Raw genomic sequence first — 227216 nt, forward strand, 5'->3', positions numbered from 1 at the left:
GCGCGTCCGATCCGCTCTGGGTCGGCCCGAGCGACGGCGTCGAGGCGCGGGTGGTGGCGGCCGACGGAGCCACCAGTTCCGGGCTGCCCAAGGGACTTGAGCTGAGCCTCGTGGATCCCGGTGTGACCTCCGCCGAGGCGAAGAACGAGGCGCTGGGCACGACCACGGGTCTCTCCCTGGACAGCGCCGCCTTCGCCGCCGAGGATCCGACCGGCTCCCCGGCCCCGGCCGACACCGCCCCGGGCTCCGCGTCCCCGGCGGATCCCACCGGCACGGAACCCACGGGTACGGCCGACACGACGAGCGCTCCGGCGTCACCCGCCGAGAGCGTCACGGAAAGCGCGTCGGAGAGCGCCACGGCCTCCCCGACGCCCGACCCGGTCCCGTCACCGCCGCCGTCCACGGTGACGCAGCCGCACATCGTCCCCCGCGCCCAGTGGGGTGCCGCCGAGTCGACGGTCAAGGACGCGCCGGAGTACATCGACAAGGTCAGCGCGGTCTTCGTCCACCACACGGTCGGTACGAACGACTACAGCTGCGCCGAGTCCCCGGCGCTGGTGCGCGGCATCATGGCGTACCACGTGCAGACCGAGCTGTGGAACGACATCGGCTACAACTTCCTGGTCGACAAGTGCGGCCGGATCTTCGAGGGCCGCGCGGGCGGCATCGACCTGCCGGTGCGCGGCGCCCACACGTACGGCTTCAACGGCGACTCGGCAGGCATCGCCGTCCTCGGTGACTTCGAGGGCGCCGCCGCCACCTCCACCACCGCGGCGAAGGCCGCGGGCAAGCCGACCCGGGCCGCCCTGGAGTCCGTGGCGCGCGTCGCCGCGTGGAAGCTCGGCCAGTACGGCGGCAACCCGAGCGGCCAGGTCACGCTGACCGCCGCCGCCGACACGGAGGTGTGGAAGGCGGGCGAGCAGGCCACGCTGAACACCATCTCCGGCCACCGCGACGGCTTCGCCACCGAGTGCCCCGGCAAGAACCTCTACTCGAAGCTGAGCGAGATCCGCCGGTACGCGTCCAGCCCGGGTAAGAACTCCGCGGTCCCGACGGCCGACTTCAACGGTGACGGCATCAGCGATCTCATCGCCGCCACGCCGAAGCAGGGCAGCGGCTGGCTCACCCTCGTGCCGGGCGGTCTCAACGGCCCCGTGTCGGCCTCGAAGGTGAAGCTCAACCAGGGCACCGCCGAGGTGCCGGGCGCCGCCGAGTCGGGCGACCAGTGGGGCACGGCCACCGCCTGGGGCGACATCAACGCCGACGGCTACGCGGACATCGCGATCGGCGCTCCCGGTGAGGACGACACGACCGGCCACGCGGACCGCGGCGCCGTAACGATCCTGTACGGGCCCAAGTTCGACTCCGGCGCGGACACCATGGCGCTGGGCGACGACTACGAGCCGGTCTCCGCGCGGTTCGGCGCGACCGTCGCGGTCGGCGACTTCAACGCCGACGGCAAGGCGGACGTCTTCACCGCGGCCACCGGTACGGGCGGCAACTGGGCGGCCCGCTTCGACGACGGCCACGAGGTCGCCGGCGACCTCACCACCGCCTCCGGCGCCCTCGGGTACGCGGACGCCGCGACCGGCGACTTCAACCGGGACGGCTACGCGGACGTGGCGCTCAACTACCGCGACGCGTCCGGCGTCGGCAAGGTCACCTGGTTCAAGGGGTCCAAGTCGCTGGGCCTGTCGAAGGTGTCCACGCTCTCCGTCAAGGGCGGGCGCTCGCTCGCCGCGGGCGACGTGAACGGCAACGGCTACGACGACATCGTCATCGGCCAGCCGTACGCCTCCGAGTCCGGCGCGATCTCCGGCGGCCAGGTCACCATGGTCCCGGGCACGTCGACCGGGTTCACCACCACCGGGCTGACGAAGATCACCCAGAGCACGACGGGTGTCGAGGGCGCCAACGAGTCCGGTGACGCGATGGGCACCTCGGTCTCCGTGGGCGACTTCAACGCCGACGGCTTCGCGGACGTCCTCACGGGCGCCCCGAACGAGGACATCACCCGCAGCGGCGCCAACAAGGCCAACGCGGGCGCGGTCTGGCTCCTCAAGGGCGCCTCGACCGGCCTCACCGGCACCGGTTCGCTGTCCTACTCCCAGGACACGACGGGGATCGCCGGGTCCACGGAGAAGGACGACAAGCTGGGTTCGTCCGTCTCGCTGACGGACTTCTCCGGCCAGGGCCGCGCGCACCTGCTCATCGGCGCGGAGGGCGAGGACGCGTACAACGGCACGCTGCTGTACCTGCCGAGCACGGCCTCGGGTGTCTCCGTCGCCAAGTCGGCGTACTACGGCGTCACGCAGCTGGGCACGGCGACGGCCGCGCGACTGGGCCAGGTCCTGACCCCGTAGACACGCGCACCACGCACCACGGACAGCAGGCCGGGACCCTGTACGGAACAGGGTCCCGGCCTGCTGTGTGCACGGGCTCGCATGTACCGGCTCGCACGTACGGACTCTCGCGTACGGGCACGCCTGTACGGGTTCGTGCGGGCGCTCAGGCGCGTCCGCGGGCCCGGCGGGAGACCACGGCGCGCAGGACGCGCCGGCCCTCGGTGGTGAGCTCACGCGCCTGGCGCAGACCCGCGGGGCCGTGCGCCGCGACCAGTTCAAGGACGCTGATCTGGCGGCGCAGTTCGGCGGCGACGAGCGGCGACATGTCCTGCGTACGGCCCTCGCGCCGGTCCGCCACCGAGGACGCGCCGTCGGACTCGGCGCGCGCCGTGGCGTCGAGGAGGCCGTGGATCTGGAGCGCGGCGACCGAGCAGACGTCGGCCCACTTGCGCAGGTTCGCGGCGGTCCGCTCCGCCGGGGCCGCGCCGAGCATGCGGTGCGTCAGCACGACGGCCTCGCCCTCGGCCGACCCGGTACCCGCCGGGCCGTCCACCACGTAGAGCTTGGCGCGTACCTGCTCGACGCACTCGCCCCAGTCCCGGAACCCCTCCTCGGACTCGGCGAGGCTCGCCCACAGAGGGCGCAGGATCTCGTCGTCGCCGCCCAACAGGGGCACGCACCTGTCCAGGCACGCCAGACCGCCGGCCGCGAGACCCAGCTCGTCGGCCTGAGCGATCAGTTCCACCAGGCTCATCACGCCTCCCTCGGGGGGGGCCGCCGCCGGTCGCGGAGCCCGCACTTCCCCTTACTGCGTGCACCGTGGCCGGAACGTCACAGTGCGAAGTGGCCGAAATCTACATGGGGATGACGCCCAGGCGGTCCAGGAACCGGAAGAACAGCATCTCGGCCGAGGGGTTGGCGTCGGAACTGAGCACGTCGAGCAGCCGTTCCTCCGACGCGTCGCGGCCCGATTCGGCGGCCCAGGCGAGCGCCCGCACGACGGCGTCACGCGGTTCGAGGAAGAAGTCGTCGACGGCCAGCCCGTCCTCGTTCCCGCCCAGATATCCGGCCATCGCGTCCCTGGCCAGGCAGGTCGTCCAGGCCCCGCTGTCGGGCGCGGCCGCCTCGACGACCACGCAGTCGCTGTCCATGACGTATCCGAAGAGCGCGGGCGCGCCCGTCTCCTCCGCCAGGGCGTTCATGTTCCCCACGTCCGAGGCGCCGCCGTCGGGAGCGTTCGGGTACTCCCAGACCTGCCAGCCGTCGTCCGCCGTCTCGTGCAGCGTCATGCCCGCCGCACCCGACAACGCGCCCAGCTCCGCGAGCGGGCGCTCGCTTCTGCCGACGACGAAATACCCCCAGTAGCCCATGCCGCTCCCCCCGGTGTGTCGGTCCGGCCAGCGCCGAATACACCACACGGGCACAGTAGTTCGCCACCGGAACACGCAAGGCGCCAGAAACTACACAGCTACGGTCAAGGCGCCGCCACGGGCCTTCTCGTCCTGCATACGCGTGAGGCGCAGGATCACGAGGACGGCGAGCACACCGGCGACCAGATGGGCCACGTCCGAGAGGATCACCGCCCCGAAGGCGTCCCGGACGTCCCCCGGCGTCTCGGCGCGGCGGTACGCGGTGGCCCCGTACCGGTCGGTGAACAACGCGAGCAACCAGAACGCCCACCAGCCGTTCACCAGACCGTGGGACGCCCGCCCCGCCGGGACGCTGGCGTCCCAGACGTCCTCCATGATCCGGCGCGGGAACCACAGGTTGACGATCGGCACGAACCAGCTCCCGCAGGTCCAGCCGCGCTTCATCCGGTGCCCGAACGGGTCGAACACCTCGGCGTTGACGCGTACCCGCTGGAACCAGACCAGGAACAGGACGATGGCCACGACGAACGCGACCGTCTGCACGACCCCGGTCGCGGTGTAGATCGTGTCCGCACGGTCGACCTCCGTCACGGGCACGGCGCCGAACCCGTCGCCCACCAGCCGGTCCGCGACGTCGTAGGACACATAGCCGGACCAGACCGCGAAGAGGTCGGTGGCGGCGGCCACCCCGACCGCCACGGCGGCGGCCTTCCCGAGCCCGACGGGCGAGCGCAGCCAGGCGGGCCCGTGCGGCAGCTGCATGGGCGCCCCGCCGTACTCCCCCGTCTGCACGGGCTGCACGGGCGGAGCGGCCTGTACGGGCGGAGCGGGCTGTACGGGCTGAACGCCTGCGGCGGCGCAGTTCTCACAAAGGGGGCCGCCCGGTCTCGCGGCGTTCTGACGGCAGTGGGCACAGAGCATGGGTGAGCGGTCCCCCGAGGGTGCGTGAACGAGGAGTGCCGGAAGGGCACTCGGACGAAGAGGCCGGGCGCGCCCTCTCCCCAGAGGCCTCGCGCGGCTCCCGGAAGATACGTTTCGCGCGCCCCGCCCGTCCACTCGGATTCGCCGGGGCCATGCCCTCCGACCTGGCCGGGCACGGCACCCGCGGCCCTCAGTCCAGCTTTCCCGCCAGCGCCTTGAAGTCGGCCCACGAGGCAGTGGGGGTCCGCGGGTCCCACAGCTTCTGCGTCAGCGCCCGCAGCGGCATCCGGATCCCCGCCGCCACCTGGGCCTGCGTCTGGGAGCCCGACAGGTCGCACCAGACGGCGAAGGACGCGCCGAGGATCTGGTCGTCGTACTCCTTGGACACCGGCTTCGTCCCGCGTACGACGAGGGGCGTCCACTGCTCGTAGATGCGCTGCCCGGTCGGGTAGACGAAGGTGTTGGGCTGCCCGAGGACGTAGTACAGGTACTCGTCGTTGTAGTTCAGCATCTCGCGCCCGGACCGCAGGTACTCTGTCGGCTGCCGCGCGCCGATCTCCTTGCCGGTCCAGTACGCGACCTGGAGGTCCTCGTCGGCCTGGACGGTGCCCCCGGCGAAGATCCCGTCGTTCCAGGCGCGCATGGTCCGGTCGTGGCCGCGCATGGTGTCGGCCCGGTCGTTGAGCCACCCGGTCGCCAGGTCGGCGATCCCGGCGCCGGATCCGTACGCCTTCGTCGCGGCGGCGGCCAGCTGCGGGTACGAGGCCGCCGGGTCCGACACCGTCAGCGCCTGGTACTCGTCGGCGCCGAGGTGCCAGTACGGGCCGGGGAACAGGTCGGCGTACTCGTTCAGCAGCTCGTCGACGATCTTCCCCGCGGCCGGCTTGGAGATGTCCATCGCCCCCTTCGAGGCGACCCCCGCGGTGTTGCGGAGCTGGAGGTCCGGGTGCGCGGCGATCACCGCGCCGAGGTGTCCGGGCGAGTCGATCTCGGGCACGACGGCGATGTGCCGGCTCTTCGCGAGGGCGAGGATGCGCCGCACCTCGGCCTTGGTCAGATGTTCCTTCGAGACGACCTCGGGATGCGAGTCGGAGGCTATCCGGAAGCCCTGGTCGTCGGAGAAGTGCAGCCCGAGCTGGTTGTACTTCAGGTCGCCCAGCTCACGTATCCGGTCCTCGATCCAGGCCGCGGTGAAATGCTTGCGCGCGATGTCCAGCATGAACCCGCGCTGCGGCTTGGCCGGCGAGTCGCGTACGACGCCCTCGGGCGCCGTGGCGTTCCCCTGGACCTCCTGCTTGAGCGTGCGGGTGCCGTAGAAGACGCCCGCCTCCTCCGTACCGCTGATCCGCACCCGCCCGTCCGCCACCCGCAGCGTGTACGACTCGGCGTTCGCGTCCTCGTCCGTGAGGTTCAGCCCGACGTCCCCGGCACGGGCCTCTTCCTCGCCCGCGTAGGTCAGCCCCAGCTCCTCGGCGAGGAGCCGCCCCTCGTCGGCGAGCGCGGTGTCGCCCACGACCACGCGCCCGCCCTTCGCGGGCCGCCAGCCGGGTCCGCGGGCGGGGGTGTGCTCGCGGACGGCCGGTATCGTCCGGGGCGTCCGCGACATCGGATACGTCCGACTGGGTGACGGGGACGGGGAGGCCGCCGGCGCCAGGGCGCTCCTCTCCCCGGTGGGCCGCCGGGTCGAGGGCGTGCCCGAGTCGCCGCTCGGCCAGAGCCCGACGGTCAGCGCCGCGCCCGCCACGACCGCCACGACGCCCGCGCCGACCAGCAGGGGCTTCCTGTGGACCGATGCCGTCCCTTTGCGCCTACGCCCGTTCGCCACAGACCACTCACTCTCCCGCGCTCTCCCGAAACCGTCCCCGTGCTGTCCCCGTAGGCTGTACCTCCGTTGTGAACCTAAGCCCCGGCGTCCGGTGCCGCTGTCCACCGTCTGTCCTGAAACTCTCCCTTACGGGTGAAGTTCGGGCATCTCTCGGACAGCTACCGCCAAGCCTCGATAGCGTGAAACCACACCTCTCACTTGACCCCCTCGCCTCCCTTGCTCCTCCTGATTCCCTGAGGAACCCACGCTGCCCGCGCACCGTCCTTCCCGTCTCCCCGGCCAGGCCGTCGCCACACCGGAGTCGCCCGGGCACCGCCCCACCGGCCTGGCCCGGTTCAACGCCATGCCCGCGGACGAGGCCGAGCGCACGCTCCTGGCCTGCTGCGGCAGCTCCCACTGGGCCCGCCGTATCGCGGCGCACCGCCCCTATCCCGACCTGGACGCCCTGCTGGCCGCGTCCGACGAGGCGGCGTACGACCTGACGCCGGCCGATGTCACCGAGGCCCTGGCCTGCGAATCCCTCACGCTCCTCCCGGAGGGCGCGTACTCCGCGGCGCACACGGCCCTGAGCGCCGCCCACGCGGCGTACGAGAGCCGTTTCGGCCATGTCTTCGTCATCTGCCTGGACGACACGCCCGCGGAGGAGTCCCCCGACCTGGTCCTGACCGAGATCAGCGCCCGCCTGTCCAACGACCCGGACAAGGAACTGACCCTCGCGGCAGAAGAACTACGCCGCCTGACCAGAGGCCGCCTGACGAGATCGCCCCTTTAGGGGCGCGGGGAACGGCGCAGTCTCTGGCTTTCCGCCTCTAGGGGCGCGGGGAACGGCGCAATCTTTTGCCGTTGAGGGGCGCGGGGAACGGCGCAGTCTTCGGCTTCTGGGGGCGCGGGGAACGGCGCGTACAGACAACGCATCCGGAATAGCCCATACGTACCTCTTTGCCTGCCAGTTCGATCACATCGGTAGGCCCGCCGTAAACGTTCCGACAACACGTCGCTACGATGGCCAGGGCCGGTGGACCGTACCCGGCCGGGCCAGGTCGACATCGAAGCCGGCAGGCCCCAATCCCCGCTCCCGGAGGGTTCTTCCGTGCCGGCTGGAACGCTGTACCGCGGCCGGGAAGGAATGTGGTCCTGGGTGGCTCATCGAGTCACCGGCGTCCTCATCTTCTTCTTCCTGTTCGTACACGTGCTGGACACCGCTCTTGTCCGTGTCTCTCCCCAGGACTACGACAAGGTCGTAGCCACCTACAAGACGCCGATCGTCGCGCTGCTGGAGTACGGCCTCGTCGCCGCAATCCTCTTCCACGCGCTCAACGGCCTGCGGGTGATCGCCGTCGACTTCTGGTCGAAGGGCCCGCGCTACCAGAAGCAGATGCTCTGGACCGTTGTCGGCATCTGGGTCGTGCTGATGATCGGGGCCATGTACCCCGTCCTCGGCCACGCCGCTCGTGAAGTCTTCGGGAGCTGACGCGCAAGATGTCGAACAACACAGGCACCACCGAGAAGACCGCGTCCGGTATCGGCCCCGTCGAGGGCGCGTCCCTCTACGATGTCGACAACCCGGCGCCCCTCATCGAAGCCCCGCGCAAGCGGACCAGGAAGACCCCGAAGTCCACCCGCGGCAACTTCGAGATGTACGGCTGGCTGTTCATGCGGCTGTCCGGCGTCGTCCTCGTCGTCCTGGTCCTCGGCCACCTGCTCATCCAGCTCGTCCTCGACGGCGGCGTCTCCAAGATCGGCTTCGCCTTCGTGGCGGGCCGCTGGGCCTCCCCGTTCTGGCAGGTCTGGGATCTGTTGATGCTCTGGCTGGCGATGCTGCACGGCGCCAACGGCCTGCGTACGGTCATCAACGACTACGCGGAGCGCGCGGACACCCGGCTGTGGCTCAAGGGCCTGCTCTACACCGCCACGGTGTTCACCATCCTGCTGGGCACGCTGGTGATCTTCACCTTCGACCCGAACATCCGCTAGGCACGGGGCTGCGAGAATCATGAAGATCCACAAGTACGACACCGTCATCGTCGGCGCCGGCGGCGCCGGAATGCGCGCGGCCATCGAGTCGACGAAGCGCAGCCGGACCGCCGTGCTGACGAAGCTCTACCCCACCCGCTCCCACACGGGCGCCGCGCAGGGCGGTATGGCCGCCGCGCTGGCGAACGTGGAGGAGGACAACTGGGAGTGGCACACCTTCGACACGATCAAGGGCGGCGACTACCTGGTCGACCAGGACGCCGCCGAGATCCTGGCGAAGGAGGCCATCGACGCGGTCCTCGACCTGGAGAAGATGGGCCTGCCGTTCAACCGGACCCCGGACGGCACCATCGACCAGCGCCGCTTCGGCGGTCACTCCCGCAACCACGGCGAGGCCCCGGTGCGCCGGTCCTGCTACGCGGCGGACCGCACCGGCCACATGATCCTCCAGACGCTCTACCAGAACTGCGTCAAGGAGGGTGTGGAGTTCTTCAACGAGTTCTACGTCCTCGACCAGCTCCTCGTGGAGGTCGACGGCGTCAAGAAGTCGGCCGGCGTCGTCGCCTACGAACTGGCGACCGGTGAGATCCACGTCTTCCAGGCGAAGGCCGTGATCTACGCGTCCGGCGGCACCGGCAAGTTCTTCAAGGTGACGTCCAACGCGCACACCCTGACCGGTGACGGCCAGGCGGCGGTCTACCGTCGCGGGCTTCCGCTGGAGGACATGGAGTTCTTCCAGTTCCACCCGACCGGCATCTGGCGCATGGGCATCCTGCTGACGGAGGGCGCCCGCGGTGAGGGCGGCATCCTCCGCAACAAGGACGGCGAGCGCTTCATGGAGAAGTACGCGCCGGTCATGAAGGACCTCGCGTCCCGTGACGTCGTGTCCCGCTCCATCTACACGGAGATCCGTGAGGGCCGCGGCTGCGGTCCCGAGGGCGACCACGTCTACCTCGACCTCACGCACCTCCCGCCGGAGCAGCTGGACGCCAAGCTGCCCGACATCACGGAGTTCGCGCGTACGTACCTCGGCATCGAGCCGTACACGGACCCGATCCCGATCCAGCCCACCGCGCACTACGCCATGGGCGGCATCCCGACGAACGTCGAGGGTGAGGTCCTGGCGGACAACACCACCGTCGTCCCGGGCCTGTACGCGGCCGGCGAGGTCGCGTGCGTCTCCGTGCACGGGGCGAACCGCCTCGGCACGAACTCGCTGCTCGACATCAACGTGTTCGGGCGTCGTGCGGGCATCGCGGCGGCGGAGTACTCGGCCACCGTCGGGCACGTCGAGCTGCCCGAGGACCCGGCCTCGCTGGTCGTCACGCAGATCGAGCGGCTGCGGTCGTCCACGGGCACCGAGCGCGTGGCGGACATCCGCCGCGAGCTGCAGGAGTGCATGGACGCCAACGTCATGGTGTTCCGCACCGAGCAGACGATCAAGACGGCCGTCGAGAAGATCGCCGAGCTGCGCGAGCGCTACCTGAACGTGTCCGTCCAGGACAAGGGCAAGCGGTTCAACACCGACCTCCTGGAGGCCGTCGAGCTGGGCAACCTGCTCGACCTCGCCGAGGTCATGGCCGTGTCCGCGCTCGCCCGCAAGGAGTCCCGCGGCGGTCACTACCGCGAGGACTACCCCAACCGCGACGACGTCAACTTCATGCGCCACACCATGGCGTACCGCGAGGTCGGCGACGACGGCACCGAGTCGATCCGTCTCGACTACAAGCCGGTCGTGCAGACCCGCTACCAGCCGATGGAGCGTAAGTACTGATGGCAACCCCCACCCTGGACAAGGCCGACGCGGCCGGCACGCCCGAGCCCGGCTTCGCCGACTCCCCGTACATCACGGCCACGTTCCGCATCCGCCGCTTCAACCCCGAGAACTCGGCGGAAGCGGTCTGGGAAGACTTCCAGCTGGAGATCGACCCCAAGGAGCGTGTCCTCGACGCGCTGCACAAGATCAAGTGGGACCTGGACGGTTCGCTGACCTTCCGCCGGTCCTGCGCGCACGGCATCTGCGGCTCGGACGCCATGCGGATCAACGGCAAGAACCGTCTCGCCTGCAAGACCCTGATCAAGGACATCAACCCGGCCAAGCCCATCACGGTCGAGCCCATCAAGGGCCTCACCGTGCTGAAGGACCTGGTCGTGGACATGGAGCCCTTCTTCCAGGCGTACCGCGACGTGATGCCGTTCCTCGTCACGAAGGAGACGAACGAGCCGACGCGCGAGCGTCTGCAGACGGCGGAGGACCGGGAGCGCTTCGACGACACGACGAAGTGCATCCTCTGCGCCGCGTGCACGTCCTCGTGCCCGGTGTTCTGGAACGACGGCCAGTACTTCGGCCCGGCCGCCATCGTGAACGCCCACCGCTTCATCTTCGACTCGCGTGACGACGCCGGAGAGCAGCGCCTGGAGATCCTCAACGACAAGGACGGCGTGTGGCGTTGCCGCACGACGTTCAACTGCACGGACGCCTGCCCGCGCGGTATCGAGGTCACCAAGGCGATCCAGGAAGTGAAGAGGGCGCTGATCACGCGCCGCTTCTGAGTCTGCGGTACGCAAGCTGAGAGGGGCCCCACTCCCGCCGGAGTGGGGCCCCTCCTCATGTACGTCCAACAATCACTTGCGGCGGCCGACCTCAGCCACGCAGCACACGACCCTGCTTGTCCGTGCGGTCGTTGCTGGTGAGGAACAGGATGCCGTCGATCAGCGCCCAGAAGCCCAGGCCACCGCAGGTGAGGAGCTGGGCGACACCCACGCCGACGGAACCGACGTAGAAGCGGCCGATGCCGAGCGTGCCGAGGAAGATCTGCAGGATGCCCGCGACGATCTTCGACTTGTCCGAGTAGGGGCGGCCCTGGGGGTCGACGCCGTACGGGGTGGCAGGGGTGGGGACGGTCATGAGACGTGCTCCTGGATCACTGGATGGCTCTGAATGAGACCGGAGCTGAGGCGGGCCCGCTCCGGAGACAACCAGGAGGGACCCCCGACGGAGACCGCCGAAGATCGCATAACGGCATAGCCGCGTACACGTCATCCCCCCTGTGCCGTGTGAGCGTACGGAGAACAGAGGGGCGGTCGGGAGGGTAAACGTTCTATTGTTCCCATCCCGTGATCAAGTTATGCCTAAATCAGTTCACGATATTGCGAACCACGGCCCACACCACGGCGAGCGACAGCACCAACACCTGCGTACGCGCGCTCAGTTCGGGCTGCCATCGGCGCCCGCGCAGCCCTTCGACCAGCCAGCGCCCCAACAGCGCGAGGGCGAACGGCGAGGCGAGGAGCAGCGCCCTGTTGTCGAGCCAGGCGGCGGCGAACTGACCGTGCATCAGGTCGTACGTCATCCGGGTGCCGCCGCAGGCCGGGCAGAGCAGCCCGGTGATGAACCGGAACGGGCAGCCGGGCAGCACATGGCCGGGCTCGTGCGGGTCGGTGCCGTAGAGATAGCCCGCGCCGAGGGCCCCGGCGACGAGCACCGCGAGGGGTGCCGCCGCCGGGTGCCGCAGCAGTTCCGCGCGCACGGGAGCCGGCTCAGCCGCGCAAGGGGCGGCCCTGGGCGTCCGTGGCGTTGTGTCCCGTCAGCAGCATGATCCCGTCGATGAGGGCCCAGATCCCGAGCCCACCGCAGGTGAAGAGCTGGGCGAGGCCGATGCCGACGCTGCCGATGTAGAACCGCCCGACACCGAGGCTGCCCAGGCAGAGCTGGAGGACACCCGCGATGATCTTCGACTTGTCGGAGTACGGGCGCCCGTAAGGGTCGTAGCCGTAGGGGGCGTTGGGGTCGCCGTTGAAGGTACCGGGAGGGTAGGCGCCGGGCGGGGGATATCCACCGGGCGGCGGGTACCCCGGCCCCTGCTGATACCCGGACTGCGGAGCCCCGTACGGCTGCCCGGGCTGCTGGTACTGCCCGGGGCCCGGCTGCCCGGCCGCGTACGGGTTGGCGTCACCGGGCGGAACGGCACCCGGGTTCGGGTACCCGTAACCGGGCGGGGTGTCCCCGGAGTTCGGATAGCCGTAGCCGGGCGGCTGGTTAGGTGGCTGCTGCGGCTGAGACGGCTGCTCGCTCACGGTGACTGCTCCTGAGGAGGGGTGAAGTATGAAAAGAATCAGGTCAGGACATCTTGCCGGAGAGCACGGTGGATAGAGAAGCCGGTTAGGCCGTGGTCTCGCAACGAATGCGGCAAGTGTCGCGCACAAGCCCCACCCATCCCTACGCACCCGGGGTACGCCACTTGAACTGACGGTATGCCAGACACGGACGCGAAAGGACCCGTCATGACCGAACTCCGCTGGCAGAAGTCCTCGTTCAGCAGCGAGGCCAGCAACTGCCTGGAACTCGCCACCGCCCCCGACGGAACCCTCCAGCTCCGCGAATCCGACGACCCGGCAACCACGATCGCCGTCCCCCTCGCGGGCTTCCGCTCTCTGTTGACCGCGGTCCGGCAGGAGATAGCCGGGCGCCGCCCCTGAGCACGCTCAGCCGCTCGGATCGCGTACCCCGGAAGCCGTCGTCAAGGTGCGGAATGATCTGCTGTGGCAGGTCAAGGACGGAGCGGCCTCTGGGGAGGGGCCGGGGAGAGGGAGGCGTCGCGTGAGTACCAGCGTCGGGACCGTGGGAGAGACAACTCAGCCGTGTCCGCAGTGCGGGGCCGAGATCCGGGTGGACGGGCGGTTCACCACCTGGTGTGCCGGGTGTGACTGGAACGTGGATCCGGAGCAGCCCGGTGAGGAACCGGGCCGCCTGGAGAGACGGCGGCGAAGACTCGCCCGCCGTCACGGCGAGCGGCTGGCCGCCGAGGTCGCCGCCGGAGAGACGCTGCGCCCGCGCCGCGACTTCGCGGGCCTCGCGGCCTACCTGATCGCGCTCGCCGTGCACGGAGTCACCGCCGCGCTGGCCGTCGGCGCGGTGTGGTTCCTCGTCACCGGGTGGGGCGGCGCCGGGATGTTCCTCGGCGCGGTCCTCGGCCTGTTGGCCTGGACCCTGCGGCCGCGGTTCTCCGAACTGCCCGACGATCAGCCCCTCCTCACCCGCACCGACGCGCCCGCGCTCTTCGCGCTGATCGACGAGGTCGCCGTCGTCGCGGGTACCCGGGGCGTGGACACGGTCGCCGCCGGCAGCGAGCTGAACGCGAGCGTGACGACGTACGGGATACGCGGTCGCCGGCTGCTGACGATCGGCGTGCCGCTCTGGGAGATCCTCACCCCGCAGGAACGGATCGCCCTGCTCGGCCACGAACTCGGCCACTACAGCAACGGCGACACCCGGCACGGGCTGATCATCGGCAACGCGCTCCGCTCCCTCACCACCTGGCGCTACTACGTCGACCCGACCCCGAACCCGACGCTCGTGGAGGCGTTCGTCAACCTGGTGTTCCTTCTGCCGCGCGCCCTGCTCCAGGGACTGCTGATGCTGCTGGACCGGTTGACCCTGCGGGCCACGCAGCGCGCCGAGTACCTCGCCGACTCGATGGCCGCCCGCGCCGGGTCCACCGACGCGGCGGCGGCGGTCATGAACCGCTTCCTCGTCCTCGACTCGGCCGAGACCATGCTGCGGCGGGAAGCCAACGCCCAGCAGGTCAGCAGGCGTGGCACGGCGGACCGGGAACCCTGGCTGGGGCTGTGGGAACGCCTGAGCGCGCACATGGCCTCCGTCCCGGAGAGCGAGTACGAACGTCAGCGCCGTGCGGCGGCCCTCCGCGGCCACAGCGTCGACACGACCCACCCCCCGACCCACCTGCGCCGCCAGTGCCTGCTCACCGTCCCACCCCTCCCGGCGACCGTGACGACGGACGACGGCACGGAGTCCCGAATCGCCGCCGAACTGGCCGCCCCGGCCAGGACCGTGGCCCAGCGCGTCGTCAAGCACGGGCTCGGCCACTAGCCGGAGACCCGGCCTCCGGCGGTCAGCCGCGTGCCGTGTCCCCGGAAGTGCCCCGGCGTCGGCCTACCGCCGTGAAATCGATCTCGATGTCGAAGGGTGCCGTGGTCTTGAGGCGGTCGTGGAAGATGCCGGTGAGCCCGTAGGACTTCGTGGCGGGGTCGAGTTCGTACACGTAGACGACGGGAAGCCCTTTCTCCTCGTCCTTCTCGACCCGCCAGAAATGCGGCACCCCGGCTTCCGCGTACTTGCGGGGCTTGACCTCGCGGTCCCGCTCACGGGAGTCGGGAGACACGACCTCGACCGCCAGGAGGACATCCTGCGGTCGATACCAGGTCTGGTCCGTCCCGGTCACCTCTGATGCCTCGAAAACCAGGATGCCCGGCTCCGGCCGGTTCTTCGAATCAAGCTTGATCGTCATCTCTCGGTCGACGTCCAAGCGATCCGGCGCCTGATCCAGAAGGGCGTTGTCCAACAGACGCATCGTGCGTGAGTGGAAACGAGTCTGCGGACTCACAAAAACCAGGCTCCCGTCGATCAACTCCGTGTGCGGCGGGAGGCCCGGAATCCGGTCGAGATCGTCCGCGGTCCAACCCTCCGGGGGCGGGATCGGCCAGCGGTACTCAGGCTCGTCGTCGAGCCCGTTCTCGAAGCGGCGCTCATCATTGCTCCCATGGGACGGAGTCTCGCCTGTGGGTTCAACGTACCCAGGGGCAATGACAGCGCGCTCAGCCGAACGAGTGACCGAGGCGCCACACGGGTGACCGTCCCGTCCCCGCCCCGCCGCCTCCCCCGTAGCCCCCACCCCAGCACCTAATCTGACGACATGTCAGACGAAGAGTCGTACGACCTGCTCGGATTCGACAACGTCCTCCTCCCCGTCGGCAATCTCGACGAGGCCGTGGACTTCTACCGGCGGGCCGGGTTCACCGTCGGGTTCCGGCTCGACGAGGCCGGGATCGCCGTGCTGAAGGTCGGCAAGGAGACGCCCGGCGTGCTGCTGCGCCTGGAGCACGAGCTCGGGCACCGGCCGCCCTCCTGGGCGTGCCCCCGGGTGTGGCTGGAGGTGCGGGACGCCAGGCAGACCGCCGACACCCTCGCCGCCGCGGGCGTCCAGCCCCTCGACGCGCCCCTGTCCGTGGCCACCGGCTGGACCGTCGAGGTCGCCGACCCCTGGGGCAACGTCATCGGCTTCACCGACTACACCAAGCGGCCGGAGCTGGCCCGCACCGGCTGAGGCCCGGCCCGCGCCACTCCACCCCACGCGCCACTCCACCACCACCCCTGAGCCGCACGTCACACCCGTCCCCCCGAAGTGCCGCTTGAACGTGTTCAAAAACAGGTCTACATTCTCTCTCGACAGCCTTTTGAACACGTTCAAGAAGGCAAGGAAGCAGTCGAGAAGGGGCGGGGACATGGACCTCACGGTCGTTGCGTATGTCATATATCTGCTGATCAGCGTCGCGCTGACGGTCTGGGTGGCGCGGACGCTCAGCCACAACGGGCGCATCTTCCTGGCCGACGTACTCCAGGGGAACGAAAAACTCGCGGACGCCGTCAACCACCTCCTGGTGGTCGGCTTCTACCTGGTGAACCTCGGCTTCGTAGCGCTCTATCTGAACCAGGACGACGAGATCGCCGACGCCCGCGGGGTCTTCGAGGCCCTGTCGACCAAGCTCGGCGTGGTGCTCCTGGTCCTCGGCGCCATGCACCTGGGGAACGTGTACGTGCTCAACAAGATCCGCCGCCGGGGCGTCATGGAGCGCGAGCAGCAGCCACCCGTGCCGCCGCAGGGCTGGGTCGCGCCGGCGGGCAGGGCGTGACCCCGGTGGCAACCGCCGCCGGCCCGGACCGGGACGCCGCACGCGTCCCGGTCCGCGGGCTCACCGTCCTGTACGACGCCGAGTGCTCGCTCTGCGCCTTCCTGCGCGACTGGCTCGTACGGCAGCGGCAGTTGGTACCCCTGGAGCTGGTGGCCGCCGGCTCGGAGGAGGCCAGGCGCCGCTACCCCGGGCTCGACCACGGCGCGACGCTCGACGAGATCACCGTGATCGGGGACGCGGGCCAGGTCTACCGGGGAACCGCCGCCTGGGTCGTCACCCTGTGGGCGCTCGCCGACCACCGCCCGACGGCCCACCGGCTGAGCACCCCGGCCGGGGCCCGTCTGGCGCGGGGCGTGGTGCTCGCCGCCGCCAAGTGGCGCGAGGGACAACGGGCCCGCCGGGAGGGGTACTGGGGCGGGGGCGCGTACACCGCGGCCGACGGATGGTCGTACGTCCCGGCCCTGGGCTGGACCTGGAACCCGCCCGCCTGCGACGGCGGCACCTGTCCGCCTCGTTAGGCTCTGTCCCGTGCCAGCAGCGAACGACAGTGCCCCCAGCCCGGACGGCCCCGCGGTGCCCGAGGGCGCCGCCGTGCCCGAAGGCCGCGCCGTGCCCGCGGGCGCCGCCGTGCCCGAGGGCCCCGGCGCCCCGCGCACGCCCGCCAAGAGCGAGCAGACCCGGGCCCTGATCCTGGAGACGGCCATGCGCCTGTTCCAGGAACGGGGTTACGAGAAGACGACGATGCGGGCCATCGCCAAGGAGGCCGGGGTCTCCGTAGGCAACGCCTACTACTACTTCGCGGGCAAGGAGCACCTGATCCAGGGCTTCTACGACCGCATGGCCGTGGAGCACCGGGCGGCGGTCCGTGAGGTCCTGGACCACGAGAGGGACCTGGAGAAGCGGATCGCCGGGGTCCTGAAGGCGTGGCTGGACGTGGCGACGCCGTACCACGAGTTCGCGGTGCAGTTCTTCAAGAACGCCGCCGACCCGGACAGCCCGCTCAGCCCGTTCTCCCCCGAGTCGGAGCACGCGCGCGTGGAGGCCATCGGCGTCTGCGGCGAGGTGCTCAGCGGCTCGAAGGCGAAGATCCCGGAGGAGCTGCGGGAGGTCCTTCCCGAGCTGCTGTGGCTCTCCCAGATGGGTCTGGTCCTGTACTGGATCTTCGACCGCACTGAGGGCCGCGAGCGCAGCTACCGCCTCGCCGAACGCGGCGCCCGCCTCACCTCGCTCGGTGTCTCCCTGGCCCGGTTCCGCGTGCTGCGGCCCCTGGTCCGCGAGGTGCACGAACTGTTCACGGACTTCCTGCCGGGGATGACGAACGCTCTGCCCGATCCCGCCAAACCCGCCAGGAAGTCCACGAAGTAGCCGCTGAACAGCGCCTTTTCAGCGCCTCGCGGTCAGTTCACCGCGTCCACCTCGTCCTCCGCCAGCTCCACGTCGTACACCAGCGGTTCCGTGCCGACCACCACATGGCGGGCCTTCGAGGGGTGCTCCTGGGCCGTCACGGCCAGCAGGTACGAGCCCGCGGACGGGACCGAGACGATGTACGAGCCGTCGGCCAGCGAGGTCACCCGGTCGAGCTGACGGCCGCCCTTGGAGAGCAGGGTCAGCGTGGCGCCCTCGACGGGCGCGCCGTCCGGGGTGCGGACGAAGCCGTGGATCACGGTGGAGCCGCCACCCCCGGCCGCCTCGCCGTCGGGCACGCGCGCGTGGGGCTCGGAAACGGTCTCCTCCCGGGGCTCGACCGCCAGGTGCGGCAGCCGCTTCTCCAGGCCCGCGGGCAGCCACCAGTTGGAGTTGCCCAACAGGTGCATCGCGGCCGGCACCAGGGCCGTACGCAGGATGAACGCGTCCAGGGCGACCGCAGCCGCGAGCCCGATGCCCGCCATCGCGCCCTCCATGTCACCGCTGAGCACGAACGCGGAGAACACGCAGATCATGATCAGGGCCGCGCAGTTGATGACCCGGCTGGTCTCGGCGAGGCCGACCCGGACCGCGCGCGCGTTGTCCTTGGTGTGCACCCATTCCTCGTGCATCCGGCTCACCAGGAACACCTGGTAGTCCATCGAGAGCCCGAAGAGCAGCGACAGCATGATGACCGGCAGGAACGCGGTGATCGGCCCCTCCTTGCCGATGCCGAGGAGTTCCGTGCCCCAGCCCCACTGGAAGATCGCGACGAGCACTCCGAAGGAGGCGGCTGCCGCGATGAGGTTCATCAGGGCGGCCGTCAGCGGCACCACCAGGGAGCGGAAGGCCACCATCAGGAGCAGGAAGCCGAGCGTGATGATCGCCGCGACGAAGTAGGGCAGCCGGTCCCCCGTGACGGCCGCGAAGTCCTTGAAGACGGCGGTCACCCCGCCCACATGGGCCTCGGTCCCGGACGCCGGGATCACGTCGTCGCGCAGCCGGTCGATGAGCTGGTCGGTCTTCTCGGACTGCGGTGACGTGGTGGGTACGACCTGGATGACCGTGACGTCCCGGGCGGGCGGCGCGGCGGCGACCCGGGCGACCCCGTCGGTGGAGCGGATGGTCGAGACGAGGGCGGTCGTCTGCGCCTCGTCCCCGCCGTCCACGACGACCTGGAGCGGCCCGTTGAAGCCGGGGCCGAACCCTTCGGCGAGCAGGTCGTACGCCTGCCGGGTGGTCGTGGAGTCCTGGTGGTTGCCCTGGTCGGTGGCGCCGAGCCGGATCGACAGGACCGGCAGCGCGAGGACCAGCATCACGAGCAGCGCCCCGGCGGCGATCGACCGCGGCCGCTTCTGCACGTACGCGGACCAGCGGGCGGCGAGTCCGCTCGCCTCCTCCGACTCCGGTCCCTCGGCGGCGAGCCTGCGGCGCTGCTTGCGGCTGAGTACCCGCATGCCGAGCAGGCCGAGGAGCGCGGGCAGCAGGGTCGTCGCGGCGAGCACGCTCAGCACGACCGTCAGCGAGGTCGCGACGACCACGCCGTCCAGGAAGCGCATGTTCATCACGAGCATCCCGGCGAGCGCGATGCACACGGTCCCGCCGGCGAACAGCACGGCACGGCCGGAGGTGTTGAGGGCCGTGACGGCGGACTCCTCGGGCTCCATCCCGCGCAGGATGCCCCGCCGGTGCCGCGTCACGATGAACAGGGCGTAGTCGATGCCGACGCCCAGGCCGATCAGCGAGCCGAGCAGCGGCGCCACTTCGGGCACGTCGGTGACATGGCTGAGCAGCGAGGTCGCCATCAGGCCGGTGCCGAGGGCCGCGATCGCGACGACGAGGGGCAGCAGCATCGCGAAGAGCGAGCCGAAGGCGAGGAAGAGGACGACCGCCGCGGCCAGGATGCCGACCATCTCGGCGATGCCGGTGGGCGGTTCCTGGGTGCGGGTGATCGCCTGGCCGCCCAGCTCCACCTGGAGCCCGGCGCGTTCGGCGTCCTGTGCCGTCTCGACGACGTCCTCCACGAGGGCCTTCGGCACGCCGTTGGCCTGCTCGGTGAAGGTGATCTGGGCGTACGCGATCCGCCCGTTCCCGCTGATCTGCGCGGCCCCCTCGGCGGCGTACGGGCTGCTGACCTCGCCGACGCCCTTCATGCGCCCGATCTCTTCGAGGGCGGGCTCGATGCGGGAGCGTACGGACGCGTCCTTCGCCGTCCCCTCGTCGACCTTCCACACCACCGTGTCGGTGTCGCCCGACCGCTCCGGGAAGGCCTTCTCCATCAGGTCGTACGCGCGCGTGGAGTCCGTGTTCGGAAGGGTGAAGGTGTCCGCGTAGTTCGTGCCCGCGGCGGAGCCCGCGAAGCCCAGCCCCAACAACGCCCCCACCCACAGAATCAGGACCACCAGCCGGTGCCGATAGCACCACCGTGCCAATGTCGTCACGCCTCAACGCCCCTTAGTCGCTCGGTTGTTCATCCGGTCGATCGGTTGGTCCCCCAGGTCCTGCGGCACAGCATCGGGCGCGGCGCGGGCCGTGGGACATGACCTGGCCATGACTCACAAGGAACTCCAAAGGGAGAGCCGGTCCCGTTGTCGGTGGTCGCGCCGATACTGGGGGCATGACCGCTCACGAGGGGGCGACCGTGCTGGTCGTCGAGGACGAGCCGAGCATCGCGGACGTCCTGACCATCGCCCTGCGCTACCACCGCTTCGAGGTGATGACGGCCGGTACCGTCCGCCAGGCGCTGACCATGGCCGAGCGCACACGCCCGGACGCGGCGCTCCTCGACGTGATGCTCCCGGACGGCGACGGCCGGGCGCTGGGCCGCGAACTGCGGGTCAGACAGCCCGATCTGGCCGTGGTGTTCCTCACCGCGCGCGACGCGCCCACGGAGATCGTCGGCGCGCTCTCCTTCGGCGACGACTACATCACCAAGCCGTTCAACATCGACGAGGTGATCGCCCGTATCACCGCCGTGCTGCGCCGCACCCGCCCCGCCGACGTCCTGCCCGAGCGCCCACCGCTGCGCTACGGCGACCTGGAGCTGGACGAGACGACGTACTCGGTGCACCGCGCGGGCCGCACGGTCGAGCTGACCCCCACCGAGTACGCGCTGCTGCGCTTCCTCGTGCGCAACGGCGGCCGGATCGTGCCCAAGGAGCAGCTGCTGCGGCACGTCTGGCAGTACGAGCACCCGGCCGAGTCGACCGTCGTGGAGACGTACATCAGCTATCTGCGGCGCAAGCTCGACGCCCTGGGCGCCCCGGTGATCACGACCCGGCGCGGCGTCGGATACGGGCTCGCGTGATCCTCCGGCGCTGCCGCGGGCACGGTATCCACTCCCTGCGCGGCAAGCTGACGGTCGCCAATGTGGCGCTGCTGGCGCTCGGCATCGTCGTGGCGACGGCGGTGAGTCTGATGGGCATGCGGTACTACCTGCTGGACCAGGTCGACTCGGGGCTGCTCAGGATGCGGGACTCGCTGGAGAGTACGCAGCTGACCGCGCGGCAGATCGACTCGCTGAGCGCGCTGGCCTTCGTCCGGGAGGGGCGGGCGCCGGAGTCGCAGGGCCCGCCGGACGCGGACTCGCTGTTCGCGGTGGTCGACTCCGAGGGCCGGGCCCTCACCCTCGGCACGTTCGAGCCGACCCCGAACCAGCGCGCGCTCGCCTCGGCGGTGGACGATCCCCGGGCGCTCACCGGTGACGCGGACCCGCGCGACGTGACGGTGGACGGTTCGCCGTTCCGGGTGGTCGGTGCCTCCCTGCCCGACGGGTCGGTGATCCTGGTCGCCGGTTCGACCGACGCGCTGCACAAGGGCATGGCCAAGGCCCTCAAGCTGGATCTGTTCTTCGGGGTGCTGCTGCTGGCGCTGCTCGCCGTCCTGACGATGCTGAGCGTGAGACGGCGGCTGCGGCCGCTGGAGGACATGGTGGAGACGTCGTCGGCGATCGCCGAGGGGGATCTGGCGCGCCGGGTGCCGTCCAGCCACCACCCCACCCAGGAGGTCGAGCAGTTGCGGCTCGCCCTCAACTCGATGCTCCAGCAGGTGGAGGTGGCGTACCGGACGCGTGAGCGCAGCGCGGCCCAGCTGCGGCGGTTCGTCGCGGACGCCTCGCACGAGCTGCGTACACCGCTGTCGGCGATACGCGGCTATCTCCAGCTGTACGACAAGGGCATGCTGCGGGAGCCAGCCGAGCGCAAGCGTGCCTGGGACCGGATGACCGGGGAGGCCGACCGGATGGGCCGCCTGGTCGACGAACTGCTCACCCTGGCCCGCCTCGACCAGCAGCCCGAACTGCGGTTCCGGAACGTCGACCTGAGCCGTCTGGTGCGGGACGCGGCGGAGGATCTGCGGGCCCAGCAGCCCGGCCGCCCGGTGTCGGTGAGCGCCGAGGGGGCCCTCCTCGTACGGGCGGACGAGTCGGGCCTGCGGCAGGTGCTGGGCAATCTCGTGGCGAACGTACGCACGCACACGCCCGCGGATGTCGCCGTCGCCCTCGATCTGGAGCGGGTCGACGGGGTGGTGCGGGTGCGGGTCGCCGACGAGGGGCCGGGCCTCGCGGAGGAGGACGCGGCCCGCATCTTCGACCGGTTCTTCCGGGCGGGCGGGGGTGCGGGCAGTGGCCTGGGCATGGCCATCGTGCAGGGAGTGGCTGCCGCACACGGGGGTGAGGTGACGGTACGCACGTCGCCGGGCGCGGGCCTGGAGGTGACGGTCACGCTGCCCTCCGGGCTGTGCGGGTGAGTCTTTCCGGGGCGGATCCAATAGGTGCGTCACGAGGGCGTGCCCGGTCGGGGTGGGCCGCGCAGTTCCCCGTGCCCCTGAAGGCCGCCTACGGCGCCTCCAGGGGCACGCTTCCAGCCACCCGAGAAACACCACGCCCGACCGCCCCCAAGGGGCACGAGGAACGGCACCGCCCACCCCCACCGCCCCCTAAGGGGCGCGGGGAACTGCGCGGCCAGCCCTCACAGGGCCGCACAATGACAACGGGCCAAGCCCACAAAGGGGCGCGGGGAACTGCGCACGGCCCACCCCCACCGACCCGCACAATCACAACAGGCCCAGAGCCCACAAAGGGGCGCGGGGAACTGCGCGGCCGGCCCTCGCCGGGGTCGCAGGTCAGAGGCGGCGGGACGGCCGCGGCGCTAGCTCGTGGCCGGGGTCGGCGCCGGGACGAGCGCCCAGACCGTCTTGCCGTGGCGGCCCCGACTCCACACCCCCCACGCGGTCGTCAGGCTCTCGACCAACCGCAACCCCCGCCCCGACTCCTCCTCGTACTCCCCGACCGCCCGCAACCGCGGCTGCACAGCACTCTCGTCGGAGACCTCGATGAGACACGACCCGTCCGCGAGCGTCGTCACCGCGACCTCGAACTCCCGCTCGAGCAGCGGCGCGTGCCGCACCGCGTTCGTCGCCAGTTCGGACACGAGCAGCACCACGTCCTCGAACGCCTGCTCCCCCGAACTGTGCCCCCAGTTCGACAGATGGTCACGCACCCGGCGCCGCGCGAGCCCGACGGAAGCCGGGTGCCGGGGCAGCCGGAAGGAGTTGCGTCTCAACACGTTTGCTCCTCACCCCGCGCACGCCTCCGTCACATCATGCTGCGTGACGCAAGCCCGATGCGTCACTCGCGCAATTGCAACCCTGCATGAACGCGACAGGCGGTCGACGGGCCGTTCCCGTCGGGGCTCCACAACCGGAAGGCCCCGTGCCGTCCGACGGGTACCCCGACCACCCGTGTCGGCACTGCTCAGCCGGTGATTCGCACCCCGCCGCGGCCCGCGGAAAGGCACCGCACACATGGCGGTTCACCGGTTCCTGTGAAGGTTCCCGTCCGTACGGCCGCGACCGGCGCCCCGCCGACTGGCCAGAATCGGCTGGTCGACGGCCCCGTCAGGCCTGCCTGGAGGCCAGCTCCACGACCGTGATGTCGGACGGCGCCCCCACCCGGGTCGGCGGCCCCCACGCGCCGGCGCCCCGCGACACGTACAACTGCGTGTCCCCGTAGCGCTCCAGACCGGCGAGGGTCGGATTGGCGAGGTCCGCGATGAAGTTGCCGGGCCACAACTGCCCGCCGTGGGTGTGCCCGGAGAGCTGGAGGTCCACCCCGTGGTCCACGGCGTCATGGATCTGTACGGGCTGGTGGGCGAGCAGGACACACGCCCGGCCCCGGTCCCGGTCCCCGAGGGCCTTGGCGAAGTCTGGGCCCTGCCCCTCGTCCTCCCCGGCGATGTCGTTGACCCCGGCGAGATCGAAGTGGGCCAGCTCGGTGCGCACGTTCTCCAGCGGGTTCAGCCCCAGTTCACGGACGCGCGCGACCCACTCCTCGGCCCCGGAGAAGTACTCGTGGTTCCCGGTGACGAAGAACGCCCCGTGCCGTGCCCTCAGTTGCGCGAGCGGCGCCGCGGCGGGCCCGAGGTCCTTCACGCTGCCGTCGACGAGGTCGCCCACGACCGCGATCAGGTCGGGCTGCGTCGAGTTGATCGTGTCGACGACCTTCTGCGCGAACCCGCGTCCCAGTACGGGCCCGAGGTGGATGTCGCTGACGACGGCGATCCGGTACCCGTGGGCGGCCCTCGGGAGCTTGGCCAGCGGCACGGTGACCCGCTTCACCTTGGGCCCGCTCACGACGCCGTACGTCCCGTACCCCACGGTGCCCACGGCGGCGGCCGCCGCGGCCCCGCCCACGACACGCGAGATGAGGAGCCGGCGCGAGGGACCGGCGGGGGTGGGCGCGGGCGCCTCCGCCGACGCCGGCGCCGACGCCTCGGAGGCCCGCCCGGCCTCCCCGGCCGCGCGCGCTCCCGCCGGGACATGCGCGGCCTCGCGCACGTCCGCCGGTGCGGGCTCAGGCTCGGTCACCGGCTCCGGCTCGGTCGCGGGCGCCGTACGCCGGTCCAGAGCCCTCCGCAGCAGCGGCCGTACGGCCTCGCCGACCAGCAGCGCCAGCAGGAGGTAGATCGACAGCGCCATCCACAGGAAGCCGGGCCAGGCCAGCACCTGCTGCAGCCAGAACGGCGCACCCGTCTGCTCGGACGTGATCGCCGCGAACATGAGCACCGGCCCGCCGACGAGCACGGCCGTGCCCACGCGCCGGGACACCCCGGGCCGCGCTGTCGTGTCACGCACCAGCCGGCGCCACAGGTACCAGTGCAGCCCCCCGAACACGGCCAGGGCCAGAACTACGACCACGACGAACACGATGACCACGCGACGGCTCTCCCGTTATGACGTTGTGCGATACGGCGATACGGCGTTGTGCCGATGCGGCGTTGGCTGTTGTGGCGTTGGGCTCTGTTGTGCCGTGACGCCCGTGCTGCGCTACGACTGTCCGGCGTCACGCCTGTGCGGCGTCACGACGGCGGCGTGCCGCGCAAGGCTCGCACCCCGCGCAACCCGATGCCCCCGACAACCGTCCCCAAGACAAAGGAGACAACGGCGAGCGTCAGGTGCACCCAGAAGTACCCGGTCGGATCGCCCGCGTCGTCGAAGGCGAGCCCGCTGCCGTCCTTCCAGAGATTTTTGATGAAAGTGACCCAGATGACCCAGCTCCACACCCCGAAGGCGAGCAGGAACCAGGAGACGGGACGGCTGAGCTTCATGCGTTCAGTATCGCCGTCCTCGAACGGAACCGGCGCCCGGGGTGGGTCCGGCCACGGCACCCGGCACGGTGGCGGAAAAGCCCCTGCCGGAAAGGGCCCTGGCGAGGAGGCCCCTGCGACTTCCCGCCCTACGCCATGTACGTTCTCGACCGTGCCCGCCATGAGAAAGACCGCCAAGCCGTCCTTGCTGGTCACTTCCGCCACCCTGTTGTCGTTCTCGCTCGCGCTCACGGCGACCGCCAGCGCGCCCGCCACCGCAGCGGCGGCCGCCTTCGCGGCGGACAAGCCGAAGCCGTCCCCGTCGGCCACTCCCTCGGCGACACCGCCGGCGGACATGTCGTCCGTGGGCGGCGCCCTGCTCGCGCAGCCGGGGACCCAGGCGAACCTCGGCACCGGCGCGCCGGTCCTGCCGAAGGATCTGAGCGCCCGCTCCTGGATCGTCGCGGACGCCGAGTCCGGCGATGTCCTGGCCTCCCACAACGCGCACTGGCGGCTGCCCCCGGCGAGCACTCTGAAGATGCTGTTCGCCGACACCCTGCTGCCCAAGTTCCCCAAGAAGCAGAAGCACAAGGTGGCCCCGTCCGACCTCGCGGGCATCGGTTCGGGTTCCAGCATGGTGGGCGTCAAGGAGGACGAGACGTACACGGTCCACGATCTGTGGCTCGGCGTCTTCCTTCGCTCCGGCAACGACGCCGTGCACGTCCTGTCCGCGATGAACGGCGGCGTCGACCAGACCGTCAAGGACATGAACGCGCGCGCCGAGGAGCTCCAGGCGCTCGACACGAACGTGGTCAGCCCGGACGGCTACGACGAGAAGCGCCAGGTGTCGTCGGCGTACGACCTGACCCTGTTCGCCCGCTCCGGCCTGCAGAACGAGGACTTCCGCGAGTACTGCTCGACGGTCCGCGCGAAGTTCCCCGGCGAGACGAAGAAGAACAAGAAGGGCAAGACGACCCGCGGCACCTTCGAGATCCAGAACACCAACCGGCTGCTGACCGGCGACTACGGCCTGGACGCCTATCAGGGCATTGCGGGTGTGAAGAACGGCAACACCACGAACGCGGGCGCGACCTTCACCGGGGTCGCCGAGCGGGACGGCAGGGTCCTGCTCGTCACGGTCATGAACCCGGAGAAGCAGGAGCACGACCAGGTCTACAAGGAGACCGCCGAACTCCTCGACTGGGGTTTCAAGGCTTCCGGCAAGGTCTCCCCGGTGGGCGAGCTGGTGCCGCCGAAGAGCGCGGACACGGGCGCGCAGCCGGGCGCGAACGCCTCCGGTGAGGCGGGCGGTTCGGGTGACGGCGCGGCCTCGTCGAAGCCGGTCGCGGCCTCCTCGGAGCAGGGCGGTTCGGGTGGTGTCGGCATCGCCCTGGCGATCACCGGCGGCGTTCTCGCCCTGCTCGCCGCCGGCGTGTTCCTGATCAACCGCCGCTGGCCGCTGCCGGAGCTGATGCGTCGCCGCCGCTGAGTTCCGCCGAGTCGTCCGTCCCGGCCGGCTCGGGCGTCTCCTTGTGCTCCGTCGCCGTCCAGGCCGCGCAGAAGAGCAGCAGCTTGGACGTGAAGTTGATCCACAGCAGCAGGGCGACGGGCACCCCGAACGCCCCGTACATGCTCTTCGCCGCGACTCCCTGGATATAGCCGCTGAGCAGCAGTTTCAGCAGTTCGAACCCGGCGGCGCCGATCAGCGCGGCGACGACGAGGCGGCGCCGCTCCGGCTGGACACCGGGGAGCAGCGTCAGTAGGTACAGGAGCAGCAGGAAGGCGGCGAGGACGGCCACGGCGAACGCGGCCACCCTCAGCAGCACCCCGCCCCAGCCGCCCTCGTCGATCCCGAGCTGCCGGGTGGTCCAGCCCACGGCGGTCGACGCGAGGGTGGAGGCGGCGATCGTGACGAGTGCGGCGCCGCCGAGGCCGACGAGTACGCCGCCGTCCACGAGCTTGCGCAGGATCGGGTTCTCCTCCTCGTCCGGCAGCTCCCAGACGGCGCGCAGGCACTCGCGCATCGAGCCGACCCAGCCGATGCCGGTGAAGAGCAGCAGGGCGCCCGCGATGAGTCCGACCGTGCCGGCGTTCTCGACGAGAGCGCCGATGTCGAGCTGTTCGGCGATACCGGGGATCTGCTCGGTGATCTTGTCCTCGAGCGTCCGCACCCCCTTCTCGTCGAGGGTCGCGGCGGCGATCGCGGCGGCCACGGTGATCAGCGGGAAGAGCGCGATGAAGCTGATGAAGGTCATCGCCGCGGCGAGCCGCGTCCACTTCACCCGGTCCAGTCGTTCGTACGAGCGCCAGGCGTGCGTGAGCATCAGCCGTGCGACCAACGGGCCCACTACGGGGAGCTTTTTCAGCCAGTCCATGATCCGACTCTGCCCTCGCCTCGGAAAACCAATGTCCTGGTACCCCAAAAGCGCAGGACCGTAGCGAGCGCCATACCGATCCCCGCGCCCGACACGGTGTCCGCGCGCGGGGAGGTGAACCCGAGGCCGTAGTGGCTGACGAGGATGCACAGCAGCTGCACCAGGGCTCCCGCGATGTTCACCCCGAAGAAGATCCCGTACTGGAGCAGGCCCGGGGTCGTGTGCCGGTACGTGCCCAGCGCGTTGCCCGCGTACGCGACCGAGCAGCCCGCCACGAACGACAGGGCCTTGGCGGTCAGCGGATCGAGCCCTGCCGGGCCGCGCAGCCAGAGGAAGAGGGCGAGGTCGGCGGCGTACGCGACCAGTCCCGCGGCGGCGAAGCCGAGCAGTTCCCGGCGTTGCGGCCGACGCGCGCGAGGTGAGGGCGCCCGGTGTACGCCCGCTGTCTCCGCGCTCTGCGCCCCGCTCACCAGTTGGCCACCGCCAGGCCGTACATGGCGAGCCAGGCCACGCCGATGAGGGCGAGCGCCCGGTCGCGCAGGACCACGTCCTCGGGTTCGCCCGCGGTGCCCCGGTCGGCGAAGACCGCGTACCGCAGGACGGCGAGGATGAAGGCGACCATCGACAGCTGGCGCCAGGGCAGCACGCTGGTGTGCGGCAGCCCGCCCTCCTCCAGGGCCCACAGGCAGTAACCGAGGACGGCGACCGAGGCGGCGAGCTGCCAGACGAAGCGCAGATAGCCGACGGTGTACTCGGTGAGCAACGCGCGCGTGGCGCCCGCTTTCCCGGCCATCTGGACGGCCTCGGAGTAGCGCTTGGCGGACACCATGAAGAGCGCGCCGAAGCCGGTGGTGATCAGGAACCAGCGCGACAGCGGGATGCCGAGCGCGAGGCCGCCGATCATGGCCCGCATCAGGAACCCGGTGGTCACGACGGCGAGATCGACGACCAGGACGTGCTTGAGGCTGATGCAGTACGCGAACTGCATCCCCAGGTAGGCGGTCAGCAGCGCCGAGGTGAGCGGTGAGCACACGAAGGCGGCCACGGCCGGGGCGACGACCGCGAGAACGATCCCTACGGAGTAGGCGACCGGGACGGGTACCACGCCCGCGGCGACCGGCCGGTGACGCTTGACCGGGTGGGCGCGGTCGGCGTCGGCGTCCCGTGCGTCGTTGACCAGGTAGACACTCGCCGCGCAGGCCGTGAACAGCACGAAGACGAGGGAGACCTGGACGAGGGCGTGGCGGGAGAAGAGCTCGCCCGCGGCGGCCGGAGCGGCGACGACGAGGACGTTCTTGACCCACTGTTTCGGACGGGCGGTCCTGATGAGCCCCTTCAGGAGGCCACTTCCCGGCGCGGCGGACGACTTCCCCCGCGCCTTCTCCGGACTCCCCTGGTTCTCCGGACTCCCCGGATTCCCCGGACTGCCCGGACTGCCCGGACTGCCCGGACTTCCTGGGCTCTTCGGACCCTTTTCACTGCCCAGAAGGGCCGACTCAGCCATGGTCACGGACTCCTGTCATCCAGCGGGCACCGAGCCGGGCCGTCACCGCGCCGAGGGCGGCGCCCGCGGCGACGTCCGAGGGGTAGTGGACGCCGACGACCACCCGCGACACGCACATCGCGGCGGCCAGCGCGGGCACCACGCGCGCGCCGAGCGCCCCGAAGGCCACGGCGGCGGCCACCGCGGACGTGGCGTGCGAACTGGGGAAGGAGTGCCGGCCCGCCGTGCGGACCAGCGGCTCGACATGGCCGGGACGCGGACGGCGTACGAGCCGTTTCACGCCCATGCTGGCGAGGTGCGCGCCCGCGGTCAGGGCCGTGCCGCGCAGCCAGGCGCCGCGCCGCTCCCGGTCGGTGGCGGCTCCCGCGAGGCCCGCCGCGAGCCACAGCGCGCCGTGTTCGCCGGCCAGGGACAGGGTCCGCGCCGCGGCGGCGACTCGGGGGCCGGTGCCGCGTGCGTGGAGGGCCGTGAGGATCCGGTGGTCCAGGTCAGGGCGCTCGTCGTGGTGGTCCATGGGGACTCACTGTTCACGTCAACACCGCTACATCTCCGGCAATATTGAGCGACATCCCATTAATCACCCATTTCGGGGAGGAAAGGTGTGCAGAGGGATGTTAGGTAACTAAAGACATCTTCCGCTCGATACGGTCACTGGCATGCCTACCGACACGGTTTCCGTCACGGGGTGGGGCCGCACCGCTCCCACCGCAGCCCGCCTGGTGCGCCCCCGTTCGTACGAGGAGGCCGTGGCGGCCGTCCGGGAGTGCGGGGCCCGCGGAGGCATCGCCCGGGGCCTGGGACGGGCGTACGGGGACGCGGCGCAGAACGCGGGCGGGGCCGTGTTCGACATGACGGGGCTCGACCTCGTCCACGCGATCGACGTGGACGGCGGGACCGTGCTGTGCGGCGCCGGCGTCTCCCTGCACCGCCTCATGGAGGTACTGCTGCCGCTGGGCTGGTTCGTGCCGGTGACCCCCGGGACCCGCTATGTGACGGTCGGCGGGGCGATCGGCGCGGACATCCACGGCAAGAACCACCATGTGTCCGGCTCGTTCGCCCGGCACGTCCTGTCCTTCGAACTGCTGACCGCCGACGGGCAGATCCGCATGGTGGACCGGGGCACGCCCCTGTTCGACGCCACGGCGGGCGGGATGGGTCTGACCGGCGTCATCCTGACGGCCACCGTCCGGCTGCAGCCCGTCGAGACGTCGTTGATGTCCGTCGACACCGAACGCGCCACGGACCTGGACGACCTGATGGCCCGCCTCACGGCGACCGACCACCGCTACCGCTACTCGGTCGCCTGGATCGACCTGCTGGCCCGGGGCGCGTCCATGGGCCGCTCGGTGCTGACCCGGGGCGACCACGCTCCCCTGGAGGCGCTGGCCGGCCGCACGCGCGCGCGGAGAGCCCCGTTGGAGTTCCGCCCCGGCCGTCTTCCCGCGGCGCCCTCCTTCGTCCCCGAGGGCCTGCTCGGCCGTACGACGGTTGGCCTCTTCAACGAGCTCTGGTACCGCAAGGCACCTCACGCGCGCGTGGGCGAACTCCAGCGGATGTCCACCTTCTTCCACCCGCTCGACGGCGTGCCGCACTGGAACCGCGTCTACGGACGCGGCGGTTTCGTGCAGTACCAGTTCGCCGTCGGCTACGGGCAGGAGGAGACCCTGCGCCGGATCGTGCACCGCATCTCGCAGCGCCGCTGCCCCTCCTTCCTCGCCGTCCTGAAGCGGTTCGGCGAGGGCGACCCGGGCTGGCTGTCCTTCCCGATGCCCGGCTGGACCCTCGCCCTCGACATCCCCGCGAACCTGCCGGGGCTCGGCGGCTTCCTCGACGAACTGGACGAGGAGGTCGCCGCGGCCGACGGGCGGGTCTACCTGGCCAAGGACTCCCGGCTGCGGCCCGAACTGCTCACGGCGATGTACCCGCGGCTCGACGAGTTCCGGGCGCTGCGCGCGGAGCTGGACCCGCGGTCCGTCTTCACCTCCGACCTGTCCCGGCGCCTCGGCCTCTGACGCCGGCCATCCCGCCGCCACCGCCCTGTCGGCCCCCTCCCCCATAGGAGTTCGGTTCCATGAAGGACGCCTTCGGCATCCCGCAGTCCCTGCTGATCCTCGGCGGCACGTCCGAGATCGGGCTGGCCACCGCACGGCGGCTGATCACCCGCCGCACCCGCACGGTGTGGCTCGCGGGCCGCCCCTCGCCCGGCCTCGAATCGGCCGCCACCGGACTGCGCGAACTCGGCGCGGACGTCCGTACCGTCGACTTCGACGCACTCGACCCCGACGCCCACGAGGCGGCCCTCGGCAAGGTCTTCGCCGAGGGCGACATCGACATGGTCCTGCTCGCGTTCGGCGTCCTCGGCGACCAGTCGCACGACGAGAACGAGCCCGGCGCGGCGGTACGGGTCGCGCAGACCAACTACACGGGCGCCGTCTCGTCGGGCCTGGTGTGCGCGCGGGCACTCCAGACGCAGGGCCACGGCTCCCTGGTGGTGCTCTCCTCGGTGGCGGGCGAGCGGGCCCGCCGCGCCAACTTCATCTACGGCTCCAGCAAGGCGGGCCTCGACGCGTTCACCCAGGGCCTGGGAGACGCGCTGTACGGCACGGGCGTCCACGTGATGGTCGTACGCCCCGGCTTCGTCCGCTCCAAGATGACGGAGGGCCTGGAGGAGGCCCCGCTGGCGACCACCCCGGAAGCGGTTGCCACAGCCATCGAAACGGGCCTGCGCCGCCGCTCCGAAACGGTGTGGGTACCGGGCGCGCTACGGGTGGTCATGTCGGCCCTGCGACACGTCCCGCGAGGGGTGTTCCGCCGCCTGCCGCTGTAGCCGCACCCCTGAAGGGCGCGGGGATCGGCGTGGGGAACGGCGCGGGCAACCGCATCCGGCCCGCACGGACGCACTACCTGTCTGCCTGTCTACCTGTTCTACCTGTCGAGCGACACGATGACGGTCTTGTTCACCGGGTCACCGCTCTGGTTGACCTGGACACGGCCTACGCCGAGAACCTGGTCGGTCCCGGGCACGGCCACCACGGCGGACAGCCACAGCGACTGCCGCGAGTCGGCCCGGACCCCACCCCCGTCGGGCAGCCGGGGCCGCCCGATCTTCGTACAGACGCCGTCGCCGGTGACGTAGCGGCTGTCGTCCAGGAGGAGCCCGCCGGTGCCGTCCCGGGCCACGGGGACCCGCCCGGCGCAGTCGCCCTTCGCGTCGGCCACCTTGCTCCAGCGGGAGCCGTCCCAGCGCAGCCGTACCGCCCCTTCCTCCGGGTCTTCCTCCACCCCCTCGCCGGCGTTGAAGCTGTGCGCGCCGTACGCACGGACGTCGTCGGCGGCGAAGGCGAGGATGCGGGCGACCGAGGCGCTCGGCTCGGCGGGCACCGGGTCCGGGAAGCGGTATTCGGGCATGTCGGCCTGCCGCCAGGCCCTGCCGTCCCAGTGCACGGCGGCCGGCTGCTGCATCTCGTGGCCGTCGGTGCCGTCACCGGTGCTGCGGTATCCGGCCGCCCACAGGTCGTCGGCGGCGACGCCGTCGAGCGAGGTGGCGGTGACGCCGTCGGGCAGCGGGGCGGCGGTCCACCGCGTGCCGTCCCAGTGCTGGAACCGGGACCCGGTGGCCAGGACCCAGATGTCGTCGGCCGCGAACGCCTTCATCTCCGTGACCCGGCCGCCGCCGGGAAGCCGCGGCAGAACGGTCCACTCCGTACCGTCCCAGTGCGCCGTCCGCGACGTGGTCGTGTCCTGCCGCGCGGCCGTCAGCAGGAACTCCCCGGAGCCCAGGCCGTCGAGTCGGGCCTGGTGGACGCTGTCGCCGAGCGCCGCGGGCATCGGCTGCCGCTTCCACCGCGTGCCGTCGCGGTGCAGCAGGAACCCTTCACTGGACGCCAGCTCGACGGACGAGGTCTCGACGGACGAGGGGTCCGTGCTCTCCGTGACCGTGCCGACGGCCCAGACGTCGTCGGCGCCGTTCGCCAGCACGTCCGACAGGCTGCCCTCGTCGAGGATCTCGTCGTACGCCCAGCTCATCCCGGACGACTTCGCCCCGCCGTCACCGCGAGTCCCGCGACCGCCGCCCTCGCCGGCGCCCGTACCGCATCCGGTCAGCGCGAGGCCGAGTACGGCGAGTCCCGTCACGATCTTGCGCATGATCCCCCTGGACCTTCGTCCCTGATCCCGAGAACCCGAGATCATCCGATCCCGTGATCATCTGATCCCGCGATCGGCCGATCGCGGTGTTGCGGGCCGGTCAGCAGGCCGGGAGCGGGCCCCGTTCCACATGGGCCGCCTGCGGCGGTACGACCGCGCCTCCGAAGACGTAGTCGCGCAGCCTGCGCCACACACCGTCGGGCCCCTGCTCGTAGAGCGCGAAGCCGGTGCACGGCCAGTGCGCCTCGTACTCCGCCAGTTCCTCGAAGGCGCGGTCCATCGCCTCGTCGTCGATGCCGTGCGCCACGGTCACATGGGGGTGGTACGGGAACTGCAGCTCGCGCGCCACGGGCCCGGAGGCGTCCCGGACCTGCTTCTGCAGCCAGGTGCAGGCCTCGGCACCCTCGACCACCTGCACGAACACGACCGGGGACAGCGGACGGAACGTTCCCGTCCCGTGCAGCCGCATCGAGAAGGGGCGGCCGGCCGCCGCGACCTCCACGAGATGCGTCTCGATCGCGGGCAGCGCCGACCGCTCGACCTCGGTCGGCGGCAGCAGTGTGACGTGGGTGGGAATGCCGGAAGCCGCGGGGTCGCCGAAGCCCGCGCGCCGCTCCTGGAGCAGGCTGCCGTGTGGCTCCGGGACCGCGATCGACACACCGATCGTTACGGTCCCCACGTCGTCTCCTGTCGTCGTGCCGATGTTCTGTTCCACCGTGTTGGCGTTCCGGTCGGGCGAGGGTCGCCGCCGGTTCGGCTATCGACTGTACGGCGGTGCAGGCCCGTTCCGGATGTCGTGCCGGTGTTGTCCTGGTCTCGTCCCGGCCGTCGTACGGGCTCCCCTGCGGGCTCCCGTACCGGCGGCCGATGCTCGGCGATCAGTGCTTGGCGGGCAGGAAACCCACCTTGTCGTACGTCTGGGAGAGCGTCTCCGCCGCGACCGCGCGAGCCTTCTCCGCTCCCTTGGCCAGGATCGAGTCGAGCGTCTCCGGGTCGTCCAGATACTGCTGGGTGCGCTCCCGGAAGGGCGTCACGAAGTCGACCATGACCTCCGCCAGGTCCGTCTTCAGCGCACCGTAGCCCTTGCCGGCGTACTTCTGCTCAAGTTCCGCGATACCGGTGCCGGTGAGGGTGGAGTAGATGCCCAGAAGATTGCTGACGCCCGGCTTCTCCACGGGGTCGAACCTGATCACCGTGTCCGTGTCGGTGACCGCGCTCTTCACCTTCTTCGCGGTGGCCTTCGGCTCGTCGAGGAGGTTGATGAGGCCCTTCGGCGTCGACGCCGACTTGCTCATCTTGATCGCCGGGTCCTGAAGATCGAAGATCTTCGCCGTCTCCTTGAGGATGTACGGCTTCGGCACCGTGAACGTCTGCCCGAAACGGCCGTTGAACCGCTCGGCGAGGTCCCGCGTCAGCTCGATGTGCTGGCGCTGGTCCTCGCCCACCGGAACCTCGTTGGCCTGGTACAGCAGGATGTCCGCGACCTGGAGGATCGGGTACGTGAAGAGACCGACCGAGGCGCGGTCGGCGCCCTGCCTGGCGGACTTGTCCTTGAACTGGGTCATGCGGGAGGCCTCGCCGAAGCCGGTGAGGCAGTTCATGACCCACGCGAGCTGGGCGTGCTCGGGGACGTGGCTCTGGACGAAGAGTGTGCAGCGCTCGGGGTCGAGCCCGGCGGCCAGCAGCTGGGCGGCGGCGAGCCGGGTGTTCGCGCGCAGGTCCGCGGGGTCCTGCGGAAGGGTGATCGCATGCAGGTCCACGACCATGTAGAAGGCGTCGTGGGACTCCTGCAGGGCCACCCACTGGCGGACGGCGCCGAGGTAGTTGCCGAGGTGGAACGAGCCTGCGGTGGGCTGGATTCCAGAAAGCACACGGGGACGATCAGAGGCCATGCTCACCATTCTCTCAGGTGCCGGGGCCCACTCCGGAACTGGTCGGAAACAGGTGGGAACCGATCTGTCTCCGGCGGTGTAACAAGGGTGTGAGGACGAGCGTGGGGGCGCGGGAGGGGGGCCGCATCGTCGATGAGGACGCGGTCATCGCACGCGTGCGCGCCGGGGAGGCGGAGGCGTACGCACAGCTGGTGCGGGCCCATACGGGCCTCGCGCTCAGGGCGGCCGCGGCGCTGGGGGCGGGGGCGGACGCGGAGGACGTGGTGCAGCAGGCCTTCTTCAAGGCCTACTGCTCCCTGGGGCGCTTTCGGGACGGCGCGGCGTTCAGACCGTGGCTGCTCTCGATCGTCGCCAATGAGACGAGGAACACAGTGCGGACGGCGGTGCGGCAGCGGACCCTGGCCGGCCGTGAGGCCGCGCTCGTGGTGGCGGAGCCGCTGATACCGGAATCGGCGGACCCGGCGACCGCGGCGCTGGAGACCGAGCGCAGGACGGCGCTGCTGACCGCCCTGGAGAGCCTCGGCGAGGAGCACCGGCTGGTCGTCACCTACCGCTATCTGCTGGAGATGGACGAGTCGGAGACGGCCCAGGCCCTGGGCTGGCCGCGCGGGACGGTGAAATCCCGCCTCAACCGCGCACTGCGGAAGCTGAGCAGACTCCTACCGGATTTCGAACCCCACCGGGAACGGCCTGGGGACGCCCGGATGAGGGAGGGAGCGGCAGCCCGGGAGGGGCTGGCAGGGCCGGGGGATCAGAGGTCACGGAGAGGAGGTGATGAGCATGGATGAGCGGTACGAGGCCGAGGCCGGAGGCGGGGGCGGCGGGGGCGGCGCGGCCTCCGGTGACGAGGGGCGGCGAAGGCGGGGCGCGGGGTGCGGGAAGGGGCCTGTACCCGAGCCTGGACCTGGGCCTGGGCCCGCGGGTGTCTCGCGGCTGACGGAGGAGTTGCGGGCGCTCGGACGGTCGATGAACCGGCCCGGGGACCCCGGCGGCGACTCGATGGTCGAGCGGGTGCTGGAACAGATACTCGCCGAGCGGGTACCGACCCCGGTGGCCGAGCCGCCGACCCCGGCCGAGCGGCTGCGGGCGACGCGCCGCTGGGTGCGGGCGCGCGGGCGCGTCCTGACCGCGGGTCTGTGCGGTCTGCTGACGGTTTTCGTGCTCACGCCTCCGGTACGCGCCGCGGTCGTCGACTGGTTCGACTTCGGCGGGGTCGAGGTGCGGCACGACCCCTCGGTGAAGCCGTCGCCCCGCGCCGGGGTACCCGGCTGCGGAGGCCCGTCCCTCACACTCGCCGAGGCCGAGCGGCGGGCCGGGTTCGCGTCCCGCACACCGCCTGCCCTCGGGCCTCCGGACGCGGTGACGGTGACCCGGGAGCCGAAGGAGCGGTTCCTGATGAGCCTGTGCTGGCGCGAGCGGGGGCACACGATCCGGCTCGACGAGTACCCGGCGTCGCTGAGCCCCGGCTTCGCGAAGGTCGTGCCGAAGCCGCCGGAGTACGTCCTGCTGGACGAGGACGCGGAAACCGCCGAAGGCAGTGCGCTCTGGTTCCCCGAGCCGCATCTTCTGCGGCTCTGGCTGGTGGACTCGGACGGCGACTTCACCCGCTCGGTCCGAACCGCCGGCCCCACGCTGCTGTGGACGCACGGAGGTGACACGACGCTCCGGCTGGAGGGCGTGGCGTCGAAGACACGGGCGGTGGAGATCGCGAGATCGCTGGAGCGGGCGCCGGGGCGGGGGCCGGAACGGGCGCCAGGACAGGAGTAGGAGCTGATGGCCGGCCTGGCCGCGGGGCTCGTCCTCGGCTCCGGCGGCACTCCGCTGATACGCCGCGCGGCGGCCGGGCGTGAGCCACGGCCGCCGCGGGAGCCACGACAGGAGCTGATCGACCTGTGAGACGACCCGGGCCGGAGCAGCCGGGGCCGAAGGGTCCGGACCCGGGGTGTCCGGGGCCGGGATGCTCGGCCCCGGGCGGCCGGGGGCTCAGCCGAGGTCGATCTCCGGGTAGAGCGGGAAGCCGGTCAGGAGGTCGGTCGCGCGGTGGGAGATCTCGTCCGCGATCTTCGGGTCGAGGACGTGCTGGGCCTTGGAGGGGGTGCCCTTCTTGGTGGTGCCCTGCTCCGTGCTGGTGAGGACGCGGTCGATGAGGCCCGCGATCTCGTCCATCTCGGTGGCCCCGAGGCCCCGGGTGGTCAGCGCGGGCGTGCCGATCCGGATGCCCGAGGTGTACCAGGCGCCGTTCGGGTCGGCGGGGATCGCGTTGCGGTTGGTGACGATGCCCGAGTCGAGCAGGGCCGACTCGGCCTGGCGGCCGGTGAGGCCGTAGGAGGAGGCGACATCGATGAGGTTGAGGTGATTGTCCGTGCCGCCGGTGACCAGCGTGGCACCGCGCCGCATCAGGCCCTCGGCGAGGGCGCGGGCGTTGTCGACGACGGCCTGGGCGTAGTCGCGGAACTCGGGGCGGCGTGCCTCGGCGAGTGCGACCGCCTTGGCGGCCATGACGTGCGGAAGGGGGCCGCCGAGGACCATCGGGCAGCCGCGGTCGACCTGGTCGGCGAGCGACGAGTCGCACAGGACCATGCCGCCGCGCGGGCCACGCAGCGACTTGTGGGTGGTCGTGGTGACGATCTGGGCGTGCGGGACCGGGTCGAAGTCCCCGGTGAGGACCTTGCCCGCGACGAGGCCGGCGAAGTGGGCCATGTCGACCATGAGCGTGGCGCCGACCTCGTCGGCGATCTCGCGCATGATCCGGAAGTTCACGAGACGGGGGTAGGCGGAGTAGCCGGCGACGATGATCATCGGCTTGAACTCGCGGGCGGTGACACGCAGGGCCTCGTAGTCGATGAGGCCGGTGGTGGGGTCGGTGCCGTAGGAGCGCTGGTCGAACATCTTGCCGGAGATGTTCGGGCGGAAGCCGTGGGTGAGGTGGCCGCCGGCGTCCAGGGACATGCCGAGCATGCGCTGGTTGCCGAAGGCCTGGCGCAGTTCGGCCCAGTCGGCCTCGGAGAGGTCGTTGACGTTGCGGACGCCCGCCTTCTCCAGGGCCGGGGCCTCGACGCGCTGGGCGAGGACGGCCCAGAAGGCGACGAGGTTGGCGTCGATGCCGGAGTGCGGCTGGGCGTAGGCGTGCTCGGCGCCGAAAAGCTCGCGGGCGTGCTCGGCGGCGAGGGCCTCGACGGTGTCCACGTTGCGGCAGCCGGCGTAGAAGCGGCGGCCGACGGTGCCTTCCGCGTACTTGTCGCTGAACCAGTTGCCCATCGCGAGGAGGGTGGCCGGGGAGGCGTAGTTCTCGGAGGCGATCAGCTTGAGCATCTCGCGCTGGTCGGCGACCTCCTGCCCGATGGCGTCGGCGATCCGGGGTTCGACGGCACGGATCACTTCGAGGGCGCTGCGGAAGGCGGTGGATTCGGTGGAAAGGGGCTCTGGCATGACGGCCTCCGGACGTGGCGTTCGGCGTTCACGGTTCGGCCCAGGCGCACGGCACACAGTTCCCGGGCCGCTCCCCGATGGTCGATCCCATCCCAGCGCGCCAGTCACGGCCCGTGGATCAGCGTACCGGGAGCGCCCCGAGGAGAGGTCCCGCCGTCCACCATGCGAGCGACGGCGGAGGGCGGTCGGGACCGGCCTCCGCCGTGGGTCAGAGGATCACGTGGGGCAGGAAGCGCGCGTATTCGTCCGTCACCAGGCCGGACGATTCACGGATGCCGAGGCCGGCCGACTCGTTCTCGACGACCCAGGCGCCGAGGACGACCCGGTTGCCGTCGAAGGACGGCAGGGGGGCCAGCTCCTGGTAGCAGCAGGCCTCCTCGCGGATGGTCACGGTGCCGGGGCCCGGTTCGTGGACGGTGACGCCGGCGCCTTCGCGGCCGAGCAGGGGCTTGGCCACGTATCCGCTGGTGGTGGCCAGGTCGCGGGGGCCGTCGAGGTAGGCGGGGAGGAGGTTCGGGTGGTCCGGGTACAGCTCCCAGAGGATCGCGAGGAGGGCTTTGTTGCTGAGCAGCATCTTCCAGGCGGGTTCGATCCACATCGTCGTGCCCGTGCCGCCGCCGTTGTCGAGGGTGGCGAGGACATGCGGGGCGAAGCGGTCGGTGGTGAGCCATTCCCAGGGGTAGAGCTTGAAGCAGCTGCGGATGAAGCGGAGGCGCTTGTCGACGAAACGTCCGGAGAGGCGGTCCCAGCCGATCTCCTCCATCGCGATCCAGGCGGTGTCGAGGCCGGCCTGTTCCGCGGTCTCCTTCAGATACCCGACCGTCATGAGGTCCTCGCCGAGTTCGTCGGCGGCGGAGTGCGCGAAGTAGAGGGGGCTGCCGGGCGGGAGGAGGGAGGCCTGTCTGCGCCAGGCTTCGACGAGCCGTTCGTGGAGGGAGTTCCACTGGTCGGCGCCGGGGAAGCGTTCCTCCATCCAGAACCACTGGGGGCTCGCGGCCTCGACGAGTGAGGTCGGGGTGTCGGCGTTGTACTCCAGGAGCTTCGCCGGGCCCGTGCCGTCGTAGCGGAGGTCGAAACGCCCGTACAGGGAGGGGAGTTCGGCGCGGCGGCGCCAGGCCTCGGCGACCGGCTCCGCCACCCGCGGGTCGGTGATGCCGAGGTCGGCGAGGCGGTTCTCGGTGACGATGTACTCGGCCGCGGCCAGGCACATCGTGTGGAGTTCCTCGACGACCTGCTCCAGGGCCTCGACCTCGGGCAGGGAGAAGACGTAGTGGGCGGACTCGTCCCAGTAGGGGCGCAGGGAGTCGTCCGGGTAACGGGTGAGGGGGTAGATGAGCCCCTGGTCCTCGACCGTCCGCTGCCAGCCGGCGCGCGGTTCCATGGTTCGCCGTTCCACAGTCGTGTGTCCGTAGATCCGTCAGTACGTTCCGCGTCCTGGTCAGCCGCCGCCGCTGCCCGAGTCCGAGCAGCCGAAACCGTCCCGGTCGACGGCCTCGCTGCGGCTGAAGGTGCCGTCCTCGGCGCGCCCGCCGGAGACGTCGGCGTCGTAGTACCAGTCGGCGTCGACCGTGCTGCTCCCGCGCTTCCTGCCCGACGACGTGGAGCCGGAGCCGGACGCGCAGTTCCTGTCGGCGACGATCTTGTAGCTGCCCGCGTAGTCGTAGCTGTCCCGGTCCACGCAGCGGCGGTCGGGGTCGGAGCCGCACGAGGTGAGGGCCGTCGCGAGGATGCCCATGCCACCGAGTACGACCGTGCTGGACCGAAGTCTTCTGCGCTGCTCCGCCATGTCTCTCCCCCGTCCGGCCCGTCCTCCGGGCCCGTCAGTCCGACAGCGTAAAGATCACATACCCAGGTTGTACAAGCGGCTCTCCCAACTCGCCTTCCCCTGCGGTCAATTTGTACTCTTTGGAATGCTGTGTGCGCCCGAGGATGCGAACGCGCGACCGAGCACGCCCTAGAGGCGGGGCGGCCAGGGGTCGGGCCATGCTCGGGGCGCGCGGCCTAGGGCAGTGCCCCGCACAGCGTTTCCAGGGCTCTTGGCCAGGCGCTGTCCGATGGGGTTCCGTAGCCGACGACCAGGGCGTCCGCCGGAGGGGGTGTGGCCGCCGGGTGGCGGTAGGCGGTCAGGCCGTGGACCGCCAGGCCGTGCCAGGCCGCCGCGCGGACCACCGACTGCTCGGTGCCGGGCGGGAGCCGCAGCACGGCGTGGAAACCGGCCGCGATACCGGTGGCCGTGACCGACGGGGCGCGGGCCGCCAGGGCCGCGACGAGCTGGTCACGACGGCGCCGGTAACGGAGGCGGGAGGCCCGCACATGACGGTCGTAGGCGCCCGAGCTGAGGAACTCCGCCAGTGTCAGCTGGTCCAGGACCCCGCACGACCAGTCCGCGCCGCCCTTCGCCGCCATGACCTCGGGCGCCACGTCCGGCGGCAGGACCAGCCAGCCGAGGCGCAGGCCGGGCGCGAGAGCCTTGCTGGCGGTGCCGAAGTACACCACGCGGTCCGGGTCGAGCCCTTGGAGCGCGCCCACGGGCTGGCGGTCGTAGCGGAACTCGCCGTCGTAGTCGTCCTCCAGGATCAGCCCGCCCGAGCGCCGCGCCCAGTCGACGACGGCGGCACGGCGGTCGGGACGCAGCGGCACGCCCATGGGGAACTGGTGGGCGGGCGTGAGCAGCACCCCGCCGACGGTGCCACTGCCGCCACTGCCACCGTCACCGTGCTGCGCCAAGTCGTCCGTCCGCGTGCCCAGTTCGTCGAACGGCAGCGGCACCGACTCCAGCCCCGCCCATTCGATCAGGCCCCAGTGCACATCGAGCCCGTACGACTCGACCGCGAGTGTTCGTGCGCCGCGCCGCCGCAGCACCTCCCCGAGCAGCATCAGCCCGTGCACGAAACCCGAGCAGATGAGGATGTGGTCGGGGTCGGCGCGTACACCGCGGGCGCGGGCCAGGTAACCGGCGAGGGCGGTGCGCAGTTCGACACGGCCGCGCGGATCCCCGTAACCGAGGGCGTCGTTCGGGGCCGCCGTGAGGGCCCGGCGGTACGCCTTGAGCCACTCGGCGCGCGGGAAGGAGGCGAGGTCCGGGGTGCCGGGGACGAGGTCGTACGCGGGTCCCCGGGGCAACCGGGGTTTGCGCGCGGGCGAGGCCGGGACCGGCACGTCCCGCTGTGCCACGCGCGTGCCCGAGCCCTGGCGTGCCGTGAGCCAGCCCTCGGCGACGAGGTCGGCGTACGCGTCGGCGACCGTGTTGCGGGCGATGCCCAGGTCGGCGGCGAGTGACCGTGAGGACGGCAACCGGATGCCCGGTGAGAGCCGTCCGCCCCGTACCGCCTCCCGCAGCGCGTCCGTGAGGCCTCTGCGCAGGCCGGAGCGGGTACGCGCCACCTCCACATGCAGATCCACTCCGAAAGTGGCCCAAGATCCAGCCATGGAAATGGACCATACTCCTGGGCTGGTTCGCTCGTAGGGTCGACAGCATGACGACGACAGAGAACGGCACCGCGAAGGACACCTCGTACGCCCCCGAGGACACCCCCCGACTCCAGTGGGCGAAGTTCGCCCCCGAGGTCTACAAGGCCATGGTCCGGCTGGACGCGGCTGCCCGGCAGGGCGTCGACCCCGTGCTGCTGGAGCTGGTGAAGATCCGCACCTCGCAGCTCAACCACTGCGCGTTCTGCCTCGACATGCACACGAAGGACGCGTTCGCGGCGGGCGAGAGCGTCGAGCGGATCGTCCAGCTCAGCGCCTGGGAGGAGTCCCGGCACTTCTACACGGAGAAGGAGCTCGCGGCGCTCGCGCTGACCGAGGCCGTGACGGTCCTGACGGACGGCTTCGTCCCGGACGAGGTCTTCGAGACCGCCGCCCGGCACTTCGACGAGACCGAACTGTCCCAGCTGCTCGCCTCGATCACGGTGATCAACGCGTGGAACCGCTTCGGCGTGACCTGCCGCCTCACACCGGGGCACTACACGGCCGGCCAGCACAAGTGACGACGGCCGCGGCGGAGCGGCGGCTACTTCTCCAGCCATGACCTCCACGTCGGCTCATGGCCCCGCACCCACCGCTTCGCCGCCTCCTCCGGGGACAGTTTCCGGTCCGCTATCAGGAGGGAGACCTCGTTCTGGTCCTTGGTCGTCCACTTGAACCTCTTCAGGAACTCCGCGGCCCCGCCGCCGGACTTCGCGAAGTCCGCGTTGAGGTACTTGCGCAGCGGGGTGTGCGGATAGGCGCAGGCGACCTCCTCCGGATCCGCGTCGCAGCCCTCCTTGTACGCGGGCAGCTTCACCTCCGTCATCGGCACCTTCTCGAAGAGCCACTGCGGCGAGTACCAGTACGTGAGAAAGGGCTTCTTCTCCTTGGCGAACTGCCGCATCTGGGTGATCTGGGCCGCCTCCGAACCGGCGAACACCACCTGGTAGTCGAGGTCCAGGTTCTTCACCAGCGCCTTGTCGTTCGTGACGTACGAGGGTGAGCCGTCGAGCAGTTGGCCCTTGCCGCCGCTCTCCGCGGTGCGCAACCGGTCGGCGTACTTGTTCAGGTTCTTCCAGTTCGTCACGTCGGGGTGCTGCTTCGCGAAGTACGTCGGTACGAACCAGCCGATGTGTCCGGTGACACCGAGGCCGCCGCCGTCCACGATCGTCTTCTTGTCCTCGACGTACCGCTGTTGCTGCTCGGGGTGGCCCCAGTCCTCCAGGATCGCGTCGACCCGGCCCTGGCTGAGCGCGTCCCACGCGGGCACCTCGTCGACCTGCACGGTGTCCACGCGATAGCCGAGTTCGTGTTCCAGCAGATACTGCGCGACGGCCACGTTGGCCTGCGCGCCGACCCAGGACTGGGTGGAGAGGGTCACGGTCCTCGCGCCCTGCGCGTTGGCGAAGGGCGAGGCCTGCTCGGTCATGTCGGCGGCTCCGCAGCCGGTCGCCGTCGCCAGCGCCAGCAAGGAGCAGCAGGCCGCGAGCACACCGGTCGTACACCTACGCATCTCAGGCTCCCTTCTTCGTGCGGCGCCGGGTGGGCTGTGTCACCCGGTCGAGCATCAGGCCCAGGCAGACGATCGCCGCGCCGGCCACCAGACCCGTGGCGAGGTCGCCCTGGGCGAGCCCGAACACGACGTCGTAGCCGAGCGCGCCACCGCCGACCAGACCGCCGATGATGACGACGGCGAGGACGAGGACGACTCCCTGGTTCACGGCGAGCAGCAGGGCCGGGCGGGCCAGCGGCAGTTGCACCTGGCGGAGTTGCTGCCAGCCGGTCGCGCCCATGGAACGCGAGGACTCCATGGCCGCCGGGTCCACGTTGCGCAGACCCTGCGTGGTGATGCGGACGACGGCGGGCAGCGCGTAGACGACCGCGGCGGCGACCGCCGGGGCGCGGCCGACGCCGAAGAGCGCCACGACGGGTATGAGGTAGACGAACTGCGGCATCGTCTGGAAGACGTCCAGGACGGGGCGCAGGAGGCGTTCGCAGCGCTCGCTCCGGGCCGCCGCGACCGCGGTGCCGAAGCCGAGGACCAGCGTGACCGCCACCGCCGCGAGGACCTGCGACAGCGTGTCGAGGGACGGCTGCCACACGCCGAGCACTCCGATCGCGGCCATCGCTAGGACGGCGGTCAGCGCGGTGCGCCAGGTGCCGATCAGCCAGGCGAGCGCGGCGACGGTCAGCAGGACCGCCCACCAGGGCAGCCACTGCAGTCCTTCGCGCACCGGGTTCAGTACCCCGGTGGTGAAGTGGGCCGCCCAGTCGGCGGTGCCGCCCACGTAGGGGACGCCGGAGTAGAGGTGGTCGGTCATCCAGTCGACGGCGCGGTTCACCGGCTCGGCGATGTGCACGATCCAGGTCTCGGGCCAGTCGAGCCGGCCGGCCAGGCGTCCGGTGACCGCGACGGCCAGTGCGGCGACGGCGGCCAGGACCCAGCCGGGCCAACCGTTCCAACGGGCCCAGGCGGTCCAGCGGGAGTCGGTCTCCTCGAACCCCTCCCCCGCCGGGGCCGCCGACCCTTCCGCTCCCGCCGCTCCCGTCACCCGGTCCAGGACGACCGCGAGCAGCACGATCGGGATGCCGGCGGCGAGCGCGGCGCCCACGTCGACGGAGGCCAGTGCCTGGTAGACGCGGTCGCCCAGGCCGCCCGCGCCGATGACGGACGCGATGACGGCCATCGAAAGGGCCATCATGATGGTCTGGTTGAGGCCGAGCAGGAGTTCCTTGCGGGCGAGTGGCAGCCGGGCCGTGAACAGCCGCTGCCGTGCGGTGGTGCCCAGGGACTCGACGGCCTCCATCACCCCGGCGTCCGCGCCGCGCAGACCGAGCGCGGTGAGGCGGGCCATGGGCGGGGCCGCGTACACGACGGTGGCGAGCACCGCGGCCGGGACGCCGATGCCGAAGACGAGGACGACCGGCAGGAGGTACGCGAAGGCCGGGAGCACCTGCATGGTGTCGAGGACGGGTCGCAGTGCGCGGTACGTACGGTCGGAGAGTCCGGCGGCGAGGCCCAGCAGCGCGCCCAGGGCGACGGACGCGAGGACCGCGACCACCATGAGTGCGAGGGTCTGCATGGTGGGCACCCACATACCGAGCAGCCCGCAGGTCAGGACCGCGGCGGCCGTGCCGAGCGCGAGACGCACCCCGGCGACCCGCCAGGCGACCAGGGCCGCCGCGGCCGCGACGCCCGCCCAGCCCGCGGCGAGCAGGACGAGGTAGACGGCGCGTACGGCGAGGACGACCGCGTTCGAGACGTGCCCGAAGAAGTAGAGGAACAGCGGGTGGCTGTCGCGGTTGTCGATGATCCAGGTGCTGGCGTCGCCGAGGGGTTCGGTGAGGTCGACGGTGAGGGCGTGGGGCCAGGTGCCGCTCGCCCAGCGGGAGTCGGCCAGCGGGACGAGGACGGCCGCCGCGACGGCGAGCAGGAGGAGCTTGCGGACCGCCGGGCGCCTGAGAAAGCCGAGGAAGCCGGGCAGGCCCGTACGGGGAGCGGGCGCGGTGAAGGTGGCCATCAGGCGACCTCCTCGCGGGCCGGCCCGGCGGAGCGGGTGTCCGTCCCCGCCACCACCTCCAGCAGCGCGTCCGAGTCCACGACGCCGAGGCAGCGTCCCTGGTCCACCACGCGGGCCGTCTGTCCCGAGCGCGCGACCGCCTCGATGGCCTGCGAGACCGTGGCCTCCGGCGACAGGGCCGGACCCTCGCCCGCCTCCTGCGCCGACGCGGCCCGCATGGCCCTGCGGACCGTCATGACCTGCTCGCGTGGCACGTCCCGGACGAACTCCCGTACGTAGTCGTCGGCGGGCGAGCCCACGATCTCCTCGGGTGTGCCCAGTTGGACGATGCGGCCGTCGCGCATGAGGGCGATCCGGTCGCCCAGGCGCAGCGCCTCGTTCAGGTCGTGCGTGATGAACACCATCGTGCGGCCCTCCTCCTCGTGCAGCCGGATCACCTCCTCCTGCATGTCTCGACGAATCATCGGATCGAGAGCGCTGAACGGTTCATCGAACAGCAGGACTTCCGGATCCACCGCCAGCGCCCGCGCGAGGCCCACGCGCTGCTGCTGACCGCCGGAGAGCTGACCCGGCCTGCGCTGCTCCATGCCTTCGAGGCCGACCTTCGCGACGACCTCCTGCGCCTTCGCACGCCGCTCGCGCCTCGGCACTCCCTGCACTTCGAGTCCGTACGCGACGTTGTCGAGCACGGAGCGGTGCGGCAGCAGGCCGAAGTGCTGGAAGACCATGGCGGCGCGGTGGCGGCGCAGTTCGCGCAGCCGCGCCCTGTCCATCGCGCGCACGTCCTCGCCGTCGATGGCGATGGTGCCCGCGGTCGGCTCGATGAGCCGGGTCAGACAGCGCACGAGGGTGGACTTGCCCGAGCCGGACAGGCCCATGACGACGAAGACCTCGCCCTTGCGCACATCGAAGCTGACGTCCCGGACGGCGGCCGTACAGCCGGTACGGGACCGGAGTTCGGCGGCCGGCAGGGCGGCCAGCTCGGGGTCGGCGGGGACCCGGTCGGCCTTGGGTCCGAAGACCTTCCACAGGCCGTCCACGGAGAAGACGGGTTCGGTGCCCCGGGCACCCGTGCCCTCGGCTGTGGCCTCCTGAGCGGAGATCGTCGTACTCATCACGCACCGCCTCCCAGCAGGTCCACGCATTTCTCGCCGACCATGAGGACCCCGATCATCGGGTTCACGGCGGGCATGGTCGGGAACACGGACGCGTCGGCGATCCGGATGCCGTCGAGGCCGCGGATCCGCAACTCGGGGTCCACGACGGCGAGCCGGTCGTCCGTCGCACCCATCCGGCAGGTGCCCGCCGGGTGGTACACCGTGTGGGCGACCTTGCGCGCGTACTCGCTCAGCTCCTCGTCCCCGGTGACGTCGGGGCCGGGGCACACCTCGCGCTTGAGCCAGTGCGCGAGCGGCTCGGCCTTCGCGATCTCGCGGGCGATCCGGATGCCGTCGACGAGGGTGCGGCCGTCGTAGTCGTCCTCGTCCGTGAAGTAGCGGAAGTCGAGGGCGGGCTTCTCGGCCGGGTCCGCGCTGGTCAGGTACAACCGGCCGCGGCTGCGCGGCTTGGGGATGTTCGGGGTCATCGAGACGCCGTGCTCGGGGCGTTCGTAGCCGAGGCGCTCCGGATTGTCCGTGAACGGGATCTGGTAGAAGTGGAACATCAGGTCGGGGCCCGCCCGTTCGGGGTCCCGCCGCACGAAGAGGCCCGCGTCGGAGTCCATCGCGGAATTCTCCGGAATCGGCCCGTCCGTCTCCCAGACGATGACCGACTCGGGGTGGTCGAGCAGGTTCTCGCCGACACCCGGCAGATCGTGGGTGACGGGTATGCCGAGCGCTTCGAGGTCCTCGCGCGGCCCGATGCCGGAGTGCAGCAGCAGCCGGGGCGAGTCGACGGCCCCGGCGCACAGCAGGACCTCGCGGCGGGCGCGTACGAGGAGTTCGTCGCCGTCCTTCGTCGTCACGTGGACCCCACGCGCGCGGGTGCCGTCCAGCTCCACCTTGTGCGCCCAGGTCTCCAGGTAGAGGTGGAGGTTGGGCCGCTCGTCCATCACGGGGTGCAGATAGGCGACGGACGCGCTGGAGCGCTTGTTGGTCTCCGGGTGGTACGCGAGGTCGAAGAAGCCGACGCCCTCGGTGAACGGCTTCTTGTTGAAGCCCTCCACGCGCGGCACACCGAGCGTCGATTGCGCCGCGTCCACGAAGTCGCGGGCGATGGCGTTCCGGTCCTTCTCGTCGACCGGGACGATGTTGTTGCGCAGACGCGGGAAGTACGCCTCCATGGGCGCCGAACCCCAGCCCTCGGCGCCCGCCGCCTCCCACTCGTCCCAGTCGGACGGCAGCGGCTTGAACGCGATGAGGGTGTTGTGCGAGGAGCAGCCGCCGAGGACCTGGGCGCGGCTGTGCCGGATGTGCGAGTTGCCGCGCGGCTGCTCGGTCGTCGGGTAGTCGTAGTCCAGCTCCCCGCCGAGCAGGCCCATCCAGCGGCGCAGGGTCAGGACGTCGTCCCGGCCCACGTCACTGGGGCCGCCCTCGATGACGGCGACGGTGACATCGGGGTTCTCGGTGAGCCGGGAGGCGATGACGGACCCCGCGGTACCACCGCCGATGACGACGTAGTCGTACGTGTGCTCGGGCGCGTGCTCGTTCTGGTACTCGTGTGCGTTTTCGGGCATGCGGAGGCGCTCCAGGGTGCCTTGTGCGGTGGGAAGTCGGACGTGACGGGGGCCGGGCCGGGGCCGCGGGTGTCAGCCGCGACCCGTCGGCCGGGCGGTGGGCGTCGGCCGGGCGGTGGGCGTCAGTCGGGCGGTGGGCGTCAGCCCGCGAACCAGCGGACCGGCTTCGGCGCGAGGTTCTGGTACACGTGCTTCGTCTCGCGGTACTCCGCGAGGCCCGCGGGGCCCAGCTCGCGGCCGACGCCGCTCTTGCCGAAGCCGCCCCACTCCGCCTGCGGAAGGTAGGGATGGAAGTCGTTGATCCAGACGGTGCCGTGCCGCAGCCGTCCCGCCACCCGCCGGGCGCGCCCCGCGTCTGCGGTCCAGACGCCGCCCGCGAGCCCGTACTCCGTGTCGTTGGCGAGCGCGACGGCCTCGTCCTCCGTACGGAAGGTCTCGACGGTCAGGACGGGTCCGAAGACCTCTTCCCGTACGACGCGCATCTCGCGGTGGCACTGGTCGAGGACGGTCGGCTCGTAGAAGTAGCCGGTGGCGGGCAGCCGGTCGGACGGGTCGGGGCGGGCGCCGCCGGTCCGCAGCACCGCGCCCTCGGCCAGGGCGGCGGCCACGTACCCCTCGGTCTTCTCGCGCTGTTCGGCGGAGACGAGCGGGCCGCACTCGACGCCCTCCTCGGTGCCGCGGCCCAGCCGGATCAGCTCGGCGCGGCGCACCAGTTCGGTGACGAACCGGTCGCGTACCGACTCCTCGATGATCAGCCGGGAGCCCGCCGAGCAGACCTGGCCGCTGTGGATGAACGCGGCGTTCAGGGCCTGGTCGACGGCCGTGTCGAAGCCCTCCTCGGTGGCGCAGGAGTCGGCGAAGACGACGTTGGGGTTCTTGCCGCCGAGTTCGAGGGCGACCTTCTTCACGGTGACGGCGGCGGCCTGCGCGACCTTCGTACCGCTGGCGAGTCCGCCGGTGAAGGAGACCAGGTCGACGCCGGGGTGCTCGGCGAGCCGGGCGCCGACGCTGTGTCCGGGGCCTGTGACGAGGTTGGCCACTCCGGTGGGCAGCCCGGCCTCGACGAGCAGTTCGATGAGGGCGACGGTGGTCAGCGGGGTGATCTCGCTGGGCTTGAGGACGAAGGTGTTCCCCGCGGCGAGGGCCGGGGCGACCTTCCAGCTGGCCTGCAGCAGCGGGTAGTTCCAGGGCGTGATCATCGCGCAGACGCCGACGGGCTCGTGCACGACGACGCTGTGGATGTCGTCCGAACCGGCGTCGACGACCCGGCCGCCGCCCTCTCCGACGACGAGGTCGGCGAAGTACCGGAAGGCGTCGGCGACGCAGTCGATGTCGACCCGCCCCTCCTCCAGCGTCTTGCCCGCGTCCCGGCTCTCCAGGAGCCCGAGCTTCTCGCGGTCGCGGACGAGGAGGTCGGCGACGCGGCGCAGGAGGGCGGCCCGCTCGGTGACGGGCGTACGGGGCCACTCTCCGTGGTCGAAGGCGCGCCGGGCGGCCTCGACGGCGGCGTCCGTGTCCGGCACCCCGCCTTCGGAGACCTCGGCGAACGGCTTCGCGTCCGCCGGGTCGAGGATGTCCCGGGTGGCCCCCGAGGCGGCCGCACGCCACTCGCCGTCCACATGAATCGTCTGCTGCGCCTGGTGTCCCGACATGATTCGGTGCTGCCTTCCGTTCCTGTTCCGTGCCCCTGTGTCACACGCATGTCACTCTCGGGGGCCGGGTGCACCTGCCCTTCTCACCGAAGGTCATGCGCTCCCCGTCACCGAAGTGCGCGGGGTCACTGACAAGCCGTCCGAAACATGGACACTCCTGCCGACCTTTGACTAAAGTCAAAGGTTATGGAGCCTGTGCCCTCGCCCGTGTCCGCGGCGCACGTGACCACCTTGCGTGGCTTCAACCGCTACTTCACGCGCCGGATCGGTGTGCTCGACGACCACTACCTCGGGCAGGACCGCCCGCTCGGCGAGGCCCGGCTGCTGTACGAGATCGGAGCCGGCGCGTCCCTGCGGGAGCTGCGGACCCGGCTCGGGCTCGACGCCGGGTACCTGAGCCGGATGGTGCGCGCGCTGGAGAAGCAGGGGCTCGTACGGGTCACCGTGCACCCGGGGGACAGCAGGCTGCGCCTCGCGGAGCCCACACCGGCCGGGCGGGCCGAACTGGCGGAGCAGAACCGCCGCGCGGACGACCTCGCCGAAGGTCTGCTGCGCGGGCTGACCGAGACCCAGCGGCGGCAGCTGACCGAGGCGGTCGCCACCACCGAGCGGCTGCTGCGGCTGGCCGCGATCACGGTACGGCCCGTCCCGGCGACGTCGGCCGACGCACGTGCCTGCCTCGCCGGTTACGCCGCCGAACTCGACGAACGCTTCCCCGAGGGGTACGCCGCCACCGACCTCGTACCGCCCGAGCGGATCGCCGTCTTCCTCGTCGCGTACGAGGAGAAGCGCGCCGTCGGCTGCGGGGTGCTGTGCGCCCTCGACGACGAAACGGCCGAGATCCGGCATCTGTGGGTGCACCCGGAGGCCCGCGGACTGGGCCTGGGACGGCGGCTGCTGGCCGAACTGGAGCACACGGCGGCCGGACGCGGACACCGGACCGTACGCCTGGACACGCACAAGGTCCTCAAGGAGGCGGCGGCGATGTACCGGACCGGCGGATACACGCAGATCCCGGCGTACGACGACAACCCGCACGCCGGGTACTGGTTCGAGAAGCCGCTCGGCCCTGCCGGGAAGGCGCCCGGAACGCACTGATCCCCGGGCGACCGCCCGGGGATCAGAGGGAACTCACAAGGTGTCTCAGATGAGGCCGAGGGCGCGGACCGCCTCGCGCTCCTCCGCGAGCTCCTGCACCGACGCGTCGATACGGGCGCGGGAGAACTCGTTGATGTCGAGGCCCTGGACGATCTCGTACGAGCCGTCCTTCGTGGTCACGGGGAAGGAGGAGATGAGGCCCTCAGCGACACCGTACGAACCGTCGGACGGGATGCCCATGGAGGTCCAGTTGCCGTCCGCCGTGCCGTTGACCCAGGTGTAGACGTGGTCGATGGCGGCGTTCGCGGCCGAGGCGGCGGAGGAGGCGCCACGGGCCTCGATGATGGCCGCACCGCGCTTGGCGACGGTCGGGATGAACTCGTCGGCCAGCCACTTCTCGTCGTTCACGGTCTCGGCGGCGTTCTTGCCGGCGATCGTGGCGTGGAAGATGTCGGGGTACTGGGTGGCGGAGTGGTTGCCCCAGATGGTCAGGCGCTGGATGTCCGCGACCGTCGAACCGGTCTTCTTCGCGAGCTGCGTGAGCGCGCGGTTGTGGTCCAGGCGGGTCATCGCGGTGAAGCGCTCCGCCGGTACGTCCGGGGCGGCGGCCTGGGCGATGAGGGCGTTGGTGTTGGCCGGGTTGCCGACGACGAGGATCTTGACGTCGTCCGCGGCGTTGTCGTTGATGGCCTTGCCCTGGGGCTTGAAGATGCCGCCGTTGGCCTCCAGGAGGTCACCGCGCTCCATGCCCTTGGTACGGGGGCGGGCGCCGACGAGCAGACCGACGTTCGTGCCGTCGAAGGCCACGTTCGGGTCGTCGGTGATGTCGATGCCCTGAAGGAGCGGGAAGGCGCAGTCGTCGAGCTCCATGGCGGTGCCCTCGGCGGCCTTCAGCGCCGGCGTGATCTCCAGCAGACGCAGCTTGACCGGCACGTCCGCGCCGAGCAGCTGGCCGGAGGCGATGCGGAAGAGCAGGGCGTAACCGATCTGGCCGGCCGCGCCGGTGACGGTGACGTTCACGGGAGTGCGGGTCATGGCGTTCTCCGTATGGCAGCTGACGGTGGGGCGTCCCTGCCCCGGGGTGCGGGATCCCGGCCTTTCGCCTCGATGATCGATCACCGGTCCCGATGATCGATCTCTCGGCGTCAAGAGAGATCCAGCGGTCAGGCTATCGCGCATCCGGGATCCCGGACGTCCGGGTCCGATGTGGCCCGTCCCACAAGGCCGTGCCCGGCGGGGTGGCGGGGGCGTCCGGTCCGGGTGCGTTGCGTGGTGGGGGCTGGTTGCGCCGTTCCCCGCGCCCCGTCAGGGCACAAGATTGCGCCGTTCCCCGCGCCCCCGAAGGGCGAAAGACTGCGCCGTTCCCCGCGCCCCTGAAGGGCGCGCCCCTGGACAGCGCAAGGGAGTGGGGTGGGCGATGGGGGTGGCGGCCGTCGGGTCGGGAGAGTGAGGCGACGGCCGCCGGGTGGGGGTGCCGGTCGGCAGCGCGGAAGCTGCTCGTCCTGCCGAGACAACGCCGGACTCCCGTGGGGGTACGGTCCGCTTGCCCCGAAGTACGCCGCCCATTCCTCCCTCCCCCCTCATGGCGAAGGCTGTGCTGGGGGGTGCCGTGACGGCAACGGGCGCCCGACTCAAGGGAGTCGGGCGCCCGTTCGAGCCGTACGGCCCGTACGGCCCGTACGACCGGCGCCCCGTGGAGGCCGGTCCGGGTCGTACTCGGTGTCACGCGCACCGCCTACTTCGTGCAGCCCTCCACGCCCGACGCGAGCGTCGCGCAGGCCTTCGCCCCGGTGGCGCTCTTCACCGCGACCATCGGGGTGTAGGCGTCGGTGTCCGTCTCGACCTCGGCGGTCTGCGCGGCGGCCGAACCGGCCGATATCCGGACCGTGTCCCCCGGTCCGGCCGCGGTGATACGGGCCCAGGCGGCGCCGCATGTCTCGCTGTACCGGACCTCGACCTGGGCGGTGCCGACCACGGCCTTCTCCACGGTCTGCGCCAGCGTCCCGCCGCAGCCCATGTTCTCCGGGTCCTTGCCCGCGCAGTCCGCGCCGCTGCACTCGACACCGGCCGGCAGTTCCTTGCTGACCGTCGGACTCGGGGTCGGCTTGGCCTCGTTCCCGCCCTCGTCACCGCCGGAGCTGGTGAGGAACACGGCCGCGGCTATCACCACGAGCGCGCCCACGACTCCGGCGAGGAACATGGTGAGCCGCCGCTTGCGCCGCTGCCCGTCGGGCGAACCGCCGGCTCCGGGCCGCGCGTCCTGAGGCCCCGCGGCCGGACCGCCACCGGGTCCCCCGTGACCGGCCGAACCGGCCTGACCGGACGCCCCGTAGGCGCCCGGCGGACCGAAGCCGGAGGCACCGGACGCGCCGGGACCGCCGGCACCCCTGGGTCCCGAGTAGCCGGACGCTCCCGGAGGCGAGGCGACGACTCCCCAACCGCCACCCCGCGCATCCGCACCGGTCCTCGCACCGGCACCCGTGCCGCCGCTGCCGCTGCCGCTATTGGCACCGGCCCCGTACGGCGGCCTGCGCTCGTCCCCCTGTGCGGGGTCCTGCGCCGGGTTCCGTGCCGGACTCTGCGGGGGCACGGTGGGTGACACCCCGGCAGGGCCCGCGATACCCGGCTTGGGCGCGGCCGTCGCGCTTCCCCCGGCGCGCGCCTGCTTCCCGCTCTTTCCCCCCTTGGCCGGAGTCGGCCCGAACTCTCCCAGCGCGGCGCGCGCCTGGGAGATCCGTATCGCCTCCATGGTCATGTCGTGGCGCATCTCCGAACGGCTCCAGGCGCGCTCGGCAAGCTCCCACATCGTCGTCAGATGGACGGGATTGGTCCCGGTCACCTCGGCCAACGCCACGATCGCGCCCTTCGGCGCGAGCAGGCGGCCGTTCAGATACCGCTCCCAGGACGTCTTGCTGTATCCCGTGCGGTCGGCCACGGCGGCGATACTCAGCCCGCTGCGGTCGACCAGTCGACGCAACTGGCTGGCGAACTCCCTTACCTGCGGATCGAGTTCATCCGGCAAGGGCCTCCAACGAGGCATTGGTACCCCCCTCTTCCCCCCGTACGTGCTGGCCTTTTCCCGCGTGTGAAGCCCTCGCCGAGTCCCCGTGCCGGCTACCCACAGGGATGCGTTCGGTCAGGATCTCAGTTCCCGGGATGGGGGCGCACGGGAGCATTCGGGCCTGTGGGCATGCACCGTCGCATGCCCCCTGGTCTGCGGTCCAGTGTCCCACCGACTTGCCTCCCGGCTGACGAGACGGAGTGATCGCGACCCATTCTCGAACTTGTCAACATATCGACACACAGGGAACACATGCACGACCTCGTGCGTCACTCGCGCCTTCAGGGGGATCACACGCACACCAGGGGCAGATCGGATCGTCGACCGTTCGCCGCCGTCACGACGAGGCGACGGCCGCGGTCGGTCCGCCAGGCTATCGACGGAACCGGTGGCGCGTACGGCGTCCGGGGCGACCGGTACCGGCGGGGACACGTTTTGCGCGTCCCGCGCGCGGGAGGTGCCGGAACCGTCACCTCCCTGCCACAGGCGGCTGACAGGTATTGAACGGCCATTGGCACGTCCATGACCCTTGTTCCAGGCGGCGCCCCTCCGCGCTCGGGGGAGTGGACGGGCGCCGCCGTCCTGAAACCGCCCCGACCTCCACGGCACGCGGCGGAGCGCTACCGGCTACGTCCTGATCGTGAAGTGCAGCGTGTCGTCCAGGAACGGAAGCTCCAGCCAGGGATTCGGCTGCGCCATCATCGCGAGCAGCGCGATGGCCGCCCCCAGGACGCCGTACGTGACGAGGTCCGTGAACCGGGATCGGACGGCGAGCATGCCCACGTCGGGCAGCACCCAGCGCATGGCGGCACCCACGAGCAGCGCGACGCCGATCAGCAGGGTCCCCGCCTTGAACGCGTCGAGCGCGGTCAGCAGCAGTCCGAGCCCGACCAGGCCGGTGACCGCGAGGATCGGCCACTGCCGTGCGGGGGCGGGCGCGTCGCGGGGGGCCGCCCTGCCGCCGCCCTCGGGCCGCGCGGTGTCCCGGGTGAACAGCGGAAACCGCCGCGTGACCCGCCGGGGCTCCCCGTCGGGCCCGGGCGCACTGACGGCATCCCGAACGGTCAGCTCCTCATCACGCTCGGAACTCTCGGAACTCTCGGAACTCTCGGACGAGGCGGCCTCCGAACCGGAAGCGGAAGCTGAGCCCTGCTCTGAGTCCTGAGCCGGGCCGGACGCGGCCCCCGAGGCCGGAGCCGGGCCGGGCACCGGAGCCTTTCCGGACGCCGGAGCCGGAGCCGGAGCCGGAGCCGGGCCGGACGCCGAGTCCGGCGTCGTGGTCCGCTGTGCGGCGTCCTGTCGGTCCGGGGCCCCGTTCTCGGGCGCGGCCGGCGTCGGCGCGTCGCCCGCGCCCCGGTCCTCGCTCTCCGCCGAGGTCACAGCGCCCTCCTCCGCCGGTGCCGCCGGCTCGCGGTCAGCCGGCACTGCGTTCCGCCGCCTCGACCACGTTGACGAGGAGCTGGGCGCGGGTCATCGGACCCACTCCGCCCGGGTTCGGCGAGATCCACGCGGCGACCTCCGCCACCCCGGGGTGGACGTCGCCCACGATCTTGCCCTCGGCGTTGCGGGAGACGCCGACGTCGAGGACGGCCGCCCCCGGCTTCACGTCCTCGGGGCGGATCAGGTGCGCGGAGCCCGCCGCGGCCACGATGATGTCGGCCTGGCGCAGATGCGCGGCCAGATCACGCGTACCGGTGTGGCACTGCGTGACCGTCGCGTTCTCCGAGCGCCGCGTGAGCAGCAGCGGCATCGACCGGCCGATGGTCACACCGCGGCCGACGACCACGACCTCGGCGCCCTTGATCTCCACTCCGTACTGCCGGAGCAGGGTGAGGACACCGTTCGGGGTGCAGGGCAGCGGGGCCGGCTCGTTGAGGACGAGTCGGCCGAGGTTCATCGGGTGGAGCCCGTCCGCGTCCTTGTCCGGGTCCATCAGTTCGAGGATGCGGTTCTCGTCGATGCCCTTGGGGAGCGGCAGCTGGACGATGTACCCGGTGCAGGACGGGTCCTCGTTGAGTTCGCGGACGACCGCCTCGATCTCCTCCTGCGTGGCGGTCGCGGGCAGTTCGCGCTGGATGGAGGCGATACCGACCTGCGCGCAGTCGCGGTGCTTGCCCGCGACGTACTTCTGGCTGCCGGGGTCCTCCCCGACCAGGACGGTCCCGAGTCCGGGCGTGATGCCCTTCTCCTTCAGGGCCGCCACGCGGGCGGTCAGATCGGACTTGATCGCGGCTGCGGTGGCCTTGCCATCGAGAATCTGGGCGGTCATGTGCCCATCCTCGCGGATGACGGGGTCCAGGTTCCAATCCGGCCCCGGTTCGGCTGTCCGGGCAGTGTCCGGCGTGGTCAGCGATGTTGCACTTGCACAACTCCTGCCGGCTGCGACTGGACACCAAGGCCGGGCTTTTAGACCATAAGCCGCGCAGTGCCGCGGGCAGTGCAGGGGGGACAGACCGCAAACCGCTCGACCTTTCCTCCGTACGGCCGCGTCGTCCCCGCACCACCGACGGAGGAACCTTCATGAGCTTCGGCGACCCGAACAACCCGTACGGGCAGCAGCCCCCGCAAGGAGGGCAGCCCTACGGCTACCCCCAGCAGCCGCAGGGCCAGCCCGGATACGGCTACCCGCAGCAGGCGCCGCAGGGTGTGCCGCCGCAGGCGGGTTACGGCTACCCGCAGCAGCCCGGCCAGCAGTACCCCGGGTACCCCGACCCCCAGCAGCAGATGTACGGCGGCAGGCCGCCCTACGCCCACTGGGGCCTGCGCTTCCTCGCGACGCTGGTGGACGGCCTCGTCCTCCTGCTCGCCTACGTACCCGCGGTGATCGGGGCGGCCATGGGCAGCGACTCGGCGGCGGCGGGGATCCTCGGTCTGATCAGCATCGTCGCCATCTTCGGTGTGGCCATCTGGATGCTGGTCCAGGAGGGCAAGACCGGCCAGACCGTCGGCAAGAAGGCCCTCGGCATCCGCCTCCTGCGGGAGATAGACGGTCAACCGATGGGCGTCGGCATGGCGTTCGTCCGCCGCCTCGCGCACTTCCTCGACAGCATCGCCTGCTATCTCGGCTGGCTGTGGCCGCTGTGGGACGACAAGAAGCAGACGTTCGCCGACAAGGTGTGCAGCTCGGTCGTCGTCAAGGGCTGACCCCCGCACCGCACGCCCTCGCGAGAGGCGTCCTTACGCACCAGGGCCGTGTCCCCCCTCGCGGGTGGGACACGGCCCTGGTGCGTGCGGTCCGGCCGCCGTTACGCGGCGCGGGCCCGGTGGACTAGTGGAAGAAGTGCCGGGTCCCCGTGAAGTACATGGTGACGCCGGCCTTCTTGGCCGCCTCGACGACCAGTTCGTCACGGACCGAACCGCCGGGCTGGACCACGGCCTTGATCCCGGCCGCGGTCAGGATCTCCAGGCCGTCGGGGAAGGGGAAGAAGGCGTCCGAGGCGGCGAAGGCACCCCGCGCACGCTCGGCGCCCGCCCGCTCGACCGCGAGCTTGGCGGAGTCGACGCGGTTGACCTGGCCCATGCCGACGCCGACGGAGGCGCCGTCCTTGGCGAGCAGGATCGCGTTGGACTTGACGGCCCGGCAGGCGCGCCAGGCGAAGGCCAGTTCGTCCAGTTCGCCCTGGGAGAGGGCGTCGCCGGTGGCCAGCGTCCAGGAGGACGGGTCGTCGCCGTCGGCCTGGAGGCGGTCGGTGGCCTGGAGGAGCCGGCCGCCGTCGATCTGCTTGACCTCGACCTGCGCGGCCGGACCCTGGTGGGCGCGCAGCACGCGGATGTTCTTCTTCTTGGCGAGGGCCTCCAGCGCGCCGTCCTCGTACTCGGGCGCGACGATGACCTCGGTGAAGATCTCGGCGACCTGCTCCGCCATCTCCTTGGAGACGGGGCGGTTGACGGCGATGACGCCGCCGAACGCGGAGAGCGGGTCGCAGGCGTGCGCCTTGCGGTGCGCCTCGGCGACGTTCGCGCCGATCGCGATGCCGCACGGGTTGGCGTGCTTGATGATCGCGACGCACGGGTCGTCGTGGTCGTACGCGGCACGGCGCGCGGCATCCGTGTCCGTGTAGTTGTTGAAGGACATCTCCTTGCCGTGCAGCTGCTCGGCGTCGGCCAGGCCGCCCCCCGACGCGTCCACGTACAGGGCGGCACCCTGGTGCGGGTTCTCGCCGTAGCGCAGGGTGTTGCGCTTCTCGAAGGTCGAGCCGATGAACTCGGGGAAGCCCGAGTCGTCTGCGGGCGCGTACTCGCTCGCGAACCAGGAGGCCACGGCCACGTCGTACGCGGCGGTGTGCTGGAAGGCCTCCGACGCGAGCCGCTTGCGGGCGTGCAGGTCGAAGCCGCCGTCGCGGACGGCGGACAGCACGTCGGCGTACCGCTCGGGGCTGGTGACCACGGAGACGGACGGGTGGTTCTTGGCGGCGGCGCGGACCATCGAGGGGCCGCCGATGTCGATCTGCTCGACGCACTCGTCGGGGGTGGCGCCCGAGGCGACGGTCTCCCGGAACGGGTAGAGGTTCACGACGACCAGCTGGAACGGCTCGACGCCCAGCTCGCCGAGCTGCTCCCGGTGGGATTCGAGCCGCAGGTCGGCGAGGATGCCCGCGTGCACGCGCGGGTGCAGGGTCTTGACGCGGCCGTCCAGGCACTCGGGGAAGCCGGTGAGCTCCTCGACCTTGGTGACGGGGACCCCGGCGGCGGCGATCCGCGCGGCGGTGGAACCGGTGGAGACCAGCTCCACGCCCGCCGCGTGCAGGCCGCGGGCGAGCTCTTCGAGTCCGGTCTTGTCGTAGACGCTGACGAGCGCGCGCCGGATGACCCGCTTGCTGCTCTCGGCCGTGTCTGTGCTGCCGGCGCTGCCTGCGCTGCCTGTGCTCTCGGCGGTCACTGGATAACTACCTTTCGTCCCTCGATGCGATAGCCGTTGCGGGCGAGCCGCCCCACGACATCGACGAGCAGCCTTCGCTCGACTTCCTTGATGCGCTCATGGAGAGCGGATCCATCGTCTTCGTAGTCCTCGTTCCGGACCTCGACCACGCCCTGGGCGATGATCGGGCCGGTGTCGACGCCGTCGTCGACGAAGTGGACGGTGCACCCGGTGACCTTCGCGCCGTAGGCGAGGGCGTCACGGACGCCGTGCGCCCCCGGGAAGCTGGGCAGCAGGGCGGGGTGGGTGTTCACGCACCGGCCGCCGAAGCGGGCCAGGAACTCCTTGCCCACGATCTTCATGAACCCGGCCGAGACGACGAGATCCGGTGCGTACGACTCGGTGGCCTCGGCCAGGGCCGCGTCCCACTCGTCACGGGTGCCGTAGTCCTTCACCCGGCGGACGAAGGTCGGCAGCCCGGCGCGCTCGGCGCGCTCCAGCCCGGCGATGTTCTCGCGGTCCGCGCCGACCGCGACGATCTCGGCTCCGTAGCCCGCCACCCCCTGCGACGCGATCGCGTCGAGGAGAGCCTGAAGATTCGTACCTGATCCGGAGACCAGCACGACGAGGCGCTTGGCCTTGGCCACGGCGGGGCCCTTTCTCGGGAGTGTCTTTGTATGGTCGTACGAATGCTTCGCGCCCCCGGATACGGGGAAGTCTACGAAGCGGCCGACCGCCAGCAACGATACCGGCACACCGGGCGGCCCCCACGGGACGGGGGCGTGGCCGGAAGGTAGCGTCTGGGGAGGGACCACCCCGGGAAGACGGCCCGCGCAGGGGAACGCCTTGTGCGTACGGGACGTTGACCGGGGAGAGGTACAGGTACGAATGTCCGGGAAGCGAACCCGGACGCGTAGCCGACTCTGTGGACAGTGGACAGTTGCCCGCCGGTCACCAGCGCCGATCACCACCGCCCGACACCACCAAGGGGAAGACGCACACCTGATGCCGGACCGAAGTCTCCGACGCCCTCCGCTCCTGCTGCGCGAGCGGCGCTCCTCTCCCACTCCCCCGCGGGAGAGCGACGACGTGCCCGAGAGCGGGCAGGGCTCCGGCACGCCGGACGCCGGACAGCGGCCCGAGCCGCCCCGGGCGCCGGGGAACCCCTCGGACGACAACCCCTTCGCCCCACCGCCGGAAGGCACCCCCGACCGGCCGTGGCAGCCGCGGCGGCCCGCGGGCGGCCAGGGCCAGGACGGGCGGGGCGGCCAGGACGACGGCAACTCCCCCTGGGGCAGCCAGTGGAGCGACCGGCAGCCGGGCCCCGCACAGGGCGGCCGTTTCGGTGACAGGCCGGGCTCCGGCAACTCGGGCGGCCCCGGCGGCGGCCAGGGCGGTCCGGACGGATCCGGCGGCCCGGGCGCGGGAATGCGCTGGGACCCGACCGACCCGGCGCAGAGGCGCGCCCGGTACGCGCTGCTGTCCGGCATGTGGGCGTTCTTCTTCGCCCTGTTCAGCTGGCCGTACATGGCGTTGCTGCTCGGCGCGCTGGCCCTCTACTGGTCGATCAGCGCCCTGCGCGCCAAGCCGCGCTCGGCTGACCCGGACACCCCGGCGCCGGTCGGCCAGGGCTCCAGGCCCCAGACCACCGCGGCGATCAGCGGCCTCGTCACGGCGTCCCTGGCGCTCGCCATGGTCGCGCTGACGTTCACGGCACAGCTCGTGTACCGCGACTACTACACCTGTGTGAACGACTCCCTCACCCACACGGCGAAGAAGTCCTGCGACACGCTGCTGCCGGACGAGCTGCAGAGGCTGCTGGGCGCCCGCGACTGACCGCGACGGGGTGAGCGCGTGCGCGCCCTCGGTCGATCTCGCCTCGGCCCGTCCGGCCTCGCTCTGTCCGGCCCCACGCCCCGTCCGACCTCGCGCCGCCCCGGCCGACGGTTCGGTCGTCAGTCCGGGGGGTCCGGCAGGTCGACCGGGGTGGACGCCTGCTTCAGCGCCTCCCAGCGGGTCTCGCGTGAGAGGTCGTCGTGCCAGAGGGAGCCGTAGGAGTCGGAGGGCGGCAGGAAGTCGTACGGCTCGAAGTCGGGGTCGGGGGTCGTGCGGGTTGTACGGCCCGTGCGGCTCGTGCGGCTGCCGGTGGTTCCATCGGGCTTCCCCTCCACGTGCCGGCCGGGCCGGAACCGTGAGAACCAGCAGGTTCGCGTGGGCGGATCCGGCTCCTCCGCAGTGCGGGCCGGCCCGGGACCGGTCACCGGTTCGGCGGAGTCGGAGGGTTCCCTGAGCGAGGACGAGGGCGTGGGCGTCGGCTGGGGTGCAGGCATGGGCTTGGGCTCTGTCGGCGGCACGGGTGCGGGCGAATGGCTCTGCGGCTCGCGCACCGAAGGCTCTGGGGGCGCAGACCCGTTCCCGCCGTTCCCCGAAGGCTCCGCGGGCTCATGGACCAGGAACTCGTAGATCGAGTGCTCCCCGGTCGCCCGTTCCCCACTCGTCCGCTCCCCTGTCACCCGTTCCCCGGTAGCCCGCTCCGCCGTCGGCTGTTCCTGGGGCGCCTGCCCATCGGTGGACCGCTCGGGGCCTCGTACGCGCCGAGCCCAGAGTCCCCGTACCCGGGATCCCCGTACCCGAGATTCCGGTACTCGAGATTCCGGTACCCGAGATTCCGTTACTCGGGATCCCCGTACCCGAAGGCCCCCGATCCGGAAGCCCCGTACGCGGCGCGCCCAGCCCCGCAGGCCGCCCGAGTCCGCGGACCGTGCGCGCGGTGCCCGTGTCCGGGGTTCGCGCAGGCGCCAGGCGCGCAGGGCCAGGCCCGTCGGCAGGCCCACCACCGCGATCCAGGCCGCCGCGGCCGGCCCCGTCTGCCACCAGACAGGGCCGAAGTCGGCGAGCGCGGCCACCCCGAGGGGCCCGCCCGCCATGGCGGCGAGGACGCCGAGAGCCAGACCGCACAGGGCCGCCGCGAGCGCCAGGGCCCCGGCGGTACGCCCGGCCGACCAGGCCGCCTCCCGCCGGGCCGCCGCCGAGGCCACGCGCTCCCTCCCGTCAGGAGTCGGAATCGGTGCTGGTGCTGATGCCGATGCCGGTGCCGGTGCGGACATCGGGGCCGCACCCGCCCCGTCCGCCCGCGTGCGCCCCGGCACGCCCGCCCCGACCGTGAACCACGCCACCACCACGCCGGCCACCACCGGCACGGCTCCCGCCGCCCAGTTCGGCGCTGTCCCGGGCCCGGCGTCCGGAAGGGCCGCCAGCAGGGGGAAGGGGGGCAGCCGCGAGCCGGGGTCCGACAGCAACGGCCCCGCCGTGTGCCCGGCCCCGAGCACGAAACCGGGGCCCAGTGCGTACGCGGCTCCCCACACCGCCGCGTTCGGGATGAGGGCCAGCGCCAGCAGCAGCACCGCGAAACGGCCCGACCAGCTGTCCGTGAGCTGCAGGAACGACAGCCGTGCCGACCCGCCGTGCCACACCAGCGAGGTACCGACGAGTACGACCCCGCCGCCCACGAGCACCGCGGCCCCGGCGCCCGCGGCGCGTACCGCGGCCGAGAACCGCGTCCCGCCGAGGAACGACGTGGTGGACGCGAGGTGAAGGGTGTCGAGAGCGTGGCGCAGGGACCGCGGCAGCGGCCCGAGCGGTCGCCCGTACGCCGTCCAGACGCCCGCCCCCGCCGCGGCCACCGTGAGCAGGGGCGGCCACAGGACGACGGACGCCCACGACGGGCTCGGTTCGCCGCCCGAGGCGTACACCGCGGCGGCGGCGCCTACCGCCAGGTAGCCCGTGACGGTTCCGGCCCACGCCACGCGAACGGCGCACGACGGCGCCCCGGACCCGTCGCCGTCGGCCGGCTTGCCGTCCGCCGCGTCGCGCCCCGCGCGGTACAGCAGCCATACGGGCAGCGCGACCAGGAGCAACGGAGTCACACCAATGGGTGCGGGTACCCCGGACAGCGTGTCCGTACGGACGAGTTCGGCGCCGTGCGCCAGCAGCCACAGCGCGGCGGCGAGGTGCAGGGCCCCGTCGGGACCGCTGTCGGGGTAGGGCGAACTGATCCACAGGACCGTCACGAGGACGGCGAGCGCCGCCAGCCCGAGGCCCGCCGCGAGCGCGCCGCCGGCCAGGCCCGCGGCCAGTCCGGGCGACCGTTCGCGCAGCAGGGCGAGCGGCGGCGACGACGGCCTGCGGTCCGGGCCGCGGTCCGGACTGCTATCAGGGCTGCGATCGGTCATCTGGGTCACGCCGCCATGCTCCCAACGACACGCGCTTTCCCGTCGTAACAGGCGAACCTCGGATGTGTCGCTCAATATACGTTTTATGTACTTTTACGTACGAAAGGGCGACCGGTGACGCGGACCGCTGCCCCCACCGACGCCGCTACCGACACCGATACCGGCGGCACCGCCACGGACGGCGCCTCCACCGATGGCGCCGCCGCCACCGACCTGACGCCCGCTCAGGCCTTCGACGCCCTCTACGCGTACGCCGCCCCCGCCCTCGTACGGCAGGCGTATCTGCTCACCGGGCGGCGTGAGCTGGCGCGGGAGTCCGTGGAGCGGGCCTTCCAACTGGCGTGGCAGCGTTGGCCCGAGGTGGCGGTCGACCGGGATCCGGCGGGCTGGGTGCGGGCGGCGGCGTACGAGTACGCGATGTCCCCCTGGCATCGGCTGCGGCTGCGCCACCGGGTCCCGGAGCCGCCGCCCGCCGCCCTGGACGACCGCCGGCTGTTGTCCGTACTGCTGAACCTGCCGCCCGTGTACCGGCGGACCCTCCTCCTCTACGACGGTGTCGGCATCGGGCTCCCGGAGACCGCTGCCGAGACGGAGGCGAGCACTCCGGCGGCGGCGAACCGGCTGCTGTACGCACGCGCGGCCGTCGCCCGGCGTCTCCCGGAACTGGCGGAGAAGGAGGAGCTGCGGCGGCGGCTCGCGGAGCTCGGCGGCACGGAACGGCTGCGGACCGCTCCGAAGCCGGTCGTCGTGCGCTCGGGCAGCGAGCGCCGCGCCCGCCGCTGGACGCGCGCGGCCATCGCCTTCACGGTCCTGATCATCGGGTCCACCGCGTTCACGCTGCATACGGCCCCCGATCATTACGAGGCTCCGCAGGCCCCGGCCACGAAGGTGCCCGGAGTTCCGCCGCGGTCCGGCCCCGCCCCGCTGTCGGCGGGGGACCTGGAGCTGCGCGCCAAACTGCGCGGCATGTTCGGCGAGGGCCCGGAGAGGCTCCTGCCGCAATCACGCTGAGAGCGACCGCCCGTCCGGCAGCGGGGTCGAGAGCGACCGTCCGGCAACGCTGCCGAGAGCGGCCGTCCCCGGCACCGCGGACGGGCCCGCGCCCCTGGTGGGGGTGCGGGCCCGTCGGCGTAATGTCGAGCGGTGAATCCGGCTGGTCAGCCGGCGAGGATGGCGCGGGCCAGCTTCGCCGTCTCGGTCGGCGTCTTGCCGACCTTGACGCCGGCGGCCTCAAGGGCCTCCTTCTTCGCGGCGGCCGTGCCGGAGGAACCGGAGACGATGGCACCGGCGTGGCCCATGGTCTTGCCCTCGGGTGCGGTGAAGCCCGCGACGTAGCCGACGACCGGCTTCGTCACGTTCTTCGCGATGTAGTCCGCCGCACGCTCCTCGGCGTCGCCGCCGATCTCACCGATCATGACGATCAGGTCGGTGTCGGGGTCGGCCTCGAACGCGGCGAGCGCGTCGATGTGGGTCGTCCCGATGACCGGGTCGCCACCGATGCCGACGGCCGACGAGAAGCCGATGTCACGCAGCTCGTACATCATCTGGTACGTCAGCGTGCCGGACTTCGAGACCAGGCCGATACGGCCCGGCTTCGTGATGTCGCCCGGGATGATGCCGGCGTTGGACTGGCCCGGGGTGATGAGACCGGGGCAGTTCGGGCCGATGATGCGGGTCTTGTTGCCCTTCGACTTCGCGTACGCCCAGAAGGCGGCGGAGTCGTGGACGGCGATGCCCTCGGTGATGACGACCGCGAGGGGGATCTCGGCGTCGATGGCCTCGACGACGGCGGCCTTGGAGAAGGCCGGCGGCACGAAGAGGACGGACACGTTGGCGCCCGTCTTCTCGATGGCCTCGGCGACCGTGCCGAAGACGGGGATGTCGGTGCCGTCGAAGTCGACCGACGTGCCGGCCTTGCGCGGGTTCACACCGCCGACGATGTTCGTGCCGTCAGCGAGCATGAGCTTGGTGTGCTTCATGCCCGTGGCGCCGGTCATGCCCTGGACGATGACCTTGCTGTCCTTGTTGAGGAAGATAGCCATGGCTGTTCTGTCCCTCGTCCCTTACTTCGCGGCCGCGAGCTCGGCGGCCTTGTCGGCCGCGCCGTCCATGGTGTCCACGCGCTGCACCAGCGGGTGGTTGGCGTCGGAGAGGATCTTGCGACCCAGCTCGGCGTTGTTGCCGTCGAGACGCACGACCAGCGGCTTGGTGACTTCCTCGCCCTTGTCGGCGAGCAGCTGCAGCGCCTGGACGATGCCGTTGGCGACCTCGTCACAGGCGGTGATGCCACCGAAGACGTTGACGAAGACGGACTTGACGTCCGGGTCGCCGAGGATGATCTCCAGGCCGTTCGCCATGACCGCGGCGGAGGCGCCGCCGCCGATGTCGAGGAAGTTGGCCGGCTTCACGCCACCGTGGTTCTCACCGGCGTACGCGACGACGTCGAGGGTGCTCATGACGAGACCCGCGCCGTTGCCGATGATGCCGACCTCGCCGTCGAGCTTGACGTAGTTGAGGTTCTTCGCCTTGGCGGCGGCCTCGAGCGGGTTGGCGGAGTCCTTGTCCTCGAGAGCCGCGTGGTCCGCCTGGCGGAACTCCGCGTTCTCGTCCAGGGAGACCTTCCCGTCCAGCGCCAGAACGGCACCGGAGGCGACCTTGGCGAGGGGGTTGACCTCAAGAAGGAGGGCGTCCTCGGCGACGAAGGTGTTCCACAGGGTCACGAGGATCTCGGCGACCTGCTCGGCCACCTCGGCCGGGAACTTCGCCAGGGCCACGATCTCGCGGGCCTTCTCGATCGAAACGCCCTCGACGGCGTCGACCGGGACCTTCGCGAGGGCCTCGGGGGTCTTCTCCGCGACCTCCTCGATGTCCATGCCGCCCTGTACGGACGCCATGGCGAGGAAGGTGCGGTTCGTGCGGTCGAGGAGGTACGAGACGTAGTACTCCTCAAGAATCTCCGGGGCCGTCTCGGCGATCATCACCTTGTGGACCGTGTGGCCCTTGATGTCCATGCCGAGAATGTCCGTCGCGCGAGCGACGGCCTCGTCCGGGGTGCCGGCCAGCTTCACGCCGCCGGCCTTGCCGCGGCCACCGACCTTGACCTGCGCCTTGACGACGGACTTGCCGCCAAGTCGCTCGGTCGCCGCGCGCGCCCCTTCAGGCGTGTCGATGACTTCACCGGCCAGCACCGGTACACCGTGCTTGGCGAAGAGGTCCCTCGCCTGGTACTCGAACAGGTCCACGCGCGTCCGTCCCTATCAGGTAATTCGCGGTTCGTTGTCTGCGTGGGCGTGCCGCGAGGGCAACGTGACTGCGCGGTCACAAGGAGGGCGTGAGCACGGAGGCCTACACGCGGCATGTCCGTCTCGCAGGTTATCCCCGCCGGTGGTGGGGTCGTAAATCGCAGATCACACCTGGGCGGTGATTACGGTCACAGATTGCCAGAGTAAAGGGCCTCACCAGGCTGGGGTTTGCCTGGTGAGGCCCGTCGAACAGCCCCTGAAACGGACCTGAGGGGCGTGGGGCGGCGGTCCTCACCCCAATGAGGACCGCCGCCCCGGACCGCGGGGCCGTGCCCGGCCGGACCGAACGGATTTCGGCCGTACGGGCCTGCGCCCTGCGGAGTCGGAGGGGTCCGAAGCGAGTCCGAAGCGAGCCCGAAGCGGTTCCGGTGCGCATCGAGTGCGCATCGAGCGCGCTGCGGGTGAGTTCGAGTGCACTTCGGACGGGGTGTCGTACGGCCTGCCGGCCGGTCGGCCACCGGGCTCGGCCGTACGACGGGGGTCATCAGACGCCGTACGCGGAACCGCCTCGGCCGGTCGGCAGACAGCTCGGCGTGACGGACTCGGCCACGTCCTGGACGCCACCGACCGCGTTCGCGGCCAGCGGGACGGCAGCGGCGGACTCGACGGTTCCGGTCAGGTCACGGACGACGGAACCGGTCCGTCCGACCGTCCCGGCCGCGACCGGGGCGACCTCCCCGGCCTCGTCGGCCACGCCGTACGCGAACGGCCGGATGTCACCCGTCACCCCGTACGCAAGCGTCGTGGCACTGCCGCCCACTCCGTCCACGACGGGCTGGACGGACCGGATGTGCCGGCCGTACTGCCCGACGGTCTCCTCGACGGGCCGCACCGCGACGGGGACCACGCCGCCCACCGTCGTGCCGACGAGGTGACGCGGGCGGTTATGACGAGGGAACGGCGAATGTTCTTGCGCATGCGTACGTCAGATCCTTCGGATACCGAGAAATTCGGAACGGCTGCGGCACGTCCGCACGGCGTCTGGGCGACGTCTGCGGGGCGTCTGCCGAGGGCTGCTGAAGAGGGGCCGGATCTCCGGAAGGTCGCCACGCCGGGACGGGCGCGCTCTCCGGGCCGACGGACAGACCTGTTCGGCGGAGGGGGAAGGCCGGCTCTAGCCGGGGAACGCCGGAATGTCCCGGTGCCGGTCCCGGAGTCCGCCCGCGGTGACGTCCGCGGCGGCGCCGGGCACCAGCGTGGGCCGGGCCCTCTCGTCCAACGTGACGGCCTGCGCGTCACCGTGCCTCGGCGACCCGTTGTCGACGGCGGAATGACGCGTCAACGCACCCGCGGGGGCACCGTCGGGCACCTGGTGCACGGGCGCCTGAACCGCCCCCGTCACCTGGGTATTCCGGGCGCTCCGGGCGTGCCCCTGGTCGCGCACGTCGTCACCGACCGCCACGGCACCACCGGCGAACCGCGGCCCGTACAGCGCCGCGCCGTCCGCCCCGCTCTCGCCGCCCGACTGCTTCTCGGCTGCCTGCCGCTGGTCCGAAGCGTCGCCGGACTGCTGCGGCTCCGCCACCGAACCGACCGGCAGGGTCTGCCCGGGAACCGCGGGCAGTGGCAGCCCTGGCGACTCCGGCAGCTCCGGCAACTCGGGAACACCGGGCAGCGTCGGCAGTTGAGGCACCGACGGCCACCACTGCGGCGGCCCCGGCTGCTCGACGACGCCCTCGCCTATCCCGTCGGCTATTCCGTCGGTGATCTGATCCACCAGATCACCGATGGGTTGCACCACGTGCCCGGCGGCCGACGGTACGACGTGCCCGGTGACCGGGCGTACGACGTCCTCGGTGACCGGCCGTACGACGCGCTGGACTTCGTCGGTCACGGGCCGCGAGTCCGAGTCCGGCGACTGCCTGGCCGAACTCGTCACCGAACGGACGAGTTCCCCCGGCCCCTTGGCCGGCGCGACACCGTCCGCCGCATGCGCCTGCTGCCCGCAGAGGAGCCCCAGCACGAACAACCCGCCCACCCACAACACCACTTGCAGCACACGCCGCCCCGCCGCTCCACGCGTCTCACGCGGAGCGGTACCAGGCAGTACGGCTGACAGAGCCAAGGCGGGCAGAGCCTCCCGTACGGAGGGACAAGACGGAGCGGGGTGGGGCGCGGCCACAAGGCTGCACGCCCCAAAGACCCGCCGATCCTTGCACGGGACTCCCGAGGTAGCGCAAGCCCCCTGTTACCGATGGATACTCATGTCCGCTTTTTCCGTCGCCCTCCCCACCCCCACCCGCTCTCCCCCTCTCTGCCGTGCCTACCGCGCCGGACTGCCGGTGTCCGGTATCGGCAGCGGGCGCTTCTCGATCGCCGCCGCCATCACCTCCGGAAAGAGGTCGGGCGTGCAGGCGAACGCTGGTGCGCCAAGCCCCGCCAGCGCCGCCGCGTGCTCACGGTCGTACGCCGGGGCCCCCTCGTCGGACAGCGCGAGCAACGTCACGAACTGCACTCCCGACGCCTTCATCGCGGCGACCCGCTTCAGCATCTCGTTCCGGATGCCCCCTTCGTAGAGGTCGCTGATCAGCACGACCACGGTGTCGGCGGGGCGGGTTATCTGCGACTGGCAGTACGCCAGCGCCCTGTTGATGTCCGTGCCGCCGCCGAGTTGCGTGCCGAAGAGGACGTCGACCGGGTCGTCGAGCTGGTCGGTGAGGTCGACGACCGCCGTGTCGAAGACGACGAGCCGCGTGTCGATGGACCGCATCGAGGCGAGGACCGCGCCGAACACCGACGCGTACACGACCGACGCCGCCATCGAGCCCGACTGGTCGATGCAGAGGACGACCTCCTTCTTCACCGACTGCGAGGCCCGCCCGTAGCCGATGAGCCGCTCGGGCACGATCGTGCGGTACTCGGGCAGATAGTGCTTGAGGTTGGCCGCGATGGTGCGGTTCCAGTCGATGTCCTGATGGCGCGGCCGACTGATACGCGCACTGCGGTCGAGCGCCCCCGTGAGAGTCGCCCGGGTGCGGGTCGCGAGCCGCTTCTCCAGGTCCTCGACCACCTTGCGGACGACCGCCCGTGCCGTCTCCTTGGTCGTCTCGGGCATCGCCTTGTTCAGCGACAGCAGGGTGCCGACCAGGTGGACGTCCGCCTCCACGGCCTCCAGCATCTCCGGCTCCAGGAGCAGCGTGGACAGGCCGAGGCGGTCGATGGCGTCCCGCTGCATGACCTGGACGACGGAGGACGGGAAGTACGTCCGGATGTCGCCCAGCCATCGGGCGACGGCCGGCGCGGACGCCCCGAGCCCCGCCGAACGCTCCTGCCCCGCCCGCGCCCTGCCGCCCTTCCCGTTCCCGTACAGCGCGCCGAGCGTCCCGTCCATCGCGGCGTCCTGTCCGGTGAGCGCGCAGCCCGTACCGTCCGCGTCCTCCCCGCCCAGCACGAGCCGCCAACGCCGAAGCCGCTCGTCGGTGCCACCGGCGGGGTCGGTCACCTCGGCCCCCTCGGTCCGGTCGGTCGCCTCGGTCCGGGCGTCCCGGTCGGCCGCTCCCGCGCTCACCGCTCCCGTCGTGCTCATCGGCCCGCCCCCACAAGGTCGTTGTTCCCTCGGTCACCGACATCACCGACATCGCCGTCGGTCTCGTCCAGCCCCAGCAGCAGGCGCAGCACCGGCAGTACGGCGCCGGCGCGGTCCTCGTCCAGGTCGGGGCCGAAGCCGGGGGTCCCGGAGACGGTGTCCGCGACGCTGCCGCGCGGTCCCGGCCCGCGCCGGACCAGTTCGCCGAGGGTGCGGCGCACTCCGGGCTCGTACTCCGAGAAGGTGCGCCGCAGCAGCGGGAGCACGTCGGTGAACGCGTCCCCCGGCACACCGGTCAGCCAGGAGTCGACCAGGCCGAGCAGCCGTTCGTCGTGCACGAGCAGCATGCCGCCCCCCGATCCCCCGCCGACGAACCCCTCGATCCATGCCGCCGCGTCGCCGGGTGCGGTCCCCGGTGACAGGACGAGCCCCATGAGCCGGGCCGCCTCCTCCTGCCCCAGCTCCCCGTCGTCCAGCAGCAACCGGACGGCCCGCCCCCGCACGACGCCCGGAACCGTGTCCCGCGCGGACAGCGTGCCCAGCACGGAGTGCCACCGGCCGCGTATGCCGGAGCGGGAGTCGTCCGCGTCTCCCGCAGCCCCCTCGGCTCCCTCGGCGAGGAGTCCCACCGCGCCGTGTACGGCGTCGACATGGCCTCGCATCTCCTCGGCGGCCTCCGCGTCGAGGGCGGCGCACGCCGGGGGCAGCCCGACGAAGACCCGCTCCGCGAGGCCCGCCGCGACCTCGGCCAGGGCCTGGGTGCCCGTGCCGCGTACGTCGCCGTAGCGCAGGGAGCGGACGAGGGCGGGCAGCGCCTGGGCGAGGTGGCCGACGTCGGCGTCCAGGGCGGCCCGGTCGGCGAGGACCCGCATCACCACCGGGAGGGCGTCCGGGAGTTCGGCGAGGAGGCAACGCTCGGCGAGGCCCGTGACCTCGGCCAGTGAGCGTGCGCCGACCGCGTCCGTCTCGGCCTTGGCGGTCGCGGCGGCGATCACCGTCGTACCCCACACCCCCGCCTCGGCGACGCGCACCGCGAGTTCCGGCTCCCAGTGCAGCCGCCAGGTCTCCCGGAACGTACCCGTGCTGCCGCGTGACGCGACCGGCTCTCCCCACCCGACGCCGAGGAGGCGCAGCCGGTGCAGCAGTCTGCTGCGTCCACCGTCGGTCTCCTTGCGCAGGTCGAGCTCCAGTTCTCTCTCCTGCGCCTCCGGCTTGAGCCGCAGCCGTCGCTGGAGCCGGGCGAGGTCACGCTGGAGCGGAACGGCGGGCGCCGAAGCGGGCACCTCGCCCAGCACGTCACCGACGACGAGCCGGTCGTGCACGAGCGCGAGCGGTACGTCCGAGCCTTCGCACATCACCGCCCGTACGGCGTCGGTGGTCTCGGTGAGGCCCGGCAGGGGGCGGCCCCGCATGGCCGCGAGCGTGTCGGCGAGCCGCACCGCCTCGATGACGTGCGCGGAGGACACGGGCCGGCCCTCGTCCCGCAGCAGCCGGGCCACCTTCGTCATCCAGCGCTCGATGGGGCGGTCGGCGGCGGCGAACAGATGCCCGTACCAGCCGGGCGAGTCGATGCCCGCTCCGTAACCACTCACGCGCGAGAGCCGCCGGTGGGTCCAGGGCACCCAGGTCATGTCGGCCTTCACCTTGGGCAGCCCCTTGAGCAGGGCCCGGTCGGCGGCGACGGTGGTCCGCTGCCGCAGCGCGGGCACGTGCCACGCACCGCAGACCACGGCGACGTCGTCCTCGAACTCCCGCTGCGCCGCCCGCACCTGGAGCCGCATGTACGCCTCGCGCACGAGATCCCGGTCGTGTCCCCCCGTCCCGTAGACCTCCCGCAGCGCCTCCATGGCCTCGCCGAGCACCTCGAACGGTGCGAACGCGTCCTCTGCCCGCGCCCCCCGGTGCTCGATCACGTCCTCCCACCACCGCTCGGGGTCGTCGTATCCGGCGGTCTCGGCGAGCACGGCGAGCGGGTCGATCCGCACGGCCCGGGCGGGTTCGGAAAGAGCCCCGTCAGGCTCCCCCGGCTCTCCCTCGCCCTCCGCCACGTCTTCCTTCTCTTCCTCGTCCTTGTCCTCCCGGGCGAGCGTGTGCGTGGCCGGGAGGTCGATGAAGCGGGCCGGTACCCCGTGCTCCAGGGCCCAGCGGATGGCCACCCACTCCGGTGAGAACTCGGCGAGCGGCCAGAACGCCGACCGCCCCGGCTCGTCCACGACATGCGCGAGGAGCGCGACGGGCGGCCGCATGTCCTCGTCGGCGGCGAGCGCGATCAACGCGTCGGCCTCCGGCGGCCCTTCGAGGAGCACCACGCGCGGGCAGGCCGCGTCGAGTGCCGCCCGTACGGCCCGCGCCGAGCCGGGCCCGTGGTGGCGCACCCCGAGCAGCAGAGGCCCGGGCGGCCGGCGGACCCCCGCCTCGCTCCCTGCCGCACGCTCGCTCACGCGCTCACCTCCCGGCACGCCCGGTAGAAGTCCTTCCAGCCGTCGCGCTCGCGGACGACCGCCTCCAGGTACTCCTGCCAGATGACGCGGTCGGCCGCCGGGTCGCGGACGACGGCGCCGAGGATGCCCGCCGCCACGTCCCCGGCGCGCAGGACGCCGTCCCCGAAGTGCGCGGCGAGGGCGAGGCCGCTGGTGACGACGGAGATCGCCTCGGCGGTGGACAGCGTGCCGCTGGGCGACTTGAGCTTCGTACGGCCGTCGGCCGTGACGCCGTCGCGCAGCTCGCGGAAGACGGTGACGACGCGGCGGATCTCGTCGATGCCGTCGGGCACGGACGGCAGGTCCAGGGAGCGGCCGATCTGGTCGACGCGGCGCGAGACGATGTCGACCTCGGCGTCGGCGCTCTCCGGCAGGGGCAGGACCACCGTGTTGAAGCGGCGGCGCAGGGCGCTCGACAGGTCGTTCACCCCGCGGTCGCGGTCGTTGGCCGTCGCGATGAGGTTGAAGCCCCGGACGGCCTGTACCTCCGAGTTCAACTCGGGGATGGGCAGGTTCTTCTCCGACAGGATCGTGATGAGCGTGTCCTGTACGTCGGCGGGGATGCGGGTCAGCTCCTCGACCCGGGCCGTCATCCCCTCGGCCATGGCCCGCATGACCGGGCTGGGCACCAGCGCGTCCCGGCTCGGTCCGTGCGCGAGCAGCTGCGCGTAGTTCCAGCCGTAGCGGATCGCCTCCTCGGGCGTGCCGGCCGTGCCCTGCACGAGGAGGGTGGAGTCGCCGCTGACCGCCGCCGCCAGATGCTCGGACACCCACGTCTTCGCCGTGCCGGGTACGCCGAGCAGGAGCAGCGCCCGGTCGGTGGCGAGCGTGGTCACGGCCACCTCGACGATGCGGCGCGGTCCCACGTACTTCGGCGTGATCACCGTGCCGTCCGGCAGCGTGCCGCCCAGCAGGTACGTCGCGACGGCCCACGGTGACATCCGCCAGCGGGCGGGCCGCGGGCGGTCGTCCTGCGCGGCCAGCGCGGCGAGTTCGGAGGCGAACGCGTCCTCGGCGTGCGGCCGCAACTCCTCAGCCTTGTCCGGCACGGACACGGACTGGTGGTGGTTCGGGTCGACGGACACGGACATGGAGCGGTCCCCCTTGCGGCTCGGCCGGTTCGGATCTGGTACCACCGTGCACCACGCCACTGACAATCGGCTCTGACCTGCGCAAACGCAGCCGTCACAGGCGATTGTCAGTGGCGGGATCTACCTTCGGTCACATGACTCAGCAGGGGGTGCGCTGGACGGCGGATCAGGTGCTGGCACTGGCGCCTGACACCGCGTCACGCAAGGCGGGCAGCAAGCTCGGCGCGGCCGGGCCGTGGTCGGAGGCGGGCAGTTCCGAGGAGGGGACGGTATGGGGTCTGTGCAGGGGAAGCGGCAGCAAGCCGTACCGGACGGTGATCGACATCGCGGACTCCACCGGGCCCGCGTACAAGTGCAGTTGCCCGAGCCGCAAGTTCCCGTGCAAGCACGCGCTGGGGCTGCTGCTGCTCTGGGCCGGCGAGGACGGCGCGGTGCCGCGGGGGCAGGCGCCGGACTGGGCGGACGAGTGGATCGAGGGCAGGCGCAAGCGCGCGGACGACAAGCGGGCCGAGGGCGCGGCCGGTTCGCCGTCCGCGGGTGATCCGGAGGCGGCGCGGCGCAGGTCGGAGCGGCGGGCCGAGTGGATCACCGCGGGGGCGTCGGAGCTGGAGCAGCGGCTGACCGATCTGCTGCGGGGCGGTCTGGCCTCGGCGGAACAGCGGGGGTACGGGCTGTGGGAGGAGACAGCGGCCCGCATGGTCGACGCGCAGGCACCGGGACTGGCCGCGCGCGTACGGGAGTTGGGGGCGATACCGTCGTCGGGGCCCGGCTGGCCCGTGCGGCTGCTGGAGGAGTGCGCGCTGCTCCACCTCCTCGACCAGGGGTGGCTGCGCCGTGCCGCGCTGCCCGACGGGCTGGCCGCGACGGTCCGTTCCCGGATCGGGCTGCCCGGCTCGGCCGAAGGACCGCCGGTGCGTGACCGGTGGCTGGTCCTGGCCCAGTACGACACCGCGGACAGCCGCCTCACCACCCGCCGTATCTGGCTGTACGGGGCCGACTCGGGGCGCACGGCCCTGCTCCTCTCCTACGGGGCCGCCGGGCGCGCGCCGGAGCTGACGTTGCCCGTCGGGCTGACGTTGGACGCGGAGCTGTCCGCGTATCCGGGCGCGGGGCAGTTGCGGGTGGCTCTGGGTGAGCAGTTCGCCGCTCCGGCGCCCACGGAGTTCCGGCCGCCCGGGGTGGATGTGGCGCGGGCCGTGGCCCAGTACGGCGAGGCGCTCCGGGACGACCCGTGGCTGGAGTCCCGGCCCGCGACCCTCGCCCGCGTCATACCGACTCCGGACGGCGACGACTGGCAGCTGGCGGACGCCGACGGAGAGTTCGCCCTGCCGCTCACTCCGGCCGCCCGGTCACGCTCCGGTCTGTGGCGCCTGGTCGCCCTCTCCGGCGGCGCTCCGGTGACGGTCTTCGGAGAGTGCGGCCACCGCGGCTTCTCCCCTCTCACGGCCTGGCCGGAGGGTCCGGGCGAGGCGGTGACCCTGTGCTGACGGCACCGCGCGCCGGCCTCCTCGACTCCCCGACGACTCGCCCCCTACGAAAGGGACGCCCATGACCAGCACCCCTGCCCCCTCCCCCACTCCTGCTCCCGCTGCCACGGAGGCGTCCGCCGGGAGCCATTGGGAGGAGCTCGTGACCGTGGCGCTGCTGGGGACCACGCGCCGTACGCCACCGGGGGTCACGTCCCGGCGCGACGCACCGACGGCACTGCTGGACGCGGCGGCCGTGGAGACCGTGCGGAGACGAGCCGGAATGCGGCCGGGCCGGGCCGCGGCCCGTATCGAGCCCGCGGCCGTGGATTCCCGTCCCGCGCTCCCGCCGGCCGCGGCACGCCGGCTGACGATGCTGCTCGCCGACCGGCCGGGCGCGGGGAGCGGCGGCCGCCGGGGGACGGCCCCCGACCTCATGGAGCTGCTGCCGCAGTGGCTCGCCACGGCGAACCGGCGGGGTTTCGCGGCTCCTCCACAGGCGCTGCCCGCTCTGCTGGACGCGGCCCGGGGGCGTACGGACATCCGGCCGGCGGTGCTGGCGTTCGCGGGGCCGCGCGCACTGTGGCTGGCCCGGCTGAACGCGGACTGGCGGTTCGCGCTGCGGGCGGCGCCGGGCGGCGGTGCCGTACTGCCCGGGCCCGAGGAGCCGGAGCGGGTGCGCGCGTTGTGGGAGGAGGGGCTGTTCGCCGAGCGGGTCGCGCTGCTGGCGGCGGTCCGGGCACGGGACGCGGAGGCCGCGCGGGACCTGCTCGCCGGGACATGGGCGTCGGAGCGGGCCGAGGACCGGCTGATGTTCCTCGACTCGTTGCGCACGGGTCTGCGTGCGGCGGACGAGCCCTTCCTGGAACGGGCATTGGCCGACCGGAGCCGCAATGTGCGGGCCACCGCGGCGGAGCTGCTGTCCGCGCTGCCCGGCTCGGCCCTCGCCGGTCGGATGGCGGAGCGGGCCGGGTCCTGCGTCGCGGTCGACCATACGCACGGCACGCCGACGATAGCGGTGGAGGCGCCGCACGAGTGCGATCCCGGCATGGAGCGCGACGGCGTGGTGGCCAAGGCTCCGGCCGGCCGCGGCGAACGGTCGTGGTGGCTGGGCCAGTTGGTAGAGGCGGCCCCGCTCGGCACCTGGTCGCGGCGGCTCGGGGGACGCACACCGGAGGAGATCGTGGCGCTGCCCGTGGCCGACGACTGGCAGGACGAGCTGCATGCCGCGTGGTGCCGGGCGGCGGTGCGGCAGCGGGACCCTTCCTGGTCCAGAGCGCTGCTGGGAACACCGGCGGCGCCGGAGGCGGGCGGGCCGGGAGCGGTGTCCCTGGCCGAGCGGGCGAAGCTGCTCGGCACGTTGGGCGCCGAGGAGCGGGCCGAGTGGGTGGCGGGATTCATAGCCGTGCACGGACTGTCGGAGGCGTTTCAGCTGCTCGGGGTGTGCGCGGTGCCCTGGGCCGGCCCGTTGGGGCGGGCGGTGGTGGACGCGCTCAACATCGCGCGGGACGCGGGGAGTTATCCATGGAGTTTCAGCGGGGTCATGGGACTGGCCGAGCGCTGTCTGGATCCGGCGGAGGCCGTCCGCCTCGAAGCGCTCACAGCCGTCCCCGACGAATCGGAGAACGCGGCTCCGGGCGCCGGGGGTTACTGGGCCGAATCCTTCCAACGCCTGGTCACCACGCTGCGCCTGAGAGCAGCCATCCAGAACGAACTGACCCAGCCGTAACGGGCGCCTGCCAAGGGGCACGGGGAACTGCGCGACCAGCCGAGAGCAACCCGCACCCTCACACCGACCGGCCGCACCAGACCACCCGCCGGCACCCGCAACCCCCTAGGGGCGCGGGGAACCGCGCGACCAGCCACGGGCAACCGGCACCCGCCCGCTCACCCCGGCCACCCCGCCGTCCCGGCGGCGCCTCAGACAGGCTGGCGCACGTTCGCCCGCACCCAGTCCACGATGGCCGTGGTCGTGGCCCCGGGCGTGAAGATCTCGGCGACGCCCTTCTCCTTGAGCGGCGCGATGTCCGCCTCCGGGATGATCCCGCCGCCGAACACCTTGATGTCCGCGGCGTCGCGCTCCTTCAGGAGCTCGATGACCGCGGCGAACAGCGTGTTGTGCGCGCCGGACAGGATGGACAGCCCGATCGCGTCGGCGTCCTCCTGGATCGCCGTACCCACGATCTGCTCGGGCGTCTGGTGGAGGCCGGTGTAGATGACCTCCATACCCGCGTCCCGCAGGGCCCGCGCGATCACCTTCGCCCCGCGATCGTGTCCGTCGAGCCCCGGCTTGGCCACCACCACGCGGATCGGACCGGTTGCCACACCCATCACTGCCTCCATGAACCGACTACACCGATCTGCAGAGATCTGTTCCGACCAGGGACGGTCGCCCCACCTGCACCTGCACCCACACCTGCTGCTGCGTCCGCACCGACGGGCCGCGACGGCGACCAGCCGCCACCGCGCCCATCCCAAGCATGCATCCCGGACCTGCCCGGCACGACCGCCCCGCACCGCACGGTCCGGGGAAGTGAACGAACGTTATCTCCACCATCCCGCAACCGGCAGTTTCGCGGTGGAGACCGAGGGGGAAATCACACGGTGGGACAAGTTCGCAGCGCATCGATCCCGCACACCGCGACACACGGTTCGCACCCGGGACGGGCGCAAGGGAAACCGCTACGAGGTCTCCGCACCTCCGCGCCGTCAGCCGCGCGACGGGGTGGTGCGGCGCATCGGCGATCGCACGACGACGGGCACCCCGTCGCTCCACCGGCGTCACCCACGCCGCACGTGCACCGTCGCCTTCCTCATCCATCGGCTTCCCACGAGGGCACACGGGGGACAGAGGGTTCCTGCCGTGCGCCGACGGGAGGTCGGCCATGAAGGTCACCAGGGCACTGCTGCCCCTTCTTCCACTCTGCCAGCGCCTGCTCCCCACCAGGCTGGCCGGGCTCTCACTGACGCTGCTGAAGGCGACGGCCCTGGAGATCGCGATCCTCGCCGGCCATCTCGTCCTCTACCCCTCCGGCATCACCCCGGAGCGCCGCCGGTCCCCGATCCCGACCCAGTCCCTGGCGGACCTGCCCGACCCGGACCTCGGCATGGACGGCGCGGACGGCACCGCCGACGCCGCCCGGCTGCCCACCCCGGACAAGCCCCCCGTCGTCCTGCTGCACGGCTTCATAGACAACCGCTCGGTCTTCGTACTGCTGCGCCGCTCCCTGGCCCAGCACGGCAGGCAGCAGATCGAGTCGCTCAACTACTCTCCGCTGACCTGCGACATACGGACCGCCGCCGAGCTGCTCGGCCGGCACATCGAGGAGATCTGCGAGCGCACCGGCCGCCAGCAGGTGGACATCGTCGGCCACAGCCTCGGTGGACTGATCGCGCGCTATTACGTGCAGCGCCTGGGCGGTGACGTCCGCGTCCGGACCCTGGTCACCCTGGGCACCCCGCACGCGGGCACCCGCGTCGTGCCGCTGATGAACGCGCACCCGATCATCCGGCAGATGCGCCCGGGCTCCGGTGTACTCGAAGAGCTGCGCAAGCCCGCCCCGCACTGCCGTACGCGGTTCGTGAGTTTCTGGAGCGACCTCGACCAGCTGATGGTCCCGCTGGAGACGGCGTGCATCGAGCACCCGGATCTGCTCGCGCAGAACGTTCGCGTGAGCGGCATCGGACATCTCGCCTTGCCGGTGCACCCGGCGGTCGCGGCCGGCATCCGTCAGGCCCTGGACGTCGAGGAGGAAACCGCCCGCGCCGCCGCTCACACCGGCGGCCTGACAGTGGCGTGACGGAGAGTGCCTGCCCGCAGAGGCTCAACCGGAAGCGGACGTCTGCAGTCGTTCCGCCCGAACCGGGGCAACGGGGAGCGGCGGCAAGCGCACTAAGCGGAAGCTGAGTTCGCCTCCAGACGCGTCTTTTCTTCGAACGTTCATCGAACGCAAGGCCAAAGCTCTGCCCATCCTCCGCCGAAAGGCATCCGAATGCCCCTTTCCTGAGAGGAGGAAACCTGCCGAAGATTGTCGCGCCCGCATACCGCCGGGTACAGTCGCCGCACTGCTCTGCCAGCCCCTGTTGTCGAGGCGAAAGAGAAGTTGGTGAACGACCGTCACCCGTCGGGGACCGTAACTCCCCCGGCTCCGGCTCCCGAGGCCGCCTCGGCGCATTACGCGTCCTATGGCCAGCAGGGCGCCCCGCACGGCGACTTCACCACGTACGACACATATCCCGCCACCGGTTTTGACCCGGCCGCCACCGGTTCGTACGGCACGACAGGTGGTTACGACATGACGGGCGCCTACGCGACGACCACGTTCGACACGGACCCCCTCTTCGGTGATCTGCCCGGCAACGGAAGCGGAACCGACGGGAGCGGCGGTGGAACGGGTTCGTACGGCACCACGACCGACGCGTCCCACAGCGGTAACTGGACTGATTCCACCGGCAGTCACCAGACGCTGAACTACGACCCGTACGCGGCCCAGCACCACGCCGCCTACGAGACCGGCAGCTACGACACGAGCGGCGTCTGGCCGGACACCGGTTATCAGCAGCTCGGTGAGATCCCGACGCAGGCCACGAGCCCCGACGGCACCGGGCAGTGGGACGCGAACGCCTGGCAGCAGGCCCAACAGGCCGAGCCCACCCAGCAGTGGACGGCGCCGACCTTCGAAACGGGCACGTACGACGCCACGGCCTGGAACTCGGACGGCGGCGAGCAGCCCCAGTCCCACACCCAGCTCCACCCGCAGGCGCAGCACGAGTCCTACGACGAGCAGGACGCGTACGACCAGCGGGAGTCGTTCCACCAGCAGGCCACCGCCACGTTCGAGCAGGTGCCGTTCGAGGAACAGGTAACCGCGCAGAGCGAGTTCAAACACTCCGGCCACACCGAGGCCGACGACCTCGCCGACGCGGACCCCGACACGCACGCCCGTACGCACGATGACGGCGACGACGAGCCCGAGTTGCTCGACGGCGTCGAGGAGATCACTCCCGTCGCCGGCGGCGCGCGGGCCTCCCGCGCCGGGTCCCGCGCGGCCGGACGTTCCGCTTCCCGGTCGCGGCGCCGCACACCGCCCAAGCGCTCCGCGCTGCTGACGATCGCCGTACCGTCGGCGTGTGTGATGGGTGTCGCCGGTATCGCCGCCGCGTCCGTGACCGGTGGCGACGGCGGAGACGACGTCCAGACGACGGCCGCCGCGCCCGATGCCGGCGTCGTGAAGCCGTCGGTCGCGAACAACAAGCTGGACGCCCAGCTCGAAAGCCTCTCCGCGGACGCGGACGACTTCGCGGACCGGGCGAGCCGGACGCAGGAACGTATCGACTTGAAGGCCGAGCAGGCTGCCGAGAAGCAGAAGGCGGCGGCCGAGGCGGCCCGCAAGGAGCGGCTGCGTCCGAAGTTCGCGCTGCCGGTCGCACGGCACGGGCTCAGCGCCTACTACGGCCAGGCCGGCATCAACTGGATGTCCGTGCACACCGGTATCGACTTCCCGGTCTCGTACGGCACGACGGTGATGGCCGCGACGGACGGAACCGTCCGTACGCAGTGGAACAGCGCCTACGGGAACATGATCATCGTGACGGCCAAGGACGGCACGGAGACCTGGTACTGCCACCTCTCCACGTACAAGGTCGCCTCGGGGACGGTCGTGAAGGCCGGCGACCCGATCGCGTACTCCGGCAACTCCGGCAACTCCACCGGCCCGCACCTGCACTTCGAGGTGCGCCCCGGCGGAGGTTCGGCGATCGACCCGCTTCCGTGGCTGCGCAGCCACGGCATCGACCCCACCTAGGACCCGAGAGCGCCCGTTCGGCGGCCCCCCGGACCGCCGGAGCTGCGCGGTCGGCGGAACCGCTCGCTCGGCGGAACCGCTCGCTCGGCGGAACCGCTCGCTCGGCGGAACCGCTCGCTCGGCGGAGCCGCGCGGTCGGCGCGGCCCCGCTCGAAAGTCCCGTCCCGCCCGGCGCTAGAGCTTTTCCACCGGCGCGTACCGCAGCAGCAGGCGCTTCGGCTTCTCGCCGCCGAAGTCGACCGTCGCCTCCGAGTTCGCCCCCATGCCCTTCACTCCGACCACCGTGCCGAGGCCGAACTGGTCGTGGGTGACCCGGTCTCCGACCGCCAGCGCCACCACCGGCTTCTCCGAGGAACCGCGCCGCGTCGCGAAACCGGACGCGCCCGAGGCCGCCGAACGGGAACGGGACGAGGACAGGGAAGCCGCCACACCGCCGACCGGACCGGAAGCCACCGCCCCCATCGAACCCGTGCGCTTCCAGTCCAGATGCGCCTCCGGGATCTCCTCCAGGAAGCGGGACGGCGGGTTGTACGAGGGCTGCCCCCACGCGCTGCGCATCGATGCCCGCGTCAGGTACAGCCGCTCCCGCGCGCGCGTGATGCCGACGTACGCGAGCCGCCGCTCCTCCTCCAGCTCCTTGGTCTGGCCGAGGGCGCGCATGTGCGGGAAGACGCCGTCCTCCATACCGGTGAGGAAGACGACCGGGAATTCGAGGCCCTTGGCGGTGTGCAGGGTCATGAGGGTGATGACCCCGGAGCCGTCCTCGTCCTCGTCGGGGATCTGGTCGGAGTCGGCGACCAGGGCCACCCGCTCCAGGAAGGCGGCCAGCCCGGTCGGCGTACCGACCTCGGCCTCGGCTTCACCCTCATTCGCGGTCGCGACCTCGCCGCCCGCCGCCTCCTGCTCAAACTCCAGGGCCACGGAGGCGAGTTCCTGGAGGTTCTCGATGCGGGTCTCGTCCTGGGGGTCGGTGGAGGCCTGCAACTCGGCGAGGTAGCCGGTGCGTTCGAGGATCGCCTCCACGACGGTCGCCGGTCCGGCGCCGGACTCGACGATCGTACGGAGGTCCTCCATCAGCGTGTTGAACCGCTTGACGGCGTTCGTCGAGCGGGCCGCCATGCCGTACGCCTCGTCGACGCGGCGCAGCGCCTGCGGGAAGCTGATCTTCTCGCGCTGGGAGAGCGCGTCGATCATCGCCTCGGCGCGGTCGCCGATGCCTCGCTTGGGCACGTTCAGGATGCGGCGCAGCGGTACGGAGTCCTCGGGGTTCGCGAGCACCCGCAGGTACGCGAGGACGTCCCGGACCTCCTTGCGCTCGTAGAAGCGGACACCGCCGACGACCTTGTAGGGCAGGCCGACCCGGATGAAGATCTCTTCGAAGACACGGGACTGGGCGTTCGTACGGTAGAAGACGGCGACGTCGCCTGCCTTCGCGTCGCCCGCGTCGGTGAGACGGTCTATCTCCTCGGCGACGAACTGCGCCTCGTCGTGCTCGGTGTCGGCGACATAGCCGGTGATGCGCGCGCCCGCGCCGGCGTTCGTCCACAGGTTCTTGGGGCGGCGGGATTCGTTGCGCTCGATGACCGCGTTGGCGGCGGTCAGGATCGTCTGCGTGGAGCGGTAGTTCTGCTCCAGCAGGATCGTCGTCGCGTTCGGGTAGTCCTCCTCGAACTGGAGGATGTTGCGGATCGTCGCGCCGCGGAAGGCGTAGATCGACTGGTCGGCGTCACCGACGACGCACAGCTCGGCCGGCGGAAGGTCGGCCTCCGACGGCGGTACGTCCTCGGGGTGCGCGACGGGGTCCGTGGCGCTGCCGACGAGCTCCCGGACGAGGGAGTACTGCGCGTGGTTCGTGTCCTGGTACTCGTCCACGAGGACGTGACGGAAGCGGCGGCGGTAGTGCTCGGCGACGTCCGGGAAGGCGCGCAGGAGGTTGACCGTCGTCATGATCAGGTCGTCGAAGTCCAGCGCGTTCGCCTCGCGCAGCCGCGACTGGTACATCGCGTAGGCCTGGGCGGCGGTCTTCTCGAAACCGTCGGAGGCCTGGGCGGCGAAGTCCTCCTCGTCGATCAGCTCGTTCTTCAGGTTCGAGATCTTGGCGCTGAAGGACTTCGGCGGGAAGCGCTTGGGATCGAGATCCAGGTCACGGCAGACCAGGGCCATGAGCCGTTTGCTGTCGGCCGCGTCGTAGATCGAGAAGGAGGACGTGAAGCCGAGCTTCTTGCTCTCCCTGCGCAGGATCCGCACGCACGCGCTGTGGAAGGTCATCACCCACATCGCGTTCGCCCGCGGGCCCACGAGCTGCTCGACGCGCTCCTTCATCTCGCCCGCGGCCTTGTTCGTGAAGGTGATCGCGAGGATCTGGCCGGGGTGCACCTTGCGCTCGCCGAGGAGGTGCGCGATGCGGTGGGTGAGCACCCGGGTCTTGCCGGAGCCGGCGCCGGCCACGATGAGCAGGGGTGAGCCGTGGTGGACCACCGCCGCGCGCTGGTTCTCGTTCAGCCCGTCCAGGAGCGCGGCCGGGTCCACGAGCGGCCGGGGGGCGCCGCCGCGGTAGTAACCGTCCCTGCTCGGAGGAACGTCGAAGCGCCCGCCGAACAGGTCGTCCGGAGCGTGGTCCGGCTCCTCGTCGTCGGGCGGCGGCGGGGGCTCATCCTCATGGGCCGGAGGGGGCTGGAGGTCCGCCAGGAAGCTGTCATCAAAGAGGCTGCTCATCGCTCTCCGAGTCTAGGCGCCCCCACTGACACCCCGCCGCCACCCCGGAAACTCGGCGGAATCCGGGCCGGGAGCCAAGGCCAGAGCCTCACCCGTGATGAGCGCGCCACTACAGATGGCGACCACCGCGGCATCGATGCGGTGCGCGACGACACCGCTACAGGGGGCCAACTTCACCCGTCGCCTGAACCGCGCACGGATGGCCTCCGTATAAGCGTGCAGAGACAGGGCGCACGAGCACACCACCCGCCGGAGGTAACTGCCGAGCCGACCGGAACCGGCCCGTCGGCGCGGGGCGCCACTCCGCACCCCGACCGCCCCGCCGCCGCCCCCCTCAGGGACAACTCGGAGCAGATCGCGACCAATTGGCGTCGACGGACGACAGTCGTGGTCCAGGTCACGAAAATGTATCGGGCATATCGCACATCAAACTTCACAGGTGCCACACGTATTGGCTAACTTTCGCGTAGGCCGCTCGACCCGCACCGGCGAACAACGCCGGGCCGAGCGGCCTCCGCCGAATCCGTCATGCCCTCGTGGCCTGCGGAACCGGGGACCCAACCGATCCTGGGGTGAATCGGTCCGAACTCCCTCGCGGGACACGGACCGTAGGGCAAACCTTCCGAAGCACTCGCCCGAACCCGACAGCTAACTCGGTAGGCGGATGACGGAAGGAGACGCCCTCGTGGCGCCACACCGCAAGTCGCGGCCCCCCAGTTCCCTGGGCATCCGGACACCGGCCATCGCCACCGCCGCCCTGACCTCGGTGGCCCTGCTCTCCCAGACGGCGGACGCCTCGCCGGCCGCGGAGCCCAGGCCGAGCACGGAGGAAGTCCAGAAGAAGATCGACGACCTCTACCAGCAGGCGGGTACGGCCACCGAGAAGTACAACGCCGCCAAGGAGAAGACCACCAAGCAGCGCAAGCGCGTCGCCACGCTCCTCGACGACGTGGCGCAGCGTACGGAGAAGCTCAACAGCGCGCGTGAGGCGCTCGGGACGTTCGCCGCGGCGCAGTACCGCACGGGGGCCTCCGCCCCCGACACGGCCTCTCTCCTCCTCGCGGACAACCCGCAGGACTACTTCGACCAGACCCAGCTGATGAACCGGCTGACCGCCCGCCAGAAGCAGGCCGTCGACGAGTACGTCACCCAGCGGGCCACCACGTCGAAGAAGCGGCAGGAGGCATCCGAGGGCCTGGAGACGCTCACCACGACGCAGAGCACGCTGAAGACGTCCAAGGCCGACGTCCAGCGGAAGCTCGCCGAGGCGCGCGAGCTCCTCTCCAGGCTGACCGCCGAGGAGAAGGCCCGCCTCGCCGCGATCGAGCGGAAGAAGCAGGAAGAGGCCCGGCGCAAGGCGGACGAGCTGGCGCGGCAGCAGGCGGCCGACGCGGAGCGCCGGCGCCAGGAGGCGGCGACGCAGGGCACGGGAACCGCCGCGGGCACCGGTACGGGCACCGGTACGGGCACCGGGAGCGTGCCGGGCGCGGACTCCGCCTCCTCCACCAAGGCGGCCAAGGCGCTCGCCTTCGCCCGCGCCCAGATCGGCAAGCCGTACGTCTGGGGCGCCAGCGGCCCCGGTTCGTACGACTGCTCCGGCCTGACCCAGGCCGCCTGGAAGGCCGCCGGTGTGACCCTCCCGCGCACCACATGGGACCAGGTCGAGACCGGCACGACGGTCTCCGTGGACAACGCCCAGCCCGGCGACCTGGTCTTCTTCTACGACGACATCAGCCACGTCGGCATCTACATCGGCGACGGCATGATGATCCACGCCCCGAAGCCGGGTGCGTACGTCCGCGAGGAGTCGATCTACTACATGCCGATCCACAGCGTGGTGCGGCCGGGCTAGCGGCCTGTGCGGGTCCGGACGGGGTACGGCGCGAGTGTGCCGTACCCCGTCCGCGTTCCGGGACGGTCGCGTTCCGGGACGGTCGCGTTCCGGGACGGTCGCGTTCCGGGACGGTCGCGTTCCGGGACGGTCGCTCAGGTCCAGAGCACCGCGATGAAGATGTTCACCGTGGTCAGCCCGCCCACCAGGGCGAACAGGCCCTTCTCCACCTTCTCGTCGTCCCGCTTCACGTAGACGAGGCCGAGGATCACGACCAGGAGTGCCAGCTTCACGCCGATCTTGATGTTGTTGACGGTCTGGTCGTCGGCCTGGTTGAGGCCGACGAGGACCGCGCCGGTGACCAGCATGGTCAGTGCGCCGTGGAGCATGGCGGGGGTGAAACGGGCCGTGCCGTCGCCCATGGCCCTCAGCTGCGTGAGGAAGCCGCCCAGCAGGGAGGCGATGCCGATGATGTGCAGGGCGACGAAGACATGAATGAGTACGTCCATGAGCCCGGACCCTAACCGGACGCCCGCATGCCACCTCCCACCGGCCCGCCGCCCGTGCTCCCTGCGGCCCTCAGCGGGGCCGCAGGCGGGCCTCAGGCGGGCTTCGGGCGAAAGTCCATAGCACCGTCGCCCGTCCCGCTCCCCCACAACGCGCCCATCGGTCACCCCACCACGCCAAGTCGGTGGCAGCGGGCCCGGATCACGGTCGTACCCGATCAGCTCATGGCCGAGTGGCACCACTTCCGTACATGCCGTTACCACCGGCACATCCCGAGGTTTAGCGTCCTTCCCCAGGTGACCGGCTCCCCACCACAACCGCCCGGGCCAGGGCGGCAGTCGGCACCACCGCCAAGAGGTCCGGCGGCGGCCCGCTCCCCCTGTGCGGGCTGCCGCCGGACGTGCAATCAGCCCCTGAGGGCCACCGTCGGGACATACGAGTGCCCCGGCGGCCGTACGGAAGGAACGTGGATCGCACGTGGCAGCGCACCGCAAGCCCAGACAGCGCTCGTTCGGCGGCGGTACGGCCCGCACCGCCTTCACCATCGCCCTCGCGGGCGCGGCGAGCGCGACCGGGTTCGACGGGACGGGGGTCGCCGCGCCCGAGCTGACGCCCGCCCAGGTGAAGGCGAAAGTCGACAAGCTGTACCAGGAGGCGGAGGTCGCCACCGAGAAGTACAACGGTGCGAAGGAGAAGTCCACGAAGGCGGCCGACCGGCTCGGCACCTTGCAGGACGAGGCGGCGCGCAAGACGGAACGGCTCAACTCCGAGCGCGTCGCACTCGGTTCGCTGGCGACGGCCCAGTACCGGGACGGCGGCATCGATCCCTCGCTGGGGCTGATGCTCTCCTCGGACCCCGATCAGTACCTGGACGGGGCCGCGTTCGCCGAGCGGGCCGGCAGCAGGCAGGCCTCGGCGGTCTCCCGCGTACGCACACAGCTGCGCGACATCGAGCAGTTGCGCGGTGCCGCGCACATCGAACTCACCTCGCTCAAGGCACGGCAGGCGGACCTGAAACGCCACAAGAAGACAGTCACCGGCAAGCTCGGCGAGGCACGCCAACTGCTGTCGCGGCTGCCGGACGCGGACCGGGCCCGCATCGGCGCGGACGACCCGGACACCGCACGCGCCTCACGTTCCGGGCAGGCCCCCCGCGGCCTCGGCCAGGGCTCCCCCTCCACGACCGCACCCAACGCCCGGGCGGCGGCAGCGGTCTCGTACGCCTACGGGAAGCTCGGCAGCCCCTACGTGTGGGGCGCCACCGGCCCCGACGCCTTCGACTGCTCGGGGCTGACGCAGGCCGCGTACCGCTCCGCGGGCATCTCGCTGCCCCGCACGACATACGCGCAGATCAACACGGGCCAACGCGTCTCCCGTGCCGAACTCCAGCCCGGTGACCTGGTGTTCTTCTACTCGGGCATCAGCCACGTGGGGCTGTACGTGGGCAACGGACAGATGGTCCACGCGCCGAACCCGTCGGCGCCGGTACGGGTCGCACCCATCGACGAGATGCCGTTCGCGGGGGCGACGCGGGTGGCGTGAGGGGACCACGCGCCGTCGCGCACCCACGGCTACCCCTCCCGTCGGCTACGTCCACGGCTACTCCACCACGAGTCCCACCGCCTCGGCGACCAGGCCGACCCGCTCGCGGAACTCCTCCACGCCGGAACGGCCCACCATCGGCCGGCGGCCGGCGGGCAGGTGCTACACCAGGCGTCGTGCCGTCGCCCACCGTGTCAGCTCGTGGCGGTTGGAGAGCTGGAGCTTGCGCAGGACCGCCGAGACATGGGACTCGACCGTCTTGACGGAGATGAAGAGCTGCTTGGCGATCTCCTTGTAGGCGTACCCGCGGGCGATGAGGCGCAGGACCTCCCGCTCGCGCTGGGTGAGGCGGTCGAGGTCCTCGTCGACCGGCGGGGCGTCCGTGGAGGCGAAGGCGTCGAGGACGAAGCCGGCGAGGCGGGGCGAGAAGACCGCGTCGCCGTCCTGGACACGGAAGACGGAGTCGACGAGATCCGTGCCGGTGATCGTCTTCGTCACGTACCCGCGGGCGCCGCCGCGGATCACTCCGATGACGTCCTCCGCCGCGTCCGACACGGACAGCGCGAGAAACCGCACCGGCTGCTCGGGGTCGGCCATCAACGGCGAGCAGCGGCGCAGCACTTCGACTCCACCGCCGCCGGGGAGGTGCACGTCGAGGAGGACCACCTCGGGGCGGGTCGCCGTGATGACCGTGACCGCCTGGTCGACGTCCGCGGCCTCGCCGACCACCTCGACGCCGGTCCGCTCGGTCTGCCCGATCTCCGCCTGGACTCCGGTACGGAACATGCGGTGGTCGTCGACGAGCACCACGCGCACCCGCCGCCCGGGCGCGGAAGCCGCCGGGTCCGCCGCCGAGCCCGCGCCGGCCGCACCCGCACCGGCCGCGCCGGCGTTCGGCCCGACTGCTCCGGCCGCTCCGGTCGGTTCGTTCGCGTCGCTCATGTCTCCGCCCTCTCCATCTCAAGCTCGACCTCCGTGCCGCCGTCCGGCACCGCGCGCAGCCTGGCCGTACCGCCGTTGCGCTCCATGCGGCCGATGATCGATTCTCTGACGCCCATGCGGTCGGCGGGTATCGAGTCCAGGTCGAATCCGGGACCGCGGTCCCGGACCGACACGAAGACGGTCCTTCCCTCGACCTCGGCGAAGACCTGCACCGCGCCGCCGTCGCCACCGTACTTGGCCGCGTTCACCATGGCTTCCCTCGCGGCCTGCATCTGGGCACCGATCCGGTCGTCCAGCGGGCAGTCGCCGACGACCACGACCTCGATGGGAACCCCGTGCTTGTCCTCGACCTCCGCGGCGCTGCGCTTGACGGCCTCGGCGAGGGTGTCGGGTTCGTCCGCCTCGTCCTTGCCGGTGCCCTCCGGTTTGTAGAGCCAGTTGCGCAGGTCGCGCTCCTGGGCGCGGGCGAGGCGTCGGACCTCGCTCGCGTTCTCCGCGTTGCGCTGTATCAGGGTGAGGGTGTGCAGCACCGAGTCGTGGACGTGCGCGGCGACTTCGGCCCGCTCCTGGGCGCGGATACGCATCAGGCGCTCCTCGGAGAGGTCCTGGGTCATGCGCACGAGATACGGACCGGCCAGCAGCGCTATCCCGACGAGGACGGCGAGCGCGGCCTGCAGGACCGAACCGAGGTGGGCGGCGGAGCCCTGCAGAACGAATATCCCGGAGACTCCCGCGGCGACGAGCAGGACACCGGCCGCGGAGCGGAGCAGGCTGATCGTGCGCTTGCGGCGGCCTACCTCCATCCAGCGGGCCCGGCGGGCGTTGTCCGCCTGGCGCCAGACCAGGGCCACGCCCGCGCCGACGAGGACGGTGGGCCAGAGGTAGGCCTTGGCGCCGCCGCTCAGATCCACGTTCCCCACGAAGATCAGGGCCACCACGACCATCGCGAGCAGCGCGACGATCTGGCCCTTGTCGGGCTTGCGGGCCACGAGCCTGCGGCGGCCGTCGGGGGCGGTCTCGGTGGCGAGGGCGGGGGGCCTCTCGGCGTCCACGCCGCCGACGCCGAGGGGGACGAAGAACCAGAACGCCGCGTACAGCAAGGCACCCAGGCCGTCCGCCATGAACAGGCCCGCGAAGACCAGCCGGACCCAGATCACGGGCAGGCCGAGATGCCCGGCGAGCCCCCGCGCCACGCCCCCGAGCCAGCGTCCGTCGCTGCTGCGGTAGAGCTTGCGCGGAGGCCGTGGGTCCTCGATGGTCAGGGCTGCGGCGTCCGGCATGCCATCGATGTTCACACGCCGGGCGCCACCGGGCATCAGGGTCGACCCCCGAGACTCCCCTGATCTTCGAATCCGACGCCTGGCGGGTGTCGGGGGCGCGGCAACCGAGGGCTCGCGGCTCGGACGCCGGCGCCCGAGCCGCCCGGGCGTCGGCGTCTAGCGGCCTGGACGTCGGTGCCACGTGCGCGAGCCAGGTCGCACCGCTCGGCTCGGACGCCGGCGTCCTCTCTCTCCGGCACCGGCGTCGCGGGCTCGGTCGTCGCGGGCTCCGGCGTCACGGGTTCGGGCGTCGGCATCGCGTCGCCCGGACGCCCCCGCCGTCATGCCGCACAGGCACCGGCACCCGGCACCCCACGGCCCCGTCGACCGGCGTCGTGCGGCTCTGAGGGTCGTGCCGGGGTGGAATTCAGGGTTCGGCCAGGGTCGTGACGACTGCCGTCCGGCCGTCGCGGCCGTCACCATGGACGTATGAGCGATCAGCAGCACGCCGCGGCGCATCCGGGGCCAGGGCCGGGCACCGGCCCTGGCGCGAGTGCGGCCCCGGGTCCGGGCAGCGGGCCGCAGGACTCCGTGCCTGCGGCGGGCGCCCGGACGGACGCACCGGCGCCCACCGCGCCCACCGCCGGTGAGGAACCGCGTGCGCCCGGGGAGAGGCGTGCGCACGAGGACCCGGTGGTGCCCGAGGTTCCGCGCAAGTTCCGGCGTGACCAGCGGCACCGGATGCTGGGCGGGGTGTGCGCGGGGCTCGGCCGGCAGTGCGACATGGACCCGGTGATCTTCCGGATCGTGCTCGCGGTGCTCTCCGCGACCGGCGGTCTCGGCCTCATCTTCTACGGCTTCGCCTGGCTCTTCGTCCCGTACGACGACGAGGAGGAGAACGAGGTGCGCAAGCTCCTCACCGGCCGGGTCGACGGCCAGGCGCTGGCGGGCGTGCTGTTCGCACTGGTCGGCTGCGGTGTGTTCCTCTCCATGCTGAACAACGCGAGCGTGCTCACCTTCGCCGCGACGCTCTCGCTGCTCCTCGCGGGCGCCGGCTACTGGTCGCGCCAGCGCTGTACCGACGTCCCCGACCCGTCCCCCAGCTCCCGGGTGCGCTCGGGCAGGGGCGGGCCCATAGCCGCGCAGGCCGTCGCCGACGCCCCGCCCGAGGCGCAGGCGCCACCCGTACCGGGCGCCTTCCCTTCCTGGTGGCGGGAGCCCATCGTCAAGGACGGGACGTACGAGGGCGGTACGGGCTATCTGTGGGGCCCCAAGGGCACGTGGGACCGGGACATCACGGCGGCGATCACCATCGCGCACGGCGGCGATTCCGACCGGGAGATACGGACGCGGGACGCCACACCGCGCGGCCCCAGCGGGATCGGCGGCCGGGTGTTCCTGCTCGCCCTCGTCGCCGGCGCGCTCGGTACGCATCTGACCTGGGAGGACCGCACGCTCGGCGCCAGCCTGCAGACCGGCCTGGCCTGCGCGCTCGCCGTGTTCGGGCTGGGCATCGCGGTCAGCTCGTTCCGCGGGCGTACGGGAGCGGGGTCGATATTCCTCGCGATCGTCACGGCGGGGCTGCTGGCCTGCTCGGCCGCGCTGCCGGCGGACATCACCACCCACTGGGAGCGAGTGGACTGGACACCGGCCACGGCGGCCGCCGTACAGGAGCAGTACGACCTCGGCACGGGCGTCGGCACGCTCGATCTCAGCCGGATCGACCTCGGCAAGGGCCGGACCGTGACGACGAACGCCGAGGTGGGCATGGGCCAGCTCAAGGTCGTCGTACCGAAGGACGTGACGGTGAGGCTGAACATCGAAGTGGGCGTCGGGGACATCCAGTTGCCGGGGGACGACAAGCAGGACGTGGACGTGGCTCCCGGCAAGCACAAGGACCTGACACTCGCGCCCGCGGAAGGGAGCAAGGACGGCGGCACGCTCGACCTCACTCTCGAAGTCGGTATCGGACAGGCGGAGGTGGCGCGTGCGACGTCATGAGTTCAAGCCCGGCCGGCTCGTGGCGGGTCTCTTCCTGACCCTCACGGCTGTCATCTACGCGGGCGACGCGGGTGGCCTCTGGGAGACCCCGTGGTTCGCGGTGATCCCGCTCGTCACGGCAGGCCTGTGCCTGGCGGCTCTCACAGGCAGCGCGGCCCACGGGATACGACGCCGCATACGCAGCCGTGCGGCGCGTGCGGCTGGGGCTGCGTCTGCGTCTACGCGGGACAGCGCGGGTACGCCGGGCTGAGGGCGGCGCGGCTTGGGGCTCGGCCCGGCCTCAGGCGCAGGCTCCGCAGGCCCCAGCCGAACAGTCAGCAGCACACAGGCCGGTCGGTCCGCAGGCTCATCGGCCTGCGGACCAACCGGGCTGCACGCTTGCAAACCATCGGTGTGCCCTCAAGCCCGCCCCTCTAATAGCCGGCGCCAGCCCTGCGCCTTCGGCGGGAGCGGAGTGTGGCGTCCAGGGAGAACACGCCTGCTCCGGCGAGTACCAGGGGCAGCCAGGCCATCAGGTAAGGGAGGTCGTTGCCGTAGTAGTACGGGTCCGCGGCCCAGCTCACCGTCAGCCAGAGGCTGAGCGAGATCAGTGCCCCGCCGAGCGCGGCGAGGCGGGCCAGCAGGCCGATCAGCGTGCCGATGCCCACCGCGAGTTCGCCGAGGGCGATGGCGTAGCCGAAGCCGACGGGGTTCTTGAGAGAGAGGTCGATGAGAGCGGGGATCGCCGACGAGTCACGGACCGCGCGCATCATGTCGCCGATGGAGCCGGCGCCCGAGTCGGACAGGAACGCGCTGTCGGTGAGTTTGTCGAGCCCCGCGTAGATGAAGGTGACGCCGAGGAAGACGCGCAGGGGCAGCAGCGCGTACCGCGTCGCGGTGTCCCGCCAGTCGCCGCCGCCGTCGTCGTCCGAGTATCCGGAGTGCGTGTCCATGCGCATGCCGTGAGCCATAGCCCTCCGCCACCTCTCAACCGCCGAACGGTTCACCCCTCAACAAGACAATACGTACGGGGACGAGTCCTCGCTCAGGGGCGGACGCACAAATTTTCACCACGTCCACCCGATCGTCCTCTTTGATCCCCGGAAAGGCGGGAATCCCGCAGTGGCCCAAGCCGCGTCAGTCCGTCACGTCGATCTCCACTCGGTTCGTCTCCACGCCCGCCGCGGTGACGACCTGTACCTCCACCCGGCCCGGTTCGACGTCCGCGGGTACCGGCACGGTGAGGACCGCGTCGGAGGGGTTGCTGAAGCCGCCCGGTACCGGGACCAGCGGCACGTGCACATGCACCGCGCCGATCCGCACCACCATCCGCGACAGCCGGTCCGCGCTCTGGGCGCCGGGCGGCACGAACCCGGCGCCCCGGATCTCGATGTCGTCACCGGTCCTGATCGGCGCGTCCAGGTCCCCGGCCTCGCGCGAGCGCACGACCGAGAGGATCACCGGCCGCCCGCCCTCGGCGTACTTCGCGGCGACATACGTGGCGGCCGAGATCAGCACCATGACCGCGAGTCCCCACGGCAGGTCCGGCAGCTGCTCGGGACGCCGGGCCAGCCGTACCGCCGCGAACACCAGCGCGACGGCGCCCAGCACGGCGTACTGCGTGTCCGCGAAGCTGCCGCGTCCGGAGTCGTCGGTCAGCAGGTCGGCGGCCCGCGGCCGGTCGGCCCGTACCTTCTGCAGCCGCTGTCCGAGAACCCGCAGCCCCACCACCCGCCGCACCAGGACGGCGATCGCGCACACGACGGCGAGGACGGTCACGATGCCCGCGCCCCGGGCGAGTTCGAGCCCCTCGATCAGGGAGTCCCGTTCGGTGTGCGAGGACGCCCCGGCCAGCCGCCCGGCCAGGACCAGCACGGCGTAGACGACGAACAGCACCCAGCCGGCGGCCACCACACGGGAGGTGGAGAGCCGGTTGTCCTCACCGATGACCGGCGCCAGCACCCCGCCGCGCGCCCGGTGGAACCACGAGGCCGCGGTCAGCGCCACGGCCACGACGACCGCCGCGAGCAGCCCCGCGGTGCGCGCGGACGTCCAGCCCGCGCCGATCGCGGTGAGCGCCTGCACCAGCAGCAGGACGGCCACAAGACCCCATACGGACGCGACCGTCCGCCGCCATACGAGACCGAGCCAGACCTCTCCCTCGGCCCGGCCGCGCTCGGCGACGAGGTCGGCGGACTGGGTCAGCGCGTCCGACACCCACTGCCGCGAGGCCCCGGCCGAGTGCGCGACCGCGGCCGGCAGCCCCTGCCCCGACGCCAGTTCGTCCCGCTTGGAGAGGAACGCGGCGACGGCCCGCCGATGACCCTCGCGCGCCCCGTGCGGGCAGTCCCCGCAGGCACAGCCGCCCTCGTGCCCGCCCCGACCGGGACCCCGGCCGGGGTCACGCCCCACGCCCTGTCCCGTCTCCTGCACCGCCACGCCCGTTGCCGCCTTCCGTACGCTCTGTCGAATATTCATCGGCCGTGCGCCCGCCCACCGCACACGCGCCCACCGCACACCTGCACAGCCGCACAACTGCCTTGTGACGACAGCGCATTGTGCCGTACCGCACACCCCCCGCGTCCGCCAGGTCTGGTCAGCGCGGGTGAACCGGCCACCCCCGTGTTGACCCGGCTGCGAGAATTTCCGTATGGCCGAGATCATCCAGCGCGACGGGACCTGGGCCTTCGACGGCAGCACGGTCCGGATCACCCCGGGACTGCACCGTTCCGTGCCGCTGTTCCGGCAGACGTACGGAGAGATCGCCGTGCCCCTCGAAGCGGTCGCCGGTGTCGTCTACGAGCCCGAACGCAAGCGCGGCAGGCTGCGGCTGAGACTCCGCGAGGGCGCCGACCCGCTCCTCCAGGCGACCGGGGGCCGGCTGCCCGACGCGGCGGACCCGTACCGGCTGTTGGTGGACATCGACCGTTCGGGTGTCGCCGAGTACGTCGCCGAGGAGATCCGGCACGCCCTGCTCATCGAACAGATCCCCAAGGAACCGGCCGGAGCGTACCTCCTGCCCGGCCCGCCCGTGCCCGTCTCGGTCCGCTCCAGCGACGGCACGGTCTCCTTCGACGGCACCAGGGTCCGTATCGACTGGAGCGACACCTCGGACCGGGTGAAGCGCGCGACCGGGCCGCGCATCATCGCGTTGCCGGATCTGGTGCAGGTGGAGTGGCTGCTCAACTCCGGTTACGAGGACGGCTTCCTGCGGTTCGTGACGAACGACTCGGTGTTCTCCAAGCTGCCGCCGGAGAAGGACCCGTTCGCGCTCGACCTGTGGGGCAGCGCGCGCCGTGACCTGCTCACGGCCCTCGTCGCCACGGCGGTCATGGCACGCCTTCCGCACCCGTCCGCCCGGACGGCCGGCGGGCACGGTCGGGGCGAACTCGTACGAGGCGAGTCCGTACGCGGCGAACTCGCACGGGGCGAACTCGTACGGGGTGATCCGGCCCGCTTCCAGGCCGCCGCCGAGGACTCCGTACCGCCCGGGGCACCCCGGACATCCCGGGCATCTCAAGCCCCCCAGGTTCCCCAACTGCGCCACGCTCCCCAATCGCCTCAGTCCCCCCAATCGCCTCCGGAAGACCTTCACGACGTACTGCTGCGGCGGCTGCGGGAGTTGGGCGAGCTGCATCGCGACGGCGTGCTCACCGACGAGGAGTTCGCGACGACGAAAGCGGCCGTGCTGCGCGACTTCTAGCGCCGTTTCCACTGCCGGTTCCAGCGTTGTGGCAGGCCGGGCGGATCTCATGGGCGAGACATCTCGGGACGGCGTGCCGTCAGGACAGCAGGTCCGGCTCGCTGCGGCTGATGTCCTGCCACAGCGGCTGGTAGTTGATCCACGCCACCAGGTCCCCGCCGGCCTGTTCCCGTGTCGCGACCGCCTGCTTGTGGTCGATCAGTACCGGCCGTCCCGCCGCGCGCGCGGTCAGCTGCACCTGGCAGGACCGTTCCATGGACAGGAACCACCAGGCCGCCGCGTCCACCGAGTCGCCCACCGTCAGCAGCCCGTGGTTGCGCAGCACGAGCGCCTTGTACGAGCCGAGCGCGGAGGCGATCCGCCGCCCCTCCTCGGCGTCCACGGCGACCCCCGAGTAGGCGTCGTACAGCGCGTGGTCCTCGTAGAACGCGCAGCTCTCCTGGGTGATCGGGTCGAGGAGATCGCCGAGCGCGGACAGCGCGCGCCCGTGCACCGAATGGCAGTGGGCGACCGCGACGACGTCGGGCCGGGCCGCGTGCACCTGGGCGTGCACGGTGAACGCGGCCTGGTTCACGTGATAGCGGCCCTCCAGCACCTGCCCGTCCTCGTTGGCCATCACCAGGTCGCCGACGGTGACATGCTTGAAGGGCATTCCGAACGGGTTCACCCAGAAGCAGTCGCTGTACTCCGGGTCGCGCGCGGTGATGTGGCCGGAGACCCCGTCCTCGAACCCGAGCCGCCCGAAGAGCCGCAGCGCGCCCGCGAGGCGTTCCTTGCGGTGCCGGCGCTCGTCGTCGAGCGACTCGTGCATGGGCGGCATCGCGAACCGCAGTCTGTCGGTGGGAAGGGGCAGGGGCGGTGTCGGCCCGTGCATATGTCCTCCAGCCCTGAGGGGCGGACTCCGTACGTGTTTACGGGCGGGAAGTTACCGGCGGTCAGCGCGGGAGAACAGAGATGTCGAAGAAGAGAGTGCACAACCGTTGTACGAGATCGCTGGTCTGCCTGACCGGAGCCATCACACCCGTCGGGCGCCCGCCCCGACGCTCCCTGGAGGGACCCCCCGTGCACAGCCTTCCCCACACGCTGTGCGGACCGCGCGCCGCGACCGCATCACCGTCCCGCCCATGAAGAACATGAGGAACATCGAGAGAGCCAAGAGAACCAAGAGGACCACGCGGAGCATTAGGACCACGCGGCCCACGAGAGCCGAGCGGCTCATCACGGACATGCTCCGACAGGTCGCCACGCGTGACGTGGTCGTCCTGGACGACCGGGGCGGATCCCCACGCCGCCTCGCCGCACTCACCTACATCGCCGTGCAGTACGGCTTCCGGTACGAGCGGACGAGCCGGGTCGGCCAGACACTCCAGGTCCGGCTGGTGCGCGACCGCCGGCCCGAGGCCCGTGAGCGCAGTACGGCGGCGCTCGGCCGGCTGGCCGCGGGCCGAGCCCCCGGTATGCGTCCCGGCACGCTGAGACCCCTGCCGGACGTGGCGCCGACGGTGAGTCTGCTGAAGGCCCGTATCGAGTTCGACGCCCTGGACGACGACCTCGACTGGCGCCACAAGGCCGTGTTCATGACCGCCAGCGCGTCCTTCATGGCGCTGCTGCTGATACCCGCGGGCTGGACGGCCTCGCTCGCCGCGGGCGTCATGATGGCCGCCGTGTTCGCGCTCCTCCTGCGCCTGGAGGTGGTGCGGAAGGACCGGCTGGCCCGCCGTCTGCGGTCGGCGGACCGCAACTCCCGCAGGACCAACCTGCGCGCCTCGCTGCCGAAAAGACGCCACTAGATGTCGGGTATCGGCGCCACACTCGTCGTATGACTCGCATGGCTCGGATGACTCGCATGACACGGAGGACCCATATGACTCGGACGACGTCGAACTGGGCCGCCTTCACCGCCGCGGAGCAGGATCTCGCGAGGATCGTCGAGGAACGGTTCGCGGCCTTCACGCACCACGTCGTGGCGACCCTCCGCAAGGACGGGTCGCCCCGCACTTCCGGTCTTGAGGTCCGTTTCCTGAACGGGGAGCTGTGGCTCGGCATGATGCCGGACTCCCTCAAGGCGCTGGACCTGCGCCGGGATCCGCGTTTCGCCCTGCAGGCGAACCCTGGGCCGGGCACGGAGATGGCCGGCGGCGACGTGCGGATCGCGGGCCGGGCGGTCGAGGTGCAGGACCCGGAGGAGAAGGCCGGGTACAGCGAAGAGGTGAAACCGCCGGAGCCGTTCCACCTCTTCCGCACCGAACTGACGGAGGTCGTACGGACCTACGTCGAGGACGACACGTATCTGGTCGTCCAGATCTGGCAGCCCGGAGTGCCGGTGCGCACGCTCAGACGGACCTGAGCCCAGGCGCTACCGGGCCACCCGGGGGATTACTCCCACTCGATGGTGCCCGGCGGCTTCGACGTCACGTCGAGGACGACCCGGTTGACGTCCGCGACCTCGTTCGTGATGCGCGTCGAGATCTTCGCGAGGACGTCGTACGGCAGCCGCGACCAGTCGGCGGTCATCGCGTCCTCGGAGGACACGGGTCGCAGCACGATCGGGTGGCCGTACGTGCGACCGTCGCCCTGGACCCCGACGGAGCGGACGTCGGCGAGCAGCACGACCGGGCACTGCCAGATGTCGCGGTCGAGACCGGCGGCCGTCAGCTCCTCGCGGGCGATGGCGTCGGCCTCGCGGAGCAGGTCGAGCCGCTCCTTGTTGACCTCGCCGACGATCCGGATACCGAGACCGGGGCCGGGGAACGGCTGGCGCTGGACGATCTCGTCCGGCAGGCCGAGCTCCTGGCCGACCATCCGGACCTCGTCCTTGAAGAGCTGGCGCAGCGGTTCGATCAGCTGGAACTCAAGGTCCTCGGGGAGTCCGCCCACGTTGTGGTGGGACTTGATGTTGGCGGTGCCCGTACCGCCACCGGACTCGACCACGTCGGGGTAGAGCGTGCCCTGGACCAGGAAGGCCACCTCCGGGCCCTCGTCCGCGATGATCTCCGCCTGGGCCTGCTCGAAGACCCGGATGAACTCGCGGCCGATGATCTTCCGCTTCTCCTCGGGGTCCGAGACGCCCTTGAGCGCGGTGAGGAAGCGCTCCTCCGCGTCCACGACCTTCAGCTGTACGCCGGTCGCCGCGACGAAGTCCTTCTCGACCTGCTCGGTCTCGCCCTTGCGCATCAGACCGTGGTCGACGTACACGCAGGTCAGCTGGGTGCCGATGGCCTTCTGTACGAGGGCCGCGGCGACCGCGGAGTCCACGCCGCCGGAGAGGCCGCAGATGGCGCGCTTGTCGCCGACCTGCTCGCGGATCAGCGCGACCTGCTCCTCGATGACGTTGCCCGTGGTCCAGTCCGGGCTCAGGCCCGCACCCCGGTAGAGGAAGTGTTCGAGCACCTGCTGGCCGTGCGTGGAGTGCATGACCTCGGGGTGGTACTGGACCCCGTACAGCTTCTTCTCGTCGTTCTCGAAGGCCGCGACCGGGACGACGTCCGTGGAGCCGGTGACGGTGAAGCCCTCGGGGGCGGCGGAGCAGGCGTCGCCGTGCGACATCCACACCGACTGCTCGTCCGGGGTGCCCTCGAAGAGCGTCGAGCCGGACTTGCTGACGTGCAGCGGCGTACGGCCGTACTCGCGGGCGCCCGTGTTGTCGACCGTGCCGCCGAGGGTGGTCGCCATCAGCTGGAAGCCGTAGCACATGCCGAAGACGGGGACGCCGGCTTCGAAGAGTGCGCCGTCGAGGCGGGGGGCGCCTTCCGCGTACACCGACGAGGGGCCGCCGGAGAGGATGATCGCCGCGGGGTTCTTGGCGAGCATCTCGTCGACCGGCATGGTGCTCGGGACGATCTCGCTGTAGACCCGGGCCTCACGGACTCGGCGGGCGATGAGCTGGGCGTACTGCGCGCCGAAGTCGACGACCAGGACGGTGTCGGGGGTGGCGGCGGGGGACGCTTCTGGCACGGTTTGCCTTCCGGCGGTTTTGCGGGGCTGTGCGTTTGATTCTAACGGGGGTCCCGGGGAGCGGGGGGCCACGCCCTTCTCTCGCCGCCGCCGCCCCTACCCGTTCCCGTCACTGACTCAGGGGCTCCGCCCCCGAACCCCCGGTCCTCAAACGCCGGACGGGCTGAAAGATTCGCGGACCGTCGGCGAAATCTTCAGCCCGTCCGGCGTTTGAGGACGAGCGCGCAGCGCGATTGCGGGGGCGAGGGGGCGCAGCCCCCATGACAGGGACGGGAACGGGAAGGGGCGGCGGGGGCGAGGAAAAGGGTGTCTCAGGATGCGAACCGGGTTGGTCCCTGCCGCGTGCGCGGGCATACTGCTTCCATGCTCACGCACCAGACCTCCGTCTTTACCTATGGCACCCGGCCCCCCGGCTGCCATGGTCGTGCTGCTTGAGCAACTGACAAGCGACTTCCCAGGCGCCCCGGGCCGACAAGGCCCGGGGCGCCTGGCGTTTTCCGGACCTTGCCGCTCCGGGGCACCCCACCCCAAGAGGAGCCCCCGAAATGAGCACAGCCACCGCCACGGACAAGACCGGCGCCCGCACCGAGGAGGCCGCCGACGTCATCACCGGCGCCCGCGAACGCATCGACACCCTCGACGACCGCATCATCGGCCTGGTCCAGGAACGCATGGCCGTCTCCGCGGTCATCCAGGAGGCCCGGATCACCTCCGGTGGCCGCCGGGTGAACCTGTCGCGCGAGATGGAGGTGCTCGGCCACTACAGGGAGGCCCTGGGCAAGCCGGGCACCGCCCTCGCGATGACCCTGCTGGAGCTGTGCCGCGGCCGCGTCTGAGGATGCCGGAGGAGCGCCGGCTGAAGGCCTCGTACGCGTCCGCGCATCCCGTACGACAGGCGCGTACGACGGACGTCCGGTGCACGCACGTACGCATGCCCTCTCACCCGTACGGCGCGTGACCGTCCCCCGACGGGCTTCGTTCTCCCGATGTCCGTGCCAGCCAGGGGCGGGCCCGAAGAACCACGCGTGGCTCCGCTGGAACGGGAGGCGTACGCAAGTGCGCCGTGGGACCTCGTTCCAGAGAAGTGACCGGACGGCAGGGGACAGCAGCCCGGTCACCCAAGAGAGGTCGGCTCCGGGGACGCCCGGAGCCGACCGGCGGAATCTGTGCAAGGGCGGTCGAAACGGTTGCGGAGGCCGCGGCCCATCGAGCACGATGCCTAGAACACCCCGAGTCCTCGAACGACAGCCGTATTGCACCGCCCTACCGTCATTGGTCGAGACCACGCGCACTCCCCGAGTGCGCCGGGCGCAGACCGGCGGACAAGCCGAAAAGCGGCGCTACCCCCCGGCGCCGCCTCCTCAGGCACCGGCGCTGCCCTGACGTCGGTGCTGACCACGAAGGGCCCCGCGGATCGTCCCGTGGGGCCCTTCGCCTGTCCTGGCCGGCTAGCCGGTCGTCTTCGCCAGTTTCGCCAGTTTGGCCAGTTTGGCCAGCTGCGCCTTGACCAGCTTGGCCGGGACCTCGATGTCGTCCGCGTCCAGCATGTTCATCGAACTGAACGCCACCAGCGTCGTACCGTCGCGGACGACCGTGTACGCGGCGGGCACCTGCGCCCCCTCGATCGAGGCGACCAGCCTGAACGCGACGGACTCGTCACCGAGCCCGGGGTCGGCCGCCGCCTTGACGTTCTTGTAGTCGTAGTCGGCGTGCCGGTACGCGGTGCAGCCCGTGGTCGCCGAACGCAGGCCGTCGATCACCTCGTCCGCCTCGCCTGACTTGTAGGCGAGGAGGGCGAACGTGATCACCGAGGCGTTCGTCTCGTCCTTCGACACGGCACCGCGGCTGACTCCCGCCCGCGAGGCCGGGTCGGTGGAGAACAGGAACATGTCGGCGATGGGCTGGCACTTCGACGGGGTCGCCGGGACGGTCTGGCCCAGGAGGTCCGCGCCTTCCGACTCCTTGACCTCGAAGCCCTTGACGTCGTCCGTCGCGAGCGCGGCCTTCTTCAACTGCGCCTTGGTCAGGGGCCCGGCACTCTTCGGCGCGCCACCCGAGGAGCCCTGCGGACCCCCGGTGTCCTGCGAGTCCCGGGTGTCCTGCGTGTCCCCCGTACCCCCAGGGTCCTGCGGGTCCTCGGCGTCCTGGCTTCCCTCGGCGGGGGTCTTCGCCATCTCCCCGTCGTCCGTCCGCCCACCCGCCTTCGACCGCGCCGACTTCCCGTTCTGACCGGCGTCAGCGTCTCCTCCTGCGCCGCACGCCGCGACGCAGCCGAGGGCCGCGACGGCCGCGGCGGCCACCAGAGGGCGCGAGAACCTCGTCCTCATGCTTGTCATCATGTCCGCGACACCGTCCCACACGGCTCCGCACCGGAGTCACCGGAGCTGCCGGAGTCAGTGGAGTCCCCGGCGTCACCGGAGTCGTCTCCGATGTCCCGGCTGCGGTCGTACGGGTCGACCGCGGGCCCGCTCGGAGGCGCGCCCGTCGGTCCGACGGAGGCCAGCCGCGGGTGCAGGAAACCGTCGTGGACGTCGCAGGCGGAGTTGGCGATGTCGTCGTCGTACCGGGTGACCGCGAGCCTGCCCGGCGTGGCCTCGTACTTCGCGGGGTCGAGGAGCCGCAGGTCGATGACGCGGCGGACGATGGTGCGGGCCACCTCGGTGGAGTCCGGGTCGGCCGGGGCCAGCGCGTACACGAAGGTGTAGTCGACGTGGATGTCCAGCGCCCCGGCCGCGCCCGCCTCGAACGTCGTACGGCCACGGGTCTTGACCACGTCACCGACGAGCCGTACCTCGTCCCGGTCGAAGCGGCTGAAGAAACGCAGGGGGTCGTGGCCCTTGCCCGGCTTGCGCAGACTGGACCTCAGCTCGTCGACCAGTTCGGGCTGCTTGGGGTCGAGCACCTTGCCGAGGACGGTCTCGGGGGTGCCTCCGAGCAGCGTCCGGCCGTTGATGTTCGCGTCGACGAGCAGGACCTTGCTCTGCTCCAGGGCCGCCTCGACCTGCGCCTTCGAGAACACCCCGACCGCCTTCGCCTCCGGCAGTACGATCCCGGCGGCGCCGTCGGCGTACCGCGCGGCCGGGGAGCCGGCGAAGGGCTCGTCCAGGGTGGGCGTTCCCGGCGCGGCTCCCGGCGCCGCGGTCTCGGGCGCGGTCTCCACGGGCAGGGGGGACGCGCTCCGCGAGCCGGTGTCCGCGTTCGCGTCCGTGCCGAAGGGGTCGCCCGGCAGCAGGGACGGCTTCATGGCCACCACGGCCACCGCGAGGGCGAGCGGGACACCAATGGCCGTCCACACCTTGCGGCGCCGGGCTCCGCGCCCCTTCGCCCGCGGGCCGACGGGATCCGCGCGCCAGGCCGGGGGCAGTTCACCGCGGGCCTCCTGCCGGCGCAGCCGCTCGGTCACCATGCGGGCGCGCGCGGACGGCTCCTTGGGCGCCTCCGAGAGCCGGATGTCCCGCTCGCTGTCCTGGACGAACCGGTCCCACACGTCGTCCGGTATGGACTCCCCGGACCCGTCGGGTTCCCCGGATTGTCCGGACGGCCCGGACGGCTTCTCACTCACAGCGCTCGCGCCTCTCCCCCATGGCCGACGTACGGGTCGACGTGCTCGAACAGTCGACCGAGGGTCAGTTCTAAGGCGTGGGTACGGGAGTTCACAAGTCGGGCCCGCGTGTGACCCAGCCCACATAAGAATTCTGTGAGTTCGAGGACAACCCTTCACAGGAGTCACAGGTCTCACTCACGCAACCAACGGCCATACCCGCGACCGCCACGCGGAGGCCTCCCGAATCTCGTGCCGTGACCTTCGCGGTACACCGGACTTTCCGAGGTCTTCATGAAGCTTCGCCGTGTCATGGCCGCTGCGGCCACGACGGCTGTCATAGCCCCGCTCGCGCTGTTGTCGGCCCCGGCCGCTTTCGCGACCGACCCCACGCCCACCGGCACCGAGACCGCGACCCTGACGCCGGGCCCGACCGGGACCGAGACCGAGACCGCCGGCACGACGACGCCCGCCGCGACGCCCACGACGACGCCGCCGACCTCGACGACCCCCGCGGGTACGCCGACCTCGACCCCGCCGGCCACCAGCCCGGCGCCGAGCACCACTCCGCCGACGGAGTCGGAGACCCCGGACCCCGAGCCGTCCGTGTGCGAGGACACCAAGGTCGACGTCAGCATCACCGGTCTGCCCGGCAAGATCGCCGTGGGCAGCGGCTGGCACAAGTTCTCGCTGAACGTCCTGAACTCCTCGGACTCCACGCTCCAGGACCTCGACTTCCTCGCGGGCGCCTCGTCCGACGTGGACGGCACGGACCTGTTCAAGAGCAAGCAGGTGCAGCTCCAGGCCTGGAACCCGGACGCCAAGGTCTGGGAGAACCTCGACGAGGAGGGGTACGCGGTCGGTTTCGTCGGTTACACCGACGAGCTCAAGCCCGACTACGAGGTTCACGTCCCGCTGCGTATCAACGTGAAGTCCACCGCCCCGGTCGGCGCGGGCTTCTCGCTCGGCGCGACGATCTACGGTGACGACGACGCGGAGTGCACCGGCTTCGGTGAGGTCGCGTACAAGTTCCAGATCGTCGCCGCGGGTACGGACACGGACAACACCGAGCCGCAGGAAGGCGGCAAGGCGCCGGTCAGCGACCAGAAGCCGGACAAGACCAACACGCCGCAGGTCACCGGCAACCTCGCCGAGACGGGGTCCAGCTCCGCGCTGCCGACCATCGGTCTCGTGGGTGGGGTCGCGCTGGTCGCCGGCGCGGGCGCGATCGTCGTCGCCCGGCGTCGCAAGGCCGGCTCCGACGCGTAGTCGCCGCTCCGGCTTGCTGTACGCACCACAGACGTAAGGACCTGCGCTCGGAGGGGGGCGCAGGTCCTTCGTCCTTCCCGGGTTCGCCCGTAGGGCTGCTTCTCCCGTAGGGCTGCTTCTCCCGTAGGGCTGCTTCTCCCGTAGCGCTGCTTCTCCCGTAGGGCTACTTCTTCGGTGGCATCGCCGGCATGCCGAGGAACGGCAGTTTCAGGGCCCCGAAGGCGTCCGCCGGGACCGCGGGCGCGAGCGGCTCGACCGCCTTCAGGCGCTCGTACGCGGCACCGGGCGCCGGACGCGGGTCCGCCTCCCCCTTGTTGGGCCAGAACGACATCGCGCGCTCCGCCTGTGCGGTGATGGTCAGCGACGGGTTCACGCCCAGGTTCGCCGAGACCGCGGCGCCGTCGACGACGGAGATGCCCGGGTGCCCGTACAGCCGGTGGTACGGGTCGATGACGCCCTCCTCGGCGGAGGCGCCGATCGGGCAGCCGCCCAGGAAGTGCGCGGTCAGCGGGGTGCCCATCAGTTCACCGACGTTCGAGCCCGCGAAGCCGTTGATCTCGGCGGCGATCGCGGAGGCGCCCTCCGAGGCGGCCCTGATCTGCTTGGGGTTGGGGGCCCCGTGGCCCTGGCGTGCCGTCAGCAGGCCCTTGCCCGCGCCCTTCGGCTTCAGGTACGTGGTCAGGGAGTTGTCGAGGGACTGCATCACCAGGCCGATGATGGTCCGCTCCGACCAGCGGCGGTTGGATATCGAGCGGGCCATGAGGGTGGGGTGCTTCACCGCGTTGACCAGCCAGCCGAGCGCCCTCGACGAGCCCTCCGTGTACGGGACTTGCAGGATCGACAGGCTGCCCATCGAGTTGGAGCCCTTGCCGTAGCGGACGGGCTCGATGTGCGTGTTGGCGTCCGGGTGGATCGAGGACGTGATGGCGACCCCGCGCGTGAAGTCGACCTTCGCCTCGCCGGTGGCCTTGCGGTAGCGGCGGTCGCTGGTCTGCGCGCCCACCAGCGCCTCGGAGTTCGTACGGGTCAGCTCCCCCAGCCGCTTCGACAGGTACGGGAGCTGGCCGCCGTCCTTCATCCGGTGCAGCAGGGTCTGCGTACCGTACGTGCCGGCCGCGAGGACGACCCGGCGGGCCTTGAAGACCCGCCCCTCGCGCCTGGCGCCCTTGCCCCTGCGGTCCGTGGGGAGCGTCGAGACCGCGTATCCGCCCTGCGAGTCGTCCGTGACGGACACGACGGTCGTCAGCGGGTGGACGACCGCGCCCGCCTTCTCGGCGAGGTACAGGTAGTTCTCGTTGAGGGTGTTCTTCGCGCCGTGCCGGCAGCCCGTCATGCACTCGCCGCACTCGGCGCACGCGCTGCGGGCCGGGCCCGCGCCCCCGAAGTACGGGTCGTCGACCGTCTCGCCCGGCCGCGCCTTCGTACTCCCGTCGGCGTCCTCGCCGTCACCGAAGAAGACCCCGACCGGCGCCATGTGGAAGGTGTCGCCCACGCCCATCCGCTGCGCCGCCGCCTTGAGGTGGACGTCGGAGGGGGTCATGGTCGGGTTGAGCCGTACGCCGAGCATGCGCTGCGCCTGGTCGTAGTACGGCTTCAACTCCTCCTGCCAGTCGGTGATGTCCTTCCACTGCGGGTCCTCGAAGAACGGCTTCGGCGGTACGTAGAGGGTGTTGGCGTAGTTGAGGGAACCGCCGCCCACGCCCGCGCCCGCGAGCACCATGACGTTGCCGAGGAGGTGGATGCGCTGGAGGCCGTACATGCCGAGCTTCGGCGCCCAGAGGTAGTTCTTCAGGTCCCAGGAGTTCTTGGGGAGCGTGGCTCGGGTGAAGCGGCGGCCGGCTTCCAGGACGCCCACGCGGTAGCCCTTCTCCGTGAGGCGGAGGGCGGTGACGGATCCGCCGAAGCCGGAGCCCACGACGATCACGTCGTAGTCGTAGTTTTCCTGCGGCACGTGGGCTCCTCGTTGAGTGTCCGTGCGGGTTGTGTGTGGTTGCTCGCGCCCACGCGGCGGAGCCGTATGTCGATGGCGCCCCGCGTCCCTGAACGGGCGCTTACCTGAACGGGGCGCTTACCTGAACCGGAGTGCCTTCATGAGGCGCAGGCTGCGGCTCATGAACTGGGCGTACTTCTCGTCGTCCATGCCCAGGGACGGGGCCATCGGCAGCAGGCGCTGCTGGGCGACCGTCTGGGCCTCCGTGTACTTGAGGATGCCCTCGGAGCCGTGGCGGCGGCCGAGGCCGGAGTCCTTCATGCCGCCCATCGGCGACTGGACGCTGCCGTACGCGGGCCCGTAGCCCTCGTTGATGTTGACCGTTCCGGTGCGCAGCCGGGCGGCGACCTTCGCGCCGCGGCGGCCGTCCTTCGTCCAGACCGAGGAGTTGAGGCCGTACGCCGTCGCGTTGGCGGAGGCGATCACCTCGTCCTCGTCCTTGAACCGGTAGATCGAGACGACCGGACCGAAGGTCTCCTCGCCGCAGACCGCCATCGGCGACTCGACGCCGTCGAGGATGGTCGGCTCGAAGAAGTACGGGCCGATGTCCGGGCGCGCGACCCCGCCGGCGACGACGGTCGCGCCCTTGGCGACGGCCTCCTCGACATGCCGGGTCACGGTCTCCAGCTGGCGTTCGCCGACCAGCGAGCCCATCTCGGCGCCGTACGCGAGGGACGTGCCGAGACGCATCGCCCTGGTGCGTGCGGCGAACCGCTCCAGGAACGTGTCCGCGATCGACTCGTGGACGTACAGCCGCTCGATGCTGATGCACAGCTGTCCGGCCGACGAGAAGCAGGCGCGGACCGCGCCGGCCGCCGCCCGGTCGATGTCGGCGTCCTCAAGGACCAGCATGGCGTTCTTGCCGCCGAGTTCGAGGGAGACGCCGACCAGCCGGGCCGCCGCGCCCTGGGCGACCTCGCGGCCGGTCCGGGTGGAGCCGGTGAAGGAGACGTAGTCGGCGTGCTTGACGACCTCCGGGCCGATGACCGGGCCCTCGCCGAGGACGACCTGGAAGACGTCGGCCGGCAGGCCCGCCTCGATCAGCAGGTCACGGGCCCACAGCGCGGTCAGGCAGGTCTCGGTGTCGGGCTTCATCACGACGGCGTTGCCCGCGACGAAGGCGGGCAGCGCGTCGCCGACGGAGAGTTCGAGGGGGTAGTTCCAGGGGGCGATCTGGCCGACGACGCCTCGCGGGTGGCGCAGCTCGGTCACCTTGGTGAGGGTCGGCATGGCGCCCGCGTGCCGCTTGGGGCGCAGGTAGAAGGGGGCCCGGCGGCCGTAGTGGCGGGCCGCGACGGCGACCGCCTGGACCTCCTCGTGGGCGTGCAGACGGGCCTTGCCGGTCTCCAGCTGGATGAGGTCCAGCACCTCGGCCTGGCGGGCCAGCACCAGGTCGTGGAAGCGCAGGAGGACGGCGGCGCGTTCCTTGACCGGGATCTGGCCCCAGAGGAACTGGGCGGCGCGGGCCCGCTCGTAGGCCACTTCCACGTCCTGCGGGGTGGACTCGGGCAGGTCGGCCAGCTTCTCGCCGGTGAACGGCGTGTGGTTGGCGGTACGGCCCGAGCCGACCACGCCACGGGTGAGCTGAGCGATCAGCTCCGGCGTGACCACGTCAGCGGCCGTGCGAGCGCCCGCGGGGGCGGGTGCGAGTGGGTTGGTACCGGTCTTTTCCGGGGCCTGTGCCGGGGCCTGCGAGTCCGTCATGAGCCGCAGAGTATGCCTGCCCGGGCTCTTTGGGTACCCGTCGGTAACAGGGTTTCACCGAGTACACACAAGGCGCCAGTGATCACTGGCAGTAAATGGCCTGATCAGCGGGTTGTCCGGCAACGATCAGAGGCGGTCGGAGCCCGGGCGAGAATCCGCGCGGAACTCACGGCTCGATCTCAAGACGTTCGCGCGCCCCCTTGAACACCGCGGTGCCCCTCTTCTCGTCCGCCGTCCCCTTGGGCATGTCCACCCGCAGCTCGTACAGACGGCTGTCGTCGGTGAGGATCATCAGCTCCATGACACGGGTCAGATCGCCCTCGGTGTCGTAGGTGGTGTCGGCGAGCACGGCCTCGTACCCGTGGAAGGACGTCGGCGTGTACTGCGTCCTCGACTCCCCGTACCCCGCCCACGTCTCGCCCTGGTGCCGGGCCCGGGCCATCGGCGAGCTCGGCGCCCTGTCCCACAGGGTGAGCCGGACCTGGACGACCTCGTCGTTGTCGAAGATCGCCATCCGCGGCTGGTCGTCGGCGCCGCCCTGCTCGTGGAAGCGCACGAACTGCCGGGGGAGGTGGAGGACCGCCTTCAGGTCGTTCTCCGGGCGGGCGGTCCACACCTCGGTGGCTCTGGACGCGGTCGCGGTCTCGGGAGAGGTCACGGACGAGTTCACCGGGGTCCTGTCCCCCGCGGCCCGGCTGTCGTCACCGGTGAGCGAGGTCCCGAGCCAGACGCCGCCCGCGAGCAGCAGGGCACCGACGAGGGCGCCGCCGACGAGCCGGGGAGCCCGGCGCCGCCTCGTCGGCTTCGGGAGTACGACATCGGCGCGGGTGCGGTCCGCCGCGGGCGCGGGAAGGGGGCCCCGACCCGACCCCGGGCCTTGGCCGGACCCCGGGTCGGAATCCGGGTCCGGGCCGGGATCCGGGTCCGGGCCTGTCTGTTCTACGGGTCCTGCCGGTCCTGCCGGTCCTGCCGGTCCTGCCGACTCAGCCGGTCCCGCCGACTCAGCCGGTCCCGCCGACTCAGCCGGTTCTGCCGGTTCTGCCGACTCAGCCGGTCCTGCCGGTCCCGCCGACTCAGCCGGTCCCGCCAGCCCCGCCAGCCCCGCCAGCCCCGCCAGCCCCGCCGGCGCAACCGGCTCTGCCGCCGTTGATGGCTTCGCCGGCGCTGATGGTGTGCGGCCGAATCTGACCGTTCCCGAGTCGTCCGCGAACTCACGTAACTGGGACGCGTCCTGCGGGGTCGTCAGGTCGCCCCTCGGGGCCGGCCAGCCCTCCGCCACCGCCTCCAGCGAGGCGGCGACCTCGTCGGCGTCCGGCCGCTCGTCCGGGTCCTTCGCCAGGAGCCGGACGATCAGCGGCCCGAGCGGTCCCGCGTGCTCGGGCTCCGGCGGCTCGGCGGACAGGATCGCGGCGAGGGTGGACTCCAGCGTCGTACGCCGGAACGGGGACCAGCCCTCGACCGCCGCGTACAGGCAGACGCCCAGGGACCACATGTCGGCGGCCGGGCCCGCGCCCCGGCCGGACATCCGCTCCGGCGCGATGAATTCGAGGGAGCCCACGAACTCCCCGCTCATGGTGAGGGATTCCTCGCCCTGGATGTGCGCGATGCCGAAGTCGGTGAGCACGACGCGGCCGTGCTGCCCGAGCAGGATGTTCGCGGGCTTCACATCGCGGTGCACGATGCCCTTGGCGTGCGCGGCCTTCAGGGCGCCCACCACGGACAGCCCGATCCGCGCCGACTCGGTGGGCGGGAGCGCGCCGCGCTGCAGCACCTCGTGGAGGGACTCGCCGCGGATCAACTCCATGACGATCCAGGGCAGTCCGTCCTCCACGACCACGTCATGGATGGCAACGGCGCCGGGGTGGTCGACGCGCGCGGCGGCCCGCGCCTCGCGCTGCAGCCGGTGGTACGCGCGCTGGTGGGCCGCGTCCCGCGGATCGCCGGGCAGCCGGGGCTCCTTGACCGCGACGTCCCGTCCCACGAGTTCGTCCGTGGCCCGCCACACGGTGCCCATGCCGCCCGAGCCGATGCGCTCGGTCAGCCGGTAACGACCGCCGACCAGGCGCCCCCCGTCATCGCTCATGCACCATCAGTACCGTGCGGGGGCGGAGCTTGTCGATGTTCGGGCCGTGTACACAGCGGGTCAGGCGGTGGGAGGTGTCCGGTTCGCGGGCACGGGCTCCTCCCGGGGCAGGGCACGGTGCCTGGGAAGGGCCGTACGCCCGACGGCCGCCGCGAGTTTGCGCAGCCGGCGCCAGTCCAGGGGCGGCTTGGTCGCCGGTACACCCGGCCGGTTCCCGGGGACGCGCACGCGCAGGGCACCGGGCTCGATCCGGCACCGTACCGGCGTGGGCAGCATGAGCGCCTCGCCGTCCACGCCGACCTCGATCTCGGGGCGGTCGGCGTCCACGACGACCTCGCGGGCCGTCAGCACCGTGAGCCCGGTGGAGTGCCTGCCCAGCAGCAGTCCGGCGGCCTCGGCGGCGTTCTCGACCCTGATGCCGAGGACACCCAGCACCCCGGACTCCAGCCGCTCGCGGTAGCCGAGCCCCGCCGGATCGTCCATGCGGTAGGGGTTGTTGCTCACCAGGAGGGCCTGGGGCGCGTCGACGACGGTGGCCGCGGTGGCGCCCCCCGCCGCCGGCCGGGCGGCCCCGTCCGTCTCCTCCACGCGGGCGGTCAGCCGCGGCCCGCGCTGGTGCGTGAGCAGTTCGGGCAGCAGCTCCAGCGTCGTACGGACCTTGTCGTCCCGGTAGGCGGGGCTCTGCACGACCACCGCGTACGCCCCGAACGAGGCGTTGTTGACGAAGGGGTACGTGTCGGCGAAGCCGAGGTCGACGTGGAGTTCGACGCCGTCGTCGGTGAGGGCGTCGAGGCTCGCCGCCGGATCGTTCCGGTCGAGCCCCAGGTCCATGGCGAAGTGGTTGCGGGTTCCGGCGCAGACGACGAGGAACGGCATCCCGTGCTCCGCGGCCACGGCGGCGACCAGTGCCTGCGTACCGTCCCCGCCCGCGACACCGAGCAGATCGGCGCCCTCCGCCACGGCACGCCGGGCGAGTTCGGTCACGTCCTCCTGCCGGTCGGGGTCGAGGAGGTGGACCCGGGCTCCGAGCTTCTCGGCCTTCTCCTTCAGCCCGAACCGCTCGACCTTCCCGCCCCCTGACCGCGGGTTCATGATGAGGAAGGGGCTGGTGGGGGCGGGGGTCCGGTGCTCCGGCACGCTGACCGTGTGCGATCTGGTGCTGCTGAGCGCGAACTTCCCGGCCCAGACGGCGAATCCCCACAGGGTCAGGGACACGGTGACGACCCAGAGCAGGTTCTCCGCGGCGAAGAACCAGACGACGGCGGCGGGCGTCGTGACGGCCAGCGCGACGGCTGCCGCGCGGGCCGGTCCGCGGAGGGTCAGCACCCACCACAGGGCGGCGACGGTGACCGCCGTGCCGAACACGCCTACCGCCACGAGCAGGAGGCTCGTCACTCCGCCGTACCCGAGCGGTAGCAGGACCGCCAGGCCGGCGGTGCCGAGGGCGGTGCGCGCCGCCCAGCGCTGTCGGGCGTGCGCCCGCCCGTCAAAATCCAGGCCCACGCCTGCCGCCCCTCTCCGTCACACCGTTCCCCGCGTCGCCGTTGTCTTCAGGGGCACGGGGAACTGCGCGGGCAGCACCCACCGGGCCGCACCCGACGAACAACGAACCCGAGGCAGCAGTATGCCGCTACCGAGGCCCACAGGTTCACAACCTGTCGATGTCCAGGTTCGCGATCGCCGTCCGCGCGACAGCACGCCCGCGCTCGGTGAAGTCCCCCTTGCCCGGGTAACCGACCATGAGCTTGTACATGTCGCCCGACGTCGTCCTGTAGTACAGGACCTGCATCTCACGCGGACGCGGATTCGCGGTGTCCGTGCTGGAGTAGACGACGGTGTTCTTCGCGGCCTTGCGGTCCTTGTACTTGACGTCGTTGGGATCGCTCCTGGGCGCGGGATCGGAGTCCATGCCGAGCCCGTACGCACCGCTCTGCTTGTAGGCGGCGTCGTCCTCGTACATCTCCGCCGACGCGGTCCCGGCGATCTCGCCCGAGGTGTCCTCGGCCTTCTTGTCCAGCGACAGACTGACCCAGAGGGTGCCGCTCGGGTCGGTGAACTGCACCCAGTGCTCGTCCGCGGGCGCGTCGGACTTGGGCACGGTCTTCTCGTAGCCCTCCGGCACCGCCAGCGTGGCGCCGAGCGCCTTCACGTCGGCCTTCCTCCAGCCGTCCGGCAGCGGTCCGGCGAACGGATCCGCGACCACCAGGTACGCCGCCACCGCCGCCGCGACGACCACGGCGGCGAGGCCGATCCAGCTCTTCCGGCCGAAGCGGACCGCCCTGCCGCCGGGGGCCGTCATCTGCACGACCCGCGTGGGCTCGGGCCGCGGCGGTCGTGCGGCCTGCTCCAGGAGGGCACGTACCCGCGCGGCGTCCGGGCGGCGGTTCGGGTCCTTGTCGAGGAGGCCGTTGATCGCCTCGGCGAGCGGTCCCGTGGCCGCGTTGGGCGGGGCCGGCGTGGCGTTGAGGACGGACTGCAGCGTCGCGGGCGTGTTGCTGCGGCGGAACGGCGACACGCCCTCCGTGGCCGCGTACAGGACCACGCCCAGCGACCAGAGGTCGGACGCCGGGCCCGGGCGCTGCCCCAGCACCCTCTCGGGCGCGATGAACTCGGGCGAGCCGACGAAGCCGCCCGTGTCGGTCAGATTCGTCTCGCCCTCGATCTGGGCGATGCCGAAGTCGGTGAGGACGACGCGGTCGCCCGTGCCGAGCAGGACGTTGTCCGGCTTGACGTCGCGGTGCAGGATGCCCGCCGCGTGCGCGGACTCCAGCGCGCCCAGCACTTCGAGGCCGATTCTCGCCGCTTCCCGCGCCCCGAGCGTGCCCTCCTGGAGCGCGGCGCCGAGCGAGCGCCCCCGGACGAGTTCCATCACGATCCACGGCCGGCCGTCCACGACGGCGACGTCGTGGACGGTGACGACCGCCGGGTGGTCGAGCCGGGCCGCGGCACGCGCCTCGCGGCGCATCCGCTCGGAGACATTGGCTCGTTCGCGTTCGGGAAGATGGTCGGGGACGCGCGGCTCCTTGACCGCGACCTCCCGGTCCACCGTCTCGTCCTTGGCCCGCCACACCGTGCCCATGCCCCCGTGGCCGAGCTTGTCGAGCAGCCGATAGCGGTCCGCGATGAGCCGACCGGCACCGGGCTCGTGCGGCGCCTGCCGCACGGGGTGCGCGGGTGGCGCCGGGTGTGCCGGTACGACTCCGGGCGCGGCCTCGGGCACGACCTGGGTGGGTGTGGCGTACGGATTCCCGGGGTGTGGCACGGCGACCGGTGGGCGTGGCGGTTGCAGACCGAAACTCGTCGGCTCGTCGGGTCCGTAAGGGGCTCCCCCGTTGCTGCTCATGGGGTCCATCCTTATCGCGGCAGGTGTCCCCGCTCCACCCTGAGCGCTTTCCAGTCACAGACCCGTGACGCACGACGCACGCTTCATCACTTTTATATCTTTGACGCCGTTTGCCACTTACAGGCTATTAGTGACTCTTCCAGGCTTCTCACGGCGAACCGCCGCTCACGAGCCCTTGCGGGCGACGGTGTCCACCGCGACGTCGAAGTACTCCCGCGCCTCCCGCGCCTGGCGGACCGGCGACGAGACCAGCACGTCGTACATCCGGCCGCCCTCCTCCCAGCACAGTTCGTAGATGTGCCGCGCGCCCTCCGCCGCGCTGAAGCCGTCCCAGGTGAACTCCCAGAACGCGGCGGGCCGTCCGGCGCGGGTGGTCTCGGTGACCCGGCCGTCGCGGTACCCGGGATAGGTGTCGGGGCCGTTCCCGGCCGCGCGTTGCAGCACCGCGAGCGGGCCGCCCGGTTCCGGTGCGGACACCTTGACGCCGATGCGGAACGTCTTCCCGGCCGACATGTAGTAGACGCGCTCGCCCTGCGCCTCGCGTGTGAAGCCCACGGGGACGGCGAGCGAGAAGCCCTCCGGATCGTGGACGAGACGGTATCCCGTGGGCACCGTCCGACCGGCCGAGGCCGTGGGCCGGGGGCCGGTGGCACTGACGCTCGGCGTCGGACCGGTGGCCGTCCGGGACGTGGAGACGGAACCCCCCGGCGGTGTCGGTCCGTTGTCCCCGTCGCCCATCAGCAGCGCGGCCGCCGACACCCCCGCCACGGCCATCGCCGCGACGAGGGCCGCCGCGATCAGCACGTTGCGCATCGACGAGGAGACCGCGAAGGGGACTCTCAGCGGGTGCGGCACGGCCGGTTCCGCGACCGTCGGCCCCGAGGTGCCGGGGTTCCGCCCCGACACGTCCCGCCGCGTGGGCGTATAGCCGGCCGGGACCTGCGGCATACGGCCCGTGTCCAGAAAGGCCCGCAGCAGCCGCTCCGCCTCGACCGCGTCGAGCCGCCGCTCCGGATCGCGTTCGAGCAGGCCGCGTACGACGGGGAGCAGGGGCCCGGCGGCGGGGGGCGGAAGTATGTCGTCGACGACCACCGCGTGCAGCGTCCCGCCCAACGAGTCGCGGCGGAACGGTGATTCGCCGCTCAGGGCCGTGCAGAGCAGGGCGCCCAGCGACCACAGGTCGGACTCGGGCCCGGTCCTGAGGCCCGACATCCGCTCGGGCGCGGTGTACTCGGGCGAGCCCACGAACGATCCGCTCTCGGTGAGCGTCGTCGCGCCCGCGACCTGCGCGACCCCGAAGTCCGTGAGGACGACGATGCCGTCCAGGGTCAGGAGCACGTTCGCGGGCTTCAGGTCGCGGTGCAGGACACCTGCGTCGTGCGCCTTGCTCAGCGCGCTCAGAAGGTCGATGCCCATCCGCGCCGCCTCGACCGGGCCGACGGGTCCGGACCGGGAGATGCGCTCGGCGAGCGAACCTCCTTCGAGGAGGTCCATGACGATGTAGGGGCGTTCGTCCTGCTCGACGACGTCGTGCACGACGATGATGTGCGGATGACGTAACTGCGCGATCGCGCGGGCCTCGCGCAGGGTGCGTTCACGCTGCAGCCGGGACTCCGCAGCCGAGAGCGAGGCGTCGACGACGAGTTCCTTGACCGCGACCTGCCGGGCGAGCACCAGGTCCGTGGCCCGCCACACGACACCCATGCCGCCGCGGCCGATTCTGGCTTCCAGGCGGTAACGGCCCGCGATGACACGGGCGTTGTCCTCCGGTCTTTCCCCCTCGGTCGCCATACGTCCCATCATGCCGCAACGGACGGAACCCTTCCGGGGTCGCGCGACCGGGGTTGGCCGACAACCGACGTAGGCCCCGGCAGGAGCCCTCTTCAGGCGGGCGCGCCGCTACGAGGCCGGCGGCTGCCATCCCCGCAGAACCGTGTCGAACTGCTCCCGCGCCGTGTCCCAGTCGGCCTCGGGCGCGGATATATAGATCACGTACTCGACGCCGTCACGGCCGAGATACGCCTGTTCCATGGCGCGGCGCGGCCCCGGGAACTCCGTGTCCTTGGCCAGCGCGGTCCAGGTGAAGTCCCACAGCGCCCCGGGGCGGTCACGGAAGGTGTTGGACTCCAGGCTGACCTGCCGGTAGTCGCTCAGCCGCCCCGAGATCTGCTGTTCCAGGTCGACGAGATGCCGGTACGGGTTGTCGAAGTCGGGCGAGTCGTCGACGGCGATGCGTACGAAGTGCTCGCCGGCGTCGGGCGTGTAGTCGACCTGCGTGCCTTCGGTCTGCCGCTTCCAGCCCTTGGGCAGGACGAGGCTGAAACCCTCGGGGTCGTCGACACGCTCCCAGCCGGCGGGCACGTCACCGGTCTGGGCGGTTTCGGTCTGCTTTCCATTGTCCTCACTGGCCGAGGCGGACGGGGTGTTCGGGGACGAGGACTGGTTCGAGGACTTCGACGCGTCGCCGTCCCCCCATCCGTCCGCCAGCAGCATCGCCGCCACGCCACCGCCGCCGACGAGCGCGGCGGCCAGCACGACCGCGGCGACGGTACGGAACCGTCGCCGCCCGGGCCCGCCGGCCACCGCCGGCTGGTTCGCGGTGGCGCCGGCCGGGTCGGGAGCGGGACGGCCATGACCGCCGTAGGTGTCACGGCCGTCCGGGCCGCCGTAGGGACCCTGCGGATACTGGCCGCTCCCGGGCCCGTTCAAGCCGTGCGAGCCGTGGGCGACGGCGTGGGTGGCGTCCTCGGATCCGGGCACCGCCGGCTGCGCGGGCCCGTACGCGCCCGGCAGTCCCTGGCCGTACGTGCCCCGGGGATCCCGCGTGGGGTCCACGTGCTGGGTCGGCACATAGGCCTGCGCCGCGTCGGGTGCCCTGCCCTCCGCGGCCTCGGCGAGCATCTGCTCGGCCTCTTCGGGACCGGGCCGCTCGGCGGGGTCCTTGCGCAGCAGGGCGGTGATGACGGCGGTGAGCGGGCCCGCGTTCTCCGGGGCGTCGGGCTCCTCGCCGACGACGGCCTGCATGGTCGTCAGCGGGGTCGTCCGCCGGAACGGCGACCTCCCCTCGACGGCCGTGTAGAGCGTGGCGCCGAGCGCCCACAGGTCGGCGGACGGGCCCGGGTCCTGGCCGCGGATGCGTTCCGGCGCCAGATAGTCGACCGACCCGACGATCTCGCCGGTACGGGTGATCGTCGTGTCCCCCTCGACCTGGGCGATCCCGAAGTCGGTGAGCAGCACGCGCCGGTCGTGGGAGAGCAGTACGTTGCCGGGTTTGACGTCGCGGTGCAGTACGCCGGCGGAGTGCGCGGCCCGCAGAGCGCGCAGGACCCACAGCCCGACCCGGGCCGCCTCCCTGGGCTCGATGCGTCCCGCGTCCTTGACGGCGTCGGCGAGCGAGCCGCCCTCGACCAGCTCCATGACGATCCATGGGCGGCCGTCGTGTTCCAGTACGTCGTGCACGGTGACGACGGCCGAGTGGTTGATGCGCGCGGCGGCCCTGGCCTCGGCCCGGGTCCTGGCGAGGAGGACGGCCTGCTCGCTCTCGGACACGTAGAGCGCGGCCGTCAGCTCCTTGATCGCGACGGCGCGGTGCAGCACTTCATCGCGCGCACGCCATACCCGGCCCATGCCGCCACTGCCGATGGAGTCGGCGAGCCGGTAGCGGCCTGCGAGAAGCAGGCCCTGCATCTGATTCACGTTTCCCCGCAATGCTCTTGACAGGGTCAGACTAAGGACCGACACGCACCCAGGGAACCGGCGGGGTCCTACGGAGACAGCACTGTGACGGTTCCCACGGGCGTGAACGGGCGGTTGCCGCGCGGTGATCGGGCGTTGAGCGGCGAACCGATGTCATGCGGTGTCATGGCCGCACAAGACCCCTGGCTGCAGGGTGTGATGACACCACATCACCCGGTGCCCCGGTGACCTGGGGTCACGGTGACGCGGTGACGCGGTGACGTGATGGCGCGGTGGCCTGGTGACCCGATGCCTCGTCAACCGGTGATCTGGTACGTCGACGACGCCTGCTCGTAGAGCCGCGTCACCTCGTCCCGCTCGGCCTCCGGACCGCGCAGCTGCACCACGTGGTACTTCCCGCCGGCGATGACCACGAGGTTCCGTACGTAGACCTCGCTCCCCGTGGAGTCCTGCCAGGTGAACTGCCCCTCGGCCATGGCCCGTCCGCCCACGTCGATCCGCCGCATCCCGCTGGACGTGGCCCAGGTCGAGTCGCGGAACGGCTGCAACTCGCGCTCGTCCTCGCGCTGGTAGGACATCGGATCGCTGCCGAACTCCTCGGTCGTGTCGCGTCCGGGCACGACCAGCAGCTCGAACTTGCCGTGCGAGTAGACGACCTGGCCGCGTCCGTTCTTGCCGGTCCGCTCCCAGCCGTTGGCGACCGCCACCCGGAACCCCTCGGAGTCCTTGCGCAGGGTGAAGCCCTGCGGAAGCTCGGGTCCTGTGGTCTGGGTCGTCGAACTGGACGAGCGCGTCGGGCTGCCCTTGTCGCTCGGCGACTTCTCGCCCTGCGGATCGGAGCTCGCGTTCCCGTCCGGCCCCGCGCCGGTGTCCCCGGAGTGGCCGGGGGTGGGGGCGACGACGTCCCCCGCGGAACCGGTGCGCTCACCACCGGAGTCGGTCTTGGGCATGAACGCCATGGCGTACGCGACGGCCGCGGCCATGACGAGCAGGATCAGCAGGAGCAGCGTCCGGCCGAGCCGGCGCGGCTTGGCCTCCCTGCCCTGCTTGCCCCGCTTGTGCCGGCCGTGCGGGGTGGTCGCGGGCAGTCCCGCACGACGCCTGCGGACCAGCTCGCCCCGACGGCGTACGACAGGCAGCCGGGTGGGGTCCATCGGCGGGGCCGCGATGACGAACGTGCCCGCCTCCGGCTCGGGCGCCGAGCGCACCAGCGAACGCAGCCAGCCCCGCAGTTCCTCGAAGTCCAGCCGCTCGGTGGGGTCCTGCCGCAGCAGCGACTCCACGACGGGGCGCAGCGGACCGCACTCCTCCGCGAACGCGGGTGGTTCCGCGCACACCAGCTGCACCAGCTCGGCGGTGCTCTCCTCGGGGTAGGGCGCGTGGCCCTGAACGGCACGGAAGAGCAGCGCGCCCAGCGCCCACAGGTCGGTCGCGGGCCCGATCGGCGCGGCCAGCTGCCAGTTCTCGTGCACGGGTCCGGCCTGCTCGGGCGCCCAGCGCTCGGTGACGGGTCCCACGACGGCCATCCGCGCCTGCCGGGCCCGCTCCGCCGCCAGCGCGGTCGCCGGGCCCCGCCGGGTGGCGGCACCAGAGGTGAGCTGACTCCACTGCGTGGGAGCCCCGCCTGTACCCGCACCCGCACCGGGCTCCGCGCCCGTGCCGGGGGCCGCGGAGGTGTGGTCGGCCGAGGGCGCGTACCCGGCGCCGTACGCGGCGGCCTCCGTCGCCCGGCTGTCGGCCGTACCGCCGATCCCGCCGCCGCCATGCCCGCCGTTGCCGCCGTGCCCGCTGTTGCCGTTGCCGCCGTGTCCGCTGCCGCGGCCGTCGGGGAGCGCGGACGGCCTGCCCTGTCCAGGGCTTCCTACGGCGGGGGCCCCGCCGCGCGGCGCCGCACCGTGCCACGCGCCCGGCAGTCCCGCCCCGCCCACCCCGTACGGGTCGGCGATCTGTCCCGGCGGCGAGGTGTGCTCCACCCCTTGTCCGGCTATCCGGCCCGAGATCGGCCCCGAGGTCTGTCCGGGCTCCGGGTCGCTCCCACCGGACAGCGACCGCGGGGCGGGCAACGCCGCGTTCCCGCCGCCCCGCTGCTCCTCCTGCACCCGGGCCGCGGCCCGCGCACCCGCGCGGTAGGCCGCGATGGCTCCGGCCCGCGCGGCCCGTACGTCCCCGCCCGCGTCCAGCGCCCGCTGCGCCATGTCGGAGGCGTGCGCCTGGGACTGCGTCCGGCCCTGTGCCTGTGTCTGAGCTTGTGCCTGTATCTGGGCCTGAGCCTGGGTCTGCGCTGGTGCGTGCGCTTGCGGGACGGGCAGCGCGCCCGTGCCCCCGCGCACGGCCTCGACCGCGGCACGGCCGCCGTCCGGCCCCCGCGCGCCGGGTACCGCCTGTCCGACGGAGCGGCCCGGCGTGCCGGACCGGCCGAGCTGTCCGGCCGCACCACCGGCCCGGGCCACCTGCCCGGACGGGCCGCCCGCACCCGTCGGACCGGATCGACCTGTCTGTCCCGCCTGGCCCGGCCGCCCTGCCGGGCCGCCCACCGTTCCGGGCCCGCCCTGTCGGCCCGTACCGGCTTCGCCCTCTGCGGCCGGGACCGGGTCGTATCCGCACAGCGCCTCTTCCGCGGCCCCCGAGGCGAGCCCCGTGAGCATCACCCGGCCGTCGTCGCAGACGAGCACCGTGCGCGCGGTGATGTTCCGGTGCACCCATCCGTGCGCGTGCAGCACCCGCAGGGCGGTCAGCACGTCGGAGGCCACCTCGGCGGCCCGGTACGGGCTCAGCGGCCCCTCAGCGAGCAGTGCCGCGAGCTGCCGCGCGGGTACCAACTCGCTCACTATCCACAGCGAGCCGCCCTCGGCGAAGACGTCGAAGACCTGGTCGAGCCGGGGGTGGTCGGGTATCTGCGCCGCGGCCTGGGCGGCCTCGATCGCCCGTCGCACGGCCGGCTCGGTGGGCCGCCGTGTGGTCCGCGCGGACGGCCGCCGCACCCCGGCGTCCCGCGCCACGAACCCGTCGGGCAGCCCGTCCGCGTCGAGCACCTCCGCCTCGACGACCTCGGGCAACGGCACCTGCCTGACCAGGACTTCCTGTCCGCTGTAGGTGTCCCAGGCGCGGGACTCGCGGAACTCGTACTCGTCGGCCGGCGGGAGCGGCAGGCGGTAACGGTCGGCGAGCACCCGTCCCGCATAGTCCTCCACGATGCCTCCCCCAGCCGCCCGGTTTGGTCAGATCCGTTCGCCATGCGTCCCGTTGTGGCTGCAGTTGTGCCTGCGTACGGTCCGCAACCACTCACGATACGTGCCGGAGGCAACCCATCATGAGGAGATACGAGATCTCAATTGACCCGTGACCCTCAGGACTTCGGTTCGAACGACTTCGTCAGCGTGCGCCACGTGTCTTTACGAAGCTCGGTGTCCCATTTCGAGCCCTTCGCGGTGTACATGAGCGCATATCCCTGACTGTCATTGACGACGAAGCCGCGGTCTATGGACCGGTATTCCGTGCCGCCGTCCACGTAGGTGAATTCCCAGTCGGCCGTGTTCCAGCCGCGGTAGTCCACCTTCTCTATTCGGATCCGCTGATACTGCGACCGCTGCATGAACTGCTCTTGGTTCTTCCAGTCGGCCACCGGGTCGTCCTTGGGCGTCGTGGTCCAGCCGACCAGCAGCTTCTGTCCGTCGGGACCGGCGAACCGGGCGCCGGCCGCACTCGTGGACTGGTATTTCCAGCCCTTGGGCAGGCCGATCGAGAACCCCTGCCCGTCCTTGTGCGTGGACTCGACGCCGCTGCCCGAACCGCTGTTGGAGCCGTCTCCGGACCCGCCCGATCCGCTCGACTCGCCGGAAGCGCTCGCGCTCGGCGAACTCTCCTTCGTGGCGCCCCCGCCGGAGGAGTCCGTCTTGCCGTCGTCGTCCGAATCGGTGCCGCTGTTCTCGTCCTGTTTGGTGTCGCTTCCCGCGTTCGCGCCACTGGACGTCGACTTGTCGTCGCCGCCCTTGTTCTCCTTGGCGCCCGAGCCGTCGTCGCCACCCAGCGTGACGGCGAGGATCGTGCCGAGCACGGCCAGCGCAACGACGACGGCGATGATCACCAGCGTCCGCCGGGACACCACATCGGTGAGCGGCGCCCTGGAGGTGGTGCCCCGCGAGTACCCGCCCCGGGAATCGCCCGGATGTCCGCCCCCCGCACTGGAGTTCAGTGCGGTGGCGGCAGCGTCCCGGTTCTTCGCGGCGGCGGGCGCACCGGCGCCCGCGGCGCTACCGGCGGCAGCGGCCGCGGATCCCGGCCGCGCACCGGAAGCGGCGCCCGAACCGGAGGGCGAGGCGGCGGACGGCGTCGCCGCCGTCGACGCGGCAGGCGTCGCGGACTTTGCGGGAGCCTGCGACCCCGACGCGGCGGCCTTCTCGCCCGACGCCTCGGCGGACCGGCCGGCGGCCACTCCGGCACCGGCCGCCGCGGCGGCCCCTGCCGCTCCGGCCGCCTTGCCCTTTCGCACGGAGCGCAGCGCCCCGCGCAGCCGGTCGCCCGGCTCCTCACTCTTCTTGCCCCCGCCCGAAGTCCCCTTCTTCGAGGGGCTCTCCGCGGGGAAGTCCGGCAACGGCACGACCTTCGTCGCGTCCACCGGCTCCGGCTCGTCCTTGGGCTCGGGAGTGTTGATGATCTCGGTGAGCATCTTCCGCGCCCCGGCGTCGTCGAGGCGCTGCTCGGGGTCCTTGACGAGGAGGCCGTAGATGACGTTCTCCAGCGGGCCCGCGTTCTTCGGCTGCTCCACCGGCTCCGTCATCACCGCGGTGAGCGTCGCGATGGCGGATCCCTTGTCGTACGGCGGTACGCCTTCCACCGCCGCGTACAACAGGCCGCCCAGCGACCACAGGTCGGCCGCGGGGCCCGGCTTGTGCCCTCGCGCCCGCTCGGGCGAGATGTACGAGGGCGCGCCGACCAGCATGCCGGTCGAGGTGATGGACGGGTCGCCCTCGACCTGGGCGATGCCGAAGTCCGTGAGCACGACCCGGCCGTCCTTGCCGATGAGCACGTTCGACGGCTTCACGTCGCGGTGCAGGATGCCCTCGCGGTGCGCCGCGCGCAGCACGTCGAGAATGGCGAGACCCACCTCGGCCGCGCGCCTGGACGTCAGCAGCCCGTCCTCACGGATCACCTCGGCGAGGGACTTGCCCTCGACGAGTTCCATCACGATCCACGGCCGGTCGTCCTCGTCGACCACGTCGTAGACGGTCACCGCACTGTTGTTCCGGATCCGTGCGATGGCCTTGGCCTCGCGGAAGGTCCGGGTGATCAGGCGACGCTTCTCGTCCTCGTCGATACGCGGCGGCAGCCGCAGTTCCTTCACGGCGACCGTGCGGCCCAGCGTCTCGTCCTCGGCGCGCCATACGGTGCCCATACCGCCCCGGCCGAGAACTCCTCCCAACCGGTACCGCCCGGCGAGGAGACGCTCACTATCGTCCTGACGGGATGCTCCCGCCCGCTCCGCCTCCGACATGCGTCCCCTCATGCAACCCGCCCTGACAGAGCCTCCATTGTCCCCCACCCGGCGACCGTCCGATGCCCCGGGTGCCCCTCCTGGAAGCAACGCTTCCCCGAACTGCCCCGCATCCGTTCCCCACCTGCCCCTCGGCCCCGCTCCTCCCCCGTCATGAGCTGCGACAAGGGAGGATTTCGAGGCCACCGTCGAGGTGCCACTGCCTACCGCTCCGAAGGGCGGGTACCCACTTCGCCCAAGCGAAAGCCCCCGCGGACCACACCCGCACGCACGCGCCCCCACCCCCACCACCGAACCCGCTATGCCCGCCCGCGAGTTCGGCCGCGCACGTCAAGCCGAGGCACGCCCCCTCCCCCCCCTTCCGGCCCAGCGCCGCGCCAGGCTCCACCTACAGCGGCACGATGTCCGGTGCCCCCAACCGCGCCGCGTCGGCCGTCAGATCGTCCGGCTGGCGCTGCGACTCCCGCTCCGCCTCGACCCGCTTCTGGTAGTGCTCGATCTCGCGCTCGATCTGGTCCTTGTCCCAGCCGAGCACCGGCGCCATCAGTTCGGCGGCCTCCCGCGCGCTGCGTGTGCCCCGGTCGAAGGTCTCGATCGAGATGCGGGTGCGCCTCGTCAGCACGTCGTCCAGATGCCTGGCCCCCTCGTGCGAGGCGGCGTACACGATCTCGGCGCGCAGGTAGTCGTCGGCCGCCGGCAGCGGGTCGCCCAGCGTCTGGTCCGCGGCGATGAGGTCGAGTACTTCCTCGGCGAGCGACCCGTACCGGTTCAGCAGGTGCTCCACACGCACCACGTGCAGGCCGGTCCGCGCGGCGATCCGCGCTCGCGCGTTCCACAGGGCCCGGTAGCCCTCGGCGCCGACCAGCGGGATGTCCTCGGTGACACACTCGGCGACCCGCTGGTCGAGGCCGTGCACCGCCTCGTCCACCGCGTCCTTCGCCATCACGCGGTAGGTCGTGTACTTGCCGCCCGCCACGACCACGAGCCCGGGCGCCGGATGCGCCACGGTGTGCTCGCGCGACAGCTTGCTCGTGGCCTCCGACTCACCGGCGAGCAGCGGCCGCAGTCCCGCGTACACCCCCTGTACGTCGTCACGTGTCAGCGGCACCGCGAGGACCGAGTTCACATGCTCCAGCAGGTAGTCGATGTCGGCGCTGGACGCCGCCGGGTGCGCCTTGTCCAGGTCCCACTCGGTGTCCGTCGTCCCGATGATCCAGTGCCGGCCCCAGGGGATCACGAACAGCACGGACTTCTCGGTGCGCAGGATCAGCCCGCTCGTCGAGGTGATCCGGTCCTTCGGTACGACCAGATGGATGCCCTTGGAGGCCCGGACGTGGAACTGGCCCCGCTCCCCGACCATGGCCTGGGTGTCGTCCGTCCACACGCCGGTGGCGTTCACGACCTGCTTGGCGCGGATTTCGTACTCCCCGCCGCCCTCGACGTCCTGCACCTTGGCGCCGACGACACGCTCGCCCTCGCGCAGGAAACCGGTCACGCGGGCCCGGTTGGCGACCTTCGCCCCGTACGCCGCCGCGGTGCGCACCAGGGTCGCCACATAGCGGGCGTCGTCCATCTGCGCGTCGTAGTACTGCAACGCCCCGACCAGGGCGTCCTTCTTCAGTGCGGGGGCGACGCGCAGGGCGTGGCGCCGTGAGAGGTGGCGGTGCGTCGGCAGTCCGCGGCCGTGGCCGCGCGCCATCGACATCGCGTCGTAGAGCGCGACGCCCGATCCGGCGTACAGCCGCTCCCAGCCCTTGTGCTGCAAGGGATACAGGAACGCGACGGGCTTCACGAGGTGCGGTGCGAGCCGCTCCAGCAGCAGCCCGCGCTCCTTCAGCGCCTCCCGTACGAGCGCGAAGTCGAGCATCTCCAGATAGCGCAGGCCGCCGTGGATCAGCTTGCTCGACCGGCTCGATGTGCCCGACGCCCAGTCACGCGCCTCGACCAGGCCGGTGGACAGGCCGCGGGTGACGGCGTCCAACGCGGTGCCCGCGCCCACCACGCCCGCTCCCACGACGAGCACATCCAGTTCGTGCTCGGCCATCGCCGCGAGTGACCCGGCACGCTCCGCCGGTCCCAGTGTCGCTGTCCGCACAGTTGCCTCCAGCTGTCTGTCGCGCCGGGCTCACCCGTACGGCGAGGCCCCGCTCACATCCCCCATGCCCAAATTCTGACTGTGATGCCTGACATCGGCCACCACCGGCGGTCCGCCTGTGGATATCTCTCGGCGACTTCCGGAGAAACACAACCGAGCAATCCCGCATATCGGTCATATTTACTCCTAGTCTGACATTGCGCTCGCCTGTTCTGTCCACAGGGCTTGCGCCCTCGCCCCACTCCGGCTACTGCCACTCCGGCTACAGGGAAGGACGGCCCACCGCCATGCCCGCAGACCTCGCCGTCATCGGCCTCGGCCAGCTCGGCCTGCCCCTGGCCCAGGCCGCCGCCACCACCGGCATCCCCACCCTCGGCTACGAGTGCGGTGACCCGGCGCCACTGGCCGCGGCCGACCTGCGCCGGATGCTGTCCACGGGATTCCGGCGGGCCACCGACCCGGCCGAGCTCGGCCGCGTACGCACCGCCGTCATCTGCGCTCCGACCCCGCGCGGCGCGGACGGGACGCTCGACCTGGGGCAGGTGGCCTCCGCCGCCCGCACCCTGGCCGCGCACCTGCGTCCGCACACCACGGTGATCCTGGAGTCCCCCGTGTACCCGGGCACGACAGAGGAATTCCTCCGTCCGCTCCTCGAAGAGGGCTCCGGGCTCCGCGCGGGCCGCGACTTCCACCTCGCCTATTCGCCCAGTCGGGTGGATCCGGGCAACCGCGACCACGGTCCCGCCAACACCCCGAAGGTCATCGGCGGCCTCACCCCGGCCTGCACCGAGTCGGCCGCCGCGTTCTACGGCCGGCTCACCGACAAGGTCGTACGCGCGCGTGGCCCCCGCGAGGCGGAGACCGTGCAGCTCCTGGAGACCAACTACCGGCACGTCAACATCGCCTTGGTCAACGAGATGGCCGTCCTCTGCCACGACCTGGGTGTCGACCTGTGGGACGTCATCCGCTGCGCCGAGACCAAACCGTTCGGCTTCCAGGCCTTCCGCCCCGGCCCCGGAGTGGGCGGCCACGCCGTCCCCCGCGACCTCGCGGGCCCGCGGACCCGCTCCCTGCGCATGGTCGAACTGGCCCAGCAGGTCAACGACCACATGCCCCGGTACGTCATCCAGCGCGCGGCCGCGCTCCTCAACGAACACGGCAAGTCGGCCCGCGGCGCACGCGTGCTGCTCCTCGGCGTCACCTACAAGTCCGACCACGCCGACCAGCAGGGCTCACCCGCCCAGGAGATCGCGACCCGCCTGATGGAACTGGGCGCCGCCGTCAGCTACCACGACCCGCACGTCCCGTCCTGGTCCATCCTCGACCGCCCGGTCCCCCGAGTGGACTCCCTGTACGAGGCGGCAGCGGACGCGGACCTGACAATCCTCCTCCAACAACACCGCACCTACGACCTACAGGGCCTCTCAGTAAAGGCCCAACTCCTCCTGGACACCCGCGGAGCGACCCCGACCGGGGCGGCGCACAGGTTGTGAAAGGGGGCGCGGGACACACCCGAAGCCCCGGCCGCTGGTGGCGAAGGACACCCACCGCCGGTACCGTACGGAAGCAGGTGGAGCCCACCGCAGGGGGTACTGCGGCAGGCTCCAGGATGGTTAACGGAGTGTCCGCCCCCAGTTGTTGTGGGGGCGGCCGCTCACCATCCGAAAATCCGCAGAATCCACCTCCTCCGGCACTTCACCGTCCACAGACGGATCCGGTCCCAGCGGGTGGGCTTGCGGTGGCGGCCCATGGGCGGCCCCCTTCCACGACGCCACCCAGAGACCCGGTAGGCGGCTCGTCGGAACTCGGGCCGGGCCCCGAGGGCCGGGGTCCGGAACGATGTCCTCGTAAGGGGGCGCCCATACAACTGGAGCGCCGGACACGGACGTTATCGCCTCGACACGGCTGTTTCCCGCCCATTCGGCGCAAAGGCAACCGTGCGCCCCCTGAACGTGAAACGCGCCCCACCAGGGGCGTTCGGGCACACGAAGGGGCCCGGTCACTCACCCCTGTGAGTGACCGGGCCCCTTCGTTTGTTTCCGCTCAGGCCGAGCGCGGCGTCACGTCAGCGCTTGTGCTGGGCGTCCGCCACCGTGACCTCGACCCGCTGGAACTCCTTCAGTTCGCTGTAGCCGGTCGTGGCCATCGCGCGGCGCAGGGCGCCGAAGAAGTTCATCGAGCCGTCAGGGGTGTGCGAGGGGCCCAGCAGGACCTCCTCGATCGTGCCGACGGTGCCGAGGTCGACCTTCTTGCCGCGCGGCAGCTCCTCGTTGACGGCCTCCATGCCCCAGTGGTGGCCCCGGCCGGGCGCGTCCGTCGCGCGGGCGAGCGGGGAGCCCATCATCACGGAGTCGGCGCCGCAGGCGATGGCCTTGGGCAGGTCGCCGGACCAGCCGACACCGCCGTCCGCGATCACGTGCACGTACCGGCCGCCGGACTCGTCCATGTAGTCGCGGCGGGCGGCGGCCACGTCGGCGACGGCGGTGGCCATCGGGACCTGGATGCCGAGCACGTTGCGCGTGGTGTGCGCGGCGCCGCCGCCGAAGCCCACCAGCACACCGGCGGCGCCGGTCCGCATCAGGTGCAGGGCCGCCGTGTACGTGGCGCAGCCGCCGACGATGACCGGGACGTCCAGCTCGTAGATGAACTGCTTCAGGTTCAGCGGCTCGGAGGCGCCGGAGACGTGCTCCGCGGAGACCGTCGTACCGCGGATGACGAAGATGTCGACCCCGGCGTCCACGACGGCCTTGGAGAACTGGGCGGTGCGCTGCGGGGAGAGCGCGGCGGCGGTGACCACGCCCGAGTCGCGCACCTCCTTGATGCGCATCCCGATCAGCTCCTCCTTGATGGGAGCCGCGTAGATCTCCTGGAGGCGGCGGGTCGCGGTCTCCACGTCCAGCTCCACGATCTCGTCGAGGAGCGACTGCGGGTCCTCGTGCCGCGTCCACAGGCCTTCGAGGTTGAGGACGCCCAGGCCGCCCAGCTCCCCGATGCGGATGGCGGTCGCCGGGGAGACCACCGAGTCCATGGGAGCCGCCAGGAACGGCAGCTCGAAGCGGTAGGCGTCGATCTGCCAGGCGATCGAGACCTCCTTCGGGTCGCGCGTACGACGGCTCGGGACGACGGCGATGTCGTCGAAGGCGTACGCCCGGCGGCCGCGCTTGCCGCGCCCGATCTCGATCTCAGTCACGTGTGTGGCCTTTCCCTCTTCGGTTCTGCGCGTTCCAGTATCCCCGACACACGCGGCGGGGGCGGTCCCGGAGTCCCCGAGACCGCCCCCGACCGTGTCGCCGCTACTGGCCGCGGCTGTAGTTCGGTGCCTCGACCGTCATCTGGATGTCGTGCGGGTGGCTCTCCTTGAGACCCGCCGACGTGATCCGGACGAAGCGGCCCTTGGTCTCCATCTCGTCGATGGAGGCGGCGCCGACATAGCCCATGGTCTGGCGCAGACCGCCGACGAGCTGGTGCAGCACGTTGCCGAGCGGACCGCGGTAGGGCACCTGGCCCTCGATGCCTTCCGGTACGAGCTTGTCGTCGGAGGCCACCTCGGCCTGGAAGTAGCGGTCCTTCGAGTACGACTTGCCCTGGCCGCGGGACTGCATGGCGCCGAGCGAACCCATGCCGCGGTACGACTTGAACTGCTTGCCGTTGATGAAGAGCAGCTCGCCGGGCGACTCCTCGCAGCCGGCGAGGAGGCTGCCGAGCATCACCGTGTCGGCGCCGGCGGCCAGCGCCTTGCCGATGTCTCCGGAGTACTGCAGACCGCCGTCCCCGATCACCGGGACACCGGCGGCGCGGGCCGCGAGGGCGGCCTCGTAGATGGCGGTGACCTGCGGGACGCCGATGCCGGCGACCACACGGGTCGTACAGATGGAGCCGGGTCCCACGCCCACCTTGACGCCGTCGACACCGGCGTCGATCAGCGCCTGGGCGCCGTCGCGGGTGGCCACGTTGCCGCCGATCACGTCGACGCCGACGCTCGACTTGATCTTGGCCATCCAGTTGAGGGCGTTGCTGTTGTGCCCGTGCGAGGTGTCGACGATCAGGAAGTCGACCCCGGCCTCGGCGAGCGCCTGGGCCCGCTCAAGGGCTTCGGGGCTGGCGCCCACGGCGGCGCCCACGAGGAGACGGCCCTCGGCGTCCTTCGCCGCGTTCGGGTACTTCTCGGCCTTGACGAAGTCCTTGACCGTGATGAGGCCCTTGAGGATGCCCGCGTCGTCGACCAGCGGAAGCTTCTCGATCTTGTGGCGGCGCAGCAGCTCCATGGCGTCGGTCCCGGAGATGCCGACCTTGCCGGTGACGAGCGGCATCGGGGTCATGACCTCGCGCACCTGACGGGAGCGGTCGGTCTCGAAGGCCATGTCGCGGTTGGTGACGATGCCGAGCAGCTTGCCGTTGCCGTCGGTGACGGGGACACCGCTGATGCGGAACTTGGCGCACAGCGCGTCGGCCTCGCCCAGCGTCGCGTCCGGGTGCACCGTGATCGGGTCGGTGACCATGCCGGACTCGGAGCGCTTCACGAGGTCGACCTGGTTGACCTGGTCCTCGATGGAGAGGTTCCGGTGCAGCACGCCGACGCCGCCCTGACGGGCCATGGCGATCGCCATCCGGGACTCGGTGACCTTGTCCATCGCCGCGGAGAGCAGCGGAATGTTCACGCGTACGTTGCGGGAGATGCGGGACGAGGTGTCGACCGCGTTGGGCAGCACTTCCGATGCGCCCGGCAGCAGCAGCACGTCGTCGTAGGTCAGCCCGAGCGTCGCGAATTTCTCGGGCACTCCGTCGACGTTTGCAGTCATGACACCTTCCCCAAATGGCCTTGATCGGTGCGGATGTCCATGCTAACGGGAAGCATGGCTCTCTCATTCCACGGTTACGGGTGCCCTTGGGCTTCGTAGATTCGTACGGGCCGGACGGCTGCCCTGTTCATCCGGCGCCGCGCCCCGCTCATGGCGGGCGCCGTCGGCCGACGCCACCCCGCGCCTCCCCGGACCGCCGCCGCACGCCCCGCCCGGGCGACAACGAAAAATTTGCCGTACCGATGCGGTGGCCGTACCGATGCAGGGGTCGCGGATGACCCGGCCGAACGGCGGGATCGGAGGGGGTCGGTCTACTGCTCGGCCAGTGCCCGCAAGCGGCTGAGCGCCCGGTGCTGGGCCACCCGGACCGCGCCGGGTGACATTCCCAACATCTGCCCGGTCTCCTCGGCCGTGAGGCCCACCGCGATCCTCAGCAGGAGGAGTTCGCGCTGGTTCTCGGGGAGGTTGGCCATGAGCTTCTTCGCCCACTCGGCGTCGCTGCTGAGGAGGGCGCGCTCCTCGGGGCCGAGCGAGTCGTCCGGCCGCTCGGGCATCTCGTCCGACGGCACGGCCGTCGAACCGGGATGACGCATCGCGGCCCGCTGCAGGTCGGCCACCTTGTGGGCGGCGATGGCGAAGACGAAGGCTTCGAAGGGGCGCCCGGTGTCCTTGTAGCGCGGCAGTGCGAGCAGCACCGCCACGCAGACCTCCTGCGCCAGGTCCTCCACGAAGTGCCGCGCGTCGCCCGGAAGCCGGGACAGACGTGTGCGGCAGTAGCGGATGGCGAGCGGGTGGACATGGGCGAGCAGGTCGTGCGTGGCCTGCTCGTCGCCGTCGACCGCGCGGTGAACGAGCCCACCAATGACCCCTTGGGCATTAGTCGCCTCGTCGTCACGCATCGGTCCATGGTGCCTTGGCGTCGTTCGTTCCGTGGCACCGCGTCCGTAGTTGTGCACCGAAGCGTTATGAGCAGGTGCGCCGGAACTCATCTCCTGCGCCCTCCCCTCCCGCTCGACCGACCTGTTCCCGAGGAACTCCACACCTCAAGGATGCGGCATGCGCCGGGAAACGGGGATCGAGTGTCCGAACGGCACTCTTCGATCCCCTGTCGGGCCCGGCCCCGCCCGCCTCACGGCAGGCGGGGACACCCGTACCCCCGCGGCGGTCCACCTAACGGACCAGGCCCCATCGGAATCCGAGCGCCACCGCGTGCGCGCGGTCCGAGGCGCCGAGCTTCTTGAAGAGCCGGCGGGCGTGCGTCTTGACCGTGTCCTCGGAGAGGAACAGCTCACGGCCGATCTCCGCGTTGGAGCGGCCGTGGCTCATGCCCTCCAGAACCTGGATCTCACGCGCGGTGAGCGTGGGCGCCGCGCCCATCTCGGCCGACCGCAGTCTGCGCGGGGCGAGCCGCCAGGTCGGGTCGGCGAGGGCCTGGGTGACGGTCGCCCGCAGCTCCGCGCGGGAGGCGTCCTTGTGGAGATAGCCGCGGGCACCGGCGGCGACCGCGAGCGCGACACCGTCCAGGTCCTCGGCCACGGTGAGCATGATGATGCGCGCACCGGGGTCGGCGGACAGCAGCCGCCTGACCGTCTCCACGCCGCCCAGACCGGGCATGCGTACGTCCATCAGAATCAGGTCCGAACGGTCGGCACCCCAGCGGCGGAGGACTTCCTCGCCGTTGGCCGCCGTGGTCACGCGCTCTACGCCGGGCACGGTCGCCACCGCACGGCGGAGCGCCTCTCGGGCAAGCGGGGAGTCGTCGCAGACGAGGACGGATGTCATGGCCGTCCTCCGCAGCTGATGCGCGTCACCTTGGGCCTCCAGGCTGGTACGAAATCGTCACCTGTGCGGTCGACCGACTCGGACGCTTGCCCGAGCGTTTGTTCCTTCAACCGCCTCGCACACTCAACGACGGTCACTCGAAAGAGTTACGGGGCGGTGAGCCACGTTCGGCACTCTACGTGAGGGCGCGGACACGGTGCAGACACGTGCGGCAGACCCTCAAGGTTTCATCACAACCTATGCCCCATTCAGCCGCTTTTCGTTCCATTTGCTGGTGTCTGGGGCTAGATTCGCAATGAGTCATATTTTCATCTCCTTAGATCGTAGATGTACGGTGATGGGCACGTAACCGACCAAAACGGCTACAAGGGGACAAAGCAATGGCAGATTTCTCCCGCCTTCCCGGACCGAACGCGGATCTGTGGGACTGGCAGCTCCTCGCGGCGTGCCGCGGGGTCGACAGCTCGCTCTTCTTTCACCCCGAGGGCGAGCGTGGTGCGGCACGGAGCGCTCGTGAGAACTCGGCCAAAGAGGTCTGCATGAGGTGCCCGGTGCGAGCGGAGTGCGCCGCGCACGCGCTGGCGGTGCGCGAGCCGTACGGCGTGTGGGGCGGCCTGACCGAGGACGAGCGCGAGGAACTGATGGGACGGGCGCGCAACCGCCTGGTCTCCGCGTCGAGCGGGGGCGACCCGTCACACCACTGAAGGAACGTTTCTCCGGACCGACACGCGCACGCGTGCCCCTTCTTTCCGTCCCCCACGGCATACCCCCCGCCCCCTAGGGCCGGACCCCCGCGGAACCGGACCCGGTAGTACCGGGTTCAACGGGTGGCGGCCCTGGCCAGCTGGTCCAGCGTGGCCGCCACGGCGGGCACCTGGGCCAGATCCGGCAGGGTGAGCGCGACGATCTCCCGTCGCAGGGCCGGCTCCACCGTCACTGTGCGTGCACCTTTGGGACGTACGGACTCGATGGCCAGCTCCGGCAGGACCGCGACCCCGAGCCCCGCTCCGACCAGGCCGACCACCGCTGGATAGTCGTCCGTCGCGAAGTCGATGCGCGGGGTGAAGCCCGCGCTCGCACAGACCTCGACCAGCTGGGCCCGGCAACGCGGGCAGCCGGCGATCCACGGCTCGTCGGCGAGGTCGCCGATGGCGACCGTGCCCGCCCGGGCCAGCCGGTGCCCCTCCGGAACCAGACCGACCAACCGGTCCGTGAGCAGCGGCCGGATCACCAGGTCGTCCCACTCCTCCGCGCCCGCCGAGCCCGCCGCCGTGGCCGCGCCCTCGTACCGGAAGGCGAGGGTCACGTCGCAGTCGCCCTCGCGCAGCATCTCGACCGAGCGCGGCGGTTCGGCCTCCTCCAGCGAGACCCGGGTGCCGGGGTGGGCGGCGCGCAGGGCGGCGAGCGCGGTCGGTACGAGCGTGGAACTTCCGCTGGGGAACGAGACCAGGCGCACCCGGCCCGCGCGCAGCCCGGCGATCGCGGCGACCTCCTCCTCGGCGGCGGTCAGACCGGCGATGATGCCCGCCGCGTGCCGCACGAGGGCCTCGCCGGCCTGGGTCAGCCGCATCTCGCGGCCGGTGCGGATGAGGAGCGGTGTACCGACGGAGGCTTCGAGGGCCTTCATCTGCTGGCTGACGGCGGGCTGGGTGCAGCCCAGTTCGCGCCCCGCCGCCGAGAAGGAGCCGGTGGCGGAGACGGCACGCAGGACACGCAGATGACGGGCCTCGATCACCCTTCGAGCATAAGCGAATCTTGGACACGGCGACGAATATCGCGTCGACGCTTTGGCTCGGATCGCTTAGCGTGCCGTCATGAAGCTTCTGTCTCTGAATCTGGGGCGGCCCAAGGCCGTCGACTACACGGACCAGGCCGAGGGCGTGACGGGCATCGACAAGCGGCCGGTGGACGGGCCGGTACGGGTCGCCGCGCCCGGGCCGAAGGGCGTCGGCGGGAGCGGTATGGCCGGGGACGCCGTGTGCGAGCTGCGGCACCACGGCGGCAACGACCAGGCCGTGTACGCGTTCGCGCGCGAGGACCTCGACGACTGGGAACGCGAGCTGGGGCGCCCGTTGTCCAGCGGGATGTTCGGGGAGAACCTCACGACGGAGGGCGTCGACGTGTCCGGCGCGAAGATCGGGGAGCGCTGGCGCGTCGGCTCCGAGGTCGTGCTCGAAGTGACGTCCGGGCGGATCCCCTGCCTCACCTTCCAGGGCCACCTGGGCGAGAAGGGCTGGGTCAGGCGCTTCACGCGAAAGGGGGCGTCGGGCGCGTATCTGCGGGTGATCGAGCCCGGGGAGATACGGGCGGGCGATCCGATCGAGATCGTGCACCGGCCGGACCACGAGGTCACCGCCGCCCTCCAGTTCCGCGCGGTCACGCTCGAACGGACGTTGCTGCCGCAGGTGCTGGCGGCGGGGGACGCCCTGCACCCGGAGGCACGGGAGACGGCGCTGAGGTACGTCGAGAAGTACGGCGGTCACTAACCTTGGGCCATGACAACGGCTTTGATTACGGGATCGACAGCGGGCATCGGTGCCGCCTTCGCACGGCGGCTGGCCGCCGACGGGCACAACCTCGTGCTGGTCGCGCGTAACACGGAACGGCTCGGCGAGCAGGCGACGGAACTGCACGACCGGCACGGCATCGAGGCGGAGGTGCTGACCGCCGATCTGGCCACGGACGAGGGCATCGAGGCGGTGGCCGCCCGCGTCGCGGACCGCAAACACGCGGTCGACCTGCTCGTCAACAACGCGGGCTTCGGCAACAAGGGCCTCTACCTGGACGTACCGATGGCGGACGAGCTGAAGATGCTCAAGGTGCACTGCGAGGCGGTGCTCCGGCTGACGTCGGCGGCTGCCGAGGCCATGCGGGAGCGCGGGCGCGGCGGTGTCGTCAATGTGGCGTCGACGGCGGCGTTCCTGCCGCGCGGCACGTACGGGGCGTCGAAGGCGTGGGTCGTGCAGTTCACGCAGGGCGTGGCGAAGGACCTGGCGGGCAGCGGGGTGCGGCTGATGGCGCTGTGCCCCGGGTTCGTGCGCACCGAGTTCCACGAGCGGGCGGGGATGGGCACGGACAACATCCCCAACTGGATGTGGCTGGACGCCGACAAAGTGGTCGCGGCGGCGCTGGCCGACCTGGCCCGGGACAAGTCGCTGTCCATCCCGGACCCGCGCTACAAGGCCCTGATGGGCGTGGCGAAGGTGACCCCGCGGGGCCTGCTCAGCGGCATCAGCTCGAAGACGGGCCGCAAGTACGGGCCGAAGTGAGCGCGTTGCTGCCGTTAGGCCCCGACAACGCCAAGGCCCGGTCCCCCGCCGAGACGGGGAACCGGGCCTTCATGCTGCGCGGAGAATCAACCGCGCTTGCTGCGAGGCGACTAGTGCGAGTGGCCGTGGCCGCCGTGCCCGGCGTCGGCCTCTTCCTCGGCCGGCTTCTCGACGACCAGGGTCTCGGTCGTGAGGAGCAGCGACGCGATGGACGCGGCGTTCTCCAGGGCGGAACGGGTGACCTTGACCGGGTCGATGACGCCGGCCTTGACCAGGTCGCCGTACTCGCCGGTCGCGGCGTTGAAGCCCTGGCCCTTGTCGAGGTCGGCGACCTTGGAGGTGATGACGTAACCCTCCAGGCCGGCGTTCTCGGCGATCCAGCGCAGCGGCTCGACGGCGGCCTTGCGGACGACGGCGACACCGGTCGCCTCGTCGCCGGTCTTGCCGAGGTTGCCTTCGAGGACCTTCACGGCGTGGACGAGCGCGGAGCCACCACCGGAGACGATGCCCTCCTCGACCGCGGCGCGGGTCGCGGAGATGGCGTCCTCCAGACGGTGCTTCTTCTCCTTCAGCTCCACCTCGGTGGCGGCGCCGACCTTGATCACGCACACGCCGCCGGCCAGCTTCGCGAGGCGCTCCTGGAGCTTCTCGCGGTCCCAGTCGGAGTCCGTGGACTCGATCTCGGCCTTGATCTGGTTGACCCGGCCGGCCACGTCGGCGCTGTTGCCGCCGCCGTCGACGATGGTCGTGTCGTCCTTGGTGACGGTCACGCGGCGGGCGGTGCCCAGCACGTCCAGGCCGACCTGGTCGAGCTTGAGGCCGACCTCCTCGGCGATGACCGTGGCGCCGGTGAGCGTCGCGATGTCACCGAGCATGGCCTTGCGGCGGTCGCCGAAGCCGGGGGCCTTGACGGCCACCGCGTTGAAGGTGCCGCGGATCTTGTTCACGACCAGGGTCGACAGGGCTTCGCCCTCGACGTCCTCGGCGATGATCAGCAGCGGCTTCGACGCGTTGGTCTGGATGACCTTCTCGAGGAGGGGCAGCAGGTCCTGGATGGAGGAGATCTTGCCCTGGTGGATCAGGATGTACGGGTCGTCGAGGACGGCCTCCATACGCTCCTGGTCGGACACCATGTACGGGGACAGGTAGCCCTTGTCGAAGGCCATGCCCTCGGTGAAGTCGAGCTCCAGACCGAAGGTGTTGGACTCCTCGACGGTGATGACACCGTCCTTGCCGACCTTGTCCATCGCCTCGGCGATGAGCTCGCCGACCTGGCTGTCCTGGGCGGACAGACCGGCGACGGCCGCGATGTCGGACTTCTCGTCGATCGGGCGCGCGGTCGCGAGGAGCTCCTCGGAGACCGCGGCGACGGCCGCGTCGATGCCCTTCTTGAGGAGGGCGGGGGACGCGCCGGCGGCGACGTTCTTCAGGCCCTCGCGTACGAGCGCCTGGGCCAGCACGGTGGCGGTGGTCGTACCGTCACCCGCGATGTCGTTGGTCTTGGTCGCCACCTCCTTCACCAGCTGGGCGCCGAGGTTCTCGTACGGGTCGTCGAGCTCGACCTCGCGGGCGATGGTGACGCCGTCGTTGGTGATGGTGGGGGCGCCGAACTTCTTGTCGATGACGACGTTGCGGCCCTTGGGGCCGATCGTCACCTTCACGGTGTCGGCAAGCTTGTTGACGCCGCGCTCGAGGGCACGACGGGCGTCCTCGTCGAACTTCAGGATCTTCGCCATGGAGCTGATTCAGTCCTCTCGAAAAAACGAACGGCGCCCCCAGCACCCGGCTTCTTAGTACTCATGTTCAGTACTCGCTGGGGCCAGGGGCGCAGTTCAAAGCAAACCTGGGTGAATTACTTCTCGATGATCGCGAGTACGTCGCGAGCCGAGAGGACGAGGTACTCCTCGCCGTTGTACTTCACCTCGGTGCCGCCGTACTTGCTGTAAAGCACGATGTCGCCGGTCTTCACGTCGAGCGGAAGACGCTCGCCGTTCTCGAAGCGGCCCGGACCGACGGCAAGGACGACGCCCTCCTGGGGCTTCTCCTTCGCCGTGTCCGGAATGACCAGGCCAGAGGCGGTGGTCTGCTCGGCGTCGAGCGGCTGGACCACAATGCGGTCCTCGAGCGGCTTGATGGCAACCTTGGAGCTGGTGGTCGTCACGATCCGACCTCCCCCTTCGGAGATTACGGGGTTAACTGTCTGAGGTGGCGACCAGGTGGATCCGTCGTCGCGGGTGCCGGACCTGCCCGTCGCTATTGGCACTCTCCTGCGGTGAGTGCCAGAGCCGAGACTATGACTGCGATTAGCACTCGGTCAAGCGGAGTGCCAGTTACCTCCGGCGGTTGGCGGCATGACGGGGCCGCGAAATCCCCCGGAGACCCCCGTAGAACCGCGCCCCAGCGGGGGCTGGCCGCGCAGTTCCCCGCGCCCCTGAGACGCGCTACGCGCTCGTCCTCAAACGCCGGACGGGCTGAAGACTGCGCAGTTCCCCGCGCCCCCAGGTACCTGGGGGCGCGGGGAACTGCGCAAAGGGGGGCGAGGGGGCGCAGCCCCCATGCAGTGACGGGAGGAGGCCCTAGACGTAATCCTCCAGGCGGGCCACAGCGAACCCCTCCTCCTGGACGCGCCGCAGCAACCCGACGGTCGCAGCGACCAGCCCCCCACCCCCCTCGGGACAATGCAGAATGTCCCCCGCCCGCAACGGCCCGGCCTCACGCCAAAGCACCACCGCGGCGATCCCACAATCACCGGCAGCCCGCAACGTGTCCCCGTCGTACTCCCCGTACGGCGGCCGAAAGAGCCGGGGCCGAACCCCGAACCGCTGCTTCAGCTTCTCCTGCTGACCGCAGATCTCGGCCCGCTGCCCCTCGTACGGCAGCCCCGGCAGATACGGATGGTCGAGCGTGTGGTTCTGCACGCTCGCCCCGACCGCCCGCAGCCGGCCGAAGTGCGCGTACCCCGGCCCGACCACGCTGTCCGTGAGGAACACGCTCACCGGCAGCCGCAGCTCCCGCACCATGTCGACGAACCGCGGATCCCTCTCGGCGCCGTCGTCGAAGGTCAGGAAGACGACCTTGTCGCGGGTCGGGACGCGGTCCACCACGGGCGGCAGGCCGGGCCCCGCGGCCCGTAAGGCGGGCCTGCGGGCGGACACACCCGGCGCCCGGGCGAGCGGGGCGTCCAGGCCCCAGCGGCGGTACTCCTCCACCGGGGGCCCGTGGGTGCGTACCTTCTCCGCCGCCTTCTTGCCCAGCCGTTCGATCGGGTCGACGGACTGGGCGCAGCCGGCGAGGCAGAGCACCCCGGTGACCAGTGCGACAGCGACCCCCCACCGCCTCACAGGTAGTCCTCCAGGCGGGCCACCGCGTACCCCTTGTCGGTGATCAGCTTCAGGAAGCGGCGGACCATGTCGGGCATCGTGCCCTCCCAGTCCTCCTTGCCGCGGAAGTGGCTGAGAACGATGTCTCCGGGGCGCAGGTCGCGGTCCCACTCCCGGTACTCCCAGTGGTCGACGAAGACCTCCTCGTTCCAGAGGGGGACCGCCTTGATGCCACAGGCCCTGGCGGCCCGCAGGGTGTCCTCGTTGTAGTTGCCGAAGGGCGGGCGGAAGAGCGTCGGGCGCGTGCCGTACCGCTTCTCGATCACGTCCTGCATGCCGCAGATCTCACGCTTCTGAGCGCCGTACGAGAGGTCCGGCATGAAGCGGTGGTGGAGGGTGTGGTTGTTCAGGGACACCCCCGCGGCCTGCATCTTCTTGAAGTATCCGTAGTCCTCCTTGACCAGGTAGTCACTGAGGAACGCGGTGTACGGGATCTTCAGCTCGCTCATCATCCGCAGGAACGCCGGGTCCTTCTCGGCGCCGTCGTCGATGGTGAGGAAGACGACCTTGTCCTTGGTGGGGATGGTCGTGAAGACGGGCGGCAGTCCGTCGTGGTCGTCCACCTCGAAGCCGTCGCGGGTGTCGATGTGCGGCTTCTTCGCCGGGGCGGAGGGTGCGGGCAGGGGGGCCTTGGCCAGGCCCCATCTCTTCACCGCGGCGGCGTGGGCGCGCTGCTTCTGGCGGAGTTCGGCGGCCGCCTGCTGGCCCGCGGCCGGACTGACGTCCTCGGCGGCCGGGGCCGCGCAGGCGGTGGCCAGTGCGGTGGCCGCCAGCAGGGCCAGGGTCGCGCGTGCCCCTTTCGGGGCGCTCGACCGGACCCCTTTTGCACTGTTGCTGTGGGATTGTCTTACAAGTCGCATGGGGCCGGATACTCCCAGGTCAACAGCCCTCCCCCGCCCCGACACCGCCGTCGCGCGCGTGCCGTCCACCGACTGGCCCACAATGGGGCGGTGAACGACCTCGATCCTCCGGCCTCCCCGTCGGCCTCCTTCGACGCCCTCCGCACCGCCGAGGGCCGCGCCCTGCTCGACGAGGTGCGCGGTACCGAACCGGCCCAGGAGCTGGCCGTGGCGACGCGGCTGCGGCGCGAGCATCCCGTCGGGCTCGTGTCGGCCGCGCTCGGGCAGGCGCGGCTGCGGCAGCGGGCCGTCGCGAAGTTCGGCGCGGCGGACGCGGCGGAGATGTTCTTCACGCCCAACGGGGTCGAGCAGTCGACCCGGGCGAGCGTCGCCGCGTACCGTGCCGCGCGTTTCAAGGAGCTCGGGGTGCGGTCCGTGGCCGACCTGTGCTGCGGCATCGGCGGTGACGCGATCGCGCTCGCCCGCGCCGGGATCCGGGTCCTCGCCGTCGACCGGGACCCGCTGACCGCCGCCGTGGCCCGCGCGAACGCCGAGGCGCTCGGGCTGGACGGGCTGATCGAAGTGCGCGAGGCCGATGTCACCGAGGTCGACACCGCCGGGTACGACGCCGTGTTCGTGGATCCGGGGCGCCGGGGCGGGCGCGGGCGGATCTTCGACCCCGAGGCCTACTCACCGCCGCTGTCGTGGGCCGTCCGGGCGGCCCTCAAGGCACCTCTCGCGGCGCTGAAGATCGCCCCCGGCATCCCGCACGAGGCCGTTCCCGCCGAGGCCGGGGCCGAGTGGATCTCGGACGCGGGGGACGTGAAGGAGGCCGTGCTGTGGTTCGGCACCGGGGAGGCGGGCTCCGTCCGCGCGACCCTGCTGCCCGGCCCACGCACCCTCCTCGGGCTCGGGCTGCCCGATCCCGCGGTGCGGCCCGTGGGCCGTTTCCTGTACGAGCCCGACGGCGCCGTCATCCGCGCGCATCTGGTCGCCGAGGTGGCCGCGGAGCTGGACGGCGGAGGGCTGGTCGACGAGACCATCGCCTACGTCACCGCGGACTCCGTGACGGCCACCCCGTACGCCACCGCCTACGAGATCACCGACCGGCTGCCCTTCGGCGTCAAGAAGCTCAAGGCACTGCTGCGGCAGCGCGAGGTGGGCATCCTGACCGTGAAGAAGCGCGGGTCGGCGGTCGAGCCGGAGGAGCTGCGGCGCAAGGTGAAGCCGCAGGGGCCGCACTCCGCGACCGTGTTCCTGACGCGCGTGCAGGGCGCCCCGACCATGCTCCTGGGGCACCCCGTCACCGCGCTCGACGCATCAGACCTGCCCTAGGACCTGTCCAGTTGCTCCAGGGTCGCGTTCGACGGTCCCCTGCGGGACTGCTCGTCGCGGGCCACGTCCTCCGCCGCGGCCAGGACCCGTACCGAGTTCTGCCAGGTCAGCTTGGCGAGGTCCGGCTTCGACCAGCCGCGGTCCAGCAGCTCCGCGATGAGGTTCGGGTAGCCGGAGACGTCACCGAGGCCGTCGGGGGTGAACGGCGTGCCGTCGTAGTCGCCGCCGATGCCGAGGTGGTCGACGCCCGCCACCTCACGCATGTGGTCGAGGTGGTCGGCGACCGTGGAGACGGTCGCGACGGGCCGGGGGTGGGACTCCTCGAAGGCGTGGTGGACCTTCATCCCGTCGGCCGTCGTGTCGAGGTGGTGGAAGCCGTGCGCGCGCATGTTCTCGTCCGCGGCGACCGTCCAGTCGACGGCGGCCTGGAGGACGAACTTCGGCACGAACGTCACCATCGCCACACCGCCGTTGGCGGGCAGGCGCTCCAGCACGTCGTCGGGGATGTTGCGCGGGTGGTCGCAGACCGCGCGCGAGGACGAGTGGGAGAAGATCACCGGCGCGGTGGACGTGTCCAGCGCGTCCCGCATGGTCGTGGCGGCCACGTGGGAGAGGTCCACCAGCATGCCCAGGCGGTTCATCTCGCGTACGACCTCGTGGCCGAACGGCGTCAGGCCGCCGGCCACCGGCTCGTCGGTCGCCGAGTCCGCCCACGCAATGTTGTCGTTGTGGGTGAGGGTCATGTAGCGGACCCCCAGCTCGTACAGGCCGCGCAGCGTGGCCAGGGAGTTGTCGATCGAGTGGCCGCCCTCGGCGCCCATCAGCGAGGCGATCCGGCCCTCGGCGCGGGCCGCCTCCATGTCGGCGGCGGTCAGGGCGCTCCGCAGATCCGCCGGGTAGCGCGCGATCAGCTGCCGTACGCAGTCGATCTGTTCGAGGGTCGCCGTGACCGCGTCGGGCAGGTCCGAGCGCACGTACACCGACCAGTACTGCGCGCCGACGCCGCCCGCGCGCAGCCGCGCCAGGTCGGTGTGCAGGTGGGCGCTCTGGTCGGTGGCGATGTCACGGGCGCCGATGTCGTAGCGGACCTGCTCGCGCAGCGCCCAGGGGAGGTCGTTGTGCCCGTCGACCACGGGGAAGTCGGCGAGGAACGCGCGGGCCTCGTCGAGGGAGGTGCCGAGGGAGGTCATGTCCGTCACTTTCCGAAGCCGAAGCCGTTGCCCGTGCCGCCGCCGTCCACCTTGGAGCGCAGCCGCCTGCCCTTCTCGGTGGCCTGGTCGTTCAGCTCCTGCTGGAAGTCGCGCATCCTGTGCAGGAGTTCCTCGTCGTGCGTGGCCAGGATGCGGGCGGCGAGCAGGCCGGCGTTGCGCGCGCCGCCCACCGAGACCGTGGCGACCGGGACGCCGGCCGGCATCTGGACGATCGACAGCAGCGAGTCCATGCCGTCGAGGTACTTCAGCGGGACCGGTACGCCGATCACGGGCAGCGGGCTGACCGAGGCGAGCATGCCGGGCAGATGGGCGGCGCCGCCCGCGCCCGCGATGATCGCCTTCAGGCCGCGGCCGGCCGCCTCCTCGCCGTACGCGATCATCTCGCGCGGCATCCGGTGGGCGGAGACCACGTCGACCTCGTACGCGATCTCGAACTCGTCGAGGGCCTTGGCGGCCGCCTCCATGACGGGCCAGTCGGAGTCCGACCCCATGACAATGCCTACGACAGGGCTCATTCGGTGATCGTTCCTCTGAGGTAGCCGGCTGCGTGACGGGCGCGCTCCAGCACGTCGTCGAGGTCGTCGCCGTAGGTGTTGACGTGGCCCACCTTGCGGCCGGGCTTCACGTCCTTTCCGTACATGTGGATCTTGAGCTGGGGGTCGCGTGCCATGCAGTGCAGGTACGCGGAGTACATGTCGGGGTAGTCGCCGCCCAGGACGTTCACCATGACCGTCCACTTCGCGCGCGGGCGCGGGTCACCCAGGGGCAGGTCGAGGACCGCGCGGACGTGGTTGGCGAACTGGGAGGTGATCGCGCCGTCCTGGGTCCAGTGACCGGAGTTGTGCGGGCGCATGGCCAGTTCGTTGACGAGGATGCGGCCGTCACGGGTCTCGAACAGCTCGACGGCGAGGTGGCCGACGACGCCGAGTTCCTTCGCGATGCGCAGGGCCAGTTCCTCCGCCCCCAGCGCCAGCTCGTCGGAGATGCCGGGCGCGGGCGCGATCACCGTGTCGCAGACCCCGTCGACCTGCTGGGACTCGACCACCGGGTAGGCCACGGCCTGACCGTGCGGCGACCGTACGACGTTGGCGGCCAGCTCGCGGACGAAGTCGACCTTCTCCTCGGCGAGCACCGGGACGCCGGCCCGGAAGGGGTCCTCGGCGTCGGCCGCGGACCGTACGACCCACACGCCCTTGCCGTCGTAGCCGCCGCGGACGGTCTTGAGGACGACGGGGAAGCCGTCCCCCTCGGCCCCGTCCGGGACCCCTTCCGCCGCGAAGGCCACCACGTCGGCGGGATCGCTCACGATCCGGTGCCGTGGGCACGGCACGCCGATCTCGACGAGCTTCGCGCGCATCACGCCCTTGTCCTGGGCGTGCACGAGCGCGTCGGGGCCGGGGCGCACGGGGATGCCGTCCGCCTCCAGTGCCCGCAGATGCTCGGTGGGTACGTGTTCGTGATCGAACGTGATCACGTCACAGCCCCGCGCGAAGGCCCGCAGTGTGCCGAGGTCGCGATAGTCGCCGACGACGACTTCGCTGACCACCTGCGCCGCAGAGTCCTGGGGGGTGTCACTGAGGAGCTTGAACCTGATGCCGAGCGGGATGCCCGCCTCGTGTGTCATACGAGCGAGCTGACCGCCGCCGACCATGCCGACCACCGGAAACGTCACACCTCCAGGGTATCGGCCGTTTCGAGCCACCCCTGTCGCCCGCCTGATCATCGGAAATTGTGCGGGTTCATCACATCCCGGCCACATCTTCGAGTCCGAGCCAGGCACCGGACAGAACCGCTGGTTAGCATGGCGGAGTCGACGAAGGTTGACGAAAATGACGTATCCGACGAGACGGGGGCTGGGCGACACCATGGGCACAGGTGGTAAACGCGGGGCTCATGCCAGGCCGACCAGCGCCGTTCGCCTCCGGATCGAGCGGTTGACCAGGGAAGTCGCCAAGTTCGGCGCGGTCGGCGGAGCCGGGCTCCTCGTCAACCTGATCACCTTCAACCTGGTGCGTCACACGACCGATCTGCAGGTCGTGCGGGCCAGTGTGATCGCCACGGTCGTCGCCATCGTCTCGAACTACATCGGTTTCCGCTACTTCACGTATCGCGATCGCGACAAAAGTGGCCGTACCAAGGAACTGACGCTGTTCGTCCTGTTCAGCGCGGTCGGCCTCGTCATCGAGAACGGCATCCTCTTCGCCGCGACGTACGGCCTGGGCTTCGACAGCCCGCTGGCGAGCAACGTCTTCAAGTTCGTCGGCATCGGCATCGCGACCCTCTTCCGCTTCTGGTCCTACCGCACGTGGGTCTTCCGGGTCGCCCCGGCCCACGACCCCGTGACCGACGCGGAATCGTTCCTGGAGAACCCCTCCCCCTACCTGAAAGAGGAAGACCGCCCGACCCAGGGCTTCCGCCAGGTCCAAAGAGTCCGCTGACCTGCACTTCCATGCCTTCAGGGCCGCGGAAAACGGCGCAGCCTTTGCGCCTTTCGGCTCCCAGGGGCGCGGGGAACGGCGCGGTCTTTCGCTTTTTTAGGGGCGCGGGGAACGGCGCAATCTTTGCGCCTTGAAGCCTTCAAGGGGCGCGGGGAACGACGCGTGCGGCCCCCACACCGCCGAACCGACGGGCGCGCTAGCGCACGGTAGGTTCGTCCCCCTCCCGCCGCCTCAGCGGCGTACGCGACAAGAACAGCCCGAACACCGGCGGCTGCGCCTGCAGCATCTCCAGCCGCCCCCCGTCCGCCTCCGCGAGGTCACGGGCGACAGCGAGCCCGATCCCCGTGGAGTTGCGCCCACTGATCGCCCGCTCGAAGATCCGCGCACCCAGGTCGGCCGGCACCCCCGCCCCCTCGTCGGTGACCTCGATCACGGCCTGGTTGCCGGTGACCCGCGTACGCAGCGCGACCGTGCCCCCGCCGTGCATCAGCGAGTTCTCGATCAGCGCGGCAAGGACCTGCGCCACGGCCCCCGGCGTCCCCACGGCCTGCAGATCGTGCTTGCCCGAGCTGACGATCGCGCGCCCCGCGTTGCGGTAGGCCGGCCGCCACTCGGCGAGCTGCTGCTTGATGACCTCGTCGAGGTCGAAGGTCACGGCGGAGCCGGTACGCGGGTCGCGGGCGTTGGTCAGCAGCCGCTCCACCACGTCGGTGAGCCGCTCGACCTGCGCCAGCGCGATGGTCGCCTCCTCCTTGACCGTGCTCGGGTCGTCGGTGAGGGTGATCTCCTCCAGCCGCATGGACAGGGCGGTCAGCGGTGTACGCAGCTGGTGCGAGGCGTCGGCCGCGAGGCGCCGCTCGGCCGTCAGCATGCGGGCGATGCGCTCGGCCGAGCCGTCCAGCACATCGGCGACCCGGTCCAGCTCCGGAACCCCGTACCGCTTGTGACGCGGGCGCGGGTCCCCCGATCCGAGCCGTTCCGCGGTCTCCGCGAGGTCGGTCAGCGGGGAGGTGAGCCGGTTGGCCTGGCGGACCGCGAGGAGGACGGCGGCGACCACCGCGAGGAGAGCCACCGCCGCGATGATGAGCAGCGTCCGGCCGACCTCACGGGTGACCGCCGAACGCGCCTCCTCCACCGTGACGGTCTCGCCTTCCTCCCCGGCGCGGGTGGAGGTGATGACGTCACCGGTGGGCGGCTTACCGATGTGGATGGTGTCGCGGCCCGGGATCTCGATGCGCGCGTACCGCTCACCGGTGACCTGGTCCTTGAGGACCCGGGCGTTGACCTGCTCGTCGCCGAGGATGCGGCTGTCGACGATGCTGACCAGCCGCACCGCCTCGGAGTCCACCCGCTCCTGGGCGCTGTTGCTGATCGTGCGGGTCTCGACGATGACGAGCGAGACCCCGAACACGGCGATCACCACCAGCACGACGGCCAGCGTGGAATTGATGAGACGGCGACGCACAGGTCCCTCCGGGCAACTGGTGATCTGGGCTGGAGCCGTACCCCGTCAGGGGCGCGACCAGCCACACACGGCCCGCGGCCGCGCACCCCCCGCCGGCGGCGACGGCAGGAAAGCGCGGCCCTGCAGCAACGGGCCTAGCTCTTCTCGAAGCGGAAGCCCACTCCTCGTACCGTCGCGATGTACCGCGGGTTCGCCGCGTCGTCCCCCAGCTTCTTGCGCAGCCAGGAGATGTGCATGTCGAGGGTCTTGGTGGACGACCACCACGTGGTGTCCCAGACCTCGCGCATCAACTGGTCGCGCGTGACGACCCGGCCGGCGTCCCTGACGAGCACCCGGAGCAGGTCGAACTCCTTCGCTGTCAGCTGCAGCTCCTCGTCGCCCATCCACGCCCGGTGCGACTCGACGTCGATGCGCACCCCGTGCGTGGCGGGCGGCTGCTGGGGCTCGGCCGCGCCGCGCCGCAGCAGGGCCCGTACCCGGGCCAGCAGTTCGGCGAGGCGGAAGGGCTTGGTGACGTAGTCGTCGGCGCCCGCGTCCAGGCCCACGACGGTGTCCACCTCGTCGGCGCGCGCGGTCAGGATGAGGACCGGCACGGTCATGCCCTCGGCGCGCAGCCGCCGGGCCACTTCCAGTCCGTCCATACCGGGCAGCCCGAGGTCGAGCACGACCAGATCGATACCGCCCTGGATGCCCGCGTCGAGCGCGGTGGGTCCGTCCTCGCGTACCTCAACCTCGTACCCCTCTCGGCGCAGGGCGCGAGCCAGGGGTTCCGAGATGGACGCGTCGTCCTCGGCGAGCAGTACTCGGGTCATGAACTGATGGTAGTCCGCTGCGGAGCGGCGCAGTGAGGGTGATCGACATCCGTGACGGTCCGGGCCCGCCCGGGACGCGCGACGCACATACGGGAGACCCCTGAGCGCCGTACGACCCTGGGGTTCAGGATGTAAATCTGTGAACGGCCTTCGATTCAGGCGCATGGTTCCATCCATACCTGTGATCCATCTCTCAAGTCATGCCATATGCGGCATTGCCATGAGGTAGGGCCTTATGGTGACCAGACGTGACCTGTGGCCGGGCCCCGAGCGCGAGAGCGCGTGACGGGCGTGGATCCCGGTGGTCGTCGTCCACCGCTTCGAGACGGAGCGGAACTCCCCCTGGGCGTGGGGCGGGACGGCCGACCCGCCGGTGCCGGCCGCCTCCCCCACCGGGCGCGCAACCCCATTCCGCCGCAGCGGATCCCGCTCCTGCGGCTTCCGCCTCGGCGGCGCGTCCCGACCAGCAAGGAACGACCATGGCGTCCAGCCTGACGAAGGACTCGGTCTCTCCGGGCACCCCCGGTTCCGGATCCGAGATGACCTTCTTCGGCCACCCCCGCGGACTGGCCACACTCTTCATGACCGAGATGTGGGAGAGGTTCTCCTACTACGGCATGCGGGCACTGCTCCCGCTCTATCTGGTCGCCCCCGGCGGCCTGAACATGAGCGCGACCACCGCGACCGCGATCTACTCGGTGTACCTGTCGCTCGTGTACCTGCTCGCCCTTCCCGGCGGCTGGTTCGCGGACCGGGTGCTCGGCCCCCGCAAGACCGTCGCCGTCGCCGGACTGGTCATCATGCTCGGCCACCTGACGCTGGCGCTGCCGTCGTCCGGCACGTTCTTCGCGGGGCTCGGCCTCGTCGCGATCGGCTCGGGTCTGCTGAAGGCCAACATCTCCACGATGGTCGGCCACCTCTACAAGGGCCCGGACGACCCGCGCCGCGACGGCGGCTTCACGATCTTCTACATCGGCATCAACCTGGGCGCCTTCGCCGCTCCGCTGGTGATCGGCACCATCGGTGAGAAGGTCAACTGGCACCTGGGCTTCGCGCTCGCCGCGCTCGGCATGGCGCTGGGCCTGGCGCAGTTCCTGATGGGCCGCCGCCACCTCGACGCGCGCTCGGACGTCGTCCCGACGCCGATGTCCGCCGCGGAGAAGTCCGCGACCCTGCGCAAGGGCCTGCTGTGGCTGGCCGTCGCCGCGGTGTTCTACGCCGTCGTCGGCTTCTCCGGCCACTACACGCTGAACTGGATCATGGTTCCGCTCGCGCTGATCGGCCTGATCATCCCGGTCTGGGTGATCGCCCGGATCAAGCGGGACAAGTCGCTGGACCGCGTCGAGCAGTCGAAGATGTCCGCGTACATCTGGTTCTTCGTCGCCGCGGCCGTCTTCTGGATGATCTACGACCAGGGCGGCTCCACGCTGTCGATCTTCGCCGAGTCGTCGGCCGACAACAGCGTCTTCGGCTGGGAGTTCCCGGTCTCCTGGTACCAGTCGGTCAACCCGGTCATGATCATGGCGCTCGCCCCGGTCTTCGCCTGGGCGTGGCTGGCGCTGAACCGGGCCGGCCGGGAGCCGAGCACGATCGTGAAGTTCGCGTCCGGTCTGGTCCTGGTCGGCGCCTCGTTCTTCCTCTTCCTGGCCCCGCTGACGATCGCCGACGGCGGGCACAAGGCCGCCGCGATGTGGCTGGTCGCCATCTACTTCGTACAGACCGTCGGCGAACTGGCCGTCTCCCCGGTCGGCCTCTCCGTCACCACGAAGATGGCCCCCGCGAAGTACGCCTCGCAGATGATGGGTGTCTGGTTCCTGGCCGTCACCGCCGGCGACGCGACGACCGCCCTGCTCTCCATCGCGGGCGTCGACCTGAACGGCATGGGCGTCGTCGCCCTGGAGGCCACCCTCGCGGTGGTCGCGGGCGTGGCGATCTACATGTACCGCAACAAGGTCAAGTCCTTGATGGGCAACGTGAACTAGCCGCTCCGCGGTGCTGGGCAGCACATCGTCCACGCCCCGGAAGCGGCTGACTGCGCCGTTCCCCGCCCCCCTAGACACCTAGGGGCGCGGGGAACGGCGCAGTCTTTCGCCTTTGCCTTCAGGGGCGCGGGGAACGGCGCAGTCCTTTCGCTTTTCAGGGGCGCGGGGAACTGCGCAACCAGCCACACCGGCCTGCCAGTTCCCCACGCGCCCCACCCCTACGGCACCCTCCGCGAAGCGGCCCGCCGCCACGCGCCCGGCATGAACGTGAACACCGCCCCGCCGAGCAGAACCGCGGTCCCGGCGACAAACCCGAGCGCCCGCAACAGCCCCCCGTCACCGGCCCCGGTATCCGCGAGCCCACCCCCGGGGTCACCGGAACCACCACCCGCAGACGTCCCCGCTCCCCCGGCGGAGCCCCCGGCCGCCCCTCCCGGCTGCGCAGACGTGTCCAACGTCAGCGAAACCGCCGACTTCGTAGGCGTACACGTGGTCGTCGTCCCGAGCGCCTTCACCGTCAGCACCCCCGGCGACAGCGTCGACTCCCCGTCCGCGCCCGGCTTGTACGTACCGGTCATGTCGGAGATCACCATGGGGTCCCCGGACTTGATGGCCTCGGCGTTGGTCGGCCCCTCGACGGCGACCGTGCCCTGGTCGGCGCCGCCCAGCACGACCTCCATCGACGGTTTGACCGAGTCGGCCGGGATGTCGGCGGGGCTGTCCATCACGGACCCCTTGAACTGGACGGTGAGGTCGTAACTCCCGCCGTTCTTCCTGGCGTTGATCTGCACCGGAGAGGTCGCGTTCTTGTCCCCGATCGGGGTCTTGCACGCGTAGGGGATGTCGACCGCCTTACCCGTGAAGTCGGTCTGCTCCTCCCCACCCCCGGTGGGCGCCGGACTCGTGGGCGCCGGACTCGTGGGAGCCGGGCTGGTAGGCGGCGGAGTGGTAGGCGCCGGACTGGTGGGATCTGGCGACTCGGGAGGCGGATCGCCCTCCCCCGCCGTGACGTTGATCGTCGCCGCGGACTTCACCGTCTCCGTAGGCGCGCACTTCGTGTCCGTGGACATGACGTTGATGGCGTACGCGTCCGGCGTCAGCGTCACCGCACCGGCCGTCGTCAGTTTCAGCTTGCCCTTCATGTCGGACAGGATCATCGCCCCGCCCTTGGGGATCGCCGGGTTCTCGCGCGGCCCCTGCATCGCGACGGACGCGGTCTGCGCACCGGCCGCCTTGAGGGTGCCGGACGGCTGGACGGAGTTCGCGGGCAGATCGATGAGGTCGGGGTTCTTGGACGCGGCCTGCGCGAACTTCCACACCACCTCGACCTCGTCACCGACCTTCGCCGTGGCGGGCGCGCTGATCTCCACCTCGGTGGTGCCCTTGACCGTCGGCAGCCCGGAGACGGGAGGGGGTACGCAGTCGGTCGCGTAGGACATCTCGGCGGCCTGGGCGGGCGCCGCCGCCACGCCCAGCAGGACTCCCGCACCGCCGAGCATCATCGCGACCCCGGCCGCGCTCGCTCTCCGGCCGCCTCCGGGTCTTCTCCTTCCGGGCCGGACTCTCCGTTGCGTGCTCACGTGTTTCCCTTCCTGGTGGGGGTCGTCGAAGTGTTCTCGTGCGGTGCGGAGAGCTGTTCGGCCCCGGCGGTCCCGGCGGTCCCGGTGGCCCCGGTGGCCCCGGTGGCCCCGGTGGCCCCGGTGGCCCCGGGGTCGGTGTCCGGAGTGAACCAGGGCAGCGCGGACCGCGTACGGGCCCGGGTACGCGTACCTGTGCCGGCGGCGGCCGAGTCGGGGTCGCCGGAGTCCCCGGCGGTCGGCGAAAGGTTCAGCTTCGGCATCCGCAGGGCGACTTCGGGCAGCCGCAGCCCCCCGCGCCGCACGCCGTGCGCCCCACGTCCGGGCCGCACACGTTGCCCACCCCTGCCGCTGCCGGAACGCCCGGCGCGCGCGGCGGATCCCCTCGGCCGCACCCGGTCCACCACGGCCATCCCGGTCCGGAACAGCGCGGCCGGTACGACGACACAGACCAGGATCCAGAAGAGCGTCACGCCCCAGGGGCGGCCCACGCCCCAGGGCTGCTCGGCGAGCACCTTGCCGCCGAACTTCAGGGACACCGTGTAGTCGCCGTGCGCACCCGCGGTCAGCTCCACCGGCAGGCTGATCCGGGCCTTCTTACCTGGGGCGATGGTTCCGCGCCACTGGTGTTCCTCCCACTGCGGGGCGAACACGCCGTGCGAGGTGCCGACCTGGAAGACCGGGTTCTTCACGGCGGTGGTGCCGACGTTGCCGACGGTGAAGACGAGTTCGCGGGCGGGCGGCGCGCCGAACCAGGTGAGCAGACCGCTGGACCCGTCGAGCCGGGTGTCGGTGAGCACCGAGAGCCGCCCGGCGCTGTCCTCCTTGGGCAGCGGCTCGACCTCGTGTCCCGCGACCAGGAAAGGGGCGTCCGCCGCCGCCTTCGCGCCGGTGACCGTGGCGACATGGACCACGCAGGGACACGGTTCGGGCGGTTCGGTGACCGGCAGTTTCTTGCTGAACCGGCCCTTCGCGTCGGTGGTGACGGCCCGTCCGTCGGCGTTGGCGCAGGAGTTGGTACCGCCGATCACGCCCCGGTCGGTCGAGGACTGACCGCAGATGAGCAACATCAGCAGGGCGTTCGCCCGCCATCCACTGCCGCTCACCGTGATCGACCCGCCGGTCCCCGCCTGGGACTTGGAGAGCTTCACCTGCGGCTTCTCCGCCGCGGAGGCGGTCACCCCCGCCAGCGGGCACAGGACAAGCGCGAGCACCGCCACCAGGGCGGGCATCCGCACCCCCACGGCCTCCCGGCAGCGGCGCACCCTTCCGCCCCCGCCACCCACGTCACCGCTCACATCGCCGCTCCCGTCGTCTCGACTTCCGACGTCCCGACTCCCGTCGTGTCGACCTCCGTACGCGGCCGCTCGGCGCCCCCAGTCCACCCGGACCGCCCCCGCCGCCGCACATGTCGTACACGTCGTACACGTCGTACGAACCAGAGGGCGCCCCCCGCGCACACCGCGAGCCCGGACAACGCGCCCACCACCCCCGCCGTCCGCGGCACGAACCACACGCGTGCGTCCGCCCCGGCACGGACCCCGCCCTCCGCCGTGACCGTCAGCCCGACGTCGACCCCGTCGAGGGCGGGCGGATCGGGCCAGGGTTCGTCGAGCCGGACGCGGCGGCCGGGAAGCAGTTCGACGGGCAGGGTGCGCGGGGCCCGGTCGAGAACTTCGCCGAACAATCCCTCGGCGCGTACGGCGAGCCTCGGGGTCAGCACGGTGGTGCCGCGGTTGACCAGTTCGTAGGAGATCAGGCCGTCATGGATCCGCACGTGCTCGACCGTGAGCGCCGAGAGGGTCGGTCCGCCGACGCGCAGCTGGACCCGTACGGCCGCGGTCCGGCCCCCGGCGCTCGCGAGGATCGCGCCGGGGTGGTCACCGGGCGCGGTGTCCGCCGGGACGCTGACGGTGAAGGGCACGTCGGCGCGGGTGCGCGCGGGAATCCGTACCGTCCGCTCGGCGAAGGTGATCCAGGCCCCGGTGTCCTTCGCCCGCGCCCGTACGGAGAGCGTTCCGTCGGCGCCGTTGTCGGCGTCGGCGCCGCGGAGCCGTACCGTCAGCGGCTTTCCGCCGGGGTTGCGCACCGACACGGTGTCCTGGAGGACCGTGCCGGGCGCGCCCTCGGCGTAGAAGTACGGCCGGCCGTCGCGCCCGCCCGCCGAGGGCACGACGGACCAGTCGTCGGCGGCCACGGAGACCGGGGAGGCGCCGAGCACGGTCACGGAGGCGAGGCAGAGGGCACGGACGGCGAACGGCATCGGCGGCTCCGAGGCAGAAGGGCTGGTGCGGGGCGGTTCAGCCGCGGGCCTGGTTGCGCCGGGTCAGCCACAGCACGCCCGCCGCGCCCGCCAGCAGGACGGTGCCGCCGAGCGTGCCGAGGGCGATCGCGGAGTCCTCGGGTCCGGTCTGCGGCAGCTCCTCACCGCCGGCCGGAGCGTCCTGCGCCGAGCCGGAGGAGCCGGAGGTGCTGCCGCCACCGGCCGCCGCGGCGACGGTCAGGGTCAGCGATGGCTTCGGGTTGTTGCCGGGTGTGCAGGTGGTCGTCGTACCGAGGGCCTCGATGGTCAGTACACCCGCGGTGAAGGTGACCTTGCCGCTTCCCTTCGGGGTGTACGTCCCGGACAGATCGGTGATCTTGATGGGGGTGTTGGCGGGGATCGCGTCCGGGTTCGCGGGGCCCTTGACCGCCACGGTCCCGCTGTCGGCGCCGCCGAGTTTGATGACCGCGCTCGGGTTCATCGCGCCCTTGCCCAGTTCGACGGGGCTGGACGAGACACCCTTCTCGAAGGTCATCGTGAGCCGGTAGCCGCTGCCGCTCTTGACGCTCTTGATATCGATGGGCGAGACGGCTGATTTATCACCAATAGGGGTTTTGCACTGATAGTTGACGTCCACCACGTCGGCCCGGGCTGCGGGGGCGGCCATCAGCACCGCCGAGCCGGCCAGGGCCGCGGCGGACGCGAGCGCGGCGGTTCGTTTCTGGTACGTCCGGTATGACACGGTCCCCTCATTCCCGAAGGCGTTCCTGACACCGTTCCTGACGAAGTTCCTGACGGAACATCAGATCGGCCGTCAAGGTACGCCCGGCCCCTTGCCGAGGGAAGACAAAGCGCACACCGGATCCACAGGATTCCAACGCACAAGAACCCCTACCGCCCCACACCCAGAGCGCCGAAGGCCATCAGGGGGCGCGGGAACCGGCACCCGAGGGCCCGAAGCCCCGACAGGGGCGCGGGGAACGACGCACGGGGACCCGAAGCCCCGACAGGGGCGCGGGGAACGACGCACGGGGACCCGAAGCCCCGACAGGGGCGCGGGGAACTGCGCACGGGGGCCGAAGGCCCCCAAGGGACACGGGTACCGGCACCCGAAGGACCGAAGACCCTCAAGGGGGGCACGGGGAACTACACCCGAAGACCGAAGACCCTTAAGGGGGGCACGGGAACGGCGCCCGGAGGGCCGAAGGCCCTTAAGGGGCGCGGGGAACTGCGCGACCAGCACAGACCGACCCGCAGCCAAACCCCACCAGCCAAAGGCACCCCGCAGGGACCCACACCCCCGGAGGGGATAGGCAACCCAACCCACAGGGCAACGCCAAACCACAGCGGAGCGCTACGCGGGGGCCCCCAACTCCGCCCAAACAGTCTTCCCCGCAACCCCCTCCGCCCGGATCACACCCCAGTCCAGGCACAACCGCTGCACGATGAACATCCCGTGCCCCCCGGGCCGCCCGGCCCGGTGCGGCGTCCGCGGCGCGGGCTGACCGGCCCCGCGGTCGGAGACCTCGATCCGCAGCACCTTGTTCTCGCAGGAGATCCAGAGCTCGTCCGGACCCTCCGCGTGCAGACAGGCGTTGGTGACGAGCTCGGAGACGACCAGCAGCACATCCTCCGCCGCGGCCCGCCGATCGGCGGTGGCCGCGGGCAGCCACCCCCACTCGTACAGCGCCTGCCTGGCGAAGTCACGGGCGAGCGGGACGACGCCGCTCTCGCCGTCGAAGTTCAGCCGGCGGGCGTGGCGCCCGGGGGGCGTACCGCCCGGAGACGCCCCGGAAGCGCCGCCGTCGCCCGATTCAGGGCCGCGGTCGCCCGGCGAGTAAGGCCGGGTGGTGCTCATCAGCGCTTCACCTCACCGATTCACCAGTTCACGATCACGATTCAAGACTCAGTTCTCAGCACATTCAGCACACGGGACGCACTCGGAAAGCTCGGGACACTCGGGCTCCGGGAGTGGTCCGGGACTGCCGCGTACTCGCCGTTGGGTCCGTTGACATATTCAGGATGTCTCCTGCCCGACCGAACCGTCGGAACACCCACTTGTTCGGTACGGATGACGAGACCCCGATATCGCGTTGATCACGTCGAAGGCGACCCGGACACAACTGTGCCGCAGGACAGCACCCCGGAGCGACTACTCACCCCGATCGGCCGCGGAGGCCCGGCCCTCGGCCGCACCGCCCTCGGGCCCCGCCGCCGCGGAGCCGTCCGCCGTGGAGTCGCCTGCCCCGCTCTTGTCGTCCAATGCCGCTTCCAGCGTGTCGTGCACGGTGAAGACGGCTTCTGCTCCGGTGATCTCGAAGACCCGGGCCACCACCGGCAGCATTCCTGCCAGATGGACCCCACCACCGGCGGCCTCGGCGCGCAGCCGAGCGCCGAGGAGGACGTTCAGTCCGGTGGAGTCGCAGAACTCCAACCGTGAACAGTCCACGACGAGGCGCACGAACCCGCGGTCGAGGCAGTCCTCGACCGGTTCGCGCAGAAGATCCGCCGTATGGTGATCCAGCTCACCCGCCGGGGTGACGACGGCACTAGTGCCCTCTTCTCGCACCTCGACCAGAAGCCGGCCCGACTGTGCGCTGCCGACCGTCCCGCGGTCCATGCCGTCTCTCTCTTCCGACCGATGTGGTTGTTCGTTGACGCACTCGAACCCTACGCCTTCCCTGCACACTCTGACACCCGAACAACCGCCAAGAATCGGACATTTCACCGCATAACTCACTTGCGAGAGGGTCACGAAAGCGGGTAGGGCTAGTAGAGACAGTTTTCGACACGGCCGGCTTTGGAGGCGCCGCACACCGCAGTGCACGTATTGGCATCGGCAGCCATATGCCGAGAACGATGGAGGACATCATGTCACCCCGGCTCGACGCATCGCAGGCCCAGAGGGCGACGTCGACACGCCCTCTGGACGAACTGGAAGAAGAGTCCGCCGACGAGAACGCCGGCCTCGCCGGGCTTCCCGAGATCCCCCCGTTCGCGGAGGTCGGCCCGGTCGACGCGCGAGCACTCTCCAAGACTCTCTTCGCGCGACTCGAGACGCTGGAGGAAGGCACCTCCGAGTACTCGTACGTCCGCAACACCCTCGTCGAACTCAACCTCGCACTGGTCAAGTTCGCCGCCTCCCGGTTCCGCTCCCGCAGCGAACCCATGGAAGACATCATCCAGGTCGGCACGATCGGCCTGATCAAAGCAATCGACCGCTTCGAGCTGAGCCGTGGCGTCGAGTTCCCGACATTCGCGATGCCAACCATCGTCGGTGAGATCAAGCGCTTCTTCCGCGACACGTCATGGTCCGTGCGCGTACCGCGAAGGCTTCAGGAACTCCGTCTCGACCTGGCCAAGGCGGGCGACGAACTCGCGCAGCAGCTGGACCGCGCTCCGACGGTGGGAGAGCTGGCGGAGCGTCTGGGGCTGTCGAACGACGAGGTCGTCGAGGGCATGGCCGCGTCCAACGCCTACACAGCCAGCTCGCTGGACGCCCAGCCCGAGGAGGACGACTCCGAGGGCGCGCTGGCCGACCGCATCGGTTACGAGGACCACGGGCTCGAAGGCATCGAGTACGTCGAGTCGTTGAAGCCGCTGATCGCCGAACTTCCGCAGCGCGACCGGCAGATCCTGTCGCTGCGCTTCGTCGCCAACCTGACCCAGTCGGAGATCGGCGAGGAGCTGGGCATCTCGCAGATGCACGTGTCGCGACTGCTGTCGCGGACGCTGGTGCGGCTGCGCAGGGGGCTGACCGTCGAGGAGTGACCCTCCAGTAGCGACACTTTCGCCGTACGTACGGCATGCGCGGGGCCGAGCCGGCCGGACCGGCTCGGCCCCGCGCTTTCTGTCAGCGTTACCCAGGGATACCCCTTTCCCCTCCGGTCACCTTCCCTCACTATGGGCACCCGGCAAACTGGCTGGTACGTCAGCAGTCGGCTGAGTGGGCGGCGGTACGGGCGCGGAGGAGGCGGACGCATGGCTCGGGGCGAGGGCGACGACGATCGGCCCGGCGGAGGGGTGCACACGGGGGCGTCCGACGCGCGACTCACCGAACTGCTGCGCGCCGACGCCACGACCGGGGACGCGGCGCTGGAGGAACTGCGCGCCCGCCACCGGAGCGCGGTGCTCGCGTACGCCCGGCTGTGCACCACGGGCGAGTACGCGGCCCGGGAGCTGACGGCCCACGCGTTCACGCTCGCCGCGCGGGAGACCGTACGCGGGGTCGATCCGCGCGGGCCCTGGCGGCACCAACTCCTGCTGCTGTCCTGGCGGGTGGCCGTCGCGTGGGCCGGGGACCAGCGCTCCCGACGGCTCGACCCCGGACTGCTCGCGCGGCTGCACGAGGCCGGTCCCGGCGGCCCGAACCCGCCGATGCTCGACGCGTTCCGCTCGCTGCCCGCCCGGATCCAGGGCCTGATCTGGTACGGGCTGGTCGAGCGGGAGCCCGAGGACGAGACGGCGGGACTGCTGGGGGTCACGCGCCAGGACGTGACGTACGGGCTGGAGTCGTCGCTCCAGGTGTTGCGCGCGACCTTCCTGAAGTCCCACCTCGCCGCGTCCGGGAACCCGCGCTGCCAGGACTTCCGCCGACTGATCGAGGAGTCGGTACGCCCGGACAATCCCCGTCACAGCACGGATCTGCGCACCCACATGGCCGAGTGCGAACACTGCGCCACGGCCTACGAGGTGCTCTCCGCGCTGCGGGACGATCCGCGTACGGCGCTGGCCGAGGGCCTGCTGCCGTGGGGCGGCACGGCGTACGTGCCGACCGCCGGGCCCCGGCCGCACGACCACGAGCGTGCCGAGTCAAGGCCGTGGTCGGCGCTGCAAACCTGGCCGCGGTCCCGCCGCCTCGTCCTGACCTCGGCGGCACTAGGCGTGGCCCTGGCCCCACTGCTCCTCTTCCTCACGCCCTCGGGGGACTCACAACCCCAGGGGGCGAACGGCACGGCGACTCCGACACGCCCACCGGTGACGGTGACGGCCACGGTCCCCACGACACAGCTGCCCTCCGCGACGAGCACGACGAAACCGCCGAAGCAGACGCGCAGCCCGAGCCCGTCGAAGCCCACGACCCCGGCCCCGAGCCCGTCCCGTACGAAGCACACCCCGCCGCCGTCGCCGCCCGGCGGGAGCTACGCCCAGGTGGTCAATCTCGCCTCGGGCCGCTGTCTGGACATCCGCAACGGCGACCTGGAGAAGGGCACGGACGTGATCACGGCCCCGTGTTCCGCCTCCCGCACGCAGCGCTGGCGGGTCGACGCGGACGAGGGCGCTCTGCGGTCGTACGCCGACCCCGACTTCTGCCTGGACAGCCGGGGCGCGACCGACGACGGCGTGGGCATCTGGGAATGCGACTCGCTCGACGGCCACAACGGCCCGAACCTACGCTTCGCGGTCACCCCGACGGGCACCCTCACCCCGGCCATAGCCCCGGACCACGCCCTGACCCCGACGGGCGACAACACCCTGGCCCTGGCACCGGACACGGGAGGGCGGGGCCAGCGATGGAGGGCGGGGGCGGCCTGAACCGCCCGCGCCGCGATCCATGAGGCTCACACGGCGGCCAGGTCGCACCATACGTACTTGCCTCGGTTGCCGTGTCTGAACAGGGGTTGCCAGCCCCAGGCGTCGGAGCAGGCGCGGACCAGGGCGAGGCCCCTGCCGCCCTCGGTGTCCGTGAGACCGGTCAACTCCCCGGGCGGCTCGGGCGGTTCGGGGTCCGCGTCCCACGCGCCGATCTGCAGGACCCCGAGCGACCAGCAGACCCGCAGGGTCGCGGGCCCCTTCGTGTGCAGTACGGCGTTGGCGACCAGCTCGGCCGCGAGGAGTTCGGCGACGTCGACGAGGCGGATCAGGCCGTGCATGGTGAGGATGAGCCGAAGGGTGCGCCGGCAGACGGTGACGCCCCGGGGGTCGTTGGGGATGGACACGGAGTACTCCCAGGGCAGGGTCTCGGTTTCGGGCACGCGGCAGCTCCAGGGGTGGGGTGGGGTGAGTCGCACGGGCGGTGTCAGAGCCGCAACCGTCATGGCAGGACGAAGCGGTGCGCTTCCGCAGCGTGTGCGGTGCGTCACTGACAGTAGGGTAGTAATTCCTACCGTTGCAACCGATTGACGTAATCTGACTCCGAACGAGGAACCCCAGAGAGGCAGTTGCCTGAATGACCATGCGGAGCCAGCCCACAGCACGACAAGCTCGTCTGGGCTCTGAGCTGCGCAAACTGCGTCAAGCCGCCGGCAAACCAGCCAAAGAGGTCGCCGGGCTACTCGGGTCGAGTTCGACACACATGAGCCAGATCGAAGCCGGCAGTTCGGCGATCAGCGAGGAGCGGCTGCGCAGGCTGGCAGCCCACTGCGCGTGCACTGACGAGGAGTTGATCGACGCTCTCGTAGCGATGGCGACCGAGCACGCACGCGGTTGGTGGGACGAGTACCGAGGAGTCCTGCCCCAGGTGAACCTTGACGTGGCCGAGGCGGAGCACCACGCTACATTCCTGCGCGAGGTCGTCATCACCTACGTTCCGGGGCTGCTCCAGACCCCCGACTACGCCCGGGCAGTGTTCCAGTACATGCGCCCGGAGTTGCCCCAGAGCGAGCTGGCGCCCCGGGTGGAACACCGGATGCGGCGGCGCGCGGTCATCGACGGCGACAATCCCACCCCGTACGAGACGATCCTGCACGAGTTCGCACTACGCATCCGTGTGGCCGACCGCCACACGTCCCTCGTCCAACTCCGCCAGATCCTGGACCAGATCGAGCAGGGGCACGTCACCGTGCGCGTCATCCCGACCGACCAGGACGGCTTCGGTGGTGCCGACGCGTCAATGATGTACATGGGTGGGCCCCTGCCCCAACTGGACACCGGCCTTCTCGACGCGCCCACCGGGACCATGTTCACTAATGCTGAGGCGGAGCTGAAACGGCTCCGAACACTCTTCCGTAAGGTGGAAGCGGCGTCGCTGGACCCCACGGCGTCACAAGACTTCATCCATCGCTTGACCAAGGAGCTGTGAGCGCGCCATGGACCACACCCTGCACTGGCAGAAGTCCACGTTCTCGGGGGGCGGCGAAGGCAACACGTGCGTGGAACTCGCGGCCACCCCCACCACCCTCCACCTCCGCGAGAGCGACACCCCGGACACCGAACTCACCACCACCACCGGCCCGTTGGCCCACCTCATACGCGGGGTGAAAGCGGGCGCAGCCCCTACCGCACCCTGACTCACACGCGTACGCCCCGGCGCCACACCTCCCGTACCAGCGGCACCCCCGGCCGGTAGGCCAGGTGTACGTGGCTCGGGGCGTCCAGGAGCGCCAAGTCGGCGTACGCGCCCGGGGCCACGCGGCCGATGTCCGTGCGGCGGAGCGCCGCGGCGCCGCCCGCCGTGGCCGACCAGAGCGCCTCGTCGGGCGTCATGCCCATGTCCCGTACCGCCAGCGCGACGCAGAACGGCACGGACGACGTGAAGGACGAGCCCGGGTTGCAGTCCGTCGACAGGGCGACCGTGACGCCCGCGTCGAGGAGCCGACGCGCGTCGGGCCACTGCGCACGCGTGGAGAACTCCGCGCCCGGCAGCAGCGTCGCCACCGTGTCACCGCTCGCGAGGGCGTCCACGTCCGCGTCGGTGAGGTACGTGCAGTGGTCGGCGCTGGCCGCGTCCAGCTCGACGGCCAGCTGCACACCGGGGCCGTACGAGAGCTGGTTGGCGTGGATGCGCGGATGCAGCCCCTTCGCCTTGCCCGCCGTGAGGATCGCGCGGGCCTGGTCCCCGTCGAAGGCGCCCTTCTCGCAGAAGACGTCGATCCAACGCGCGTACGGGGCACACGCGTCCAGCATCTCGCCGGTGACGAGCGCGACGTACGCGGCGGGGTCGTCCGCGAAGTCCGGCGAGACGATGTGCGCGCCGAGGTAGGTCACCTCGTCGGTGTGGGCGGCGGCGATACGAAGGGCCCGCGCCTCGTCCTCGACCGTCAACCCGTAGCCCGACTTGGTCTCGAACGTGGTCGTGCCCTGGCGCAGGGCCTCGGCGAGGTAGCGGGTGAGGTTGCGCTCCAGCTCCTCGTCGCTCGCCGCGCGGGTGGCGGCGACGGTGGTCCGGATGCCACCGGCGCTGTAGGCCCGCCCGGACATACGGGCGTTGAACTCCTGCGTGCGGTCGCCCGCGAAGACGAGGTGCGAGTGGGAGTCCACGAAGCCGGGGATGACCGCGCGACCACCGGCGTCGACCTGATTGTCAGTGGCGGGTGCTTTTCTTGAGTCACCGGTCCAAGCGATGCGGTCGCCGTCGATGACGACGGCCGCGTCCTGGATCAGACCGAGCGGAGATCCGTCACCGAGGGAGGGGTCGTTGGTGACCAGACTGGCGATGTTGGTGATGAGGGTCGTGCTGCCGGTATTGCTACCGCTGGTGGTGCCGGTCGTGCTGCTCATGGCGTCCTCGGGGGCTGTCGGGGCGAAGGGAGCCTGGTCAGGGCCTGCGTTCAGGCGCGCAGCGCTTCGATCGCGTCCGCGAGGGCCTGCGGCACGTCCGGGACGAGGGTGTGCGCCCCGTCGCGTACGACGTGCCGGCCGCCCACGACGGTGTGCCGCACATCCGCCGCTGTCGCGGCGAATACGGCCGTCTCGGCGCCGAGCCGCGGCAGCGTCCCCGCTGTTCTGACGGAGTCGAGCGCGACCGTCGTGAAGTCGGCGAGCGCACCCGCTTCGAGCGTGCCCGCGTCGGCCCAGCCGAGGGCCGCGTGCCCGTCCGCGGAGGCGGCGCGAAGGAGCGCCGCCGCGGTCCAGTGCCCCCGGGTACGGCTGCGCAGGCGCTCGTTCAGCTCCAACGCGCGTGCCTCTTCGAGCAGGTCGATCACGGCGTGGCTGTCGGAGCCGAGGGACAGCGGGGAGCCGGCTTTCTGGAGGGCGACGGCCGGTCCGATGCCGTCGGCGAGGTCGCGCTCGGTGGTCGGGCACATGCACGTGCCGGTCCCCGACCGGCCGAGCAGCGCGATGTCCGCGTCGGTGAGGTGGGTGTTGTGCACACCGGTGGTGCGCGGCCCGAGCACCCCATGGTCGGCGAGCAACTGCGTAGGGGTGCACCCGTGGGCCGCGAGGCAGGCGTCGTTCTCCGCCGTCTGCTCGGACAGGTGCACATGGAGCGGGGCCCGCCGCTCCTCGGCCCACCGCGCCACCGTCGCCAACTGCCCCGCGGGCACGGCCCGTACGGAGTGGACGGCGGCCCCGATCCGCGCGTGATCTCGGTCCTTGAGAACTGAAGAGCGTGTCGCCCAGGCCTCCGCGGTGCCGTCGGAGAAGCGGAGCTGGTGCCGGTTCGGGGGCTGTCCCCGGCGCGCGTCGACCAGGCCACCGGCGAGGTAGACGGTGTCGAGGAGGGTGATGCGGATACCGGCCTCGGCGGCGGCCTCGATGAGCGCCTCACCCATGGCGTTCGGGTCGGCGTAGGGGGTGCCGCCCGGCGCGTGGTGCACGTAGTGGAACTCGCCGACGGCCGTGACCCCGGCGAGCGCCATCTCGGCGTACACCGCGCGGGCGAGCGCGTGGTACGTGTCCGGGGTCAGCCGGTCCGCGACGGAGTACATGATCTCGCGCCAGGTCCAGAAGGTCCCGGAGCCGACCTGGACGGTGCCGCGCAGGGCCCGGTGGAAGGCGTGGCTGTGGGTGTTGGCGAGGCCGGGGAGCGTCAGACCACGCAGGATCTCCGCTCCGGGCGGTGGACGGTCGACGCCGGTACGGACGGCGGCGATCCTGCCGTCCGCACCCACGTCGAGGCCCACACCCGGCTCGACATAGGAGTCGAGCCAGGCGTGCTCCAGCCAGTACGTCGTGCCTCGCTCGCTCGCGTTCAGCTCGCTCACTTGCAGGCCAGCCCTTCCAGTACGTCGGCGAGTGCGGTCACCCCGGCCACGCAGTCGTCCTCGGCGGCGTACTCGGCCGGCGAGTGCGAGACCCCCGTGGGGTTGCGTACGAACAGCATGGCGGTCGGAATCGAACCGGAGAGGATTCCGGCGTCGTGTCCCGCACCGGTCCCGAGGACGGGAACGTTCAGGTGCGCGCCCTTCCCCCCGTCCCCCTTGCCCAGCAGACGGGCGATCTCGTCCCGCAGGGCGTGCTCGAACTCGACGACCGGCGTGAACGACTCCCGGACGACATCGAGGTGGATGCCGTGCGCGTCGGCGTACTCGCGGGCCGCCTTCTCGATGCCGTGGACGACCATGTCGAGGGTCGCCTGGTCGGCGGCGCGGGAGTCGAGCCAGCCACGCACGAGGGAGGGGATGGCGTTGACGCCGTTCGGCTCGACCGAGATCTTGCCGAAGGTGGCGACGGCGCCCGCGAGCTGTGCTTCCCGGCGGGCCGCGAGCACGGTCTCCGCGTACGACAGCATGGGGTCGCGGCGGTCCACGAGGCGGGTGGTGCCCGCGTGGTTGGCCTCGCCCCGGAAGTCGAACCGCCACCGCCCGTGCGGCCAGATGGCGCTGGCGACGCCGACCTGGTCGCCGCTCAGGTCGAGGGCACGCCCCTGCTCGACGTGCAGTTCGACGAACGCGCCGATCCGGGCGAGGCGTTCGGGGTCCGGCCCGATGGCGTCCGGGTCGTGGCCCGCGGCCTCCATCGCCTGCGGGAGGGTGATCCCGTCGGCGTCGGTGAGCCGGTGCGCCTGCTCGACGGTGAGTTCCCCGGCGGTGAGCCGTGAGCCCACACAGGCCAGCCCGAAGCGGGCGCCCTCCTCGTCGCCGAAGTTCACGATGGCGAGGGGCTTGGTGAACCGCGCGTTGCGGCCGCGTAGTTCGTCCAGCGCGGCGAAGGAGGACACGACGCCGAGCGGCCCGTCGAAGGCGCCGCCGTCGGGCACCGAGTCGAGGTGCGACCCGGTGACGACGGCGTCCCCCGCCGAGGGGTCACCGAGCCAGGCCCACTGGTTCCCGTTCCGGTCCAGTTCGAGAAGGAGCCCCCGCGCCTCGGCCTCCCCCCGGAACCAGTCCCGACAGTCGGCATCGGCCCCGGTCCAGGCGAACCGCCGATACCCCCCGGCCCCGGGGTGCCGCCCGATGGCCTCCAACTCCCGCCACATGGACAGAAAGGAGGAACCGGTCAGCCCGTCCGCCGCCTGCCGACGAGACCGCTCGGGCCCCACCAGCCCGTCCGGCGTTTGAGGACGAGGCCGTTCAGGCCGATCGGGGGTCCGGGGGCGGAGCCCCTGGCCGGGCCCGGGGGCGGAGCCCCCGCCGGACGACGACCCGCTCACTCGCCCTCCCGCATGGGAACCCGCACGCCACGCTCGTCAGCGACGGCCTCCGCGATGTCGTACCCGGCATCGACATGCCGAATGACCCCCATCCCGGGGTCATTCGTCAGCACGCGGCGAATCTTCTCGCCCGCGAGCTTCGTGCCGTCGGCCACCGACACCTGCCCCGCGTGGATGGACCGCCCCATGCCCACACCGCCACCGTGGTGGATGGACACCCAGGACGCGCCGGACGCCACGTTCACCATCGCGTTCAGCAAGGGCCAGTCGGCGATCGCGTCGGAGCCGTCGAGCATGGCCTCGGTCTCGCGGTACGGGGAGGCGACGGAACCGCAGTCGAGGTGGTCGCGGCCGATGGCGAGGGGAGCGGCCAGTTCGCCCGAGGCGACCATGTCGTTGAAGCGCTCGCCCGCCTTGTCCCGCTCGCCGTAGCCGAGCCAGCAGATCCGCGCGGGCAGGCCCTGGAAGTGGACGCGCTCGCCGGCCAGCTTGATCCAGCGGTGGAGGGACTCGTTCTCCGGGAAGAGGTCGAGGATCGCCTTGTCGGTCTTGTGGATGTCGGACGCCTCGCCGGACAGGGCGGCCCAGCGGAAGGGGCCCTTGCCCTCGGAGAACAGCGGCCGGATGTAGGCGGGCACGAAGCCGGGGAAGGCGAAGGCCCGCTCGTATCCGGCGAGCTGGGCCTCGCCCCGGATGGAGTTTCCGTAGTCGAAGACCTCGGCGCCGGCGTCCATGAAGCCCACCATGGCCTCCACGTGCCGGGCCATGGACTCACGGGCCCGGGTGGTGAAACCGGCCGGGTCCTTCGCGGCGTACGTGGCCATGTCGTCGAAGTCGACGCCCACGGGCAGGTAGGCGAGCGGGTCGTGGGCCGAGGTCTGGTCGGTCACGATGTCGACCGGGGCGCCTTCGGCGAGCATCCGCGGCAGCAGGTCGGCGGCGTTGCCGAGCAGGCCGATGGAGAGCGGGCGGCGGGCGTCCCGGGCCTCGACGGCGAGCTGGAGGGCGTGCTCCAGGGAGTCGGCGCGTACGTCCAGGTACCGGTGCTCGATGCGGCGCTCGATGGCGCGCGGGTCGACGTCGATACAGATCGCGACGCCGTCGTTCATCGTCACGGCGAGCGGCTGGGCGCCGCCCATGCCGCCGAGGCCGGCCGTCAGGGTGATGGTCCCGGCGAGCGTCCCGCCGAACTTCTTCGCGGCGACGGCGGAGAAGGTCTCGTAGGTGCCCTGGAGGATGCCCTGCGTGCCGATGTAGATCCAGGAACCGGCGGTCATCTGCCCGTACATGGTGAGGCCGAGGGCTTCGAGGCGCCGGAACTCCTCCCAGTTCGCCCAGTCGCCGACCAGGTTGGAGTTGGCGATGAGGACGCGCGGCGCCCACTCGTGGGTCTGCATGACGCCGACGGGGCGGCCGGACTGGACGAGCATCGTCTCGTCCTGCTTCAGCGTCCGCAGCGTACGGACCATGGCGTCGTAGGAGCGCCAGTCGCGGGCCGCCTTGCCGGTGCCGCCGTAGACGACGAGCTTGTCGGGGTGCTCGGCGACCTCGGGGTCGAGGTTGTTCTGCAGCATCCGCAGAGCGGCTTCCTGCTGCCATCCCAGGGCGCTCAGTTCCGTTCCGCGCGGCGCTCGGACGGGGCGGGGTCCTGACATGGTCTGCCTCCTGGCGACTGGTGAGTACTCCGTACTCCGGGTGATGCCGTTCCTACGGCGGTACGGCAATACCGCGATACAGCAGTTATTCACATCCTGATCCGATGAATAGAACTAGTCAATACCCTGGTGGGCCAGCAGGGGCGCGGCACGGGTGTTTGGCTGGATGTATGGCTGCACACACAGACTCAGGGCACGCGGACGCCGACTCGGACGGGCACACGAACGGGCACCCAACCGGCGAACGGTCGGCGGAAGCCGTACGCCGCCACGAGGCCGTACGCGCGGCCGTGGCGCAGGGACTCGTCGGCCCCGCCACCCCCCTCGTCGCGCTCCTCGACATCACCGGCATCCAGACCTCCGCGGCGGCCCTGCGGGCGGCGTTCGACGCGGTGACCGCACCGGGCACGCCCGTGCTGCACGCGTTCGCGGTGAAGGCCACCCCGCTGGTGCCCGTACTGCGGCTGCTGCACAACGAGGGCATCGGCATGGAGGTCGCGAGTCCGGGCGAGCTGGCCCTCGCCCGCGCCGCCGGGGTGCCCCCGTCCCGTACGGTGCTCGACTCGCCCGCGAAGACCCCCGCCGAGCTGCGGGAGGCACTCGCGCTGGGCATCGCGGTCAACGCGGACAACCCTCAGGAGCTGGCCCGGATCGACGCGCTGGTCGGGTCGGCGCCGGCGACTCGCTCACCCCTGGGGCTGCGGGTGAACCCGCAGGTCGGCGGGGGTTCGATCGGGGCGCTGTCCACGGCGACGGCGACCTCGAAGTTCGGCGTCGCGCTGCGGGACGAGGGGGCGCGCGAGTGGGTCGTGCGGGCGTATCTGGACCGGCCGTGGCTGACCCGGCTGCACACCCACTCCGGTTCGCAGGGGATGCCGCTGGAGCTGATGGCACGCGGGGTGGCCGAGGCGTACGGGCTCGCGGAGGAGATCAACGAACGGGCCGGGCGGCGGCAGATCGACACGCTCGACATCGGCGGCGGGCTGCCGGTGAACTTCGGCTCGGACGTCCACACCCCGACGTACGAGGAGTACGCACGGCTCCTCGCGTCGACCGTGCCGGGGCTGTTCGACGGGCGGTACGGGCTGGTCACGGAGTTCGGGCGGTCGCTGCTGGCCAAGCACGGCGTGGTGCTGGCGCGCGTCGAGTACGCGAAGTCGGCGGGCGGCCGGGCCATCGCGGTGACGCACGCGGGGGTCCAGGTGGCGGCCCGCACGGTGTACGCGCCCGAGTCCTGGCCGCTGCGGGTGGCCGCGTACGACGCCGAGGGGCGGCCGAAGGCAGGGCCCGAGGTGGTGCAGGACGTGGCGGGACCCGCCTGCTTCGCGGGCGACCTGCTGGCGGAGGGCCGGTCGATGCCGCTGCTCGAACAGGGCGACTACGCGGCCGCGCTGGACACGGGGGCGTACTACTTCGCGCACCACTACGGGTACAACTCGCTCGCGCGGCCCGCCGTCCACGGCTTCGGACCGGACGGGGCCGGCGGGGTGCGGTTCGCGACGGTCCGCGCGGCGCAGACGATCGACGAACTCGTGGCGGAGTCGGGAGGGGCACACGCGGATGCGTTGACCGGGTTGAATCCGTGAACCGGGAAAACCCAGAAGGTCTGATTATCTTCAGGGCAATCGACCCACACTAGCCAGCACGGGCATGTTCCACGGGAAAATGCCATATCTCTCACCCGTCACGCACACGTTGCGTAGCTTCTGCGTCACTCAGCTGAACCGACGGGCGGGAGGGAAGCACCGTGCCCGGAATCGACGAGTGCCTGCTGGAGGCCATGAGACTGCCCGGAGCCCGGGGAGCCTCGGTGGTCGACTGGACCAGCGGACTGGCTCTGGGCACGGTCGGGGACTCACCGAACGGGGATCACGAGGCCACCGCGGCCGAGGCGGCGGAACTCGCCCGGCTCGCCGCCGAACACAAGGCCTTCGCACCCGAGGAAGGAGCCGACTGGTCCGGCGGGCAGCCGCCGGTGGAGGACCTCATCATCAGCAACAGGGACAGCTATCACGTCCTGCGTTTCGTCCGGACGACCTTCGACAGCAGTGTGTTCCTGCATCTGTGGCTGGGACGTTCGGACGGCAATCTCGCCCTGGCCCGAATACGCCTGGGTGAGATGGCGGAACGGCTGGTGGTGGGGTGACCACGATGGAAGCAGGCCCCCTGCCGGGACTGGGCAGACCCGACCCCGACCCGTCCGGCCGGCCGGACGGCGCGGACCGGCAGGCCGGGGCCCCGCCGGTGCTCAGTCCCATGCTCAGCCGTCTCGCGGAGGAGCGCGCCACCGGCGTCCTGACACGGGACCGCGGAGTGCTGTACCTGGTCGAGGGCCAGGTGGTGCACGCCGAGAGCCCCGCGACCCCCGGGCTGGACGTCCTGCTCACCAGCCGCGGGGCGCTGGGTTCCGACGGCTGGTGGGAGGCGGTCTCGCAGGCGGGCGCCGAACGCCGTGTCGGACGGTTCCTGGTCGACAGCGGGCGGCTGGCCGCGGGCGCCCTGGAGCTGTGCCACCTGGGGGCGCTGTACGACGCCGCGTTCTTCACGCTCGGCGCGAGCAGCGGCCCGGCGCGGTTCAGATACGGGGTCGCGCACTGGATCGGCCCCGTACGGCCGGTGACCGTGGACGCGGTGGAGCGCGAGACGCTGCGGCGCCGCGCGCTGCTGCACCGCATCTGGCCTGACCCGGACACGGACACCGCGGAACTGGTCCGGACCGGCCGTGCCGTCGACGCGGTCCTCCCCCCGCGTCAGCGCACGGTCCTCGACCAGGTCGACGGGGAGCGCACGGTCTCGGACATCTCACGGGTCCTCGGCCGGCCGGGATTCCACACGCTGGTCGACGTCCGCCGGCTGGCGGCGGCCGGGATCGTGACGACCCGCGCGCGGACGGTCGAGTGCCGGGCCCCGGAGACCGTCGCACCCCCCGTGTCCCCCATGTCCCCCGTCTCCACTGCGACCGCGCGGGCGGCGCAGGCCGCGCAGGCGTCGGCGGATCCCGACGTGGCCCTGCTGCGCCGGCTCAGAGACGCATTGGAGGCCTTGTGATCCGCGCGCTCCGACAGCGTGCCGAGAGGAGACAACTGATGGCGGCGGAGGCCGAAGTCCTCGACGAACTGCACCGGTTACGGGCCCGGGTGCCCCAGCTGACGGGTGCGCTCGCGGCCAGCGTCGACGGGCTGGTACTGGCCCAGGACACTCCGGGCGTGGAACCGGAGGGGCTGGCCGCCCTCACCGCCGCCGCACTGGGGGTCGCCCTGCGCGTGGCGGACGCGACCGGACGGGGCGACTTCCGCGAACTGCTGCTGCGCGGCGAGCACGGCTATGTGGCGACCTACGCGGCGGGACCCTCCGCCGTACTGACGCTGCTGGCGGGCGACCGGGCGAACGTCGGCCGGCTGCACCTCGAAGGGCGCCGCGCCGGCACCCGGATCGGCGAACTCGTCGAGGCCGCCGCCGAGGCCCAGCCCGCCCCGGCGGCGCGGCCCGCCCCGAAGGCCCTCACGCCCCGCACCAGGACCGCGCGCACCGCGCGCACACTCCCCGGGCCGACCGGTGAGAGCCGCTGAACCCGGCCGCACCGGACCGGCCCCATCCGTCCAACCGACCCGAACCCACATGAACTGAACCGAACCGAAAGGACCGGCACCACCATGACGAACACCGAAACCGCGTTGAAAGAGACCCTGGCCTCCATCGAGGGCGCGACCGGAGCCGCTCTCGTCGACTACACCACCGGGATGGCGCTGGGCACGATCGGCGGCAGCAAGAGCTTCGACCTCACGGTCGCCGCGGCGGGCAACACCGACGTCGTCCGCGCCAAGATCCGCACCATGGAGCACCTGGGCCTGAAGGGCGAGATCGAGGACATCCTGATCACGCTGTCCGACCAGTACCACCTGATCCGGCTGATCAAGGGCCGCGGAGGCAACGGACTCTTCCTCTACCTGGTGCTCGACGCCAAACGCGCCAACCTGGCCATGGCACGCCACCAGTTGAAGAAGATCGAAGGCGACCTGGAGGTCTGACGACCCCAGACGGATCCACACGGGTCCACGCAGATTCGTACGGATCCAGGCGGATCCAGGCGGATCCGGCCGGGAACCGGCGGGAAGAGATCCGGGGGAACCGGATCAGACCAGCACCCCGCCCCGACGCCGCGCCCCACCGGGCGCGGCGTCGCCCGCGGCGATCCCGGTGGCCCGGTAGCCCTTCACGCGCTTGCCCGCCGGAACGCCCGCGCCACGGCCGAGCCAGTCGACCCGCACCCACAGAAGGGACTCGGCCGCCCGTTCGAGCCGGCCGATCCAGGCCGCCTTGAGACGCAGGCCCACTCCGGCGCCGGCGAGCAGCATCCCGCCGGCGGCCGGCACGGCGAACGCGGACCCCAGTGCCGCGGCGAAGGCGAGGAGCACCCACCAGCGGTGCCCCCGGCGCCAGTTCCGTACGGACACCGCCCGGTCCTGCAGCACATCGTGCTTGCTCGCGCGGTCGGCGCCGCGGGCGAGCGCCACGTACCGTTTCCGGCGCGTCAGCAGGACGGCGACCGCCGTGATCAGGAAGAGGGCGGCTCCCGCCAGCACCCCGATCCGCCGTCCCGTCATCCCGGGCACCAGTACGCCCACCCCCGCCGCGACGACCCCGAGCCATCCCAGCGGTGCCGCTCCGGCCCGTACGACGACGGCCACCCGAGCCAGTCCCTGCCCTCCGCGCGCCACGATCCGCCTCCTCACAGACGCCTGTTGTGGCGGGCAGATTAGCGGCCGAACGTGAGACACATATGAGAGAGCCGCAAAAAAACGGCCGGGCGCCGCCGCTCCGCCTCCGAGGTGCCGCTACTCGACGAACAGGCCCCGCGCGGCGGCCCGCGCGTCGAACTCCTCCAGGCGTGCCTGGGCGTCCGGCAGTCCGTCGCACATCGCCTCCAGCAGCACCCGTCCGAGCAGCATCGGCGCGCAGACGGTGTCGAAGGCGAGGCCCGTTCCGACGGCGGCGGGCAGCAGCAGGTCGGACACCTTGGCGACCGGCGCGAACGCGGAGTCCGCGACGGTGACGACGGTCAGCCCGGCCTCCTTCGCGTAGGCGAGGGTGTCCACGACCTCCCGCGGGTGGCGGGGCAGCGCGAAGCACAGCAGTGCGCTGGCCCCGGCCCGCACCGCCGCGTCGATCCGGTCCTGGACCATCGTGCCGCCCTCGTGCAGCAGCCGGACGTCCGGATGGACCTTGGCCGCGAAGTACGCGAAGCCGTACGCCTGGGACGCGGCGGCCCGCAGCCCGAGCACCGGCAGGGGGCGCGAGGCGGCGAGGAGCCGGCCGGCCCGTTCGACGGGGCGCGGGTCCGCGAGGACGGAGGCGAGGTGGCGGAGGTTCTCGATCTCGGCCTCGACGGCCTGCTGGTACTCGTTGTACGAGCCGGTGTCCGCGGCGGGTTCGGCGGGGGCGACCTCGCGCAGGTGCTTGCGCAGGGCCGGGTAGCCGTCGAAGCCGAGGGCGACGGCGAAGCGGGTGACGGAGGGCTGGCTGACCCCGGCGAGTTCGGCGAGCTCCACGCTCGACAGGAACGGCACGTCGGCGGCCCGGCGCACCATGCTGTGCGCGATGCGCCGCTGGGTGGGGGTGAGCCGGTGCCCCTCGAAGAGCGCCTGCAGCCGTCCGGCGGGAGCGTCACTCACCCCCGCGCCGCCCCCGCCACCGCCCGCGCCCCGGCTGTCCGTGCCCGCGTCGCCGTCGCCATCGCCGTCGCCCGGATCCGTATCCCTGTCCATGTCCCTGTCCATGCCCATATTCACGCTCGTGTTCCCGTTCACGCTCATGCCGTGCCCCCACTCCAGATGTCCGTGAACCGGTCGAGCAGCGCGGCCGCCGCCGTCACGTCGTCCGTGAGCGGCCGGTCGGTCGCGTCCGCGTCGAGCACCGACTCGGCGATCTCCAGCGCCCTGCCGACCGGCAGCTCCGGGTCGGGGCGCAGGCCGCGCTGGCGCAACGCCCGTACGGCGGCCACGAGTTCGCAGCCGACCACGAGACGGTACGCGCTGCACGCACGCAGGGTCTGACGTGCGGCGAGCGAGGCGAAGCTCGCCTGCTCCTCGACGCCCCGGGAGAGTACAGCGTGGCCGAGCGAGGCGGGTGCGGAGAAGGCCCGCAGGTCACCGAGGGCGGCCCCGGCGGCGTACTCCAGGATCATCACGCCGGAGGAGGCGGGCTCGTGATCGGCGAGGAAGGGGCGCAGCCGGGTGTAGGAGGGTTCGTTGAGGGTCGACAGGCGGGAGGTCGACAGGCGGGCGACCTGGGTGAGGGAGAGCCTGAAGTGGTCGAGCGCGAGGGCGAGTTGGGCCTGGTAGAAGCCGCCGTGGTGGTAGGCGGCCATGTCCTCGGCACAGATCAGCGGGTTCTCGGCGGCGGCGTTGATCTCGACGGCGAGGACCTCCTCCAGCGCGTCTGCCGCGTCGTGCGCGGGACCGTGGATCTGGGGCACGCACCGGAAGCCGTACGGGTCCTGGATGCGGCCGAGCGGCGGGGTCGGCCGGTCGGGGGCGCCGATCATCTCCCGCATCCGGCGGGCCACCTCGGTCGATCCGCGATGCGGCCGGGCGGCGTGGACGGGCGCCGCGTAGGCCTCGTACGAGCCGTCCACCGCGACGAGTGACAGCGCGGCGACGACCTGCGTGGCCCCGATGAGCCCGCGCAGTTCATGAAGGGCGAGCGCGGACTGGCCGAGGGTGAGGGCGTTGCTGCTGATGAGCGCGAGGGCGTCGTTGTTGTCGAGCGGCTGCGGCTCGGGCGCGCGCACCTTCGCGGTGGCACCCCGCCACGGGTGCTCCCCCGCCAGCGCCAGCCCCACCTGGGCCAGGGCCGCGATGTCGCCGGTCCCCACTGAGCCGAACTCGTTCACGACGGGGTACGCGCCGCTCTCCAGCGCCTCGCACAGCGCGGTGACGACGGTGGGGCGCAGGCCGGCGCCGCCCGCGAGGAGCTGGTTGGCCCGCACGGCGAGCATCGCCCGGACCTCCCGGGCGGGCAGCTCGGCCCCGATGGCCCCCGCGTGGCTGCGCAGCAGGCGCAGACCGTGCTCGGCGGCAGCCTCGGTGGGCACGTCCTCGTTCCGGTTCGCGCCGACCCCGGTGGAACGGCCGTACACGCGGCCGGTCGCGGCGATGCGCCGGGCCGCGTCCCAGGACTCCTCGACGCGCTTCATGGCGTCGGAGCCGGGGACGGGTCGCGCGGACCCGTCGGCGAGGCGTACGACGTCGGCGACACCCGTGCTGTAACCGTCCAGCACCACGAGGCCGACCGTCACCTCGCCCACCGTGTCCACATCCCGAGACGACATAGAGCGCAAACTCCCCTCACACCGGGCCTTCGGTCTTGCCTGTCGCTCAAGGAAACCCGCGATCAGCTCCACACCGTTGCCACGCTATTCAAGTAGAGAGAACTCTGCATGACTATATGCAGCGCGAGCAAGGGACACCTCATGATCCAGTCCGACGCGGTCCACCTGCGTTCGTGGGCGAACGTGGGGGCGGGCCCAGCGCGGACAGGGGGGCTAACCCCCGTGCCAAGCCGGCGCCGGCTCCCTACCGTGGACCGCATGACCGGAATGGAAGCCCGCGACGCCGAACTCAAGAAGGAACTCGACGCCACCTTGCACGCACGCAAGGAACTGGGCGCCGACTACGAGTCCGCGCTGGTCGACTCGTTCCTGGAAAAGGTCGAACAGCGTCTGGACGGCGCGGTCGACCGCCGGGTGCGCCGCCAGCTCGCGGAACAGCAGATGGTGGTGGCCCGGGACGCGCGCTCCCCGCAGGGGTCCTCGGACACCTGGGGCGAGCGCTTCGGATTCGGGATCGTCTCGCTCGTCCTCGCGGTCCCCCTGTCCGCCATCGGCGGTGGCGTCGCCGACCTGCCCGGCCTGCTGGTCGCGTGGGCGGGCATCGTCGGCGTCAACGTGGTCCAGGCCGCCCGCTTCTCACCGAACCTCTTCGGACGCCGCAAGGCCAAGCAGGACTCGGACTGGGACGGGTGACGGGGAGACACGGAGCGTAGGACGGCACGGGGAACAGCACGGCACGGGGAACAGAGCGGCACGAGAAGCGCAGCGGCACGGGAACGCCGAAGGGCCCGGTACCTGATCAGGTACCGGGCTCTCGGGGAAGCTTGCGCGGGGGCCGCCGCACCCCCGTTGCCGGGGGGCGGGACGACGGCGGTCCCCGCGAGGGACGCGAGCCGGGTCAGGGCCGAGCTGCGCGTCCATTGGCGTCCATGGAGGTCCGGGAGCCGCTCCGGAGGTCCTTGGCGCCGTTTTGGTGCCGGCCGGGGCGGGGAGCCGCTCCCGCCCTTGCCGACATCCACCAATGTGCCGTACCCGTGTTAAGCGTGTGCTGCGTGGACGTGACGCGCTCGTACCACTTCTACGAAGTTCCGCCGTGACCGCTCCCGCGGGAAGTTCCCCTCCGGCGCGCACGGTTCACCGGAGGTCCTCCCGCCGTCCACCCGAGGTGGCCGCCCTCCTGCCGCCCGGGGCGGAGGTCCTACTGCCGGCCGCCCTTGGCGAGGAAGGACAGCAGGTCCTGGCGGCTGACGACGCCGGTGGGCTTGCCCTCGACCAGGACGATCGCGGCGTCGGCCGCGCCGAGCACGGTCATCAGGTCGCCCACCGGCTCACCGGAGCCGACCTGCGGCAGCGGCGCCGACATGTGCTTCTCCAGCGGGTCGGTGAGGGAGGCGCGCTGGGTGAACAGCGCGTCGAGCAGTTCCCGTTCGACGACGGAGCCCACGACCTCGGCGGCCATCACGTCCGGGTGTCCGGCGCCCGGCTTCACGATGGGCATCTGCGAGACGCCGTACTCGCGCAGCACCTCGATCGCCTCGCCGACCGTCTCGTCGGGGTGCATGTGGACGAGCTGCGGCATCGCGCCGTGCACCTTGTCGCTGAGGACGTCGGCGACACGGGCGCTGGGGCCCTCGTCCTCCAGGAAGCCGTAGTCGGCCATCCACTCGTCGTTGAAGATCTTGCTGAGGTACCCGCGCCCGCTGTCCGGGAGGAGGACGACCACGACGTCGTCCGGGCCGAGCCGCTCCGCGACCCGCAGCGCGGCCACGACGGCCATCCCGCAGGAGCCGCCGACGAGCAGGCCCTCCTCCTTGGCGAGGCGCCGGGTCATCTGGAAGGAGTCCTTGTCGGACACGGCGACGATCTCGTCCGCGACCGTCCGGTCGTACGCGGTCGGCCAGAAGTCCTCACCGACACCCTCGACGAGGTACGGCCGACCGGAGCCGCCGGAGTACACGGACCCCTCGGGGTCGGCGCCCACGACCTGGACCCTGCCGTCGCTGGCGTCCTTCAGGTACCGGCCGGTGCCGGAGATGGTGCCGCCGGTGCCGACGCCCGTGACGAAGTGGGTGATCCGCCCGTCCGTCTGCGTCCACAGCTCAGGGCCGGTGGAGTGATAGTGCGAGGCGGGATTGTCGGGGTTGGAGTACTGGTCGGGCTTCCAGGCTCCGGGCGTCTCGCGCACCAGCCGGTCGGAGACGTTGTAGTACGAGTCCGGGTGCTCGGGGTCGACCGCCGTCGGGCAGACGACGACCTCGGCCCCGTACGCGCGCAGCACGTTGATCTTGTCGGTGCTCACCTTGTCGGGGCATACGAAGATGCACTTGTAGCCCTTGGTCTGGGCCACGATGGCAAGGCCCACACCCGTGTTGCCGCTGGTCGGCTCGACGATGGTGCCGCCCGGCTGCAGTGCGCCGCTCTTCTCCGCGGCCTCGATCATGCGCAGCGCGATGCGGTCCTTCACGGAGCCGCCGGGGTTGAAGTACTCGACCTTCGCGAGGACGGTCGCCTGGATGCCGGCGGTCACGCTGTTGAGCCTCACCAGCGGGGTGTTGCCGACGAGACTGATCATCGAGTCGTGGAATTGCACCGTTGTCTCCGGAGCTGAAAAGAAATGGTCGGGATGGTTCCGTCAGCCTAAGCCCCTCCTGGGCGTACACGCCGCGTCGAGATTGGCCGACGGTCTCTACGGGGCAAGGAGTGGGTGTACGGCTAGAAGGAGGTGGCGGCTTCGCATGTCGAGCTTGTCGAGGGCGAGGGTGGCACGGCGGATCGCGGCGGGCGCGGCGTACGGCGGCGGCGGGATCGGGCTGTTGGGCGCGGCGACGGTCGGAGTGGTGCTGGCCGAGGTGCAGCTGGCGAAACGGCAGGTGGGCCATGGGCGCAGTCCGCACCCACCGAGCGCGGACGGCCTGTACGGGTACGCGTACGCCGGTGGGGAGGAACCGCTGCGCCTGACGATGCTCGGTGACTCGACGGCGGCGGGGCAGGGGGTGCACCGGGCCCGGCAGACCCCGGGCGCGCTGCTGGCGTCCGGGCTCGCGGCGGTGGCGGAACGGCCGGTGCGGCTGCGGAACGTGGCACTGCCCGGCGCCCAGTCCGACGACCTGGACCGCCAGGTCCGGCTGGTCCTCGCGGATCCGGACGGGGTGCCCGAGGTGTGCGTGATCATGGTCGGCGCGAACGACGTGACGCACCGGATGCCGGCGACCCGGTCGGTCCGTCATCTGTCGGCCGCGGTACGCCGACTGCGTACGGCCGGTGCGGAGGTGATCGTCGGCACCTGTCCCGACCTGGGCACGATCGAGCCGGTCCACCGGCCGCTGCGGTGGTTCGCGCGGCGGGCCTCGCGGCAGCTGGCCGCCGCGCAGACGATCGGCACGGTCGAGCAGGGCGGGCGGACGGTGTCGCTGGGCGACCTGCTGGGACCGGAGTTCGCGGAGAACCCGCGGGAGCTGTTCGGGCCCGACAGCTACCACCCCTCGGCGGAGGGGTACGCGACGGCGGCGATGGCGGTGCTGCCGACGGTGTGCGCGGCGCTGGGGCTGTGGCCGGCGGAGGAGGAGCGGCCGGACGTGACCCGTCGGGAGGGGTTCCTTCCGGTCGCCCGGGCGGCTGTGGAAGCGGCCTCGGAGCCGGGTACGGAGGTGGCGGCGGCGATGCCCACGGGTCCGCGCGGCCCCTGGGCCCTCCTGAAGCGCCGCCGTCGCCGCCGCGTCCCGGCCTCGGACCCGGCGCCGACATCGGCCTGACCGCCACTGCCCCGGGGCTCCGGCCCCGGGCCCCGCTGCGCGGTTCCCCGCGCCCCCGGGTACCCGGGGGCGCGGGGAACCGCGCAGTCCTGTACGCCCACCTGCGAGAAAAGCAAGCGCTTGGAAAGTGCGGTCGGAGTCACACCGCGACACCCGTGACCTCGCCCATACGGACGGGTAGCTTCCCAAGCAGGTCCGCCCCATCACCCGCGACGCCAATGGAGCCGTAGATGCCCGAAGCCGTGATCGTCTCGACCGCCCGCTCCCCCATCGGCCGCGCATTCAAGGGCTCCCTCAAGGACCTGCGCCCCGACGACCTCACCGCCACCATCATCCAGGCGGCCCTCGCCAAGGTCCCGGAGCTGGACCCGAAGGACATCGAGGACCTGATGCTCGGCTGCGGCCTCCCCGGCGGCGAGCAGGGCAACAACCTCGGCCGCATCGTGGCCGTGCAGATGGGCATGGACCACCTCCCCGGCTGCACGATCACCCGTTACTGTTCCTCCTCGCTCCAGACGACCCGCATGGCCCTGCACGCCATCAAGGCGGGCGAGGGCGACGTCTTCATCTCGGCGGGCGTCGAGCTGGTGTCGCGCTTCACGAAGGGCAACTCCGACAGCCTCCCGGACACCCACAACCCGTTCTTCGCGGACGCGGAGGCCCGCACCGCCGAGGTCGCCGCGAGCGAGGGCGCGTCCTGGCACGACCCGCGCGAGGACGGCCTCGTCCCGGACGCGTACATCGCGATGGGCCAGACCGCGGAGAACCTCGCCCGGATCAAGGGCGTCACCCGCCAGGACATGGACGAGTTCGGGGTCCGCTCGCAGAACCTCGCCGAGGAAGCCATCAAGAACGGCTTCTGGGAGCGCGAGATCACCCCGGTGACCACCCCGGACGGCACGGTCGTCAGCAAGGACGACGGCCCCCGCGCCGGCGTCACGCTGGACGGCGTCGCGGGCCTCAAGCCCGTCTTCCGCCCCGACGGCATGGTCACGGCGGGCAACTGCTGCCCGCTGAACGACGGCGCCGCCGCCCTCGTGATCATGTCGGACACGAAGGCCCGCGAGCTGGGGCTGGCCCCGCTGGCCCGGATCGTCTCGACCGGTGTCACCGGCCTCTCCCCCGAGATCATGGGCCTGGGCCCGGTCGAGGCGTCGAAGCAGGCCCTGTCCCGCGCCGGTCTGACCGTCGGCGACATCGACCTGTTCGAGATCAACGAGGCGTTCGCCGCCCAGGTGATCCCGTCCTACCGCGACCTGGAGATCCCGCTGGAGAAGCTGAACGTGAACGGCGGCGCGATCGCCGTCGGCCACCCCTTCGGCATGACCGGCGCCCGCATCACCGGCACGCTGATCAACTCCCTCCAGTTCCACGACAAGCAGTTCGGCCTGGAGACGATGTGCGTGGGCGGCGGCCAGGGCATGGCGATGGTCATCGAGCGCCTGAGCTGACCCCGAAGCACAGTTTCCGTAACCCGAGTTGAACGCAGGGTGAACGAAACGGCCCCGGGTCCCGTCCCCGATGGGACTCTGGGTCGTTTTGTGATCGAATCTCCCCCAGGATGTGACCTAACTCCCTTCAGGGAGGGATTCATGCAGGTCAGAGCCGGTCCGCAGGTAAACGTCAGGGCTAAAGTCCTGTCCCTTTCGTGACGTTACGCACTGACAGCTGGTTAGTCCACCCTTCAAGCTGATGTAGGAAGTCGGGGGTCGACTTTGAACCGGGAGTACGTCAGTGAGCACCACGTTTCTCGCTCTGCTGCTCGCCACAGCCACCACCACGGCCGTGGGCGTCGCCGTTCTGCGCACCCTGCTGGCCCTGCGCCGACAGGTGGCCGCCCTGCACACCGAACTCGCCAGAAGCCGCTCCACGGTCCTCAGCGGCCTCGTACCGGCCGCCCGGGGAGCCTCGGACGCCGACGAGATACGCGCCGCCGTCGCCGAGGCCCTCGCCGAGGAGCGCGAGCGTGAGCTCGCGGAGGCCCGCGCGTTCTGGGCCGCCCAGGAGGCACGCGACGCCGGTGACGCGCCGACACTGCTCGGCCTGCCCGACAGCGAGCTGTTCCTGCCGCGCCAGTCGGACTTCATCGGCCTCGAACACCTGGAGCCGGTGACCGAACCGGCCGCAGACGCCGACGAGTTCGCCGGGGACTCCCCCGAGCTGGCCGCGGCCCGCCGCCGCCACCCCTCGCACCCGGACTTCGTCCCGGTCCAGTCGCCGATGGTGAACGACCACGAGCGCACGGTGTCCTGCCTGGAGGAACTCGCCGATTCCCGTACGGAGTTGGCGGACGTCCGCCCCGGCCCCCTCGGCACGCTCGACGTGTACGTCTTCGCCGACGGCACCACCCTCTGCATGACCCCGGGCCACCGCGAGACCGCCGAGCGCCTCGCCGAGTCCCTGCGCACCGGCCACCCGCCCGTCCTGCTCGGCGGCTCGGGAGTCTCGGGCGCCTACGCGCTCACCTTCGAGTGCGGCCAGGAGAACGTCTACGTGCTGGCGGACCGGGTCATAGCGTCGCTGTAGGCATCCGCGTCGCTGAAGGCACCGCGTCGCCGTAGGCACCGTTCCGCCGTAAGCGTGCGCGTCGCCGTGAGTGCCCGGGTCCGTCCACTGGTCCGGCCGGGGGCGCGTGAGCGTTCGCGCCCGGCGCTCAGACGCCCGCCCTCTTCTGCGCCTCCTCCACGAGCACCAGCGCCTCCGCCAGTTCCGCCTCGGTCCTCAGTACGAGCGCGAGGTCGTGCACGGCCACCGTGATCTGGTCCGCCGACGCGAACATGCCCGCGTCCGGCATCTCCCGGGGGGCCCGCTCGGGGTCCTCCAGCCGCTGGGCGCGCAGGGCCAACTCCCTGGCCAGGCCCAGTGCCTCGGCCGCGGCTCCCCGTTGCAGCCGGCTCTGCGGCGCGGCCCGCAACCGGTCGGCGAAGTGGTCCACGGCACGGGTCAACGGCGTCGTATCAAGCACGTCGCGAGACTACGCGTCGCAACCGGACTGTTGCCAACGACCGAACCCTCAGGCACGGTGGCGTGAAGGACCGGCTTACATCCCCTTTGCGTCCGGAGGCGCCGATGTCCCAAGTCTTCTCCGCGGAGACCCATCGCAATCTGCTCGCCCGCATCCCCCACTGCACCGGTCGTGAGATCTCCGACTGGCTGCGCACCGTCGACGAAGGCCCCGCACTCCACCGCTTCGAGGAGAAGGTCAGCTGGCTCCGTGCCGAGCACGACCTCGCGTACGGCCACGCCAAGGCGATCATCCACGAGTACGACCTGAGGAGGGCCGCGCGCAACCTGCGCTGAGCGCGCGCCACGCTCCGGCACCGAAAAGAATGAAGGGCCCCGCGAACCGAGGTTCGCGGGGCCCTTCATCTCAGGCACTGACTACCGGTGGAGCTAATCGTTGCCGCTGAAGATCGCTACCAGTCGCAGCATCTCCAGGTAGATCCAGACGAGGCTCATGGTCAGACCGAACGCGGCCAGCCACGCTTCGTCACGCGGCGCGCCGTAGGCGATACCGTCCTCGATCTGCTTGAAGTCGAGCGTCAGGAAGAACGCGCCCAGGACGATCGCCAGGATGCCGACGATCGCGCCCAGCGGGCCCATGCTGCGCAGCCCGCCGTCGTCGGCGACACCGAAGACGACCAGCAGCAGGTTGACCGCCATGACCAGCACGAAGGCGATCGCGATGGCCATACCGATGCGCGCGTACCTCGCGGTGACGCGGATCCAGCCCGCCTTGTAGATCAGCAGGGTGGCGCCGGAGACGGCCATGGTGCCGAGCACGGCCTGGAAGGGCGCGCCGGACCACCTGCTGTTGTACATCTCGCTGATCACGCCGAGGAACACGCCCTCGAAGGCGGCGTACGCCAGGATCAGCGGGGGCGAGGCCTTGCGCTTGAAGGCCTGGACCAGCGCGAAGACCATCGCGATGAGAGCCGAGCCGATGGCCAGGCCGAAGCTGCTCGACGTGACCGGCAGCAGGACCCAGGCGAGAACGGCGCCGACGGTGACGGTACCGAGGGTCATGGCCGTCCGCGCGACGACGTCGTCCATCGTCATGCGGCCGGCGGCGGACGGGGCCTGCGGCGGTGCGCCGTGCTGCAGGTCCTGCTGTGCGTACGGGTTCTGAGCGTAAGGATTCTGCGCGTACGGGTTGCCGCTCTGCGAGGCGCCGGGGGCACCCTGTGCGTACGGGTTCCCCTGCGTTCCGACAGCGGGGCCCCCGGCCTGCGGCGCCGCGTTGAAGCCCGCGTAGCCGTTGTCGCGGCTGAACCCCCGTCGCGAGAAGACCGGGTTGCTGCTCCTCATTTCACTCCTCCATGGCCACCTTGCGCGGCCTTGGCTCAAGAGTAATGGGTAGGCAAAAGAATGCATCTAGTGCCTGGGGAGGATCTTTCCCCTCTTGTGACCGGGAACACCGGGTCTCACCCCTGCATTCCCCACGTACCGGTAGAACGCCGGTACGTACCGGTCCGGTTCCCCCGCCAGGGGTCTTTCACTCCAGGGCGAAGCCGGTGTACCCCTCGGCGAGGTCCTGCTCGGCGGCGCGCGCGGAGGCCAGCCGCTCCAGCCGGGCCAGCTGGATACGGTCCTCGAAGGGCGTCGCGCCGGGCGGGCGGTGCAGCAGTGTCGTCATCTCGTAGGAGAACCGTTCGGCCTGCCACACGCGGCGCAGGCAGGTCGCGGAGTAGGCGTCGAGCAGCGCGTCGGAGCCGGTGTCCCGCCGGTGCTCCAGCGCCCGCGCGAAGGTCACGACGTCACCCACAGCGAGGTTCAGGCCCTTGGCGCCGGTCGGCGGCACGATGTGGGCGGCGTCCCCGGCCAGGAAGAGCCGCCCGTGCCGCATCGGCTCGTGGACATGGCTGCGCATGGGGGTGACGGACTTCGCGGTGATGGGACCCCTCGCGAGCCGCCAGTCGTCGTCCGTCTCGAAGCGGCGCTCCAGCTCGTCCCAGATCGCCTCGTCGCTCCACGACTCGGCGTCCGTGCCCTCGGGCACCTGGAGGTAGAGCCGCGAGACGACCGGCGAGCGCATGGACAGCAGGGCGAAACCGCGGTCGTGACGGGCGTAGACGAGCTCGTCGTGCGACGGGGGCACGTCGGCGAGGATCCCCAGCCACCCGAAGGGGTACGTCCGCTCGAAGACCTGTGTGAGCTCCTCGGGGACCGCCTTGCGGGCCACGCCCCAGAAACCGTCGCACCCGACGACGTACGCGCACTCCAGGACGTCCTCGCGCCCCTCGTGGCGGAAGCGCACCCGGGGGCTGCCCGTGTCGGCCCCCTCCACGGCCAGCGCCTCCGCCTCGAAGAGCAGCGGGCCGCCCTCCTTGAGCTGCAGCGCGATGAGGTCCTTGCACACCTCGGTCTGGGCGTAGACCATCACGGACCGGCCGCCGGTGAGGGCCGGGAAGTCGATCCGGTGGCGCCGGCGCGCGAACCGCAGCTCGATGCCGTCGTGGCGCAGCCCCTCACGGTCCATACGGGCGCCGGCGCCCGCGGCGCGCAGCACGTCCACGGTCCCCTGCTCCAGGATTCCGGCCCGTTGGCGCTGCTCCACGTAACCGCGGTCGCGGCTCTCCAGTACGACGGAGTCGATCCCCGCGTTGTGCAGCAGCCTCGCCAGCAGCAGACCGGCCGGCCCGGCCCCGATGATCCCGACGGTGGTACGCATCGACACGCCCCTTCGCGCTCCGACGACTCCCGTGAGCGCCGTCAGCGTAGTTCGCCGCCGTCCGCCGTCGTGAGCCTTTGTTCGCTGAGTGAAGTTTTATTCACTCTTCTCGCTCACGAGAGTCTCCGACGGGCGGAACCCGCTGTCAACGGTCGAGTGGTGAAGTCTTCAATGAAGGATGCACCCTTCATCGCGATACGCCGGGAAGGGCGGAGAAGGGTGAAAGTGTCGGTGGTGCCCGGAACCGGACTTGAACCGGTACGCCCGTTAAGGGCAGCGAGGTTTAAGCTCGCCGTGTCTGCATTCCACCATCCGGGCAGGCCATGGACTCCGCTTCGAGTGTCCCGAGCCTATCGGGACAGATCCCCCGAACAGCGGTGGGGCGACCCGATGTTGTCTTATTTTATTGGCGTCTGAGGGTGCATCAGCCCACGGTATGCGCCATCCGCACATGCCACGTGCCTTTCGACGGGCGCGGGACGGCGCCCGGGGAATGACGTGATTTCACCGCCCGAACGAGCGGAACCTGACGAACCGTCGCCGTTTCGCTCTCAGGGGCGGGTGTCATCCCCAGGTATGACCCGCAGCCGCGAGGTCCGACCCGAGTCCCCCCTCGGAACCGGAACAGGGGGTGACTACACGGCGGCGGTCGGCGCCGACGATGGAACGGTCGTCCACTCGTCGTCGTACCGACAAGGAGCACCCCTCCGTGACCACCACTCCCCTCGCCGAACGGACCACCACGGTGGCCGCCCGTGCCACGGAACTGTCGAAGGTCTACGGACAGGGGGAGACCCAGGTGGTCGCTCTGGACCGGGTCTCCGTCGACTTCCGGCAGGCCGAGTTCACCGCGATCATGGGACCCTCCGGCTCCGGCAAGTCCACGCTGATGCACTGCGTCGCGGGGCTGGACAGCTTCTCCTCCGGCTCGGTCCGCATCGGTGAGACCGAACTGGGCTCGCTCAAGGACAAGCAGCTGACGAAGTTGCGCCGGGACAAGATCGGCTTCATCTTCCAGGCGTTCAACCTGCTGCCGACCCTCACCGCGCTGGAGAACATCACGCTCCCCATGGACATCGCCGGCCGCAAGCCGGACAAGGACTGGCTGCACAAGGTGATCGAGATGGTGGGGCTGGCCGACCGGCTCTCCCACCGGCCCTCCGAGCTCTCCGGCGGCCAGCAGCAGCGCGTGGCCGTGGCGCGCGCGCTGGCGTCCCGCCCGGACATCATCTTCGGCGACGAGCCGACGGGAAACCTGGACTCGCGCTCGGGCGCGGAGGTACTGGGCTTCCTGCGCAACTCCGTGCGTGAGCTGGGGCAGACGGTCGTGATGGTCACCCATGACCCGGTCGCGGCGGCGTACGCGGACCGGGTGATCTTCCTGGCCGACGGGCGCGTGGTGGACGAGGTGCACGCGCCGACGGCCGACGCGGTGCTGGACCGCATGAAGCGCTTCGACGCGAAGGGCCGCACGAGCTGACGGCACGCCCTTTACGGGCCCCGGCCCGAGCCGTTCATCTCGCCCGCGGGCGGATGGGGACGCCCCGACGGGGGCGGGCCGCGCGCCTCGCCCGCCGATGGGGGCGGGCCGCGCACCTCGCTCACCTATGGAGGCGAGCCGGTGAGGGCGGCCCTCGCACCTCGCTGCAGGTCAGTGGGGGCGGCCCTCGCATATCGCCTGCGGGCGGTGGGGGTGGACCGCGCAGTTCCCCGCGCCCCTGACGGGGCCCGCCCCCACCCCCGCCCCCAAGGGGCGCGGGGAACTGCGCAATCACCCGACCAACCCGCAGCTTTCACGGGCACGGGAACCCACAGCTCTTAGGGGCGCGGGGAACGGCGCAACAAGCCCAACCGGCCCGCCGCTTTTAGGGGCGCGGGGAACGGCGCAAACACCCCCACCGCCCGCACCCGACACCCCACCCCAGCCACCACTTGCAGGGGCGCGGGGAACGGCGCGAACACCCCACCGGCCCGCAGCAGAACGCACTCACCCGCCCGCCAACCTCACCTGGACTGAGAAGACATGCTCCGTACCGCCCTGCGCAACGTGCTGGCGCACAAGGCCAGGCTCCTGATGACCGTGCTCGCCGTGATGCTGGGCGTCGCGTTCGTCTCCGGCACCCTGGTCTTCACCAACACCATCTCGGACGCCTACCAGAAGAGTTCCGCGAAGGGCTTCGACCAGGTAGACGTGGCCGTCGAGCCGGACTCCCCGGACGACGGGAGCGACGACCTCGGCAAGGAGCCCGAGCTGTCCCAGGCGGTGCTGGACAAGGCCGCCAAGGCCCCCGGCGCCGAGTCCGCCATCGGCGTGGTCACCGGCTTCACCGCCATCGCCGACAAGAACGGCAAGCTCGTCGGCGGCGGCTTCCAGTCGCAGGGCGGCAACTACTGGGGCGACAAGGACCCCCGTTACCCGCTGAAGAACGGCAAGGCCCCCTCCGGCAAGGACGAGGTCGCCATCGACGCCGAGACGGCCGACCGCGCCGGCTACAAGGTCGGCGACACCGTACGGCTCTCGGTCGACGGCCCGGTCCTCACCCCCACCATCTCCGCGATCTTCACCACGGACGACGGCAACGTCGCCGCGGGCGGCAGCCTCGCCCTCTTCGACACGGCCACCGCGCAGCAGCTCTTCCACCGCACCGGCGCGTACGACGAGATCGACGTGAAGGCGGCCCCGGGCACCAGCCAGACCGCGCTGCGGACGAACCTCGACAAGGTCCTCCCGCAGGACACCACCTCCACCACGACCGGCCAGGAACTCGCCGACGACCAGGCCGAGATGATCGCGGCCGAGATGAGCGGCCTCAAGACCGGCCTGCTGGTCTTCGCCGGCATCGCGCTGTTCGTCGGCACGTTCATCATCGCCAACACCTTCACCATGCTGGTCGCCCAGCGCACCAAGGAACTCGCGCTGCTGCGCGCGGTGGGCGCCTCCCGCAAGCAGGTCACCCGCTCGGTGCTCCTCGAAGCCTTCCTGGTCGGCGCGGTCGCCGCCGTCACGGGCCTGCTCGCCGGTATCGGCATCGGCGCGGGCCTGCGCGGCCTCATGGGCCTGCTGGACGCCACGGTCCCGGCCGGACCGCTGGTCGTCACCCCGGGCACGGTCGGCACGTCGTTCGCCGTCGGCATCCTGATCACCATGCTGGCCGCCTGGCTGCCGGGCCGCCGCGCCGCGAAGATCCCGCCGGTCGCGGCGATGAGCAGCGTGCACGCCACGGCGACCACCAAGTCGCTGGTGCTGCGCAACACCCTCGGTGCCCTGGTCGCGGCGGCGGGCGTCACCGTCGTCCTCTACGCCACGACGATGAACGGCACGGACGGGCAGGCCCCGATGGGCCTCGGCGCAGTCCTGCTGATCATCGGTGTCTTCATCCTCACGCCCCTTCTCTCCCGCCCGCTGATCGCGAGCGCCGCCCCGGTCCTGCGGATCTTCGGTGTCTCGGGCAAGCTGGCCCGCCAGAACTCCGTACGCAACCCGCGCCGCACCGCCGCCACGGCCTCCGCCCTGATGATCGGGCTGACCCTCATCACCGGTATGACGGTGATGGCGGGCAGCCTGCAGAAGGGCATCGACAAGATGGCCACGTCCGCGCTGCAGGCGGACTACGTGGTCTCCATGGCGAACTTCAACTCCCTCTCGCCGGACGTCGAGAAGAAGCTCGCCGCGACCGACGGCGTCACCGCCATCAGCCCCATGCGCAACGCGCCCGCGCGCATCGACGGCGAGACCGAGTACGTGACCGGTGTGAAGGGCTCGACGATCGGCGACCTGACCGATCTGAAGGTCGAGGACGGCTCCTTCAAGGTCAGCCGCACGCAGGTGGTGGTCGACGAGGACACCGCCGAGGACCACGGCTGGAAGGCCGGTTCGACGTTCTCCGCCTCGTACGAGGACGACAGGAAGCAGCGGCTGACGGTCGCCGGTGTGTACGAGGGCAACGAGATGATCCGGGGCATCATGGTCGACGTCGCGACCCTCGCCCCGCATCAGACGGACCCCGCCGACATGCAGGTGATGCTGAAGACCTCCGGCGGCCCGTCCGACGCGACCAAGGACAAGCTGGAGAAGGCCCTCGGCAACAACCCGGCCGTCAAGGTCCAGGACAAGAAGGACGTCTCGAACGAGATCGCGCAGATGTTCACGCTGATGCTGAACATGCTCTACGGCCTGCTCGCGATGGCCGTCCTCGTCGCCGTCCTCGGCGTGATCAACACCCTCGCCATGTCCGTCTTCGAGCGTTCGCAGGAGATCGGCATGCTCCGCGCGATCGGCCTCGACCGCAAGGGGATCAAGCGGATGGTCCGCCTGGAGTCGCTGGTCATCTCCCTCTTCGGCGGAGTGCTCGGCGTGGGGCTTGGCGTGTTCTTCGGCTGGGCCGCCGGTGAACTCGCGGGCGCCAAGATGCCGACGTACGAGCTGGTGCTGCCCTGGGACCGGATGGCGGTCTTCCTGCTCCTGGCGGCGGCCGTCGGTGTCCTCGCGGCCCTGTGGCCGGCCCGCCGGGCGGCACGCCTGAACATGCTGTCGGCGATCAAGTCCGAATAGGCACCCCCGTACACCCCGCGTGCCGAGGGGCCCGTTCCATCCGGAACGGGCCCCTCGGCACACATCGGTGCACTCAGTTCCAGGTACGGGATCGCAGCGGCATGCCCGACGCGCCGGAGCCGGGCGTCCGTACCGCCAGCACCTGGTTCACGCCGATGCGGTTGCGTTCGAAGGCGAGCGCCGAGGCGGCCATGTAGAGACGCCAGACGCGGGCCCGGCCGGGGCTGGTGAGCTTGACGGCCCGCGGCCAGTCCGCCTCCAGGTTGGCCACCCAGCGGCGCAGGGTGAGCGCGTAGTGCTCCCGGATGGACTCGACGTCACGCACCTCGAACCCGGCGCTCTCCAACTGCGTCACGGTCTCGCCGATCGGCTCCAGCTCCCCGTCGGGGAAGACGTACGCGTCGATGAACTCGTCGATCTCGTACGCCGATTCGTCGCGCCACGGCCGGCGCCCGATCTGGTGGTTCAGCAGCCGTCCGCCCGGCTTGAGGAGGGCGAACAGATCCCGCGCGTACTCCAGATAGCGTTCGCTGCCGACGTGTTCGGCCATCCCGATGGAGGAAATGGCGTCGTACGGACCGTCGCCGACGTCCCGGTAGTCCTGGACGCGGATCTCGACCCGGTCGGTGAGCCCCTCCTCCGCGACGCGCTTACGGGCGTACGCGGCCTGCTCCTGGGACAGCGTCACGCCGACGACGCTCACGCCGTACTCGCGGGCCGCGTGGATGGCCATCGAGCCCCAGCCGCAGCCGACGTCGAGCAGTCGCATGCCCGGCTTCAGCTCCAGCTTGCGGGCGATCAGTCCGAGCTTGTCGCGCTGGGCGTCCTCCAGGGTGCCGTCCGGGGCCTCCCAGTAGGCGCACGAGTAGACCATGGACGGCCCGAGAACGATCTCGTAGAAGTCGTTGCCGACGTCGTAGTGGTGGCTGATCGCCCGCCGGTCGCTGCGCTTGGTGTGCAGATGGGAGAGCTGGGACCGTCTGCGCACCTCCTCGCGGGGCGGGGCGGGCGGCAGGGGCGAGCCCGCCATCCGTACGAGCCCGCGCACGGCGGACCGTACGTCGGGGTCCCGCAGGGACTGGGCCAGGGTCCTGGCGTCCTCCCCGCGCTCCCAGACCATCTCGGCCACCGCGTCCAGTACGGCGTACAGGTCGCCGTCCACCGTCAGGTCACCGGCGACCCAGGCCCTCGCCAGGCCCAATTCCCCCGGCTTCCACAGGAGTCGGCGCAGCGCCCGCCGGTTCCGTACGACGAGCACGGGTGTGCCCGGCGGTCCCGCTTCCGAACCGTCCCAGGCACGAATCCGCACCGGGAGCGGGGCTCCCAGCAGCTGTTCCATCAGCGCCTTGAGCCGAAGCGCCGCGTCCTGCATGACGCACACCTCCGTGACGAGGAATTCCACAAACTCCAACACCACGTAAACACCAACGGGGCCGGAGCGCAGTCCCGCGAAAGCGTCATGTTCGAGCAAAATACATGCACCCACCACGTACCCGAACCCCCGAAGACCGAGGACTCGCCCCCGCCGCCCCTACCCGTTCCCGTCCCGTTCTCGAGGGCTCCGCCCCCGAACCCCCGCTCCTCAAACGCCGGAGGGGCTGACTACCAGCCCGTCCGGCGTTTGAGGACGAGCGCGCAGCGCGATACGGGGGGCGAGGGGGCGCAGCCCCCATGCGTGACGGGAACGGGAAGGGGCGGCGGGGGCGAGGAAACGCCGAAAGGGCCCCCCGCACCACGGATGGCGGGAGACCCCTTCAGGGAAAGCAGGGAAAGCGGGTGGGACGGTGACCGAAGGTCAGGAGGCCTTCGCCTTCTCCTCCGTCTTCGCGGCAGCGACAGGCGCGGGCGCCGGCTTGGCCGCCTCGTAGAACTCCTCACGAGGAGTCTCCATCGCCCCGAGCGAGACGACCTCACGCTTCAGGAACACGGCCAGCGTCCAGTCCGCGAAGACCCGGATCTTCCGGTTCCAGGTCGGCATGGCCAGCCCGTGGTACCCACGGTGCATGTACCAGGCCAGCCGCCCCTTGAGCTTGATCTTCATCTTGCCCATGACGATGAACGCGACGCCCTTGTGCAGCCCGAGCCCGGCGACCGCACCCTTGTTGGCGTGGCTGTACTCCTTCTGCGGGAAGCCCCGCATACCGGAGATCACGTTGTCGCCGAGGACCCGCGCCTGACGCAGCGCGTGCTGCGCGTTCGGCGGGCACCAGGCGTTCTCGTTGCCGGCCTTGCGGCCGACGAGGTCCGGCACCTGGGCGTTGTCGCCGGCGGCCCAGATGTAGTCCGTGCCCTGCACCTGGAGCGTGGTCCGGGTGTCGACGTGGCCACGGGGACCGAGCGGCAGGCCGAAGCGGGAGAGCACCGGGTTGGGCTTGACGCCGGCCGTCCACACGATGGTGCTGGAGTCGACCTCCAGGCCGTTCTTCAGGACCACGTGGCCGTCGACGCAGGAGTCCATGGAGGTGGAGAGGTAGACCTCGACCCCACGTCCTTCGAGGTGCTCCTTGCCGTACTGGCCGAGCTTGGGGCCGACCTCGGGAAGGATCTTGTCCGCGGCGTCAACGAGGATGAAGCGCATGTCCTCGCGGGACACGTTGGTGTAGTACTTCGCGGCGTCCCGAGCCATGTCCTCGACCTCGCCGATGGTCTCCGCGCCTGCGAAGCCACCGCCGACGAAGACGAAGGTCAGCGCCTTGCGGCGGACATCCTCGTCGGTCGTGGAGTCGGCCTTGTCGAGCTGTTCGAGGACGTGGTTGCGCAGGCCGATGGCCTCCTCGATGCCCTTCATGCCGATGCCCTGCTCGGCGAGGCCGGGGATCGGGAAGGTGCGGGAGACCGCGCCCATCGCGATGACGAGGTAGTCGAAGGGCAGCTCGTACGCCTCGCCCACGAGGGGGGCGATCGTGGCGACCTTGCGGTCCTGGTCGATGGTCGTGACCCGGCCGGTGAGGACTTCCGCCTTGGGCAGCACGCGTCGCAGCGGGACGACGACGTGCCGAGGCGAAATGCTGCCTGCGGCTGCTTCGGGGAGGAAGGGCTGGTAGGTCATGTACGACCGGGGGTCGACGACCGTGACGGTCGCCTCGCCGTAGCGCATCTTCTTGAGGATGCGCCGAGCTGCGTACAGGCCTACGTACCCACCGCCTACTACGAGGATCCTGGGACGCTCCGTGGTGCTCATGCCATCGAGTATCCACCCGCCCCAGGGGGGTCGCTCGTGCGCCCCTTCACAAGCTTCTTCACACCCTCTGCTACACTGCGCCGCCCACGTGACCCAGGTCATGTTCCGGCAGGGGAACCAGCGCGCGCCGCGACCCGTTGTCAATGCCGCCTGAGCTGCCACTCCGGCCCTTCGGGCCCCCTGGACCAGTACCCCTCTTCACGTGATCGCAGCATCCCCGAAACGGTCCGTTGACCATGGACCGAACCCCTCCGGAAGCCCTTGAGGAGCCGGAAGGAGGAAAACCTCCCTCAGCAGGACCGATTCTCTTGTGAAGAACTTCACGAAGTTTTCCGCGGGCCTGTCGCGAAGGTCGTTCACCAGCCCTCCGCAGGGCCCTCAAGTGCGCTCATACGTTGTCGGGACTGCTCAGCCGAGGGCGCTGAAGCGTAGCGAAGCGGGCTGCGGCCCGGGCCCCGTTCAGGCCACGGACCACGCGATGCCGTCGAGGATGTCGTGCTCGCTCACGACGACCTCCCGCGCGCCGGTCCTCTCCATGATCGCGAGGAGTACGAGGGCGCCGGCGCCGATGACGTCGACGCGTCCCGGATGCATCGAGGGGATCTCCGCGCGCTCGGCGTGCGAGGCGGCGAGCAGCCGCTCGGTGATCTCGCGGACCCGCTCCAGGGAGACCCGGGAGTGGTGGATGGCCTCGGAGTCGTACTCCGCGAGCCCCAGGGCGATCGCCGCGACGGTGGTGACGGAGCCGGCCAGCCCGACCAGCGTGCGGGCCTCGCGCAGGGGCACGGACTCCTCGGCGAGGTCGAGGGCCGCCTCGATGTCGGCGCGGATCGCCCGGACCTGCTCCCCGGTCGGCGGGTCGGTGACCACGCCGTCCCGGACGAGGTGGCGTTCCGTCATCCGTACGCAGCCGATGTCCACCGAGCGGGCGCCCCGCACGTGGTCGTCGCCGACGACGAACTCGGTGGAGCCGCCGCCGATGTCCACCACGAGGTAGGGCTTGGCCAGGTCGTCACGGCCCGTCAGCTCCTTCGTGGCGCCCGTGAACGAGAACTCGGCCTCCTGGTCGCCGGAGATGACCTCGGGCTCCACGCCCAGGATGTCGAGGACGCCGCGGACGAAGTCATCGCGGTTCTGGGCGTCTCGGGAGGCGGAGGTGGCGACGAAGCGGAGGCGTTCGGCGCCGTGCTCCTTGATGACCTCGGCGTACTCGCGGCAGGCCGCGAAGGTGCGCTCCAGGGCCTCGGGGGCGAGGCGGCCCGTGCGGTCGACGTCCTGGCCGAGCCGGACGATCGTCATGCGGCGGTCCAGGTCGACGAGTTCGCCGGTGGCGGGGTCCGCGTCCGCGACGAGCAGGCGGATGGAGTTGGTGCCGCAGTCCACGGCGGCGACGCGAGTCATGACAGTGGTCTCCTGTTGCGATCGTCCGGGGGGCCGCCCCCGCCGCCCCTACCCATTCCCGTCACTACACAGGGGCTCCGCCCCCGAACCCCCACTGCGCAGTTCCCCGCGCCCCTAGGTATCTAGGGGCGCGGGGAACTGCGCAATCCTTTACGCCCACCCCAGGCACCCTGGCTTTTAGGGGCGCGGGGAACTGCGCAATCTTTTTCGCCCGCCCTCACCGGGGTCAGGCGGAACCCTCAGCCCTCCGTCGGAACGACGCACGCGCCCTTGCGCCACCACTCCGGCAGCATCGCGATCGCCTCGTCGCCCAGGGGGTTCACCCCCGGCCCCGCGGCCAGGGAGTGCGCGACCAGCACGTGCAGGCACTTCACCCGGTCCGGCATCCCGCCCGCGCTCGGGAATCCCTCGAGCACGTCGATGGCGTCACGCCGCGCGATGTAGTCCTCGTGCGCGGCCCGGTACGCCTTGGCCAGCTCGGGGTCCGTGGCGAGACGGTCCGTCATCTCCTTCATGACGCCGTTCGCCTCCAGCGTCCCGATCGCGGAGGCCGCGCGCGGGCACGTCAGGTAGTACGTCGTCGGGAACGGCGTCCCGTCGGGAAGCCGGGGAGCCGTCTCGACGACGTCGGGCTGTCCGCACGGACAGCGGTGCGCGATCGCGCGCAGCCCGCGCGGCGGCCGCCCGAGCTGCTGCTTGAAGGCCTCGACGTCGGCGTCGGTGGGCTCGGTGCGCGAAGTGGGCGGCGGGGGCGTTTCCATGCCTTGGCTCTGTGTCCTTCTGGTTCAGTTCACTGGTCGGAGGCGTCGGCCTTGTCGACGCCGTCCCAGACGTTGGCGTACCAGGCCCGGTCGGCCGCCGTCCGGTCCGTACGCGTCTTCTTCGCCGCGTCGGGGTCGATCACGATGAAGCCGGTCTCGCCCGGCATCACGTAGTGCAGCCGTTCCCGGATGCGCTGCTCGGCGTACGCGTCGTCCTGCCAGCGCGCCTTCAGGTCGCGCAGCTCCTCGACGCGCTCGCGGGCCTGCTCGCGCTCGCGCTGCAGATCGGCGACCTCGGCACGCTGGGAGACGTACTGCCTTATGGGATAGGCGAGGGCCACGACGAGCGAGCAGAGCACGAGGGCGAGGAGCGCCGCACGGCCGGTCAGCCGCGAGCGGCGCGCCTGGCGTTTGGTCTGGGAGCGGTAGACACGGGCGGCGGTCTGCTCGCCGAGCACCCGCAGCCTGGTCGCGGTGGAGAACCGGTCACGGTCCTTCACAGCCATCTGTCCCGCCTCCCCGATACGTACGTACGTCCCCGCACACGGTACGGGACCGGTACGGGGACGTACGTACGACGCTGCCTACAAGGACGTCAGCCCTTGAAGCGGGGGAAGGCCGAGCGGCCCGCGTACACCGCGGCGTCGTCGAGGATCTCCTCGATGCGCAGCAGCTGGTTGTACTTGGCGACGCGGTCCGAGCGGGCCGGGGCGCCGGTCTTGATCTGGCCGCAGTTCACCGCGACCGCGAGGTCGGCGATGGTGACGTCCTCGGTCTCGCCGGAGCGGTGGGACATCATGCACTTGAAGCCGTTGCGCTGGGCCATCTCGACGGCGTCCAGGGTCTCGGTCAGCGAGCCGATCTGGTTGACCTTGACCAGCAGGGCGTTGGCGGAGCCCTCCTCGATGCCGCGGGCGAGGCGCTCGGGGTTGGTGACGAAGAGGTCGTCGCCGACGATCTGGACCTTGGAGCCCAGCTTCTCGGTGATGACGTTCCAGCCGGCCCAGTCGTCCTCGTACAGCGGGTCCTCGATGGAGACCAGCGGGTACGCGGAGACGAGCTCCTCGTAGTACTCGGTCATCTCGGCGGCCGAGCGGGACTTGCCCTCGAACTCGTACTTGCCGTCCTTGTAGAACTCGGACGCGGCGACGTCCAGCGCGAGGGCGACCTGCTCGCCGGGGGTGTAGCCGGCTTCCTTGATGGCTTCGACGATGAGGTCGAGGGCCTCGCGGTTGGAGCCGAGGTTCGGGGCGAAGCCGCCCTCGTCGCCGAGGCCGGTGGACAGACCGCGGCTCTTCAGGACCTTCTTGAGGGTGTGGTAGACCTCGGCGCCCCAGCGCACGGCCTCGGAGAAGGACTCCGCGCCGATCGGGGCGATCATGAACTCCTGGATGTCGACGTTCGAGTCGGCGTGCGACCCGCCGTTCAGGATGTTCATCATCGGGACGGGCAGCAGGTGCGCGTTCGGTCCGCCGAGGTAGCGGAAGAGCGGCAGGTCGCTGGCCTCGGAGGCGGCGTGCGCGACGGCGAGCGAGACGCCGAGGATGGCGTTGGCGCCGAGCGAGCCCTTGTTGTCGGTGGCGTCCAGGTCGATCATCGCCTGGTCGATGAGGCGCTGCTCGGTGGCGTCGTAGCCGACGAGCTCCGGGCCGATCTGCTCGATGACGGCGAGAACGGCCTTCTCGACACCCTTGCCGAGGTAGCGGTTGGGGTCTCCGTCACGGAGTTCGACTGCTTCGAAGGCACCGGTGGAGGCGCCGGACGGAACGGCGGCACGACCCGTGCTGCCGTCGTCGAGGCCGACCTCGACCTCGACCGTGGGGTTGCCTCGGGAGTCCAGGATTTCCCGGGCTACGACGACGTCGATGGACGGCACGAGCATCTCCTTCTGGGATGTGACACAAGCTGTGCCGGGCCGGAGGCCCGGTTGGGCGCAGGCCGTGGTGGCCCCGCGGGATGAGCCTAACCGGCTGCCGGGGATCGGCCAGCCCTCGACCGCCTCCTGGACAGAACCGAGAGGAAATTGTTTCCGAACGGAACAAAACGAGGGGGCGAAGCGGCAAGAAAAAGCCCCGCCCCGGTGCGTACGGGGGAACACGCACCGGAACGGGGAGCCCGTGGGGGACGGGGGTGGCCCTCACGAGGCCTCCACTATGGAGGACACGGATGTGAGAGCGCTGTGGTTCAGTCGCGATTCGGATGTGGGCCGGACTTCCGGTCGGGGCCGAGCGGCCAGTGCCTCGACCGGAGGTGAGGTCCCGGCCCCCGAAGTGGGGACGCGACCGCCGACGGCGGATCAGCTGAGGTGCAGCTGCTGACCCGGGAAGATGAAGTCGGCGTCGTCGACGATGTCGTCGTTCAGCTTGTAGAGCTTCGCCCAGCCGCCCTTGACGTTCTTCTTGTCGGCGATCTCGCTGAGGGTGTCGCCCTTGACGACCTTGTACTCGCCGTCGCCCTTCTCGACCTTCTTGCCGGTCGGGGTCTCGACGGTCTTCTTCGCGGCCGGACGGTCCTGGGAACGCGAGGCGCGCTCCTCGGAGGACTGCGAGTTCTGCTGCTGCGGCTGCGTGGTGCTCTGGCCGGAGCCGTTGGAGTCCGAGGAGCCCGACGGGGTGGTGGAGCCACCGGTCGAGGCGCCGGACAGGCCCACGCCACAGCTCGGCCAGGCACCCTTGCCCTGGCTCGCGAGAACCTTCTCGGCGACGGCGATCTGCTGGGACTTGGACGCCTGGTCGGCGGTGGAGGCGTACGAGCTGCCGCCGTACGCGGCCCAGGTGGAGGCCGAGAACTGCAGGCCGCCGTAGTAGCCGTTGCCGGTGTTGATCGACCAGTTGCCGCCGGACTCGCACTGGGCGACGGTGTCCCACTCGGAGGCGGTGGCGGCGGAGGCTCCCGTGGCGCCCATCAGCGGGACGGCGACGGCGGCGGTGGTGACACCGGCCAGCGTGGCGATACGGGTGGCCTTGGACGGGCGGCGGTGCTTGCCCTTGTTCGAAAGCAGCATGAAGTGATCCCCTCACCGACGCCTGCGAGGTGAGCTGTCGGGTTCGGGCCGAGTGAGTTGCCCGGCCGCGTGACACTGCTGTCACGCGGCTTAACCCCAAGCCGTACCCGGTCTCGAAGACCGGTTCCGGCACTTACCTTGGGTCCCCCGCTCCTGCCTACGGCGCTTTACGCGACGACTGTTCCCGTACGGCCGTTGGCAGGATTCGGCGTGCGACCGTCGGGGCTCACCAATGGCGAGCGGTCACGACCGTAGACACGGGCCGCGCCGAATTTCAAAGACGATCAGGGGTGTTGAGATCCATGTCTCAATTCACCAAATCGGACATTCAGCTCGAACTACCGCTGATTTTCGCCCGATTCGGCGCCTTGATCACCACTTGCTCGACATCGCTCAACCGTCCACGGCGATGCGCTGACCGGGGATGATGAAGTCCGGGTCGGCGCCGATGCTGTCCTTGTTCGCGGCGTAGAGCTCGCTCCACCCGCCGTCGATGCCAAGGGAGTCGGCGATGCTGGAGAGACTGTCCCCGGAACGGACCGCGTACGAGCCTTCGTCGGCGAGGACGCGGGAGGTGCTGTCGCTGCGCGAGGCGTGCCGGCCGGCGTAGTCGTCCGCACGGGGGGCCATGTCGACCTCTTCGGCGCTGCCGCCGCGGTGACGGCCGGAGCTGTCCGCGACCGCGTCGACCGAAGCGTCGTCGTTCTGGGATGACTTGTCCGAGTCGTCACCCTTCGCCTTGGTGTCCGCGGACGAGCTGTCCGTTCTCTGTGCGTCCGAGGCCGAGCCGTCGGCGGACTTCGAACCGCTGCCGGTGGACGAGTCGGACTTCGCGCTGCCGCTCTCCTTCGTCTCCTCCGTGTCGGCCGACGAACCGGTGGAGTCCTCGGCGACGCCCGTGTCGACATCGGCGGAGTCGGAGTCCTGCGTCAGACCGGCGACGAGACCGCAGGTCGTCCAGGCACCCGTTCCCTGGTCCGCGAGGATCTTCTCGGCGACGGCTATCTGCTGCGAACGGCTGGCCTGGTCGGCGCTCGGCGCGTAGTCGAGGCCGCCGTGCTCCTCCCAGGTCTCCTGGGTCATCTGGAGGCCGCCGTAGAGCCCGTTGCCGGTGTCGGCGCTCCATGAGCCACCGCTCTCGCACTCGGCGACCGCGTCCCAGGTCGTACCGCTGGCGGCACTCGCGCCGCTCGCACCGAGCAGGGGGATCGCGATGGCCGATCCGGCCACGCCGGCGGCGACGAGGAGCGCCGGAGCCTGGCGGGGGCGACGATGACGGCCGTTCCCGGAGAGCATGCGATTGCCTTTCGCGTGACAGCAAGGAATACGCACAGGGCACAGCGGAAAGCCGTGCTCGTGACTGCTGCGACGGGCGGGACCTGCCGCATTGATGGGTGAACGTAGCGGCACTCGAACTCTTGTCACAAGTCGGTGCAGCGTAGATAACGTGAAGATCACAGAGTTGACGGAGTCTCACCTTCCGTCGACTTCGGTGCTACGGCCGCAAGGACATCCGTCAAGACTTCGCGACCGGGGTGAACTCCACCGGAAGCGTGCGCAACCCCCGCATGATGAGCCCTCCCCGCCACCTCAAATCGGCTGAATCCCCCGCGAGTTGCAGGTCCGGCAGCCGGGTCAGCAGCGTGGCCAGTGCCGTCTGGCCCTCCAGCCGTGCGAGGGGCGCACCGAGGCAGTAGTGGATTCCGTGCCCGTAACCGAGGTGTTGGTTGTCACGGCGGGAGAGGTCGAGGGTGTCCGGGTCCTCGAACCGGTCGGGATCGCGGTCGGCCGCCGCGAGGACGACGAGCACGGGGTCACCGGCGGCGATGTCCTGCCCGCCGACACTGAGCGGTTCGGTGGCAAACCGCCAGGTGGCCAGTTCCACGGGTCCGTCATAGCGGAGCAGTTCCTCCACGCCGGTCGCGAGCAGGTCCGTGTGGCCGGCCGCGAGGGAGTCCTGCAGCCGCCGCCGCTGCCCCGGGTGGGTGAGCAGGGCGTAGGTGCCGTTGCCGATGAGGTTCACGGTTGTCTCGAAACCGGCGAACAGAAGGATGAAGGCCATCGCCGCGGCCTCGTTCTCGCTGAGGTGCTCGCCGTGGTCGGAGGCCCGGATGAGACCGGAGATCAGGTCCTCGCCCGGCGCGGGCTCGTCCGTGAGTTCCTGGCGCTTGCGGTGGATCAGCTCGGCGAGGTAGCCGCGCATCTTCTTGACCGACCGCGCGACACCGCCCCTGGGCCCGCCCCCGTGCCGGATCATCATCCCGGCCCAGTCCCGGAAGTCGTCCTGGTCCTCGCGCGGAACGCCGAGGAGATCGCAGATGGCGTAGATGGGGAGCGGGAAGGCGAAGTCGTGGATGAGGTCCGCCTCCCCCTTCTCGGCGAACCCGTCGATCAGCTGGTCCGTCAGCTCCTGCACACGGGAGCCGAATTCGGCCACCCGCCGGGGCGTGAACGCCTTGCTGACGAGCCGCCGCAGCCGGGTGTGGTCCGGCGGGTCGATATTGAGCAGGTGGGTCATCAGCTCGGCCTTCCGCTCGCCCGGAATGCCGGTCTTGCCCTTCGCGTGCGCGGGTTCGTCGTGATGGGCGGGGTTCTTGCTGAGCCGGCCGTCGGCGAGGGCCTGCTTGGCGTCCGCGTAACGGGTGACCAGCCATGCCTCCACCCCGCTGGGCAGCTTCGTCCGATGCACGGGAGCGTACTCACGGAGCCAGGCGTACGCCGGGTAGGGATCGGTGGCGAACTCCCAGCTGAAGAGTTCGGGTACGGGCTGCCCCGTGGTCGGCGCGGGCGGCTGTGCAGGCGTTTCGGTCACTCCTCGACGGTATCGGGAGGCACGGCCCGGGCCCGCGCGGCGGTCTGCCGGGCCGCTGCAGCCGCCCCCTACCGGTCGCGACTTGGCCCTGTTCGCGCGCTTCACCCCAGGCTGTCCCGGAATGCTCCGCCCCTTGACTGTCCGGCTCTCCGGCTATCTACGCTCGCGAGCGTGGACCCCGAGATACTCCGGACCAGTTTCGCGGTCGTCGAAAGACGGGCCGAGTTCGCGCTCAAGTACTTCTACTCCCATCTGTTCTGGCACCACCCCGATGTCCGCGCCCTGTTCCCGCTGGACTCCCCCGAGGACAAGGAACGCCAGCGGGACCGTCTGTTCACCGCCCTGGCGCTCGTCGTCGCCCGCCTGGAAGGGCCGGGGCTCCACGAGTACCTCCGGGAGCTGGGGCGGGACCACCGGAAGTATCTGGCGCGCCCCGAGCACTACACGGCCGTGGGGGACAGCCTGATCGCCGCGTTCGCCGCCGTGTCCGGGTCCGCGTGGAGCGCGGAGGTGGAGAAGGCCTGGGACGAGGCGTACACGCTGGTCGCGGACGCCATGCTGGACGGCGCGGGGGAGGCGGAGAGCCAGGGGCAGCCGTCCTGGTGGAACGCCGAGGTCGTCGGCCGCACCGCGCACCGGGACGATCTCGCCGTGCTGACGCTCCGTCCGGACCGGCCCCTCCCCCACCTGCCCGGCCAGTACGTGAGCGTCGGCAGCCCCCGGGCCCCGGGAGTCTGGCGCCCGTACTCCGTCGGCAACGCGCCCCGCTGCGACGGCACCCTCGATCTGCACGTCAGCCTCGTCCCGGGCGGCGCCCTGTCGCCCGAACTGGTCCGGCGCACCCGCGAGGGCGATGTCCTGCGGCTCGGCCCGCCGGGTGGCCGACTGGCCCTGCGTACGCCCGTGGAGCGGCCCCTCACCTTCATCGCGGCCGGTACCGGCTGGGCTCCGGTGAAGGCACTGCTGGAGCACCTGGGGCGGGCGCCCGGCGCATACGACGAGGCCCGGCTCTTCGTCGTCGCCCGCGATGTCGCCTACCTCTATGACCGGGTCGTGCTCGAAGGGCTGCGCGGGCGGGTGCCCTGGCTGGACGTCACCGTGATCACGCCCGCACCGGGGCGGCCGAAGGGGCAGGCCACGGAGCGGCTGCTGACGGCTCTGGGCAACCGGGCGAACTGGGCGCGCCACGATGTCTATCTGGCGGGGCCACCAGGGCTGGTCGAGGTGATCTCCTCGGTGCTGCCCCGGCTGGGCGCCGAGCCGGAACGGGTCTTCTGTGACGAACTCCCCTCCACGGGGCGGGAACGTGCCGTGGACGGGGGCCGGCCGCTGGGACCCGGCGCGTGGCTGCTTCAGCGGCCCCGGCCACGGTAGCTCGCCGCGTGGGGGCGGTGTTCTCGTCTGCGGGTGCCTTGTGGCCGGGTGCGCAGTTCCCCGGGCCCCTTACGGGGCACGGTCAGGACTCTGAGGCTCGTATCGCGTCCCGGTAGGTGCGGGCGGCTGCTCTGAGGGCTGCTTCCGGGTCCACGCCGGACTCCTCGGCCCGGACGGCCAGGGCCAGCAGTTCGTAGCCGATGCCCTCGCCGCGGGGCAGGGGCGTGTCGAGGCCGGCCGTACGCGCGCGGGAGGCCAGCTTGGCGGCCAGCGCGAGGGCGGGCTGGCCGAGCGGGACGCCCTCCGTGACGGATGTCCGCTGCTTCTCCTCCGCCTTGGTGCGCAGCCAGTGCTCCTTGACCTCCTCGGGCGTGGAGGCGCTCTCGTCGCCGAACACGTGCGGGTGGCGGTGGATCAGCTTGGTGACGATGCCGGCCGCCACGTCGTCGATGGAGAAGGGCTCCGACCCGTCCTCCGGGCTGCCCTCCTCGGCGATCCGGGAGTGGAAGACGACCTGGAGCAGGACGTCGCCTAGCTCCTCGCGCAGTTCGTGCCGGTCGCCCTCCTCGATGGCCTCGACGAGTTCGTACGCCTCCTCGATGCCGTACTTGGCGAGGCCCTTGTGGGTCTGCTGCGACGACCAGGGGCATTCGAGGCGGATGCGGTCCATCACCTGGACGAGGTCCAGGAGGCGGGCGCCCGGCAGGTCGTACGAGGCGGGGAGCAGTTCGAGGTCGGGCATCCGGACCCGGCCGGTGCCGGCCAGCCGGGACAGGCCGTCCGTCAGGCGCGGTTCGCCCTCGCCGGTGGCGACGACGGTGACCGTGTGCCCGCCGGCGCAGGCGTCGACCAGCTCCTGGGCGCCGGGCGCGGCCTCCTCGACCTGGATGCCCGCCTCGCGCAGGTACGGCAGTTGCGGGTGGGCGCCGTCCGCGCACAGGACGCGGTCGGCGCCGTGCAGCGCCTGCCAGGCGGGCCAGGACAGGAGTCCGGGCGCGACGCGGTGGCTGGTGGTGAGCAGGACGATGCGCCCGGGGCTGGATGCGTTCACACCCCGAACGTAACCCACGCCACTGACAGCTCGGTCACGCCGTCTTCTGGGCGGCCGCCGCCGTGACGTCACGCACCCACGGCAGCTTGGCGTCGACGCGGCTGCTCTTCTCCACGTCCCAGCTGCCGTACCGGGGGTTCAGGTCGACGTCCAGCTTCTTGGAGGCCTCGGACAGCGCCTTCCAGAAGGCCGGCTGGCTGGTGTCCGTGCCGAGTGCGGAGGCGAGCTTCTGGGCCTCGATCTGGACGCGGAGGTTGTCGTCGAGCCGCTCGGGCGGCACCCCGTACTGCTGGAGCCAGCTCACTTCCAGGGCCTTCGCACCGCCGGCCTGCTGTTCCAGGCCGGTGCGGGCCTCCTGGATCTCCTTGCGGGTGACGGTCACGCCCGCGTCGTCGGCGGCCCGGTGCAGCACGCGGTCGAGGACCATGCCGTGCAGGGTGTCGCGGGTGAGGCCGCCGGACTTGGCGATGGCCTGCTCGTACTGCGCCTCGCCCGTGGTGGCGGCCCGCTGGGCGGTCCGTACCTCGTTCACCCGGTTCTCCAGCTGGGAGACCGTGATGCGGTCGTCGCCGACGACGGCCGCGGCACCGGGATGCGCGTCGCTGCCACAGGCGGTCAGGAGGGGGGCCGCGGTGACGAGCGCGGCGGTGAGGAGGAACGCGGTGCGACGGCGGCGGTGCAAGGAAAACCTCCTGTAGGAGATTGTGCGACGGTGCACAAAGTCTTGCGGTGATCGATGTTAGGCAGGGGACCGGCTCTCGGCCACCCATTCGACCCAACGATTCGCCAGGACTTCGGGCACCCTCCCACGGGCGCGCGGTTCAGCCGCGGACCTGCCCCAGCCACTGCAGGGTGCGGCCGATGTCGCCGACCAGCGGATGGCCGGGGCCCCGCAGCCGTTCGACGTCGTACCGGAGCCGCGCCAGCGTGTCGTGGGCGGCGGCCCGGTCGCCGAGCGCGAGGAGCAGATGGCCGATGCGGCGGCGTACCTCGAAGGACAGTTCGGCGTCCTGGGCGACGTACTGGTTCTCGTAGTACGGCAGCAGCGCGCGGTACTCGGCCAGCGCCGCCGCCGGTTCGCCGAGCTGTTCGAGGCACTGGGCGGCCTCGTAGCGAAAACGCAGGGACTGCGGGTCGGCCTGGCCCGCCTCGGTGGCCCGTTCGTTGGCGAGGCGGCGCAGTTCGGGCAGGGCGCGGCGGTACTGGCCGTCGTCCATCAGCGTGGCCGCGTACTGCTTGCGCAGGGTGCGTACGACCGGGGAGTGCTCGCCGTGCTGGGCGGCGGCGGCCGGGAGGATCTGGCCGAGGATGTCGACGGCCTGGGTGATGCGGCCCTCGCCGAGGAGCCGCTTGACCTCGTCGACCGCTCCCGCGACATCGGGTTTCTCGACGGCGGGCGCGGCCTGCGGCTGCGCCGCGGGGGTGCGGGCGCGGTCCGGCCAGGGGGCGTGCGGGCGCAGAAAGGGGCGGGTGGGGTCGAGCGGCCCGCCGGACGGGATCCCGCGCGCGGGCAGCAGCGGCAACAACTGCTCGTACGTCTCCTGGGCGGAGTCCGGGCGGTGCTGCGGGTCCTTGGAGAGCAGCCGCAGTACGAGGGCTTCGAGCGCCTCGGGCACCTCGGGGCGCAGCCGGCGGACCGGCAGGGGCGGCTCGTAGAGGTGGCGGTGCAGCACGCCGAGGGCGGTCGATCCGGAGAACGGCACGTCACCGCTGAGGAGTTCGTGCATCAGCACCCCGAGCGCGTACAGGTCGGTGTACGGGCCGACCGCGCCGCCCATCGCCTGCTCGGGGGCCATGTAGGCGGGCGATCCGATGGGTGAGCCGGTGTGCGTGAGGCGGGTGGTGTCGGTGTCCATCACGGACGCGACGCCGAGGTCGAGCACGGTGACCGTGCCGTCCTGCTTGATCATCACGTTCCGCGGCTTGAGGTCGCGGTGGACGATCGGCACGGCGTGCACGGCGGAGAGCACCGCGCACAGCTGCGCGGCGACCGAGACGGCCCACTGCCAGGGGTAGGGGTCGTGCTCGGCGAGGTGGTCGGAGAGGTCGGCCCCGTCGACGTACTGCATGACGAGGAACAGCTCCTCGCCCTCGCTGCCCGCGTCGTGGACCGTGACCAGGCCGGGGTGGTCGACCTGCGCGGTGACGCGGCACTCGCGCACGAAGCGGCGGCGCAGCTCGTCGGCCTCCTGGCCCGCGACCTTGTCGGGCCGCAGCAGCTTGACGGCGACACGCCGGTCCAGGCGCTGGTCGTACGCCGTCCACACCTGGCCCATGCCGCCCTGTCCGATGAGCGTGGACAGTTCGTAGCGGCCGGTGATCACCCGTCCCGGCGCCACGGTCATCTGCCGTCCTCGTGCTTGCGGAGGTAGTCACTCAGCTCGTCGAGCTCGGCGCGCACCTGGTCGATACGGGCGGGCGCGGGGCGCTGCGGCGGCGGGGTCGGCGCGGCGGACGGGGGCCGGGGCGGTGCCTGGGGTATCGGGACCGACGGCGGCACCGGTGTGTGCGGGCCGGTCGTGGCGGCGTACGGGGGCTGCGGATAGCCGTACGTGTGCGCCGGGGGCCGGCTGCCGCCTGCGTACGCCTGATAGGAGTAGTCCAGTGCGTGGAAGTGGCGGATCTCCGCCGCGAGGTAGTACGAGATCGCGGGGACGAGGGAGCCCACGAGGAGGGCCAGGCCCGTCCAGCCGCCCGGCGTGTGGATCTCCTCGCCGGGCTCGGTGCCGAGCAGGACGAGACCCAGGGCCTCGGCCGCGAAAGTGGCCACCAGGAGACCCCAGTCGAGCGATTTGCGGGTCACGAGCGCCAGGCGCAGCATCATCACCCAGCCGAGAAGGCCGAAACTGCACACGGAGATCACCACGAAGAGCACGCGCAGGAAGACCAGCAGGCCGGTCGAGGGTGGCGGCTGCACCGGCTGCGCCTGGCCGTGGCCTTGCATGGTCGCTCCTGGAGGCCTGATGGGGACGGACGGAAGTATGGACGTACAAGTGCGGAGTCCGAGCGTATAGGCCGACAAGGACAACTGGTCCAGGGTTGTACCGAACCGTTGTCGTGCTGGTCACCGCGTCCGTCCCAGAGGTCTCAGCCGGGCTCGACCGTGCCGTCCGTCAGGCCGTCGTACATGCCCCGGACCAGCTGCTCGCCGAGGCGTCCCGCGAGCCGCAGCGTCTCCTCGAACTCGGCGAGCGCGCGGAACCGTTCGCCGTAGACGCGCTGCTGTTCCAGGGGCAGCCGGGGCAGTTGAAGACGGCGCACGTCGAGCCGGGTCGCGGTGGACGCATAGCTGCTGGCCTGGCGGTTGTTGGCGGTGCCCCGCAGAAAACCGGCGAGGAACCACGGGTCGAGCGCGGCCGGATCGGGGCGCAGCAGCGCGAGGTTGCGGCCCAGGGCGGCGCCCGCCGTCGCCTCGTCGACCACGCGCGCGATGGAGCCGCCGCCGAGCACGGGCACGACGACGTCCCCCGCCTCGGTCAGCACGGGTTCCTCGTCGCTGTCGGGCAGCGTGCCGGAGGGTGCCGTGCCGGCGAGGACGTCGTGGTCGGTGAGGACGGGCACGCGCGCGTGCCCGCCGCTGCCTCCCGTACGCAGCTGGAGCGCGCCCCCGCGCGCGAGTTCACCGATCGTGGTGAGCGGCCAGCGGACGGGCGGGCGCGGCGCGGCGGGCGGCGGGGTGAGGCGGTCGGTCAGCCGCAGGGTCTCGCCCAGGCTGTCGCGCACGTCCGCGAGCCGCTCGCCGCCGCCGGCCGCGGGGGGCGGCAGATGACGGGCCGGGGCCAGGTCGACGTCGTCGTCGAGGAGTTCGATGACCGGCACGCAGCGGCTGAGGCCCGGCTGCTCCGGCACGGTGCCGGTCCGGTCGAAGGGGCGCCAGGCGTCGAGGACGGCGGTGCGCACGGCCTGCCAGTCGAGACCGCCGCGGCTGTCCGCGGTGAACACGCCCGTGTCGGCGAGCAGCACCTCGGGCCGCGCGGCCTGCGCGACGAGCGCGGGCTTGCGCAGCACCCACAGGTGCAGCGGGAGGTTGTACGGGGGCGCCGCGCCCGGCGGCAGGGCGATCACCGCGCGCAGGGCGCCGCGGCGCAGCAGGTCGGCGCGGATACGGCGGCCGGAACGGCGGGACGCGGCGGCGGGCGGCATCAGGAGGACGGCGACGCCGCCCTCCCTGAGGCGGGCCAGCGCGTGCTGCACCCAGGCCAGTTCGGACTCGGTGCGGGCCGGGAAGCCGTACTCCCAGCGCGGGTCGTAGGCCAGCTCGTCGTGCCCCCAGTTGCGCTCGTTGAACGGCGGGTGGCACACGACGGCGTCGGCCCGGAGGCTGTCGAAGGCGTCCGCGCGCAGGGTGTCGGCCGCGGCGGTGCGCACGACGGCACGCGCGTGGAGGGCGAGACGCAAGGCCGTCAGGGCCGCCAACTCGGGTGCGCTGTCCTGGCCGTCGAGGTGCTGCTCCTCGGTGGCGGGCGCGCCCTGGGCGGCCGCCACCGCGCGCAGCAGGGCGCCGGTGCCGCAGGCCGGGTCGAGGACGGTGGTGGCCGGTCCGGCGAGGTCGGCCATCAGGGCGGCGAGGCCGGTCGGCGTGAGCGTGTACTGGCGGGGGTTCGCGTCGAGGTGCCTGCCGAGCAGGAACTCGAACGCCTTGCGCGCGTCCAGTTCGGCGGCGAGTTCGGCCGCGGCGCGCAACAGAGGTGCGGACGGACGCAGTTGGACGGCGGTCGGGGTGGCGACGGCCCGCTTGCGGATCGCGCCGAAGCGCGGGGTGAGGACCTGGTCGAGCGGCGCGGGCAGCAGGTCGGCGAGGCGGGCGTCGGAGCCGGCGCTCACCTCCAGCCAGACCGTGGGCCGGTCGTGGACCAGCAGGAGAGCGCAGCCGACATGGATGAGGGCGGTGACGGGGCCCTGCGGGTGTCCGGCCACCTGCTGCCAGACGCGCTCGCGCAGGGGGACCTCGGCCAGCTTGCCCTGGGCGCGCAGCCAGTCCTCGATCTCGGTGAGCGCGAAGGAGGGGCTGGTCTCGGTGCCGCCGACGGGTTTGGGGAAGTCGGCGTGCCGGCGGCGCCAGTTGCTGACGGCGGCGCGGCCCACTCCGGCGAGCCGGGCGATCCCGGCCGCGGTGACCTCTGTCCCGTTCTCCTGCACCCGTCCGGCTCCCCTCGTCCGATGTGACGTCCGTCTGGTGTGTGGCGTCGAGCATAGCGACGCAGGCAAGGTCTACCCATTCACGGACGTGTATACAACCATCTCCGTGAATCGTGTTGACTCGGTTCACAAGCTCTGCTGTGATTGACCCATCGGATGAACGGCCGCCGGGTGAAGGCGGTCGTCAACCTCTGGAGAGGGGACTGTCGTGGGCGCCAAGGGAAAGATCGCGCTGGGGGTCGTCGTAGGTGTCGTCGTCATCGGCGCGGTGTCGGCGAACGCGGGCGACGGGGACAGCGGTTCCGGAAACGGCAGGGGCTCCTCGACCTCCGCCGGACGCGAGTCCGGCAAGCAGGCCAAGGACGACACCGACGCCGACGCCGACGCCGACGACGACGACGACGCGGCCACGAAGAGCGACACCAAGGCCGGCAAGGCCGAGGGGGCCGGGAAGAAGGCGGCGTTCCAGGGCGACGGTGACTTCCAGGTCGGCACCGACGTCAAGCCCGGCACCTACCGGACCACCGGCAACACCGACGCCCTCTGCTACTGGGAGCGTTCCAAGGACGCCTCGGGCGAGATGGACTCGATCCTCGCCAACGACAACGTCAGCGGCACCAGCTACGTGACGATTTTGAAGAGCGACAAGCTCTTCAAGACGAGCGGCTGCAAGGACTGGGAGGCCGTGGACGCGAAGGCGTCCGGTACCCCGGCCACGCTGATCAAGGGCGACGGCGGGATGCACAAGGTGGGCGCCGACATCGCCCCCGGCACCTACCGGTCCTCCGGCAACACGGACGACCTCTGCTACTGGGAGCGGACCAAGGACTCCTCCCATTCGATGGAGTCGGTCATCGCGAACAACAACGTGTCCGGCTCGGCCGTCGTGACCATCGCCGCCGGGGACGCGTACTTCAAGACCTCGGGCTGCAAGGACTGGAAGAAGTCCGGCTGAGGTCCCGCCCTCTCCTTCTCCCCTCCCCCACCACCACCGCTCCACCTCGACTTTGAAGGAAACCGTCATGCGTCGCACCGCACTTGCCGCTCTCTGCCTGGCCGCCGCGGCCACCGCCTCCCTCACCGGCTGTCTGCCCGGCGAGGACAAGGCCGACAGCAAGCCGAAGGGCCCGTTCGCCGGGCTGAGCGGCGGCGAGATAGCCGACCGGGCCGTGGAGGCCACCTCGAACGCCACGTCGCTGCGCATGAAGGGCGACATCGTGGACGACGACGGCAGCCGCATCGGCCTCGACATGGCCCTCGACAAGAAGGGCCGCTGCGCCGGCACGATGAGCGCCGACGGCGAGGGCGAGGCCGAGCTCCTGATGACCGGCGACACCCTCTACATGAAGTACGACGAGAAGTTCCTCCGCGCCCAGGACGAGGACGCGCCGAAGGAGGAGACCGACGGGGTCGTGGCCATGCTGGCCGGCAAGTGGACCAAGATGTCCGCGAAGGGTTCGGACGCCAAGGACATGGCCGCCTTCTGCGACCTCGATACCGTCCTCGCGGACTTCCAGGACGTCAACTCCGACGCCACCCGCGGCAGGACGACGACGGTCGACGGCACCCCGGCGATCGTCCTGCACGAGAAGGACGGCAAGGACACGTACACGCTGTCCGTCGCGACCAAGGGCAAGCCCTACCTGCTGAAGGTCGTCAACAAGTCCGCCAAGGACCCGGGCACGGTCACCTTCAGCGACTTCGACACCCCGGTCCCGGCGGAGACCCCCAAGGGCAAGGTCATAGACCTGGACGCCCTGGGCGGCTGACGCCCTGCGGGGGGGCGGGCGCGAAAGCCGGGCGCGCGAGCCCGGGAGGGGGGAGCCGGCGCGAGCCCGGGAGGGGGAGTCGGCGGGGCATGTCCACGGGGGGCATGCCCCGTCCGGCGTGCCCGACCGGCGGGGCGAGCCGCGGGACGACCGGCGGTTCGACGACCGGTGGCCCGACCGGCGGGACGCCTTCGTGCGCGTCTCAAAGAGCGTGCCGCACCCACACGTTGGGCTCGACGTACACCCCGTACCCGAGCGCCGGCTCGCAGTGCACCGGCACCAGCGCGCCGGGCACCTCGACCCGGCCCTCCTTGTCGAACGGCAGCCCCGTCCACTCCCGCCACTCGTCCAGCGACGCGGCGACGGTCATCGACGCCGGTGCCACCGCCTCGATGCGCCCGCCCGGACGTGGACCCGCAGCCACGGGTCGTGCGGCAGCCCGTCCTCGCGCGTCCGGAACGCGTACTCCTCCATCGGCGCCCACGGTTCCAGATGCTTCGCGCTCGGCCGCACCGGTGCGACGACCTCACCGAAGCCCTTGGCCCGGGCGTTGTCACGCATCGCCGAGAGCATCGTGCCGACAGGCCGGTGCCCTGCGCGTGCGGGGCGACGACGATCGAGATGGCGCTGACGGTGTCGGGGACGACACCCCGGCGCAGGTCCCCGAACGCCCACACCAGCACCTCGTCCCAGCCCCGGGCCGGCAGCGCGGCCGGGCCCTCGTCCCCGAGGGCGAACGGCACGCTGTAGGCGTGCGCGACCACATCGCCGCCCTCGTCCTCGGCGAACAGCACGTACTCCGGCAGCTCCCTGGCGATCTGGCCGTAGTGCGCGTTGCCGACGAGGTCGTTGCGTATGAACTCGGGCCAGGTGTCGGCCATCCCCACCACCGCGTCGTACCTCTCAGGACGCTCGGCGAGGCTCGCGATTCTCAGCACCATGGCGGACACGGTAGGCACCGCACCGGCCTCGGTGAAACCGCTTTTCCCGCTTCGGACCGCCCCGCACGGACCACACGGAACCGCATGGCACCGCACGGACCGCACGGACCGCACGGCACCGCGAAGCACCGCACCGCACCCTGCCGGAACGCCTCCGTCAGTCCGCGTGGAACCGGCTCGGCGCCCGCGTCGGCGTCCCGCCCGTGGGGAGCTTCTGCCCCGGGCAGGTGGCCAGCACCTTCTTCATCGCGGCCTTCTCCGCGTCGGTGACCCACAGCTCATACTTCTTCTTCACGGCCACCTGCCGCGCCACGTACGTGCAGCGGTACGCCTTGTGGGGCGGGAGCCAGGTCGCGGTGTCCCCGTCACCCTTGCTGCGATTGCGGCTGGCGTCGACGGCGAGGAGGTTCAGCGGGTCGTTGGCCAGTGCTATCCGCTTGCTCGCGTCCCACTTCCCGGCGCCCTTCTGCCAGGCGTCCGACAGTGCGACGAGATGGTCTATGTCGACCTCGCTGCGCCCGCCGCGTATGAAGGTGACGTCCTTGTCGGTGTACGGGTCGGGAGCGAGCGTCCCCCTTTTCACACTGCAGTCGCCGTCGCTGAACTGCACGTCCTTCAGGTCCCGTTTGAGGATGTCGTCGCGGGTGTCGCAGCCGTTCGAGTCGGTGTCGGCCCACGCGGTGCCGAACTTGTCGCGGTCGTACCCCGTCTTGGGTGCCCTCCCCTTGACGGTCAGTGAGTCGACCGCGGTGAGGGCGGCTCCGCCCGCGGCCGCCGGCTCCTGAGGTCCGGCGGCACCGGTCGTCTCCGCGGTACAGCCGGTCGCGGCGAGCAGCAGGGCCGCGACGCCTGCGGTCCTGGTCCAGAACGTCACGGGCGCTCCTTCTTCTTGCTTGCCCATGCCCGCCTTACGGGGGCGATCTTCCTGCATCTCACCGTACTGGCCCGGAGGTTGGGAAAGAACGGCGCGAAAGGTACGTATAGGGACTTTGGTGAGCAAGTGGCGCACACCGGCGTGACGGGGGTGGTGCGCCCCCCGGGTCCCCCACTCCCCTACTCCCGGGCTTCCGGGCTTCCGGGTTCCCGGGTTCCCGAAAACCGGCTGTCCCGTATCGAGCCCCTCACACCTTCCCGATTCCCAGTGTCGTCTCCGACGGCAGGAGCCCCGATTCGAGGACCGCGACCCAGAACTCGCCGAGCAGATCGGCGAGTCGGCCGGTCACCGCGGGCCCCAGAGCCCGCCAGGGAGCGGCGGCCAGTTCGTCGGTGTGGCGCTCCACCGACGAGCGGAGGGCACGGCCGGCGTCCGTGGCGATGCCGTCCCCGCCCAACAGCCCACGGGCGACGAGCCGTTCACCGGCGTCCGACCACTCCCGCGCACTCCACCCCCGGCTCCCGAACCGCTCCGCGGAAGCGGCACCGATCGCCGCGAACGAGACGAGCGACTCGACGGGATCGAGACCGGCGACGAGCAGCGCGGCGAGGTGGCCGTCACCGCGGTGCTCGCGCAATATCGTCGCCGCGTGCCACAGCTGCCGATGCGGTGATTCCGGCCAGGGCAGACCGGAGTTGGCGGCGGCGAGGGGCCGCCCGGCCAGGTCGGCGGCCTCCGCCGCCCGGCGGGCAAGAGCGGCAGCTTCGGCCAGCTCAGGACTGTCGACGCGGTCGCCGAATATCGCCCGGTAGGCCCGGTCGATGCCCCGCCCCCGGGCCTCGACGACAGCCTCGGGGCTCGCGATGCCCCACGCCGGGTCCATGTGTTCGGCGACCATGCGCGGACTGAAGCTGTAGAAGGCGGAGGCGACCCGCCCGCTTCCGACGGCGCCCAACGGGGCGGCCCGCAGCGGGAAGTAGCTCGGCCAGCGCTCCCCCACGTCGAACCCGAGCGCGGCCGCCTCCTCGGATACCTCCGGCGCGTAATACAGCACGGCGTGCAGCGGCTCGATCAGATGCCACATCTGCCGCACCCTGCCGAGCTCCACCTCGCCAGCACCCCCGTCCCCGACCCCAGCACTCGACCTCGCCCCACCGACCTCAGCAGACATGGCACATCCCCCTGACCCGTTCCCGAACACCCGAAAACTTGACACTGCCTAGATTGCCCGCCATCATCGAACTTGTCAATGACTAGATTCGGCATAGGCGGCCACCAGCCGACCAGTTGAGGAGCAGCCCCATGTCCGTCGGCCGTCGCGCCTACCACCACGGTGATCTGCGTCGCGCGATCCTGACCGCCGCGCTCGACGTCATCTCCGCCGAGGGACCGTCCGCGCTGAGCCTGCGCGACCTCGCCCGTCGCGCGGGCGTCTCGCACGCGGCGCCGGCCCACCACTTCAAGGACCGCACGGGCCTGCTCACGGCCATCGCGGCGGAGGGGTACGGGCTACTGGCGGCCACACTCACCGACGCCGCGGACCTGCGCGAGGCGGGCGTCCGCTACGTACGCTTCGCGCGCGAACACCCCGCGCATTTCCAGGTGATGTTCACACCGGAGCTGCTGCGCGAGAACGACCTGGAGCTGACGACGGCCAGAGCCCTGGCGGGCGAGACCCTGCGCAACGCGGTCTCCGCCGTCCCTTCGGAGGGCCGGGGCACCGACGCCCGCCTCGCGGGCATCGCCGCCTGGTCCCTGGCCCACGGCTTCGCCACCCTCCTCCTGAGCCACAACCTGACCGGCCCGATGGGCGACCAGGACCCGGAGGAGGTGTTCCATGAACTCACGGGCCTGCTGTTCCGGTCCGGTTGACCGTCACCGTTCACAGCACGGGAGTCACCGGCGGCACCACGCTCACCGGCTCCGGATGTCGCACCAGCCACTCCTGGAACTCGCGGTGGCGGAACTGGTAGGCGAGCCCGGACGTACGCATGAGTCCCGCATCGGTGGCCCACGTGAGGAATCTGGCCAGCCGAAGAGGTACCTGCCTGCGGTACACCAGCAGGTAGGCGAGGTATTCGAGCTGTCCCGGCATCTTCGCCGCGGCGACCAGCCCGGCACTGCTCGCCATCAGCCACGCGGCCGGAGTCATCCCTCCGTCAACGACGAACAGCGTCGCTACAAGAGCGGTCGTACCGAGAATGGGGATACCCGACCGGATCACCCCGAACGGCCCGGTCGCCGCCCTGTCGATCCACGATGCCGCCCCGTTGACGCAGAACAGAACAACAAACGGCGAGGTCAGCGCCAGGATCCGCACAGGCATCCAGTCGGTGTACAGGCTCATGAGGACGACCCACAGCGCAAGAGCTGTCAAAGAAAGCACCGAAGCACAGGACATCCCGCGCAGGAAGAGACGGAACCCGAGTCTCCAAAGACCGGAACCCAGGGGTGGCGCTCCCCAGGTCAGCGGAGCGATCAGGCGCCTTCCGGTCATCTCGTTCAGGACGACCAGAGCCGGAACCAGGAGAATGTCGGCCCAAGCCATGGGGGTGCTCGCCGTCGCCGACCAGGCCACCCACGCGATCACCGCCATCAGTGCGACCGTCACGCTCCGACACACCACCCGAACCGCCGCCCCGCCTTGCCGCGAGCCGAGTTCCAGCAGCAGGATGTCCGTCTCGGCCGAAGCCCCGGCGCCCAACTGCACCGCGAGCGTGTGCAGCCAACGATGGACGTCGCCCTGCCTGTAGCGCCCCGGAGCCTTGGGCGTGATGCGGTCGGCCGACTCGATGTAGCGGCTCAACAGAACATCCGCCACCTCGCTCTCGGCCGAGAGACCGTTGAGTTCCCTCGGGTCGCACCCTCGTTCATAGACGGTCGCCGCCAAGGTCAGGCGCCACGGTGTGGACAGCGACCGCGCCAGCACACCCTCCGGTTCGGCACGCAGTTCGTCCAGCACCGGCTGCCACAGTGCCGGCCGTCGGGCAGCGCCACGAAGCTCCAGGAAGTCAGCGGTCCGCTCCGGTGTGACCGGTTCGATCTCGATGCGCGCGGCATCCAGTATGTGGCTGTCGGCGGCTTCCAGGGCGTCGTACTGCTTGGCACGACAGGTCAGTACGAGCGGTGCCGGATCCGTACCCTCCTGGTGGCGGGCCAGGGCCGCGAGAGCCTGTTGAGCCCGTGATCGCTCAACCGGGACGTCCGCGGCATCCATCTCGTCGAGGCCGTCCAGAACCGGGAGCACCAAACGCGAATCCACGAGGAGGTCGGCGGATCGCGGGTGCAGGCCGTAGTCACTCCGCAGATGCCGGGCCATCCAGTCGGTCAGCCGCTCGTCCTCGTCCCAGTCGGCCAGTGCCATCAGTACCGGTACGGGTTCTCGGTCCGTGCGGACCCTGAGCAGTTCCATCACCAGTTTCCGGGCGAGTACCGTCTTGCCCGCTCCGGCTTCCCCGGTGATGACCAGACGTCGCGGGCGAAGCGCCCTGTAGTCCTCCACGGCCCGGGCCAGTTGGCCTGCCGGTGTCGGCGGGAGCAGGGCCGCACGCGCGCTCCCGTAAGGGCGGAATCGGAACGTGACGTCGATCGCGGTCAGATCGCCACCCAGGCTGGACGCCCACTGGATCTCTCCGGCGGACCGCACCTCACGCACGAGCCGTGCCACGGCCGCGGTCTCGTCCTCGTGGGCACCGGGGCTCGGCCATAGCGCTGCCGCCCAGGTGACCAGCCCGACAAGCGCCACCGCCATCGCCGTCAGGTCGGTGCGCTCCGACAATTCCAGGGCACCCTCGTCCGCGGAGAGCGCCCACCCCAACCCGCCGATCACGAGCAGGGAGCCACCCGAGCCCAGGGCCCATCGCCGCAGAACCCGACTTCCGCGCTCCCCGGCCGCCATGCCGGTATTTTCCCCGCCACGGGCAGGGCGCGTCCGGACTTCGGCCCGGAACACGGCCCTGCCGTGACATCACGTCAGGCTCGCGGTGCCCCTCGGGGGCTCGGGGCGCCCTTCCACGACCCCGGAGAAGAGACTACGACCCCAGAATCGAAGCCAGGAACTCCCCCGTCCATCCCAGCAACTCCCGCCCGACCAGCGGTTTGCCGCCGATCTTTGCCGTTTTGGGGCGTGGGACCAGGACCTGGTGGGCGGACGGCTTGATGACGGTGCCCGGGTACAGGCGCTGGAGTCGCAGCTCCTGCGACTCCCTCAGTTCCACCGGGGCGAAGCGGATGTTGTTGCCCTGGAGGACGACCTCGCCGACGCCGCACGCGCGCGCGAGCATCCGCAGTCCGGCCACCAGGAGCAGGTTCTCCACCGGCTCGGGCAGCTTTCCGTAACGGTCGACGAGTTCCTCGCGTACGGCCTTGATGTCGTCCTCGGAGTTGACCGAGGCGATCGCGCGGTACGCCTGGAGGCGCAGCCGCTCGCCCGGGGCGTAGTCGTGCGGGACGTGCGCGTCGACCGGCAGCTCGATCTTGACCTCCAGCGGCGCCTCCTCCACGACACCGCCCTCCATGGAGGCGCGGTAGTCCGCGACGGCCTCGCCCACCATGCGTACGTAGAGGTCGAAACCGACTCCGGCGATGTGGCCCGACTGCTCGCCGCCCAGCAGGTTTCCGGCGCCGCGGATCTCCAGGTCCTTCATCGCCACGTACATGCCCGCGCCCATCTCCGTGTGCTGGGCGATGGTCGCGAGGCGTTCGTGGGCCGTCTCCGTGAGCGGCTTCTCCGGCGGGTAGAGGAAGTAGGCGTAGCCGCGTTCGCGGCCACGGCCCACCCGGCCGCGCAGCTGGTGCAGTTGCGAGAGGCCGAAGTTGTCGCCGCGCTCCACGATCAGTGTGTTCGCGTTCGAGATGTCGATGCCCGACTCGACGATGGTCGTGGAGACGAGGACGTCGAACTTCTTCTCCCAGAAGTCGACGACGACCTGCTCCAGGGCCTGTTCGGTCATCTGGCCGTGGGCGGTGGCGATCCGCGCCTCCGGCACGATCTCACGCAGCCGGGCCGCGGCCCGGTCGATCGACTCGACCCGGTTGTGGATGTAGAAGACCTGGCCCTCGCGCAGCAGCTCCCTGCGGACCGCGGCGCCGATCTGCTTCTCCTCGTACGGGCCGACGAAGGTCAGGACCGGATGCCGTTCCTCCGGGGGTGTCGTGATCGTCGACATCTCGCGGATGCCGGTCACCGCCATCTCCAGGGTGCGCGGGATCGGGGTCGCGGACATCGTCAGTACGTCCACGTTCGCGCGCAGCTTCTTCAGCTGCTCCTTGTGCTCGACACCGAACCGCTGCTCCTCGTCGACGACGACAAGGCCCAGGTCCTTGAACTTGGTCTCCGAGGAGAACAGGCGGTGGGTGCCGATGACCACGTCCACCGAGCCCTCACGCAGCCCCTCCAGGGTCGCCTTCGCCTCGGTGTCGGACTGGAAGCGCGACAGGGCCCGTACGTTGACGGGGAACTGCGAGTAGCGCTCGCTGAACGTCCCGAAGTGCTGCTGCACCAGCAGCGTGGTGGGCACCAGGACGGCGACCTGCTTGCCGTCCTGGACCGCCTTGAAGGCCGCGCGGACCGCGATCTCCGTCTTGCCGTAACCGACGTCGCCGCAGATCAGCCGGTCCATCGGGACCGTCTTCTCCATGTCGTCCTTGACCTCGGCGATGGTCGTGAGCTGGTCGGGCGTCTCGGTGTACGGGAACGCGTCCTCCAGCTCGCGCTGCCAGGGCGTGTCGGCGCCGAAGGCGTGCCCGGGGGCCGCCATCCGGGCCGAGTACAGCCTGATCAGGTCCGCGGCGATCTCCTTGACGGCCTTCTTGGCGCGCGCCTTGGTCTTCGTCCAGTCGGCGCCGCCGAGGCGGTGCATCGTCGGGGCCTCGCCGCCCACGTACTTGGTGATCTGCTCCAGCTGGTCCGTGGGGATGTACAGCCGGTCGCCGGGCTGGCCGCGCTTGGCGGGCGCGTACTCGACGACCAGGTACTCGCGGGTCGCGCTCTGCACGGTCCGCTGGACCATCTCGATGTAGCGGCCGACGCCGTGCTGCTCGTGGACGATGTAGTCGCCCGTCTCCAGGGTCAGCGGGTCGATCGTCTTCCGGCGGCGGGCCGGCATCCGGGCGCCGTCCTTGCCGGCGGCCTTCTGCCCGGTGAGGTCGGTCTCGGTGAGCACGGCGAGCCTGAGCGCCGGGTCGACGAATCCGTAGTCGATCGAGCCGCAGGACACCTGCACGACCGAGGGGGCCAGCGTGCCGAGGTCCGACTCCAGGCGGGCCGCGATGCCCTCGCCGCCCAGCACCTCGACCGTACGCGCCGCCGGGCCGTGCGCCTCGGTGACGAACACCGTGCGCCAGCCGTCCGCGAGCCAGCCCTTGGTGTCCGCGAGGGCCTTCGCGGTGTCGCCGCGGTAGGTCTCGGGGGCGTGCATCCCGAGTTTCAGGGTGTCGGTGTCGAGTTCTTCGTCCGCCGCGAACTGCGACACCGACCACCACATCATGTCCAGCTCGCGGGCCCGCTCCCGGACGTCCGCGATGGACCACAGGGACGCCGCGTCGACGTCGATCGGGGCCTCGCCGCCGCCCGCCGTCGCCGCCCAGGACGCCTGGAGGAACTCCTGCGAGGTCGCCACCAGGTCAGCGGCGCGCGTACGCACCCGCTCCGGGTCGCACACCAGGGCCATGGACCCCTTGGGCAGTACGTCGATGAGCAGCTCCATGTCGTCGACGAGCACCGGAGCGAGGGATTCCATGCCCTCGACCGCGATGCCCTCGGCGATCTTCCCGAGCAGTTCGCCCAGCTCGGGGTGCTCCTCGGCGAGCGCCGCAGCCTTCGCCCGTACGTCGTCCGTGAGCAGCAGTTCCCGGCAGGGCGGCGCCCACAGGCCGTGCTCGGCGACCTCCAGGGACCGCTGGTCGGCGACCTTGAAGTAGCGGATCTCCTCGACGTCGTCGCCCCAGAACTCCACGCGCAGCGGGTGCTCCTCGGTGGGCGGGAAGACGTCCAGGATCCCGCCGCGTACGGCGAACTCGCCGCGCTTCTCCACCAGCTCCACCCGGGCGTACGCCGCTGCCGCCAGGCCCTTCACGATGTCGCCGAGGTCGGCGCTCTGGCCGGTCCGCAGGGCGACGGGTTCCAGGTCGCCCAGGCCCTTGACCTGGGGCTGGAGAACCGAGCGGACGGGGGCGACGACGACGGAGACCGGGCCGGTCTCGGGGTCGTCGGGGCGGGGGTGGGCGAGCCTGCGCAGGACGGCGATGCGGCGGCCCACGGTGTCGCTGCGCGGGGAGAGCCGTTCGTGGGGCAGGGTCTCCCAGGACGGGTACTCCACGACGGTGTCGGGCGGCAGGAGTGAGCGCAGGGCCGCCGCGAGGTCTTCGGCCTCTCGGCCGGTGGCCGTGACCGCGAGTACCGTGCGGCCCGCCTCCCTGGCCAGGGCCGCCACCGCGAAGGGCCTGGCGGCGGGTGGGCCGACCAGGTCCACGTGCATGCGGTTGCCGTCGCCGGCGGCCTTCACCGCTTCGGTGAGTGCGGCGTCCTTGACGACGGCGTCGAGCAGACCGTGCAGGCTCATGAAGGGTTTCCGTCCGAGGAGCTGGGGGTTGGGGGGGGTGGGGTGGGCAACGCGAGCCGCCCGACACGTCTGACGGGCCGGGGGTGTCCAGGGTACGACGCCGGGGTCCTCCCCGCCCGCCCCTGTGGACAGCGGGACCTTTTCCCGCCCCCGCCGCCCCTACCCTCCCCGTCACTGCATGGGGGCTCCGCCCCCTCGCCCCCGGTTGCGCAGTTCCCCGCGCCCCTAAGGGCCCAGATCCCGCCCCCACCGAACCCGCACGCAGCGAACAGCCCGGTGCCGCCGAGTCCGAAGACTCGGCGGCACCGGGCTCCCCCCGTTTCCCCCGACCCGCGCAGCTAGTCCGTCGCGATGGCGTTCAGGACGTTCATCCTGCCCGCCCTGAACGCCGGCACCAGCGCCGCGAACAGTCCCACGAACGCCGAGCCGATGAAGACTCCGATGATCGTCGGCCACGGGATGTCGAGGACCTTCAGGCCCTCCAGGGCCAGGAGCTTCTGGGCGGTGGCGCCCCAGCCCATGCCGAGACCCAGGCCCAGCAGCGCTCCGAAGAGGGCGATGACGACCGACTCCAGGCGGATCATGCGGCGCAGCTGGCGGCGGGAGAGGCCGATGGCGCGCATCAGGCCGATCTCGCGGGTCCGCTCGACGACCGAGAGGGCCAGGGTGTTCACGACGCCCAGGACCGCCACGATGATCGCGAGGGCCAGCAGGCCGTAGACCATGTTCAGGAGCTGGCCGATCTGGTCCTTGAGCTCCTGCTTGTAGTCGGTCTGGTCACGGACCTGGTACTGCGGGTACGCGTCCAGGGACTTCTTCAGGGAGGCGTACGCCGTCTTCTCCTGGCCGTCCTTGGCCGTGGCGAACATCATGTCGTTCGGCGGCATCTTGTCGGCCGGCAGGTACTGCTCCAGCGTGGTGATGTTCAGGTACCGCGAACCCTTGTCGAGGGCCGTGTCGTCGTTCGTGATCGCCGCGACCTTCAGCTTCGCGCTCTGCCCGCCCTTGAAGGCGACGGTCATCGTGTCGCCGACCTTCACACCGTGCTTGTCGGCGTAGAGGGAGCCGACCGACATCGCGTTCTTGCCGTACGCCGCCGCCAGGTCACCGGAGACCGTCTCGCGGCGCAGGTCACTGGCGTACGTCGGGTCGGCGGCCGTGACGTCGCTGTCCTCTGTCTTTCCGTCGGGCGAGGTCAGCTTCGCCTCGACGATCTTGTAGCTGGTGACGTGTTCCAGGCCGGGCGTGTCCTCGATGGCCTTCTGGGCCTGCGGGACGATCCGCTGGTTGCCCTGGACGATGAAGTCCGTGCCGACCGACTTGTCGAGTTCCTCCGTCGCGGAGGCGACCATCGAGGAGCCGACCACGGAGAGGCAGGCGACCAGCGCGAGGCCGATCATCAGGGCCGCTCCGGTGGCGCCGGTGCGGCGCGGGTTGCGCAGGGCGTTCCGTTCGGCGAGGCGGCCGACGGGGCCGAAGCCGCGCAGCAGGAACGCGCTGAGGAACCGGACCACGCCGCCCGCGAGGAGCGGGCCGATGATGACGAACCCGATCAGCGAGAGCACCACACCGATGCCCAGCATCGACGCGCCGTCGCTCGCCTTGTCGGCGCCGGCCGCGGTGAAGAGGGCGGCCCCTCCTGCGCCGGTGAGGAGCAGGCCGATCACGCCGCGGATCCAGCCGGCCTTGCCGTCGGCCGGCGTACCGGCGTCGCGCAGTGCGGCCATCGGGGAGACCTTGCCGGCGCGGCGGGCCGGCAGGTAGGCGGCGAGGACGGTGACGACGACGCCGAGGACCAGGCCGATGACCGGGGTCGCGGTCTTGACCGTCAGGTCGGCGGTGGAGAGGTTCATGCCGGCCATCGACATGAGCTTCATGAGGCCGACCGCGATACCGACACCGGCGGCGACGCCCAGGATCGAGCCCACGATGCCGAGGAACAGCGCCTCGATCAGCACGGACCGGTTGACCTGCTTGCGGGAGGAGCCGATGGCCCGCATCAGGCCGATCTCCCGGGTGCGCTGGGCGACCAGCATCGAGAAGGTGTTGATGATGAGGAAGATGCCGACGAGGAAGGCGATCCCGGCGAAGCCGAGCATGGCGTACTTGATGACGTTCATGAACTCGCCGATGCCTTCGCGGCTCTCGTCCGAGTACTCCTTCTGCGTCTGGACCTTGATCGTCCCGTCGGCCGCGGTGAGCTGCGCGGACACGTTCCGCTTGAGCTGCGCGTCGGTCACGCCGGCGGCGGCCGTGACGTTGACGTGGGTGAACCGGCCGGTGGAGCCGAGCAGTTCGCGCTGTGCGGTGGCGGTGTCGAAGTAGACGACGGCGGCACCGGGGTTGGTGATCTTGAAGGTGGCGATACCGACGATCTTCGCCTTGAAGTCACCGGTGACGGCGATCGTGCGCAGCTCGTCACCCATCTTGAGGTGGTGCTTGTCGGCGGTGTCCGCGTCGACCATCACCTCGGTGGGGCCGCGCGGGGCGTGTCCGGAGGTGATCTCCATCGAACGCAGGTCGTTCTTCGTCCAGTTGCCCGCGATCGTCGGGGCCCCGGTGCTCGACCCCATGTTCTTGTTGTCGCTGTTGACGACGGTCACGTTCATCGAACTGACCGCGCCCTCGGCCGACTTGGCGCCCTCCGCCTTGCCCGCCCGCTCGACGGCCGAGGCGGGCAGCGACTCCGGCTTGCCGTTCTGCGGGGTGTCGTCGGCCTCGGCCCCCTTCGGGGAGACCGTGACGTCGGGCGAGGTCGTCGCGAAGAGCTTGTCGAAGGTGGTGTTCATGGTGTCGGTGAAGACGAGCGTGCCGCACACGAACGCCACCGACAGCAGGACGGCGACGGCCGACAGGGCCATGCGTCCCTTGTGCGCGAAGAAGTTGCGCCTGGAGGTCTTGAAGACGGTCATGACGTGCGCCCCCGGGCGTCGAAGTCCTTCATGCGGTCGAGGACGGCGTCGGCGGTCGGCCGGAGCATCTCGTCGACGATCCGTCCGTCGGCCAGGTACAGCACGCGGTCCGCGTAGGAGGCGGCGACCGGGTCGTGCGTCACCATCACGATGGTCTGGCCCAGCTCGTCGACCGAGCGGCGCAGGAAGCCCAGTACCTCGGCGCCGGCGCGGGAGTCGAGGTTTCCGGTGGGCTCGTCACCGAAGATGATCTCGGGCCGCGCGGCCAGGGCGCGGGCCACGGCGACGCGCTGCTGCTGGCCGCCGGAGAGCTGGTTGGGCCGGTGCTTCAGCCGGGAGGCGAGCCCGACCGTCTCGACGACCTGGGCCAGCCACGCCTTGTCCGGCTTGCGCCCCGCGATGTCCATGGGGAGCGTGATGTTCTCCAGGGCGCTCAGCGTCGGCAGCAGGTTGAACGCCTGGAATATGAAGCCGATCCGGTCCCGGCGCAGCTGCGTGAGCTTCTTGTCCTTGAGCCCGGTGATCTCGGTCTCGTCCAGGTAGATCTTCCCGGCCGAGACGGTGTCGAGACCGGCGAGGCAGTGCATCAACGTGGACTTGCCGGACCCCGAGGGGCCCATGATCGCGGTGAAGCGACCTCGTGCGATGTCCACGTCGACCTGGTCGAGCGCGACGACCCGGGTCTCACCGGACCCGTACGCCTTCACGACCTGCCGTGCCCGCGCGGCAACGGCCGTACGCTCTCCAGTGCCCCCGTGCCTGGGAATGGTTACAGCCGATGTCACGGTATGTCTCCTAAGTCGGCCACTGACAAGTCAGTGACGGTCTGCGGTGTGTGAACTGCGAGTTGTGCTCTGCGCTGTGCAAGTTCGTCGTGCGGTGCGGCGGTGCGGTCACGCCGCCCGTTCACAGCCCTAAGTCTGGTGGCGGAGGGTGGTCCCCCGCGCTGGTGCCCAGCGCAGTCTTCTGCTGGGGAAAACCCCACCCCCGAAGGTGTGGGACCCACCCCCGAAGGTGCGGGACACCGCCCTGTGCACGCTCTGCGCATGCTCTGTGCAGGCCCTGCGCACCACGCTCAGCGGCATAAAGCCAGGTTAAGGACGGCACCCCCGCCGTCTCGTCCTCCGCCGGGACGAACCCTCCCCGAGACGGAGTACGGATCACCCCCTAGGGGCTGTCCACCCTCGGGAGGAGCCCCTCTCAGGGATGCCTCCGCCTCCGGGCGCACCCGGCATCCGCCCTCCCGCGACACGAGGCTCAAGTGGGAGAGTGGCCACGGCAGATAGGTGCAAGGGGAAGGAATCCTGTGGGCCAGGGGGACACCGAGATACCGGCCGTCACGGAGGACGGGCCCGCGTCGGCGCGGGCCGGGGCCCGCAGGCGCCGGGCCGTCGTCGCCTCCCTCATGCTCTGCATGGGTCTGGCCGCTCTCGACTCCACGATCGTGTCGACCGCCGTGCCGCAGATCGTCGGCGACCTCGGCGGCTTCTCCGTCTTCTCGTGGCTGTTCTCCGGCTACCTGCTCGCCGTGACCGTCACCCTGCCCGTCTACGGCAAGCTCTCCGACACCTTCGGCCGCAAGCCGGTCCTGATCGCCGGTTCGGTCCTCTTCCTCCTCGGCTCCCTGCTCTGCGCGCTCGCCTGGAACATGGCCGCACTGATCGCGTTCCGGATCGTCCAGGGCCTCGGCGGCGGCGCCCTCCAGGGCACGGTCCAGACGCTCGCCGCCGACCTCTACCCGCTCAAGCAGCGCCCGAAGATACAGGCGAAGCTGTCCACGGTGTGGGCCACCTCGGCGATCGCGGGCCCGGCGATCGGGGGACTGCTCGCCTCGTACGCCGACTGGCGCTGGATCTTCCTCATCAACCTGCCGCTCGGCGCGGTCGCCCTGTGGCTGCTCGTCCGCCATCTCCACGAGCCCGAGCGGGCCGCCCCCGCGCGCCGGCCGCGCGTCGACTGGGCGGGCGCGCTCACCGTCTTCGCCTGCGGTGGCGTACTCCTGACGGCCCTGGTGCAGGGCGGAGTGGCCTGGCCCTGGCTGTCGGCGCCCTCGACGGCGCTGTTCGGTACGGGACTCGCGCTCATCGGCGTCCTCGTACTCGTCGAGCGCCGGGCGGCCGAACCGATCATCCCCGGCTGGGTGTGGCGCCGTCGCACCATCGCCGCCGTGAACCTGGCGCTCGGCGCCCTGGGTCTGCTCATGGTCGCCCCGACCGTCTTCCTGCCCACGTACGCGCAGTCGGTGCTGGGGCTCACCCCCGTCGCCGCCGGATTCGTGCTCTCCGTATGGACGTTGAGCTGGCCGGTGTCGGCGGCCCTCAGCCAGCACGTCTACCGGCGGATCGGCTTCCGCAACACGGCGATGCTCGGCATCGGCACGGCCACGCTGATCCTGTTCGCCTTCCCCTTCCTCCCCTACCCAGGCGCCGCCTGGCAGCCCACCGTCCTGATGCTCCTGCTCGGCGGGGCGCTCGGACTCTTCCAACTCCCGCTGCTGATCGGCGTCCAGTCGACCGTCGACTGGGCGGAGCGCGGTACGACCACCGCCTCCGTCCTCTTCTGCCGGCAGACCGGCCAGACGGTCGGCGCCGCGCTCTTCGGCGCGGTCGCCAACGGTGTACTGGCCTCGCGGCTGGGCGGCGCGGGCGACCTCGACTCGGTGACCGCGTCCCTGGAGTCGGGCCTGCCGGCCGAACACGTACGCCGGGCGGTCGCGGAGGCGGTCCACGCCGTCTACTTCGGCGCGGCCTGCGCGGCGGCGCTCGCCTTCCTGGTCCTGCTGTTCGTGGCCCCGCGCCGCTTCCCGGTACTGAAGAGCCCCGGGGACTGAGCGGGGCCCGAGGATCGAGCGGGGCCCGGGGGTCGGGCAGCCGAGCAGAACTTCTGAGGCGTCACTTCTCCCGGTCGAACCAGGCCGTGGTCTCCGGCAGGAACAGCAGCACCATCACCGGCAGCCCGAGCGCGATGCGCAGTGCGGCGTCCAGGAACTCCCCCGGCGCCGTGGCCCCGGAGACCTGCTTGAACGACCCCACGACGACGAACAGCATCACCACGAACGTCGTGAGCCGCGTGCCGTTGCGCGCACCGCCGTCGTACGTCAGGGCGAGCAGCGCACACACCCAGATCAGGAGCCACGGAGCGATCATGTTCCCCACCCCGTAGGACGACAGCCCGCCCGACAGGGCGAGCATGACGACGAGCCCCACGAACGCCAGCGCGAACAACAGCAGTTGCGCCGCACGCGCCTGCCGGGGCATCACGGATTCACGTACGTCACTCATCGGTTCCCCCTGGTGGAAAAGCGCGCCCTCGCGGCGCCCCAGGATATTTCACGCGCCACCCGGGACCGGCGCGCGGGTTAACGCGGGTAACACCCGAGGTCAGCGAAGTAAGCGCGTACCGACCAATCAGTTTGTCGAAACCCTCGCTTTGCTCGGCTACCTGCAAGTAACGTGCGTCCACGCTCACCCCCCGCTCCCTGCGGCCCAGTCCGGGCCCGAGCCACGCAAGGAGAACCGGGATGTCTTACGACACGTCCCCGTCGTACCCCGTTCCACCGCACCGTCCGTCCCATCCACCGCCGCACCCACCGCCGCACAACTCGTCCCCGTCCTACTCCACCTACCCCACCTGGGAACCGCAGCAGCCGGAGCCCGGGGCCGGTGGGCCGCACCGGTCCCGGCACAGCGCGCTCGGGCAGCACAGCGACATGCGCGTCCTGCGTTCCGCGTACCGGTGGCAGCGGCGGGTGGCCACCCTGACCGCGCTCGGCTACTTCACGCTGTTCCTCGTCCTGTCGGCGTCCGCGCCCTCGCTGATGACGGGCGAGGTCACCGAGGGCCTGACCGTCGGTCTGCTCCTCGGCCTGATCCAGGTCCCCGTCACCGGCGCGGCAATCGGACTGTACGAGTACACCGCCCGCAGGACCGTCGACCCGATCGCCGAACGGCTCAGGAAGCAGGCCGAGCTGGACACCAAGCGCGCGGAGGCACACCGGTGACCGGCTTCAGCAGTTCCGCCCAGGCGATGTCCCTGGTGGCGTTCACCGTCGTGGCCACCATCACCCTGCTGCTCTGTGTGATGACCGGCCCCGACCGGGACGACCTCGACGAGTTCTACACCGGCTACGGCAGCCTCTCCCCCATGCGCAACGGCCTCGCCATCGCCGGTGACTACATCTCCGCCGCCACGGTCCTCGGCACCGGCGGCGTGATCGCGCTCTTCGGGTACGACGGGGTCGTACTCGCCCTGAGCACCGCCCTGTCCCTCATGCTCCTGATGTTCCTGCTGGCCGAACCCCTGCGCAACGCGGGCCGGTTCACCATGGGCGACGCCCTCGCCCGGCGCATGCCCGGCCGGGCGGTACGCATCACCGCGTGCGCGGCGACCCTGCTGGCCCTGCTCCCGCTGATGCTCGTACAACTGGCGGGCACCGGCGACCTGGTGGCGTTCATCCTCGGCTTCTCCAACGAGGGCCTGAAGACGGGCTGCATCGTCGGCCTGGGCCTCCTGATGATCAGCTACGCGGCGATCGGCGGAATGAAGGGCACCGCGCTGATCCAGATCCTGAAGATCGTGATGCTGCTCGGCTCCGGCGCCGTCGTCGCCGTGCTCATCCTCAACAAGTTCGACTGGAACCTCGGCGCTCTCTTCGGCCAGGCCGCCCGCAACAGCGGCGCGGGATCCGGGTTCCTCAGCTCCGGCCTGCAGTTCTCGACCGGCCCCAGCCCCCGCCTCGACATGATCAGCGCACAGCTGACGGTGGTGCTGGGCGGAGCCTGTCTGCCGCACATCACCATGCGCATGTACACGGCGGGCAGCGCCCGCCAGGTGCGCCGTTCGATGTCCTGGGCGGTGCCGGCCGTGGCCCTGTTCGTCCTCGTCATCACGGTCGTCGGCTTCGGCGCGACGGCCTTGATCGGACGGGAGGCGATCGCGGGCGCGGACCCGCAGGGCAACACGGCGTACCTGATGGGTTCCCGGGCCGCGTTCGGGGCGGACGTCTCCACCGCGGAGACGTTCCTCTTCACCACCGTGACCGCCGCGCTCTTCCTGACCCTGCTCGCCTCCGTCGCCGGCATGATCCTCGCCTGCGCCAACTCCCTAGCCCACGACGTCTTCGCCCACCGCAAGGAACAGCTCACCCCGCGCCGCGAGATGACGCTGGCCCGGGCGTCCGCGGCGGCCGTCGGCCTCCCGGCGATCGTGCTGGCCACGCTCGTCCAGCACCACAGCCTGCAGCCACTGGTCACGCTGTCGTTCTGCCTGGGCGCCTCGGCCATCGCGCCCGCGCTGGTCTACAGCCTCTTCTGGCGCCGGTACACCAAGGCCGGGCTGCTGTGCACGCTCATCGGCGGCTCACTCGGCACGCTCATCCTGATGACCGGCACGAACCTCGTCTCCGGCTCGCCCATCTCCGCGTTCCCCGACCACGACTTCACCTGGTTCCCGTTCACCACGACCGGCATCGTCTCCATCCCGCTGGGCTTCGCCCTCGGCTGGCTCGGCACGGTCGCCTCGGGCCGGCGGAAGGCGGAGGAACACCGGAGGCGGTACGAGGCGGTGGAGGGGCTGATCCTCGCGGGGGCGATGCGCAAGGGGTGAGCGTGACCGCGGGGCGCGGGCGGCGCGGGTCGGCGGGCCGGCCTTTGCGGACCCGTACGGGTTTGTCGCGTGGTTCCTCGCGGCCCCTGAAGTGAGGGGCGCGATGTCCCGTGCGGGTCGGCGAGGGCTGAGCTGCGCAGTTCCCCGCGCCCCTGAGATGAGCAGCCCGATATCCCGTGCGGGTCCGCGAGGGCTGAGCTGCGCAGTTCCCCGCGCCCCTCAGAAGCGGGGCTTCGCCCCGGCTTTTGCCCCTTCAGGGGCGCGGGCTACTCCGCCGCCGCCCGGCCCGTCAGTGCCGCGAGGCTGCTGCGGACGTGGTCCATGTGGGCCTGTACCTCGTCCCACCGCTCGCCGTGTTCCCGCAGCACCCGTTCCGTCTCGCGGGCCACGCGTTCCTCCCGGACCCGGGCCTCGGCGAGGAGTTCGGCGGCGCGGGCGTCCGCGTCCTCCTGGAGGTGGCGGGCCGCCTCCCGCGCCTCGGCCAGTTCCCGGCCCGCCAGGGCCACGCTCTCCTCGGCGCGCGCGACGAGTTCCTCGTGGCGCGCGTCGAGCGCGGCCTCCCGCTCGGCGGCCTCGCACCCGGCCCGTTCCCAGCGTTCGGCGTGCTCCTTCTCCTGCTCGGCGATGAGGTTCTCGCCGCGCCGCCGCGTCTCGCGCAGCGCGGCCAGGGCCTCACCACGGCCCTCCTTCACCTCGCGCCGCGCGGAGATCCGCATCTCGTCGGCCTCGGCCTGCGCGGCCAGCAGCCGGTGCCGGGCCCGGTCGTCGGCCTCGCCCCGTACCTCGTCCGCGTCCGCCCGCGCGGCCTCGCGCACCCTTTCGGCCGCCTCCCGTGCCTCGTCCACGGTCCGGCGCGCCTGCCGCAGCGCGTCCTCGCGCAGCGCCGCGGCCTCCTCCTCGCCCAGCTCGAAGAGCCGCCGGGCCCGGTCGCCGAGCGTCTCGTACGTCTGGGGGGCGAGCGCCGTCACGACCTCGCGCAGCCGCAGCGACTCGGCTTCCATCTCCCTGGCCAGTACGGTCAGCCGCGCGGCTCGCTCCCAGGCGGCGTCGCGCCCCGCCGAGAGCTCCGCGGCGTACGCGTCGACCTGCGCCGGGCGGTAACCACGCCCCCGTACGGTTTCGAAGCCCGGAGACGACACCGAGGACACCGACGACACCGATGAGCTGCTCATGCCGCTCATCTTGGTGGATCAGACGGAAGTGTTCATAACGCGACACTCCGCACATTCCGCGACCCGATGCGGGCCGGCCTGATCCCGGACAGACAGGTCCCGGACAGACAGGTCCCGGACAGGGACGGATCCCGGACAGACGGGAGGGCCTGGCCCGGTCGGTCGACCGGGCCAGGCCCTCCCCCTCCGCTCGGCTTCGGTGCCGGTCCGTCAGAGCAGTCCGTCCCACATCTGCTCCAGCAGCACCGACCACCAGCTCTCCGGCGACCCGAGGGCCGCCGGATCGATCGCGGCCAACTGCGCCTGGAAATCGACGGTCCAGCGCCCCGCCTGCTCCTGGTTGAGCCCGAACCGAAGACGCCACATACGGCCCAGCAGCGCGAGCGAGCGCGCGAACTCGGGCAGCCCCGTGTTCACGAACTGCGGCGGTACGGGAGCACCGCCCGGGCCCGCCTCCACCGGCACGGCCACGATGTTCGCGGTCCCGTACTGGACACAGATCGCCTTGCCGAAGTCGCTGCCCATGACGAGGTACGAACCCGCGTCCGCGCCCGGCTGGATGCCGCGCTCCTGCGCCAGTTCGGCGAGCGTGGGCACCGGACGGCCCGGCTGGGCCTGCGCCCAGAAGAACGGGTTCATGTCGACGGGCAGCCCGGCCACCACCAGGGTGTGCGCCACGATCGGCGGTACGCCCTGCCGGGACACCGCCGCCTGGTCGAACCGGAACAGACCGGGCCCGAAGGCCGCCGCCAGCTCCTGCCCGATCGCCTCCGGCGGGATCGGCGGCGCCGACTGCACCGGCGGCAGCGGCGCCCGGACCGGACCGGGCCTCGCCGGACCGTCCGCGACCTGGTGCAGCTCACCCTGGTGCGCGAGCAGTTGCGCCATGCCCTGCTGACGGCTCGCGTGGTCGGTGCCGTACGAGGCGATGCTCGTGATCCGCGCCTGCGGCCAGCTCTCCCGGATCATCCGCGCGCAGTACGCGCCCGGCAGCTCGCAGGACTCCAGCTCCGTGTGCAGCTCAAGGACCTGCTGCGGCGGCACGTTCATCGCCCGCAGCTCGTGCAGGATCTGCCACTCCGGGTGCGGGGTGCCCGGCGCGGACCGCCGGATCAGCTGCTGCTCGCTGCCGTCCTGGGCGCGGTAGCGCAGCACCGCCTGATAGCCGGGGCCGACGGTGGGCTGGGCGTGCTGCGGATAGCCGTAGGCCGGAGGTTGCTGACCGGGGCCGGGCTGGCCGGGCCCGGGCTGACCGGGCATCGGCTGGCCCGGGAAGGGCTGCTGCTGTCCCGGGAACGGCTGCCGACCACCCGTGTGCGGGGCGGGCGGCGGCATGCCGGGGCCACCGGGAGGCCTACCGGGCGCACCGGGCGCGGGCGGCGGGGGCGGAGCCGTACCGGGACCACCGACCGGCGGACCGGCCAGCATGGTCGCGGCATGGTGCACACCACCGGGCGGCGTACCACCCGGAGTCCCGGGACCGCCAGGACCGCCCGGGGCACCGGGCGCACCAGGAGCGCCGGGAGCACCCGGAGCGCCCGGAGCGCCCGGAGGCTGCGGAGCACCGGGGCCACCGACCGCGGGACCGGCGAGCACGGTCGCGGCATGGTGGACGCCACCGGACCCGCCGGAACCACCGGAGGAGCCCGGAGAGCCGGGAGCACCCGGGGCGTTGGGCGCACCGGGAGGCTGCGGAGCCCCCGGACCACCCGGACCGCCCGGACCACCCTGCGCACCCGGCACCTCCGGCCCGTCCGGGCCGAGCTGCGAGACGAACTGCGTCGGTACGTATCCACCGGCCGGTACGCCCGGCGCACCGGGCCCGGACGCCGGAGCGGGACCGCCGGGAGGAGGACCGCCCGGCCGCGCACCCGGCGTACCGGGCGCCCCGGGAGGCGGCGGCGTACCGGGCGCCTTCGCGCCCCGCGCGCCACGCG

At 71.3% G+C, this 227216-nt stretch carries 184 protein-coding genes, 1 tRNA gene, 3 pseudogenes and 3 riboswitches (1 of these 191 only partly in view); of the genes and pseudogenes, 68 read left to right on the forward strand and 120 right to left on the reverse strand.

From position 1 onward, the window contains the following. A protein-coding gene (locus IE278_RS06165) for an FG-GAP-like repeat-containing protein (protein ID WP_308434877.1) crosses the window boundary here: on the forward strand, nucleotides 1–2363 show its 3' portion. 331 nt of this gene lie to the left of the window's left edge; 2363 of the gene's 2694 nt are visible here — the last part of the coding sequence; its start codon lies off the left edge, out of view; the stop codon is at nucleotides 2361–2363. Nucleotides 2364–2508: 145 nt separating this feature from the next. Here the strand turns inward: IE278_RS06165 and IE278_RS06170 are convergent, their stop codons facing one another. From IE278_RS06170 to IE278_RS06185, 4 genes are all read right to left on the reverse strand, one after another. After that, a complete protein-coding gene (locus IE278_RS06170) occupies nucleotides 2509–3099 on the reverse strand; it encodes a hypothetical protein (RefSeq protein WP_189769555.1) in 591 nt (196 codons plus the stop codon). Between the two features lie 100 nt (nucleotides 3100–3199). Then, nucleotides 3200–3715, reverse strand: a complete 516-nt coding sequence (locus IE278_RS06175) for a hypothetical protein (RefSeq protein ID WP_189769557.1) — start codon at nucleotides 3713–3715, stop codon at nucleotides 3200–3202. A gap of 90 nt (nucleotides 3716–3805) precedes the next feature. After that, on the reverse strand, nucleotides 3806–4516 hold the full coding sequence (locus tag IE278_RS06180; protein ID WP_246570002.1) for a DUF4328 domain-containing protein: 711 nt from the start codon (nucleotides 4514–4516) through the stop codon (nucleotides 3806–3808). Nucleotides 4517–4826: 310 nt separating this feature from the next. Beyond that, a complete protein-coding gene (locus tag IE278_RS06185) occupies nucleotides 4827–6461 on the reverse strand; it encodes a beta-N-acetylhexosaminidase (RefSeq protein ID WP_373311913.1) in 1635 nt (544 codons plus the stop codon). A 343-nt stretch (nucleotides 6462–6804) separates the two neighbouring features. Between IE278_RS06185 and IE278_RS06190 the strand changes: the two genes are divergently transcribed. The 5 genes from IE278_RS06190 (at nucleotide 6805) to IE278_RS06210 (ending at nucleotide 10988) form a co-directional block, all read left to right on the forward strand. Further along, nucleotides 6805–7233 carry a 2-oxo-4-hydroxy-4-carboxy-5-ureidoimidazoline decarboxylase gene (locus tag IE278_RS06190; RefSeq protein WP_246570004.1) on the forward strand — a complete coding sequence of 143 codons (429 nt, stop codon included), beginning with the start codon at nucleotides 6805–6807 and terminating at the stop codon, nucleotides 7231–7233. 318 nt (nucleotides 7234–7551) lie between these two features. Further along, nucleotides 7552–7932 carry a succinate dehydrogenase, cytochrome b556 subunit gene (gene sdhC, locus IE278_RS06195; protein WP_189769562.1) on the forward strand — a complete coding sequence of 127 codons (381 nt, stop codon included), beginning with the start codon at nucleotides 7552–7554 and terminating at the stop codon, nucleotides 7930–7932. A gap of 8 nt (nucleotides 7933–7940) precedes the next feature. Then, nucleotides 7941–8435, forward strand: a complete 495-nt coding sequence (locus IE278_RS06200; protein WP_189769564.1) for a succinate dehydrogenase hydrophobic membrane anchor subunit — start codon at nucleotides 7941–7943, stop codon at nucleotides 8433–8435. A 19-nt stretch (nucleotides 8436–8454) separates the two neighbouring features. Further along, entirely contained in the window at nucleotides 8455–10209 is a 1755-nt protein-coding gene (gene sdhA / locus IE278_RS06205; protein WP_189769566.1) for a succinate dehydrogenase flavoprotein subunit, read from the forward strand. Next, nucleotides 10209–10988, forward strand: coding sequence for a succinate dehydrogenase iron-sulfur subunit (locus IE278_RS06210; protein WP_189769569.1), 780 nt, complete (start codon nucleotides 10209–10211; stop codon nucleotides 10986–10988). The genes sdhA and IE278_RS06210 overlap by 1 nt, the downstream gene beginning before the upstream one ends. A gap of 91 nt (nucleotides 10989–11079) precedes the next feature. On the opposite strand, the gene IE278_RS06215 is transcribed toward IE278_RS06210, so the two are convergent. The 3 genes from IE278_RS06215 to IE278_RS06225 all read right to left on the reverse strand — a co-directional run bounded on the left by IE278_RS06215 (nucleotide 11080) and on the right by IE278_RS06225 (nucleotide 12512). Beyond that, complete coding sequence (locus tag IE278_RS06215; RefSeq protein WP_107015768.1) at nucleotides 11080–11343, reverse strand: TM2 domain-containing protein; 264 nt, start codon at nucleotides 11341–11343, stop codon at nucleotides 11080–11082. Nucleotides 11344–11572: 229 nt separating this feature from the next. Beyond that, the gene (locus IE278_RS06220) at nucleotides 11573–11965 is read right to left on the reverse strand and encodes a DUF2752 domain-containing protein (protein WP_189769571.1); all 393 of its coding nucleotides are present in this window, start codon (nucleotides 11963–11965) and stop codon (nucleotides 11573–11575) included. A gap of 10 nt (nucleotides 11966–11975) precedes the next feature. Continuing rightward, complete coding sequence (locus tag IE278_RS06225; RefSeq protein ID WP_189769573.1) at nucleotides 11976–12512, reverse strand: TM2 domain-containing protein; 537 nt, start codon at nucleotides 12510–12512, stop codon at nucleotides 11976–11978. Between the two features lie 207 nt (nucleotides 12513–12719). On the opposite strand from IE278_RS06225, the gene IE278_RS06230 reads away from it, so the two are divergent. Together IE278_RS06230 and IE278_RS06235 are read left to right on the forward strand one after the other, a co-directional pair. Then, complete coding sequence (locus tag IE278_RS06230; RefSeq protein ID WP_189769575.1) at nucleotides 12720–12914, forward strand: DUF397 domain-containing protein; 195 nt, start codon at nucleotides 12720–12722, stop codon at nucleotides 12912–12914. A gap of 121 nt (nucleotides 12915–13035) precedes the next feature. Next, nucleotides 13036–14325 carry a M48 family metallopeptidase gene (locus tag IE278_RS06235; RefSeq protein WP_189769576.1) on the forward strand — a complete coding sequence of 430 codons (1290 nt, stop codon included), beginning with the start codon at nucleotides 13036–13038 and terminating at the stop codon, nucleotides 14323–14325. Nucleotides 14326–14347: 22 nt separating this feature from the next. Here IE278_RS06235 and IE278_RS06240 read toward each other — a convergent pair. Continuing rightward, nucleotides 14348–14997: pseudogene (locus IE278_RS06240) on the reverse strand (Uma2 family endonuclease). Nucleotides 14998–15148: 151 nt separating this feature from the next. Between IE278_RS06240 and IE278_RS06245 the strand changes: the two are divergent. From IE278_RS06245 to IE278_RS06260, 4 genes are all read left to right on the forward strand, one after another. Next, the gene (locus IE278_RS06245; RefSeq protein WP_189769577.1) at nucleotides 15149–15559 is read left to right on the forward strand and encodes a VOC family protein; all 411 of its coding nucleotides are present in this window, start codon (nucleotides 15149–15151) and stop codon (nucleotides 15557–15559) included. A 178-nt stretch (nucleotides 15560–15737) separates the two neighbouring features. Next, nucleotides 15738–16145 (forward strand): hypothetical protein, encoded by a 408-nt coding sequence (locus IE278_RS06250; protein WP_107015761.1) that lies wholly within the window; start codon nucleotides 15738–15740, stop codon nucleotides 16143–16145. After that, on the forward strand, nucleotides 16142–16663 hold the full coding sequence (locus tag IE278_RS06255; RefSeq protein ID WP_189769578.1) for a thiol-disulfide oxidoreductase DCC family protein: 522 nt from the start codon (nucleotides 16142–16144) through the stop codon (nucleotides 16661–16663). The genes IE278_RS06250 and IE278_RS06255 overlap by 4 nt, the downstream gene beginning before the upstream one ends. A gap of 91 nt (nucleotides 16664–16754) precedes the next feature. Continuing rightward, complete coding sequence (locus IE278_RS06260) at nucleotides 16755–17510, forward strand: TetR/AcrR family transcriptional regulator (protein WP_246570079.1); 756 nt, start codon at nucleotides 16755–16757, stop codon at nucleotides 17508–17510. A gap of 32 nt (nucleotides 17511–17542) precedes the next feature. Here the strand turns inward: IE278_RS06260 and IE278_RS06265 are convergent, their stop codons facing one another. Continuing rightward, nucleotides 17543–19981: an MMPL family transporter gene (locus tag IE278_RS06265; protein ID WP_189769868.1), complete on the reverse strand. Its 2439-nt coding sequence runs from the start codon at nucleotides 19979–19981 to the stop codon at nucleotides 17543–17545. A 185-nt stretch (nucleotides 19982–20166) separates the two neighbouring features. Here IE278_RS06265 and IE278_RS06270 point away from each other — a divergent pair, with 185 nt between their 5' ends. Together IE278_RS06270 and IE278_RS06275 are read left to right on the forward strand one after the other, a co-directional pair. Beyond that, nucleotides 20167–20856 carry a response regulator transcription factor gene (locus tag IE278_RS06270; protein ID WP_189769579.1) on the forward strand — a complete coding sequence of 230 codons (690 nt, stop codon included), beginning with the start codon at nucleotides 20167–20169 and terminating at the stop codon, nucleotides 20854–20856. Then, on the forward strand, nucleotides 20856–22295 hold the full coding sequence (locus tag IE278_RS06275) for a sensor histidine kinase (protein WP_246570080.1): 1440 nt from the start codon (nucleotides 20856–20858) through the stop codon (nucleotides 22293–22295). The genes IE278_RS06270 and IE278_RS06275 overlap by 1 nt, the downstream gene beginning before the upstream one ends. Before the next feature lie 401 nt (nucleotides 22296–22696). Here IE278_RS06275 and IE278_RS06280 read toward each other — a convergent pair whose 3' ends face one another. The 3 genes from IE278_RS06280 to IE278_RS42140 form a co-directional block, all read right to left on the reverse strand. Continuing rightward, nucleotides 22697–23113, reverse strand: a complete 417-nt coding sequence (locus IE278_RS06280) for an ATP-binding protein (RefSeq protein WP_189769580.1) — start codon at nucleotides 23111–23113, stop codon at nucleotides 22697–22699. A 331-nt stretch (nucleotides 23114–23444) separates the two neighbouring features. Further along, entirely contained in the window at nucleotides 23445–24761 is a 1317-nt protein-coding gene (locus IE278_RS06285; protein ID WP_189769581.1) for a metallophosphoesterase, read from the reverse strand. Nucleotides 24762–24904: 143 nt separating this feature from the next. Further along, nucleotides 24905–25153 carry an SCO4848 family membrane protein gene (locus IE278_RS42140; protein ID WP_246570007.1) on the reverse strand — a complete coding sequence of 83 codons (249 nt, stop codon included), beginning with the start codon at nucleotides 25151–25153 and terminating at the stop codon, nucleotides 24905–24907. A gap of 151 nt (nucleotides 25154–25304) precedes the next feature. Between IE278_RS42140 and IE278_RS06290 the strand changes: the two genes are divergently transcribed. Continuing rightward, a complete protein-coding gene (locus IE278_RS06290; RefSeq protein WP_373311914.1) occupies nucleotides 25305–26621 on the forward strand; it encodes a D-alanyl-D-alanine carboxypeptidase family protein in 1317 nt (438 codons plus the stop codon). Here IE278_RS06290 and IE278_RS06295 read toward each other — a convergent pair. The 4 genes from IE278_RS06295 to IE278_RS06310 all read right to left on the reverse strand — a co-directional run bounded on the left by IE278_RS06295 (nucleotide 26575) and on the right by IE278_RS06310 (nucleotide 29525). Then, on the reverse strand, nucleotides 26575–27507 hold the full coding sequence (locus tag IE278_RS06295; protein ID WP_189769583.1) for a YihY/virulence factor BrkB family protein: 933 nt from the start codon (nucleotides 27505–27507) through the stop codon (nucleotides 26575–26577). The genes IE278_RS06290 and IE278_RS06295 overlap by 47 nt on opposite strands. Further along, nucleotides 27495–27896, reverse strand: a complete 402-nt coding sequence (locus IE278_RS06300) for a GtrA family protein (RefSeq protein ID WP_246570083.1) — start codon at nucleotides 27894–27896, stop codon at nucleotides 27495–27497. The genes IE278_RS06295 and IE278_RS06300 overlap by 13 nt, the downstream gene beginning before the upstream one ends. Before the next feature lie 77 nt (nucleotides 27897–27973). Continuing rightward, on the reverse strand, nucleotides 27974–29011 hold the full coding sequence (locus IE278_RS06305; protein ID WP_189769587.1) for a decaprenyl-phosphate phosphoribosyltransferase: 1038 nt from the start codon (nucleotides 29009–29011) through the stop codon (nucleotides 27974–27976). Beyond that, a complete protein-coding gene (locus IE278_RS06310; RefSeq protein WP_189769589.1) occupies nucleotides 29004–29525 on the reverse strand; it encodes a phosphatase PAP2 family protein in 522 nt (173 codons plus the stop codon). The genes IE278_RS06305 and IE278_RS06310 overlap by 8 nt, the downstream gene beginning before the upstream one ends. A gap of 142 nt (nucleotides 29526–29667) precedes the next feature. Between IE278_RS06310 and dprE1 the strand changes: the two genes are divergently transcribed. Then, nucleotides 29668–31023 (forward strand): decaprenylphosphoryl-beta-D-ribose oxidase, encoded by a 1356-nt coding sequence (dprE1, locus tag IE278_RS06315; RefSeq protein ID WP_189769591.1) that lies wholly within the window; start codon nucleotides 29668–29670, stop codon nucleotides 31021–31023. Nucleotides 31024–31082: 59 nt separating this feature from the next. Beyond that, nucleotides 31083–31838 carry a decaprenylphospho-beta-D-erythro-pentofuranosid-2-ulose 2-reductase gene (gene dprE2, locus IE278_RS06320; RefSeq protein ID WP_189769593.1) on the forward strand — a complete coding sequence of 252 codons (756 nt, stop codon included), beginning with the start codon at nucleotides 31083–31085 and terminating at the stop codon, nucleotides 31836–31838. Between the two features lie 98 nt (nucleotides 31839–31936). Here dprE2 and IE278_RS06325 read toward each other — a convergent pair whose 3' ends face one another. From IE278_RS06325 to trpS, 3 genes are all read right to left on the reverse strand, one after another. Continuing rightward, a complete protein-coding gene (locus tag IE278_RS06325) occupies nucleotides 31937–33157 on the reverse strand; it encodes a hypothetical protein (protein WP_189769595.1) in 1221 nt (406 codons plus the stop codon). Between the two features lie 100 nt (nucleotides 33158–33257). Next, on the reverse strand, nucleotides 33258–33836 hold the full coding sequence (locus tag IE278_RS06330) for a 2'-5' RNA ligase family protein (protein ID WP_189769596.1): 579 nt from the start codon (nucleotides 33834–33836) through the stop codon (nucleotides 33258–33260). Nucleotides 33837–34035: 199 nt separating this feature from the next. Beyond that, complete coding sequence (gene trpS, locus IE278_RS06335) at nucleotides 34036–35049, reverse strand: tryptophan--tRNA ligase (protein ID WP_189769597.1); 1014 nt, start codon at nucleotides 35047–35049, stop codon at nucleotides 34036–34038. Between the two features lie 101 nt (nucleotides 35050–35150). Here trpS and IE278_RS06340 point away from each other — a divergent pair, with 101 nt between their 5' ends. Genes IE278_RS06340 through IE278_RS42895 form a run of 3 tightly spaced genes read left to right on the forward strand, consistent with a single transcriptional unit; the run spans nucleotide 35151 to nucleotide 36945 of the window. Next, the gene (locus tag IE278_RS06340; RefSeq protein ID WP_189769598.1) at nucleotides 35151–35837 is read left to right on the forward strand and encodes an RNA polymerase sigma factor; all 687 of its coding nucleotides are present in this window, start codon (nucleotides 35151–35153) and stop codon (nucleotides 35835–35837) included. Continuing rightward, a complete protein-coding gene (locus IE278_RS06345) occupies nucleotides 35830–36816 on the forward strand; it encodes a hypothetical protein (RefSeq protein ID WP_246570013.1) in 987 nt (328 codons plus the stop codon). The genes IE278_RS06340 and IE278_RS06345 overlap by 8 nt, the downstream gene beginning before the upstream one ends. Before the next feature lie 6 nt (nucleotides 36817–36822). Further along, nucleotides 36823–36945, forward strand: a complete 123-nt coding sequence (locus tag IE278_RS42895; RefSeq protein WP_265646771.1) for a hypothetical protein — start codon at nucleotides 36823–36825, stop codon at nucleotides 36943–36945. Nucleotides 36946–37032: 87 nt separating this feature from the next. Here the strand turns inward: IE278_RS42895 and IE278_RS06350 are convergent, their stop codons facing one another. The 4 genes from IE278_RS06350 to pdxR all read right to left on the reverse strand — a co-directional run bounded on the left by IE278_RS06350 (nucleotide 37033) and on the right by pdxR (nucleotide 41907). Next, a complete protein-coding gene (locus tag IE278_RS06350; protein ID WP_189769599.1) occupies nucleotides 37033–38478 on the reverse strand; it encodes a glycine hydroxymethyltransferase in 1446 nt (481 codons plus the stop codon). Between the two features lie 31 nt (nucleotides 38479–38509). Continuing rightward, nucleotides 38510–38596, reverse strand: a riboswitch (ZMP/ZTP riboswitch). 90 nt (nucleotides 38597–38686) lie between these two features. Next, the gene (locus tag IE278_RS06355) at nucleotides 38687–39874 is read right to left on the reverse strand and encodes a glutathionylspermidine synthase family protein (RefSeq protein WP_189769600.1); all 1188 of its coding nucleotides are present in this window, start codon (nucleotides 39872–39874) and stop codon (nucleotides 38687–38689) included. A 42-nt stretch (nucleotides 39875–39916) separates the two neighbouring features. Then, nucleotides 39917–40264: a hypothetical protein gene (locus IE278_RS06360; RefSeq protein ID WP_189769601.1), complete on the reverse strand. Its 348-nt coding sequence runs from the start codon at nucleotides 40262–40264 to the stop codon at nucleotides 39917–39919. A gap of 215 nt (nucleotides 40265–40479) precedes the next feature. After that, nucleotides 40480–41907: a MocR-like pyridoxine biosynthesis transcription factor PdxR gene (gene pdxR, locus IE278_RS06365; RefSeq protein WP_189769602.1), complete on the reverse strand. Its 1428-nt coding sequence runs from the start codon at nucleotides 41905–41907 to the stop codon at nucleotides 40480–40482. 47 nt (nucleotides 41908–41954) lie between these two features. Here pdxR and IE278_RS06370 point away from each other — a divergent pair, with 47 nt between their 5' ends. After that, nucleotides 41955–42467 (forward strand): carboxymuconolactone decarboxylase family protein, encoded by a 513-nt coding sequence (locus tag IE278_RS06370; protein WP_189769604.1) that lies wholly within the window; start codon nucleotides 41955–41957, stop codon nucleotides 42465–42467. Nucleotides 42468–42490: 23 nt separating this feature from the next. Here the strand turns inward: IE278_RS06370 and IE278_RS06375 are convergent, their stop codons facing one another. From IE278_RS06375 to IE278_RS06395, 5 genes are all read right to left on the reverse strand, one after another. Next, nucleotides 42491–43459 (reverse strand): ABC transporter substrate-binding protein, encoded by a 969-nt coding sequence (locus tag IE278_RS06375; RefSeq protein ID WP_189769606.1) that lies wholly within the window; start codon nucleotides 43457–43459, stop codon nucleotides 42491–42493. A gap of 1 nt (nucleotide 43460) precedes the next feature. Further along, nucleotides 43461–45467, reverse strand: a complete 2007-nt coding sequence (locus IE278_RS06380) for an ABC transporter permease (protein ID WP_189769607.1) — start codon at nucleotides 45465–45467, stop codon at nucleotides 43461–43463. Next, nucleotides 45467–46582, reverse strand: a complete 1116-nt coding sequence (locus IE278_RS06385; protein WP_246570016.1) for a quaternary amine ABC transporter ATP-binding protein — start codon at nucleotides 46580–46582, stop codon at nucleotides 45467–45469. Before IE278_RS06385 ends, IE278_RS06380 begins: the two co-directional genes overlap by 1 nt. Then, a complete protein-coding gene (locus IE278_RS06390; RefSeq protein WP_189769609.1) occupies nucleotides 46582–48141 on the reverse strand; it encodes a GMC family oxidoreductase in 1560 nt (519 codons plus the stop codon). The genes IE278_RS06385 and IE278_RS06390 overlap by 1 nt, the downstream gene beginning before the upstream one ends. Nucleotides 48142–48281: 140 nt before the next feature. After that, complete coding sequence (locus IE278_RS06395; RefSeq protein ID WP_189769610.1) at nucleotides 48282–49793, reverse strand: aldehyde dehydrogenase family protein; 1512 nt, start codon at nucleotides 49791–49793, stop codon at nucleotides 48282–48284. A gap of 186 nt (nucleotides 49794–49979) precedes the next feature. Here IE278_RS06395 and IE278_RS06400 point away from each other — a divergent pair, with 186 nt between their 5' ends. Continuing rightward, a complete protein-coding gene (locus IE278_RS06400) occupies nucleotides 49980–50891 on the forward strand; it encodes a MarR family winged helix-turn-helix transcriptional regulator (protein WP_189769611.1) in 912 nt (303 codons plus the stop codon). A gap of 45 nt (nucleotides 50892–50936) precedes the next feature. Here the strand turns inward: IE278_RS06400 and IE278_RS06405 are convergent, their stop codons facing one another. From IE278_RS06405 to IE278_RS06420, 4 genes are all read right to left on the reverse strand, one after another. Further along, the gene (locus tag IE278_RS06405) at nucleotides 50937–51926 is read right to left on the reverse strand and encodes a malate dehydrogenase (protein WP_189769612.1); all 990 of its coding nucleotides are present in this window, start codon (nucleotides 51924–51926) and stop codon (nucleotides 50937–50939) included. A 700-nt stretch (nucleotides 51927–52626) separates the two neighbouring features. After that, nucleotides 52627–53931 carry a helix-turn-helix domain-containing protein gene (locus IE278_RS06410; RefSeq protein WP_189769613.1) on the reverse strand — a complete coding sequence of 435 codons (1305 nt, stop codon included), beginning with the start codon at nucleotides 53929–53931 and terminating at the stop codon, nucleotides 52627–52629. 648 nt (nucleotides 53932–54579) lie between these two features. Further along, nucleotides 54580–55161, reverse strand: coding sequence for a DUF3017 domain-containing protein (locus IE278_RS06415; RefSeq protein ID WP_189769877.1), 582 nt, complete (start codon nucleotides 55159–55161; stop codon nucleotides 54580–54582). Nucleotides 55162–55366: 205 nt separating this feature from the next. Continuing rightward, nucleotides 55367–56221, reverse strand: coding sequence for a bifunctional methylenetetrahydrofolate dehydrogenase/methenyltetrahydrofolate cyclohydrolase (locus IE278_RS06420; protein ID WP_189769614.1), 855 nt, complete (start codon nucleotides 56219–56221; stop codon nucleotides 55367–55369). Between the two features lie 251 nt (nucleotides 56222–56472). Here IE278_RS06420 and IE278_RS06425 point away from each other — a divergent pair, with 251 nt between their 5' ends. Continuing rightward, entirely contained in the window at nucleotides 56473–57096 is a 624-nt protein-coding gene (locus tag IE278_RS06425) for an RDD family protein (protein WP_189769616.1), read from the forward strand. 124 nt (nucleotides 57097–57220) lie between these two features. On the opposite strand, the gene purH is transcribed toward IE278_RS06425, so the two are convergent. Both purH and purN read right to left on the reverse strand, forming a co-directional pair. Continuing rightward, nucleotides 57221–58831 (reverse strand): bifunctional phosphoribosylaminoimidazolecarboxamide formyltransferase/IMP cyclohydrolase, encoded by a 1611-nt coding sequence (gene purH / locus IE278_RS06430; protein WP_189769617.1) that lies wholly within the window; start codon nucleotides 58829–58831, stop codon nucleotides 57221–57223. Further along, nucleotides 58828–59457 (reverse strand): phosphoribosylglycinamide formyltransferase, encoded by a 630-nt coding sequence (gene purN / locus IE278_RS06435; protein WP_246570019.1) that lies wholly within the window; start codon nucleotides 59455–59457, stop codon nucleotides 58828–58830. Before purN ends, purH begins: the two co-directional genes overlap by 4 nt. Before the next feature lie 358 nt (nucleotides 59458–59815). Here purN and IE278_RS06440 point away from each other — a divergent pair, with 358 nt between their 5' ends. Next, the gene (locus IE278_RS06440; protein ID WP_189769619.1) at nucleotides 59816–60646 is read left to right on the forward strand and encodes a hypothetical protein; all 831 of its coding nucleotides are present in this window, start codon (nucleotides 59816–59818) and stop codon (nucleotides 60644–60646) included. A gap of 119 nt (nucleotides 60647–60765) precedes the next feature. Here the strand turns inward: IE278_RS06440 and IE278_RS43160 are convergent, their stop codons facing one another. Further along, nucleotides 60766–63042 carry a cell division protein PerM gene (locus IE278_RS43160; protein WP_373311928.1) on the reverse strand — a complete coding sequence of 759 codons (2277 nt, stop codon included), beginning with the start codon at nucleotides 63040–63042 and terminating at the stop codon, nucleotides 60766–60768. Between the two features lie 114 nt (nucleotides 63043–63156). Between IE278_RS43160 and IE278_RS06450 the strand changes: the two genes are divergently transcribed. Further along, nucleotides 63157–64053, forward strand: a complete 897-nt coding sequence (locus IE278_RS06450) for a SigE family RNA polymerase sigma factor (protein ID WP_246570023.1) — start codon at nucleotides 63157–63159, stop codon at nucleotides 64051–64053. A 146-nt stretch (nucleotides 64054–64199) separates the two neighbouring features. Here IE278_RS06450 and sucD read toward each other — a convergent pair whose 3' ends face one another. From sucD to IE278_RS06485, 7 genes are all read right to left on the reverse strand, one after another. After that, nucleotides 64200–65084 (reverse strand): succinate--CoA ligase subunit alpha, encoded by an 885-nt coding sequence (sucD, locus tag IE278_RS06455; protein WP_107015729.1) that lies wholly within the window; start codon nucleotides 65082–65084, stop codon nucleotides 64200–64202. A 21-nt stretch (nucleotides 65085–65105) separates the two neighbouring features. After that, nucleotides 65106–66284: an ADP-forming succinate--CoA ligase subunit beta gene (gene sucC, locus IE278_RS06460; RefSeq protein WP_189769621.1), complete on the reverse strand. Its 1179-nt coding sequence runs from the start codon at nucleotides 66282–66284 to the stop codon at nucleotides 65106–65108. Between the two features lie 544 nt (nucleotides 66285–66828). Then, entirely contained in the window at nucleotides 66829–67191 is a 363-nt protein-coding gene (locus tag IE278_RS06465) for a hypothetical protein (RefSeq protein ID WP_189769623.1), read from the reverse strand. 267 nt (nucleotides 67192–67458) lie between these two features. Beyond that, nucleotides 67459–68343, reverse strand: a complete 885-nt coding sequence (locus IE278_RS06470) for a hypothetical protein (protein WP_189769625.1) — start codon at nucleotides 68341–68343, stop codon at nucleotides 67459–67461. 264 nt (nucleotides 68344–68607) lie between these two features. Continuing rightward, nucleotides 68608–69870 (reverse strand): VWA domain-containing protein, encoded by a 1263-nt coding sequence (locus IE278_RS06475; protein WP_246570025.1) that lies wholly within the window; start codon nucleotides 69868–69870, stop codon nucleotides 68608–68610. Beyond that, a complete protein-coding gene (locus tag IE278_RS06480) occupies nucleotides 69867–72311 on the reverse strand; it encodes a DUF5682 family protein (RefSeq protein WP_189769627.1) in 2445 nt (814 codons plus the stop codon). Before IE278_RS06480 ends, IE278_RS06475 begins: the two co-directional genes overlap by 4 nt. Continuing rightward, the gene (locus IE278_RS06485) at nucleotides 72308–73441 is read right to left on the reverse strand and encodes an ATP-binding protein (protein WP_189769628.1); all 1134 of its coding nucleotides are present in this window, start codon (nucleotides 73439–73441) and stop codon (nucleotides 72308–72310) included. Before IE278_RS06485 ends, IE278_RS06480 begins: the two co-directional genes overlap by 4 nt. A gap of 134 nt (nucleotides 73442–73575) precedes the next feature. On the opposite strand from IE278_RS06485, the gene IE278_RS06490 reads away from it, so the two are divergent. Beyond that, nucleotides 73576–74928 carry an SWIM zinc finger family protein gene (locus IE278_RS06490; RefSeq protein ID WP_189769629.1) on the forward strand — a complete coding sequence of 451 codons (1353 nt, stop codon included), beginning with the start codon at nucleotides 73576–73578 and terminating at the stop codon, nucleotides 74926–74928. A 61-nt stretch (nucleotides 74929–74989) separates the two neighbouring features. Beyond that, entirely contained in the window at nucleotides 74990–76636 is a 1647-nt protein-coding gene (locus tag IE278_RS06495; RefSeq protein ID WP_189769630.1) for a DUF5691 domain-containing protein, read from the forward strand. Nucleotides 76637–76827: 191 nt separating this feature from the next. Here the strand turns inward: IE278_RS06495 and icmB are convergent, their stop codons facing one another. After that, on the reverse strand, nucleotides 76828–77238 hold the full coding sequence (icmB, locus tag IE278_RS06500; RefSeq protein WP_189769631.1) for a coenzyme B12-dependent isobutyryl CoA mutase small subunit: 411 nt from the start codon (nucleotides 77236–77238) through the stop codon (nucleotides 76828–76830). A gap of 554 nt (nucleotides 77239–77792) precedes the next feature. Between icmB and IE278_RS06505 the strand changes: the two genes are divergently transcribed. Together IE278_RS06505 and IE278_RS06510 are read left to right on the forward strand one after the other, a co-directional pair. Then, nucleotides 77793–78707 carry a lipase family alpha/beta hydrolase gene (locus tag IE278_RS06505; RefSeq protein ID WP_189769632.1) on the forward strand — a complete coding sequence of 305 codons (915 nt, stop codon included), beginning with the start codon at nucleotides 77793–77795 and terminating at the stop codon, nucleotides 78705–78707. 306 nt (nucleotides 78708–79013) lie between these two features. After that, nucleotides 79014–80711 (forward strand): M23 family metallopeptidase, encoded by a 1698-nt coding sequence (locus tag IE278_RS06510; protein WP_189769633.1) that lies wholly within the window; start codon nucleotides 79014–79016, stop codon nucleotides 80709–80711. Nucleotides 80712–80885: 174 nt separating this feature from the next. Here IE278_RS06510 and pcrA read toward each other — a convergent pair whose 3' ends face one another. Beyond that, nucleotides 80886–83426 carry a DNA helicase PcrA gene (gene pcrA, locus IE278_RS06515; RefSeq protein ID WP_189769635.1) on the reverse strand — a complete coding sequence of 847 codons (2541 nt, stop codon included), beginning with the start codon at nucleotides 83424–83426 and terminating at the stop codon, nucleotides 80886–80888. A 505-nt stretch (nucleotides 83427–83931) separates the two neighbouring features. Further along, nucleotides 83932–84104: riboswitch (cyclic di-AMP (ydaO/yuaA leader) on the forward strand. A 7-nt stretch (nucleotides 84105–84111) separates the two neighbouring features. Here pcrA and IE278_RS06520 point away from each other — a divergent pair. Continuing rightward, complete coding sequence (locus IE278_RS06520) at nucleotides 84112–85278, forward strand: C40 family peptidase (RefSeq protein ID WP_189769638.1); 1167 nt, start codon at nucleotides 84112–84114, stop codon at nucleotides 85276–85278. A 134-nt stretch (nucleotides 85279–85412) separates the two neighbouring features. Here the strand turns inward: IE278_RS06520 and IE278_RS06525 are convergent, their stop codons facing one another. After that, the gene (locus IE278_RS06525; RefSeq protein ID WP_189769640.1) at nucleotides 85413–85766 is read right to left on the reverse strand and encodes a hypothetical protein; all 354 of its coding nucleotides are present in this window, start codon (nucleotides 85764–85766) and stop codon (nucleotides 85413–85415) included. 475 nt (nucleotides 85767–86241) lie between these two features. Between IE278_RS06525 and IE278_RS06530 the strand changes: the two genes are divergently transcribed. Continuing rightward, the gene (locus IE278_RS06530) at nucleotides 86242–87306 is read left to right on the forward strand and encodes a C40 family peptidase (RefSeq protein ID WP_189769642.1); all 1065 of its coding nucleotides are present in this window, start codon (nucleotides 86242–86244) and stop codon (nucleotides 87304–87306) included. Nucleotides 87307–87468: 162 nt separating this feature from the next. Here the strand turns inward: IE278_RS06530 and IE278_RS06535 are convergent, their stop codons facing one another. Next, on the reverse strand, nucleotides 87469–88248 hold the full coding sequence (locus IE278_RS06535; RefSeq protein WP_189769644.1) for a LuxR C-terminal-related transcriptional regulator: 780 nt from the start codon (nucleotides 88246–88248) through the stop codon (nucleotides 87469–87471). Beyond that, nucleotides 88245–89528 (reverse strand): ATP-binding protein, encoded by a 1284-nt coding sequence (locus tag IE278_RS06540; protein WP_189769646.1) that lies wholly within the window; start codon nucleotides 89526–89528, stop codon nucleotides 88245–88247. The genes IE278_RS06535 and IE278_RS06540 overlap by 4 nt, the downstream gene beginning before the upstream one ends. 468 nt (nucleotides 89529–89996) lie before the next feature. On the opposite strand from IE278_RS06540, the gene IE278_RS06545 reads away from it, so the two are divergent. Further along, nucleotides 89997–91508 carry a PspC domain-containing protein gene (locus tag IE278_RS06545; RefSeq protein ID WP_189769648.1) on the forward strand — a complete coding sequence of 504 codons (1512 nt, stop codon included), beginning with the start codon at nucleotides 89997–89999 and terminating at the stop codon, nucleotides 91506–91508. Continuing rightward, entirely contained in the window at nucleotides 91495–91758 is a 264-nt protein-coding gene (locus IE278_RS06550; protein ID WP_189769650.1) for a hypothetical protein, read from the forward strand. Before IE278_RS06545 ends, IE278_RS06550 begins: the two co-directional genes overlap by 14 nt. Nucleotides 91759–91921: 163 nt before the next feature. On the opposite strand, the gene IE278_RS06555 is transcribed toward IE278_RS06550, so the two are convergent. Both IE278_RS06555 and IE278_RS06560 read right to left on the reverse strand, forming a co-directional pair. Beyond that, nucleotides 91922–92458 carry a DoxX family protein gene (locus tag IE278_RS06555; RefSeq protein WP_189769652.1) on the reverse strand — a complete coding sequence of 179 codons (537 nt, stop codon included), beginning with the start codon at nucleotides 92456–92458 and terminating at the stop codon, nucleotides 91922–91924. Between the two features lie 166 nt (nucleotides 92459–92624). Beyond that, complete coding sequence (locus IE278_RS06560; protein WP_373311917.1) at nucleotides 92625–93926, reverse strand: hypothetical protein; 1302 nt, start codon at nucleotides 93924–93926, stop codon at nucleotides 92625–92627. A gap of 211 nt (nucleotides 93927–94137) precedes the next feature. Between IE278_RS06560 and IE278_RS06565 the strand changes: the two genes are divergently transcribed. Further along, nucleotides 94138–95190 carry a DUF4429 domain-containing protein gene (locus IE278_RS06565; RefSeq protein WP_246570027.1) on the forward strand — a complete coding sequence of 351 codons (1053 nt, stop codon included), beginning with the start codon at nucleotides 94138–94140 and terminating at the stop codon, nucleotides 95188–95190. Between the two features lie 79 nt (nucleotides 95191–95269). Here the strand turns inward: IE278_RS06565 and IE278_RS06575 are convergent, their stop codons facing one another. Beyond that, nucleotides 95270–96064, reverse strand: coding sequence for a class II aldolase/adducin family protein (locus IE278_RS06575; RefSeq protein ID WP_189769654.1), 795 nt, complete (start codon nucleotides 96062–96064; stop codon nucleotides 95270–95272). A 352-nt stretch (nucleotides 96065–96416) separates the two neighbouring features. On the opposite strand from IE278_RS06575, the gene IE278_RS06580 reads away from it, so the two are divergent. Together IE278_RS06580 and IE278_RS06585 are read left to right on the forward strand one after the other, a co-directional pair. Then, complete coding sequence (locus IE278_RS06580; RefSeq protein WP_189769656.1) at nucleotides 96417–96980, forward strand: hypothetical protein; 564 nt, start codon at nucleotides 96417–96419, stop codon at nucleotides 96978–96980. Nucleotides 96981–97054: 74 nt separating this feature from the next. Further along, nucleotides 97055–97537: a pyridoxamine 5'-phosphate oxidase family protein gene (locus IE278_RS06585; protein WP_189769658.1), complete on the forward strand. Its 483-nt coding sequence runs from the start codon at nucleotides 97055–97057 to the stop codon at nucleotides 97535–97537. Between the two features lie 29 nt (nucleotides 97538–97566). Here the strand turns inward: IE278_RS06585 and guaA are convergent, their stop codons facing one another. Further along, nucleotides 97567–99144 carry a glutamine-hydrolyzing GMP synthase gene (guaA, locus tag IE278_RS06590; RefSeq protein WP_189769660.1) on the reverse strand — a complete coding sequence of 526 codons (1578 nt, stop codon included), beginning with the start codon at nucleotides 99142–99144 and terminating at the stop codon, nucleotides 97567–97569. A 545-nt stretch (nucleotides 99145–99689) separates the two neighbouring features. Here guaA and IE278_RS06595 point away from each other — a divergent pair. After that, nucleotides 99690–99980, forward strand: coding sequence for a chorismate mutase (locus IE278_RS06595; RefSeq protein WP_189769662.1), 291 nt, complete (start codon nucleotides 99690–99692; stop codon nucleotides 99978–99980). A gap of 612 nt (nucleotides 99981–100592) precedes the next feature. Here the strand turns inward: IE278_RS06595 and IE278_RS06600 are convergent. Together IE278_RS06600 and IE278_RS06605 are read right to left on the reverse strand one after the other, a co-directional pair. Beyond that, nucleotides 100593–101471 carry a hypothetical protein gene (locus IE278_RS06600; protein WP_189769664.1) on the reverse strand — a complete coding sequence of 293 codons (879 nt, stop codon included), beginning with the start codon at nucleotides 101469–101471 and terminating at the stop codon, nucleotides 100593–100595. 8 nt (nucleotides 101472–101479) lie between these two features. Further along, nucleotides 101480–102706, reverse strand: a complete 1227-nt coding sequence (locus IE278_RS06605) for a hypothetical protein (RefSeq protein ID WP_189769666.1) — start codon at nucleotides 102704–102706, stop codon at nucleotides 101480–101482. Nucleotides 102707–102979: 273 nt separating this feature from the next. Here IE278_RS06605 and IE278_RS06610 point away from each other — a divergent pair, with 273 nt between their 5' ends. Beyond that, on the forward strand, nucleotides 102980–103954 hold the full coding sequence (locus IE278_RS06610) for an LAETG motif-containing sortase-dependent surface protein (RefSeq protein ID WP_189769667.1): 975 nt from the start codon (nucleotides 102980–102982) through the stop codon (nucleotides 103952–103954). 163 nt (nucleotides 103955–104117) lie between these two features. On the opposite strand, the gene IE278_RS06615 is transcribed toward IE278_RS06610, so the two are convergent. From IE278_RS06615 to IE278_RS06660, 10 genes are all read right to left on the reverse strand, one after another. Continuing rightward, nucleotides 104118–105905 (reverse strand): GMC oxidoreductase, encoded by a 1788-nt coding sequence (locus tag IE278_RS06615; protein ID WP_189769668.1) that lies wholly within the window; start codon nucleotides 105903–105905, stop codon nucleotides 104118–104120. 117 nt (nucleotides 105906–106022) lie between these two features. After that, complete coding sequence (locus IE278_RS06620; RefSeq protein WP_189769669.1) at nucleotides 106023–107648, reverse strand: succinic semialdehyde dehydrogenase; 1626 nt, start codon at nucleotides 107646–107648, stop codon at nucleotides 106023–106025. Between the two features lie 166 nt (nucleotides 107649–107814). Continuing rightward, entirely contained in the window at nucleotides 107815–109731 is a 1917-nt protein-coding gene (locus tag IE278_RS06625; protein WP_189769670.1) for a serine/threonine-protein kinase, read from the reverse strand. A gap of 60 nt (nucleotides 109732–109791) precedes the next feature. After that, nucleotides 109792–111234, reverse strand: a complete 1443-nt coding sequence (locus tag IE278_RS06630; RefSeq protein WP_189769672.1) for a diacylglycerol/lipid kinase family protein — start codon at nucleotides 111232–111234, stop codon at nucleotides 109792–109794. Between the two features lie 145 nt (nucleotides 111235–111379). Then, on the reverse strand, nucleotides 111380–113074 hold the full coding sequence (locus IE278_RS06635) for a serine/threonine-protein kinase (RefSeq protein ID WP_189769674.1): 1695 nt from the start codon (nucleotides 113072–113074) through the stop codon (nucleotides 111380–111382). A 165-nt stretch (nucleotides 113075–113239) separates the two neighbouring features. Continuing rightward, complete coding sequence (locus tag IE278_RS06640; protein WP_189769677.1) at nucleotides 113240–114865, reverse strand: serine/threonine-protein kinase; 1626 nt, start codon at nucleotides 114863–114865, stop codon at nucleotides 113240–113242. A 108-nt stretch (nucleotides 114866–114973) separates the two neighbouring features. After that, complete coding sequence (locus IE278_RS06645; RefSeq protein WP_189769679.1) at nucleotides 114974–116761, reverse strand: serine/threonine-protein kinase; 1788 nt, start codon at nucleotides 116759–116761, stop codon at nucleotides 114974–114976. Between the two features lie 305 nt (nucleotides 116762–117066). Continuing rightward, nucleotides 117067–119961 carry a serine/threonine kinase C-terminal domain-containing protein gene (locus IE278_RS06650; RefSeq protein WP_189769681.1) on the reverse strand — a complete coding sequence of 965 codons (2895 nt, stop codon included), beginning with the start codon at nucleotides 119959–119961 and terminating at the stop codon, nucleotides 117067–117069. A gap of 155 nt (nucleotides 119962–120116) precedes the next feature. Then, nucleotides 120117–122261: a serine/threonine-protein kinase gene (locus tag IE278_RS06655; protein ID WP_189769683.1), complete on the reverse strand. Its 2145-nt coding sequence runs from the start codon at nucleotides 122259–122261 to the stop codon at nucleotides 120117–120119. A 388-nt stretch (nucleotides 122262–122649) separates the two neighbouring features. Beyond that, nucleotides 122650–124356: a glycerol-3-phosphate dehydrogenase/oxidase gene (locus IE278_RS06660; protein WP_189769685.1), complete on the reverse strand. Its 1707-nt coding sequence runs from the start codon at nucleotides 124354–124356 to the stop codon at nucleotides 122650–122652. A 287-nt stretch (nucleotides 124357–124643) separates the two neighbouring features. Between IE278_RS06660 and IE278_RS06665 the strand changes: the two genes are divergently transcribed. After that, nucleotides 124644–125849, forward strand: a complete 1206-nt coding sequence (locus tag IE278_RS06665) for a nucleotide sugar dehydrogenase (protein WP_189769694.1) — start codon at nucleotides 124644–124646, stop codon at nucleotides 125847–125849. A gap of 572 nt (nucleotides 125850–126421) precedes the next feature. Here the strand turns inward: IE278_RS06665 and IE278_RS06670 are convergent. From IE278_RS06670 to IE278_RS06685, 4 genes are all read right to left on the reverse strand, one after another. Further along, the gene (locus IE278_RS06670; RefSeq protein WP_189769696.1) at nucleotides 126422–127546 is read right to left on the reverse strand and encodes a GuaB3 family IMP dehydrogenase-related protein; all 1125 of its coding nucleotides are present in this window, start codon (nucleotides 127544–127546) and stop codon (nucleotides 126422–126424) included. Between the two features lie 103 nt (nucleotides 127547–127649). After that, the gene (guaB, locus tag IE278_RS06675; RefSeq protein ID WP_189769698.1) at nucleotides 127650–129155 is read right to left on the reverse strand and encodes an IMP dehydrogenase; all 1506 of its coding nucleotides are present in this window, start codon (nucleotides 129153–129155) and stop codon (nucleotides 127650–127652) included. Nucleotides 129156–129466: 311 nt separating this feature from the next. Beyond that, a complete protein-coding gene (locus IE278_RS06680) occupies nucleotides 129467–130054 on the reverse strand; it encodes a sigma-70 family RNA polymerase sigma factor (protein ID WP_189769700.1) in 588 nt (195 codons plus the stop codon). A gap of 271 nt (nucleotides 130055–130325) precedes the next feature. Continuing rightward, nucleotides 130326–130937, reverse strand: a complete 612-nt coding sequence (locus tag IE278_RS06685) for a response regulator transcription factor (protein WP_003948568.1) — start codon at nucleotides 130935–130937, stop codon at nucleotides 130326–130328. A 380-nt stretch (nucleotides 130938–131317) separates the two neighbouring features. Between IE278_RS06685 and IE278_RS06690 the strand changes: the two genes are divergently transcribed. Next, nucleotides 131318–131641, forward strand: coding sequence for a WhiB family transcriptional regulator (locus tag IE278_RS06690; protein WP_107015686.1), 324 nt, complete (start codon nucleotides 131318–131320; stop codon nucleotides 131639–131641). Between the two features lie 116 nt (nucleotides 131642–131757). Here the strand turns inward: IE278_RS06690 and IE278_RS06695 are convergent, their stop codons facing one another. Further along, the gene (locus IE278_RS06695; RefSeq protein WP_189769702.1) at nucleotides 131758–132672 is read right to left on the reverse strand and encodes a LysR family transcriptional regulator; all 915 of its coding nucleotides are present in this window, start codon (nucleotides 132670–132672) and stop codon (nucleotides 131758–131760) included. A gap of 79 nt (nucleotides 132673–132751) precedes the next feature. Here IE278_RS06695 and IE278_RS06700 point away from each other — a divergent pair, with 79 nt between their 5' ends. Next, nucleotides 132752–133423, forward strand: a complete 672-nt coding sequence (locus tag IE278_RS06700) for an MOSC domain-containing protein (protein ID WP_189769704.1) — start codon at nucleotides 132752–132754, stop codon at nucleotides 133421–133423. A gap of 9 nt (nucleotides 133424–133432) precedes the next feature. Then, nucleotides 133433–134206, forward strand: a complete 774-nt coding sequence (locus IE278_RS06705; RefSeq protein ID WP_189769706.1) for an SDR family NAD(P)-dependent oxidoreductase — start codon at nucleotides 133433–133435, stop codon at nucleotides 134204–134206. A gap of 110 nt (nucleotides 134207–134316) precedes the next feature. Here IE278_RS06705 and groL read toward each other — a convergent pair whose 3' ends face one another. The 4 genes from groL to IE278_RS06725 form a co-directional block, all read right to left on the reverse strand. Then, nucleotides 134317–135942, reverse strand: a complete 1626-nt coding sequence (gene groL / locus IE278_RS06710) for a chaperonin GroEL (protein WP_189769708.1) — start codon at nucleotides 135940–135942, stop codon at nucleotides 134317–134319. Between the two features lie 116 nt (nucleotides 135943–136058). Next, complete coding sequence (groES, locus tag IE278_RS06715) at nucleotides 136059–136367, reverse strand: co-chaperone GroES (RefSeq protein WP_003998759.1); 309 nt, start codon at nucleotides 136365–136367, stop codon at nucleotides 136059–136061. A 415-nt stretch (nucleotides 136368–136782) separates the two neighbouring features. Next, entirely contained in the window at nucleotides 136783–137547 is a 765-nt protein-coding gene (locus IE278_RS06720) for a polysaccharide deacetylase family protein (protein ID WP_189769710.1), read from the reverse strand. Then, on the reverse strand, nucleotides 137544–138446 hold the full coding sequence (locus IE278_RS06725) for a polysaccharide deacetylase family protein (RefSeq protein ID WP_189769712.1): 903 nt from the start codon (nucleotides 138444–138446) through the stop codon (nucleotides 137544–137546). The genes IE278_RS06720 and IE278_RS06725 overlap by 4 nt, the downstream gene beginning before the upstream one ends. A 90-nt stretch (nucleotides 138447–138536) precedes the next feature. Between IE278_RS06725 and IE278_RS06730 the strand changes: the two genes are divergently transcribed. Continuing rightward, nucleotides 138537–139760 (forward strand): THUMP-like domain-containing protein, encoded by a 1224-nt coding sequence (locus tag IE278_RS06730; protein WP_246570028.1) that lies wholly within the window; start codon nucleotides 138537–138539, stop codon nucleotides 139758–139760. On the opposite strand, the gene IE278_RS06735 is transcribed toward IE278_RS06730, so the two are convergent. From IE278_RS06735 to IE278_RS06745, 3 genes are read right to left on the reverse strand one after another with little or no spacing between them, the layout of a single operon-like run. Beyond that, nucleotides 139757–140950, reverse strand: a complete 1194-nt coding sequence (locus IE278_RS06735; RefSeq protein WP_189769714.1) for a dipeptidase — start codon at nucleotides 140948–140950, stop codon at nucleotides 139757–139759. The two genes, IE278_RS06730 and IE278_RS06735, sit on opposite strands and share 4 nt — an antisense overlap. A gap of 5 nt (nucleotides 140951–140955) precedes the next feature. Beyond that, nucleotides 140956–141486, reverse strand: coding sequence for a 5-(carboxyamino)imidazole ribonucleotide mutase (purE, locus tag IE278_RS06740; protein WP_189769717.1), 531 nt, complete (start codon nucleotides 141484–141486; stop codon nucleotides 140956–140958). Beyond that, nucleotides 141483–142643 (reverse strand): 5-(carboxyamino)imidazole ribonucleotide synthase, encoded by a 1161-nt coding sequence (locus IE278_RS06745; RefSeq protein WP_189769719.1) that lies wholly within the window; start codon nucleotides 142641–142643, stop codon nucleotides 141483–141485. Before IE278_RS06745 ends, purE begins: the two co-directional genes overlap by 4 nt. 193 nt (nucleotides 142644–142836) lie before the next feature. Between IE278_RS06745 and IE278_RS06750 the strand changes: the two genes are divergently transcribed. Beyond that, on the forward strand, nucleotides 142837–143409 hold the full coding sequence (locus IE278_RS06750) for a GtrA family protein (RefSeq protein WP_189769885.1): 573 nt from the start codon (nucleotides 142837–142839) through the stop codon (nucleotides 143407–143409). A gap of 196 nt (nucleotides 143410–143605) precedes the next feature. Here the strand turns inward: IE278_RS06750 and IE278_RS06755 are convergent, their stop codons facing one another. Both IE278_RS06755 and IE278_RS06760 read right to left on the reverse strand, forming a co-directional pair. Further along, nucleotides 143606–144874 (reverse strand): sensor histidine kinase, encoded by a 1269-nt coding sequence (locus IE278_RS06755; protein ID WP_189769721.1) that lies wholly within the window; start codon nucleotides 144872–144874, stop codon nucleotides 143606–143608. A 134-nt stretch (nucleotides 144875–145008) separates the two neighbouring features. Beyond that, nucleotides 145009–145686, reverse strand: a complete 678-nt coding sequence (locus tag IE278_RS06760) for a response regulator transcription factor (protein ID WP_107015675.1) — start codon at nucleotides 145684–145686, stop codon at nucleotides 145009–145011. A gap of 479 nt (nucleotides 145687–146165) precedes the next feature. On the opposite strand from IE278_RS06760, the gene IE278_RS06765 reads away from it, so the two are divergent. Beyond that, a complete protein-coding gene (locus IE278_RS06765) occupies nucleotides 146166–147668 on the forward strand; it encodes an oligopeptide:H+ symporter (RefSeq protein WP_189769724.1) in 1503 nt (500 codons plus the stop codon). Nucleotides 147669–147886: 218 nt separating this feature from the next. Here IE278_RS06765 and IE278_RS06770 read toward each other — a convergent pair whose 3' ends face one another. The 6 genes and pseudogenes from IE278_RS06770 to IE278_RS06795 all read right to left on the reverse strand — a co-directional run. Further along, the gene (locus IE278_RS06770; protein ID WP_189769887.1) at nucleotides 147887–149167 is read right to left on the reverse strand and encodes a hypothetical protein; all 1281 of its coding nucleotides are present in this window, start codon (nucleotides 149165–149167) and stop codon (nucleotides 147887–147889) included. 77 nt (nucleotides 149168–149244) lie between these two features. Continuing rightward, nucleotides 149245–150477: a neocarzinostatin apoprotein domain-containing protein gene (locus IE278_RS06775; protein ID WP_189769889.1), complete on the reverse strand. Its 1233-nt coding sequence runs from the start codon at nucleotides 150475–150477 to the stop codon at nucleotides 149245–149247. A 62-nt stretch (nucleotides 150478–150539) separates the two neighbouring features. After that, nucleotides 150540–151508: a COG1470 family protein gene (locus IE278_RS06780; RefSeq protein ID WP_189769726.1), complete on the reverse strand. Its 969-nt coding sequence runs from the start codon at nucleotides 151506–151508 to the stop codon at nucleotides 150540–150542. A 37-nt stretch (nucleotides 151509–151545) separates the two neighbouring features. Continuing rightward, the gene (locus IE278_RS06785; RefSeq protein WP_189769729.1) at nucleotides 151546–152250 is read right to left on the reverse strand and encodes an LPXTG cell wall anchor domain-containing protein; all 705 of its coding nucleotides are present in this window, start codon (nucleotides 152248–152250) and stop codon (nucleotides 151546–151548) included. Nucleotides 152251–152862: 612 nt separating this feature from the next. Then, nucleotides 152863–153366, reverse strand: a complete 504-nt coding sequence (locus IE278_RS06790; RefSeq protein ID WP_189769731.1) for an ATP-binding protein — start codon at nucleotides 153364–153366, stop codon at nucleotides 152863–152865. Between the two features lie 390 nt (nucleotides 153367–153756). Continuing rightward, nucleotides 153757–154128 (reverse strand): annotated as a pseudogene (locus IE278_RS06795) (STAS domain-containing protein); the annotation flags it as partial. 239 nt (nucleotides 154129–154367) lie between these two features. Between IE278_RS06795 and IE278_RS06800 the strand changes: the two are divergent. Then, entirely contained in the window at nucleotides 154368–155279 is a 912-nt protein-coding gene (locus tag IE278_RS06800) for an RNA polymerase sigma factor SigF (protein ID WP_189769734.1), read from the forward strand. A 210-nt stretch (nucleotides 155280–155489) separates the two neighbouring features. Further along, nucleotides 155490–157043: an RICIN domain-containing protein gene (locus IE278_RS06805; RefSeq protein ID WP_189769736.1), complete on the forward strand. Its 1554-nt coding sequence runs from the start codon at nucleotides 155490–155492 to the stop codon at nucleotides 157041–157043. Nucleotides 157044–157069: 26 nt separating this feature from the next. Here IE278_RS06805 and IE278_RS06810 read toward each other — a convergent pair whose 3' ends face one another. Beyond that, nucleotides 157070–157483, reverse strand: a complete 414-nt coding sequence (locus IE278_RS06810; protein ID WP_189769738.1) for an ATP-binding protein — start codon at nucleotides 157481–157483, stop codon at nucleotides 157070–157072. A gap of 194 nt (nucleotides 157484–157677) precedes the next feature. Between IE278_RS06810 and IE278_RS06815 the strand changes: the two genes are divergently transcribed. Next, nucleotides 157678–158529 (forward strand): helix-turn-helix domain-containing protein, encoded by an 852-nt coding sequence (locus IE278_RS06815; RefSeq protein WP_189769740.1) that lies wholly within the window; start codon nucleotides 157678–157680, stop codon nucleotides 158527–158529. A gap of 7 nt (nucleotides 158530–158536) precedes the next feature. Next, entirely contained in the window at nucleotides 158537–158737 is a 201-nt protein-coding gene (locus IE278_RS06820; protein WP_189769742.1) for a DUF397 domain-containing protein, read from the forward strand. 1 nt (nucleotide 158738) lies between these two features. On the opposite strand, the gene hutI is transcribed toward IE278_RS06820, so the two are convergent. The 4 genes from hutI to hutU all read right to left on the reverse strand — a co-directional run bounded on the left by hutI (nucleotide 158739) and on the right by hutU (nucleotide 164417). Then, the gene (gene hutI / locus IE278_RS06825) at nucleotides 158739–159947 is read right to left on the reverse strand and encodes an imidazolonepropionase (RefSeq protein ID WP_246570045.1); all 1209 of its coding nucleotides are present in this window, start codon (nucleotides 159945–159947) and stop codon (nucleotides 158739–158741) included. A gap of 50 nt (nucleotides 159948–159997) precedes the next feature. Then, nucleotides 159998–161374 carry a formimidoylglutamate deiminase gene (locus IE278_RS06830; protein WP_373311918.1) on the reverse strand — a complete coding sequence of 459 codons (1377 nt, stop codon included), beginning with the start codon at nucleotides 161372–161374 and terminating at the stop codon, nucleotides 159998–160000. After that, nucleotides 161371–162588, reverse strand: coding sequence for an allantoate amidohydrolase (locus IE278_RS06835; protein WP_189769896.1), 1218 nt, complete (start codon nucleotides 162586–162588; stop codon nucleotides 161371–161373). The genes IE278_RS06830 and IE278_RS06835 overlap by 4 nt, the downstream gene beginning before the upstream one ends. Nucleotides 162589–162758: 170 nt before the next feature. Next, nucleotides 162759–164417 carry a urocanate hydratase gene (hutU, locus tag IE278_RS06840; RefSeq protein ID WP_189769744.1) on the reverse strand — a complete coding sequence of 553 codons (1659 nt, stop codon included), beginning with the start codon at nucleotides 164415–164417 and terminating at the stop codon, nucleotides 162759–162761. A 170-nt stretch (nucleotides 164418–164587) separates the two neighbouring features. On the opposite strand from hutU, the gene IE278_RS06845 reads away from it, so the two are divergent. The 5 genes from IE278_RS06845 to IE278_RS06865 all read left to right on the forward strand — a co-directional run bounded on the left by IE278_RS06845 (nucleotide 164588) and on the right by IE278_RS06865 (nucleotide 168445). Next, nucleotides 164588–166003 carry a type III PLP-dependent enzyme domain-containing protein gene (locus IE278_RS06845; protein ID WP_246570047.1) on the forward strand — a complete coding sequence of 472 codons (1416 nt, stop codon included), beginning with the start codon at nucleotides 164588–164590 and terminating at the stop codon, nucleotides 166001–166003. Nucleotides 166004–166164: 161 nt separating this feature from the next. Further along, complete coding sequence (locus IE278_RS06850; protein ID WP_107015662.1) at nucleotides 166165–166563, forward strand: hypothetical protein; 399 nt, start codon at nucleotides 166165–166167, stop codon at nucleotides 166561–166563. Between the two features lie 110 nt (nucleotides 166564–166673). Next, nucleotides 166674–167465, forward strand: coding sequence for a transcriptional regulator (locus tag IE278_RS06855; RefSeq protein ID WP_189769898.1), 792 nt, complete (start codon nucleotides 166674–166676; stop codon nucleotides 167463–167465). Between the two features lie 38 nt (nucleotides 167466–167503). Beyond that, entirely contained in the window at nucleotides 167504–167986 is a 483-nt protein-coding gene (locus IE278_RS06860) for a roadblock/LC7 domain-containing protein (RefSeq protein ID WP_189769748.1), read from the forward strand. Between the two features lie 84 nt (nucleotides 167987–168070). Beyond that, nucleotides 168071–168445, forward strand: a complete 375-nt coding sequence (locus tag IE278_RS06865) for a roadblock/LC7 domain-containing protein (RefSeq protein WP_189769750.1) — start codon at nucleotides 168071–168073, stop codon at nucleotides 168443–168445. A 105-nt stretch (nucleotides 168446–168550) separates the two neighbouring features. Here the strand turns inward: IE278_RS06865 and IE278_RS06870 are convergent, their stop codons facing one another. The 3 genes from IE278_RS06870 to IE278_RS06880 all read right to left on the reverse strand — a co-directional run bounded on the left by IE278_RS06870 (nucleotide 168551) and on the right by IE278_RS06880 (nucleotide 171747). Further along, nucleotides 168551–169135 carry a hypothetical protein gene (locus tag IE278_RS06870; RefSeq protein ID WP_189769752.1) on the reverse strand — a complete coding sequence of 195 codons (585 nt, stop codon included), beginning with the start codon at nucleotides 169133–169135 and terminating at the stop codon, nucleotides 168551–168553. 117 nt (nucleotides 169136–169252) lie between these two features. Continuing rightward, a complete protein-coding gene (locus IE278_RS06875; protein ID WP_246570049.1) occupies nucleotides 169253–170182 on the reverse strand; it encodes a MurR/RpiR family transcriptional regulator in 930 nt (309 codons plus the stop codon). Between the two features lie 44 nt (nucleotides 170183–170226). Continuing rightward, the gene (locus tag IE278_RS06880; RefSeq protein WP_189769754.1) at nucleotides 170227–171747 is read right to left on the reverse strand and encodes an aromatic amino acid ammonia-lyase; all 1521 of its coding nucleotides are present in this window, start codon (nucleotides 171745–171747) and stop codon (nucleotides 170227–170229) included. Nucleotides 171748–172005: 258 nt separating this feature from the next. Here IE278_RS06880 and IE278_RS06885 point away from each other — a divergent pair, with 258 nt between their 5' ends. Beyond that, nucleotides 172006–172440, forward strand: coding sequence for a hypothetical protein (locus IE278_RS06885; protein WP_189769756.1), 435 nt, complete (start codon nucleotides 172006–172008; stop codon nucleotides 172438–172440). Between the two features lie 505 nt (nucleotides 172441–172945). Here IE278_RS06885 and IE278_RS06890 read toward each other — a convergent pair. Next, nucleotides 172946–174337 (reverse strand): cystathionine beta-synthase, encoded by a 1392-nt coding sequence (locus tag IE278_RS06890; RefSeq protein ID WP_189769757.1) that lies wholly within the window; start codon nucleotides 174335–174337, stop codon nucleotides 172946–172948. Nucleotides 174338–174482: 145 nt separating this feature from the next. On the opposite strand from IE278_RS06890, the gene IE278_RS06895 reads away from it, so the two are divergent. The 3 genes from IE278_RS06895 to IE278_RS06905 all read left to right on the forward strand — a co-directional run bounded on the left by IE278_RS06895 (nucleotide 174483) and on the right by IE278_RS06905 (nucleotide 178025). After that, entirely contained in the window at nucleotides 174483–175499 is a 1017-nt protein-coding gene (locus IE278_RS06895) for an SGNH/GDSL hydrolase family protein (RefSeq protein ID WP_189769758.1), read from the forward strand. A gap of 230 nt (nucleotides 175500–175729) precedes the next feature. Next, nucleotides 175730–176950 carry an acetyl-CoA C-acetyltransferase gene (locus IE278_RS06900; RefSeq protein WP_189769759.1) on the forward strand — a complete coding sequence of 407 codons (1221 nt, stop codon included), beginning with the start codon at nucleotides 175730–175732 and terminating at the stop codon, nucleotides 176948–176950. 283 nt (nucleotides 176951–177233) lie between these two features. Then, nucleotides 177234–178025 (forward strand): hypothetical protein, encoded by a 792-nt coding sequence (locus IE278_RS06905; protein WP_189769760.1) that lies wholly within the window; start codon nucleotides 177234–177236, stop codon nucleotides 178023–178025. A gap of 127 nt (nucleotides 178026–178152) precedes the next feature. Here the strand turns inward: IE278_RS06905 and IE278_RS06910 are convergent, their stop codons facing one another. Continuing rightward, a complete protein-coding gene (locus IE278_RS06910) occupies nucleotides 178153–178464 on the reverse strand; it encodes a hypothetical protein (protein WP_189769761.1) in 312 nt (103 codons plus the stop codon). A gap of 104 nt (nucleotides 178465–178568) precedes the next feature. Here IE278_RS06910 and IE278_RS06915 point away from each other — a divergent pair, with 104 nt between their 5' ends. Further along, the gene (locus tag IE278_RS06915) at nucleotides 178569–178799 is read left to right on the forward strand and encodes a DUF4287 domain-containing protein (protein WP_107015651.1); all 231 of its coding nucleotides are present in this window, start codon (nucleotides 178569–178571) and stop codon (nucleotides 178797–178799) included. Nucleotides 178800–178892: 93 nt separating this feature from the next. On the opposite strand, the gene IE278_RS06920 is transcribed toward IE278_RS06915, so the two are convergent. From IE278_RS06920 to IE278_RS06930, 3 genes are all read right to left on the reverse strand, one after another. After that, nucleotides 178893–179807, reverse strand: coding sequence for a Bax inhibitor-1/YccA family protein (locus IE278_RS06920; protein ID WP_189769762.1), 915 nt, complete (start codon nucleotides 179805–179807; stop codon nucleotides 178893–178895). Nucleotides 179808–179994: 187 nt separating this feature from the next. Further along, nucleotides 179995–181170, reverse strand: coding sequence for a 4-hydroxybenzoate 3-monooxygenase (locus IE278_RS06925; RefSeq protein ID WP_189769763.1), 1176 nt, complete (start codon nucleotides 181168–181170; stop codon nucleotides 179995–179997). Between the two features lie 232 nt (nucleotides 181171–181402). Further along, nucleotides 181403–181488 (reverse strand) — tRNA-Leu (locus IE278_RS06930). A gap of 391 nt (nucleotides 181489–181879) precedes the next feature. On the opposite strand from IE278_RS06930, the gene IE278_RS06935 reads away from it, so the two are divergent. Continuing rightward, on the forward strand, nucleotides 181880–182650 hold the full coding sequence (locus tag IE278_RS06935; protein ID WP_189769765.1) for an ABC transporter ATP-binding protein: 771 nt from the start codon (nucleotides 181880–181882) through the stop codon (nucleotides 182648–182650). Nucleotides 182651–183193: 543 nt separating this feature from the next. Continuing rightward, nucleotides 183194–185722, forward strand: a complete 2529-nt coding sequence (locus IE278_RS06940) for an ABC transporter permease (RefSeq protein WP_189769767.1) — start codon at nucleotides 183194–183196, stop codon at nucleotides 185720–185722. A 73-nt stretch (nucleotides 185723–185795) separates the two neighbouring features. On the opposite strand, the gene IE278_RS06945 is transcribed toward IE278_RS06940, so the two are convergent. The 9 genes from IE278_RS06945 to IE278_RS06985 all read right to left on the reverse strand — a co-directional run bounded on the left by IE278_RS06945 (nucleotide 185796) and on the right by IE278_RS06985 (nucleotide 196881). After that, nucleotides 185796–187094: an SAM-dependent methyltransferase gene (locus tag IE278_RS06945; RefSeq protein WP_189769769.1), complete on the reverse strand. Its 1299-nt coding sequence runs from the start codon at nucleotides 187092–187094 to the stop codon at nucleotides 185796–185798. 423 nt (nucleotides 187095–187517) lie between these two features. Next, nucleotides 187518–188903 carry an NAD(P)/FAD-dependent oxidoreductase gene (locus IE278_RS06950; protein ID WP_189769771.1) on the reverse strand — a complete coding sequence of 462 codons (1386 nt, stop codon included), beginning with the start codon at nucleotides 188901–188903 and terminating at the stop codon, nucleotides 187518–187520. 459 nt (nucleotides 188904–189362) lie between these two features. After that, on the reverse strand, nucleotides 189363–190304 hold the full coding sequence (locus IE278_RS06955; protein WP_189769773.1) for a Ppx/GppA phosphatase family protein: 942 nt from the start codon (nucleotides 190302–190304) through the stop codon (nucleotides 189363–189365). A 239-nt stretch (nucleotides 190305–190543) separates the two neighbouring features. After that, nucleotides 190544–191065, reverse strand: a complete 522-nt coding sequence (locus IE278_RS06960) for a DUF501 domain-containing protein (RefSeq protein ID WP_189769776.1) — start codon at nucleotides 191063–191065, stop codon at nucleotides 190544–190546. Between the two features lie 29 nt (nucleotides 191066–191094). After that, nucleotides 191095–191571, reverse strand: a complete 477-nt coding sequence (locus IE278_RS06965) for an FtsB family cell division protein (RefSeq protein ID WP_107015644.1) — start codon at nucleotides 191569–191571, stop codon at nucleotides 191095–191097. Nucleotides 191572–191660: 89 nt separating this feature from the next. After that, the gene (gene eno, locus IE278_RS06970) at nucleotides 191661–192947 is read right to left on the reverse strand and encodes a phosphopyruvate hydratase (protein ID WP_189769778.1); all 1287 of its coding nucleotides are present in this window, start codon (nucleotides 192945–192947) and stop codon (nucleotides 191661–191663) included. Between the two features lie 414 nt (nucleotides 192948–193361). Then, nucleotides 193362–194069: a LysM peptidoglycan-binding domain-containing protein gene (locus tag IE278_RS06975; RefSeq protein WP_189769780.1), complete on the reverse strand. Its 708-nt coding sequence runs from the start codon at nucleotides 194067–194069 to the stop codon at nucleotides 193362–193364. 4 nt (nucleotides 194070–194073) lie between these two features. After that, a riboswitch (cyclic di-AMP (ydaO/yuaA leader) is annotated at nucleotides 194074–194244 on the reverse strand. Between the two features lie 218 nt (nucleotides 194245–194462). Then, entirely contained in the window at nucleotides 194463–195365 is a 903-nt protein-coding gene (locus tag IE278_RS06980; RefSeq protein WP_189769782.1) for a LysM peptidoglycan-binding domain-containing protein, read from the reverse strand. Nucleotides 195366–195585: 220 nt separating this feature from the next. Further along, on the reverse strand, nucleotides 195586–196881 hold the full coding sequence (locus IE278_RS06985) for a cytochrome P450 family protein (RefSeq protein WP_189769784.1): 1296 nt from the start codon (nucleotides 196879–196881) through the stop codon (nucleotides 195586–195588). Nucleotides 196882–197052: 171 nt separating this feature from the next. Between IE278_RS06985 and IE278_RS06990 the strand changes: the two genes are divergently transcribed. Then, nucleotides 197053–198255: a globin domain-containing protein gene (locus IE278_RS06990; RefSeq protein WP_189769786.1), complete on the forward strand. Its 1203-nt coding sequence runs from the start codon at nucleotides 197053–197055 to the stop codon at nucleotides 198253–198255. A gap of 82 nt (nucleotides 198256–198337) precedes the next feature. Here IE278_RS06990 and IE278_RS06995 read toward each other — a convergent pair whose 3' ends face one another. The 5 genes from IE278_RS06995 to IE278_RS07015 form a co-directional block, all read right to left on the reverse strand. Next, nucleotides 198338–199324, reverse strand: coding sequence for a nucleoside triphosphate pyrophosphohydrolase (locus IE278_RS06995; protein ID WP_373311921.1), 987 nt, complete (start codon nucleotides 199322–199324; stop codon nucleotides 198338–198340). Nucleotides 199325–199340: 16 nt separating this feature from the next. Continuing rightward, on the reverse strand, nucleotides 199341–199988 hold the full coding sequence (locus tag IE278_RS07000; protein ID WP_189769790.1) for a SurA N-terminal domain-containing protein: 648 nt from the start codon (nucleotides 199986–199988) through the stop codon (nucleotides 199341–199343). Nucleotides 199989–200127: 139 nt separating this feature from the next. Then, the gene (locus tag IE278_RS07005) at nucleotides 200128–201651 is read right to left on the reverse strand and encodes a serine/threonine-protein kinase (protein WP_189769792.1); all 1524 of its coding nucleotides are present in this window, start codon (nucleotides 201649–201651) and stop codon (nucleotides 200128–200130) included. Then, a complete protein-coding gene (locus IE278_RS07010) occupies nucleotides 201648–202250 on the reverse strand; it encodes a hypothetical protein (protein WP_189769794.1) in 603 nt (200 codons plus the stop codon). The genes IE278_RS07005 and IE278_RS07010 overlap by 4 nt, the downstream gene beginning before the upstream one ends. A 143-nt stretch (nucleotides 202251–202393) precedes the next feature. After that, entirely contained in the window at nucleotides 202394–204445 is a 2052-nt protein-coding gene (locus IE278_RS07015; protein ID WP_189769797.1) for an N-6 DNA methylase, read from the reverse strand. 208 nt (nucleotides 204446–204653) lie between these two features. On the opposite strand from IE278_RS07015, the gene IE278_RS07020 reads away from it, so the two are divergent. Further along, nucleotides 204654–205400, forward strand: coding sequence for an Rv1352/Rv1906c domain-containing protein (locus tag IE278_RS07020; protein WP_189769799.1), 747 nt, complete (start codon nucleotides 204654–204656; stop codon nucleotides 205398–205400). Nucleotides 205401–205467: 67 nt separating this feature from the next. Further along, on the forward strand, nucleotides 205468–206214 hold the full coding sequence (locus IE278_RS07025) for a hypothetical protein (protein ID WP_189769801.1): 747 nt from the start codon (nucleotides 205468–205470) through the stop codon (nucleotides 206212–206214). Between the two features lie 202 nt (nucleotides 206215–206416). On the opposite strand, the pseudogene IE278_RS07030 reads toward IE278_RS07025, so the two are convergent. The 3 genes and pseudogenes from IE278_RS07030 to IE278_RS07040 all read right to left on the reverse strand — a co-directional run bounded on the left by IE278_RS07030 (nucleotide 206417) and on the right by IE278_RS07040 (nucleotide 209200). Next, a pseudogene (locus tag IE278_RS07030) lies at nucleotides 206417–207155 on the reverse strand (N-acetyltransferase). Nucleotides 207156–207312: 157 nt separating this feature from the next. Beyond that, nucleotides 207313–208029 carry an HNH endonuclease family protein gene (locus tag IE278_RS07035; protein WP_246570051.1) on the reverse strand — a complete coding sequence of 239 codons (717 nt, stop codon included), beginning with the start codon at nucleotides 208027–208029 and terminating at the stop codon, nucleotides 207313–207315. 247 nt (nucleotides 208030–208276) lie between these two features. Beyond that, complete coding sequence (locus IE278_RS07040) at nucleotides 208277–209200, reverse strand: SCO6745 family protein (protein ID WP_373311923.1); 924 nt, start codon at nucleotides 209198–209200, stop codon at nucleotides 208277–208279. Nucleotides 209201–209331: 131 nt separating this feature from the next. Here IE278_RS07040 and IE278_RS07045 point away from each other — a divergent pair, with 131 nt between their 5' ends. Continuing rightward, complete coding sequence (locus tag IE278_RS07045) at nucleotides 209332–209901, forward strand: TetR/AcrR family transcriptional regulator (RefSeq protein ID WP_189769803.1); 570 nt, start codon at nucleotides 209332–209334, stop codon at nucleotides 209899–209901. Between the two features lie 10 nt (nucleotides 209902–209911). Here IE278_RS07045 and IE278_RS07050 read toward each other — a convergent pair whose 3' ends face one another. The 4 genes from IE278_RS07050 to IE278_RS07065 form a co-directional block, all read right to left on the reverse strand. Beyond that, on the reverse strand, nucleotides 209912–211981 hold the full coding sequence (locus IE278_RS07050; protein ID WP_189769804.1) for an NACHT domain-containing protein: 2070 nt from the start codon (nucleotides 211979–211981) through the stop codon (nucleotides 209912–209914). Nucleotides 211982–212060: 79 nt separating this feature from the next. After that, nucleotides 212061–215591 carry a transcription-repair coupling factor gene (gene mfd, locus IE278_RS07055; protein WP_189769805.1) on the reverse strand — a complete coding sequence of 1177 codons (3531 nt, stop codon included), beginning with the start codon at nucleotides 215589–215591 and terminating at the stop codon, nucleotides 212061–212063. Nucleotides 215592–215929: 338 nt separating this feature from the next. Next, entirely contained in the window at nucleotides 215930–218503 is a 2574-nt protein-coding gene (locus IE278_RS07060) for an ABC transporter permease (RefSeq protein WP_189769806.1), read from the reverse strand. After that, on the reverse strand, nucleotides 218500–219288 hold the full coding sequence (locus IE278_RS07065) for an ABC transporter ATP-binding protein (protein WP_189769808.1): 789 nt from the start codon (nucleotides 219286–219288) through the stop codon (nucleotides 218500–218502). The genes IE278_RS07060 and IE278_RS07065 overlap by 4 nt, the downstream gene beginning before the upstream one ends. A 521-nt stretch (nucleotides 219289–219809) precedes the next feature. Between IE278_RS07065 and IE278_RS07070 the strand changes: the two genes are divergently transcribed. Further along, complete coding sequence (locus tag IE278_RS07070) at nucleotides 219810–221333, forward strand: MFS transporter (RefSeq protein ID WP_373311924.1); 1524 nt, start codon at nucleotides 219810–219812, stop codon at nucleotides 221331–221333. Nucleotides 221334–221394: 61 nt separating this feature from the next. Here the strand turns inward: IE278_RS07070 and IE278_RS07075 are convergent, their stop codons facing one another. Next, the gene (locus IE278_RS07075; RefSeq protein WP_189769809.1) at nucleotides 221395–221784 is read right to left on the reverse strand and encodes a hypothetical protein; all 390 of its coding nucleotides are present in this window, start codon (nucleotides 221782–221784) and stop codon (nucleotides 221395–221397) included. Nucleotides 221785–222023: 239 nt separating this feature from the next. Here IE278_RS07075 and IE278_RS07080 point away from each other — a divergent pair, with 239 nt between their 5' ends. Both IE278_RS07080 and IE278_RS07085 read left to right on the forward strand, forming a co-directional pair. Continuing rightward, on the forward strand, nucleotides 222024–222503 hold the full coding sequence (locus IE278_RS07080; RefSeq protein ID WP_189769810.1) for a DUF485 domain-containing protein: 480 nt from the start codon (nucleotides 222024–222026) through the stop codon (nucleotides 222501–222503). 26 nt (nucleotides 222504–222529) lie between these two features. Next, complete coding sequence (locus tag IE278_RS07085) at nucleotides 222530–224107, forward strand: sodium/solute symporter (protein ID WP_189769906.1); 1578 nt, start codon at nucleotides 222530–222532, stop codon at nucleotides 224105–224107. Between the two features lie 266 nt (nucleotides 224108–224373). Here the strand turns inward: IE278_RS07085 and IE278_RS07090 are convergent, their stop codons facing one another. Next, entirely contained in the window at nucleotides 224374–225279 is a 906-nt protein-coding gene (locus IE278_RS07090; RefSeq protein WP_189769811.1) for a coiled-coil domain-containing protein, read from the reverse strand. 210 nt (nucleotides 225280–225489) lie between these two features. Next, the coding region (locus tag IE278_RS07095; protein WP_189769812.1) for an SUKH-4 family immunity protein at nucleotides 225490–227216 on the reverse strand (1727 nt) is incomplete at its 5' end.

Source organism: Streptomyces tauricus (genome assembly GCF_014650955.1).
Classification (GTDB): domain Bacteria; phylum Actinomycetota; class Actinomycetes; order Streptomycetales; family Streptomycetaceae; genus Streptomyces; species Streptomyces tauricus.

Coding starts and splice junctions, on each gene's coding strand:
- IE278_RS06170 (WP_189769555.1), bottom strand. CDS start 3,099: ATGAGCCTGGTGGAACTGATCGCTCAGGCCGACGAGCTGGGTCTCGCG.
- IE278_RS06175 (WP_189769557.1), bottom strand. CDS start 3,715: ATGGGCTACTGGGGGTATTTCGTCGTCGGCAGAAGCGAGCGCCCGCTC.
- IE278_RS06190 (WP_246570004.1), top strand. CDS start 6,805: ATGCCCGCGGACGAGGCCGAGCGCACGCTCCTGGCCTGCTGCGGCAGC.
- IE278_RS06200 (WP_189769564.1), top strand. CDS start 7,941: ATGTCGAACAACACAGGCACCACCGAGAAGACCGCGTCCGGTATCGGC.
- sdhA (WP_189769566.1), top strand. CDS start 8,455: ATGAAGATCCACAAGTACGACACCGTCATCGTCGGCGCCGGCGGCGCC.
- IE278_RS06210 (WP_189769569.1), top strand. CDS start 10,209: ATGGCAACCCCCACCCTGGACAAGGCCGACGCGGCCGGCACGCCCGAG.
- IE278_RS06215 (WP_107015768.1), bottom strand. CDS start 11,343: ATGACCGTCCCCACCCCTGCCACCCCGTACGGCGTCGACCCCCAGGGC.
- IE278_RS06230 (WP_189769575.1), top strand. CDS start 12,720: ATGACCGAACTCCGCTGGCAGAAGTCCTCGTTCAGCAGCGAGGCCAGC.
- IE278_RS06245 (WP_189769577.1), top strand. CDS start 15,149: ATGTCAGACGAAGAGTCGTACGACCTGCTCGGATTCGACAACGTCCTC.
- IE278_RS06250 (WP_107015761.1), top strand. CDS start 15,738: ATGGACCTCACGGTCGTTGCGTATGTCATATATCTGCTGATCAGCGTC.
- IE278_RS06270 (WP_189769579.1), top strand. CDS start 20,167: ATGACCGCTCACGAGGGGGCGACCGTGCTGGTCGTCGAGGACGAGCCG.
- IE278_RS42140 (WP_246570007.1), bottom strand. CDS start 25,153: ATGAAGCTCAGCCGTCCCGTCTCCTGGTTCCTGCTCGCCTTCGGGGTG.
- IE278_RS06295 (WP_189769583.1), bottom strand. CDS start 27,507: ATGGACTGGCTGAAAAAGCTCCCCGTAGTGGGCCCGTTGGTCGCACGG.
- IE278_RS06305 (WP_189769587.1), bottom strand. CDS start 29,011: ATGGCTGAGTCGGCCCTTCTGGGCAGTGAAAAGGGTCCGAAGAGCCCA.
- IE278_RS06310 (WP_189769589.1), bottom strand. CDS start 29,525: ATGGACCACCACGACGAGCGCCCTGACCTGGACCACCGGATCCTCACG.
- dprE1 (WP_189769591.1), top strand. CDS start 29,668: ATGCCTACCGACACGGTTTCCGTCACGGGGTGGGGCCGCACCGCTCCC.
- dprE2 (WP_189769593.1), top strand. CDS start 31,083: ATGAAGGACGCCTTCGGCATCCCGCAGTCCCTGCTGATCCTCGGCGGC.
- IE278_RS06325 (WP_189769595.1), bottom strand. CDS start 33,157: ATGCGCAAGATCGTGACGGGACTCGCCGTACTCGGCCTCGCGCTGACC.
- trpS (WP_189769597.1), bottom strand. CDS start 35,049: ATGGCCTCTGATCGTCCCCGTGTGCTTTCTGGAATCCAGCCCACCGCA.
- IE278_RS06345 (WP_246570013.1), top strand. CDS start 35,830: ATGGATGAGCGGTACGAGGCCGAGGCCGGAGGCGGGGGCGGCGGGGGC.
- IE278_RS42895 (WP_265646771.1), top strand. CDS start 36,823: ATGGCCGGCCTGGCCGCGGGGCTCGTCCTCGGCTCCGGCGGCACTCCG.
- IE278_RS06350 (WP_189769599.1), bottom strand. CDS start 38,478: ATGCCAGAGCCCCTTTCCACCGAATCCACCGCCTTCCGCAGCGCCCTC.
- IE278_RS06360 (WP_189769601.1), bottom strand. CDS start 40,264: ATGGCGGAGCAGCGCAGAAGACTTCGGTCCAGCACGGTCGTACTCGGT.
- pdxR (WP_189769602.1), bottom strand. CDS start 41,907: ATGGCTGGATCTTGGGCCACTTTCGGAGTGGATCTGCATGTGGAGGTG.
- IE278_RS06370 (WP_189769604.1), top strand. CDS start 41,955: ATGACGACGACAGAGAACGGCACCGCGAAGGACACCTCGTACGCCCCC.
- IE278_RS06375 (WP_189769606.1), bottom strand. CDS start 43,459: ATGCGTAGGTGTACGACCGGTGTGCTCGCGGCCTGCTGCTCCTTGCTG.
- IE278_RS06380 (WP_189769607.1), bottom strand. CDS start 45,467: ATGGCCACCTTCACCGCGCCCGCTCCCCGTACGGGCCTGCCCGGCTTC.
- IE278_RS06385 (WP_246570016.1), bottom strand. CDS start 46,582: ATGAGTACGACGATCTCCGCTCAGGAGGCCACAGCCGAGGGCACGGGT.
- IE278_RS06390 (WP_189769609.1), bottom strand. CDS start 48,141: ATGCCCGAAAACGCACACGAGTACCAGAACGAGCACGCGCCCGAGCAC.
- IE278_RS06395 (WP_189769610.1), bottom strand. CDS start 49,793: ATGTCGGGACACCAGGCGCAGCAGACGATTCATGTGGACGGCGAGTGG.
- IE278_RS06400 (WP_189769611.1), top strand. CDS start 49,980: ATGGAGCCTGTGCCCTCGCCCGTGTCCGCGGCGCACGTGACCACCTTG.
- IE278_RS06405 (WP_189769612.1), bottom strand. CDS start 51,926: ATGACCCGCACTCCCGTGAACGTCACCGTCACCGGCGCGGCCGGCCAG.
- IE278_RS06410 (WP_189769613.1), bottom strand. CDS start 53,931: ATGCCTCGTTGGAGGCCCTTGCCGGATGAACTCGATCCGCAGGTAAGG.
- IE278_RS06420 (WP_189769614.1), bottom strand. CDS start 56,221: ATGACCGCCCAGATTCTCGATGGCAAGGCCACCGCAGCCGCGATCAAG.
- IE278_RS06425 (WP_189769616.1), top strand. CDS start 56,473: ATGAGCTTCGGCGACCCGAACAACCCGTACGGGCAGCAGCCCCCGCAA.
- IE278_RS06440 (WP_189769619.1), top strand. CDS start 59,816: ATGCCGGACCGAAGTCTCCGACGCCCTCCGCTCCTGCTGCGCGAGCGG.
- IE278_RS43160 (WP_373311928.1), bottom strand. CDS start 63,042: ATGACCGATCGCAGCCCTGATAGCAGTCCGGACCGCGGCCCGGACCGC.
- sucD (WP_107015729.1), bottom strand. CDS start 65,084: ATGGCTATCTTCCTCAACAAGGACAGCAAGGTCATCGTCCAGGGCATG.
- IE278_RS06475 (WP_246570025.1), bottom strand. CDS start 69,870: ATGAGCACGACGGGAGCGGTGAGCGCGGGAGCGGCCGACCGGGACGCC.
- IE278_RS06485 (WP_189769628.1), bottom strand. CDS start 73,441: ATGTCCGTGTCCGTCGACCCGAACCACCACCAGTCCGTGTCCGTGCCG.
- IE278_RS06490 (WP_189769629.1), top strand. CDS start 73,576: ATGACTCAGCAGGGGGTGCGCTGGACGGCGGATCAGGTGCTGGCACTG.
- IE278_RS06495 (WP_189769630.1), top strand. CDS start 74,990: ATGACCAGCACCCCTGCCCCCTCCCCCACTCCTGCTCCCGCTGCCACG.
- icmB (WP_189769631.1), bottom strand. CDS start 77,238: ATGGGTGTGGCAACCGGTCCGATCCGCGTGGTGGTGGCCAAGCCGGGG.
- IE278_RS06505 (WP_189769632.1), top strand. CDS start 77,793: ATGAAGGTCACCAGGGCACTGCTGCCCCTTCTTCCACTCTGCCAGCGC.
- pcrA (WP_189769635.1), bottom strand. CDS start 83,426: ATGAGCAGCCTCTTTGATGACAGCTTCCTGGCGGACCTCCAGCCCCCT.
- IE278_RS06525 (WP_189769640.1), bottom strand. CDS start 85,766: ATGGACGTACTCATTCATGTCTTCGTCGCCCTGCACATCATCGGCATC.
- IE278_RS06535 (WP_189769644.1), bottom strand. CDS start 88,248: ATGAGCGACGCGAACGAACCGACCGGAGCGGCCGGAGCAGTCGGGCCG.
- IE278_RS06540 (WP_189769646.1), bottom strand. CDS start 89,528: ATGCCGGACGCCGCAGCCCTGACCATCGAGGACCCACGGCCTCCGCGC.
- IE278_RS06545 (WP_189769648.1), top strand. CDS start 89,997: ATGAGCGATCAGCAGCACGCCGCGGCGCATCCGGGGCCAGGGCCGGGC.
- IE278_RS06555 (WP_189769652.1), bottom strand. CDS start 92,458: ATGGCTCACGGCATGCGCATGGACACGCACTCCGGATACTCGGACGAC.
- IE278_RS06565 (WP_246570027.1), top strand. CDS start 94,138: ATGGCCGAGATCATCCAGCGCGACGGGACCTGGGCCTTCGACGGCAGC.
- IE278_RS06575 (WP_189769654.1), bottom strand. CDS start 96,064: ATGCACGGGCCGACACCGCCCCTGCCCCTTCCCACCGACAGACTGCGG.
- IE278_RS06580 (WP_189769656.1), top strand. CDS start 96,417: ATGCTCCGACAGGTCGCCACGCGTGACGTGGTCGTCCTGGACGACCGG.
- IE278_RS06585 (WP_189769658.1), top strand. CDS start 97,055: ATGACTCGGACGACGTCGAACTGGGCCGCCTTCACCGCCGCGGAGCAG.
- IE278_RS06595 (WP_189769662.1), top strand. CDS start 99,690: ATGAGCACAGCCACCGCCACGGACAAGACCGGCGCCCGCACCGAGGAG.
- IE278_RS06600 (WP_189769664.1), bottom strand. CDS start 101,471: ATGAGGACGAGGTTCTCGCGCCCTCTGGTGGCCGCCGCGGCCGTCGCG.
- IE278_RS06610 (WP_189769667.1), top strand. CDS start 102,980: ATGAAGCTTCGCCGTGTCATGGCCGCTGCGGCCACGACGGCTGTCATA.
- IE278_RS06620 (WP_189769669.1), bottom strand. CDS start 107,648: ATGACGGACTCGCAGGCCCCGGCACAGGCCCCGGAAAAGACCGGTACC.
- IE278_RS06625 (WP_189769670.1), bottom strand. CDS start 109,731: ATGAGCGATGACGGGGGGCGCCTGGTCGGCGGTCGTTACCGGCTGACC.
- IE278_RS06635 (WP_189769674.1), bottom strand. CDS start 113,074: ATGAGCAGCAACGGGGGAGCCCCTTACGGACCCGACGAGCCGACGAGT.
- IE278_RS06640 (WP_189769677.1), bottom strand. CDS start 114,865: ATGGCGACCGAGGGGGAAAGACCGGAGGACAACGCCCGTGTCATCGCG.
- IE278_RS06645 (WP_189769679.1), bottom strand. CDS start 116,761: ATGCAGGGCCTGCTTCTCGCAGGCCGCTACCGGCTCGCCGACTCCATC.
- IE278_RS06655 (WP_189769683.1), bottom strand. CDS start 122,261: ATGTCGGAGGCGGAGCGGGCGGGAGCATCCCGTCAGGACGATAGTGAG.
- IE278_RS06665 (WP_189769694.1), top strand. CDS start 124,644: ATGCCCGCAGACCTCGCCGTCATCGGCCTCGGCCAGCTCGGCCTGCCC.
- guaB (WP_189769698.1), bottom strand. CDS start 129,155: ATGACTGCAAACGTCGACGGAGTGCCCGAGAAATTCGCGACGCTCGGG.
- IE278_RS06680 (WP_189769700.1), bottom strand. CDS start 130,054: ATGCGTGACGACGAGGCGACTAATGCCCAAGGGGTCATTGGTGGGCTC.
- IE278_RS06685 (WP_003948568.1), bottom strand. CDS start 130,937: ATGACATCCGTCCTCGTCTGCGACGACTCCCCGCTTGCCCGAGAGGCG.
- IE278_RS06690 (WP_107015686.1), top strand. CDS start 131,318: ATGGCAGATTTCTCCCGCCTTCCCGGACCGAACGCGGATCTGTGGGAC.
- IE278_RS06700 (WP_189769704.1), top strand. CDS start 132,752: ATGAAGCTTCTGTCTCTGAATCTGGGGCGGCCCAAGGCCGTCGACTAC.
- IE278_RS06705 (WP_189769706.1), top strand. CDS start 133,433: ATGACAACGGCTTTGATTACGGGATCGACAGCGGGCATCGGTGCCGCC.
- groL (WP_189769708.1), bottom strand. CDS start 135,942: ATGGCGAAGATCCTGAAGTTCGACGAGGACGCCCGTCGTGCCCTCGAG.
- IE278_RS06725 (WP_189769712.1), bottom strand. CDS start 138,446: ATGCGACTTGTAAGACAATCCCACAGCAACAGTGCAAAAGGGGTCCGG.
- IE278_RS06735 (WP_189769714.1), bottom strand. CDS start 140,950: ATGACCTCCCTCGGCACCTCCCTCGACGAGGCCCGCGCGTTCCTCGCC.
- purE (WP_189769717.1), bottom strand. CDS start 141,486: ATGAGCCCTGTCGTAGGCATTGTCATGGGGTCGGACTCCGACTGGCCC.
- IE278_RS06750 (WP_189769885.1), top strand. CDS start 142,837: ATGGGCACAGGTGGTAAACGCGGGGCTCATGCCAGGCCGACCAGCGCC.
- IE278_RS06760 (WP_107015675.1), bottom strand. CDS start 145,686: ATGACCCGAGTACTGCTCGCCGAGGACGACGCGTCCATCTCGGAACCC.
- IE278_RS06765 (WP_189769724.1), top strand. CDS start 146,166: ATGGCGTCCAGCCTGACGAAGGACTCGGTCTCTCCGGGCACCCCCGGT.
- IE278_RS06770 (WP_189769887.1), bottom strand. CDS start 149,167: ATGCTCGGCGGTGCGGGAGTCCTGCTGGGCGTGGCGGCGGCGCCCGCC.
- IE278_RS06775 (WP_189769889.1), bottom strand. CDS start 150,477: ATGCCCGCCCTGGTGGCGGTGCTCGCGCTTGTCCTGTGCCCGCTGGCG.
- IE278_RS06780 (WP_189769726.1), bottom strand. CDS start 151,508: ATGCCGTTCGCCGTCCGTGCCCTCTGCCTCGCCTCCGTGACCGTGCTC.
- IE278_RS06790 (WP_189769731.1), bottom strand. CDS start 153,366: ATGAGCACCACCCGGCCTTACTCGCCGGGCGACCGCGGCCCTGAATCG.
- IE278_RS06800 (WP_189769734.1), top strand. CDS start 154,368: ATGGAGGACATCATGTCACCCCGGCTCGACGCATCGCAGGCCCAGAGG.
- IE278_RS06805 (WP_189769736.1), top strand. CDS start 155,490: ATGGCTCGGGGCGAGGGCGACGACGATCGGCCCGGCGGAGGGGTGCAC.
- IE278_RS06815 (WP_189769740.1), top strand. CDS start 157,678: ATGACCATGCGGAGCCAGCCCACAGCACGACAAGCTCGTCTGGGCTCT.
- IE278_RS06820 (WP_189769742.1), top strand. CDS start 158,537: ATGGACCACACCCTGCACTGGCAGAAGTCCACGTTCTCGGGGGGCGGC.
- hutI (WP_246570045.1), bottom strand. CDS start 159,947: ATGAGCAGCACGACCGGCACCACCAGCGGTAGCAATACCGGCAGCACG.
- IE278_RS06835 (WP_189769896.1), bottom strand. CDS start 162,588: ATGTGGCGGGAGTTGGAGGCCATCGGGCGGCACCCCGGGGCCGGGGGG.
- hutU (WP_189769744.1), bottom strand. CDS start 164,417: ATGTCAGGACCCCGCCCCGTCCGAGCGCCGCGCGGAACGGAACTGAGC.
- IE278_RS06845 (WP_246570047.1), top strand. CDS start 164,588: ATGGCTGCACACACAGACTCAGGGCACGCGGACGCCGACTCGGACGGG.
- IE278_RS06855 (WP_189769898.1), top strand. CDS start 166,674: ATGCTCAGCCGTCTCGCGGAGGAGCGCGCCACCGGCGTCCTGACACGG.
- IE278_RS06860 (WP_189769748.1), top strand. CDS start 167,504: ATGGCGGCGGAGGCCGAAGTCCTCGACGAACTGCACCGGTTACGGGCC.
- IE278_RS06865 (WP_189769750.1), top strand. CDS start 168,071: ATGACGAACACCGAAACCGCGTTGAAAGAGACCCTGGCCTCCATCGAG.
- IE278_RS06875 (WP_246570049.1), bottom strand. CDS start 170,182: ATGGACAGGGATACGGATCCGGGCGACGGCGATGGCGACGGCGACGCG.
- IE278_RS06880 (WP_189769754.1), bottom strand. CDS start 171,747: ATGTCGTCTCGGGATGTGGACACGGTGGGCGAGGTGACGGTCGGCCTC.
- IE278_RS06885 (WP_189769756.1), top strand. CDS start 172,006: ATGACCGGAATGGAAGCCCGCGACGCCGAACTCAAGAAGGAACTCGAC.
- IE278_RS06895 (WP_189769758.1), top strand. CDS start 174,483: ATGTCGAGCTTGTCGAGGGCGAGGGTGGCACGGCGGATCGCGGCGGGC.
- IE278_RS06900 (WP_189769759.1), top strand. CDS start 175,730: ATGCCCGAAGCCGTGATCGTCTCGACCGCCCGCTCCCCCATCGGCCGC.
- IE278_RS06915 (WP_107015651.1), top strand. CDS start 178,569: ATGTCCCAAGTCTTCTCCGCGGAGACCCATCGCAATCTGCTCGCCCGC.
- IE278_RS06920 (WP_189769762.1), bottom strand. CDS start 179,807: ATGAGGAGCAGCAACCCGGTCTTCTCGCGACGGGGGTTCAGCCGCGAC.
- IE278_RS06925 (WP_189769763.1), bottom strand. CDS start 181,170: ATGCGTACCACCGTCGGGATCATCGGGGCCGGGCCGGCCGGTCTGCTG.
- IE278_RS06940 (WP_189769767.1), top strand. CDS start 183,194: ATGCTCCGTACCGCCCTGCGCAACGTGCTGGCGCACAAGGCCAGGCTC.
- IE278_RS06945 (WP_189769769.1), bottom strand. CDS start 187,094: ATGCAGGACGCGGCGCTTCGGCTCAAGGCGCTGATGGAACAGCTGCTG.
- IE278_RS06950 (WP_189769771.1), bottom strand. CDS start 188,903: ATGAGCACCACGGAGCGTCCCAGGATCCTCGTAGTAGGCGGTGGGTAC.
- IE278_RS06955 (WP_189769773.1), bottom strand. CDS start 190,304: ATGACTCGCGTCGCCGCCGTGGACTGCGGCACCAACTCCATCCGCCTG.
- IE278_RS06960 (WP_189769776.1), bottom strand. CDS start 191,065: ATGGAAACGCCCCCGCCGCCCACTTCGCGCACCGAGCCCACCGACGCC.
- IE278_RS06965 (WP_107015644.1), bottom strand. CDS start 191,571: ATGGCTGTGAAGGACCGTGACCGGTTCTCCACCGCGACCAGGCTGCGG.
- eno (WP_189769778.1), bottom strand. CDS start 192,947: ATGCTCGTGCCGTCCATCGACGTCGTCGTAGCCCGGGAAATCCTGGAC.
- IE278_RS06975 (WP_189769780.1), bottom strand. CDS start 194,069: ATGCTGCTTTCGAACAAGGGCAAGCACCGCCGCCCGTCCAAGGCCACC.
- IE278_RS06980 (WP_189769782.1), bottom strand. CDS start 195,365: ATGCTCTCCGGGAACGGCCGTCATCGTCGCCCCCGCCAGGCTCCGGCG.
- IE278_RS07005 (WP_189769792.1), bottom strand. CDS start 201,651: ATGACCGTGGCGCCGGGACGGGTGATCACCGGCCGCTACGAACTGTCC.
- IE278_RS07010 (WP_189769794.1), bottom strand. CDS start 202,250: ATGCAAGGCCACGGCCAGGCGCAGCCGGTGCAGCCGCCACCCTCGACC.
- IE278_RS07025 (WP_189769801.1), top strand. CDS start 205,468: ATGCGTCGCACCGCACTTGCCGCTCTCTGCCTGGCCGCCGCGGCCACC.
- IE278_RS07040 (WP_373311923.1), bottom strand. CDS start 209,200: ATGTCTGCTGAGGTCGGTGGGGCGAGGTCGAGTGCTGGGGTCGGGGAC.
- IE278_RS07045 (WP_189769803.1), top strand. CDS start 209,332: ATGTCCGTCGGCCGTCGCGCCTACCACCACGGTGATCTGCGTCGCGCG.
- mfd (WP_189769805.1), bottom strand. CDS start 215,591: ATGAGCCTGCACGGTCTGCTCGACGCCGTCGTCAAGGACGCCGCACTC.
- IE278_RS07060 (WP_189769806.1), bottom strand. CDS start 218,503: ATGACCGTCTTCAAGACCTCCAGGCGCAACTTCTTCGCGCACAAGGGA.
- IE278_RS07075 (WP_189769809.1), bottom strand. CDS start 221,784: ATGAGTGACGTACGTGAATCCGTGATGCCCCGGCAGGCGCGTGCGGCG.
- IE278_RS07080 (WP_189769810.1), top strand. CDS start 222,024: ATGTCTTACGACACGTCCCCGTCGTACCCCGTTCCACCGCACCGTCCG.
- IE278_RS07085 (WP_189769906.1), top strand. CDS start 222,530: ATGTCCCTGGTGGCGTTCACCGTCGTGGCCACCATCACCCTGCTGCTC.
- IE278_RS07090 (WP_189769811.1), bottom strand. CDS start 225,279: ATGAGCAGCTCATCGGTGTCGTCGGTGTCCTCGGTGTCGTCTCCGGGC.